This is a genomic window from Mesorhizobium sp. M1403, from assembly GCF_040317695.1.
Taxonomy (GTDB): domain Bacteria; phylum Pseudomonadota; class Alphaproteobacteria; order Rhizobiales; family Rhizobiaceae; genus Mesorhizobium.
In genome coordinates this window covers 1-223,477 of the sequence record NZ_JAMYKY010000001.1, presented here as the reverse complement: position 1 = coordinate 223,477, position 223,477 = coordinate 1, and the positions used below count along the sequence as shown (strand labels likewise).

The window sequence follows — 223,477 nt, the reverse complement described above, 5'->3', positions numbered from 1 at the left end:
GTCGGGCGTCGGCATCGCCAAGATCGACACGGGGCCGCTAATATTCAAGTCATTGCGTCAGAACGGCGACTTCAGGCATTCACACCATCCGCCTTCGAATGACCGTTACAAGCCCCAGCGCCAGGCAAATGGCGCCAAGCGTGAGCGGCAGGCCGCCTGCGCCAACAACATCCATGGCGCCGCCCGCCAGCGGCGGCACGGCGATGCCGCCGACGCCCCACATCAGCGAAAAGGCGGCGTTGCCGGCGACCAGCGCCGAGCCGGTGAACCGCTCGCCGAGCTCGATGATCGACATCGTGTAGATGCCGTAGGAAACCGCACCCCAGATGAAGACGCATGGCCATATGAGCGGCGTCTCGATGAGAACCGGCAACAGCACGCATCCGAGCACCGTCACCGCCACACAGATGAACCGCACCAGCCGCGCCGTCAGTCGTTCCGCCAACAGGCCGAGCGGCACCTGCATAGCGATGTTGCCGGCGATCATCACCGACAGCAGCGCCGACATGCGCGCTTCGGCGATGCCGTAATGCGTTCCGTAGACCGGCAGCAAGGCGAGCACTGCCTGTTCGAAACCGGCGGCCACCACGACTGCCGACAACAGCAGCCACGCCTGCGGCACGAATCCCAGCACCGAAACCCGGTGCCCGCTCTCGTCGACCCTCGGCAGCCGTGCCAGCACCGAGGCAAGGCAGGCGCCGCAAAACAGGAATGCGCCGATGCCGACCAGAAACGGCGGCCATCCCACGGTGCCGACCGCAAGCAGGCACAGCGGCCCCGCCGCAAAGCCCGCCGAAATGATCGTCGAATAGATGCCCATGACGCGGCCGCGGCGTGCTGGCGGCGCCAGTGCAATCACCCAGACTTCGCTCAGCACGTAGAGCGGGTTGGTGACCCCACCGATCAAAAAGCGCAGCGGAAACCACAGATAGACATTTTGCGTCCAGCCGATCAGCGCCAGCACCAGCGCGGAAAGTGCCGCGCAAGTAAGCGCGGTGCGCCCGGCCCCGAAACGGCGCGCCAGCGCTGGAACCAACGGCGAGGAGACGATGAAGCCGATCGGCGTCATTGCCGCCGACAGGCCGATCATGGCCGGCGAGACGCCCTGGCGCTGCAGGATGAAGCTCAACAGCGGGTAGCTCAGCCCTTGCGCAATGGCGAACACCGAGACAGTCGCGATCACGCCGGTGATCGCCGCCCATTGCACTGCCTCGCCGCTGTTCTGTTCCGCCCGGTCCATGATGCAGGATTAGCGTTTCGGTTCCGTCGCAGTAAGCACCGGCACCGAAAACCGCTTGCGCCAGCCGGAACGCGATCAAGAGGCTGACGATCCCGCCGGCTGCCCCCAGGGCATGTCGCTTCCCTCGTCCTAGTGGTCGCCGCCTCCGCAATGGCCGGACGGCCGGCAGTCCATTATGCCGCCGCATTGCCGCAGCGTACGAGGACTATCATGACCGCCGCCCTTCAGCCCGCCGAACCGGCACTGGCAAACGACCGCGCCCGTCGCGGCGGCCGCGCGGGGAAGCGTGCCGGCGGATCGGCGGTGTTCGAGCAGCCGCCGTTTCGCCAGTTGAAGAACCCGCTGACGCCGACCCGGCTGGTTTCCGACGACGAGCTGGAATCCATCCACCTCGCCTCTCTGCGGGTGCTGCGGGAAATCGGCGTCGACGTGCTGCATGACGAAGCCCGGCGCATCATGAAGGCGCATGGCGCCGATGTCCGCGAAGGCAGCGAGCGGGTGCGCTTCGACAGCGACATGATCCTGGAACTGGTTGCGCACTGCCCGCCGGAATTCACCATCCACGCCCGCAACCCGGCGCATAATGTGCGCTTCGGTGGCGATAATCTGATCATCTCGATGATGGCGTCGGCACCCAATTGCTCCGACGTCGACCGCGGCCGCCGGCCGGGCAACCAGCAGGACTACCGCAACTTTCTCAAGCTTGCGCAGATGCACAACATATTGAATTGCACGGGCGGTTATCCGGTCGAGCCGATCGACATCCATCCGTCCGTGCGACACCTCGAATGCACCCGTGACCTCGCCACGCTGACCGACAAAATGTTCCACATCTATTCGCTCGGCAAGGAGCGCAACGTCGACGGCATCGAGATCACCAGGATCGCACGTGGCATTAGCCACGAGCAACTGCTCGCAGAGCCGTCGGTATTCACCATCATCAACACCAATTCGCCGCTCAAGCTCGACGTGCCGATGATGGAAGGCATCATCCAGATGTCGAGCAAGGGTCAGGTGGTCGTCGTGACGCCGTTCACCCTGTCCGGCGCCATGGCACCGGTGACGATTGCCGGCGCGCTGGTGCAACAGAATGCCGAGGCGCTGTCCGGCATCGCCTTCGCGCAGATGGTGCGCAAGGGCGCTCCTGTCGGCTACGGCGGCTTCACCTCGAATGTCGACATGAAGTCCGGCGCGCCGGCCTTCGGGACGCCGGAATATATGAAGGCGCAGCTGGTCGGCGGGCAGCTCGCCCGCCGCTACAACATCCCCTACCGCACCTCCAACACCTGCGCCGCCAACACGGTCGACGCGCAGGCCGCCTATGAAAGCGTGTTCTCGCTGTGGGGTGCCATCCAGGGCGGCGGCAATCTGATGATGCATGCCGCCGGCTGGCTCGAAGGCGGCCTGCGCTGCTCCTACGAAAAGACCATCCTCGACATAGACCTGTTGCAGATGGTCGCCGAGTTCCTGACGCCGCTCGATCTTTCCGACGAGGCGCTCGGTTTCGACGCCATCCAGTCGGTCGGGCCCGGTGGCCATTTCTTCGGCACCCAGCACACGCAGGACCGCTACAAGACCGCCTTCTATGCGCCGATCATTTCGGACTGGCGCAATTTCGAGAGTTGGGCGGAGGCCGGATCGCCGACCGCGCTCGAAAAAGCCAATCGCGTCTGGAAGGAGCGGCTGGCCTCCTATGAAGAGCCTTATATGGACCCGGCGATCCGCGAGGAGCTCAACGCTTTCGTCGACAAGCGCCGGGCCGAAGGCGGCGCCCCGACCGATTTCTGATCATCTGATGAGTAGTCGACCCCCACTCCGTCGAGCTTCGCTCGACACCTCTCCCCCGATCGACGGGCTAGAGGAAGCGCGCGAAACGATTCCAGTTGGCGCCCTTCCTTTCCCCCCGGAGGGGGGAGAGGTGGCGCCGCGAAGCGGCGACGGAGTGGGGGAAGCCGTTCATGAAACGCGCAGCCGCCGCAAAACAGGCACAACCCAGCGAACGCGTAGCCTGCGGCAAGCAGGCAATCAGGCGGAAGCACTGCTTTGGCTTGAACTAAAGGCGCGCAAGCTTGGCGGCTATCGCTTTACGCGTCAGTTCTCCATCGGCGCCTTTTTCGCAGACTTCGTCTGCCGCGAAAAATGGGTTGTTGTTGAAGTCGACGGACAACAGCACGCCGGCAGTTCATATGACCGCCGCCGCGATGATTTCATGCGCGCCCAAGGCTACTCGATCCTGCGTCTTTGGAACCATGACGTCCTGAAACATCGTACTTCCGCCTGTGAAACCATTCTTGCCGCGCTTGATGGCAGGCTGGCCGAAAACATCGCTGTATTCGATCTCCGCTTTGTTTTTGCGCCCCGCTCACTCGATTCAACCTCTTCAAAAACGGATCTCTCTTCATGAAATCTCATGCAAAAACGGTTGTCATCGGCGGCGGCGTCGTTGGCTGCTCGGTGCTCTATCATCTGGCCAAGGCCGGCTGGACCGACATCATGCTGATCGAGCGTTCGGAGCTCACCTCCGGCTCGTCCTGGCATGCGGCGGGCGGCTTCCATACGCTGAACGGCGATCCCAATGTCGCCAAGCTGCAGGCCTATACGGTGCAGCTCTACAAGGAGATCGAGGAGATTTCCGGCCAATCCTGCTCGCTGCACCTGACCGGCGGCGTCATGATGGCCGACACGCCCGAGCGCATGGACTTCCTTCGCCTCGCCCACGCCAAGGGCCGCTATCTCGGCATGGACACAGAGCTGATCACGCCGTCCGAGGCCAAGGCGATGTTCCCGTTGATGGACGAGACGAATTTCGTCGGCGCCATGTGGGATCCAGTCGAGGGCCATCTCGACCCTTCCGGCACCACCCACGCCTATGCCAAGGCCGCCAGGAAGCTAGGCGCCGAGATCGTGCTGCGCAACCGCGTCGTCGAACTGACGCAGGAGGTCGACGGCACCTGGAACGTCGTCACCGAGCAAGGCACGATCAAAGCCGAGCATGTCGTCAACTGCGGCGGCCTTTGGGCGCGCGAGATCGGTCGCATGGTCGGCGTCGAGCTGCCGGTGCTGGCGATGGAGCACATGTATCTCCTGACCGAGCCGATGCCGGAGGTCGAGGAATTCAACAAGTCGACCGGGCGCGAGATGATCGGCGTGCTCGACTTCAAGGGCGAGATCTATACCCGCCAGGAACGCAACGGCATCCTGCTCGGCACCTATGAAAAGGCCTGCAAGCCGTGGTCGCCGGTCAACACGCCTTGGGATTTCGGCCACGAGTTGCTGCAGCCCGACATCGACCGCATCGCGCCGTCGCTCGAGATCGGCTTCAAGCATTTTCCCGGCATCGAGAAAGCCGGCATCAAGCAGATCATCAACGGCCCCTTCACCTTCGCGCTCGACGGCAACCCGCTGGTTGGCCCCGTGCAGGGCCTGACCAATTTCTGGTGCGCCTGCGCCGTCATGGCCGGCTTCAGCCAGGGCGGCGGCGTCGGCCTGGCGCTGTCGAATTGGATGGTCCATGGCGACCCCGGCTTCGACGTCTGGGGCATGGACGTTGCGCGCTTCGGCGAATGGGCAACGCTGCGCTATACCAACGCAAAGGTGCGCGAAAATTATTCGCGCCGTTTCTCCATCCGCTTTCCCAACGAGGAATTGCCGGCGGCAAGACCGGCGCAGACGACCCCGCTTTACGACACCATGCTCGCCAACAACGCCGTCATGGGCGACAGCTGGGGTCTCGAAACCCCGCTCTGGTTCGCGCCGAAAGGCTCGGAGCCGAAGGACATCGTGTCCTTCCACCGCTCGAATGATTTCGGCGCGATCGGCGAGGAAGTGTGCGCCACCCGCGAGAGGGTCGGCGTCACCGAGATCGCCAACTTCGCCAAATACGAAGTCTCCGGACCTGGGGCCGAGGATTTCCTCAACCGGCTGATGACCAACCGCATGCCGAAGACCGGCCGCATCGTGCTGACGCCGATGCTGAACGAGTTCGGCAGACTGATCGGCGACTTCACCATCGCCAAGGCGGGCGAAGAACGCTTCATGATCTGGGGTTCTTCGGCCGCGCAAAAATATCACATGCGCTGGTTCGAGAGGCATCTGCCGAAGGACGGTCCAAGGGCGTCGGAGGTGCGCATCCACCGCTTCGACCAGACGCTGGTTGGCCTCTCCATCGCCGGGCCGAAATCGCGCGACCTGCTGCAGAAACTGGTCGACGTCGACATCTCGACCAAGGCCTTCCGCTTCATGGATTTCCGCGAGATGGCGGTCGGCGGCGCGCCCTGCATGGTCAACCGCATCACCTACACCGGCGATCTCGGCTATGAGATCTGGATGGCGCCGGCCTATCAGCGTCTGGTCTACAAGGCGATCAAGGAGGCCGGCGAAGAGTTCGGACTTGTTGATTTCGGCATGCGCGCCCTGCTCTCGATGCGGCTTGAAAAGAACTTTCCGACCTGGTTCCGCGAGCTACGTCCGATCTACGGACCGTTCGAAGGTTCGATGGACCGCTTTATCAAGCTGGAGAAGAACGATTTCATCGGCCGCGAGGCAGCGGCCAAGGAACAGGCGGCAGGGCCGAAGCTGCGCCGCGTTTCCTTTATCGTCGATGCTGCGGATGCCGACGTCATGGGCGACGAGCCGATCTGGGCCAAGGTCGGCGACAAGGATTTCGGCACGGTAGAAAAGCCGCATGGCTATGGCGCGCCGCGCTTCGACGCGGGCGGCAAGGAAGTGCGCGGCTCGAACGCCGCTGAAGGCGCGTCTGCCGTGCGCGGTATTGTCGACGGCAACTGGCGCGTGGTCGGCTGGGTCACCTCCGGCGGCTATGCGCATTATGTCGAGAAGTCGATGGCGCAAGGCTACGTACCGGCAGTGCTTGCCGAAAACGAGAGCGCCGGGCTGTTCGAGATCGAGATCCTTGGACACCGGCGGTCGGCGCGCATCAACGTCGAGCCGCCCTTCGACCCGAGTGGCGAAAAGATGCGAACGTAGGTGCAGCCAGCCGGTCGCATTGTGCGGAGCACGCTCTTCATGCTAGCCCAGCCGGCAACTGTGCCGGCAGGGGCGATGAGACTTCCTTGAAGTACGACATGAAATGGGCCGAGTGGCTGGCCGAGGGACGGATCGGCCCCTTCCCGGCGGCGATCGTCATGGTCGCGGCTTATTTTGCCTTGCAGACCATCATACTGTCCCTGTTGAGCTCTTGGGCGGGAACCGGCGTCGGCATCGACGATGCGGAGCAGCTGATCTATGTACCGTATCTCTGGGCTGGATATGGCGGCTCGCAACCACCTCTCTACACCTGGATCAATTGGCTGGCCGCGCATGTTTTCGGCACCAGTATCTTCACGTTGAAGCTCGTCAAATACTCAGTGCTGTTCCTCGCCGCCTGCAGCGTGTTCGCCGCCATGCGGCGGTTCGGCTACACCAAGGCGACAGCGGCGGCGGCCATGTTCGGCCTGTTTACGATCCCGCAGGTCGTCTGGGAATCGCAGCGCGCTTTGTCGCATTCCGTCGCCGTCGTCGGCTTCTGCTCGCTGCTCCTGCTCACCATGGCCTATCTTCTCGAGCGGCGTAGCATGATTGCCTATGCGGCGTTTGGCCTGGCCACGGCGGCGGCAATTCTTGCCAAGTATAACGATGTCTTCCTCGTGGTGGCCCTTGTTGCGGCAGCGCTGTCGCTGCGCGAATTGCGCAGCGCCATCCTTGATCCAAAGTTCGCAATCAGCATAGCGGTCGCGATATTGGTGCTGGCACCAACCACCTATTGGAGCCTCATGCATCCCGCCGATTTATTGTCGAGAGGCGAGAAGTTCGGAATAGACCCGCAACAAGGGCGCATCGCGGCGGCCTTTGTCGGCGCCGGCAAGTTTGTCATGGGGACCTTCAATTTCGCGGTCTTGCCGGTGCTCGTTTCCGCGCTGGCCTTCGGGGTGGCGAAGTTCCGTTTCTCCGAGCGGCACCCGAAACGTCCGGCCAGGGAAATTCTGTTGTGGCGTAGCTTGGCGCTCGGCTTGGCTATGCTGGCAATACTTGTGCTGGCCACCGGCGTGACGGTTGTCAAGGACCGCTGGCTGCTGCCGGTCCTGTTCATGTTGCCGCTGGCCATCGTCGCCACTATGGAACGGCTGGCGCCGCGCGGCAGGAATGCGCAGCTCCTGGTGATCGCGGCTGGAGCGATCATCGCCGTGTTGCTCGCGCCCGCCACTTGGTACGTCCAGATAAACGGGACCAGTGGCCTCTCCCGCATGATCCGCTTGGATTACCCGGCCCTCTATCGCCAACTGACCGCGGACGGACCGGTGAAAACTGCAATATCCGACGGTGCATGGGTCGGCAACCTGCGGCTGGTCGACGAAAAACTGGTCGCACTTGACCAGGAAGTGCCTAATTTCGAAACGCTGATGCGGGGGCCGGCCGTACTCGTCTGGCTTGATCACGACGATCCGCGGCCGGTCATTTTGGACCAGCTCAAAGCGGCCGGCTATGAGCCGGACGGCCAACCGCGGCAAATCATGGTTCCGCTGTTGCGTGGCACCGACAAGTCCGCCCGGCCCGGCGCATTCGTCCGACTGAAGAGAATGGAAGGAGCCATGGCGCCCAAGGAAGGCGCTGGCGAAGGAGTCGAGGGTGGACAGGAATCCGACTGACCGGCCCCGTCATCATCGCAAGATCATGCCGTTCGAGCCGGAGGACTCGATCGATGCGCTGCGCAAAAAATCGCGCCTGAAGGCCGCTGAACTCAACCAGCATCTGCTGGGCTATGGTGCGCTGGCGGAAGCCGAGTGGCAGGCGGCGGGTATTGACGCTCCTGACTTGCCCGCCATGCGCCGATACCGGCTCGAGCGCATCCGCGCCGAGCTGAAGCGCCGCGACTATGCGGGAGCCCTGCTCTACGATCCGGTCAACATCCGCTACGCGACCGATGCGACCAACATGCAGCTCTGGGTCGCGCACAATCCGACCAGGCATTGTTTCGTCGCCACCGATGGGCCGGTGGTACTGTTCGACTATTTTTCCTGTGAGCACCTTTCCGACCATTCCGGCGTCGTCGACGAGGTGCGGCCGGCGGTGTCGTGGGCGTATCTCTACAGCGGCGAGTTGACCGGGCAAAAAGTCCGCCGCTGGGCAGCCGGCATCGCCGAGCTGGTACTGGAACATGGCGGCGGCAATCGCCGTATCGCGGTCGATCACATCAATCCCGAGGGCATCGAGGAACTCGCCCGTCTCGGCATTTCGACCGGCAATGGCGAGGCGGTGATGGAAAATGCGCGGCTGATCAAATCGCCCGACGAGATCCTTGCCATGCGCCGGGCGATCGTCGCTTGCGAGGCGGCGATGGGCGAGATGGAGCAGGCGCTGAGGCCTGGCATCTCCGAGAACGAATTGTGGGCCGAACTCCATCGCGGCAACATCGCGCGCGGCGGCGAATGGATCGAAACCCGGCTCCTGTCGTCGGGTCCGCGCACCAATCCGTGGTTCCAGGAGTGTTCGTCGCGGACGATCGAGGCCGGCGATCTCGTCGCCTTCGACACCGACCTGATCGGTCCTTACGGCTTCTGCGCCGACCTGTCGCGCACCTGGCTTTGCGGTGACGCGCCGCCGTCGCAGGAACAGCGTGACCTGTTTCAGATCGCTGCCGACCAGATCGCCCACAACACCGAGCTGATGCGGCCGGGCATATCCTTCCGCGACCTCGTCGAGGGCTCGTCGGTGCCGCCGGGAGACTGCTTCCCGGCGCGCTACGGGGTGCTCTATCACGGCGTCGGCCTGGCCGACGAATACCCGACATTGCCGCATGCCGGCGACTGGACCGACGACACACCGGACGGCGTGCTCGAACCGGGCATGGTGCTGTGCGTCGAGAGCTACATCGGCAGGCTTGGCGGCTACGAAGGCGTCAAGATCGAGGAACAGGTCCTGATCACCGACACCGGCAACGAGAAGCTTTCGACCTACCCGCTCGACAATCGGCTGCTTGGCGGCTGAGCGAAGCTAATGCATGTCGCGCAAAAGTGTGCAGCGGTTTTGCGATAACGGCATGCGTAAAACAAGAATCTAAAGCGCGTTGCATGAGGCCGACCGAACGCGACGCGCTTTACGTGAGCGTAGCGATCGCCTTGCGCATCGCGGCGACGATCGTTTCCGGCGTCGTCCTGGCCGTGATGAACGGCAATCCTTTGCGCCGCCTTGTCCAGCCGACGACCGTCATCTTCTGCGCTGCAGGCTCGAAACGCTGCGCCAGCGCCCAGCTCTCGCAGTCGATCGCCGCGACGTCCGCCCTGCCCTCGGCAACAGCAACAATCGAAGCGCGGTGCCCCCAGCTTTCGCTCAGCGCGGAAAAGATATCCAAACTCTCGCCCAGTGCTTGCAGGTCGCGTGTCGGCGCGATGATGCCCGACATGGAATCGAGGCTGTTGAAGGTGAAACGTTTGCCGCGAAGCTGATCGAGCGGAATGACGGCGCCGCCGTCGGCCGGCGACCTTGCCGGCGGTGCCTCGCCCGCCCTCATGACGATGGCGCTCGAATAGAGTTCGCCCTGTCCGCCTTCAAAGGCGTCGTAGCGCGGCTGGCCGACGAGGTGGACACGCTGCGACAGGCCGAGTTCCATCGGTCCCCAGCAGGTTTGCGCAAAGAGCAGCGCCGGGTGCAGCCAGAGCCGGTGAAAATCCAGCTCGTCCGGCGGCAATGTCGCCGGATCAGGCGCGATGAGTTTTCCCTGATCGTCGCGAATACCGCCAGGCACCGGGGGCAAATCGCCGTTGCGGCGGATGATCGTCTCCGGCGCATCGATGCCTTTTTGTCTGAAAGCATCGCGCAGCCGCGCCCATTCTGCGTCGACCTCGTCCCGCGCTTCCGGCCAGTCGTACATCGGCAAAGCCGCAATGAATTCGCCCATGCTGGGATTTGACCGTTATGTGGGGAAATTGACAAGGTCAAGAAAGCGTTGCCGCGCGGCAGCTCCTACAATGCCGCAAGGATCATTCCTTCGGCGGCTCGGCGGGTACCGGTGCGCTGCCAAGCCCATTGAGGCTGCGTGCCCTGACGCGCGGCTTGAATGCGCGTCCTGGTTCCGGCATGCGCCGCAGCACGGGATGGACGATCGGTTCCTTCGCCTTGAAGGCATAGGCCTTGAGCAGCGCGAAATAGTTCGGATAGGCGTAGCCATTGTTCATCCGCAGCCACTCGTCGCGGCGGTCGCGAAACAGCTTCGGCAGCCTGTACCAGGCCACCGTCGGGCTCTTGTGATGGACGAAATGCAGATTGTTGTTGAGGAACAGAAAGGATAGCGGCGAGCGCTCGACGATGATCGTGCGGCCTTCCGGATGTTCAGACCATTGATGCTCGGCGTAGGTGCGGATCGAAATCAGCGACTGCCCAAGCCACACCGGCACCAGTATGTAGAGCCACAACGGCATGCCGAAGCCGAACTGCACGACAGGCAACACTACGGCGAGGCCGATCGCGTGCAGCAGCCATGCCTTGCGGATGGAATTGTCGCCCGCGGCAACCTGCCTGGCGTCGTCGATGAAAAAGCCGATGCAGGAAAGCCACGGACCGAGCACCAAACGCCCGAGCATCGTGTTGTTGACCTTCAGCAGGAACTTCATAGCCGACGGCAGCTCCTCGTGCTGCCAGAGCGCCTTGTAATAGCTTTCGGGATCGTCGAGCGGATCGGTCAGGCGCTCGTCTGCATGGTGGCGCAGATGAATGGTCTTGAACCTGCGAAACGGCCAGACAAGGCCAATCGGCAGGAACACAACGGCTTCGTTCAGCCGCGCGTTCCGGGTTGGGTGGCCGTGCAGGGCCTCGTGCATCAGAGAGGATTGCAGCGCCGCAACCAGGGCCAGAAGGGCGAGCGCCAACAGCGGGTAGGATGGCCAGAGCAGAAAGCCGGTAGCGAGCCAGCCGCCGTAGCAGAAAAGTGCGAGAAACACCGTCGGCCATTCGATGGTCGCCACGCCATGTCGCCTGTTGCCCATGCTCGTCATGCTATCGACCACTGCCTTCCAGTCGCCGGAACCCGTTTGATTCCTGACAGCATTGTGTCAGGAGCGTTGCATTGCTGCAACGCGATAAAGCGCACAAACTGCTGCGATTGCGCATTTTCAGCTGCATATGTTATGCATTGTAAACAACGCACCGGATTCATTTACGCCTGAAGCTCCGCGTTCGCGGCTTCAGCGCAAATTTTTCCTCCTATCGGGTGGGGTGGCGATTTGGACAAGCGCGACCTGTCGACGATCTTTCGCGAGCGCCTGAAAATGCTCTTGACAAGGTCCGATCTGAACCAGTCGGCCTTCGCCGCCGCGGTTGGCATCGACCGTTCGGCGCTGTCGCAGCTGCTCTCCGGCGCCTCGACCCGCCTTCCCCGCGCCGAAACGCTGCTCAACATCGCCGCCGAATTCAAAGTCTCGCTCGACTGGCTGCTCGGCCTCAGCCAGGACGAGGGCGTCACCGGTGAAATCCGCGAGAGCCTTGAGATCGAGGAGGCGCCGGACGGCTTCGACCGCACGCTGCTGGCTCGCTGGCATGCCGAGGCGGCGGGAACGAAAATCCGCTACGTCCCGGCCGGCATTCCCGATCTTCTGCGCACCGAGGCGCTTGTCGACTATGAAGCCGTCATCGCCAACAAGAGCCGCGAGGCACAGGCCGGCGAAACGCAGTACCGCATCGACTACAACCGACGGCCCGAAACCGACATGGAAGTCTGTATGCCGCGCCACACGCTGGAGATCTTCGCGCGCGGGCTGGGCGTGTGGGACCGCTTTCCGGAGGCCGACCGCCACCAGCAGCTCCTGCACATGGCGACGCTACTCGACGACCTCTATCCCACCTTCCGCCTGTTTCTCTATGACGGGCGGATGCGCTATTCGATCCCGTACACCATCTTCGGGCCCTATCGCGCAGCCATTTACGTCGGCGACATGTATCTGGTGCTGAACGCCACGCAGCCGATCCGCATCCTGACCAGCCATTTCGACAATCTGATCCGTGCCGCGGACGTCAACGCGCATGAAGCGGCCAGCTTCACACGAAAGCTGGCGGAGATGCGATTTTGACCGGTTGCTCTCCGTGTCGACATTGACGGCACATAAAGAATTCTTTATATCCTTATCTCAGTTATTCTTCCGGGAAGGCGTATTTCACATGACCAATCCGATCGACGCTCTGCTTGCCGAAAAGGGCGTCCTGCTCGCCGATGGCGCCACCGGCACCAATCTGTTCGCGATGGGCCTTGAGGCCGGAGAGGCTCCTGAGCTCTTGAACGAGACCGCGCCCGACACCATCACCAGCCTGCACCAGAACTTTGTCGATGCCGGCGCCGACATCATCCTGACCAACTCTTTTGGCGGGACCCGCCATCGGCTCAAGCTGCACCATGCGCAGGACCGCGTCCACGCACTGAACAAGCGCGCCGCCGAGATCGCAAGCGCCGTCGCCGGCAAGGCCGGCCGCAAGGTGATCGTGGCCGGCTCAGTCGGCCCGACCGGCGAATTGCTGGTGCCGCTCGGCGCCATGACCTATGACGAGGCGGTCGAGGCCTTTGCCGAGCAGATCGAGGGCCTGAAGGCCGGCGGCGCCGAAGTCGCCTGGATCGAAACCATGTCGGCGCCGGACGAGATCCGTGCCGCCGCCGAAGCCGCCATCCGCGTCGGCTTGCCCTATACCTATACCGGCTCTTTCGACACCGCCGGCCGCACCATGATGGGGCTGCTGCCGAAGGATATCCACGGTGTCGTCGACGGCCTGTCGCAAATGCCGCTCGGTGTCGGCGCAAATTGCGGTGTCGGCGCCTCCGATATTCTCGCTTCGCTGCTCGACATGACCGAGGCGAAGCCGGAGGCGACGGTGATCGTCAAGGGCAATTGCGGCATCCCCGAATTTCGCGGTGCCGAGATCTACTATTCGGGCACGCCCGAGCTGATGGCCGATTATGTGCGCTTGGCCGTCGATGCCGGCGCCAAGATCGTCGGCGGCTGCTGCGGCACCTCGTTCCAGCACCTTGCCGCCATGCGTAAGGCGCTCGATGCGCACACCAAGTCGGATCGCCCGACCATCGAGCAGATCGTCGAACGCATCGGTCCGATGCGCAACAAGCAGGCGACGGTCAACGTCGCCGAGACCAGCGAAGCCCGCCGCGAACGGCGCCGCGGACGCGCCTGACGCTTTCGGCTGCGACGCGGTCCGCGAAGCGGTGCAGCCACGAAAAAAGGCCGGCAAGGTTTCCCTCGCCGGCCTGCCTCACCCGCCCGTAGGCCGGTTCCCCCTGTCAGAACGATCCCATCTGAAAGAAACCGGCCATCATTGCCACTACCGGTTACCGCCGAGCGCCGAGGCAAGGCGCACAAGCGAGAGGAACTCGGACCGGTACCCAAACGGGTCGGCTCCTCTGGCGGCGGTGGCAATCTCCATGATCTTGTCGTAGCCGAACTTCGCGGTCGCGTCCTCGTCGCGCAGCTTCTGGCCGAAGGCAGCGACGGCAACGGAGAAACGCTGGTCGGTGCTGGCCTGGTCGAACGACGCCACCTCGTTGGCTGATGTCACCGGCGTGGTGATCAGCTTCGAAGTGTCCTCGTTCGGCAGCTTGTAGCGGATTTTGACGAAGGCATATTCGTCGGCATTGGCGACACCGCCATTGTTCACCGAGGCCTGGCCATAGCGCAGCTGATCGATCTGTTCGCCGCCGCTGCCCTTAGGCGTGATCTCGTAGATCGCGGTGACCGAATGGCCTGAGCCGATCTCGCCGGCGTCGACGCGGTCGTTGTTGAAATCCTCGCGGTTCAAGGCGCGGGTCTCGTAACCGATCAGCCGGTATTCCGAGACCTTGTTCGGGTTGAACTCGACCTGGATCTTCACGTCCTTGGCAATGGTGAACAGTGTCGAGGAGGCATCCTCGACCAGCACCTTCTCGGCCTCCGCCAAAGTGTCGATATAGGCGGCGGTGCCGTTGCCGTTCTGGGCGATGGTCTGCATCATCTGGTCGTTCAGATTGCCGCGGCCGAAGCCGAACACCGACAGGAACACGCCTGTCTTGCGCTCCTTTTCGATCAGCCGCTTCAGATCGTCGTCGTCGGTCTGGCCGACATTGAAATCACCATCAGTGGCGAGCATCACCCGGTTGATGCCGTCCTTGACGAAGGATTTCTGCGCCAGCCTGTAGGCTTCCTTGATGCCCGCCTCCCCTGCCGTCGAGCCGCCGGATGTCAGATTGTCGATGGCAGCGAGGATCTTGTCCTTTTCCGAAGCCTTGGTGGGCTCCAGCACGGTACCGGCATCGCCAGCATAGGTGACGATCGAGACGGTGTCGTCGGATCTCAGCTTATTGACCAGCAGCCGGAAGGCCGACTGCAGGAGCGGCAGCTTGTCCTGCTCGTTCATCGAGCCCGACACATCGATCAGAAAGACCAGATTGGCCTTGGGCTGCTCGGCCGGCTTCACGTCGAAACCCTTGATGGCGACATGCATCAGCCTGGTGTGCTCGTTCCACGGCGTCGGCATAATGCTGACGGTCGAGTTGAACGGCGTCGAGGCGGAGTCCGGGCCTTTCCAATCATAGGGGAAGTAGTTGACCATCTCCTCGACGCGCACCGTATCGGCCTGCGGGATAAAACCTTCCTTCAGCGTGCGCCGGACGAAGGAATAGGAAGCGGTGTCGACATCGATAGAGAACGTCGAGACCGGGTCTTCGAGTGCGGCATGCACCGGATTGGTCTTGAAATCCTCGACCCGGTCACGGTTTTCCTCTCGCGGCAGCATCTGGTCGGCCGGCGCAGCGGCAGGCTGCTGTGCCATCAGCTTGGACTCGGCAACCGTGCCAGGCATGCGTCCGACCCGCGCGCCACCATCGACTGCCGGAGCCACGGAGTTTGCACCGCCATCCAGCGCAAACTCGCCGCTCTGCGCCGGTTCGGGTGCATTGCGGGTGAGCACATCCTGCTGCGTCAACCCGCCGACCGCGGTCGATTCCGCTTTCGGCGGCGATGTCGGCGCCACAAGCGCCTCGCCGGCGTCGCGGCTTTCGCTGTCGGCGTCCGCCTTCTTCTGCTTATCTGCTTCGGCAACAACCGGCGGTTTGACGGTCGCCGGCTTGTCAGCCAGCGTTTCGGTGATCTTATCGTCGCCGCCGAATTCGGGCCCGCCGAATTTGGATTCCCCAAGCATATAGATGGTGGCGTATCCGGCGATCGGCAGGGCAACGAGCCCGGCAATGGCCGGCGTGGCGAAGAGTTTCTTTTGCATGATTTCGCTCCAGAGCCTTTGTGCTCGCTCTGTGAGACGAAGCCCGCCTGCCGATCCTTGGGCGGCCGGTAAAGTTTTTTCTTCCATGTCATAGGCGCGCAGCGCGGCCTGGAGGGCACGCGCCTTTGCATCCGCGTCAGGCGCCGGTGCTGCGATATCGCGCAGCCTGTTCAGTTGCTTGTCGTCGACCATGGTCACACTTCCCCGGCTGAACGCATCAGCGTCTTCAACCGTTTCTTCGCCTCATGGATGTGCCAGGAAACCGTCGTCTCCGAGATCGCCATCGCCTCGGCGGCGGCTGCGTGGCTCAGCCCTTCGCCATAGACCAGCAGCACCGCGTCGCGCTGCTTGTCCGGCAGCTTGCGCACCGCTGCCCACAGCGCCTCGGCCGGGTCTTCCGCCTCGGACGACGCCTCTCCTGAAATCAGTGCATAAGCGCCATAGGCATCGGTCTTGACCGTCTCGCGGGCGGTCTTGCGCATCATGTCGCGCGCGGCATTCAACGTCATGGTGTAGAGCCATGTCGTGAAGGCGCCGCTGCCGTGATAGTCGCGGATCGCCCGGCCGAGCCGAACGCACACTTCCTGGGCGATATCCTCGGCGTCGGCCTTTTTCCCGCACCAGCGATAGGCGGCGCGATAGACGAAACCGTAGTGCCTTTCGAGCAACTTGCCGAAAGCACCCCTGTCTCCGCCCTTCGCCCGCCCGATCAGTTCGGCGTCGGAGGCTTCGCTTTCGTCCAGCATCATCGCCATCATTTGCCTGTTGGACGAAGGCTAATGGCGATTCCTTGGGTGATGGGAAGAATTTTTTGGCGGGCAGTCACGTCGTAATGGTTGGCGCGCCTTGGCCGAGCGTCTCCGCAAACAGCATCGTCAGCCGCTTCCAGTGGCGTTCGGCGCCGGCTGCATCGAAGGCACTATGTGGAGCCGCCACGTTCACAAATGCGTATCGGGGTTGCTTTACGCTGGCTTTGTGCACAATTTCGCCGACTGCCTGCCATGCTATGGCGGCCTGAAGTGAACGGCGCGCTTCAATTTGCCAAGGGACGGAGCTCATATGTGGCTGACGGCATTCCTTGCTTTTTTCGCGGGTGTTTTTGGCGCCAATGGCGTCCCACATTTCGTGAGTGGGATAACCAAGGGTTCCTACCCGTGCGTCTTCGGTAACTCCGCCGTGCCCAATCTGATAGCCGGCTGGGCGAGCTTCGTGGTGGCAACCCTCTTCGCGTACGGGGCCAACTTCGCACAGTATCCCATCGTCTCGTTGGTCTCTGGTGCCATCGGGGTGCTGCTGATGGGTCTCTTTCACGCGGCGGGGCTGGCTTTCGGCCAAAAATCCTGAGATCGGAACGGTCGACGTCTTTGCGTGCAGCGGGGTCTTGTCTGGCTAGCGCGCGAATGCTGCCATGTGAAAGGCCTGAACCTCGGCCGGATAGCGATAATCGATGCCGTAAGGACAGGCGTTGCGATCAAGGCAGCCGCCGGTCCGGCAAGGTCCGCCGTTTTGCCCACGCACATGCGCCAGACAGGTTTCATGCACAAAACCATCCGCAGAATAAGCCGCGACCGGACAGGATTTCAGGCAAGGTTTTTCCAAACATGTGTCGCAAAGGTGAATCACGTCGCGACGTTCGTGGAGCGCAATCTCGTTCTCGAACAACAGCGCGCCGCGATAGGCATGCCAGAGCCCGTATTGCGGATGCATGAGGATGCCGAGCGGCGACGGCTTCAGCCCCTCCGCCTGCATCGCCCATTGCTGGAACGGCAGATAAGGCCTGTCGGACGGTGACACCGCGCGTGCCCCGAATTTTTCGGCCACAGCGCCGATCACTCGGCGCGACCATCTGTCGAGCGGATCGTCGATCGGCTGTGACTGTTTCTCCAACCAGCGCAGGAAGTGCGGCCAAGGTGCGGCGCCTGCCTGCCCCACCAGCAGGACGGATCTGGCGGCGGCGCCGGAGAGACCGGAAGGTGTCCCCTCACCGCCCGCAAAATTGAAGCCGCCGCGCAGGATGAGGCCGTGGGCGGAAAGCGCGGCCGCGATGGTTTCGACCATGCCGCGCTCGAGAATCATCCCTTCTTGTCGGGGTCGGAGAAGGCGCTCCGCCAGACTTCCTTGTGGATGATGTTGGCGACTTTAGCCCCGCCTGATTCGGGCTCCTTTCAGGTGAAGGCGTCGGCCATCGACGCCTTCTTCCTGGCGATGAAGTCCTTCAGCCCGTCGTCGATGCCCTGGTCGAGATAAGGCGCCTCGTAGCTCTCCAGCCAGCGGCGGGCGAGCTCGTTGGCGCGCTGCGGCGCGGTTTTTTCGCCTTCGGCCAGCCACTGCTCGTAGGAATTGTTATCGGCGATGTTGGAGCGGTAGAACGCGGTCTGGAAATTGGCCTGGGTGTGATCGCAGCCGAGGTAATGGCTGCCCGGACCCACCTGGCGGATGGCATCCATCGCCTGACCGTTTTCCGACAGGTCGACACCCTCGGAGAACTTCTGCGTCATGCCGAGTTGGTCGATATCCATCATGAACTTTTCGTAGCAGGAGGCGAGCCCGCCCTCGAGCCAGCCGGCCGAATGCAGCACGAAATTGGTGCCGGCGAGGATCGTCGAATTCAGCGTGTTGGCGCTCTCATAGGCCGCCTGCGCATCGGGGATTTTCGAAGCACAAAGCGAGCCGCCGGTGCGGAACGGCAGCCCGAGCCTGCGAGCAAGCTGGGCGGCGCCATAGGAGACCAGCGACGGCTCCGGCGTGCCGAAGGTCGGCGCGCCCGACTGCATCGAGATCGACGAGGCGAAGGTGCCGAACAGTACCGGCGCACCCGGCCGGATCAGCTGTGTGAACGACGCCCCGGCCAGAACCTCGGCCAAAACCTGGGTCAGTGTGCCGGCGACCGTCACCGGGCTCATCGCGCCGGCAAGGATGAACGGCGTGACGATGCACGCCTGGTTATGGCGCGAATAAACTTTCAGCGCTCCCAGCATGGTCTCGTCGAAGACCATCGGCGAGTTGGCGTTGATCAGGCTGGTCAGCACCGTGTTGTTCTCGACGAAATCGTCACCAAACACGATCTTGGCCATCGCCACCGTATCTTCGGCGCGCTCGGGCGCGGTCACCGAGCCCATGAACGGCTTGTCCGAATATTTGATATGGCTGTAGACCATGTCGAGATGGCGCTTGTTGACCGGCACGTCGACCGGCTCGCAAACCGTGCCGCCCGAATGGTGGATCGATGGCGCCATATAGGCAAGTTTTACGAAATTCCGGAAATCCTCGATCGTCGCGTAGCGCCTGACGCCGTCGAGATCGCGCACGAAGGGCGGTCCATAGACCGGCGCGAACACGGTCGCGTTGCCGCCGATCTGCACCGAGCGCTCGCCGTTGCGGGCGTGCTGGGTATAGACGGACGGAGCGGTCTTCAACAGCGAGCGGCAGAGGCCCTTGGGGAAATGCACCCGCTCGCCCTTGACGTCGGCGCCCGCCTCTTTCCAAAGCTGCAGTGCCTCGGCGTCGTCGCGGAAGATGATGCCGATCTCTTCCAGCACCGTGTCGGTGTTCTTTTCGATCAGCGCCAGGCCTTCCTCGTCCAGCACTTCATAGACGTTGATCTTGCGCTTGATATAGGTGAGCTGTGTACCGGGGCCGCCGCCCGAACGTGCAGCCCGGCGCGCTGCGGCGCCACCGCTGGCAGCGCGCCCGCGCCGTGCGTTTGACGCTTCCTGATCGACCGGCGCGTTCTCACTCATAATCGTTCTTCCCTGGCTTTCGTTCTGGCCTGATTTGCTTTGGCCGGGCTCTTGTTCCGGCCTGAAATCCATTTGCAGCCGCATATTGCGGTCTCTGGCCGGATCGTAGCCATGCACCTTATTCGAAACGGCCCGCCAGCGCCAACGCCTGTCGCAAAATCGACAAGAATTCCAAGAGATTTACGGTCGCTTTCGTTTTGCGGGAAGTCGCAAATCAGCTATGGACAACTGGCCCGCGCGGGTTAGGTAATGGCGCGATATTTTTAAGCTGCCGCGATAGTTGTAGCCGGCAAGGAGCCTGAGAAAAAATGGCCGACGACGAGATCATCCTTTCGGAACTCTCCGACGACGAGTTGGTGCAGCAGATGCACGACGACCTTTATGATGGGTTGAAGGAAGAAATCGAGGAAGGCACCAACATCCTTCTCGAGCGCGGCTGGGCGCCTTACAAGGTGCTGACCGAGGCTCTGGTCGAAGGCATGCGCATCGTCGGCGAGGATTTTCGCGACGGCATTCTGTTCGTTCCGGAAGTGCTGCTGTCGGCCAACGCGATGAAGGCCGGCATGTTCATCCTGCGTCCGTTGCTTGTCGCCACCGGCGCGCCGAAGCAGGGCAAGATGGTGATCGGCACCGTTAAGGGCGACATCCACGACATCGGCAAGAACCTCGTCGGCATGATGATGGAAGGCGCCGGCTTCGATGTCATCGACCTCGGCATCAACAATGCGGTCGAAAAATATCTCGATGCCATCGAAAAGCATCAGCCCGACATCATCGGCATGTCGGCCCTGCTGACGACGACCATGCCTTACATGAAGGTCGTCATCGATACGATGAAGGAAAAAGGCATTCGCGATGATTATGTCGTGCTGGTCGGCGGCGCGCCGCTCAACGAGGAATTCGGCAAAGCCGTCGGCGCCGACGCCTATTGCCGCGACGCCGCGGTGGCGGTCGAGACCGCCAAGGACTTCATGAAGCGCAAGCACAACGTCCGCGCTTCGGCCTGAGTCAATAAATTCGGCACCGACGAGAAAAGCCGCGCCTTGCAGTGCGGCTTTTTTATTCCCAAATGTTTGAAATCGTGCAGATCAGGGTTTCTTGACGGTATCGTCAACCGCCTTCGCAGTGGATTTGATATCCTTACCGACGCCGCGCACCGTGTTGGCGCAGGCCGAAACAGCCAGGGCGCAGGCGAGAATAGCGATTGGCGCAACGCGGAACAATTTCATGATTGGTGTCTCCCTCAGAATATAAATTCGCTGGACAGCAACGAAGATGGATTAGACTGGTTCCATGACTACAGCGCGAAAACAACAATCCGATCAAGGCGACAGGCTGCTCGTCATCGCCTGCGGGATGATTGCGCGCGAAGTTCTGGCGGTCAAGGAGCAGCTCGGGCTCGACCATCTCGACCTGACCTGCCTCCCGGCGGAGTTCCATTTCTATCCGGACCGCATTGCGCCGGCCATGGACAAGGCAATCGCCAAGGCCAGGGCTGACGGCTACAAACACATCTTCGTCGGCTATGCCGATTGCGGCACGGGTGGCCTGCTCGACCGGATCTGCGAGAAGCATGGCGTCGAGCGCATGGCCGGGCCGCATTGCTTTGCCTTCTACCAAGGCATGGATGCCTATGCGAAGGTTGCCGATGACGACATGATGTCGTTCTACATGACCGATTTCCTCTGCCGGCAATTCGATGCCTTCTTCATGAAGCCGCTCGGCCTCGACAAGCACCCGGAGCTGATCAAGGACTATTTCGGCAATTACGAGAAGCTGATCTACATCGCCCAGACCGACGACCCGGAACTCGACAAGGTCGCCGAAAAGGCGGCGAAAATGCTCGGCCTCGCCTATGAACGCCGCTCGACCGGCTACGGCGACCTGACAAAGGAACTGGCTGGGGCCTCAGCCCTGGCCTGACACTTTAGGCACCGTTTTCTTCAGCTTCGAGCCCAGCGAGCACATCGGCAAAGCTCGTCTTGCAGACGAAATCCAGCCGGTCCCTCGCCCGCGACGCATCGTAGACCCGGTCGATCGACGAAAACATCGTCCAGCCTTTCTTCAAGTAGAGTGCCGGATAATCCGGAAAATAGCGCGCGACGATCGACGGTGCGTCGGCGATCAATGCCGCGCAATCGTCGGGCTGGAAAGGTGTCGGTGCCGAGATGATGAAGGTGTCGAAGCCCAATTGCGGCGCTTTCTCCAAGGCAGCGATGTGGGCGTCGGCAGCATCCTCCACCGTCAGCCGGCGAAACAACAGCTCATTGGCCTTGGTGTTGGCGTCCGACTGTTCGATCACATGCGCCATATCGTCTGCTTCGGGAAAGAAGCGGGCGGTGCGCAGTACGATCACCGGCAGGCCGAACTGGATATGGTAGAGCCGACAAAGATGTTCCGCCGCAAGCTTTGTCACGCCGTAGATGTTGCGCGGTTCAGGCGACATGTCTTCCGTTAGCCAAGCCGCCCTGCCGGGCAAGCCGGCGCGGATGGCCTGGGTAATCATCAGCGATGTCGTCGACGTGAAGATGAAGCGCTGAACGCCGAAAGTTGCCGCCGCATCGAGCAGGTTGAGCGTGCCGCGCACATTCGTCTCGACGAAATCCTCGTTGCGATGATGTTCGATGTCAGGCTTGTGCAGCGCGCCACTATGGATGATGGCCTCGATGCGGTTCTCCTCGACCGCCCTCATGACCAGGTCGCGATCGGCGACTGAGCCGACGATTCGCGTTTCCGAGGATGGGACGGGATCGAGGCCAGTGACGTCATGGCCGAGAGTCCGCAGGCGTGGCGCCAAGGCCCTGCCCAGCCAACCCGACGATCCCGTCAGCAAGATCCGCATTCTTTCCACCTCGTTTCTGCTGTCGATGCTCAAGCAAGGATGACAGAGCGCGGCGAAACATTAAGGTATGCGCCAGACAAGAAAACAGGCTGCTCCAGTCATCAAAAGGGAAAACGCCACCAATGATCGCTCGCCTTATGTTTGCCGTAGCAGCTGTCCTCTGCTTGACGTTGCCCGCGTTCGCCGATGGCGAAGTGCAGAAGCTGATCACCGCTGCCGACAAGGCGCGCCTCGACAAATATGGCGAGACGCGCAAGGCAGCGCTTGACGAGGCGAAGGCCGGCGATCCCGCCGAGGTCAAGCAGCTCGACGCCTTGCTGGCAAAGCCGCTGGTTTCCTTCTCCGACAAGGACCTGACCGGCAATTGGCAATGCCGCACCATCAAGGCCGGCGGATTGAGCCCGCTCGTCACTTATGGCTGGTTCAAATGCAAGGTGAGCGACGACGGTTCCGGCTGGAGACTGGAAAAGATCACCGGTTCGCAGCGCACCAAGGGCCGCTTCTTCGACGATGGCGAGAAACGCGCGATCTATCTAGGTTCCTTCTACGTCAACGACGATCCGGCAAAGCCCTACGGCAGCGGCCCGGAAAGCGATCAGGTCGGCTATGCCTTCCGCCACAGCGCCAGCGAATGGCGCATCGAGTTCCCGGCGCCCCACTACGAATCGAAGCTCGACATCCTCGAATTCAAGCGCTGAGCCCGCCCCCGATCACCAAGGGTTAACCCGGTCAACCTAGCATTCGCGCACAAAGAACAGCTCTTTGCGGGGGTCGCGAAGCATGGCACGGTCGAAAACAAACCAACGGCCGATCGTCGTCGTCACCGAAGGCGGCCCGCAGATCTGGGCGATCGTCAACGCCATCGCCGACCACCTCGCGCCTGTCAGCGTCATCCTCGAAACCCCTGAATCCAAAAAGCAATTGCTTCTCGGGCGGGCGCGGCGGCAAGGCTGGACCTCGGCCATCGGTCAACTCGGCACGATGATGCTGACCCGGCTCGGCAAGCGCTTCTTCGCCGGCCACGCAGCACGGCTCGCCGCCGAGCAAAAGCTGCAAACCGAACCGAAGCCTGGGCAAAAGATCGTCCAGGTCTCGTCGGCCAACGCGCCGGAGTGCCTGCAGGCGATCGAGAAAATCCAGCCGGGTGTCGTGCTGCTCGCCGGCTGCCGCTTGCTGTCGCGGCAGACGCTGGCGAAAATCCCTTGCCCGGTCCTCAACTACCATGCCGGCATCGCCCCGAAATATCGTGGCATGAACGGCGGCTATTGGGCGCTGGCTTCAGGCGATGCGGAAAACTTCGGCACCACCGTGCATCTGGTCGACGCCGGCGTCGACACTGGCGGGGTGCTGCGGCAGGCACGCGGCAAACCCCAACCTGGCGACACTATTTCAAGCTACGCGTTGCGGCAGGCGGCATTCTCGCGCGACATCTGCGTCGAGGCGGTCAGGGATGCGCTGGCCGGCAAGCTCGGCACGGTCGATCCCGGTCTGCCTTCGAGACAATGGTATCATCCGACGGTCTGGTTCTATCTCTGGACCGGGATAAGAAACGGCGTCTGGTGACACGCGCGCCGATTTACCCGACAGCCACCCGCCGCTAACATTGCATCGTGAGCGACATCGACCACCGCACCATCATTGCCGGCCTTTCGGTTGAGGAACGTCGCGACCTCACCGCCCGGGTCGACGGGCCAGGCATTGTCCGGCTGGCCGTCCATGGCGGGCTGGTTGTCGTGCTGGGCGCACTGATCGCCGCCCGCATCCCGTTCTGGCCGCTTCTCGTCTTGCCGCAGGGGATCCTGATCGTCTTCTTCTTCACGCTGTTGCACGAGACCATCCATGAAACGGCGTTCAGAACGGCGTGGCTCAATCGCGCTGTTGCCGCCGTGGCCGGCTTCTTGATCCTGCTGCCGCCCGCATGGTTCCGCTATTTCCATTTCGCCCATCACCGCCACACCCACGACCCGGACAACGACCCCGAACTGATGGCCCCGAAGCCGGAGACCATCGGCCAATATCTGCGCTATCTGTCCGGCGGCCCCTATTGGATAGGCATGGCTCGTGTGTTCGCAACCAATGCGGCGGGCCGCAACCGCGACGGCTTTGTGCCGGAAAAGGGCCGCGGCAAGGTGGTTATTGAAGCGCGGCTGTTCCTGATCGGCTATGCGGTGTTGCTGGCCGGATCGCTCGCGGCACAGTCGGCGCTGCTGTTGTGGGTCTGGATCGTGCCGGTGCTGGTCGGACAGCCGTTTTTGCGGGCCTACCTGCTGGCCGAGCATGCATTGTGCCCGCATGTCGCCAACATGCTCGAGAACACCCGTACCACCTTCACCTCAAGGCTGGTGCGCTTCGTGGCTTGGAACATGCCGTACCATTCCGAGCACCATTCCTATCCGGCCGTTCCCTTCCATCGCCTGCCGCGCTTCCATGCGATCATCGCGGAGCATTTACGCACGACCGAGCGAGGTTACATGCGCTTCCACAGGAAACTGGTCGGCAGCTTCGATGGCCGCGCCGGCTGACCAGTGCTGGAAGAGACTCCGCTTTCGGCCGCGGCCGTCGATTGCGTCGCTTTTGAAGGCCCCCGCGTCGTCCCATAACAAGCAGCCCAACAGCGCTTCCGGCAATGCTCGAAACCACTGCATCGGCCAAAAGGATCGGAATCGATCTTCGGAGGGCACGATGCAGCGGAGTTAGATGGTAGAGCATCGTTTGTGTGTTCGATTGGACGCGCGGCGCTCTCCAGGAGCAGGAATTCATGGCCGATCTGATCGTCGTCTACTGGCGCGACATCCCCGCCCAGGTCATCGTCAAGAGGGGCCGGCAGAACGCCAAGCGCGAACTGCCGCTGCGCTTCACCGAGGCGATCGACATGTGCGCCATGCGCACCGGCGCCGGCGGCACCGACGACTACCTTGCCGAATGGCGCAAGGCAGAGCCCATCCCAGTCAGTGACGATCTTGAAGTCGAGGCCGAGAAGGCTCTTCGGGAGCTCGATGCGAAATACGACCGTGAGCGGTTGGTCGCTCTGGTCAAGGCGGGCGGCAAAGAAAATGTCTGATCCCCAATCAATGCCGGCGACGACGGCTCAAGCCGGCGTGACCCAGGCGACAATCGTCAAGAAGGCGGCGCCGAAATCCGACTACAAGCCGGCTGACGTGTCGCCGCAGCGGCGCGTGCAGCGCTCGTTTGCGGTGCGGCTTTGGTCGGTGCGGCATTCGCGGCTGCTCGAATGGTTCTACGCCAAATTCGCCGACATGTTCCTGACTCTCCACCCGCTATGGAAGGGCATCGGCTACAGCCGTGTCGAAGGGCCGGTGAAATTCGTCGAGAAGCGCGTCAAGGGCTTCATGTTCGACTGCCGCATGTGCGGTCAGTGCATTCTTTCCTCGACCGGCATGTCGTGCCCGATGAACTGCCCTAAGCAATTGCGCAACGGCCCTTGCGGCGGTGTGCGCGCCAACGGCAATTGCGAGGTCGAGCCTGATATGCCTTGCGTCTGGGTCAAGGCATGGGAAGGCTCGCAGAACATGGTGCATCGCGACAAGATTTTGGACGTGCAGAAGCCGGTGGATCAGTCCTTGCGCGAAACCTCCGCCTGGCTGCGGGTGACCGCGCAGGCCGCGGCCGCCCGCAATGCGGCCCAGAATACTACGAACACCGGAGCGTCGGCATGATCGGCCGTCAGCCAGACGAGAATCCGGCCGGCATCCATTTGCCGCTCGATCCCCTGCCCGGCCACACCTCGCGCGGCCGGCTTGAGCGGGTTCTGCGGCGCGGCGAGTTCGCAGTGACGACCGAGCTCAATCCGCCCGACAGCGCCGATCCGGAAGACGTCTACAACCGCGCCAGGATTTTCGAGGGCTGGGTCGACGCGATCAATGCCGTCGACGCTTCCGGGGCCAACTGCCACATGTCGTCGGTCGGTATTTGCGCGCTGCTGACCCGCATGGGTTATGCCCCGATCATGCAAATCGCCTGCCGCGACCGGAACCGCATCGCCATCCAGGGCGACGTGCTGGGGGGTGCCGCGATGGGTGTTGCCAACATGCTGTGCCTGACTGGCGACGGCGTGCAGGCCGGCGACCAGCCCGGCGCTAAGCCGGTGTTCGATCTCGACTGCATGTCGCTGCTCGAAACCTGCCGCATCATGCGCGATAACGGCAAATTCCTGTCCGGCCGCAAACTCACCACGCCGCCGCAGCTTTTCCTTGGCGCGGCCATCAACCCGTTCGCGCCGCCGATCGATTTCCGGCCGTATCGGCTGGGCAAGAAGATCGCCGCCGGCGCGCAGTTCGTGCAGAGCCAGTACTGCTTCGACGTACCGATGTTCCGCACCTACATGCAGAAGGTCCGCGACCTCGGCTATACCGAGAAATGCTTCATCCTGTGCGGAGTCGGGCCGCTGGCCTCGGCCAAGACGGCCAGATGGGTCCGCTCCAACGTGCCGGGCATTCACATTCCCGATCAGATCGTCAAGCGCCTGGAAGGCGCTCAGGATCAGAAGAAGGAAGGCAAGCAGCTCTGCATCGACATCATCAATGAGGTGAAGGAAATTCCAGGTGTGTCCGGCGTCCATGTGATGGCCTATCGCCAGGAAGAGTATGTCGCCGAGATCGTCGACGAGTCCGGCGTGCTGAAGGGCCGCCGGCCGTGGAAGCGCGAAATCCGCCGCGACGACCAGCTCGTTGCCGACCGGCTCGACCACATACTGCATGACGACCTCACCGAAACCCAGGTCGACATGGTCAAGACCGCGCATTGACAGCGCGAATCGTCAGCATTCGCTTGATCGGAAACAGATAACGATATAAAGAACTCTTTATATCACGATGGAGAGATTTCATGACCCGGACCATCGTCGCCTCGGCGACACGAGAAATCATCATCGGCTTCGATCAGCCCTTCTGCGTGATCGGCGAGCGCATCAACCCGACCGGCCGCAAAAAGCTGGCCGCCGAAATGATCGCGGGCAATTTTGAGACCGTCATCAGGGATGCGCTGGAACAGGCCGCCTGCGGCGCAACCATGCTCGACGTCAATGCCGGCGTCACCTCGGTCAACCCGAACGAGACCGAACCCGGCCTGCTGGTGCAGACCCTGGAGATCGTGCAGGGCCTGGTCGACCTGCCGCTGTCGATCGACTCCTCGGTGACCGCGGCGATCGAAGCGGCGCTGAAAGTCGCCAAGGGCCGACCGCTGGTCAACTCCGTCACTGGCGAGGAGGAAAAGCTCGAGGCCATCCTGCCTCTGGTCAAGAAATACAACGTTCCGGTCGTCGCCATTTCCAACGACGAGACCGGTATTTCGATGGACCCCGACGTGCGCTTCGCCGTCGCCAAGAAGATCGTTCAGCGCTGCGCAGACTTCGGTATTCCGGCGCATGACGTGGTCGTCGACCCGCTGGTCATGCCGATCGGCGCGTTGGGCGATGCCGGCCGCCAGGTGTTTGCCTTGCTACGCCGGCTGCGCGAGGAGCTCAAGGTCAACACCACCTGCGGTCTTTCTAACATCTCGTTCGGCCTGCCGCACCGTCATGGCATCAACGCCGCCTTCATCCCGATGGTGATCGGCGCCGGCATGACCTCGGCGATCATGAACCCGGTGCGGCCGCAGGAAATGGAAGCGGTGCGCGGCGCCAACGTGTTGAACGGCACCGATGAGAACTGCACCAACTGGATCAGGACCTACAAGGATTACAGGCCTGCCGAAGGCGGCCAGGCCGTTGCCGCCCGGGCGCAGGTCAACGCGCCGGGCGATGGCAATGGCAATGGCGGACGCAGGCGCGGCGGCCGCGAAGCGCGGATGGCCCGGGGTTGAGCCATGGCTTGGCCGACACGATATGGGGCCTAGGACTGGAGAGGAACCGAAACACTGCGGCATCGCTGCCGCGGCCAAGACCTGAGCAGCGTAGAAAGTAAAGTCTGGAACGTATGAACTCTCCCGTCAACATCACCGATCCGCTCGTGCTGTTCATGCCGTCTGGCAAGCGGGGGCGGTTTCCGGTCGGCACGCCGGTGCTGGATGCCGCGCGCCAGCTCGGTGTCTATGTCGAGAGCGTGTGCGGCGGGCGTGCCACTTGTGGGCGTTGCCAGATCGAGGTGCAGGAAGGCAATTTCGCCAAGCACAAGATCGTTTCCTCCAACGACCACATCTCGCCCAAGGGCGCAAAGGAAGAGCGCTACGAGCGCGTTCGTGGGCTGCCCGAACGCCGCCGCCTGTCCTGCTCGGCGCAGATTCTCGGCGATCTCGTCGTCGACGTGCCGCAGGACACCGTCATCAACGCGCAAACCATCCGCAAAGACGCCGACACCAGGGTCATCGCCCGCGATGCGGCAATCCGCATGTGCTATGTCGAGATCGAAGAACCCGACATGCACAAGCCGCTCGGCGACCTCGACCGCCTGAAAATCGCGCTGATGAAGGACTGGGGCCTCAAGAGCCTCGATTTCGATTTCCATCTGTTGCCGCAGGTGCAAGGCATTTTGCGCAAAGGCAACTGGGCCGCGACCGCCGCCATCCACAAGGACACCGACAGCGAGACCGCACGGGTCATCGCCTTGTGGCCAGGCCTCAAGAACGAGGCATACGGGCTTGCCTGCGATATCGGCTCGACCACGATCGCCATGCATCTGGTGTCGTTGCTATCGGGCCGCGTCGCCGCCTCGTCGGGTACATCCAATCCGCAGATCCGCTTCGGCGAGGATCTGATGAGCCGCGTCTCTTACGTGATGATGAACCCGGACGGCCGCGAAGGCATGACAGTCGCCGTGCGCGAGGCCATTTCGGGCCTCGTCGACAAGGTCTGCGCCGAAGGCAGCGTCCAGCGCAACGACATACTGGATTCCGTTTTCGTCGGTAATCCGATCATGCACCATCTGTTCCTCGGCATCGATCCGACCGAGCTCGGCGGCGCTCCCTTCGCGCTAGCGATCTCCGGCGCCGTCCACATCAAGGCATCGGATATCGGCCTGAAGCTCAACCAGGGCGCCAGGCTTTATATGCTGCCTTGCATTGCCGGCCATGTCGGCGCCGATGCGGCGGCGGTGACGCTGTCGGAGGGGCCGCACCGCCAGGACGAAATGATGCTGATCGTCGATGTCGGCACTAATGCCGAGATCGTGCTCGGCAATCGCCAGCGGGTCGTGGCGGCATCCTCGCCGACCGGCCCGGCCTTTGAGGGCGCGGAAATCTCCGGCGGCCAGCGCGCCGCACCGGGTGCCATCGAGCGCGTCCGTATCGATCCCGAAACGCTGGAGCCCAAATATCGCGTCATCGGCTCGGAACTCTGGTCCGACGAGCCGGGCTTCCTCGACAGCGTGCAGGCGACCGGCGTCACCGGCATCTGCGGCTCCGGCATCATCGAGGTAGTCGCCGAGATGTATCTCGCCGGCGTCATCTCCGAGGACGGTGTCGTCGACGGATCGCTGAGCGCCCGCTCGCCGCGCGTCGTCGCCAACGGCCGCACCTTCTCCTATGTGCTGAAGGAAGGCGGGCCCAAGATCACCATCACCCAGACCGACGTGCGCGCTATCCAGCTTGCCAAGGCCGCCCTTTATGCCGGCACCAAGCTTTTGATGGAAAAGCAGCACACTGATCATGTCGACCGCATCCACTTCGCCGGCGCATTCGGCTCGTTCATCGACCCGAAATACGCAATGGTGCTGGGCCTGATCCCGGATTGCGACCTCGACAAGGTCTCGGCCGTTGGCAATGCGGCCGGCGCCGGTGCCCGCATGGCGCTGTTGAACCGCGGCTATCGCCGCGAGATCGAGGAAACCGTCAGCAGGATCGAGAAGATTGAGACGGCCCTGGAGCCGAAATTCCAGGAGCATTTCGTCTACGCCATGGCGCTGCCGAACAAGATCGACCCGTTCCCCAAGCTTTCGGCGGCGGTCAAACTGCCGCCGCGCAAGACGGTGAGCGAAGACGGCATTGCCGGCGACGCCGCCCCGCGGCGGCGTTCGCGCGAAGGCCACGCCGCGCGGCGCGGGCGGGGATGACTCGCCCCCGCTAGGCCTGTCATACCTTCCATTTTCATTTGTATGCAAATGTTTCCAGATCGCGCCGATCTGGAAACGAAATCGCGTTTTCGTGAAATCCGCCAGATACATAGGCGGTGCATTTAACCGGCATCGAACGGCAGGCAGAACCAGTTTCCGGCCACCGCAACGCTCCAAAGGAGATCAAGATGTCGATGTTCGAAAGCCTCGGCCGCTATGGTGCGGCCTTCAAGAAAGCACGCGAAGCGCGCAAGTCGCTGCGCATCCTGAACAGCCTGCCGCCTGAGATCCAGAAGGACATTGGCTGGCCGGTGTCGCCGCGATCGAGCAAAAAGCAGCTTTCGGTCGGCTGGGGCATGCAGCGCGGATGAAATTCACCGACAAATGCAAGCTGCTCGGTATTCGCCGGGGCCGCAATGCGGCTCCGGCTGCACCCAGCAATTGGCTGCGCGCCGCATTACTGCCCCGGCGTTGAGCTGCGCCGCTGGGCCAGGGACTCCATAGGCCGGACGCTTTGTCGCCGGCCGGGATCAAACCACCGTGTTGAGATCGCATAAATCTTGACTTTTTTGGTGGCGACACAATCTTCGAAATAGTCGGGGGTTCTCTTAGTCGGCTCAGCGGAAGTCCGTGTATCTGTATGCCCAGCCTCAAAAGCCACGTCGTGTCGTTCGTCCTCAGGTACAGCCGCAAGAAGGCGTTTTCCAGCCCGGAGAACCTGCAGCGCTGGATCGCCTATGCGCGCAAGACTGAAAACCATCAGCCGCCTGCGTCGCTGCAGTCGCGCCTGGAGATCACAACCCGCACGATCAGCGGCTTCCCCGTCTACGAGATCGCGCCCAAGGCTGGCGAGCGGCGGCGGATTCTCTACCTGCACGGCGGCGCTTACGTCTTTGAAATCACACCCTATCATTGGCGGCTGATCGCGGACATGGCCGACCGTCTCGGGTTCGGCATCACTGTGCCGATCTATCCCATTGCTCCCGAACACGATTTCCACGCCATGTTCGGCATGGTCGGCGCCGTCTACCGCCAGATGTTCGGCGAAACCGGGGCGAATGACATCATCTTCATGGGCGATTCCGCCGGCGGAAATATGGCCGTCGTGCTGACCATGATGGCTGCGCAAGACGGCCTGCCCTTGCCATCACGCCACGTGCTGATTTCGCCCGGCCTCGACGTGTCGCTCGCCAACCCAGAAATGTATGAGGCTGAACGCAACGATCCGTGGCTGGGCATTGCTGGCGGCCGCGAGGCGATCCGGCTTTACAGCGCCGGTATAGATCCCACCGACTGGCGCATCAGCCCGGTTTACGGCGACCTGTCGGTGCTGCCCAAAACGTTGCTGCTGACCGGTTCACGCGATCTGCTCACCCCCGACAATCTGATCTTCGCGGAAAAGGCACGCGCGGCCGGCGTCGAAATTGAGGTCGTCCACGAGCAAGGCATGTTCCATGTCTGGCCGTTGATCGACATGCCGGAGGCGCGACGCGCGCGGGACAGTATAGTGGCCTTCTTGACCAACGAAACTGACAGTTATCATGCCACGGCAGGCGTGTTGTCGCTGCAGAGGACAGACCGCGACGGAACCCCTCGCGATCTGGTTGCGCCGCTCAGGTCGTAGTTTGGGTCAGAACTTCCCAGTTTCCCTGAACATCTCAAACGTCGCGCGGATATGGTCGGCGACTGCCTTCACCGGCGCGCTGGCGTCTGGCGTCACCACCATGGCGAGATTGTAGGTGCCGATGTCAGGCATGCCGTCCTTCGGGCACAACTCGACCATGTCACTGCCGAGGAATGATTTCGGCAGCGGCGCGACTGCAAGATCCGCCATGATCGCGGCGCGCTGGCCGGCCGTGTGTGCGCTCATATAGGCGATGCGGTAGTTGCGGCCCTCGCGGCCAAGCGCCTCCAATGCCCCTGCCCGCCAGGCACAGCCCTCTTCCCACAATGAGACCGGCAGCGGCTCGCGCAGATGCGCGCAACCGCCCTTGGCACCGGCCCAGACGATCGGCTCTGTGAGCAGCACTTCGGCTCCGATCGCGCTGGTCTTGTAGGAGTTGGTGAGCAGCGTGATGTCGAGCGCCCGGTCGTCCATGCGCCGGCGCAAATTGACGCTCTGGTCGATGGTGACGTCGACTGCGATCGATGGATGCGATTGTGCGAACCGCTTCAGCACATGCGGCAGCACACGTTCGCCGTAATCGTCCGGCGAGCCGAGCCGCACCACCCCGACAATGTCTGGAATGATGAACTTCGACACCACCTCGCGATTGATCGACAGCAGCCGGCGCGCATAGCCGAGCAGCATCTCGCCATCGGTGGTCAGCGTCACCGAACGGGCGTCGCGCGCGAACACCGAGCGGCCGAGAATGTCCTCCAGCTTCTTGATCTGCATGGAGACGGCCGACGGCGTGCGGAAGACCGCATTGGCCGCAGTGGTGAAACTGCCGGTCTCGGCGATTGCGACGAAAGTGCGCAGAACATCGAGATCGAGCAGCGGCAGTGGATGATTGAGTGGGGCGTTCATGGGAAGCGACCTTCAATTTTTCTGATGCAAACCATCATTCCATTTCGTTTGATTGAACATCAGTTTGGGAGGATAGTCAACTCCATCGAAGGCAAGACACGTAGAAGTGGTCCCGAAACAACCATGACACGGACCTGCAATCGACACGAAATGAAGCTGAAACAAACCCGGTGTACCGCCTGACGCTGCAAGCGCCGGGACAATCCCGGCCCAACGCGAAGGAGAATGAGATGTCTATCCTGTCATCCATCGGTCGGATCGCGACCGAGTTCAGCGAGGCCCGTGCCCGCTACCAGACGGAACGCGCCATCCGCGCGCTGCCGATTGAACTGCAGAAGGATATCGGCTGGCCCGAAGCTGCTGATGCCAAGACTGGCACTCGCCATGGTGTGGGATCTTGGGCTGGAGCAAAGTAACCGTGTGTATCAACAGCTGAAGGCCTGCCGCGCAGATCAGCCCGGCAGGCCTTTTTGTTTGTATTCAAATGATTTCCCCGAGCCATGTCGCCATCGCATGCCGCATATGAGCAAGTCGCATAGCAGCCCGCGCCGGCAGTCAACACGTTGTAAATAATTGCAAATCCCTGGGCAGAATGCCCAAATTTGTCGCATTCCGTGTCGCTTTTCATATCAAGTGCTTCGCTTTTGCGATTTAGTTTCCCCTCACCTAAGCCTATATCATCATCAACAAACGAGCTGCCCCACTCCATCAAGCGAAGGCGACCCGTCTGAGCAACCGAATGGAGATGATCATGAAGCTTTTTGCCCGCCTCTTTGCCCGCCGCGAAATGAACCTGACGACCGCGCTCGAGCGCCAGCGCCTGGCCAACACCATGCCTGGCCAGACCGGTGCCATGGCCGCCGCGCGCCTCGGCTTTGTCGCCTGAGACAGCAAATCTTGGCAGAAGCAGCCTAGCGCTGCTTCGAAGTCGATCCAGCGCCGCTTCGGCTTTGCCGAGGCGGCGTTTTCGTGTGCGCAGGCCGCGTCGGCTCGTTTGGACAATCCGGCGGCACGCTGTGCCCTTCGCCGCATAGCGATTGCCCATTTGCGACCCATGTCGCAAATAAAGTTTTTCCGTTGCCATCTAGCCAATTGACAGGAAACGTTTTTCCTGATGTCGCTATGCTGATCGCGACATCCTGTTCGCGCCATTGCAGCGTGAGGATCTACCCGTGAACGTCGTAAAGCACCCGATCCGGCGATCGTTTGTATTCTTCCTGGTCCCCGATTTCACCATGATCGCCTTCGCGACGGCGCTTGATCCGTTGCGTTCGGCCAACCGCATGCTCGGCTATGAAGCCTATCGCTGGCGGCTCGCCAGCATAGACGGCAAGCCGGTGCGCGCCTCGAATGGCGTCGAATGCGCCGTCAACACCTCGCTGGAGGAAGAGCGCAAGAAAATGTCCGGACCGGATCGGCCGAACATGGCCATCGTCTGCAGCGGCATCAATGTCGAGCGCTACCAGAACAAATCGGCCTTTGCCTGGTTGCGCGAGGAGTACAATCGCGGCGTTGCCGTCGGCGGCCTGTGCACCGGCGCGCATATCCTGGCCGCCGCCGGCCTGCTGTCCAACAAGCGCTGCGCCATCCATTGGGAGAACCTGCCGGGCTTTTCCGAGGCGTTCCCCAAGGCCAATGTCTTCGCCGACCTCTTCGAGATCGACCAGAACATCTACACCTGCGCCGGCGGCACCGCCGCGCTCGATATGATGCTGAAGCTGATCGGCGACGATTTCGACGAAAGCCTCGTCAACCGCGTCTGCGAGCAGGTGCTGACCGATCGCGTGCGCAGCCCGACCGACCGCCAGCGCCTGCCGCTGCGCGCGCGCCTTGGCGTGCAGAATTCCAAGGTTCTGACCATTATCGAGCTGATGGAGGCCAATCTCTCCGAGCCGCTCTCGCTGATCGAGATCGCTGACCATGTCGACCTGTCGCGCCGGCAGATCGAGCGCCTGTTCCGCACCGAGATGGGGCGCTCCCCTGCCCGTTACTATCTCGAGATCCGCCTCGACCGCTCCCGGCACCTGCTGATCCAGTCGTCGTTGCCGGTGGTCGAAGTGGCAGTCGCCTGCGGCTTTGTTTCCGCCTCGCATTTCTCCAAATGCTATCGCGAACTCTATGCCCGCTCGCCGCAACAAGAACGCGTCGACCGCAAGCAGCTTCTGGCGGCTTGATCCGAGTCATCAGCTGAAGAAAGTCCACCGAGTTAATGCGCTTCGGCCGTGCGCATCGCCTCGACGCGGATGTCTTCCGTCAGCCGCGCCTTCAGTGCCGAAAACTCCGGGCTGGTCTTCAGCGTATAGTGGCGCGGATGCGGCAGGTCGACGGCAACATCCGACTTGATGCGGCCGGGCCGCGCCGTCATCACCACCACGCGCGACGCCATGAAGATCGCCTCCTCGATGTCGTGGGTGACGAACAGCACCGTCTTTTGCCGGCGCTCCCAGATGCCGAGAAGCAGTTCCTGCATCAGCCCGCGGGTCTGGTTGTCGAGTGCGCCGAACGGCTCGTCGAGCAGCAGGATCTCCGGATCGTTGGCCAGTGCCCGGGCAATCGCCGTGCGTTGCTGCATGCCGCCGGAAAGCTGCTTCGGCCAATGGTTCTCAAAACCTCTCAGCCCGACGAGATCGACATAGGACGCGACGATGTCGCTGCGCTCGCGGTCGGCCATTCCGCGTTCGCGCAGGCCGAAGGCGATGTTCTCGGCGACCGTCAGCCACGGAAACAGCGTATAGGACTGAAAAACCATGCCACGGTCTGGACCCGGCCGGTCCACCACCCTGCCGTCGAGCAACACGCGGCCCTCACTCGGCACTTCGAGGCCGGCGACGATCCTCAGCAGCGTCGACTTTCCGCAGCCGGACGGCCCGAGGATGGTGATGAAGTCGTTGGCGGCGACCGCCAGATCGATCGGCATCAGCGCCTGGACCGGTTGCCCGCCGCCGACACCGGCAAACGTGCGCGAGACGCCTTCAATAAGAAGCTTGCTCACGCCAGGCTCCATGGAAACAGCCAACGGTTGAGCGCCTTGAAGGCGAAATCGGACAACAGCCCAATCAGGCCGATGACGATGATGCCGAAGATGATCTGCCCCGTCGCCAGCCGCGATTGGCTGTTGATGATCATGTAACCGATGCCCGACGACGAGCCGATCAGCTCGGCGACGATGACATAGGTCCAGGCCCAGCCGAGCACCAGGCGCAGGGTCTCGGCAATCTCCGGCGCATTGGCCGGCATGATCACGCGCCGCACGATGCCGTTGTCGGACGAGCCCAGCGTGTAGGCCGCCTCGACCAGGTCGCGCCGTGTGCCGCCGACCTTGACCGCGATGATCAGAATGATCTGGAACACCGAGCCGACGAAGATCACCAGCAGTTTTTCGAGTTCGCCGACGCCCGCCCACAGGATGAGCAGCGGGATGAAGGCCGATGCCGGCAGATAGCGGGCGAAGGAGACGAACGGCTCCAGGAACGCCTCCACGGGCTTCCAGGCGCCCATCACGATGCCGAGCGGGACGGCAACGATGGCTGCCATCAGAAACCCGCCGAAGACGCGCCAGATGGTGATGAGGATGTCGAGCCAGAAGCGGTCCTCGACCAGCAGCCGCCAGCCGTCTCTCAGCATCGAAAGCGGATCGGCAAGGAAGATGCGATTGACGTGGCCGCCAAGCGTGATCCACGCCCAGAACGCCACGAACAGCACGAAGAACGAGATGCCGAGCACGGTTCGAATGCCGGGCGAGACCGGATGCAAGGGGCGCGGCATCGTCAACCGTCCTTTGATCTGAATGAAAAAGCGGCGGCGCAGGGCACCGCCGCCGGGCGACAATCCTGCCGGTCAGTCGGCGACGGCGCTGGTGTCGGCCAATGTCGAGACGTCGGGCGCTTCCTTGATCAGGCCCATCTGCAGCAGAAGCTCGCCGGCGGTCTTGGAAAAGTCCTGGAACTCCTTGGTGAAGAACTGCTTGTTTTCAGCCTTGTCGGCCCATTTCAGGTATTTGGCCGACTCTTCGAACTCCTTGGCCGACTGCTTCACGTCGGCGCCCATCGTCTCATAAGATTTCGCCGGATCGCTCTTGATCAGGTCGAGCGCCTCGAAATAGCTGTCGGCAAGCGCCTTGGCCGCATCCGGATTGGCCTTGAGGAACTCCGGCGTGCAGCCGACGGTGTCGAGCACCATCGGATAGTCGAGAGTGGTCACGAGGATATGCCCCTGCTCGGATTTTTCGCGCACCGCCGAGATGAACGGCTCATAGGTGACTGCCGCATCGTTCTGTCCGGCAAGAAACGCCTGCGCCGCCGCATCCGGCTCCAGATTGACGACCGTCACGTCCTTGGTCGACATGCCGTTCTTGTTGAGCACCCAGGCCAGCATGAAATAGGGCGACGTGCCCGGCGCCGATGACGCAACCGACTTACCCTTGAGGTCGGCAACGGTCTTGATGTCGTTGCGGGCGACGATGCCGTCGGCGCCGTAGGACTTGTCGAGCTGGAATATCTGCTTAGTCGTCACACCGTTGGCGTTCCAGACCAGCCAGGTCTCGACCGTGGTGGCGGCGCATTGCAGGTCGCCGCTGGCGATGGCGAGCGGCCGGCTGGCTTGCGGCACCTTCTTCAAGGTGACGTCGAGGCCATGCTTTTCGAAGATGCCGGCCTGCTTGGCGAGCGTCAGCGGCGCAAAGCCCGTCCATCCGCTGATGCCGATGCTGACCGATGTGGCGGCTATCGCCGGCGCGCACAACCCAGCGGCAAGCGCCAAGCCTGTGGCAAGAATTCCGATCCTGTTCATGTCGGTTCCCCTTTTTTGTTCGGATGGGAATTGTGTCACAGACGCCCGCAGGCTTGTCAATGAAGCCGATGCTGCACTGCGGTATGTGGCCGCCGGCAGCAAACTTCGCCATTAGCGGCTGTTGTACATCCAGCTGCGGTCGCGCCACATTTTTTCGCCGACCAGGCAGTCGGTGACGGGGATGTCCTGTGCCAGCACCAATGGCGGATGCGCCGCCTCTTCCGTCGCTCGCTGCGGCGAGGCCGGACCGGCAAGCTCCAGCACCAGCTTGCGGCGGATGGCCTCCGGAAACTGCGTCCAGTCATTGACCGGGATCATGAAGGAACCTGGCCCACCGATGACGCAATCGCTGTAGTAACGGTCGAGATTGTTGACATCGTAAGCGCTGCTGAACCCGCCGCCCTTGGTCATCAGCGGCAGGCCGTTGACAGTGATGCCCTGCTTGATCACGGCGTCGCGTGTGATGTCGACGGGTGCGCCCTGGTTGTTGGGGCCGTCGCCCGAAATGTCGATCACCCGCTTGACGCCCTGGAAGCCGCTTTCGGCAAAGAGATCGCTGGCGAATTCTAAGGCGCCGGAGATAGAGGTGCGCCTGGCACTGGCCGGCGGATGAGCGGAAAGCTGCGCTGCCAGCCGCTCGGCGTCGGCACGGTTGGCGATTACCGTCCACGGCACCACGACCTGCTGCCAGGTCGCGCCTGCCCATTCGACATAGGTGACGGCAATCTTGCCGTGAGCGCCGTCGCCGATTGCCTGCAGCACGTCGTCGTGCGTCAGCGCCGCCGCATAGCCGTGGCGCTGGATTTCGAGCTCGTCGGGCGACATGGACAAGGACACGTCGACTGCCAGCACCAGTTCGACGTCAACCGGCTCGGCGGCGCGGGAGATTGCCGTTGGCCATAGCACCGACGCCAGCGCGGCGGCACCCGAGACGAGATGTCTTGCACAGGCAAAAGCAGACATGCCGCACGGTAAGCGAAAATCGTCGACCGACAAAGAGGAAAGCCCGGCCGAGAGCGCGGCTATTCCAGTCACGTTTTTGCGAGCATGTCTCTAAGTTCAGCTGCGCGGATTGAGGTTCTCCGGGTCGTAGAGCGGCCTGTAGCCGACGGCGGCCACTTCAACCGGGTATTTCTCGCCGAAATATTCGACGCTCAGCTTGCTGCCCTCCTGGCAATACGCCCAGGGCAGGTAGGCGAGCGCGATATTCTTGCCGAGGGTCGGACCATAGGCCACCGAGGTCGTGAACGACCGACGGCCGAGCTCGTCGACCAGCGTCTCACCGGTTTGCGGGTCCATCACCGGCATCGTGCCGACCGGATAGCGGGGAACGCCGTTGGAATCGGTATTGTCCGTCATCACAAGGGTGCAAAGCATGGCCGGCTGATGCGCCCGGGCGCGATATTCCAGATGCTTTGCCTTGCCGCAGAAATCGGCCTCCTTGACCTTCGGCCGGGCAAGATCAGCCTCCAGCAGATTGTACTCGGTCAAGAGATCCGCGTTCTGCAGGCGCAGGCTCTTCTCCATGCGGCGGCTGTTGGCATAGGTCTCGACGCCAAAGGCCATTACGCCGGTCGACCGCAGGGCGTCCCAGACGGCCAGGCCGTCCTCGTAGCGCATATGCAGTTCCCAGCCTTGCTCGCCGACATAGGAGATGCGGAAGGCGGTCACGTCCTTGCCGGCGATCCTGACAGGCTTGATGGCGGCAAAGGGAAAATTCTCCGGCGTCAGTCCGTCGGGATTTTCCACGACCTTGCTCAATGCCGCCCGCGCATTCGGACCCCAGATGCCGACGGTCACGTACTTCTCGGTCACGTCGGTGACGGTAACGTCGAAGCCTTTGTCTTCTGCCGTCCGGCGCATGTACTGGAAGTCGCGCGGTCCGGCATCGGCGCCGTCGATCACGCGGCAGCGGTCGGCCATGCGGATGACGGTCAGGTCGGCGCGCACCATGCCTTCCTCATCGAGGAAATGGGTATAGATGCCCTTGCCGATATTGCCGTCGCCGCCGATCTTTGCCGCGCACAGCCATTCCATCAGCGCGACGTGATCGGGGCCTTCGACGTCGTACATGGCGAAATGCGACAGGTTGACGATGCCGCAATCCTCGCTCATGGCGAGATGCTCGGCATTCGAGACGCGCCAGAAATGGCGGTTGTCCCACTCGTTTTGACGCATCGGCACCCGGTTGCCGTATTTCTCGAGCAAATGCTCGTTGGCGGCGTAGCCATGGGCGCGTTCCCAGCCGCCGAGCTCCATGAAATAGCCGCCGAGTTCCTTCTCGCGCTCCCAGAAGGGCGAGCGGCGGACATTGCGGGCCTTGGAGAAGGGTTCGCGCGGATGCACCGCCGGGTTGTAGACCTTCATCGCCGTTTCGGTGCAGCGGTCCCAGATGAACTGCTCTTTCGTCTGGTGCGGATAGAAGCGCGAATAGTCGATGGCGTGGTGGTCGATCGCCGTGCGGCCGTCCGTCATCCAGTCGGCGATGAGCTTGCCCATGCCCGGGCCATCCTTGACCCAGATGGCAACGGCATACCAGAGGCCCCTGACCTTCTGGCTTTCGCCCATCGACGGGCCGCCGTCCGCCGTCACCTGCAGCAGGCCGTTGAAGGAATGGCTCTCATTGTAGCCCAACTCGCCCAGGATCGGCGTCAGTTCCATGGCGCGCTCGAGCGGCGCCATGATCTGCTCCATGTCGAGATCGCGCTGCGACGGCGAAAGCCGTGCCTCGTTTTTCTCGAGAATGTCGCGCGGATGGCAAAGGCGCGGATTGGTCTCTTCGTAGTAGCCCCACTCGATCTGCCCGCCTTCGGCCGTCTTGGGATCGCCGGTATCGCGCATGTAAGCCGAGTTGCCCTGGTCGCGCAGCAGCGGCCAGCCGATCTCCTTGCCGGTGCCGGCGAACTCGGTGTACGGCCCGAAGAAGGTAAGCGGATGGTCGATCGGCATCACGGGCAGGTCCTCGCCCGCCATTTCCGCAATAAGCCGTCCCCAGATTCCGGTGCAGACCACGACATAGTCGGCTTCGATAGTGCCGCGGTCGGTCACCACGCCCTTGATGCGGCCGTTCTCGATGACGAGCGACTTGGCGGAGGTATTGGCAAACGCCCTGACTTTGCCGGAGGCTTCCGCCTGGTCGACCAGCTTGCCGGCGACCGTCTGCGAGCGCGGGATGACGAGGCCGGCGTCGGGATCCCACAGGCCGCCCTGTACCATCTGTTCTTCGATCAGCGGGAATTTTTCCTTGATCTCGGCGGGATCGATCAGGCGGGCGCGTGTGCCGAAGGCCTTCGCCGAGGCGATCTTGCGCTTGATCTCCGCCATGCGGGCGTCGTCGCCGACGCGGGCGACCTCGAGGCCGCCGATGCGCGCGTAATGGCCCATCTTTTCGTAGAAATCGATGGAATAGAGCGTCGTCCAGCACGACAGGAAATCGTGGCTGGTCGTGTAGCAGAAGTCGGAGGCATGCGCCGTCGAGCCGATATCCGTCGGGATGCCTGATTTGTCGATGCCGACAATATCGTCCCATCCGCGCTCGATCAGGTGATGGGCGACCGATGCGCCGACGATGCCGCCAAGCCCGACGATGACGACCTTCGCCTTTTCCGGAAACCCTGCCATTGCCCGCGACTCCAAGATGCTATTGCGCCAGACTATAGGGCGGCGCCGCGCCGCGCTTGCAGCCTGTTTGCGACATCGCCAAAAAAGCCCGCGCCACCAGCCCGTCGAATGCAGTTAGACCTACGCCTTCGCCCTGCTCAGTACGAAGGCGCTGCTAGAGCCCGTCCTGCGCAGCTTCGAAGAAAAGTGCATACCTTCATCGCCGATTACCGGAAGCAAATAAAAGGCCGGGCGTTTGCCCGGCCTTTAAAAAATCATGGCGTCGACTTTACTTGATGCGCGCGACGCCGCCCGAGATCTCAATGGTCTCCGAACCGGTCAGCGCCTCGAGGTCGCCATTCGGCAAGGTAACAAAACAGCCGCTCGGGCAAAATTCCACGGTTTCGCCGGCGGCCAGCGCCAGCTCGGTCTTGCCGCCGCCTTCGGTCACGATCAGCGTGCGGGTCTCAGCGTCCTTGTTGACCGCGCTGGCGGCATGGGCCGAACCGCCCACGGCCAGAAAAGCGATGGCGGCGACGAGAGACTTCCACATTTTGCAGTATCGGTGTTGCCACCGCCTCTGTTGCATTTTGCAAGGCATTCTCGCCGTTTGCAGGTGAGCTTATATGCAATGCAAGCTGAACGGCAACTGAATGCCGCATTCATGCCGCAATTGGTTTCCGAAGGCTTGAAGGCAAGCTCCAAACAGCTAGTCAGGATCAGGCTTCCGCACCTTGCGTCCCGACTTGGCGAGACGTTTCGCCTCCGCCACTGCCAGTGCTTTTGCTTGCTCTCGCTCGGCGAATTCGACTTCGATCTTGTCGTCGTCGATCGGCCACGCCTCGTGCTTTTTGGTCTCGACGACGGCGCGCGGCGCCGACGGAATTTCGATATGCTGGTCGGCGAACACATCGAAGATTGCAAAGCGGATGTCGTTCTGGACGATATTGCCACTAAGAACGTCTGCCAGGAACACGCGAATCTCGAATTCGAGCGCGGCCGGGCCGAAATTGGAAAACAGCACAAAGGGTTCCGGGTTCTTCAGCACCAGCGGATGGCTGCGTGCGATCTCCAAAAGGACGCCATGCACGTGCTTGACGTCGCTACCATAGGCAACGCCGACCTTGATGTCGACGCGGCCGAGCTTGTTGCGGTGCGTCCAGTTGCCGACCGCATTGTTGATCAGGTTTGAATTGGGCAGGATCACCGATTGCCGTTGGAACGTCTCGATCTCGGTGGCGCGCACGCTGATCTTCTTGACAGTGCCGCTGATGTCGCCGGCGACGATCCAGTCGCCGACCTTGAACGGCCGCTCGGCCAACAGGATCAGGCCCGAGACGAAGTTCGAGACGACATTCTGCAGGCCGAAGCCGATGCCGAGGGACAGCGCACCGGCGACCAGCGCGAGGCTGGAGAGGTCGATGCCGGCGGCCGAGATGCCGACCAGTGCCGCGACGGCGACGCCGGCATAGCCGACCGCCAGCCGGATCGAATTGCGCACGCCGGTGTCGACGCGGCCGCGCGCCATCACCGAGCCGTCCAGCCATCCCTGGAACCAGCGCGTCAGGAAATAGCCGATGATGAAGACAACGACGCCTGAGAGGATGCCGGTGATCGAGATCGTCACCGAGCCGATGGTCAGCCCCGTTGCCAGCTTGTAGGCCCAAGCCTGGATGTCGCCGGGCTGGAAGCCCCACGTCAACAGGATCAGCGGCAGGAACACCAGCACGATCATCACGTTGATGGCGACGCTGACGACCAGGCCGAGCTGGTCGAGCGCGGTCGGCTCATAGCTTGAATTGGCGGATAGCCAACGGCCGATCGAGCTATTGGCGAAGCCGCCTTCCTCGCCGATCGCCCGCGCCGACAGGAAGCCGATATAGGCGGTGACCAGGATGGTGCCGGTGATCACGACCTGCACCGAGACGAACATGGCAAGGCCGATATAGCCGAACAGCGCCGACGCGATGGTGAACAGCCCCAGCGCCACGGCGGTGTAACGCAGCCATGCCGGCCACGGCCGCCAGATCCCGTCGGCGGCCTTGAACGGCTTCAGCAGGCCCATCAGGATCAGGATGACGCCGACGATGATGGTGGCGACAAAGCTTCTGGCGATGGTCAGCGACAGCGGCGAGCCCATCTTGTCGTTCACGACCGACAGGAAATAATTGATGCCGATGGCGACGGCCATGGCCGTCGTCAGCCGCACCAGCCAGCGCGCCGGGCCGGTTTCGACAGGGATCAGACGCCAGTTCGGCAGTCGCGGCTCAAGCGCCGCATTGGTCAGCCGGTTGACGCAGAACACACCCGCGACAACGGCAGCCAGCGCATTCAGGAAGATGCCGATATCGCCGCGCAAGACGTTGTAATAATTGAAAAAGAAAATGGTCGAGGCAAGGAAGACGCCGACTGCCAGCGTCGGCAGCAATGTCGACCAGAACGCCACCGACAGCCGGCTGAGATAGGAGGGATCCTCCACCGAGGGGTCCGCTTCGAACACACGGCCGAACAGGCGCCGCCCGCCGACGAAAAGCACGGCGGCCAAGGCAAGCGCCATCAAGGCCGCGGCAAGAACGGCCTGGAACTTGAACTTGAAGGCAAAGCTCAGCCAGGACGACACCGCCTTGTAGAAACTGGTAAATTCGTTGTTGGCATCGGAAATGACCTCCGGGCTCAATGCATCGGACAGCACGTAACGCTTGGTGAGCTGGTTGCGGAAAAGCTCGCTGCGCATATTGCCGATCTTCTCGATCAGCCCGCTGATGCGGATCGACAGGTTTTGCGCCGTGGCGATGACGGCATTGATCTCGGCTTTTTCGGAGGCCAGCGCCTGGCGTTCGCCGGTCACGATATCGGGCTCGGCCGGCTGGCCCGCGGCCGGCGGCGGGCCTAGCTGCTCTAGCCGGCTGTTGATCTCGCTCAGCCGCGGCCGGAAAGCGAGCGCGCTGTTGAGCGAGGCACGCGACATTTCTTCCAGCTGCAGCCGAATATCGACAAGGCTGGCGTCATCGTCGCCGTCCTGCTGGAACTTCGTTTCGAGATTGTCGGTCTTCGTCGTCAGGTCCTGGAGGATTTTCTGCTGATCACTGACCAGTCCCGCGGGCGCCTGGCCAAGCCCTTGCGCCACCGCTCGCAACGAAAGCGGCGCCGAGGCGACAAGCATCAGGACCAGAACGAAGCGGAGCAGTCGGAAAAACATGATTGTCTGGCGACTCACGGGCGATAAGGCGTTCTAAAGGCCTGCTCTTGATAAAGACCGTCATATCTGGGGGCAAGCCGTCCCTGACGGCCCGCTTTCGAAGTCGGCCAATCCAATCGAAGTCGGGGAGTCGAAAAGCGATGGCGCAATCTTGGCTTTGCGTTGGCGGCCTGCTCTATAGTCTGCCGCAAAGCCTGAAATGGATGACAATAAGAATGGCGGAATATTCGGCCTTTTCGCTTCTCAAGAACGCGCTGACCGGAAACAAGGACTGGAAGCCGGCCTGGCGCAAGCCCGACCCGAAGGCGTCCTACGATGTCATCGTCATCGGCGGCGGCGGCCATGGCCTGTCGACCGCTTACTATCTCGCCAAAGAGCACGGCATCACCAATGTCGCGGTGCTGGAGAAGGGCTGGCTCGGTTCCGGCAATGTCGGCCGCAACACGACGGCCGTCCGCTCCAACTACCTGCTGCCCGCCAACACGCGCTTCTACGAACATTCGATGAAGCTGTGGGAGAACCTGTCGCATGACCTCAACTATAACGTCATGTTCTCGCAGCGCGGCTGCCTGAACCTCGCCCACACACCTGCCCAGCTCGACGACTATGCCCGGCGCGGCAACGCCATGCGCCATCTCGGCGTCGACGCGGAACTGATGACCACGGCGGAGATCGCCCGCCTGGTGCCGGCGCTGGACGTCTCCGCCACGGCGCGTTTCCCGATCGTCGGCGGCCTGATGCAGCGACGCGCCGGCACCGCCCGCCACGATGCGGTCGCCTGGGGATATGCGCGTGGCGCAGATCGCCGCGGCGTCGACATCATCGAAAACTGCGAGGTCACCGGCTTCCTGCGCGACGGCGACCGCATCACCGGCGTCACGACGACCCGCGGCGAAATCCGCGCTAAAAAGGTAGCGGTCGCGGTGGCCGGCAGCACCGGGCGGGTCATGCGGCTTGCCGGCATCGAGACAATGCCGATCGAGAGCCACGTGCTGCAGGCCTTCGTTACGGAATCGCTGAAACCGTTTATCGATACGGTCCTGACCTTCGGCATGGGCCATTTCTATATGTCGCAATCGGACAAGGGCGGCCTTGTCTATGGCGGCGACCTCGACGGCTACAACAGCTACGCCCAGCGCGGCAGCCTGCCGATCGTCGATGAGGTGATGAGCGAGATGCTGGCGCTGTTCCCGGGGCTCGCCCGCGTCCGCATGCTGCGCTCATGGGGCGGCGTCTGCGACATGTCGATGGACGGCTCGCCAATCATCACCACCGGTCCGCTGCCGGGCATGTATCTCAACTGCGGCTGGTGCTATGGCGGCTTCAAGGCGACGCCGGCTTCCGGCTGGTGCTTTGCCTGGACCATTGCCAAGGACGAGCCGCACGATCTCAACGCGGCCTTCACGCTCGACCGCTTTTACCGTGGCATGGTGATCGACGACAAGGGCCAGGGCGCCACGCCCCGGCTGCATTAGGCCATGATCCCGAACCGCAGGTCCGCGTCAGCGAAAAGTGGAAACCGGTTTTCGGACAAGATCATGGTCAAACGAGAAGTTTAAGAGATCCATGCTGATCACCTGCCCCTATTGCGGCCCGCGCGACGTTATCGAATTCACCTATCAGGGCGACGGCAATCGCCAGCGCCCACAGCCCGCGTCGCAAAACCTCGACGCCTGGAACGCTTATGTCTACGACCGGCTGAACCCCGCCGGCGACCACAATGAGATCTGGCAGCATTCCGGCGGCTGCCGCGCCCATCTCAGGGTGGTGCGCAACACGCTGACGCACGAGATCTCCAGCGCTGCCTTTGCGCGCGGCGACCACAACTCGGTTGCGCGGCACAGGGCCGAGGACAAGTCATGAGCCCGCGCCGTACTGAGGCCGGCGGCCGCATCGACCGGCTGCGGACCATTCGTTTCACCTTCGACGGCGCGCCTTATACCGGCCATGCCGGCGACACGCTGGCTTCGGCGCTGCTGGCCAACGGCGTCACCCTGTTTGGGCGTTCGTTCAAATATCACCGCCCGCGAGGCGTGCTGACTGCCGGCGTCGAGGAGCCAAACGCGCTCGTGACTGTGTTGAGGGGCGAGGTTCGCGAGCCGAACATTCCCGCCACCGTGGTCGAGATCTATGACGGGCTGGCCGCAATGAGCCAGAACCGCTTCCCCTCGCTTGCCTGGGACGTCAATGCCATCAACCAGCTCGGCGGCAAGCTTTTGTCGGCCGGCTTCTACTACAAGACCTTCATGGGACCGGTGGTCGGTCCGCTGAAGGGCACGCGCTTCTGGATGTTCTGCGAGCATTTCATCCGCCGTGCCGCCGGCCTGGGCAAGGCAGGCACGGCTCCCGATACGGCGCGCTACGAACGCATGAACGCGTTTTGCGACGTGCTGGTGGTCGGTTCCGGCCCGGCCGGGCTGATGGCCGCCAGGGCGGCCGCCGATCAGGGTGCACGCGTCATCCTGGCCGAGCTCGAGCCGCATTTCGGCGGCTCGGCCAATTGGTCGGGCGAGACGATCGATGGCATGCCGGCCGCCGATTGGGCGGCGCGCGCCGCCGGCCAGCTCGAAGGCCATGACAATGTTCGCCTGCTGCCGCGCACCACCGTCTGGGGCTATTACGACGGCAACACGCTTGCCGCGATCGAACGCGTCACCGACCATAAGGAAACGCCGGACAAAGGCGAGCCGCGCCATCGCTACTGGACCATCCGCGCCAAATCGGTGGTGCTGGCCACCGGCTCCCTGGAGCGTCCCTTGGTCTTTCCTGGCAATGATCGGCCAGGCGTGATGCTGGCGCATGCGGCCGAGCGCTATGCCAATGAATATGGCGTGCTGCCGGGTCACAGGGTCGCGCTGTTCACCAACAATGACAGCGCCTATCGCGCAGCACTGGCGTTGAAGAAGGCCGGTGCCGCGGTCGTCGCCATCGTCGACGTGCGCCCGGAGCTTTCGAGCGAAATGCGCAAGCTGGCCGGCGAGACCGAGGCCGAGATCTTTTCTGGCCACGCAGTGATCGCCACCGAGGGCGGCAAGGCGCTTTCCGGCTTCAAGGTGCAGCGCTTCGACATGGCCAACGGCGCGCTTTCCGGCGATGCGCGCAGCATCCACGCCGATTGCCTGCTGATGTCGGGCGGCTGGTCGCCGACCATCCATCTGGCCAGCCAGGCCGGAGCCAAAGCGGAATGGAACGAAGGGTTACAAGCGTTCCTGCCGCCGAAACCGACAACACGGCAATGGATCGGCGCCGGCGCCTTCACCGGCAGTTTCTCCACCGCCGAGGCGATCGCCGACGGTCGCGCCGCCGGCCTTTCCGGTGCGGGCGCAACAGCCACGCCGGCGGCCTTGCCTGCCGTCGAGGCAGCACCTGGCGATCCCGATCCGGCACCGGTGTTCGAGATCAAGGCCGCAGGAAAAAGCTTTGTTGATTTTCAGCACGACGTGACATCAGAGGATGTGCGGCTGGCGCATCGCGAAGGCTTCGTCTCGGTCGAGCATCTGAAGCGCTACACCACGCTCGGCATGGCGACCGACCAGGGCAAGAGCTCCAACATACCAGGCCTCGCCATCATGGCCGAGGCGCTGGGCAAGCCGATCACGCAGGTCGGCACGACGCGCTTTCGTCCGCCTTTTTCGGCGGTGTCGATCGGCTCGCTTGCCGCCGAACGCTTCGGCGATCTGAAGCCCGAGCGGCTGACGCCGATGCATGACTGGCACGTCGCCAACGGCGCCACCATGTATTCGGCCGGCCTCTGGTACCGGCCGATGATCTACGGCCATCCCGGTGAAACGATCGAGCAGGCCTATGTGCGCGAGGCGAGAGCCACGCGCGAGAGCGCCGGCATTGTCGACGTCTCGACACTGGGCAAGATCGCGGTGCAAGGCCCGGACGCGGCGGAATTCCTCGACCGCGTCTACACCAACATGTTTTCGACGCTGGCCGTCGGCAAGGCGCGTTATGGGCTAATGCTGCGCGAGGACGGCCTCGCCTTCGACGACGGCACCACCTGGCGGCTTGGCGAGCAGGATTTCCTGATGACCACCACCACCGCCAATGCCGGCAAGGTAATGCAGCATCTGGAGTATTTTCTCGACGTGATCTGGCCGGAGCTGAAGGTCCACGTCACCTCGGTCACCGACCAATGGGCCGGTGCCGCCATCGGCGGGCCGAACGCCAGGCAGATATTGGCTGCTTGCGTCAGCGGCACCGCTGTCGACAATGCCGCCCTGCCCTTCATGGGCATCGTCCACGGCGAAATCGCCGGCGTGCCGGTGATGATCTGCCGGCTGTCCTTCTCCGGCGAAATGGCCTTCGAGGTCTATTCCGGCGCCGGTTACGGCACCCATGTCTGGGAGGCGCTGATCGAAGCCGGCAAGCCGTTCGGGCTGGTGACCTACGGACTGGAGGCGCTGGGCACCCTGCGCATCGAGAAGGGCCACGTCACCGGCGCCGAGATCGACGGTCGTACCACGGGGCGCGACCTGCATCTCGACTGGATGCTGTCGAAGAAGAAGCCGTTTATCGGTTCGGCGATGATGGATCGCGAGGGGCTGATCGCGCCCGACCGCCTGGAACTCGTCGGTATTGTTTCGCTCGACAACCAGCCGCTAAACGGCGGCGCACACATCGTCGAGGAGCTTGACGAAGCCAATCCGCACGGCTCGCTCGGTCACATCACCGCTTGCTGCTATTCGCCGGCGCTCGGCAAATATATAGCGCTTGCCTTGGTCAAGGGCGGCAAGGCGCGGCGCGGCACGCGCGCTTATGTCTCCGACCCGTTGCGCAACCGGTTCGGGCCGGTCGAGATCGTCTCCAACCATTTCTTCGATCCGGACGGGAGCCGCATGCATGGTTGAGCGCCAATCACCGCTTGAGCCGGTGCTGCATCCAGGCTCGCATGGCAATTTCGAGCACGGTGTCGAAATCATCCTCTCCGAAACCAGGCCGGGTTCGATCCTGCAGCTCGCCGCCTGGCCCGGCCAGGAGAAGGCGTTGATGGCCGGCATCCATGCGGTCACCGGCCTGGCTCTGCCCGACGGCGCCGGCGGCGGCGTCACGGACGGCGTCAGATCGGTGTTCGGCTTTGCGCCGGGAAAGTTCACAATGGTCGATGAGGCCGAGGGATTGGCGTCGGCCTTTGCCGACGTCGTCACTCCGGCTATCGGTACGGTGACCGACCTTTCGCACGGCCGCACCGCGATCCGTATCGCCGGGCCGAAGGCCGAGTGGGTCCTGGCAAAATTCTTCGCCATCGACTTCGCGCTGCCGGCCTTCCCGATCGGCGCCGGCCGCTCGACCATGCATCACGACGTCTTCGCGCAGATCCAGCGCACCGGCGCCGATCAATTCGACATTTATGTGTTCCGCTCGTTCGCACGCTCGTTCTGGAAGGCGCTCTGCCACGCCAGCGAGGAAGTCGGTTACGAAGTGCAGTAGCTAGACGGCGCGTCGTCACCCTACTCCGCGAACGTAACCCACTCTTCCAGCGGCGCGCGGTCGGTGCGGAAGGCATTTTCGGGCTTGGACGTATCCTCATGGCCGAGCGCCATGCCGCAGACGACGATCTCCTCGTCGGGGATGTCGAGCACCGGCCTGATCTGCCGGTGATAGGGCGCGAAGGCGGCCTGCGGGCAGGTGTGTAGGCCCCTGCCCCGCGCCGCGACCATGATGTTCTGCAGGAACATGCCGTAATCGATCCACGACCCTTTGTTCAGCCGCCGGTCGACGGTGAAGATCATGCCGACCGGCGCATCGAAGAAGACGAAATTGCGGTCGTGCTGGGCGCGCATCCTGTCGACCTCGCGCCGGCCGATGCCGAGCACGCCGTAGAGGCCGAAGCCGTTGGCCCGCCGTCGCGTCAGATAGGGTTCGAAGAACTGGTCAGGATAGTAGCGGTACTCGTCCCACTCCGCCTTTTCGGCGCGGATGCCCGAACTGAGAATGGCGTCGGTGATGCGCTGCTTGACCTCGCCCTTGGTCACATAGACCTTCCAGGGTTGCATGTTGGTGCCTGAAGGCGCGCGCGCGGCAACGGCGAGAATATCGCGGATGGTGTCGTCATCGACCATGTCAGGCAAGAAGGCGCGTACGGACCGGCGCGAGGTGATCGCGTCATCGACGATCGCCGCCGCAATCCGGGAGTTGTTTTCCAGCATGGGCCGTCCCTTTGCGCATAATCCTGGAACCCGGCTTTTCCGGAAAGGATCATGCGCCGACTAGAAGTGATGGAGCATCCTTGCGAGTTTCTATGAACGCTCGACGCCCTATCCGCCTCGACCGGACGCCCCACTCGCCGCTCGTGTGCCGAGCCTTTGCCTGAACCGTCAAAATGGCGCAAGTAAATCTTGTGGGTTCATGAAAATCATCTTGATTTTTTCACAGACCTGCGGTCACATGAAATTTGCTGGGAATTTTTCATCGAGACAGGGATGGCTTTGCCCTCAACCGCCGCAACACCGGAACAAGATAACGGCGAACGGCTGCTGGCCGGCGACATTCGCGCGTTGCGCAAGGCGCGCGGCCTGACGCTTGCCGAAATCGGGCTGAAGCTCGGCCGTTCCGTCGGCTGGGTCAGTCAGGTCGAGCGCGGCCTGTCGATCCCGTCGCTCGGCGATCTCAGGGCCTTCGCCGAATTGTTCGGCGTGCCGGTCAGCCTGTTCTTCAGCCATGACGTGCCTGTCGAGACCGAACGCGGCGTGGTCGTGCGCGCCGGCAACCGGCGCACCCTTGGCACAAGCGATTCCGGCCTGGTGGAGGAGCTTCTGTCGCCGGATCTCGGCGGTAGCTTCGAGATGCTGCGTTCGGTCTTCGCCCCCGGTGCCGAGCTGAAGACCGAGGCCCGCCGGCCGACCGAGGAAGCCGGCTACGTCGCGTCCGGCAGCTTCGACATCGAAATTGCCGGCGTCTGGCACCGGCTTGGAGCAGGCGACTCCTTCCGCTTTGACGGCAAGCCGTTCCGCTGGCGCAATCCTGGAGCGGAACCGGCTGTGGTGATCTGGGTGGTTTCGCCGCCCGTCTATTGATCTGGAGAAGAACATGGCCAGTTTGCCGACCACGGCACGCGTGGTGATCATCGGAGGCGGTGCCGTCGGCGCCTCCTCGCTCTATCATCTCGCCAAGGCGGGCTGGACCGACTGCGTGCTTCTGGAGAAGAACGAGCTGACTTCCGGCTCGACCTGGCATGCCGCCGGCAACGTGCCGACGTTCTCCTCGTCATGGTCGCTGATGAACATGCAGCGCTATTCGACCGAGCTCTATCGCCGGTTGGCCGACGAGGTCGGCTATCCCATGAACTATCATGTCACCGGCTCGCTCAGGCTCGCCCATACGATCGAGCGTATGCAGGAATTCCAGCGCGCCAAGGGCATGGGCCGCTATCAGGGCATGGACATCAATGTCGTCGGCCCCGACGAGATCAAGCGCCGCTACCCGTTCATCGAAACGCATGAGGTGAAGGGCGCGCTCTACGATCCGAGCGACGGCGACATCGACCCGGCGCAATTGACCCAGGCGCTGGCCAAGGGCGCGCGCGACATGGGTGCGAAGATCATCCGCTTCTGCCCGGTCACCGGCGTGCGCCGCGAGAACGACGAGTGGGTGGTCGAGACGCCGCAAGGCGAGATTCGCTGCGAGATTGTCGTCAACGCCGCCGGCTACCGCGCCGCCGAAGTCGGCAGGATGTTCGGCCGCGAGGTGCCGATGATGGTGATGAGCCATCAATACATCCTGTTTGAGGAAATCCCCGAACTGGCGGCGTGGTCGAAGGAACAAGGCAAGAAGCTGCCGCTGCTGCGCGACGTCGATACGTCCTATTATCTGCGCCAGGAAAAGAACGGCATGAACCTCGGCCCCTATGAGCGCAATTGCCGCGCCCATTGGGTCGGCCACAACGACCCGATGCCGGACGACTTTTCGTTCCAGCTGTTTCCCGACGACCTCGACCGGCTGGAACATTACCTGGCCGATGCCGTCGCCCGCGTGCCGATCCTCGGCACCGCCGGGCTGTCCAAGGTCATCAACGGGCCGATCCCCTATGCGCCGGACGGCAACCCGCTGATCGGCCCGATGCCTGGCGTGCCCAACGCCTTCGAGGCCTGCGTCTTCACCTTCGGCATCGCCCAGGGCGGCGGCGCCGGCAAAGTGCTGGCCGAGTGGGTGACCGAGGGCCAGACCGAATGGGACATGTGGTCCTGCGATCCACGCCGTTTCACCGCCTTTGCGTCGGCGCCGGATTACTGCGTCGCCAAGGGCATGGAGATCTACGGCAACGAGTATGCCATCCAATTCCCGCGCCACGCCTGGCCGGCTGGGCGCGACCGCAAGCTGTCGCCGCTCCACGGCCGCATCAAGGCGCTCGGCGCCCAGTTCGACGCCTATAATGGCTGGGAACGCGCCACCTGGTATGCGAAGCCAGGCGACGACATCTCCGAACAATCCACGCTGACCTTCCGCCGTGACGGCCCCTGGCAGCGTCGTGTGCGCGAGGAATGCCTCGCCGTCTGCGATGCCGCCGGCATTCTGGACCTGCCGGGATTTTCCCGCTTCAATCTAGACGGTTCGGGTGCCGCCGAATGGCTGAGCCTCCAGGTGACAGGCCTGGTGCCGAAACCCGGCCGCATCGGCCTCGTCTATTTTGCCGACGACAAGGGCCGCATCGTCACCGAAATGTCGGTCGTCCGCCACGACGAAGACCTGATGACGCTGATTACTGCCGCGGTGGCGCAATGGCATGATTTCGAATGGCTGAAATCGCGCACACCGAAGGACGCCACATTCAAGCTGGTCGACAGGACGGAGGAATACTCCACCCAGATCCTCGCCGGCCCCAACTCGCGAAACATCCTCGCCGAACTCTGCGCGGCCGACCTCACCCAGCCCTGGCTGACGCACCAGGAGACCAGTATCGCCGGACGTTGGGCAAGGCTGGTGCGCGTGTCCTTCGCGGGCGAACTCGGCTGGGAAATCCACAGCAAGGTCGACGATACCGCTGTCATCTTCGACGCTGTCTGGGCGGCCGGCCAGAGGCACGGCCTGAAACCGTTCGGCATGTACGCGCTGGATTCGCTGCGGCTCGAAAAAGGCTACCGCACCTGGAAGGGCGACCTGTCGACCGACTACTCGATCCTGCAGGGCGGGCTGGAGCGCTTCGTCAGATGGGACAAGCCCGACTTCCGCGGCAAGGCGGCGCTGCAGAACGAAAAGCAGCAGGGCATCAAGAAGCGCTTCGTCACGCTGGTCGTCGAAAATCCCGGCGACTGCGACGCACCTTACATGTCGACGCTTTGGCATGACGGCCACATCGTCGGCGAGACGACATCCGGCGGCTGGGGTCATCGCATCGACAAGTCGATCGCGCTCGGCATGCTGCGCGCCGACCTCACCGAGCCGGGAACCGCGGTCGAGGTCGAGATCTTCGGCGAACGTTTTCGGGCGATCGTGCAGAAGGATGAGCCGTTATGGGATCCGACGAACGAAAGGCTCAAAGCATGAAGAAAGTCATCCTCACCGATGGCGGCATGGGCCAGGAGCTGGTCCGCCGCAGCAGCTCCGAGCCGACGCCGCTCTGGTCGGCCAGGGTGCTGATCGACGAACCGGATCTGGTGCGCGACCTGCATGCGGAATTCATCCGCGCCGGCGCCCGCGTCATCACCATCAACACTTATTCCGCCACGCCGGAGCGGCTGGCGCGCGAGGGCGCGGAAGAGCTGTTCAAGCCGTTGCAGAAACGCGGCATCGAACTGGCAAGGCAAGCGCGCGACCAGGCCGGCGACGCAGCGATCGCCGGCTGCCTGTCGCCGCTGTTCGGCAGCTATGCGCCGGCGCTGACGATATCGTTCCAGGATACACTCGATATCTATCGCCGCATCGTTGCCGAGCAGGCGGACGGCGTCGATCTGTTTCTGTGCGAAACCATGGCGTCGGCCGAAGAGGCGCGCGCCGCCGTCACCGCGGCATCGGAAAGCGGCAAGCCCGTATGGGTGTCGTGGACGCTTGCCGACCACGGCACGCCGCGCCTGCGCAGCGGCGAAGCCATTACGACGGCGTCGAGCGCTCTTGACGGACTGCCCGTCGCGGCCCGGCTGATCAATTGCTGCCGGCCCGAAGCGATCGCTGCAGCGCTGCCCGGACTGATCGCTCTCGGCGGTGCGGTCGGCGCCTATGCCAATGGCTTCACCTCGGTCGAGGCGCTCAAGCATGGCGGCACCGTCGAAGTGCTGCACGCCCGCCACGACCTCGATCCGGACGCCTATGCCGGCCAGGCGATCGGCTGGGTCGAGGCCGGCGCCGGCATCGTCGGCGGCTGCTGCGAAGTCGGACCGGCCCACATCGCCGCCTTGCGCGACCGGCTCGAACAGGCCGGCTACGAAATTTCGGGAGTAGCATAATGCCCAGGCCATCATCGCGCATTTCCGGCATCGTGCCTTCGGGCAAGGATGGCTGGGAGGTTCATTCCGCTGCCTGGGCGCGCAAGCAGGCCGGCGAGGACATCATCATGCTGTCGGTCGGCGACCATGATTTCGACACGCCGAGCGAGACGATCGAAGCCTGCGTGACGGCGGTCCGCGCCAGCAATCACCACTACACCCCACTTGCCGGCGTTCCGCGGCTGCGCAAGGCGATGGCGGCGGCCTCGACGCTCTGCACCGGTGTTGCGACCAGCCCCGACCAGGTCATCGCCACGCCGGGCGGGCAGGCCGCGCTTTACGCAGCTATTCAAGCTGTTCTCGACCAGGGCGACCATGCCATCGTCGTCGCGCCCTATTACGCCACCTATCCCAATACCTTCAGCGCGGCGGGCGCCGCGTTCAGCGTCGTCGAGACACCTGCCGAAGATGGCTTTCAGCCGCGCGCCGCCGAGATCCGCGCCGCACTTCGGCCGAACACCCGCGCCATCCTGATCAACACGCCGAACAATCCGACCGGCGCCGTCTATTCGCGCGAGCGGCTGGAAGATCTGGCGCAGATCTGCCGCGAGCATGACCTCTGGCTGCTGTCGGACGAGGTCTATTGGACGCTTGGCGGTGGCGAGCACGTCTCGCCGCGCTCGCTGCCCGGCATGGCAGAACGTACGCTGGTCATCAATTCGATGTCCAAGAGCCACGGCATGACCGGCTGGCGTATGGGCTGGCTGACCGGGCCCGAGGAGATGATCTCGCTGCTGACCGACCTCAATCTGGTGATGACCTACGGCCTGCCGGCCTTCATCAGCCTGGCTTGCGCCGAGGCGCTCGAAAACGGCTACGGCGTCAAGGAGATCGCCGAGCGCTATGCCGCAAGGCGCGCCGTCGTTCTCGATGCCATGCGCGGCATGAACGACGTCACCGTGCGCGGCTCCGAAGGCGGCATGTACGTCATGCTCGACATATCGGCGATCGAGCCGGACGACGAGAAATTCGCCTGGGCCTTCCTCGACCAGGAAAAGGTCGCCGTCATGCCCGGCTCGAGCTTCGGCGAGGCCGCAGCAGGCCACATCCGCTTCAGCCTCTGCCAGCCTGAGGCGGTACTGATGGAAGCTGCCACGCGTCTGCGCCGCTTCGCCTCCAGCTATCGCCGTGAGGCCGCATGAACGCCCCGCCCGCCAAAACCATTCCGACCAAGGCCATTCCTCCCAAAGCGAGGGCGGTCATCATCGGCGGCGGCGTCTCCGGCTGCTCGGTAGCCTATCACCTGGCCAAGCTCGGCTGGACCGATATCGTCCTGCTCGAGCGCAAGCAGCTGACATCGGGCACGACATGGCACGCCGCCGGCCTGATCGGCCAGCTGCGCGGCTCGCAGAACATGACGCGGCTGGCGAAATACTCGGCCGACCTCTACGTCAAGCTCGAGGCCGAGACCGATGTCGGCACCGGCATGCGCCAGGTTGGCTCGATCACGGTGGCGCTGACCGGGGAGCGCAAGCACGAGATCTATCGGCAGGCGTCTCTCGCCCGTGCCTTCGATGTCGACGTGCGCGAGATTTCGCCAGGTGAAGTCAAGCAGATGTATCCGCATCTCAATGTATCCGATGTGGTCGGCGCCGTGCATCTGCCGCTCGACGGCCAATGCGACCCCGCCAACATCGCCATGGCGTTGGCCAAGGGCGCACGTCAGCGCGGTGCGACGATCGTCGAGAACGTCAAGATGACCAAGGTGCATACCAAGGCAGGCCGCGTCACCGGCGTCTCCTGGGCGCAGGGCGACGAGCAAGGCACGATCGACACCGACATCGTCGTCAACTGCGCCGGCATGTGGGCACGCGAACTTGGCGCCCAGAACGGCGTCACCATTCCGCTGCACGCCTGCGAGCACTTTTATCTCGTGACGGAACCGATCCCCGGGCTCTCCCGCCTGCCGGTGCTGCGCGTGCCCGACGAATGCGCCTACTACAAGGAAGATGCCGGCAAGATGATGCTCGGCGCTTTCGAGCCGGTGGCCAAGCCGTGGGGCATGAACGGCATAAGCGAGGAGTTCTGCTTCGACCAGTTGCCGCAGGACATGGACCATTTCGAGCCGATCCTCGAAATGGGCGTCAACCGCATGCCGATGCTGGCCACCGCCGGCATCCACACCTTCTTCAACGGCCCAGAGAGTTTTACCCCCGACGACCGTTATTATCTCGGCGAGGCGCCGGAGCTTTCCGGCTACTGGATGGCGACCGGCTACAATTCGATCGGTATCGTCTCCTCCGGCGGCGCCGGCATGGCGCTGGCGCAATGGATCAATGACGGCGAAGCGCCGTTCGATCTCTGGGAGGTCGACATCCGCCGCGCCCAGCCGTTCCAGAAGAACCGCCGCTATCTCAAGGAGCGCGTCTCCGAAACGCTCGGCCTGCTCTATGCCGATCATTTTCCTTACCGGCAGATGGCAACCTCGCGGAACGTGAGGCGTTCGCCGCTGCACGAGCATCTGAAGGCGCGCGGTGCGGTGTTCGGCGAGGTCGCCGGCTGGGAGCGCGCCAACTGGTTCGCTAGGCCCGGCCAGGAGCGCGAATACCGCTATTCGTGGAAACGGCAGAACTGGTTCGACAACCAGCGCGAGGAGCATCTGGCGGTCCGGAACAGCGTTGGCCTGTTCGACATGACCTCGTTCGGCAAGATCCGCGTCGAGGGTCGCGACGCCTGCGCTTTCCTGCAAAGACTCTGCGCCAACGACATGGACGTGGCGCCGGGCAAGATCGTCTACACCCAGATGCTCAACCAGCGCGGCGGTATCGAGAGCGATCTGACCGTCTCGCGATTGTCCGAAACAGCCTTCTTCCTCGTCGTGCCGGGCGCCACGCTGCAGCGCGATCTGGCCTGGCTGAAAAAACATCTTGCCGACGAGTTCGTCGTCATTACCGATGTGACCGCTGCCGAAGCGGTGCTTTGCCTGATGGGCCCGGATTCGAGGAAGCTGATCCAAAAGGTCAGCCCGAATGATTTCTCCAATGACAACAATCCGTTCGGAACGTTTCAGGAGATCGAGATCGGCATGGGCCTGGCCCGCGCCCACCGCGTCACCTATGTCGGCGAGCTCGGCTGGGAGCTTTATGTCTCGACCGATCAGGCCGCCCACGTCTTCGAGGCGATAGAAGAGGCCGGCGCCGATGTCGGTCTGAAGCTATGCGGCCTGCACACGCTGGACTCCTGCCGCATCGAAAAGGCGTTCCGGCATTTCGGCCACGACATCACCGACGAAGACAATGTGCTGGAGGCCGGCCTTGGCTTCGCCGTGAAGACGGCCAAGAGGTATTTCCTCGGCCGCGATGCGGTGCTGAAGAAGAAAGAAACCGGCCTGTCACGCCGGCTGGTGCAGTTCCGCCTGAACGACCCCGAGCCGCTGCTCTTCCACAACGAGGCGATCCTGCGCGACGGCAAGATCGTCGGTCCGATCACCTCGGGCAATTACGGCCATCATCTCGGCGGCGCAATCGGGCTTGGCTACGTGCCTTGCAAGGGTGAGAGCGAGGGGGATGTGCTGTCGTCGTCCTACGAGATCGAGATCGCCGGCGAGCGCTTTGCCGCCGAGGCCTCGCTCAAGCCGATGTACGATCCGAAGGCCGAGCGAGTGCGGATGTAGCTCAGAACGCATCCATCTCGGCCGCGACCTTCGCCACGAACCTCGTCCGCCTCTCGTCGGTCGATAGGTTCATCGAGTACTGCGCGAGGTAGGAAACCGACCCGCCAGGCTTGATGGTCGCACGCAGCACCCGCTTGACCAGCTTGCGCGGCGGGTCGCCCATCAGCATGGCTCGGAACCGACTGCCGCCATAGGTGGCGACCGCGGCGACCTTGCGAATGTTGTGCAGCGACGGCTGCACCTTGCCGTCAACCAATTTGAACGACACGCCGGGCAGGAAGACGCGATCGAAAAAGCCTTTCAGAATGGCCGGATAGCCGAAGTTCCACACCGGAAACGATAGCACCAGCGCCTCGGCCCGCAGCAAGCGCTCGACGTAAGCCGCTGCAGGATCGCCGTCACTGCGCGCGTCGTGATAGGAGAGCCGTTCGGCCCGCGTCAGCCTGGGATCGAACCCCTCGGCATAGAGATCGCAATCGTCGACGGCATGGCCGGCGGCCTTCAGCCGCTCGACAATGGTCCGGTGCAGACCGGCATTGAAGCTGGTCTCGACCGGATGAGCGTAGAGGACGAGGATGTTCAACCCGTCTTCTCCAGCCCCTTGAACAGGAACGACTTGCCTGAGCGATAATCATAGTCCGGGTTTTCCCAGGCGATCATCTTGCCCGGATTGAGCAGCCCTTGCGGGTCGGTCTCACGCTTGAAAGCCAGTTGCACTTCATCCGTCCGCTTCATGCCGCCTTCTTCCAGCGTGTAGCGGTGCGGGTTGAAGATCCAGCAGCCATTGTCTTCGTGGATGCGGATGATCTCGTCCAGCCGCTCCGCCGTGGTGAAGCGCACCAGCGGCAATCCGGCGATGCCGATGGCGCCATCGAAGCGGATAAATTCGAGATGCGCCGGCACCTCGTCGCCGAAGCGTTCGACCATCGCCTTGACGTGACCGAGGTGGTCCGGCGACGGGTAGCGGGTCTGCAGATAGGTGATCGTCGGGTCGACCCGGATGGCGCGCAGCGTGGTGTGGTTCCAGGTCAGCTCATAGGCCGGCGGCAGCCCCTTGAGATCGGCCTCCTTATCGGCGCGAAAGACGATCTCGCCCTTACTGCGCGCAGTGAAGGCGAGGAAGGCATCCATCGCATGCGGCGCGATCATCAGGACGACGATGCTTTGGCCGCGCCGGAAAAACCGCTGGTGGCGCTTGAAGTAATCGTAGGGGATGGGTGCTGCTATCGGCGTGATCAGCTTCGCCAGGATGCCGTCCTGGATGGCGAGATCGTTGCCGAAGCCGGCCGCATCCATGAAATCGTCGAAGCCGACGATGACGTCGATCCAGTCATAACTGGCGGTTAGCGGCATCTCGACTTCGGTGATGATGCCGTTGGTGCCGTAGGCGTGCATCACTTTCAGCACGTCCTCGCCGGTGAGCTCCATGACGCGGGGCTGTGCCTCCATCGTCACGGTCCTCAGCCGGATGACGTTGCCGAGGTCGCGCAAGCCGCCCCAGCGGATCGAGCCAATACCGCCGGAGCCGCCGGCGACGAAGCCGCCGATCGATGCCGTGTTGTAGGTCGACGGCGACATGCGGAGCTCCTGGCCGGAATGCGCCCGCGTCGCCTTGTCGATGTCGGCGAGCACGGCGCCGGGACCGGTGACGACACGACCGGGCGCGATCGCCTTGATCGCGTTCATCTCGGCGAGATTGAGCACGACGCCGCCGGACAGGGGCATCGCCTGCCCGTAATTGCCGGTGCCGCTGCCGCGCGGCGTCACCGGCACGCCATGCCGGTGGCAGGCGGCGAGCACGCGGACGACCTCGTCTTCCGTTTTCGGCGTCACGATCAGGTCGCCGGTGACATGCTCGAGCTGCTGCTTCAGCACCGGGCTGTACCAGTAGAAGTCGCGGCTCTTCTGCTGGACGATCGCCGGATGGTCGTCGACCTTGAGGCCGTCCAGGTCGCGCTTGAGCGCCGCAATATCCATCATTCCACCATCAGATCATCGAGTTCGGCATAATCGGGCAGCTGGCGTTCGATCGCCTGGCCGTCGCGCACCACGATGCGATCCGATTCGGGCCGCGACAGCAATTCCGTCCAGCTTCGCCCCTTGAAGACGACGAAATCGGCCGGCCCTCCGGCGGCAAGCGTGCCGAAACCATCGAGCCGCATCACCTTGGCCGGCGTCGCTGTCACCGCTTGCGGCCAGTCAGCGACGGGATGGTCGAGATGCAGGATGCGCGTCGCCATGCGATAGACCTCCAGCATGTCGAGATCGCCATAGGCGTAGAACGGGTCGCGCGTATTGTCGGAGGCGATGGCGACGGCAATGCCGCGCGCCTTCATCTCGTGCAGCAGCGTCACCCCGCGCCAGCGCGGCGTGGTGTTATCGCCGCGCCGGTCCTGCAAATAGAGATTGCACATCGGCAGCGACACCACCGCCAGGCCGGCCTTGGCGACCTTGTCCAGCGTGTCGAGCACCTCGAGATCGGGCTGGCGCGCCAGCGAGCAGCAATGGCCGACCAGGATGTTCCCGTCAAAACCGTTCCAGAGGGCGGCTTCGGCAATCTTCTTGAGCGAGATCGCCGAGACATCGTCGGTCTCGTCGGCATGGAAATCGAGGTCGAGGCCATGCTTGATCGCCTGCGCAAACACCTGGTCAAGCAGTTCCTCGAGGTCCGGCACCATATAGGTGACGACGCCGAGCACGCCCTTGGCGGCAGCCACCCGCTTGGCCAGCCTCTCGAACCATTTCCTGTCGCGCACGCCTTCGATGCCGAGCAGGCAGGCCGCCTGCAGCTCGATGCGGCCGCGCCATTTCTCCCGCATCGTCTCGAACACCGGCCAGGAGATCTCTTCCTGCGGCGCAACGCTGTCGAGATGCGTACGCAGCGCCTTGGTGCCATGCGCATAGGCAGAGCGCAGCGAAAAATCCATGCGGCGGGCAACGTCGTCGGCGCTCCAGCGCGCCGCGCGGTCGGCGCCGGTCGCGTTCAACGCGCCCATGAAAGTGCCGTCGGGATTGGGCTTTCGCGGCCAGATATGGCCCTTGTCGATATGGGTGTGGCAGTCGACGAAGCAGGGCAAGACGATCCGGCCGCCAAGGTCGATGGCGCCTGCCTGTGCGTTGGATCGATGCGCCGTAATCCCGGAGATCTTGCCATCGGCGATGGCGATATCCGCGAGCCCAAACCCGTCGGTATCGAAGGCTCCAGAAAAGCCCGGCGTCAGTGAGGCATGAAGCCGAACCTTGGCGAGATGGTAGGAACCAGAAGCTGGTATCAAGGCGGCGCTGCCCACCATCACCGCTCCTGCCTCAGCGCGCTCTCGTGCCAGCGCCGCAAAATGAGATGCGAAATCAGCGACAGCACCAGGAAGATCAGGATGCCCGTGAGCGAGATCAGGATCAGCGCCGCGAACAGCCTTGGTGCGTTGAGCCGGTAGCCGGCCTCGATGATGCGCGAGGCTAGGCCGGACGACTGGCCGGTGGCGCCGGCGACGAACTCTGCCACCACCGCGCCGATCAGCGACAGGCCGCCGGCGATCTTCAGCCCGCCGAGGAAATAAGGCATCGCCGCCGGCAGCCGCAAATAGCGCAATTGCTGCCAGCGGGTGGCGCCGTTGAGCTTGAACAAATCGCGCAGATTGCGGTCGACGGAATTGAGGCCGAGCGTGGTGTTGGAGAGGATCGGGAAGAAGGCGACGATCCAGGCGCAAAGCAAAAGCTTTGTCGTCTGGTTGTCGACATAGATATTGATCAGCGGAAAGATCGCGACGATCGGCGTCACCTGCAGCACGATGGCGAAGGGAAAGAACGACATCTCCACCCATTTCGACTGCGCGAACAGCACTGCCAGCCCGACGCCGCCGATGACGGCGAGAAGCAGGCTCAAGAAGGTGATCCTGAGTGTCACCAGCAGCGAGGAGAACAGCAGCCCGGCATCGTCGTGCAGCGTCTGCAGCACCACGCCGGGACGCGGCAGGATATATTTCGGGATGTCGTTCCAGACGCAGACGCGGTCCCACAGCCAGATCGCCAGGATCATGATCGCCAGCGGCAGCAGCCATCTGCCGATGCGCTCGAAGCGCTCTTGGCGAACGCGACGCGCCTCCTCCGGGTCGAGCGCCAGGATTTGTTCTTCAATGGCCGTCATGATGCGGTCCGGCAGTTGAGTTGATGGCGCCGATCAGCACGTCGGATGCCTGGCGGCAGAGCGCGGCATAGTCGGGCGAGGTGCGAAACGCCTCGTCGCGCGGATAGGACGCATCGACGGCGAGCTCGGCAAACACCCGGCCCGGCCGCGCCGCCATGACGACGACGCGGTTGGAGAGGAAAACGCTTTCGAAGACGCTGTGGGTGACGAAAACGACGGTGAAACGTTCATCCTGCCACAGCTCCAGCAGATCGTTGTTGAGCTTGAAGCGGGTGATCTCGTCGAGTGCTGCGAACGGCTCGTCCATCAACAGAATCCGCGGCTTGGTCACCATGGCCCGGGCAATCGAGACGCGCATCTTCATGCCGCCCGACAATTCGCGCGGCACGGCATTCTCGAAGCCGGTCAGGTGAACCCTCGCCAGCATCTCCATCACCGCCGGCGCCGCCTTGGCCCGCGACACGCCCTTCAGCCGCAGCGGCAGCCAGACATTGTCGAAGACATCGGCCCAGGGCAGCAGCGTCGGCTCCTGGAAGACGAAGCCGATATTCGAACGGTCGCCGATAGTCGAACGATCGAGGGCGCCGCTGCCGCGCCAGTCGAGCACACCCGAGGTCGGCGTCGACAGCCCGGCGATCAGCCGCAGCGCCGTCGATTTGCCGCAGCCCGACGGCCCGAGCAGGCTGAGGAAATCGCCTTCCCGGATCGTCAGCTCGACATTGCTGAGCGCGGTGACGCCGTTGGAAAACACCTTGCCGACGCCACGCAGCGCCAACAGCGTCGGCCCCGATACGCTTCCTGGCTGTTGCGCCACTTTCTCCAGCTTCACGGCCTACTTCTTCAGGTCGAGCCCGACGCTCTTGTTGACGAAGGCCAGCGTGTAGGCCTTCTTGATGTCGATGCCCGCCGGTGTTACCTTGGCCTTGACCATCTTGTCGTAAAAACTCTGGATGCGCGCATCGGTCATGGCGCCGATGCCGAGCTTTTCGCTGTCGCCGGAATCGACCACGCCGAACTTCTTCAGCTGCTCGATCGAGAACGCGATCTGCTCATCCGTCATGTCCGGATTTTCCTTCTTGATCATCTCGTTGGCGGCCTTGTTGTCGCCGTAGAGATAATTGTACCAGCCCTTGGCCGAGCCATCGACGAAGCACTGGACCACCTCGGGCCGCTTGTCGACCGTCTCCTGCATGGTTTCGACCGTCGTTGCATATGTGTCCCAGCCATAGTCGGCCAGCAGGAACTGGTTCGGCGTGAAACCGCCCTGCTTCTGGACGGCGAATGGCTCCGAGGTGACGTAGCCCTGCTGGATCGACTTCTTGTTGGCGATGAACGGAGCCGGGTTGAAAGTGTAGGGCACGCGTTTTGCGGCATCGAAGCCGAGGTCGGTGACCATCCACTGGAAGAAGGTCTGCGCACCTTCGTCGCCGAGGATGTACTGGTCGGCGTTCTTCAGGTCTTCCCATTTGTCCAGCCCCTGGCCGGGATGGGACATGATGACCTGCGGGTCCTTCTGGAAGTCGGCGGCCACGACGCGCATCGGTATGCCTTGCTGCACGGCATCGAAGGCCGACAGCAGATTGCCGCCCATGTAGAAATCGATCTTACCTGCGAGCAGCAGCGGCCGGCCGCTGACCTGTGGGCCGCCCTGCATGATCGTCACGTCGATGCCGCATGCGGCATAGGTACCATCCACCACGGCTTGGTAGTAACCGCCATGTTCCGGCTCGGCCAGCCAGTTGGTGCCGAAGGTGACTTTTTCGTTCGCTGCCGCGGCAAGCGTACCTGCGCCAAGCAGCACGATCACGCCCGCCGAAATCTTGAGTCTTCCGTACATCCACACCACCCTTTGTTCGCTCCGGCGCATCACGCGCCGGGCTCGACACCATTGTTTCAAGAAGCAAGACACATGCCACCGGCGCGTTGCGTCGGGACCGCCCGCTTGTGCAATGCCCGCCTGTGCAATGGCGGCGCGAAGGCCGGACGGGTCATGCTGTACGGAAGGCATCGTGCCTATTTTTTGATCGCCTGTCCACAATCGCCCTCGTGACATGCACCGCCATCTTGATGCCCGCCTACATCCAGCTTTACGCTGCCGTGAACGGAGATTGCCATGTTCAAATTTCTCACGCCGAAGTCTATCAAGCCGCCCTTCGCCCGCTACAGCCATGGCGTCGAGCTGCCGCCCGGCAAGCGGCTGGTGCTGTGTTCGGGCCAGGTCGCGATCACAGCGGACGACCAGATCCCCGAGGAGGCCGGCGCACAGGCCGAGCTCTGTTTCCAGAACATAGCGGCGATTCTCGGCGAGGCCGGGCTCGGCCTGTCCGACATCGTCCGCATCAACGCCTACGTCACCGACCGCGCCTTCCTGCGGCCCTATATGGAGGTTCGCGACCGGCTGTTCGCCAGTCCGGCGCCGGCCTCGACGCTGATGATCGTGTCCGGCTTTGCCCGGCCGGAGTTTAAGGTCGAGATCGAGGTCATCGCGGCGGGTTGAGGAGCGCTGGCCAGCGGCTGGAATCGACAGGCCGATGATCTCAAGTTACACGACAAAGGTTGGTGCCGCCCCTCATCAAGCGCGCATCCAGTCTCTTCGAGGTAAAAAATGGCCGGAACAAAAAAACGCGTATGGTGGGGTGACTACCGGACCACCGAATACGCGACCGTCGATCCTGAGGCGACCATTGCCGTTCTGCCGCTGGCGGCGATCGAGCAGCACGGGCCCCATCTGCCGGTTTCGACCGACACCTCGATCATGAACGGCATGCTGGAAACGGTGATCGCGCGCCTGCCCGGCGATCTCGACATCCGCATCCTGCCGGTTCAGGCGGTGGGCAAGTCGAACGAGCATTTGCATGCGCCCGGCACCCTCACTCTGCCGGCGACGACCCTGGTCGAGGCGTGGACCGAACTTGGCCTGTCGGTCGCACGCGCCGGCGTCCGAAAACTGATTGTCGTCAACTCGCATGGCGGCAATGAGGAGATCATGGGCATCGTCACCCGCGAATTGCGCGTGCGGGCAAAGATGCTGGCGGTAAAGACCAGCTGGCAACGGTTTGGCCGGCCGGCCGGCATGTACACCGACCTCGAAGACCGCCACGGCATTCATGGCGGCGACGTCGAGACCTCGCTGATGCTGCACTTCCGGCCCGACCTCGTCGACATGGCCAAGGCCGATAATTTCGTGTCCAAGGTCGCCCGCGCCGAAAAGGAATTTTCGCTGCTGCGCCACACCGGAACACACGCCTTCGCCTGGATCGCCAGCGACCTCAACCCGAATGGCGTGGTCGGCGACGCCAGCATTGCAACCGCCGAAAAAGGCCGGCTCACCGCCGAGCATCAAGCCGACGGCTTCATCAGCTTGCTGAAGGACGTGCGCAAGGCAAAGCTGGCGGATTGGCTGGCGTAACTAGCCCTCGATCCTCAGCGCAAACGGCGTGCCCTCAAACGCTTCGGCGCCGCGCCCGATCGCCTCGATGGCGCGGCTCATGCGGCCGTCGCGCTCGAGCAGTGCGTCGGCAATTGCGATCAGCCGCGGATTGGGTGTCGCCGTGGGCGACAGCGCGCGCAGCGTCTTGGCCAGTTCGGCTTCGTCGCGCTTCGGCGCCAGCGCTGCCGCGATAATGTAGGCCGAGGCGGTCGACCGGCTGATGCCGGCATAGCAATGCACCACCAGCGGCCGCGAGCGATCCCATTGGCGGGCGAAATCGAGCAGGTTCAAGACATGCTCCTCGCCCGGCATGGTCATGCCCTCCTGCGCTACCGCAATGTCGTGCATGACCAGGTGCAGATGGTTTTCCCTGGTGATCGAGGCCGGCCGCATCACCTCCGTGCCGGCAGCGAGCAGCGAAAGCAGCCGCCCGGCCCCGGTCTTCGTCACCGTTTCCTCGACTTTGGACAGCGAGCAGACATGGATCATTGGATCGTTTCTCCCTTGGCATCATCGTCGCGCCGCGAGGCCCAGCCGGCAAGCGCTGATTCGAGCCGCCGCCATTCTTCGTCGGCTCCCGGTAGGCCGGCGCGCAACACATCCGGCCGGTCGGCGAAATGCCGAAGCAGGATGCCGCGCTGGCCGAGCACCGAAAACAGGCGGGCGGCGTTCGCCAGCCTGATATAGCGGAACAGCGCGGTGCCAGCGGCGACAGGCACGCCGAACCGGCCGAACAGCGCATCGAGCCGTGCGGCATCCTCGGCCAATCGGCGCCGCATCCCGGCCTGCCAGCCGGTATCGGCAAGCGCCCTTATGCCATATTCGAGCGCCGGCCCGGAAATCGCCCATGGCCCGAATTGCGCCTGCAGCCGCTCGACCGTCAGCGCGTCGGTCAATGCAAAGCCAAGCCGCAGGCCGGCCAGGCCGAAGAACTTGCCGAACGAGCGCAGCACGACGATGCCGCCCTGGTCGACGTCGCCAGCGAGACTTTCGCTGCGTGGGCCGACATCCATGAAGGCCTCGTCGACGACCAGCAGCCCGCCTCTGGCGCGCAATTTTGCGGCAAGTCGAAGCAATCTTTCGCGCTCGACGACGCGCCCGTCCGGGTTGTTGGGATTGACGACGACGGCAAGGTCGGCCGCCGCCAAGGCTTCGAAATCATCGACTTCAGCCGCCGCATGGCCGGCGATCGCCGCTGCCCGCCGATGCTCGGCATAAGTCGGCCCGAGCACCAGCGCCCTGCCCGGGCTGACCAGCGAAGCGACGCGCGGCAACAGGATCTGCGTGCCGGGCGCCGCTGCGACATTCGCCGCCGATGGAGCGCCATAGGCGCTTGCCGCGACTTCGGCCAATTCGCGGGCACGCGCTGCTTCCGGCAATCGCGACAGGGCGGTGGCGGGCAAATCGAAAAGCGGGTAGGAGTGCGGATTGATCCCGGTCGAGAGGTCGACGAAAGGCAGCGGCGCGTGAGGGAAAAGCGCCCTCGCCCGGCCAAGGCTTCCGCCGTGGTCCACTGCCGCCGTCACTCCATCAAGAGACTTCATGTCGATCCTGATCACTTTCCTGTCGCTGGCCATCGAACTTGTACTCGGCTACCCGGCCCAGCTCTTCGATGCCATTGGCCATCCCGTTACCTGGTTCGGCAGGCTGATATCCTTTCTCGACGGCAGGCTCAACCGCGCCACTGATTCCGACGCCCACCGTCGCCGCTGGGGCGTGCTCGCGCTGCTGGTCATCGTGCTGGTGCCGGCCGCCCTCGCCTTCTGGCTCGAAACCATGCTTTGGAGCATTCCCCTCGGCTTGTTGGTCATCGCAATCCTGGCGACGTCGCTGCTGTCGCAGAAGAGCCTGGCCGAGCATGTCGAAGCGGTGGCCGACGCCCTCGACAGCGGCGGACTGGACATGGGCCGCATTGCCGTCTCGCGGATCGTCGGCCGCGACCCGGAAAAGCTCGACAGGGCCGCTGTCTGCCGCGCCGCGATCGAAAGCCTGGCCGAGAACTTCTCCGACGGCGTCGTCGCGCCGGCGTTCTGGATCGGCGTTGGCGGGCTCGCCGGCGGCGTCGCCTACAAGGCCGCCAACACCGCCGATTCGATGATCGGCCACCGCACCCCGCGCCACGAGGCCTTCGGCTGGGCGGCGGCGCGCTTCGACGATTGGATCAACCTGCCGGCATCACGGCTGACGGCGCTGCTGATCGTGCTTGCCGCTTTCCTGGTCAAGGGCGCCGATGCCAAAGCCGCCTGGCATGCTGTGCGGCGCGATGCGAAAAAACACCGCTCGCCCAATGCCGGCTGGCCGGAAGCAGCGATGGCCGGTGCGCTCGGCCTGGCGCTCGCCGGCCCCCGTTCCTATGACGGCGTCATGGTCGAAGACGCGTTGATAGGCGAAGGCGGCCGCCGCGACGATATCGAGAGCACCGACATCCGACGGGCGCTGAAACTTTACCGGGTCGCCGACTTACTGCTGATCGCGCTGTTCGGGGTGGTCGCAGTGGTTGTTATCTTGGCGTGACCTGCGCCCGAGATCGAGCGGAAACAAAAAACCCGCCAAGCGGCGGGTCGTTGGAGCCAGTTAGCACCATAGCGAGATTAGTACCATAGCTGCCGGCACAAAGCAAGAACAAAATTGCTGTGCCCAAAGAATAATCGCCCCAGCTTTGCGCTTCTCATTCCCTGCCTTTGACGTTCGAGGTTGGCGAAATCCGAAGCGCCATCCAATCTCCCCCCTCGTGGGGGAGATGTCCGGCAGGACAGAGGGGGGCGCGAAGGATCGCCAGCCTCTTGACCGTTCACCTGCTAATGACGGTCTGACGACGTAGTTGTCTCCGACTGACAGGCCGAGGGACAGTGCCCCCCTTTGCCCTGCCGGGCATCTCCCCCACAAGGGGGGAGATCGGCAGCTTCGCCGGCGCCGCCTGCTCCGAAACGCCCTTCCCCGATCGCCAAACCCCTCAGAACTCTATCCCTTGCTGCGCCTTCACGCCGGCGGAGAAGTGGTGCTTGGTCACGCCCATCTCGGTGACCAGATCGGCTGCCTCGACCAATACCGGCTTGGCATTGCGGCCGGTGACGACGACATGCAGGCCCTCGCGACGCGCCTTCAGCGCTGCGACCACCTTTTCGAGGTCGAGATAATCGTAGCGCAACGCGATGTTGAGTTCGTCGAGCACCACGAGGCTGATCGACGGCTCGGCCATCAGCTCGAGCGCCTTGGCCCAGGCGGCCTCAGCGGCCGCGATGTCGCGCTTCAGGTCCTGCGTTTCCCAGGTAAAGCCCTCGCCCATGGCGTGCCAGACGACGCGGTCGCCGAAGCAGGCAAAAGCATCCTTCTCGCCGGTGTGCCATTTGCCTTTGATGAACTGGACGACGCCGACGCGCTTGCCGTAGCCGAGCATTCTGAGCGCCAGCCCGAAGGCGGCCGTGGTCTTGCCCTTGCCCGGACCGGTGTTGACGATCAACAGCCCTTTCTCGACCGTCTTGGCTGCAACCTCGGCGTCCTGCACCGCCTTGCGCTTGGCCATCTTCGCGCGGTGGCGTTCCTCGTCCTTGGGATCGATGTGGTCGGTATCAGCCATGTCATTTCACCCTGAGCGGCAGCCCCGCCACCATCAAAAGCACGGTGTCAGCGACGGCGGCAACGTCCTGGTTCAACCGGCCGGCCGCGTCGCGAAACCGTCTTGCCAGCGCATTCTCCGGCACGATGCCCTGGCCGACCTCGTTGGACACCACGAACCAGGGTCCACGCGGCCGCGACAGCACATCTGCCAGCCTTCGGCATTCGGCCTCGACATCATGTTCGGCCAGCATATGGTTGGTCAGCCACAGCGTCAGGCAATCGATCAGCACCGGCTGGCCGTCAGGCAGCGCCTCGATCGCGCCGGCAAGGTCGAGCGGCGCCTCTATGGTCGTCCAACCGGCTCTGCGGCGCGAGCGGTGCAGCGCGATCCGTTCGCGCATCTCCTCGTCATAGGCTTGCGCCGTCGCGATATAGCTCCACGGCGCCGGACAGGCACTCACCAGCCTCTCGGCATGCGCGCTCTTGCCGGAGCGCGCACCGCCGATGATCAGGGTCAGCGCCCCGGCAGCGCGGTCAGGCAAAGCTGTCGCGCAGGCTGGTCGCCGTGCCGGTGAAGCGGCCGCGCACCACGCCGACGACTGCGCCGAGCACCAGCCAGAACACCAGATTGGTCAGCGTCACCGCCACCACGAACTGATGATGCAGGCCTTCCGGGATTGTCGTCTCGAAGCTGTCGGGCTGCGGCGCGCCGACAATATGCGGCGCCACGATCAACGCCACCGCAAGGACCGCCAGCGGCAGCGATCTGCGGAACGCAAGCAGGCCGAGACCGGCCGCGGTCGCCACCACCGTTGCCCACCACCAGATCTGGCGTTGGACAAGGTCGGCCGCCGGCATCGCTGGCAGTTCCGGCGGCAGGCCGAGGCCGGGCGCCAGCGTGAACACGGCAAAGCCGGCAAGCCCCCAGAACAGCCCCTGGCGCCAATTGCCGATGCCGCCGGCGAATTCCGAAACCGCAACCAGGATCAGTGCGAAGCCGATGCCGGTGACGATATTGGCAACGACGCTGAAGGCAAAGCGTTCGAAACCGTCGGCCGGCGCCCAGCCTTCGTCCTCAGCCGGAGCCATTGCTTCAGCCGGTGCCGGCGCGGCGCTGCTCATAGCCATCGTGCCCGTGGCGGCCGGTGCCGCAGGTGCGGCGGCATGGTCATGGCCGCCGCCGGCCTGTTCGTAGACTTCCGCCTTCAGGATCAGTGGCACCGTGGCATAGGCCTGCATGCAGGCGAGAGCGACGCCGGCCACGAGCCCTGCGATCGCCGCGATGAACACGACGTTGCGAAAAAATGTCATGATGTCAGTCCCTTGTCAGTGGCAGGGAAAGCCCATCGAGTGGCGATAGTCGTGGGCGGCATTGTGGACCGCATCGATGTGCGAGAAGCCGACAAAGCCCATGACGAAAATGCCGAGGAATGCAGCAAGCGCCAGCTGCATGAAACGCGACTGCGAGGAGACGGAAGCGCCGAGCGAGACGGAAGCGGTATTCATGTCTTGTCCTTTCGCCCTCCACCCGAGGGCATAGAAATCAGTTTCCTGTCGCCGGCAGGTCTCCTGGCTCGCGGATCAGCGCCCTTCCCCACCTTCCCGAAGAACATCTTCAGTGGCATATGGAGAGGACTACCGCACACAGTTGCGGGGGCAGCCACGGCATTGGGCAAGAATTTCGCCCGCACCGCATTCCCTCTTGGTTCCAAACGGAACCGACGACATCAGCGACTATAGGCAGAATCGCCGCGCCCGGCAAACCAAATTCCGCCGGATCGTGTGGCGAATGCGCCGCCTCGCCAAGCTCGCCGGCCGGCGCCGCAATTGACAATTCTCACAGCCGGGTGTCGGCTGGCGGATGGGGAGGAAGCCGGCATGCAACCCAGCCCGAATGAGCGCGGTCCCTATAACGGCCTGACGCGGGCCGAGCCGACGCTGCCGTCATCGGCCTATTGGGACATCGCAGGCTATCAGCGCGATCTCGAGGCCATCTGGTATCGCAATTGGCTGCTGGTCTGCCGCGAGGCCGACCTTGCCCATCCGCTGGCTTTCAGGACGTTTCGCATAGGCACGCAGGAGGTCGTCGTGCTGCGCGACGAGACCGGCGAATTGCGCGCCTTTCACAACACCTGCCGGCATCGCGGCTCGCAGCTTTGCCAGCAGAGCGAAGGACGGCTGAAGGCGCGGCTCATCACCTGCCCCTACCACGCCTGGTCCTATTCGCTGCGCGGCGATCTGGTGCGCGTGCCGTCGAAATCGCTGCCGGACGGTTTCGACAAGGCCGATCATCCGCTCTACCGCGTCGCGCTTTCGGTGTGGCGCGGTTTCGTTTTCGTCAACCTCGCGCAAGACGCTGCCGGTTCGGCTGAAACATCCTTCGATCCGGCATCCGGCAACCTCGCCAACTGGCCGCTGGAAACGCTGCTGAGCGGCCATGTGCTGCGCAAGGTTATGAACTGCAACTGGAAGATATTTTGGGAGAACTTCAACGAGTGCCTGCACTGCCCTGGCGTCCACAAGGACCTGTCGCGGCTGGTGCCGATCTATGGCCGCGGCCTGATGGGCCGGCACGACGACCCCGAATGGGCGCGCCACGCCGACAATGACGCGCCGGAATTTGCCGGCGGCTTGCGGGCCGGGGCCGAAACCTGGTCGCGCGACGGGCGCGTCCACGGCTCGGTCTTTTCGAGCCTGACGCCGGCCGAGCGTGCTGCCGGGCAGACCTATGCCACCAACTTGCCGTCGATGTTCGTCGTCGGCCATGTCGACTATGTCAGGACCGTGCGGCTGGTGCCGCTTGGGCCGGAGCAGACCGAACTCACCGCCGAATGGCTTTTTTCGCCCGAAGCGCTCGCCGATCCGGCAGCGGATATCGACAACATCGTCGCCTTCGGCACCCAGGTGCTGGAGGAAGATGCTGATATCTGCGAGGTCAACCAGAAGGGCCTGCGCTCGATGCGCCACAAGGCCGGCGTGCTGATGCCCGAGGAATATGACTTGCACCGCTTCCACAACTGGGTGCTCGAGCGGCATGCGGCGCTTGAACATCAAAGCGATTTGGGCAGATAGCGCCAGGTGACGAAGCCGCAGACCGCCGCCAGCAGGCCGAGCGTCGCGAAAACCGCGCCCAGGCCGCAGAACGCCAGCACCACCGAATAGACCAGCGGCGGCGTCAGGTCGGAAAAGTCGAGATAGGTGCGGTAGACCGCCGCCATCTGCGCCCGCTCATACGAGCGCACCGAGCGCATGAACGCGGTCGAGCCCAGCGCATCGAGCGCGATGGTGAAGAAGGCACCGCAAAGCAGCAACGCGCCGGTGACGAGCGGCGCGGCCTCGCCGACGGCGCCGGCCGCCAGCAGCGTCGCCGACATGGCGAAATAGGCAAACGTCATGGTGCGCCGGCCGCCGAAACGCTTTCCCGCCCTGCCCCAGAAGATGGCCATGAACAAAAGCGCATTGCCGGCCGAAACCAAGAGGCCACCGGCGAGCTCGCCCTCGCCGGTGATCACCATGAACAGCGGCCCATAGACAAAGAACGTCGTCCAGAAGCAGGAACGGCCGAAGGCGATCAGCCAGGCCAGCCTCAGCCTTGGCTGCGCGACGAAGCGGCCGATATTGGCCAGCGGATTGACCGGCCGCGTCTTGCCCGGGCGGATCGACGGGTTGTCGCCAAGCCGGTAGGTCCAGAACAGCGCCAGCAGGGCCATGGCGAAGACGGCCACCGCGCTATGCGCGGCATAGATGCCGAAACGCGTGTAGAGGAAAATGCCGAGCGTCGGCCCGGCGGTCCAGGCAAGCATCGACCACGCCATGCGCAGCGACTCGGCCTGCATGAAATCGGTCTTGCGGATGTGGTCCATGATGTAGAGGTTGAGCGTGATCGCCAGCGCGCTGGCGCCGATGACGCGGCAGAGCATGCCGACCGTTTGGCCAGCAAGCGTATGAGTGACGAAGAACAGCGAGCCGACGGCCAGCAGGCAGGCACCGGCGGTATAGACCCAGCGCCGGGCAAAGCGCCGGATCAACATCGGCATGAACAGCGTCGCCGAGAGGCCGAGCATTGCCACGACCGTGTAGAGGATCGAGACGATCTGCTCGTTGTGCAGGATCTCATAGGCCTGGATCGGGATGACGCTGGAGACGGTGGCGCGCGCGAACGATTCGACCGCATAAAGCGAGGCGAAGGTGCGTGCATCCGCCGGCCGCAAGGCCGCAAGCCAGATAGGATGGCGCACATGGGTAGCCATTGCTTTCCCCGAAGCAGAATCGCCCAAAGCAGGGTTTGGAGCACAAATCTGCCGCGGCGATTCCTGGCCGGGTAACAGGAAACCGACGCCTTCACGGCAAAAAGCGAAGCCGGCCAAAGGCTTTCCGGCTCTGGCCTAAAGCGAGTTCTAATGCTGACCCGCGCCAACGCGACGCGAGGACTGCTTCTTTTGACGGTGGCAACCGTGATAGTCGTCTTGCCGGGGCTGAACCAAGACAGCGAGACCGATGAGCATCGCCACGCCGACCACCGCCGTTCAGGATCAACCGAAGGCGAAGCGCATCGCCGCCATCGACATCGCACGCGGCATCGCTTTGCTTGCCATGGCGAGCTATCATTTCACCTGGGATCTCGAATTTTTCGGCTACACCGATCCCGGCCTCACCGCCTTCGGCTGGTGGAAAATCTACGCGCGCTGCATCGCCTCGAGCTTCCTGTTCCTGGTCGGCGTCAGCCTCTATCTCGCCCATGGCAAGAAAATCCGCTGGACAGGCTTCTGGAAGCGCTTCGCCATGGTTGCCGGGGCGGCTCTCGCAATATCGCTGGTCACCCGAATCGCCACGCCCGACGGCTTCATTTTTTTCGGCATATTGCACGAGATCGCGCTCGCCAGCCTGCTCGGCCTGGCGTTCCTTCGGCTGCCGGCGCTGCTGACACTGCTTGTCGCGGCGTTTGTCATCGCGGCGCCCTTCTACCTCAGATCCGAGGCCTTCGATCATCCGGCTTTGTGGTGGGTCGGTCTATCGGCGACCAATCCGCACTCCAACGACTATGTTCCGCTGCTGCCCTGGTTCGGCGCCGTGCTTGCCGGCATCGCGGTTACCAAACTCGCCGCCACCTCCGGCGTGCTGACCCGGCTGTCGGCCATGACGCCAGGCCGCTGGGCAAACCCGCTGGTCTTCATCGGCCGGCACAGCCTTGCCTTTTATCTGATCCATCAGCCGCTGCTGATCGGCTCGGTCTGGCTGTTTTCGCAATTCATGCCGGCGCGGGTCGAAAGCAGGGAGGTGAACTTTCTGAAATCCTGCCAAATATCCTGCGAGCAGGCGCGCGACACCGAGTTCTGCTCCAGCTATTGTGCCTGCATGCTGGACACTCTCCAGGGCGAAGCCTCGCTTGACCGGCTCTACAGCAACGACCAGTCCCCGGAGTGGAAGGCGCATATTGGCGAGCTCGCCGGCACCTGCACCGCCCAAACCGAGACGGCGGAACCGAGAACGCGCTAATCGAGGGAGCACAACAATGACCGACAGTCACCCGAAACCCGTGCAGCAAAATCCTGGGCAGCCGAAGCTGGGGCACATCCCATGGCCGCCGCTGATCTATGTCGCCGCCATCATCGTCAGCGTCGCGCTAGGGTTTTTCTATCCACTGCCGTGGATCGGCGATCTTCTCGGCGACATCCTGTTCGCCGCCGGCCTTGTGGGGTTGGTGGCGGTCGCCGCGCTCTGGTTCACCGCGATCCGCACCATGATCCGCGCCAAAACGACGCTCAACCCCAACGGCGTGCCGGACCATCTGGTGACCACCGGACCCTTCGCCGTCAGCCGCAACCCGATCTACCTCGCCAACACATTGCTGCTGGTCAGCCTCGCCTTTGTCTCGGGGATCGCCTGGTTCCTGCCGCTCGCGGTCATCGCGGCGTTCCTGACGCAGAAGCTGACGATCGAGAGCGAGGAGAAGGTGCTGACGGCCAAATTCGGCAAGAAGTACCGGGACTACGCCAAAAGGGTGCGGCGCTGGATTTGAGCCGGGGCTGACACCGCGCTTACGTGGTGACGCCGAGTTCAACCAGCCGCTCGACGCAGGATTCCTCGGCCTGGTCGAGCTCGGCCAGGGTCTCCTCGAGGTCGCGGCGTTTCTGGCGAAGATCCTCGCGCTTTTCCTCGATGCGCTTGATCATCAGCTTGAGTTGGCCGACCTCGCCGGGCGGCTCCCTGTACATCTGGATGATTTCGCGGATCTCGTTGATCGAGAAGCCGAGCCTCTTGCCGCGCATGATCTGGCGGATGAGATGCCGGTCCGACGGACGGAACAGCCGGGTGCGGCCGCGCCTTACCGGCTGCACCAGCCCTTCGTCCTCGTAGAAGCGCAACGTCCGCGTCGACACGTCGAATTCGCGGGTCAGCTCCGTGATCGAATAATATTCCCGCATCGCCACTCCAATGCCCCGGCCACGCCGCGAGTTCCAACTGGCCGGCGCCGCCGGCATCCAGGCGCGTACCAGAATCGGCGGACAAGGCACCTTCCAAAGCCTCGCACGGCATTTACGTAAAAGTCAATTGAGGTGCCGTTCAGCCTACGCCGAACCACCATGTGGCAAGCCCGAGAAAGGCAAAGAAACCGACGACATCGGTGACCGTAGTGACGAAAACCGCCGAAGCCACAGCCGGATCGATCTTGAAGCGGTCGAGCAGCAGCGGGATCAGGATGCCCGCCAGAGCCGCCACGAACATGTTGATGATCATCGCCGCCGCGATGATGCCGCCGAGATTGCGATCGTGGAACCAGGCAGCCGCGACGATGCCGATCAGGATGGCGAAGATGATGCCGTTGATGAAGCCCACCCCGATTTCGCGGCGGATGATGCGGCCGGCATTGTAGATATCGAGGTCCCTCGTCGCCAGCGCCCGCACGGTGACGGTCATGGTCTGCGAGCCGGCATTGCCGCCCATGCCGGCGACGATCGGCATCAGCACCGCCAGCGCCACGATATGCTCGATGGTGCGGTCGAACAGGCCGATCACCGAAGCCGCGAGGAAGGCCGTCAAAAGGTTGACCAGCAGCCAGGGCACACGCGAGCGCGAAGTCGAAAGGATGCTGTCCGAGAGTTCTTCGTCGCCGACGCCGCCCATGCGCAGCAGATCTTCCTCGGCCTCCTGCTGGATGACGTCGACGACGTCGTCGATGGTCAGCACGCCGACCAGCCGCTCGTTCTCGTCGACGACGGCAGCGGACAGAAGATCGTATTGTTCGAATTCGCGTGCCGCCTCCTCCTGGTCCATGGTGGCCGGGATGGCATGCCTGGTCTCATGCATGACCTCTTCCACCTTGACCGAGCGCTTGGTGCGCAGGATCTGGTCGAGGTCGATGGCGCCGAGCAGCTTGAAGCTCGGATCGATGACGAAGATCTGGCTGAAACGATCGGGAAGGTTGTTATCCTCGCGCATGTAGTCGATGGTCTGGCCGATCGTCCAGAATGGCGGCACCGCGACGAACTCCGTTTGCATGCGGCGGCCGGCGGTCTCTTCGGGATAGTCGAGCGAGCGCCGCAGCCTGATCCGCTCGGTGAACGGCAGTTGCGACAGGATCTCGTCCTGGTCCTCCTGGTCGAGGTCCTCGAGGATGTAGACGGCATCGTCGGAATCGAGCTCCTGCACCGCCTGGGCGATCTGCGCATTGGGCAGATTGTCGACGATGTCACGGCGGATCGCCTCGTCGACCTCGGTCAGCGCGGAGAAATCGAAATCCTTGCCCAGCAATTCGACCAGGGCGCGGCGCTGTTCCGGGTGCAGGGCCTCGAGCAGGTGGCCGAGTTCCGACTGGTGCAGATCGTCGACTTCGCGCTTCAGCGTCAGCGTATCGCGATCGACGATCGCGGCACCGATCTGAGCCAGAAACGACGACAGGATGACGCCGTCCTCGTCATAGATGTCGGCGCGGCGCTCCTCGGCGGCCCTGGTGCCGGTCATGTGTTCGTCCTGGCCTTCCACCAGCGCCTCCCGCCATCGGATTTCCGGATAAGGTGCCTGTCAGGTCTAGACCATGATCCTGAAAAGTGGAAACCGGTTTTCCGAAAAGATCATGGTCAAACACAAAGATGGAGCGGCGGCGCGATTGGCTTGAGAATCGGCCTCTCCGTGCGCAACGGACGGATATCAGACGACCTTGCGAGCTGCCGGTTGCCCAAGATTGATAATTAAAGATTGATAATTAGAGAATTCTAATTTAGTATCTCTATAATTACCGGTAATAAATGGAGGGTGTTTATGGGGAAGTATCTGTTTACCAGTCTTGCGCTGGTTTGTTCGGGAATACTTTTGAACCCGATTGCCGCCGATGCAAAGGCCTTCAAATCTTTTCAGGGCAAGGAATGCAAGCCTGACTACAAACGGCTTTGCCCAATGACACCGATCGGCAAATGCGACCTTCAGAGCATGATCGAGCAGTTGTCACCCGCCTGCAAGGCTTTCGTCGAGAAGCACCGGTAATCCAGCTCTGCCATCGCCGCCGACCAACCGCCGGGTAGTCCGCGACAACGCCAGGTGTGGTGTGCCCCGGTCGGGGAATCGGTCGCCCAACAACAACAGTCCCGGTGGTCGGGCAGAACGGCATATGCTGCACCGGGAATGAGGCGAGGCCGACGGTGCGACGGCCTCGCTGGATATCGGGCTTAGAGGCCTGCCGATCAGGCAGCGTAGCGTTTGGCCTCAGCCGCGTAGGCGCCAAGGACACCGCTCCAGCCACGCTCCGATTCGAAGGCCTGGCGCGCTGCTTCTGCGGTCTCGCCCATGTTCTCCAGAAGCCGGTGCTCGAGTTCCACCCGCGTCGAATTCTCGCCGAGCGCGACAAAGCGGATGTCGACCTCGGTCAGCAATGCCGGATCGTAGCGCCAGTCGGCCCCGATACGCCAGGCGAGCGTCAGCCTCGACGGCGGATCCCAGGCGAGAACCTCGCCCCAATCGCATTCTGACCCATCCTCGCCGATCTCGTACCAGCGGCCGCCGGCTTTCGGTTCGATCACCGCGGTCGTCAGGGCGGATTTGCCGATCGAGTGCGAAGCCGGCCACCACCGTCCGAACCCTGTCGTGAACACATCGAATGCCTTGTCGAGTGGCACCTCCACGGTCACCGACTTCCTGACCGGTGCGGGCTTGATCATGGTCGTCATTTCCTCTTCTCCTTGCTGTTGTCGACTTCCCGTTTGAAGGCGTCGAGCGCATCGCCCCACATGCGATCGAGCCAGGCGCGCATCTCGCCGAGCCCATGCGGGTCGAGATGATAGATATTGCTGGCGCCCTTGGGCTCGGCACGGACCAGTCGGGCTTCCTTCAGCACTTTGAGGTGCTGCGATACCGCCGGCTGCGAGACCGGAAGCACCCGCGTCAGATCGATGACCGAGCGCGGCCGATCGGCGATGAGCTCGAACACCTTGCGGCGTGTCGGATCGGCCAAGGCCACCATTCCTGCGTAATCATAAACCATGACTTATGATAAGCTAAAACTTATGATAGGTCAACCGAGGGAGTGGCGGGCCTGTGTTTAAGCAACGGGCCGGTTCGGCCCGAGGCTCCGGGGTAATTCCTTCGCGCGGGGCATGGGCAGCAATGCGGATGCAAGATTGCTCAGGGAATCAATCCACCGCATGCGAGCCGGCAGGTATCGACCACCGGGGAAAAGTAAACCTGACGGCAAGGTTTTTACCTTATCGGTGTATATGTCTCTGCGGCGAAACATTAAGAACGGGTAAATTGGCTTGGCCCTAACTACGGAAGCCTCTCGCCACAGGCCCTCAGCCATATGGCAATTGCGCCTCTCCTTGTTTATGGCAATGTACGTGTTAGGTGCATCTGCACTATATCCAGAAGTATTCCGTACATCAGCCCTAATCTATTCTCACAAGTTTCTTATTGGCATGCCGGTCTTGTTTATCGGTGGCGTCTGTTGTGCCGCGCTCATCCATGGCCGACGGCAACCGGTTCGCTACGCCCTGGAATTGGTTCAAGGGCGCTGGCGCGGCTGTCTGTTGGTGCTGCTGTTCTTCTTTGCCAGCTTGACCGCGTTCTCCACCTACAAGATCGCCATCCCGTCCGTCGTCCCATACTATGCCGACCACTGGTTAGCCGACGCTGATGAATGGTTGCACGGGATGCCGCCGTGGGAGATCGCCCATAAGCTCGACAGCAACGGGTGGTCGCTCGTCGTCTTCAACAGCTATGAAGTCATTTGGTTCTACCAGTGGTTCGGCACCATCCTTTTCGTGGCGCTCTGGTCGGACGAGATTGCGCGCATCCGCTATCTCAGCGCGGCAGCGCTGACGTTGTGCATCCTCGGAACTGTCTTGGCTTTGGCGCTGGCATCGGTCGGGCCGGTTTACTACCACCAGTTTGTTGGCGTGGATCGCTTCCACGGATTGAATGCCGCCTTGGACAGACTGGACCATAATTACATGGTGCGGGAACCCGCAGCATATCTCCTGATGGCTTACCGGAGTGGCCGGCCAAGCCTTGGCGGCGGCATCTCGGCCATGCCAAGCATGCATGTCGCCTTTGCCGCACTGAACGCCTATTTGCTGTCCTCGATCAATCTCTGGCTGGGCGCTCTGGGTTGGGCGTTTGCAGCCCTGATCCTGTACGGATCGGTGTACACTGGATGGCACTATGCCCTGGACGGCTACGTATCGATCGCTGCTGTATCTGTGATCTGGCGGGCAACCGGACGCCTGGTGCGCGAATAATTATCCACGCAAACCGCATATATGGCTACGCGCCGATGGCGTTTTCGCATCGGCCAAACTCGCGATCGCAGTCAGGCAAAAAAGCCTCGCGCCTGACAAAGACGCTCTTTGCCGTGCTCGAACTCAACGGGGCGCTTTCGAATTAAATGGTGCGGTCGAGAAGACTCGAACTTCCACGGGTTGCCCCACAGCGACCTCAACGCTGCGCGTCTACCAATTCCGCCACGACCGCACGTGGTAGGAGCCAGAACGAACCGGCCCGCGGCGTGTAGCAAATCGTTTCCGGTGAAACAAGTGCGCGGCCAGCAATAATCGGCCGGATATCGGCTTAACTCTGCAAAGCGCCGAACGTGCCCGGAACTGGACGTTTGTACCGATTGCCGCCATATGAGGGGCGAGACGAGATATCATGACAGAACGCAGCCAGATCGCCACGTCGTTCCTGCCCTCGCCCGGCTCGGCGCCGGTCGAATGGCGCATTGAGCCCGGGCTCACCGCCTATCCCGATGCGCTCGCCGTGATGGAGGCGCGCGCCGAAGCAATCCGCAGCGGCGCGGCTGGCGAGATGGTCTGGCTGGTCGAGCATCCGCCGCTCTATACCGCCGGCACCAGCGCCCGTTTCGAGGACCTGATCGAGCCGGACCGCTTCCCGGTCTTTGCCGCCGGGCGCGGCGGCGAATACACCTATCATGGGCCGGGCCAGCGCGTCGCCTATGTCATGCTCGACCTCAAGCGGCGGCGCGAGGATGTCCGCGCCTTCGTCGCGGCACTCGAACAATGGATCATCGGCACGCTGGCCGCCTTCAACGTACGCGGCGAACGCCGCGAGGACCGCGTCGGCGTCTGGGTGGTGCGGCCGGATCGCCCCGCTTTGCCCGACGGCTCGGTCGCCGAGGACAAGATCGCTGCCATCGGCATCAGGCTGAGGCGCTGGGTGAGCTTTCACGGCATTGCCATCAATGTCGAGCCGGATCTCGGCCATTTCAGCGGCATCGTGCCGTGCGGCGTCCAGGATCACGGCGTCACCAGCCTCATCGATCTCGGCCTTCCCGTAACAATGGCCGATCTCGACCTGGCGCTGAAATCAGCCTTCGAAGATGTCTTCGGCCCGGCAGCGCCTTTGCAGGTCGAGGCGGCCCGCAAAGTCGGCTGACAGAACCTCACTGAAGACCGTAGTCCTACGCTGCGCCCCTCGCCTCCGCGAAGAACGGGTCGTCAGCGTTCGAGCCATGTCTTTCAGCGCATCCTCACATCGCGCCGATCCAGATTGCCATGGAAATGAGGAACGTGCTCATGCACACCAGCGAAACGACATCCTGAACAAGATCGGTCATAACTCTCTCCTGTTGTTAGTATGTTCGTATTTTGTTCTAATTTTGTTCGAATGTCAACGATCGCAATCCCGGCATGGCCGGAATTGCGTGCGGTCAATTTCGGCAGGGTTAAGAAAGGGTTGAGAGGCAGATTGCCCACGGTTTCGGGCCGAGAGCGCGCACGAAAAATAGCGGACGGCGCACGCCAGTTCGCAGGCCGGCATCACCTCGGTCTTAGCACACCCTAAAGCGGGACGACCTTGCCGTCGGCAAGCGTCACGCGGCGATCCATGCGCGAGGCAAGCTCGTGATTATGGGTGGCGATCAGCGCCGCCAGGCCGGATTGCCGGACCAGCGCTGCCAGCGCCTCGAACACATAGGAAGCAGTCACCGGGTCGAGGTTGCCGGTCGGCTCGTCGGCCAAAAGCACCAGCGGCGCATTGGCGACGGCGCGCGCAATGGCGACGCGCTGCTGCTCACCGCCGGAGAGCTCGGAAGGGCGATGATGCGCCCGCTTGCCGATCTGCATGTAGTCGAGCAATTGCGCCGCCCGCTCGGCCGCCTCCTTGCGCGCCAGCCCTTTTATCAGCTGCGGCATCATGATGTTTTCCAGCGCCGAGAATTCCGGCAGCAAGTGATGGAACTGATAGACGAAGCCGACATCGTTGCGGCGGATCGCCGTGCGCTCGTCGTCGGAAAGCCGACCGCAGGCGCGCCCCGCCAGGATCACGTCGCCGGCGTCCGGCCGCTCCAGCAGCCCGGCGGTGTGGAGCAGCGTCGACTTGCCGGTGCCCGACGGCGCCACCAGCGCCACCATCTCGCCACGCTTAAGCGAAAAATCGGCGCCGTTCAGGATGGTCAGCTTGCGCGGCCCCTGCACATAGTGCCGTTCGACGCTCTTCAGCTCGATAATGGCCTCGGCCATCATTCGTACCTCAGCGCTTCGACCGGATCGAGCCTGGCCGCCCGCCACGCCGGAAACAGTGTCGCCAGGAACGACAGCGCCAAAGCCATGAGAACGACCGAGATCGTCTCGCTGGCATCCATGCGGGCCGGCAGCTGGCTTAGGAAATAAAGCTCGGGATTGAACAGCCGCTCGTCGGCCAGCCAGGAGAAGAACTGGCGGATGCGCTCGACGTTGAGGCAGATCAAGATACCGAGCAGCACGCCGGCGATGGTGCCGACAACGCCGATCGCAGCGCCTGTCATCAGGAAGATGCGCAGGATCGCGCCGCGCGTCGCTCCCATGGTGCGCAGGATGGCGATGTCGTGGCCCTTGTCCTTCACCAGCATGATCAGGCCCGAAATGATGTTGAGCGCCGCCACCAGCACGATCAGCGTCAGGATCATGAACATGACGTTGCGCTCGACCTGCAGCGCGTCGAAGAACGTCTTGTTGCGTTGCCGCCAATCGACAAGGCTGATCGGCCGCTGCGCCGCCTCTTCGACCTTCGGCTTCAGCGCGTCGATATTGTCGGGATTGTCGGTGTAGATCTCGATCGTCTGCGCCCGGCCGTCCATGTTGAAATAAAGCTGCGCTTCCGAGAACGGCATGTAAACGATGGAGCTGTCATATTCCGACATGCCGACCTCGAAGATCGCGGTGACCGGATAGCCCTTCATGCGCGGCGTCGTGCCGAGCGGCGTGACGTCGCCCTCGGGCGAGATCAGCGTGATCGTATCGCCAAGCACAAGGCCGAGATTCTCGGCCATGCGGCTGCCGATGGCGACGCCCTCGCCGGTGTCGAAGCCGACGATCGAGCCCTCCTTGATGTTGTTGGCGACGATGGTGATCTTGCCGAGGTCCTCGCCGCGTATGCCGCGCACCAGCGCGCCGGTGCCGCCGCCGACATTGCCTTGCGCCAGCACCTGCCCGTCGATCAGCGGAATGGCGTATTTGACGCCGGGCACGCCGTTGATGCGGCCGGCGACCTGGGCATAGTCCTCCAGCGGCATGTCGAGCGGCTGCACGATCAGGTGCCCGTTGACGCCGAGGATGCGCGTCAGCAGTTCGGCGCGAAAGCCGTTCATGACCGCCATGACGACGATCAGCGTGGCAACGCCCAGCATGATGCCGAGGAAGGAGATCGAGGCGATGACCGAGATCACCGTCTCCTTGCGGCGCGAGCGCAGATAGCGCCACGCAACCATACGCTCAAAGCCGGAAAAGGGTCCTGCCCCCGAAGGTTTGGCTGCTGCCGCTTCGTTCATGCGGCGGCACCGAAACGCTTTTTCACGTCGCCGATCGGCAGCGTCTCGCGCTCGCCGGTCCTGCGGTTCTTGATCTCGACCTCGCCGGCTGCGACGCCGCGCGGCCCCACGATCACCTGCCACGGAAGTCCGATCAGGTCGGCGGTAGCGAACTTGCCTCCCGGCCGCTGGTCGGTGTCATCGTAGAGCACCTCCTTGCCGGCGGCGGCAAAGGCGGCATGCATCTCACCGCAGACGCGGTCGCATTCGGCATCGCCAGCCTTCATGTTGATCAGGCCGATGTCGAACGGCGCCACCGCTTCCGGCCAGATGATGCCGTTATCGTCATGGCTGGCCTCGATAATCGCCGCGACCAGCCGCGACGGACCGATGCCGTAGGAACCGCCAGAGACGAAATGATCCTTGCCGTCCGGCCCGGTCACCTTGGCGCCCATCGGCTTGGAATATTTGTCGCCGAAATGGAAGATATGGCCAACCTCGATGCCGCGCGCCGAGACCTTGTCGGCTTCGGAGAGCTTTTCCCATGCCGCCTCGTCATGCATTTCGTCGGTGGCGGCATAGGGCGTCGTCCATGTCTTGACGATCTCGGCGATCTCGGCGTCATTCGAAAAGTCGGTATTCGCCCCTGGTACATCAAGCGAGAGATAGTCGCGATGGCAAAACACCTGGCTCTCGCCGGTGTCGGCCAGGATGATGAACTCATGGCTGAGGTCGCCGCCGATCGGCCCGGTGTCGGCGCGCATCGGGATCGCCTGCAGCCCCATGCGCGTGAACGTCCTGAGATAGGACACGAACATACGGTTATAAGCGGCCTTGGCGCCTTCATAATCGAGGTCGAAGGAATAGGCGTCCTTCATTAGGAATTCGCGCGAACGCATGACGCCAAAGCGCGGGCGCACCTCGTCGCGAAACTTCCACTGGATATGATAGAGGTTGAGCGGCAGGTCCTTGTAAGACTTGACGTAGGAGCGGAAGATCTCGGTGACCATCTCCTCGTTGGTCGGGCCGTAGAGCATGTCGCGATCTTGCCGGTCCTTGATGCGCAGCATCTCCTTGCCGTAGTCTTCGTAGCGGCCGCTTTCGCGCCACAGCTCGGCCGATTGGATGGTCGGCATCAGGATTTCGAGCGCGCCGGCGCGATTCTGCTCCTCGCGAATGATCCGGCAGACCTTGTCCAGTACCCGCTTGCCGAGCGGCAGCCAGGAGAAGCTGCCTTGCCCCTGCTGGCGGATCATGCCGGCGCGCAGCATCAGCCGATGCGAGACGATCTCGGCCTCGCGCGGATTTTCTTTGAGGATGGGCAGGAAATAGCGCGACAAACGCATGAACTGGTCCGTGAGAGAGGATGGCGGCGCCGGAATCGGCGCAGCGCAGGCTTGCTTGCCCCGGCTTCATAGCCATTTCATGGCGGAATGGAAACCCGGCCCAGGCGCTGCACAGACGCCGCAATTGCCGCACACGGCTTGCTGGGCGTTTCGCAAGCAACGCCTGCCGTACTATTGTGCACTGCAGCACGAGATTGCCTGTTTCCGGGCAAAATTCTTCGTGACATTTTCACCCGCCTTAGGCTAGTGTGCCCCGATAACCGAGAGGGCGGAGAAAAATCTGCCCTCCTACGCGGTCAAAGTCTTGGGAGGATGCGATCTAGGCGCGGTAACTCGCTGCCGCCGGACACCGGAAACAGATCGGACGCGTTTAAATTGCAAGGCCTCGCGCCTTGCATTTTTTTTGTGCAATCATTTGGTTAGCAAGACAGATTGCCAAACTACATGACGTTGCGTCAGCCCAAATCCGGCCCACGGCCTTTACTTGGGTTGACCTTGCTGGCTGAGCTTGATTTCAGGGCGTCGGCATAGGTCTTGGATAGCCGGACATTGGGTAGCCGGCTAATGCGCTGGGCTCTGGTTGAAATCCGGCACGATGTGCGGGATGTCGTCGATGCCGAGACCAAGCCCTCTCGTGATGCCGTAGAAGATGCCCATCAGGACCAGTGTGGCGATCGTCGTGCGCAGTGCGGCGCGCAGCATATGCGGTCCGCGCGGCGCGCTCGGAACCGTACCCAGCGTCACATCCTGGTCCTCGTCCTGCGTCCGCATGCTGAACGGCAAGACGGCGAACAACACCACCCACCATGTGGCGAAGAACAGGGCGATGAAAGAGACCCAGCTCATGCTTGCTCCAGTTCGACCAGCGTGCCGAAAAAGTCCTTGGGGTGCAGAAACAATACCGGTTTGCCATGCGCGCCGGTCTTCGGATTGCCATCGCCCAGCACGCGCGCGCCGCTGGCCTTGAGACGGTCGCGCGCCGCAACAATGTCGTCAACCTCGTAGCAGACATGGTGCATTCCGCCGGACGGATTCTTCTCGAGGAATGCCGCGATCGGCGAGCCTTCGCCGAGCGGCTCCAGCAACTCGATCCTGGTATTGCCGACGTCGACGAACACCACCGTCACGCCATGCTCCGGCAGCGCCTGCGGCGCGGTCACGCGGGCGCCAAGCGTATCCCGATAGGCCGCCGCCGCCGCAGCCAGATCCGGCACGGCAAGCGCGACATGGTTGAGGCGTCCGAGCATTGACTGCGTCCTTAGGGCAGTAAGGCAATAGGGCAGTATGGGAGTAGGGAAAACTACTTTCTCCCCTACTGCCGTACTGCCCTACTCCCCTATTCCCTTACCGCGTGACGAACACCGTCACCAGCGGCTTCTTGCCCCAGGCTTCGTTGGCCGCGCCGCGCACCGCGCGCCGCACCGCCTCCTGGACCAGGTCGAGGTCTTTTCGGCGCTGGCGGGGGATGGAGTCCACGGCGCCGATTGCCGCATCGATCATCAGGTCTTCCAGGCTCTCGCCGCTGCCATCGGCCTCGGCGACGCCGATGGCGACTAGATCGGGATCGCCGGCGAGTTCGTATTTGTCGTCGAGCACGACATTGACGGCGACGTGGCCGGCGAAGGACAGCTTGCGCCGGTCGCGAATGCCCATCGCCTGGTCGGTGCCGACCAGCCTTCCGTCCTTGTAGATGCGGCCGAACGGCACCTGGTCGATGATCGCAGCCGCACCCGGATAGAGCCTGAGCATGTCGCCGTCGCGCACCTGCGCCACCTGGCCGATGCCGGACGTCGACATCAGCGAGCCCTGCGCCACCAGATGCGCCGCCTCGCCATGCACGGGAACGCCGATCTGCGGCCGCACCCATTCATACATCTTGCGCAATTCGCTGCGGCGCGGATGACCGGAGACATGCACCAGCGCATCGCCGTCCTCAATGATCTTGATGCCGAGATCGATCAGGCGGTTCTTGATCTCGAGGATCGCCTTCTCATTGCCGGGAATGGTGCGCGAGGAAAACACCACCGTGTCGCCGGCAGTCAGCGCCACCGACTTCATCTCGTCGCGCGACAGCTTGGCGAGTGCGGCAAGCGGCTCGCCCTGGCTGCCGGTACAGATGATGACGAGGTTTTCGCGCGGGATGAAGCCGTAATCTTCCTCGGCGATGAATTCCGGCAAGCCGTCCATATAGCCGAGTTCATCAGCCACATCGATGACGCGCTTCATCGAGCGGCCAAGCACCAGGCACTGGCGGCCGGCATCCCGCGCTGCCTTGGCGATGGAGACGATGCGCCCGACATTGGAGGAGAAGCTGGTGACGGCGACACGGCCCTTGGCGTTCTGGATGACGCTCTTGATGCCCTCGCCCACCGCCACTTCGGACGGCGATTCCCCTTCCCGCAACGCATTGGTGGAATCGCAGATCAGCGCCAGCACGCCCTTGTCGCCATAGGCGCGGAAGCGTGACTCGTCGGTCATCGGCCCCACCGTCGGCGCCGGATCGATCTTCCAGTCGCCGGTATGGATGACGACGCCGGCCGGAGTGGTGATCGCCAGCGACATCGGCTCGGGAATGGAGTGCGCGACGGGGATGGCCTCGATCTCGAACGGACCGACGGTGAATTTCTCGCCGGCCCGGTAGATCGTCACCGGAATTTTCGGCGCCCCTTGCTCGCCCTGCCGCTTGGCTTCCAGCAGGCCGGCGCTGAACGGCGTCATCCACACCGGCGCCTTGAGCTTCGGCCAGATGTCGTGCAGCGCACCGTAGTGGTCCTCATGCGCATGGGTGATGACGATCCCGCGCAGATTGGCGACATTCTCCTCGATGAAGCGCGTGTCGGGCAGCACCAGGTCGACGCCGGGCAGGGTTGCATCGGGAAAGGTGACGCCGACATCGACGACGATCCATTCGCGCGCATTGGCCGGGCCATAGCCGTAGAGGGCGAAGTTCATGCCGATCTCACCGACACCGCCGAGCGGCACGAAGACAAGTTCGGCGTTTTCCGCTTTCGCCATGATCTTTCCTTCCTTGCCCGTCAAACTCTTGGGCCGGTCAAATTCAAGCTGGTCAAATACAGGCCAGTCAAACGTATTGGCCAGTCAACCGCCGGCCGAGGCAACCGCGCCGAAATGCACGTCGCCGGCGGCGATCGTCAGAACCGAACCTTCATCGTCGCGGATCACGAAACGGCAGTCCTCGTCAATGGTCTCGAAGGTGCCGCGCACCACATTACCGTCAATTCTGACAGCAACCTGCCCGCCAAGCCCCGCCGCACGCGCCAGCCACCGCTGCCTGACGGCGGCAAGCCCACGCCCTTCGTTCCACAGCCGGGCATTCTCGCTCCATGCATCCGACAGCGCCAGAAACAGCGTCTCGGCATCGCAAGCAGACCCCAGCGCGTTGAGCGACGTCGCTGGATAGGGCAAATCCCTGGGATAAGCCACCACATTGACGCCGATGCCGACAGCCACTGCGGAACGGCCCCCCTCCAGCATCGCCGATTCCAGTAGGATGCCGGCGAGCTTGGCGCCCGAGGCAAGCACATCGTTCGGCCATTTCAGCTCGAAACGGTTCTTGCCTTGGCTCGCACCATCGAGGCCGATCGCGATCCTGCCCTTCGGCACGACAGCGTCGAGCGCGTCGGCCAGCGCCAGTCCGGCAACGAAGCCGAGCGTCGCGGCAAGCCGAAGCTCGGTGTTGGTGATCACCAGCAGCGTCGCTGCCAGATTGCCTTCGGGCGTCGCCCAGGCGCGGCCACGGCGGCCACGCCCGGCTTCCTGCTTTTTTGAGACGACCCAGAGCTTGCCCGGATCGCCGGCCCGCGCGTGCTCCAGCGCCAGCGCATTGGTGGAGCCGACCGTGTCGTGCGCCTCGAGCCGGAACCCTTCCGAAGCCGCGGTTGGAGCCAGCCTGAATGTCATTCCGTCAGAAGAAGGTCTTGGCTGCGGCAGCGGCGTAGGTTCCGATCGGGCCGCCGATCAGCACATAGAACAGCACGAAGGCGCCGCAGACGCCGAGCACGACGCGCAGTTCGGTCGCCATCGGAACGAAGCCGCCGACCGGTTCGTCGAACCACATGATCTTGATGATGCGCAGATAATAATAGGCGCCCACCACCGAGGCCAGCACGCCGATGATCGCCAGCGCGTAGAGATTGGCATTGATGGCGGCAAGGAACACGTACCATTTTCCCCAGAAGCCGGCGAGCGGCGGGATACCGGCCAGCGAGAACATCAGGATGGTGAGGATCGTCGCCATGATCGGGTTGGTCGCCGACAGGCCGGCGAGATCGCTGATCTGCTCGACATTGCCCTCCTTGCGCCGCATGGCGAGGATGAAGGCGAAGGTGCCGAGCGTCATCACCAGGTAGATCAGCATGTAGATGGCGACGCCGCGCACGCCGTCCTGGCTGTTGGCGGCAAGGCCGACCAGCGCATAGCCCATATGGCCGATGGAGGAATAGGCCATCAGCCGCTTGATGTTGGTCTGGCCGATCGCCGCAAAGGCGCCGAGCGCCATCGACGCGATCGAGATGAAGACGATGATCTGCTGCCAGTCGGCGGCGATCGGCTTGAAGGCGCCCATGGTGACGCGCACCATCAGCGCCATCGCCGCCATTTTGGGTGCCGCCGCCAGAAAAGCCGTCACCGGCGTCGGCGCACCTTCATAGACGTCGGGCGTCCACATATGGAACGGCACCGCCGAGATCTTGAAGGCAAGGCCGGCCAGCACGAAAACCAGGCCGAAGACGAGGCCGAGCTGGCGCTCGCCGCCGCTCAGCGCCGCGGCGATCTCCTGGAAGCCGGTGTTGCCGGTGTAGCCGTAGACCAGCGAGATGCCGTAAAGCAGCATGCCCGACGACAGCGCGCCGAGGACGAAGTACTTCAGCCCGGCCTCGGTCGAGCGCAGATTGTCGCGGTTGATCGCCGCCAGCACGTAGATCGCCAGCGACTGCAGCTCGAGGCCGAGATAGAGCCCGATCATGCCGTTGGCCGAGATCATCAGCATCATGCCGAGCGTGCAGAGCAGGATCAGCACCGGATATTCGAACTTGTCGAAATGCTCCGCCTGGGCAAAACGGACGGACATGACCAGCGTCACCGCCGAGCCGATCAGCGCCAGCACCTTCATGAAGCGGGCGAACGGATCCTGGATGAAGGCTTCGCCATAGGCGTTGCCCTGCCCCGGGGAAAAGATCAGCCAGGCGCCGGCGACCACCAGCGCGGCGACGGCAAGGCCGCTCACTGTGACAGTGGTGTTGGCGCGCGAATAGGCGCCGAGCATCAACAGCGCCAAGGCGCCGATGGCGAGGATCAGCTCTGGCGTCGAGAGCGACAGGCTGGAGAGAAGGTCCGGCGTCATGGTTCGCAAAACCCCCAGTCAGTTCGCCGCCGCGGTCTGCGCGGCGCCGATGGATGCAGTGACATTGGTAACGAGCGCCTTGACTGATTCGGCCGTCGCGTCGAAGATCGGCGCCGGATAGACGCCGAAGAAAATGACCAGCGCGACCAGCGGATAGATGATCACCTTCTCGCGTGTCGACAGGTCGAGCAGTCCTTTCAGGCTTTCCTTGGTCAGTGCGCCGAAGATCACCTTGCGGTAGAGCCAGAGCGCATAGGCCGCCGACAGGATGACGCCGGTGGCGGCGAAGAACGCCACCCAGGTGTTGACCCGGAACACGCCGAGCATGGTCAGGAACTCGCCGACGAAGCCGCTGGTGCCGGGCAGACCGACATTGGCCATGGTGAAGATCATGAACACGGTTGCATATTTCGGCATGTTGTTGACCAACCCGCCATAGGCGTCGATGTCACGCGTGTGCATGCGGTCGTAGACGACGCCGACGCAGAGGAACAGCGCGCCTGAGACCAGGCCGTGCGACAGCATCTGGAAGATCGAGCCCTGCACGCCTTCCTGGTTCATCGCGAAGATGCCCATGGTGACGAAGCCCATGTGAGCGACCGACGAATAGGCGATCAGCTTCTTCATGTCCTCCTGCATCAGCGCCACCAGCGAGGTGTAGATGATGGCGACGACGGGGAGCGTGAAGATCAGCGGCGCGAACATTTCGGAGGCGATCGGAAACATCGGCAGCGAAAAACGCAGGAAGCCGTAGCCGCCCATCTTGAGCAGGATGGCGGCCAGGATCACCGAGCCGGCCGTCGGCGCTTCGACATGGGCGTCCGGCAGCCAGGTATGCACCGGCCACATCGGCATCTTCACCGCAAAGGAAGCGAAGAAGGCAAGCCATAGCCAGGTCTGCATATTGGCCGGGAAGTTGTGGGTCAGAAGCGTCGGGATGTCGGTGGTGCCGGACTGGAAGAACATCGCCATGATGGCGAGCAGCATCAGCACCGAGCCGGCCAGCGTATAGAGGAAGAACTTGAACGAGGCATAGACGCGCCGCTTGCCGCCCCACACGCCGATGATGATGAACATCGGGATCAGGCCGGCTTCGAAGAAGACGTAGAACAAGACGATGTCGAGCGCGCAGAACACGCCGATCATCAGCGTCTCGAGCAACAGGAAGGCGATCATGTAAGCCTTGACGCGCTTCTCGATCGATTCCCACGAAGCGAGGATGCAGAGCGGCATCAGGAAGGTGGTCAGGATGACGAACAGCATGGAGATGCCGTCTACGCCCATATGGTAGGAGATGCCGGAATCCAGCCAGGCAAACTTCTCGACGAACTGGAAGCCGGGCTGCGAATTGTCGAAGCCGGTCCAGATGAACAGCGAAACCACGAAGGTGAACGCGGTCGTGAACAGCGCAATGGCGCGGATGTTGCGGCGCGCATTGTCGCTGTCGTCACGCACGAAAAGGATGAGCAACACACCAACCAGCGGCAGGAAGGTGACCAGCGATAGGATCGGCCAGGCGGTCATCAGAGCATCATCCAGGTGACGAGTGCGGCAACGCCGATCAGCATGGCGAAGGCATAGTGATAGAGATAGCCGGTCTGCAGCTTGACGACGCGGTTGGTGACGTCGACGACGCGCGCCGAGATGCCGTCCGGCCCGAGCCCGTCGATGATAGTGCCGTCGCCGGTCTTCCACAGGAAGCTGCCGAGGCGCTTTGCCGGCCGCACGAACAGGAAGTCGTAGAGCTCGTCGAAATACCATTTGTTGAGCAGGAAGGCGTAGAGCAGGCGATGGTTGGCCGCGACGCTCCGAGGCATTTCCGGCGCGCGAATGTAGAATTGCCAGGCTATCGCAAAGCCGATCAGCATGGCGATGAACGGCGCGAGCTCGACCCAAAGCGGCAGTTCGTGGATCTCGTGCAGGATGTGGTTGTCAGGCAGCGTGAACAGCGACACCTTCCAGAATTCGGCATAGCCCTCGCCGATGAAGGCGCCGTGGAAGATCACGCCGGCGAACAGGGCGCCTGCCGCCAGGATGAACAGCGGCACCAGCATGACCGGCGGCGATTCATGGACATGGTGCATCACCTCATGGCTGGCCCGCGGCTCGCCATGGAAGGTCATGAAGATCAGCCGCCAGGAATAGAAGGAGGTGAAGCAGGCGGCAATGACCAGCAATATGAAGGCAAACCCGGCGACCGCATTGTGGCTGGCAAAAGCGGCTTCGATGATGGCGTCCTTGGAGAAGAAACCGGCCGTGCCGATGATCGTCACCGGGATGCCGACGCCGGTCAGCGCCAACGTGCCGATCACCATCATCCAGTAGGTCGTCGGGATGAGCGTCCTCAGGCCGCCCATCTTGCGCATGTCCTGCTCGTCGGAGACGGCGTGGATGACCGAACCCGAGCCGAGGAACAGTAGCGCCTTGAAGAAGGCGTGCGTGAACAGATGGAAGATCGCCGCGCCATAGGCGCCGACGCCGAGCGCCACGAACATGTAGCCGAGCTGCGAACAGGTCGAATAGGCGATGACACGCTTGATGTCGTTCTGGACGAGGCCAACTGTCGCCGCGAAGAAGGCGGTGAAGGCGCCGATGAAGGTGACCACGGTCAGCGCCGAATGCGACAGCTCGAACAGCGGCGACAGCCGCGCCAGCATGAACACGCCTGCCGTCACCATGGTGGCGGCATGGATCAGCGCCGAGACCGGCGTCGGGCCTTCCATGGCATCCGGCAGCCAGGTGTGCAGCGGCACCTGCGCCGACTTGCCCATGGCGCCCATGAACAGGAGCAGGCAGACGACTGTCATCGCGGCTTGCTTATCAAGCGCATAGCCGAGGAAGGTCAGTACGGCCGGACCCTGCTGCGCGCCTTCGGCCGGAATGAACGTCGCCGCATTGGCGAAGATGGTGCCGAGATTGACCGAGCCGAAAAGCACGAACACGCCGAATATGCCAAGCGCGAAGCCGAAATCGCCGACGCGGTTGACGACGAAGGCCTTGATCGCAGCCGCATTGGCCGACGGCTTCTTGTACCAGAAGCCGATCAGCAGATAGGAGGCCAGACCGACACCTTCCCAGCCGAAGAACATCTGCACGAGGTTGTCGGCCGTCACCAGCATCAGCATGGCGAAGGTGAACAGCGACAGATAGGCGAAGAAGCGGGGCCGGTCCGGGTCGTGATGCATGTAGCCGATCGAGTAGATATGGACCAGCGCCGACACCGTATTGACGACGACCAGCATCACTACGGTCAGCGTGTCGATCCGCAGCGCCCACGACGCTTCGAGGCCGCCCGACTGGATCCAGCGCATCACCGGCAGGGTGAACACCTCGCCGCCGCCGAAGCCGACCGAGAAGAAGGCAACCCACGACAGCACAGCCGCGATCACCAGGAAGCCTGAGGTGATGTATTCGGAAGCCTTGGCGCCGAGCGAGGTGCCGAACAGGCCGACGATCAGGAAGCCGAGCAGCGGAAGGAAGACGATGGCCTGATACATGGTGGTTCCGTCAACCCTTCATCATGTTCACGTCTTCGACCGCGATCGAGCCGCGGTTGCGGAAGAAGACGACGAGAATGGCAAGGCCGATCGCTGCTTCGGCCGCCGCAACGGTCAGCACGAACAGTGCGAACACCTGGCCGACCAGGTCGCCCAGCGCCGCCGAAAAGGCGACGAAATTGATGTTGACCGCAAGCAGGATCAACTCGATCGACATCAGGATGACGATGACGTTCCTACGGTTCAGGAAGATGCCGAACACGCCAAGCGTGAACAGGATCGCCGATACGGTCAGGTAGTGCGCGATGCCGACGACCATCTCAGACTCCTTCGCCCGTCTTGACCTTGCGAATTTCCACTCCGGTTGCCGCCGTGCGGCCGACCTGGGCGGCGATCGACTGCCGCTTGACGCCCGGCTTGTGGCGCAGTGTCAGCACGATGGCGCCGATCATGGCGACCAGCAGCACCAGCCCCGCCACCTGGAAGTAATAGAGGTAATCCGTATAGAGGATGTCGCCGAGCGCTGCCGTATTGGAGCGCGCGGCCAGGTCCGGAATGGGCTTGGCGACCGTCGCCGCCAGTTTCGGCGCGAATGTATAGCCGCCGAGCACGACGATCAGCTCCGCCGCCAGGATCAGCCCGACCAGCGCGCCGATCGGTGCATATTGCAGGGCGCCTTCCTTCATTTCAGCGAAATCGACGTCGAGCATCATGACGACGAACAGGAACAGCACCATGACCGCGCCGACATAGACGACGAGCAGGATCATCGCCAGGAACTCGGCGCCGGTCAGCATGAACAGGCCGGCGGCGTTGAAGAAGGTCAGGATCAGGAACAGCACCGAATGCACGGGATTGCGCGCCGAAACGACCATGAACGCCGACGCCACCGCGACAAAGGCGAAGAGGTAGAAAAAGGCCGCCTCTAGTCCACTCAGCATGGGTTCCCCCGGGTTTCCTGTCCGAACAGGACGTTCGTCCTGTTTTTTGCCACCGCCTCCGGTCGGCAAGTTGCGTGTTCCTTAAACGAGGCCCCTCGCCCCGTCCATGCGTCAAATATCAGCGGTAAGGCGCATCCAGCGAGATGTTGCGCGCCAGCTCACGCTCCCAGCGGTCGCCATTGGCCAGAAGCCTGTCCTTGTCGTAATAAAGCTCCTCGCGCGTCTCCGTCGCGAATTCGAAATTCGGCCCCTCGACGATAGCGTCGACCGGGCAGGCTTCCTGGCAGAAGCCGCAATAAATGCATTTCACCATGTCGATGTCGTAGCGCACGGTGCGCCGCGTGCCGTCATTGCGGCGCGGGCCGGCTTCGATGGTAATGGCCTGCGCCGGGCAGATCGCCTCGCACAATTTGCAGGCGATGCAACGTTCCTCGCCGTTCGGATAGCGGCGCAGCGCATGTTCGCCACGGAAGCGCGGGCTGACCGGCCCCTTCTCATGCGGATAATTGATCGTCTCCTTCGGCGCGAAGAACTGGCGCATCGACAGGAAGAAAGCACTGACGAAATCCTGCAATAGCAGTGACTTGGCGGCCTGGGACAATGCTGACATCAGGCAAACCCCGTGATCTTGAGGAAGGCGGCGGTGGCGACCACCATGAACAGCGAGATCGGCAGGAAGACCTTCCAGCCGAGCCGCATCAGCTGGTCGTAGCGATAGCGCGGCACGAACGCCTTCACCATCGAGAACATGAAGAACACCAGGCAGACCTTGAGCACGAACCAGATCAGCCCCGGCACCCAGGTGAACGGCGCGAAATTGAAGGGCGGCAGCCAGCCGCCAAGGAACAGGATGGTGGCCAGCGCGCACATCAGGACCACGGCGACATATTCGCCGAGGAAGAACAGCAGGAACGGCGTCGAGGAATATTCGACCATATGGCCGGCGACGAGTTCCGATTCGGCTTCCACGAGGTCGAAGGGCGGCCGGTTGGTTTCGGCCAGCGCCGAGATGAAGAAGACGATGAACATCGGGAACAGCGACAACCAATGCCAGTCGAGGAAAGTGTTGGGCAGGCCGATCCGCGTGCCCAGCCCGTCCTGCTGCGACAAAACGATATCGGTCAGGTTGAGCGAGCCGACGCAAAGCAGCACGGTGACGATGACGAAGCCGATCGAGACTTCGTAGGATACCATCTGCGCCGCCGAGCGCAGCGCGCCGAGGAACGGGTATTTCGAATTGGAGGCCCAACCGCCCATGATCACGCCATAGACCTCGAGCGAGGAGATGGCGAAGACGTAGAGGATGCCGACATTGACGTTGGCGATGGCCCAGCCCTCATTGACCGGGATCACCGCCCAGGCTGAGATCGCAAGCACCGCCGACACCAGCGGCGCCAGCAGGAAAACGCCCTTGTTGGCGCCGGACGGAATCACCGGCTCCTTGAAGACGAATTTCAAAAGGTCAGCGAAGGCCTGCAGCGTGCCCCATGGGCCGACGACGTTCGGTCCGCGGCGCAATTGCACCGCCGCCCAGATCTTGCGGTCGGCGTAAAGCACATAGGCGACGAAGATCAACAGAACGACGATCAGCACGACCGACTTCAAAAGGATCAGCAGCGCCGGCAGCACGTAAAAGGAGAAGAAGGTGTCCATGTCTACTCCGCCGCCTGCCTGAAGCCGTTCTTCGCCAAAGCCGAGCACTCGGCCATCACCGCGGAAGCCCGCGCGATCGGGTTGGTCAGGTAGAAATCCTTGACCGGCGAGGTGAAGGTGCCCTTGTTCAGCCGCCCGCCGAGCTTGGCCACCCTGGCGATGTCGGCCGGGTCGCCGGCCGCGACATGGTCGATGCGGGCAAGATGCGGGTATTCCGCATAGAGCTTAGCGCGCAATTGCGGCAGCGAATCGAACGGCAGCTTCTTGCCGAGCACATCCGACAGTGCCCGAAGGATCGCCCAGTCCTCGCGCGCCTCGCCGGGCGCGAAGCCGGCCCGGTTGGTCTGCTGCACGCGGCCTTCGGTGTTGACGAAGGTGCCCGACTTCTCGGTATAGGCGGCACCCGGCAGGATGACGTTGGCGCGATGCGCGCCCTTGTCGCCATGCGTGCCGATATAGACGACGAAAGCGCCGCCGGTCTTGGCCATGTCGATTTCGTCGGCGCCGAGCAGGAACAGCACATCGGTCTCGCCCAGCATGCCGGCGACGTTCCTGCCGCCCTCGCCCGGCACAAAGCCGACATCGAGGCCGCCGACCCGCGCCGCCGCGGTGTGCAGTACGGCAAAGCCGTTCCAGTCGGCCCTTGCGGCGTTGACGGCGACGGCGAGCTTCGCCGCCTGGCCGAGCACGGCCGCGCCGTCCGGACGCGCCAGCGCACCCTGGCCGACGATGATCAGCGGATGCGTCGCCTTCTTCAGCAGTTGAAAGAATTTGCCGTTGCCATCGGCAAGATCCTTCAGCGATTCCGGCCCGGCGCCGAGCTGCTCGTAATCATAGCGCGTATCGCCGACATCGCCGATGACGCCGACCGGCAGATTGCCGGCCCGCCAGCGCTTGCGGATGCGGGCGTTGAGCAAGGACGCCTCGAAGCGCGGATTGGCGCCGATGATCAGCACCGCATCGGCCTGTTCGATGCCTTCGATGGTCGGGTTGAAGACATAGCTCGCCCGGCCGAGCGACGGATCGAGTGCGGCACCGTCCTGGCGGCAGTCGGTGTTCTTCGAGCCAAGCGAAGCCATCAGAAGCTTCAGCGCGTAGATCTCCTCGACGGCGGCAAGATCGCCGGCAATGGCACCGATCTTTTCGGGTGCGGCATTCGACACCGCTTCCTTGATCGCGGCAAAAGCCTCGGCCCAGCTTGCGGGGGCCAGTCTGCCGTCCTTGCGCACATAGGGCCGGTCGAGGCGCTGCGTGCGCAAGCCGTCCCAAATGAAGCGGGTCTTGTCGGAAATCCATTCCTCGTTCACCGCCTCGTTGGTACGCGGCAGGATGCGCATCACTTCGCGGCCTCGGCTATCGACGCGGATCGCCGAGCCGACGGCGTCCATGACGTCGATGGATTCGGTCTTGGTCAGTTCCCACGGCCGTGCCTGGAAGGCGTAGGGTTTGGAAGTCAGCGCACCGACCGGGCAAAGGTCGATGACATTGCCCTGCAGTTCCGAAGTCATCGCGCTTTCGAGATAGGTGGTGATCTCGGCATCCTCGCCGCGGCCGATCAGACCGAGTTCCGATATGCCGGCAATCTCGGTGGTGAAGCGGACGCAGCGCGTGCAATGGATGCAGCGGTTCATGATCGTCTTGACCAGCGGCCCGATATACTTGTCTTCGACCGCCCGCTTGTTCTCGTGGTAGCGCGAGGAATCGACGCCGAACGCCATCGCTTGGTCCTGCAGGTCGCACTCGCCGCCCTGATCGCAGATCGGGCAATCCAGCGGATGGTTGATCAGCAGGAATTCCATCACGCCTTCGCGCGCCTTCTTGACCATCGGCGTGTTGGTGAAGATTTCCGGCGGCTCGCCATTCGGACCGGGGCGCAGGTCGCGCACGCCCATGGCGCAGGACGCCTGCGGCTTGGGCGGCCCGCCCTTGACCTCGATCAGGCACATGCGGCAATTGCCGGCGATCGACAGCCGCTCGTGGAAGCAAAAGCGCGGAACTTCCGCGCCGGCGTCCTCGGCCGCCTGCAGCAGCGTGTAATGGTCGGGTACAGTGATCTCTTTCCCGTCGACCTTGAGCTTTGCCATTTCGCCTCAAACCCCTGCGGACGTTCCGCAATCTTTCCTTCCGGACGCAGCCGAGACCGCGCACGATATTGAATTCACTTTTTGACCCCGGCCAACGCGGCCGCCTGACCGATCCAGCCGTCACGGCCGATGCGGCCCTTCAACGACAGGTAATCTTCGACCCAGGCGATCTCTTGCGGCGTCCACGCGGCGATCTGGGCGTATGTCCAGATGCCAAGGCCGTTCAGCACCTTTTCCAGTTTCGGCCCGATGCCCGATATCGCCTTGAGGTCGGCCGGCTCAGCTGGCCGGTCCATCGCTTTGGGCTGCTTGAAATCTTCCGGCATCAGCCCGGCCGAGGCATCCGCTGCAACGGTGCTCGCATTCGCCAAGCTCCGCGCCGCGGTGCTCGTCGCAATGTCGGTCACGTCATTGGCGAAGGACTGCGCCTCGGCAATCAGGGTTTTGGTCGCTGCGCGCGCCTTTGTCGAGGAGCTTTTGCCGGTCGCGGAAAAGCGTTCCGTCCTGGCCTCGAAATCCTCGGCGACCGGCTGCCAAAGCCGCTGCGAAGTTTCGGCCGCGCCCGAAAGCACGCCCATCCAGATGCCAAAGGCGTGGTTGGCAAGACCGATGCCGAGTGCCGCCATCGCCGCCGCACTCGCGACAGGATGCGCCAGGAGATTGACGGCATTGGCCATCTCCTTCGGCATCATCCTGGTCAGATCCTGGTTCATCTTCAACAACGGGTCCATATCGGGCGTAAAATCGTCGGGTGTCGAAAACAGCGACATAGGTGGTCTCCTGGTCGTTTCCGTCTGCCCCGCGCTCGTTTCCTCGTCTCGGACATTCGCCCGCATTTTTGAATTCTTCTATTCTGCCGCCGCCAGCACCGGTTCGGCGCGGTGTGCGTTGCGCGAAAACTCGTCGATGCGCCGCTCCACCTCGCCGCGGAAATGCCGCATCAGGCCCTGGATCGGCCATGCCGCCGCGTCGCCAAGCGCACAGATCGTGTGGCCCTCGACCTGCTTGGTCACATCGAGCAGCATGTCGATCTCGCGCTTCTGCGCCTCGCCGCGCACCAGCCGTTCCATCACCCGCCACATCCAGCCGGTGCCCTCACGGCAGGGCGTGCACTGGCCGCAGCTTTCGTGCTTGTAGAAATAGGAAAGCCGCGCGATCGCTTTCACGATATCGGTCGATTTGTCCATGACGATGACAGCTGCCGTGCCGAGGCCCGATTTCAGGTCGCGCAGCGCGTCGAAATCCATCGGCGCGTCGATGATCTGCTCGGCCGGCACCAGCGGCACCGACGCTCCGCCCGGAATGACCGCCAGCAGATTATCCCAGCCGCCACGAATGCCACCGCAATGCGTCTCGATCAGCTCGCGGAACGGGATCGACATCGCCTCTTCGACGGTGCACGGATTGTTGACGTGGCCGGAGATGCAGAACAGCTTGGTGCCGACATTGTTGGGCCGGCCGAAGGACGAGAACCAGGCGGCACCGCGGCGCAGGATGGTCGGCGCGACAGCGATGGACTCGACATTGTTGACCGTCGTCGGGCAGCCATAGAGGCCGACATTGGCCGGAAATGGCGGCTTAAGCCGTGGCTGGCCCTTCTTGCCCTCGAGGCTTTCGAGCAGCGCCGTTTCCTCGCCACAGATATAGGCGCCGGCGCCATGATGCATGTAGATGTCGAAATCATAGCCGGAGGTGTTGTTCTTGCCGATCAGCTTGGCCGCATAGGCCTCGTCGATGGCGCGTTGCAGCGCCTCGCGCTCGCGGATGAACTCGCCGCGCACATAGATGTAGGCGGCGACCGCGCCCATGGCGAAGCCCGCAAGCAGGCAGCCTTCGACCAGCGTGTGCGGGTCGTGGCGCAGTATGTCGCGGTCCTTGCAGGTGCCGGGCTCGGACTCGTCGGCATTGACGACGAGATAGCTCGGCCGGCCGTCGCTTTGCTTGGGCATGAACGACCATTTCAGCCCGGTCGGGAAGCCCGCGCCGCCACGTCCGCGCAGGCCGCTGGCCTTCATCTCGTTGACGATCCACTCGCGCCCCTTGGCGATGATGCCGGGCGTGTTGTCCCAGGCACCGCGCGCCATGGCGCCGGCCAGCGACTTGTCGAAGCGGCCGTAGATATTGTTGAAGATGCGGTCTCTGTCCTGAAGCATTGCTCGTTCCTCAGACCGGCTTCTTGCCGGTCGGCCGGCTTTTGTTTCCGGGCGACGGCGTGGCCGCCTTGGCGGCAGTCTTCGCCGGTTTAACCTTGGCCTCCGGCGCTTTGAAAGCAGACGCCGGCTCGGCCTTGTTCTTGGGGCCTTTGCGCTGTTTCGAGACGTCCTCGACCTGCGGCTCGGCCTTGTTGGCATTGGCGGCCGAATGCAGCGGCGCTGCAACGCTCGCCGCCTTTTCCGCCGCGGGCGCGACTTTTGTCACCGACGGCGATTTCAGCGCCGGGCTGGTCTCGACCGCGTCGGTCTTCGGCTTGCTGGCATTCGAGGGCGCAACCGGCGCCGGTGCAGGCGCGGTCGAAGCCGCAGACGGAACTGGTGCTGCGGCGGCAGCCGCCGGCCCCGCCTTGGTCGCCGCCTTGGTTTCCCGGTCGCGGGTTACCTTGAGGATCGCCTTTTCACTCTTGAGGGTCGTCAGGCCACTGGCCGGCTCTGAGGTGACGCGGCCGTTTTGCGGTCCTGGCGTCACCGAAGCACCCTTGCCGGCGTCATAGAGGTCGATGATCTCGGCAAGCCGCTCCGGCGTCAAATCCTCGTATGTGTCCTTGAAGACCATAACCATCGGTGCGTTGACGCAGGCGCCGAGGCATTCGACCTCCTCCCACGACAGCGTGCCCTTGTCGTTGGTGTGGAACTGGTCGTGATGGATCTTCGAGCGGCACACATCCATCAGCGATTCCGAGCCGCGCAGCATGCAGGGCGTGGTGCCGCAGACCTGGACATGCGCGCGGGTGCCGACCGGATTGAGCTGGTATTGCGTATAGAAGGTGGCGACTTCTAGCCCGCGAATATAGGGCATGCCGAGCATGTCGGAGATCGTCTCGATCGCCGCCTTGGTCACCCAGCCTTCCTGCTCCTGCGCCAGCATCAGCAAGGGGATGATCGCGGATTGCTCGCGCCCCTTCGGATATTTCTTGATCCACTGCTTCGCCGCTGCCGCATTCGCCCGGTTGAAGGCGAAGGAGGCTGGCTGGAGGCTGGCTTCTGCGAGACGGCGGACTGACATTTAGCGATCGACCTCACCAAAGACGTATAGGTTCGTCATCTTGCTGCGGCCTCCTTACAAAGTTTCGCCGTACCGTCGAAACATTGGAAAGTCGGCGAATTTGTCATGACAGGCGGGCAAACGCCGGATTTACCAGCCAAGCGAGCAACAAGCCGCGCGAACCCTGTTTTGCCGGAAGCGGCTGCCGATACCTCCGCCTTAGAGAAACTCGCGCCATCCGGCGCTGCGACGCTACACTCGCATGTATCTCTCTTGAAATAGAAAGCATCGACATCGGCGGATTCTGCTGTCGCACTTTCTTGCATGCCAAGCGTGACGTAGCTCAGCTTGAAGTGCTGCTTCACAAGATCGGAAGCATCGATAGACGCTCCGCACTCGATTGCATATGCAGGGTGCATTGCGACAGCAATGACGATTAACGTGAGGCTCAGAATGCGATTCACCGATCGACCTCACCAAACACGATGTCGAGGGAGCCGAGAACGGCGGTGACGTCGGCCAACATGTGGCCGCGGCACAAAAAGTCCATCGCTTGCAGATGCGCAAAGCCGGGGGCGCGCAGCTTGCAGCGGTAGGGCTTGTTGGTGCCGTCGGAGACGAGATAGACACCGAACTCGCCCTTCGGCGCCTCGACCGCGGCATAGACCTCGCCGGCCGGAACGCGGTAGCCTTCGGTGTAGAGCTTGAAGTGATGGATCAGCGCTTCCATCGAGCGCTTCATCGCCGCGCGCTTCGGCGGCACCACCTTGCCGTCGAGGTTAGACACCGGCCCGCTGCCCTCCTTACCGAGCAACAGGTCGACGCACTGGCGCATGATTTTCGCCGACTGCCGCATCTCTTCCATACGCACCAGATAACGGTCGAAGCAGTCGCCGTTCTTGCCGATCGGAATGTCGAAGTCCAGCTCGGCATAGCATTCGTAGGGCTGCGATTTGCGCAGATCCCACGGCGCACCCGAGCCGCGCACCATGACGCCGGAAAAGCCCCAGGCCCAAGCGTCGGCCAGGGAGACGGTAGCGATGTCGACATTGCGCTGCTTGAAGATGCGGTTGCCGGTCAAAAGCGCGTCGAGGTCGTCGACCGACTTCAGGAACGGGTCGATCCACTTGCCGATGTCCTCGATCAGCTTCTGCGGCAGGTCCTGGTGGACGCCGCCCGGCCGGAAATAGGCCGCGTGCATGCGCGAGCCCGAGGCGCGCTCATAGAACACCATCAGCTTTTCGCGCTCGACAAAACCCCAGAGCGGCGGCGTCAGCGCGCCGACATCCATCGCCTGCGTCGTCACATTGAGGATGTGCGACATAATGCGGCCGATCTCGGAGTAGAGAACTCGAATAAGCTGCCCGCGCTTCGGCACCTCGATACCGAGCAGCCGCTCGGCGGCGAGCGCAAAGGCATGCTCCTGGTTCATCGGCGCGCAATAGTCGAGCCGGTCGAGATAGGGCACGGCCTGCAGATAAGTCTTGTGCTCGATCAGCTTTTCCGTGCCGCGATGCAAAAGCCCGATATGCGGATCGACGCGATCGACGACTTCTCCGTCAAGCTCCAGCACAAGGCGCAAAACGCCATGCGCAGCAGGGTGTTGCGGGCCGAAATTGATATTGAAGTTGCGAACGGAGGTTTCAGCCATTTACTGCTTTGCCTTCTCATCTCCCGGAAGCACGTAATCCGTACCTTCCCACGGAGACAGAAAATCGAAATTGCGGAATTCCTGCTTGAGCTCGACCGGCTCGTAGATGACGCGCTTGGCTTCGTCGTCGTAGCGCACCTCGACGAAGCCGGTCAGCGGAAAGTCCTTGCGCAGCGGATGGCCCTCGAAGCCGTAGTCGGTCAGGATCCGGCGCAGATCGGGATGGCCCGAAAACAGCACGCCATAGAGGTCGTAGGTCTCGCGCTCGAACCAGTCCGCGCCGGGATATATGCCGGTGATCGACGGCACCAGCGTCTCTTCGTCGGCCTGGACCTTGATGCGGATGCGGATATTCTGCCTCGGCGACAGCAGGTGATAGACCACGTCGAAGCGCTTTGCCCGCGACGGATAATCTGCGCCGCAAACGTCGATGATCGAAATGAACTGGCATTTCGGGTCGTCGCGCAGGAAGGTCACCACCTCGATCAGGTCGCGCGGCTCGACCGAGATAGTGAGTTCGCCATAGGCGAGCACCGCTTCGCCGATCCGGCCGGTCAGCTTCTCGCCAAGATAGGTCGAGAGGTCATTCAACGCCTGGGTCATGCCGCTCACCGTTCGATCGTGCCGGTGCGGCGGATCTTCTTCTGCAGCAGAAGGATGCCGTAGAGCAGCGCTTCAGCGCTCGGTGGGCAGCCGGGCACGTAGATGTCGACCGGCACGATGCGGTCGCAGCCGCGCACCACCGAATAGGAATAATGATAATAGCCGCCGCCATTGGCACAGGAGCCCATCGAGATGACGTAGCGCGGCTCCGGCATCTGGTCGTAGACCTTGCGCAGCGCCGGCGCCATCTTGTTGGTCAGCGTGCCGGCAACGATCATGATGTCGGACTGGCGAGGAGACGCGCGCGGCGCGACACCGAACCTCTCCGAGTCGTAGCGTGGCATCGACGTATGGATCATCTCGACGGCGCAGCAGGCGAGGCCAAACGTCATGAACATCAGCGAGCCGCTGCGCGCCCAGGTGATCAGCGCCTCGGTCGAGGTGACGAGAAAGCCCTTGTCGGCGAGCTCGTTGTTGATCTCCAGGAAGAATGGGTCATCTTCCCCCACCGGCCGGCCGGTGTTGGGGTCGATGAGACCCTTGGGCTTCGGCGCGACGAGCGTGCCGGAACTGTCGTTCAATCCCATTCCAGCGCTCCTTTTTTCCATTCATAGGCAAAGCCGATGGTCAGCACCGCCAAAAACACCATCATCGACCAGAAACCGAGCATGCCGATCTGACTGAACGACACTGCCCACGGAAACAGGAAGGCCACTTCCAGATCGAAGATGATGAACAGGATCGACACCAGGTAGAAGCGGATGTCGAACTTCATGCGAGCGTCGTCGAACGAGTTGAAGCCGCACTCATAGGCGGAAAGCTTTTCCGGATCGGGGTTGCGGTAAGCCACCAGGAACGGTGCGGCGAGCAGCGCCAGGCCGACGACCAGCGCCACGCCGATGAACAGGACGATGGGCAGGTACGAACCTAAAAGTGCGTTCATGCTGCAGTTTTCCGTTGGCGGCCAATCCACTCTGATTACAGCACCGGACCCACTTGCGGAAGCGTGACAGATTAACCACTGAACCGTTTTAAGGGGGCTCTATGCTGCAACGCGGCGAGGGTTAGCGCAGCGCTTTCGGCGAAGCAAGTCAAACCTTGTTCAAATCGCGGTGCTGGACGGCATATCCGGGAAAACTGGTCCGATCCGCTCCTGTTTGATTTCCTTCACTTTTCACTCCACTTTTCTCTCCTGACATAGATGCCGCCAAAACCTTGCTAGCATGGGGCGGAATCGCAGGTCATTTTCTCTGTCTAACATCGTCCGGATACCGCCTTCATGAAGGAAAAAATCTCGCTTGCCCTGGCCCGTCGCATTGCGCTTGCGGCACAGGGATTCAATGACCCGCGCCCCAGCGGCACGCCTGACCGCCGGCATCTGGCCCGGGTGCTTGCCCGTACCGGCCTGCTGCAGATCGATTCCGTCAGCGCCGTGGTTCGCGCCCATTATATGCCGCTCTATTCGCGGCTTGGCCCCTACAAGCTGGCGCTGCTCGACGACGCCGCGGTGACACACAAGCGCATGGTCTTCGAATATTGGGCGCATGAAGCCTCGTTCCTGCCCGTCGAGACCTATCCGCTGATGCGCTGGCGCATGCAGCGGGCCGAGCGCGGCGAGGAAATGTACAGCGGACTGGCAAAATGGGGCCGCGAGCACGCCGCCTACATTGAGGACATCTATCGCGAGGTCGCTGAACGAGGCCCGATCGCGGCGTCGGCTTTCGAAGGCCAGAAGGGCTCGGGCGGCTGGTGGGGCTGGAGCCATGCCAAGCATGCCTTCGAATGGCTGTTCTGGGCGGGCCGCATCACCACGGCGCACCGGCGTGGTTTCGAGCGGTTCTACGATCTGCCGGAGCGCGTGCTGCCGCCAACGGTACTCGCTTTGCCAGTTCCGTCCCCCGCGGACGCCCACCGCGAACTGCTGCGCATCTCCGCCCGCGCCCATGGCGTCGCCACGGCGGGCGATCTGCGCGACTATTTCCGCCTCTCGCCCGCCGACATCAAGGGCCGCATCGAGGAACTGGTCGAGGCTGGCGACCTGTTGCCGGTGAGCGTCGAAGGCTGGAGCAAAACAGCCTATCTCCACAAGGACGCCCGTTTGCCGCGCAGGATCGAGGCGCGCGCCTTGCTTGCGCCGTTCGATCCCGTCGTCTTCGAGCGGTCGCGCACCGAGCGGTTGTTCGACTTCCACTACCGCATCGAGATCTACACGCCGGCCGAAAAGCGCCAGTATGGCTATTATGTGCTGCCGTTCCTGCTCGGCGACAGCATCGTCGGGCGCGTCGACCTCAGGGCCGACCGCCCGGCCGGCGTATTGCGCGTCCATGCCGCCTATTCGGAGCCCGGCGCCCCGCCGCAAACTGCCGCCGCCCTTTTCGAGGAATTGAAGCAGATGCAGGGTTGGCTCGGGCTCGAGCGCATCGAGGTGACGGCTGCCGGCGACCTCGGCCAGCCGCTCGCAGATATCGCCGCGTCATAGACGTGCGTTGACACGACTGCCTTCACAAGCCTAAATCCGTTCCAGACGGTCCCCTGCCCGCAACGGCAAGGGCCAAGAGGGAATGCGGTGCGAAATCTCGATTTCAAATCCGCGGCTGTCCCCGCAACTGTAAGCGACGAGCCAAGGCCGAAAACCACTGGGATATTCCCGGGAAGGCGGCACCCAGGCGATGACCCGCGAGCCAGGAGACCTGCCGTCTAGGACATAAGAATCCGATCGCCTGGCGGGTTTTCCGGGCAAGGAGCCTGATTTGGAACGCGACAGCAGTTTTCCGGCTGAGACAGCGGATTTATTGTCCGGCCATGGTGATTCCCCGGCCGGCGTCACCGTCATCGTCTGCTCGTCCTGCCGTGACGAGACCGGTTCGGACGCTCATCCCCGCGCCGGCGAACTGCTCGCCGAGGACACGCGCCGCGCCGCTTCCAGCGAAAACATTAAAATCCGCACCGTCGAATGCCTCGGCAATTGCAAGCGCCGGCTCAGCGCCGCGATGCTGCGCGACGGCTGCTGGAGCTATGTCTTCGGCGACCTGACCACGACCAGCGGCACCGATCTGGTGACGGGGGCAAAGCTGTTCGCTACTTCGACGGACGGCCTCATTCCGTGGCGCGGCCGTCCCGATTGCCTGAAGCGCGGCTTGGTTGCCCGCATCCCTCCCCTCGACCTTTTGAAGGACTTGATATGACTTCCCCAGATTCGGCCGCCAACGTTTCGCGCGTCCCCTGCACCGTCGTCACCGGCTTTCTCGGCGCCGGCAAGACGACGCTGATCCGCCATTTGCTCGAAAACGCCAAAGGCAAGCGCCTGGCCATCATCGTCAACGAGTTCGGCGATATCGGCATCGACGGCGAGATCCTGAAGGGCTGCGGCATCGACACTTGCCCCGAGGAAAACATCGTCGAGCTGGCCAATGGCTGCATCTGCTGCACTGTCGCCGACGACTTTGTCCCCGCGCTCGACCAGATCCTGTCGCTGACGCCGAAGGTCGACTACATCCTGATCGAGACGTCCGGGCTGGCCCTGCCCAAGCCGCTGGTCCAGGCCTTCCAGTGGCCGTCGGTGAAAAGCCGCGTCACGGTCGATGGCGTCATCGCCGTCGTCGACGGGCCGGCGCTGGCTGATGGCCGCGTTGCCAACGACATGGACGCCCTGCAGGCGCAGCGCGCGCAGGACGAGACGCTCGACCATGACGATCCTGTCGAGGAGGTGTTCGAAGACCAGCTCGCTTGTGCCGACCTGATCATCCTGTCGAAGAGCGACCTGCTGGACGCAGCCGGCGCGGCGCGCGCCAATGCCGTCATCGGCAAGCATGTTGCGCGGGCGGTGAAGATCGTGCCGACCTCGCAAGGCAAGGTCGATCCGTCGGTGCTGCTCGGCCTTGGTCTCGCCGTCGAGGACGACATCGAGAACCGCAAGACCCATCACGACGACGAGCTCGACCACGAACATGACGACTTTGACTCGTTCGTCATCGACATTGCGTCGGTGTCCAACCCGGACGAGCTGGCACAACGCGTCGCCACGGCGGCGGAGGAAGAAAACGTATTGCGCGTCAAGGGTTTCGTCGACGTCGGCGGCAAGCCGATGCGGCTCTTGCTGCAGGCCGTCGGTCCGCGCGTCAACCACTATTACGACCGCGCCTGGACCGCTGAAGACGATCGCCGCTCGCGCCTCGTCGTCATCGGCCTGAAAGGGCTGAACCGCCCGGCGATCGAGCGTATCCTCGCCGGCTGATCCCAGGTACGAGCCGCGATGCACATCCTCACCACCACATCCGCCTCGCTCGACGATCTCGCCGAGCCTGTCGATCTCAGGCAAACGCCTGCGGATGTCGTGGCGCTGTCCTTCACCGACAGCGACCTCGCCGGGCTGGCGGCGGCGTGGAAGGCAGATGCGGACCGCCTGCCGTCGATGCGGCTCGCCGCCTTGCGCGACCTGCGCCACCCGATGTCCGTCGACCTCTGGATCGACAGCGTCGCCCGCCACGCCAAGGTCGTCCTGGTCCGCATCCTCGGCGGTTACGACTGGTGGCGCTACGGCTGCGACCAGCTTGCCGTTGTCGCGCGAAATCGCGGTATTAAGCTGGCGCTCCTACCGGGCGAGAGCCACGACGAGGATTTGCGGCTGATCGAAGGCTCGACGCTGCCGCGCCAGGAACTTGATGGTCTGCTCGACTATTTCCGCGAAGGTGGCCCGGCGAATATGACGGCGCTGGTGCAGAGGTTGGCAAGTCTCGCCGGATCGGGTGCGGCGGTCGCTGAACCTGTCAGCGTGCCAAAGGCGGGATTTTACGAGCCGGGACGCGGCGTTATAGAAAGAATGGACTTATCAAGCGTCGGCATTCCTTCGCGCCCCCCTCTGTCCTGCCGGACATCTCCCCCACAAGGGGGGAGATCGGCTGTCACTGACCGTCTCGCGACTTCTGCAACATCGAACATTGACGAAGGCGACGATGACCAGGCGATCTCCCCCCTTGTGGGGGAGATGTCCGGCAGGACAGAGGGGGGCGCGACGGAACGCAGCCTAAACCTACCGTCCGCCGAACCCGCCCCCATCATCCCCATCCTGTTCTACCGCTCGATGCTGCTCGCCGCCGATGTCGCGCCCATCGATGCGCTTGTCGAGGCGCTCGGGCAGCGTGGCATAGCGCCGGTCCCCATCTTCGTCTCCAGCCTCAAGGACGCGGCATCGCTCGCCTTTGTCGAAACCGCGTTTGCCGCGCTGAACCCTGCCGCCATCATCACCGCCACAGCTTTCGCCTCGGGCGCCGAACCCGGCGTCGAGACGCTGTTCGACCGCGCCGGAGTGCCGGTGTTCCAGGTCGTCGTCGCGACCACCCGCCGCGACATCTGGCAGAACAACCAGCGCGGCCTGGCGCCCGCCGACCTTGCCATGCATGTCGTCCTGCCCGAGCTCGACGGCCGCATCCTGGCCGGCGCCATTTCCTTCAAGAGCGAAAGCGAGATCGATCCGGCATTGGCCTTCCGCGCCTTCGCCAACCGGCCAGAGCCTGACCGCGTGGCGCAGGTCGCGAACCGTATCGAGGCCTTCGTGCGTCTGCAGCGGACGCCGCGTGCGGAGCGCAAGCTCGCCATCCTGATCCCCGACTATCCGAGCGCGCCCGGCCGCACCGGCTATGCCGTCGGTCTCGACGTGCCGTCCAGCGTGCTGGCGATGCTGCACGACCTGAGCGAACAGGGCTACGCCGTTGAAGGGATTCCGCAAACGCCGCGTCAGTTGCTGGAGGTGCTGGAGCCAGCCGACCAGGGACTGGCTTTGCAGGATTATCTGACCTTCTCGAAGGAATTGCCGCCGGCGGCCATCGCTGCGGTGGAGGCCGCATGGGGGAATACGGATGATGAGACAGGTTCGCGCGAGGCACCCCCCTCTGTGCTGCCGGACATCTCCCCTTCAAGGGGGGAGATTGCGCTGTTGTCTCTGCTTTCGCCAACTACCAAGGGCGTTAAGGGAGAGCCGGCAGCCGAACTGCCAATCTCCCCCCTTGAAGGGGAGATGTCCGGCAGGGCAGAGGGGGGTGTCCAAGCGCCCACCACCGCAAAATTCCCCTTCCGCGCCGCCACCTTCGGCAATATCACCGTAGCCCTCGCCCCTGATCGCGGGCGCTCAGTCAACCGCCGTGCCGATTATCACGACCCGACATTGCCGCCGCGCCATGCACTGATCGCCTTTGGCTTGTGGCTGCGTAAGTCGCTCGGCATCCATGCAATTGTCCATGTCGGCGCCCACGGCACGCTGGAGTGGCTGCCCGGCAAGACCGTGGCGCTCAGCGAAAACTGCTTTCCCGAAATCGTCACCGGCCCCCTGCCCGTCATTTATCCTTTCATCGTCTCCAACCCCGGCGAGGCAGCACAAGCCAAGCGACGCATTGCCGCCGTCACGCTTGGCCATCTGCCGCCGCCGCTGACCGGCGCCGGGCTGGACGAAGAGCAGCATAAACTCGAGCGACTGGTCGACGAATATGCCCAGGCCGACGGGCTCGACCGCCGCCGCCGCGACCGCCTGGCGAAGCTGATCGTCGAGACTGCGGAAAAGACCGGCCTCGCCTCAGAGGCCGGCGTCGCCAGGACCGACGCAGCCGACGAAGCCTTGCGCCGCATCGACGCCTGGCTCTGCGATCTCAAGGATTTCGCCATCAAGGACGGCCTGCATATCTACGGTCGCTCGCCTGAGGGCGAAACCGACCCTTTGCGCGAGCAGAGTGCGGCAGCCGAGAAAGTAGCACTCATCGCGGCCCTCGACGGCCGCCATGTCGCCGCCGGTCCGGCCGGTGCACCGGCGCGTGGCCGGCGCGATGTGCTGCCCACCGGCCGCAATTTGTTTACCGCCGACCCACGCACCATGCCGACGCCGACCGCCTATGATCTGGGCAAGGTGGCAGCGGAAGAAGTCGTCCGCAGCTACATGCAATCGCATGGCGACTGGCCGCGCTCGCTGGTCATCGACCTCTGGGGCTCGGCCTCGCTGCGCACCGGCGGTGAGGAGATCGCGCAAGGCCTGGCGCTGATGGGCTGCCGGCCGCAATGGGATTCCGCCACCGGCCGCATCACCGGCATCGAGGTGCTGCCGCCGGCAACGCTCGGCCGCCCGCGCGTCGACGTCACCTGGCGCATATCCGGCCTGTTCCGCGACATGTTCCCAACCCAGATCGCGCTGATCGATGCCGCCGCCAACGCCGTCGCGACCCGCGACGAGGACGATTCGGAAAACCCGCTGGCGGCGAGAACCCGTGCAGACGGCAAGATCAGCCCGCGCATATTCGGCACCTCGCCCGGCACTTACGGCGCCGGCATCGAGGACTTGCTATCAAGCGGCGACTGGGCCGCGCGCGAAGAGATCGGCCGCGCCTATCTCGCCGCCACCTCGCATGCCTATGGCGGCGCCGAGGGCGAAGGCATTTCGGCGCCCGGCGCTTTTGAGGGCCGCATCGCTGAGGCCGACCTTCTGGTTCATACCGGCGACGATCCCGGCCGCGACATCCTCGAAGGCTCGGCCGACGTCGCCTTTATCGGCGGCTTTTCGGCAGCGCTTGCTGCGCTCGGCAAAAACGCTGACGTGATCGTGCTCGACACCACGGATCCGCAAAAGCCCAAGCCACGCTCGGTTGGTGACGCCGTATCCCGCGTCGTACGGGCACGCGCCGTCAATCCGCGCTTCATTGCCGGCCAGATGCGCCACGGGCCGCGCGGCGCCTCGGAATTCGTCGAGACGGTCGACCGGCTTGTCGGCTTTGCCGAGACCACTCATGCCATATCTGGCGCGCTGATCGAGGCCGTGCACGACGCCTATCTCGGCGACCCCGTTGTCCGCGCCTTCATCCTGCGCGAGAACCCGTCGGCGGCGAAGGTCATGGCCGAACGTTTCATGTCGGCACGACGGCGCGGTCTGTGGCATCCGCTGCGCAATTCGATCGATGACGATCTCGCCGCACTGATTGCCGAAGCCCAGGCGCTTGGGGTGGCGGCATGAACGCTTTCTCCCGACGCGGCGCCTGCCCTGCTTTGTCGGCACCGATGCAAACCGGCGACGGGCTGCTGGTGCGGCTCAATCCGGTCGCTGGAGGACTGTTGCCGAAGTCGTTGATCGGACTCTGCGAATCCGCCCTGCGCCACGGCAACGGCATTATGGAAGTGACCGCCCGCGGCAGCTTGCAGATACGCGGCCTGACGCCCGAAAGCGCCCGGCTGCTGGCGATGGAGGTCGATGCGCTGGGTATTGCCGTTCGCACCGGCGTGCCGGTCGAGACTGGTCCGCTGGCCGGGCTCGACCCGCAGGAAATCGCCGATCCGCGCCCGCTAGCGGAGCGGATTCGGGCGGCAATCGAGGACGCCGGCGTCACGCAGCGTCTTGGCCCGAAGGTCTCGGTGATTGTCGACGGTGGCGGACAGCTGACCTTGGATGCAGTGACGGCCGATGCCAGGCTGGCTGCGGTGCGGACCGATGCGGGGACGCAATGGCAGGTGGCTATCGCCGGCGGCGGTCAGACTGCGACGCTACTCGTCATGGCCGAGGAAGATGCGGCCTGCGACATCGCCGTTGCGATCCTAAGGATGGTTGCCGAAAAGGGGCGCGATGCCCATGCGCGGGATTTGACAGAAAGACAGCTGAGATCTCTGGCAAATTGGCGATCCTTGGCGCCCCCCTCTGTCCTGCCGGACATCTCCCCCACTTGGGGGGAGATTGCGCCCTCATCTCAGCTTTCGCCAATCGATAAGCATGCTAAGAGTGAGCCACCGGCGAAGCTGCCGATCTCCCCCCAAGTGGGGGAGATGTCCGGCAGGACAGAGGGGGGCGCGAAGGATCGCCGGCCCATCGGAGTTTTCGACTTGGCTGCAGCCGGAACCGCCCTCGGCATCGGCCTACCCTTCGGCAGCATGCCGGCGAACCAGATCATCGCTCTCGCGCAGAGCGCGCTGGCCCTTGGCGCCACCGAAATCCGCCTGGCGCCGGGCCGCGCGCTGGTTTTCCTCGACCTCGCGCCAGCGGCCTGCCCGCCGCTCCACCAAGCCGCCGCAACCCTCGGCTTCGTCACCGACGCCGCCGACCCGCGCACCAGGATCGCCGCTTGCCCGGGTGCTCCCGCCTGTGCCTCCGGCCGCATCGCGACGCGCGAAATCGCCGAGACCATCGCCGTGGAAAACCGCGACATCTTCGATTCTTCCTTGACGCTGCACATCTCCGGCTGCGCCAAGGGCTGCGCCCATCCCGGTCCGGCGGCGCTGACATTGGTCGGTAGCGAAAACGGAGCCGGACTTGTCGTGGACGGGACGGCTAAGATGCTTCCTGCCGGATACAGGCCGGGCGATGACGCCTCGCGCGGCATCGGCGGCATTGCAGCGGCAATCCGCAGAAAACGACTCCGAGGCCAGACTGCCGCGGCCTGCCTTGCAAGGCTTGGCACGGCCGGCGTCGTCAAAGCTTACCGACAGGAATGAGCATGCCCGCCCAGAACCCCATCACCTACGACTATATTCATGATGGCACGGCGATCTATGAGCGCTCCTTCGCCATCATCCGCGCCGAGGCCGACCTGTCGCGCTTTTCCGAAGCCGAGGCCGACGTCGCTATCCGCATGATCCATGCATGCGGCCAGGTCGAGGCTGCGCGGCATTTCGTTTTCTCACGCGATTTCGTCGCCGCTGCGCGCACAGCGCTGAGCGCCGGCGCGCCGATCTTCTGCGACGCACAGATGGTCTCGCATGGCGTCACGCGCGCCCGGCTGCCGGCCGGCAACGAAGTGATCTGCACGCTGCGCGATCCGTGGACCGCCGACATCGCGAGAAAAATCGGCAACACCCGCTCGGCCGCGGCGATCGATCTGTGGGGCGAGCGCATGGCCGGTTCGGTCGTCGCCATCGGCAATGCGCCGACCGCCCTGTTTTATCTGCTGGAAAAGCTGCGCGATGGTGCGCCGAAGCCGGCGGCGATCATCGGCATGCCGGTCGGGTTTGTCGGTGCCGCCGAATCGAAGGATGCGCTGGCCGAAAATTCCTATGGCGTGCCTTACGCCATCGTGCGCGGCCGGCTGGGCGGCAGCGCCATGACCGCCGCCGCACTTAACGCACTGGCGAGGCTGGGCCTATGAATGCGATCGCAAGAGGTCGGCTGGTCGGCGTTGGCACCGGTCCTGGCGACCCAGAACTCTTGACGCTGAAGGCAGTGCGCGCGCTGGCTGAGGCCGATGTCGTTGCGCATTTCGCCAAGCGCGGCAACAACAGCAACGCGCGTGCCATCGTCGGAACCCATTTTCGCCCTGATTTGATAGAGTTGCCGCTGCTCTATCCGGTGACCACCGAGATCGCCAAGGATCATGGCGACTACCGCTCGCAGATCACGGATTTCTACGAGCAGTCGGCCGAAAAGGTTGCCGAGCACCTCAGCGCCGGCAGGATGGTTGCGGTGCTCTCGGAAGGCGACCCGCTTTTCTACGGCTCCTACATGCATCTGCATGTCAGGCTGGCGCATCGCTTTCCGACCGAAGTCATTCCCGGCGTCACCGCCATGTCCGGCTGCTGGTCGGCGACCGGCCTACCGATCGTCCAGGGCGACGACGTGCTGACTGTGTTGCCGGGCACGATGAGCGAATTCGAGCTGACGCGCCGCCTCGCCGACACCGATGCCGCCGTAATCATGAAGGTCGGCCGCAACTTGCCCAAGATCAGGCGTGCGCTGGAGGCGACCGACAAGCTGCCGCGGGCCATCTATGTCGAGCGCGGCACCATGCCGGGCGGCGTCTCGATGCGGCTTGCCGACAAAAAGGACGACCAGGCGCCTTATTTCGCCATCGTGCTGGTCGCCGGCTGGTCGGGGCGGCCAAGCGCATTGGGAGCCGAAGCATGAGCGGCCGCCTGACCGTCATCGGCCTGGGGCCTGGCAACGCCGACCAGGTGACGCCGGAAGCGAACCGGGCCGTCGCCGAGGCGAAATTCTTCTACGGCTACAAGCCTTATCTTGACCGGCTTGATCTGCGTCCCGACCAGATTCGCGTCGCTTCCGACAATCGCGAGGAGCTAGCGCGCTCCAGGGACGCGCTGCTGAAGGCTGCGGAAGGCCACAATGTCGCGGTCGTATCGGGCGGCGATCCCGGCGTCTTCGCCATGGCGGCGGCCGTCTGCGAGGCGATCGAGGCGGGGCCGGTCGAGTGGCGCGCGGTCGACATCGCCATCGTGCCTGGCATCACCGCCATGCTCGCCGTCGCCGCCCGCATCGGCGCGCCGCTCGGCCATGATTTCTGCGCCATCTCGCTGTCAGACAATCTGAAGCCGTGGGATTTGATCGAGCTGCGCCTGCTGGCCGCGGCGGGCGCCGGCTTCGTCATCGCGCTCTACAATCCGATCAGCAAGGCGCGCCCCTGGCAACTCGGCCGCGCCTTCGAATGCCTTGCCGCGATCCTGCCGGGCACCACGCCGGTGATCTTCGGTCGCGCCGCCGGCCGTCCCGACGAGCGCATCGAAGTTTTCTTGCTGGCGGAAGCCGATGCGCAAAATGCCGACATGGCCACCTGCATCATCATCGGTTCACCGGAAACCCGGATCATCAAGCGCGGTGAAAAACCAGCGCTGGTCTACACGCCGCGGTCGGCAGCGGGCCCAAGAACATGACCGACCAGAAAATGATCGACCATCGCGGCAAGAGATTCGACAGTCTCAGCCGACGTGACGTCCGGCAACGCCGGCCTGCGGATCATGACCACCTCGATGCCGAGCGCCCGCGCTGCGGCGATCTTGCCGTAGGTCGCTTCGCCGCCGCTGTTTTTGGAAACGACGACATCGATGCGGTGCTCTTGAAGCAGCGAGTGTTCGTCCGGCTCCTGGAACGGCCCGCGCGCCAAGAGATAGGTCGCGTCGGGCACAGTAAGTCTTGGTTCGACCGGATCGACGCTACGGATGAGATAGTGGTGCTGGGGTGCAGCCTCGAAGGCAGTGATCTCCTGCCGTCCGAGCGCCAGGAACACGCGGCGCTGCGCCGATCCCAGCGCCGTCACCGAGCTGGTAACACCGTCGACCAGCGTCCACTGGTCACCTTCGGCAGGCTCCCAGCCTGGGCGCTTGAGCGCAACGATCGGCACGCCGGATCGGCGCGCTGCTTCCGCCGCATTGGCGGAGATCTGCGCCGCATAGGGATGCGTGGCGTCGATCAGCAGGTCGACGTCCGTCTCGTGGAGATACAACGCCAGCCCGTCGACGCCACCAAAGCCGCCAACCCGCACCGGCACGCCTTGCGCGGCCGGGTTTTCAGTGCGGCCGGCCAGCGACAGCGTAATCGCGAGATCGGAGCGCACCGAGAGTATTCCGGCCACCTGCCGGGCTTCGGTGGTTCCGCCGAGGATCAGAATGCGGTGGGTCATCATGCCTGCTGAAGGTCCGCGCGCCGCCGTGCTCACTCCAAAATGGCTCACGATCATCGGCATCGGCGAGGACGGTGTAGCGGGTCTCGGCGACGAGGCCAAGCAGTTGATCGCGGGTGCCGAATTCGTTTTCGGCGGCAAGCGCCACCTGGCCCTCGTCGCATCGCTCGCCAAAGGTGAAGCGCGCGCCTGGCCGACGCCTTTCGATGCCGAAATGCGCGACGTGCTGGCGCTCTCCGGCAGACGCGTCTGCGTGCTGGCCTCCGGCGATCCCTTCTACCACGGTGTCGGCGTCACCCTCGCCCGCAAGGTCGCGGCGGAGGATATGCGGGTGATCCCCGCGCCCTCGGCCTTCTCGCTGGCCGCCTCACGCTTGGGCTGGGCGCTACAGGACGTCGAGACCATTTCGCTGCATGGCCGCCCGCTCGACCTGATCCGGCCGTTGCTGCATCCTTGCACCCGCATTCTGGCGCTGACCTCGGATAGCGATGCACCGGAAGCGATTGCCCGTCTCATGACCGAACTCGGCTTCGGCGCCTCGCGGTTGACGGTTCTGGAGGCGCTGGGTGGGCAGAACGAAAGGCTGCGCTCGGCGAACGCCGGCGCTTTCGACCTCGAAAAGATCAACCCACTCAACGTGCTCGCAATCGAAGTTGATTCGACCCCGCAAGCACGCGTCCTGCCGCTGACATCGGGCCTTGCCGATCATTTGTTCGAGCACGACGGCCAGATCACCAAGCGCGAAGTGCGCGCCGTCACCCTGTCCGCTCTCGCGCCAAGGCGCGGCGAACTGCTGTGGGACATTGGCGCCGGCTCCGGCTCCATCGGCGTCGAATGGATGCTCGCGCATCCCTCCATGCGCGCCATCGCCGTCGAAGCCGATCCGGCCCGCGCCGCGCGCATCCGACACAACGCCGCGGCCTGCGGCGTTCCCGGTCTCGCCGTCGTTGAAGGTTCGGCACCGCAAGCTCTTGCCGGACTGGAAACGCCGGCGGCGATCTTCATCGGCGGCGGCGGCAGCGATGCCGGCGTGCTGGAAAGAGCCATCGATGCCTTACCCGCCGGCGGCCGCCTCGTCGCCAACGCGGTGACGCTGGAGATGGAGGCACTGCTGCTTTCCCGTCACGCTGCGCTCGGCGGCGAGCTCACCCGCATCGCCATATCCCGTGCTTCGCCGGTCGGTTCGATGCAGGCTTGGCGGCCGGCTATGCCGGTCACCCAATGGAGCTGGGTGAAGCCATGATGGTCGCGGGCATCGGCAGCCGCAAAGGCGTCAGCGCACGCGACGTGCTTGCTGCGGTAGAAACCGCGCTGGAGGCGCACGGGCTTGCCCTGCCCGCGCTTTCGGCGCTCGCGACCGCGTCTCTCAAGCAGGATGAAGCGGCAATCTTCGCCGCCGGACGCGAACTCCGCCTTCCGGTAATCGTTGTCGAGCAGGACGAACTCAAAGCTGCATCTACAACCAGCCACTCCAACCTATCACAGGAGCACGCCGGCACGCCGTCGGTTTCCGAAGCCTCCGCGCTTGCCGCCGCCGGCAAAGGCGCAAAACTGCTCGGACCACGCACCGTGCTCGGTGCTGTCACCTGCGCCATCGCCATCAGCGGAGATGCGGTATGACCGTCCATTTCATCGGCGCCGGCCCGGGTGCCGCCGATCTGATCACCTTGCGCGGGAGCCGTCTGCTCGGCAGTTGTCCCGTCTGCCTCTATGCCGGATCGATCGTCGCGCCGGAGCTGTTGCAGCACTGCGCGCCCGGAACGATGTTGATCGACACCGCGCCGATGTCACTCGACGAGATCGAGGCCGAATATCTGGCAGCCCACGCGGCCGGCCATGATGTCACCCGCCTCCATTCAGGCGACCTTTCCGTGTGGAGCGCCGTTGCCGAGCAGATCCGCCGGCTGGGAAAGCACGGCATCCCTTACACGCTGACGCCGGGCGTGCCGTCTTTTGCCGCCGCGGCCGCCGCGCTGCGCCGCGAGCTGACCATTCCGGAAGTCGCGCAAAGCCTGGTGCTGACCCGCATCTCCGGCCGCGCCTCGAAAATGCCGCCCGGAGAAACACTGGCCGGCTTCGGCCGCACCGGCGCCACGCTCGCCATCCACCTCGCCATCCACGCTGTCGACCGCGTCGTCGCCGAGCTGACGCCCTACTACGGCGCCGACTGCCCAGTCGCGGTCGTCTTCCGCGCCTCCTGGCCGGACGAGCGGGTGTTGACCGGCACGCTGGCGACCATTGAGGCGCAGCTAGGCGCGGATCCTATGGAACGCACGGCGATCATCTTCGTCGGCCGCTCGCTGGCGGCGGAAGATTTTAGTGAAAGTTCACTTTACGACGCCCACTACCAGCGGCGTTTTCGCGGACGAGACGGATCGTGAGCGGCAGCAATAGAAACACTACTGTCGAGCAGGCGCTCACCCGGCTGAACTTCAAGCCGCGCCAGCTGGAGCCCGGACATGTCTGGCTGGCCGGCGCCGGCCCTGGCGATCCCGGCTGCCTGACGCTGGAAGTGCTGGCCGCCCTCGGACAGTGCGACGCGCTGGTTTATGACGCGCTGGTCTCGCCCGAAGTCGTCGCCGTCGCCGAGGGCGCGGAACTGTTCTATGCCGGCAAGCGCGGTGGCAAACCATCGATGAAGCAGGACGACATCACCGCTCTGCTGGTCCGGCTGGCGCGCGAGGGCCGGCGCGTCGTCAGGCTGAAGGGCGGCGATCCCTATATTTTCGGGCGTGGCGGCGAAGAGGCGCTGGCGCTGGCCGGGGAAACCATCCCGTTCCACATCCTGCCTGGCCTGACGTCCGGCCTCAGCGCGCTGGCCGCCACCGGCATTCCCGGCACCATGCGCGGCATCAACAAGGCGCTGATCCTGGCGACCGGTCACGCCGCCGGCACCGATGACGATCTCGACTGGGCGGCCATCGCCCGTACCGGCCAGCCGGTGGTCATCTATATGGGCATGGCCAATCTGCCGCTGATCGCCGCCTCGCTGCTTGAGGGCGGGCTGGCGCCTTCGACGCCCGCCGCAGTAATTGTCGCTGCGACCACACCGCAGGAACGGATCGTCGTCGCCACGCTCGCCACCATTGCGGAAGAGGCAGCGGCCGCCGGTCTGACCTCGCCGGCGCTGATCGTCGTTGGCGGCATCGTCGCGATGCGCGCGGCATTGGCGGGTGAGTCATGACCCGCGCCATCATCATCGGCGCGCCGCGCTCGGGCTCGGGCAAGACCAGCGTCACCATCGGCATTCTGCGCGCGCTCGCCCGGCGCGGCCTGAAGGTGCGCGGCGCCAAATCCGGCCCGGACTATATCGATCCCGGCTTCCACGCCGCAGCCACCGGCCTGTCCGGCGTCAATCTCGACAGTTGGGCAATGCCGCCTGCCCTGCTCAACGCGCTGGCTGGTGAAGCGAACGAGGATGCCGAATTTATCTTTCTCGAAAGCGCCATGGGCCTGTTCGACGGGATTCCGGCTGCTCCAGGACGGTCCGGCTCGGCTGCCGACCTTGCCCGGCTCTACGGCCTGCCGGTGCTGCTGGTGCTCGACGTTTCCGGCCAGTCGACCACGGCAGCGGCCGTCGCCAAGGGTTTTGCCACCTACGATCCGGATGTGCGCATGGCGGGGGTCGTGCTCAACCGGCTCGGCAGCGAGCGCCACCGCCGGCTATGCGGCGATGCCATCGAGGCACTCGGGCTGCCTGTCGTCGGCGCTATCTTGCGCGATCCCTCGCTCAACCTGCCCGAGCGCCATCTCGGCCTCGTCCAGGCCGGCGAATATGAGAATCTGATGGCGCACCTCGACCGGCTGGCCGACATGGTCGAGCGCTCGCTCGACCTCGACGCCATCATGGCGCTGGCGGCGCCATTCACGCCCGCGCCGGGCAATTTCGGCGACGCGCTGCCGCCCCCCGGCCAGCGCATTGCACTCGCCGAGGACGCCGCCTTCACCTTCCTCTATCCGCACGTTGCCGCGCATTGGCGCAAGGCCGGCGCCGAGATCGTCCCGTTCTCGCCGCTCGCCGATGAAGCGCCTGGCGACAATTGCGATGTCTGTTGGCTGCCCGGCGGCTATCCCGAGCTTCATGCCGGCCGCCTCGCGGCCGCGGCGAATTTCAGGTCCTGCATGGCGCGTTTCGCCGCCACGCGGTCGGTGCATGGCGAGTGCGGTGGCTTCATGGTGCTCGGCGAGACGCTCGAGGACGCATCGGGCGAGACGCATCGGATGCTCGGCCTGCTAGGCCATTCGACCAGCTTCGCCAAGCGCAAGATGAACCTCGGCTACCGCGAGGCGCGGCTGCGGTCTGGGTGTCCGCTCGGCAGCCACGGCACGCTGATCCGCGGCCACGAATTCCACTACGCGCAGATGGTTGCGACCGGCAATGACGAACCGTTGGCCGACCTTGCCGACGGACAAGGCAATCCGCTTGGTGCGTCGGGCTACCAGCGCGGCAATATCAGCGGCACCTTCTTCCACGCCATTGCGAGGGGCGAGAGCATGATCCCGAAAAGTGGTAGCCGGTTTTCGGAATAGATCATGCTCAAACTCCAGATCCCCTCGCAACGGCAGCTGCTCGACGACATCGCGCTTTGCCTCGTCTTCTTTACCCGGCTGCCGCTGCCGAGAGCCGACTTCCGTGGCCGCAGCCTTGCCGCTGCGATCTGGGCTGCACCCGTTGCCGGTCTCGCCGTCGCTCTGGCCGGTGCCCTGGTCTACGCCGTCGGCACGAGGCTAGGCCTAGCCGAGAGCCCTGCTGCAGCGTTGACCCTTGCCGCGATCCTGCTCGCCACCGGCTGCCTGCATGAAGACGGGCTTTCGGATGTCGCCGACGGCTTTGGCGGCGGCAAGACGCGCGACAGGAAACTGGAGATCATGCGCGACAGCCGCATCGGTGCCTACGGCGCCTGCGCACTCAGCATCTCGCTGCTGATCCGCTGGAGCGTGCTCTCTGGATTCGCCGGCCCGGCCCCTGTCTTCTGGGCTCTCATTGCCGCGCATGCCGCCTCGCGCGGCCTGCTCGGCGCCTTCATGCACCTTTTGCCGCCGGCTCGCAGCGACGGCCTCTCGGCCGAAGCAGGCTTGGTTACGACTGAGACCGCTGGCATCGGTGCCGTACTCGGTGCGGTCGCGCTGCTGGCGCTTGGGTTCGGCGCTGCTATCTTCGCGCTCATCCTGCTTGCGCTTTTGTTTGCCGCCTTCCGCGCGCTGTGCATCAGCCAGATCGGCGGCCAGACCGGCGACACTGTCGGTGCCCTCCAGCAGCTCGGCGAGATCGCAATCCTGATCGTCGCTTCCGTTTCCCTTTCCTGACTCTGTTTCGGAGATTATGTCCCCATGCCTTTCAAATCGCTCGATGAACTGCGCGCCGCCTGCCTTGACCTGCCCAACGGCAGCGACACCGCGGCCAATGCCGTCGCCCGCCGTCAGGACACGCTGACCAAGCCGCAAGGCAGCCTCGGCCGACTGGAGACGATAGCCGCCTGGCTGGCGCGCTGGCAGGGCCGCGACATGCCAAAGCTCGACCGCGTCAAGGTCTTCGTCTTCGCCGGCAACCACGGCGTCACCGCGCAAGGCGTGTCGGCCTTCCCGTCGGAAGTCACCGTGCAGATGGTGGCGAATTTCGCCGGCGGCGGCGCCGCCATCAACCAGCTTGCCCGCATCGCCGGCGCCGATCTCGATGTTATCCCGCTCGACCTCGACCGTCCGACCGGCGATTTCACGCAAGACGCGGCGATGGACGACGAGGCCTTCCTCGCCGCCGTCTCGGCAGGCTACGACGCGATCAGCAGGGAACTCGACCTTGTCTGCTTCGGCGAAATGGGTATCGGCAACACCACGCCGGCGGCTGCCATCTCGACCGCTCTGTTCGGTGGCGGCGCGGAAAGATGGACTGGGCGCGGCACCGGCATCGACGATGCCGGCCTCGTGCGCAAGATCGTCGCCATCGAGGCCGGCCTCAAGCGCCACGCCCCGGCGCTAGCCGACCCCCTGAAGATAGCGGCAGCCCTCGGCGGGCGCGAGCTTGCGGCGATCTTGGGCGCAACACTGGCGGCGCGCCATCTCGGCGTGCCGGTGCTGCTCGACGGCTTCGTCTGCACCGCCGCCGCGGCACCATTGGCGAGATTGCATCCTGCCGGCCTCGCGCACACACTGGCAGCCCATGTCTCGGCCGAATCCGGCCATCGCCGCTTGTTGGAGGCGCTCGGGCTGCCGCCCCTGCTCGATCTCGGCATGCGTCTCGGCGAAGGCTCCGGCGCCTGCCTCGCCATCAACATCGTCCGCTCGGCATTGGAATGCCATGCCCGCATGGCAAGCTTTGCGGAGGCTGGTGTTTCGGAGAAGTAAAACCCGTCAACTTCAATGTAATTGAGCAAAAAGAATAACGTCATCTTGATCGCCCCATGAGACGGAGACATCTCATATGGAGCTCAGCTGATGTATTTGAAAACCGCAATCACGGCCGTTCTGCTCTGCTGCGCGGCCGCGCCTGCAACTTCCCAGGAGCTTGATGCCACGGGCCGCCTCCGACGTGCGGGCGAAGACGGATTCGTCAGGATCCAGTCGGGCCTGGCGATAAGCGTTCCGGTCAAGGACGGCGACGACATGGCCATGCAGCAGGAAGCAGCGCTGCGCTCCTTCTACAAGCTTGTAGCCGGCAGTTGCGCGATGGTGATCGAAACCATTGCCGACACTTGCGAAATTACCAACGTCACCACAAACGTTAACTCGAAGGATAGCGGCGTGAATGGCCCCCAAATAGGAGTGACTGGCCAGATCGCCATGAAGGTCAAGTTCAAGGCCAGCGTCGGCAAGCCCGCGCAGTAAGCCAGAGGAAGTACGATGTTGGGTGTGAGGCGCGGAATTCGCGCCCAGGTTCTCACCCTGTTCCAGGGTCTTGCCACCAAATCTTTGGTGGGTGCGCACAGGATTGAACTGTGGACCCGCTGATTAAGAGTCAGCTGCTCTACCAACTGAGCTACGCACCCACTCGGCCGGAAAAACCGGCGTTGGCGGGCATATAGCCGCCGACATCCGCCATGTCCAGCCCTGCCGATTCATTTACCGACAAATTGCCCAAGTGCCGCACATGGTCAGATGAAAAGCCTGCCTTCCGCCACCTTGACCGCATGGCCGCCGATGCGGGCGGCCGTCAGTTTGCCACCTTCGACATTCAGTTCGAGGCGAATGCGCGAAGGCCGGCCCATCTCCAGCCCCTGCTCGATCCACAGTTGTGAAACGCCGTCGGTCGGGCCGTCGAAATGCATGATCGCGCCGGCGAACGCGGCCGCCGCCGAGCCGGTCGCCGGGTCTTCGTAGGACGGATTGCCGGGCACCATCATGCGGACATGGAAGGCACTGCCGTGGTGCACCGTCTCGCGGCAATAGACATAGGGGCTGGCGAAGGCCCATTCGCTTTTGCGTGGTGCCAGTTCCGACCACGCCTGGTTGTCCAGCCTGATCCGGGCAGCCGCCTCCAGATTAGCGACGGGGATGGTCACGTAGGGCACGCCCGCCGACCAGAATGAAACGCGGTGGTTCTCGAAGCCGATCTCGTGCGGCCCAAGGCCAAGGGCCGCGCCGATGGCCTCGGGATCGGCCGACAATTCCAGCTGCGCCGGAAGTTTTGCCAGGTCGAACTCGGCGAAGGTCGAACCATCGTGCTTGCTGACAGCGCAGCGCACCGGGCCGATATTCTCCTCGAGCACGAAGATGCCGGCGGCCTCTCCCGCCATTTCGGCGAGCGCTATCGCCGAGCCGACAGTTGGGTGGCCGGCGAACGGCATTTCATAGTCAGGCGTGAAGATTCGGATGCGGGCCCGGTGCTTCGGGTTGTCGGGCGGCAGCACGAAGACGGTTTCGGACAGGTTGAACTCGCGCGCCACCGCCTGCATCGCCGCAACGTCCAGCCCGTCGCAGTCGAGTACCACGGCCAGCGGATTGCCGGCCAGCCGGGTGGTGGTGAATACGTCGTAAAGCAAGTAATTCCGCTTCTGCATTTCAGTAAGTCCTCTGCCTCATTCCCAACATGAGCGAAATTTAATTTGAATTTTGAACCATTAGGCCTGATTTGTGCACTGATGGGACATCACTGAACATAGGGGTCCGGCGTGGACCAGATTGTCAATCTGCCAAAGACGGATTCCACTTCCGCCATCGAGACGGCGCTCGGGCTTGACCACCAGGGCCTGAAGACAAAACGCCGTCGCGGTTGGCTTTACGCAGTGTTCGCACTGCTTGCCGTCGCCGCGGCTTTTGCCGGCTATGAGTGGTACGCGGGCTCGCCCGCCAAGATCGAGTATACCACGACACTGGCTGCCATGGCCGATCTTACCGTCGCGGTTTCGGCTACTGGCACGCTGCAGCCCCTCACCCAGGTCGATATTTCCAGCGAACTCTCCGGCGTCGTCCGCTCGGTCTCGGTCAACGAGAACCAGCTGGTGAAGAAGGGCGATGTGCTGGCCGCGCTCGACACTGCCAAGCTGGAGGTCCAGATCGAGCGCGCCCAGGCCTCCGCCAAGGCGGCGGCGGCGAGCGTCGAGGACGCCACCGTGACCCTGGCCGAAAACGAAAAGGGCCTGGTGCGCGCGGCGCAATTGACCAAGCGCGGCATGGCGACGGACCAGTCGCTTGAAGCGGCAACCGCCACGCGCGACCGCTCGAAGGCGGCGCTCGATATCGCCAGAGCCAACCTCGCCATGGCCAATGCCGATCTCAAGGCGCAGCAGACGGATCTTGCCAAGAGCACCATCTACGCTCCCATCGACGGCATCATATTGACGCGCTCGGTCGATCCCGGCCAGACGGTCGCCTCGTCGCTGCAGGCTCCGGTGCTGTTCGTCATCGCAGCGGATCTGAAGAACATGGAGCTGAAGGCCGCAGTCGACGAGGCTGATATCGGCGCCGTCAAACCCGGCCAGCATGCGCGCTTCACCGTCGATGCCTTCCCTGAACGGCCATTCGACGCCGAAATCCGCGACATTTCCTATGCCTCGGTCACTACCGACGGCGTCGTCACTTACGATGCAAGGCTGGATGTCGACAACAGCGAGCTTCTGTTGCGGCCCGGCATGACCGCCACCGTCTCGGTCGTCACCAAGCAGGCCAAAAACGTGCTAACCGTGCCGTCCATCGCCTTCCGCTACCGGCCGGCGCAGACGGCGGAGCGCGGTTGGAGCCTCACCGACCTGTTCACTGGCCGCATGGGACGCCCCGGAGGCAACCGCCAGCGCCAGGCGGCGACGAAGCCCACCGACGGCTCGCGCACGCTCTACGTGCTGGAGAATGGGCGGCCGCATCCGGTCAACGTCAAGGTCGGCTCGACAGATGGCGAACTGACCGAGATCGTTTCCGGCCTCGAGGAAGGCGCGCAAGTCATTACCGCCTCGCAGCAGAGGAGCTGATCGTGGCATCCGGCGCGACCCTCATCGGCTTCGACAAGGTCTGCAAAAGCTATGGCCAGGGCGAAGCCCGGGTGCATGCGCTGGCCGGCGTCGACCTCGCCATCAGGCGCGGCGAATTCGTCGCCATCATGGGCCCGTCCGGCTCGGGCAAATCGACGGCCATGAACATCATTGGCTGCCTCGACACGCCGACGGCCGGGACCTACAGCTTCGAAGGCATCGACGCCGGCCGTCTCGACCGCAACCGCCGTGCTCAGCTGCGCAATCTTTATGTCGGCTTCGTTTTCCAGGGCTATAATCTGTTGCCGCGCACCACGGCGGCCGAGAATGTCGAACTGCCGCTGATCTATCGCGGCGTCGGTGCCCGCGAGCGCCGCGGCCTGGCCATGCAGGCACTTGCCGAGGTCGGCCTTATCGGCCGCGAGCATCATACGCCGGCCGAGCTGTCCGGCGGCCAGCAGCAGCGCGTGGCGATCGCGCGCGCCATCGTCACCAGGCCGACGCTGCTCGTCGCCGACGAACCGACCGGCAATCTCGACACCGCCCGCACGCACGAGATCATGGAGCTCCTGACGCAGTTGAATACCGAGCTCGGTCTGACCATCGCGATGGTCACGCACGAAGCCGATGTTGCCGGCTATGCGCAGCGCACGATCCGTTTCCTCGATGGCCATGTCGCCTCGGACACAGCCAATCTCGAGATGGCCTAGCCATGATCTGGGAAACCGTTCGCCTCTCGCTCCGCTCCATCCGCCGCAACGTGCTGCGCTCGTTCCTGACACTGCTCGGCATCGTCATCGGCGTCGCCGCCGTTATCGCCATGCTGACCATCGGCTCGGGCACCACCGAGAAGGTCAAGTCCGACATTTCCAAGCTCGGCAGCAACCTGCTCGTCATTCGTTCCGGCCGGCCGGCCGGACCCGGCGGCCCGGGAGGGCTCGACCAGGTGGTCCGGCCTCTTGCCGACAAGGACTTCGCCGCGCTTGTCGCGCACCTGGACGGCGCGCGCGCCATCTCGCCGGCGTCGCAAAAGCAGGTGCGCGTCATTTTCGGCACCGAAAGCCTGACCTCGGGCGTCACCGGCACCGACAGCGCCTATCTCGATGCCCGCGACTGGAAGCTGGTCTCGGGCCGCCCCTTCAGCGATTCGGAAACCCGCTCCGGCACCGGCGTCTGCCTCGTCGGCGAGACGGTGCGCCAGCAGTTCTTCGGCGCCGGCGATCCCGAAGGCGAGATCATCCGCGTCAACCGCACCTCCTGCAAGATCATCGGCCTGCTCGAACCGAAGGGCTATACCGGCTTCGGCCAGGACCAGGACAATGTCGTGCTGATGCCGCTTGCCGCCTATCAGCGTCGCATTGCCGGTAATCGCGACATCGACTCGATCTATGTCGCCGCCGACGACCGTACGCTGACCACGGTGCTGCAGCAGCGCGTCGAGGACATCTTGCACGACACACGCCGCATCACGCCCGACCGTGACGATGATTTCTCGATCCGCGACATGACCCAGATCGCCGATGCCATGGCCAGCGCGACCACCACCATGACTGGCATGCTCGGCGCCGTCGCCGGCGTCAGCCTGCTCGTCGGCGGCATCGGCATCATGAACATCATGCTGGTGTCGGTAACCGAGCGCACGCGCGAGATCGGCATCAGGCTCGCCATCGGCGCCCACGAAAAGCATATCCTCATCCAGTTCCTGGTCGAGGCAACCGTGCTGTCGCTGCTTGGCGGCATCATCGGCATCCTGATCGGCCTGGCGCTTGCCGGCCTTGCCTCGCTGACGCTGACGATCCCGTTTGCGCCAAGCCCGGCGGTCATCCTGCTTGCGGTCGGCTTCTCCGCGCTGATCGGAATGGTGTTCGGCTTCTTCCCGGCGCTGCGCGGCGCGCGGCTTAACCCGATCGACGCGCTGAGACATGAGTAGGCGTTGCAGCAAGTGTCGCCTCCAGACGCTGCCGATTTTTTATGCAACCTGCCCTTGTCGCAGCACATTCTGCAATGATAACAATGCTGTTGGGGACTAAGGGGGAACAATGGATGAGCAAGAAAGCGCGACTGGCTCTGGCGATTGTGATCGTCGAAGCCGCCTTGGCAGGGCTTTGGTGGAATTTGATCCTTTATGGGATGGAGAATCCCGATCGCGTCACCGCTGACTTCCAGCAGGTAATTGGGCAGACGATGGGAACGGCGATGGGGGCGCTCCTGGGTCTCGGCGTGCTGTTGTATTTTGTCGCCGCCCGCAACGACCGCAAGGCTATTGAAGGCAGGCTACGACGTTAGAGTCGGAAGCCTTGCTCGCTCGCAAAGTGCCATTCGATCAGCGGTCTCATATGCGGCATCAGCCCGTCCGGCAGATCGGCGGCATTGCGGATGATGACGGGGCCTTCGATTTCAGGCTCTGACTCGGCGGCGACGAAAGCGCTGATCCGCTGTGCCAGGTCGTCGGCGGAGGCCGTCTCGCGGTAGCGGCGAAAGATCACCGTGCCGCTTGCCGTCGACAGGGCGTAATGGTGCCTGCCGCGTGCCGCGCCTGATAGGTCGAGGCCGGTCTCTTCCCGCACCTCGCGGATCATGTTGAAGTCGACGTCGACAAGGCCGTCGTGGAAATCGGTTGGCTCGAACGAACCGGCGGCGAAGTAGACGCGCCCGGCATTGACCGTATGCGGCGCCATGCGGATCGCCACCAACGCGTTGTCGCCGGCGACCAGCATGGCGTGCGCGTAGGCATGTTCGGCGCCAGGCACCTGCCTATTGCTGCGCCAAAGCATGAAGGTCGAATAACGCACCGCATGGCAGCGGCCGACGAGGCGATTGTCGCGATAGCTGAGAGCGGAAAGCAGCACCACGGTGCCGTCAAAAAGCGCCGGCTTGGCTGCGGTCTCACGCCGCCAGTTTGCGGCGATCGCCTCGGCATTATCGCGCTCGAACGGATGTGGGCCGGGATCGAGCCTGACGTCGATGGCATCGACCGGCAGGATGACGTTGCGCGGCAGGTCGAAACTCACGCGTGTCTCACGCCATGTCGAGGGCAATTGCTACCGGGCAATGGTCGGATGCCTTAGGCCGGTCCCACCCGGCGCGTGGAAAGCGCTCGACCTCCTGGCCCGCCGGAAATATGGTCCGCCAGGGCTGGCCGTTGCGGATGATATCGGGAACGGCGGTGGCGTTCTGCCTGGCTAGCGCCCTCGACAAAAGGATGTAGTCGAGCTGGCAGAGATGCCGCTCTTCCGGTCCGCGCGTGTGATAGAAAGTCCAGCGATCCATTTCCGGCCGCCGCTCGACCGCGTTTTCGCAAAAACCGCCGGCAGTGAGCACGTCGATGCAGGACCGGGTCTCGTCGATGACCTCGAAGCGATAGCCGTCGACGGCATCGCCGGTAATCTTCACGCGCTGCCGGTAGTCGTTCATGTCGCCGCAGATTGCCCAGCGTTTGTCGGCGGCATGGTCCTTGCCGAAGCGCTCCTCAATGATCCGCCGCACCGCTCGCGCCTCGGCGATGCGCAGCGGCATTGTTGCTTCACGGCCGTCGAGGCCGTTGCGGGGAGAGCCCATCGACTTGAAATGCACGAGATAGAGTGTCAACGGCGCGCCAGCCACCGTCAGATCGATTTCCAGGCAGTCGCGCCGGAAGATGCGTTCATTGGCCTGATGTCCAAGCGCTGCCAATTCCGCCGTGTGCAGCCCGAATTGGTCGAACGTGACATAGGCGTAGCTGGTCATACGCACGAATTCGATCGGCTGGCCCTGCGCGGTCTCGTTGCGCATCATCACGGCGACGTCAATGCCGCGCGAATCATTGCCGGCGGTGGTGTATTTCTGCCGGTAGCCTTGCCCCACCATCTTGAACAGATAGCCATATTCGAAGGCCCTCAGCGCCTCGATATTGTCGACCTCCTGCATGCAGATGATGTCGGCGCGGGTGGCCGCGATCGCCAGTGCCGTCAACTGCCGCGTGTCGTCAGACTGCGCGATCGCCCGCGCCTGCTCGAGCATCTTGTATTCGGCCTCGCTCTGGATGTCGAAAAGCGCCAGCGTGCGATCTTCGTTGAGCTGATTGCGGTATCCGGAATAATCAAACCTGTTCATCAGGTTTTCGACGTTGAATGTGGCAAGGCGCAGCGACATGGCTTTGACCTTTGCCCGCAAGCGCGCTCGAAAACAAGGGCGTAGAACCCAGGCGGCCCCGATTGACCGCGCGCTCGTCATGGTTGATGGAACCTTTTTTGTTCATCCTCCGTTCAGATGGAAAGTTCCATGAATGGGCTCTTCCCTGGGTATTCTGGGCGTGGGGCCCGAATCTTAGGAGAGTGCGATGAAACCGCTCTTTTTATCTTCCGTCAGATCCGGGCTGATGGCCCTCGGTCTGATAGCCGGCCTCTCGGCCCCCTCGCTTGCCGGGCCGATGCCCAAACCCCTGCTGCCGGTGGCGGGCAATGCCGCCGACATCGTGCAAATTCGTGAAGATTGGGCAGGCGGCAACGACAGGCAGATCTGGCGTTGGCGCCATCGCGGCTTTCGGCAATGGCACGGCGACAATGATTGGAGATGGCGGTCCAACAATTTCCGCGGCCGTCATTTTTCGAGACACTGGGACAATGGCGGCTGGGACGACAGCTGGCGTAGGCGCCATCATCGCCGCCATTACCGTGGCGGCTACTATGATGATGGTGGTGCGGGCGCCGCGATTCTTGGCTTGGGCCTGGGGCTCGGCCTTGGCAGCCTGTACAACAACTACAACTACTACGACGCGCCGCCACCGCGGCGCTATTACCGGACACAGCGGCTGTCCAGCGCGCATGTCCAATGGTGTTACAATCGCTACCGGTCGTACCGCGCCTGGGACAACACGTTCCAGCCCTACAACGGCCCGCGCCAGCAATGCTATTCGCCCTATAGCTGAGCAGGCCGACAACAAGCATCATTCGGCGCCGTGCTTCGCGGCGCCTTTTTCTTTCAGCCAGGAATCGCGAAAATCGTCCAGCCTCCACCAGCGATAACGCTATTTTTATCAGCCAGGTCTAATAATCCTCCCGATCAGAACGCCCGAGACGCGAAAGATCGCTGGATTGCGTACGATGGCCGAGGACGAACAGAGGGACAAACGCCGGCAGCGCGTCTTGAAGGGCGCGGCGATCCTGACCGGCATGACCAACTCCGAGGTCACATGCACGCTGCGCAACATGCATGCCGGCGGTGCCGAATTGAAGGTCTCGATCGACGCGCGCGTGCCCGATGAGTTCCTGCTCTACGTTCCAACCGACGGCATTGCCTACAAGGCGGAGGTCCGCTGGCGCCGCGAGGACCGAATTGGGGTGATGTTCACCGGCACCGAACCAAAGCCCAGCTGGCACTACGGTTGAGGTTCCCGGCCCTATCCGGGTGGCAGGACTTGCAGTGTCTGCTCGTCAAACAGCGGCTCCTCCTGGCCAACGCGAATGAACAGAAGCTTTCGCAGCTCGGGTGATTGTACCTCGAAATACTGAATGCCGTCCGGGGCTTCGCCCCATTCGCCGCATGGCGGTTCGCCGACCTCGTCAGGGTCTGCAACGGCTTTCAATTCACTGAGATAAACGGCATCGGGACTGAAGACATACCGCAGGGTGCCCGTGGGCGTGACCCCTTCGGTGTAAGGCATGAGCACGCAACGTGTGCTGACAGCCTTCTCGGTCTTCTGCGAGTATATTCGCTGCAACGCGGCGCCAGCGGCCTCGCCCGGCAGCATATCGAAGACTTCGACGACGGGATCGGCCGGCCCGCCATCGCTGTATTTGATGGCAAGAGCATTGCCGCCAAGCTCGAAATGGATCTGGCGGAATCCGAAATCGCAGCGCTGTACCCAGGCAGCCAGCCCGACATCTCTGTCCGCCAGCCGTTCCCAGGTGCATTTGTCGACAGGCGGACGCGACGGCTTGCTTTGGTCGGCACGCGCCCCGATGGCCATGGCCAGAAGGACCGGCAGGGCGCAGATGCAGGCCGGCAGGGTCTTGCTATTCATCGCTGCAACCCGTCAAGGTAAAGGCATCCCAGGCTGAACCATCGGGGTTGGCTTTGGCGAAATCGGGCCATTCGGTAAAAATCGCGCCAAAGTCAGGCAGCAGCAACCCTGTTGGTGCCGGCGAGGCTTCGAGGGAGCTCAACTGCTCGGCACCGCCTGCGTTGAACGCATAGACCTGCCCATCCCACACTCTGCACAGCCCGGTGCCGTCCTCGAGACCCGCCTCACGATCGTCGTCGTTGCAGGTGTGCCGAATCGTCCCCACAGGAAACGAGTACTTGCCATTGGTCCAGGTGATGTCCGATGGCAGACGAATGGGGGTATTGGGCACGATCAGCGAAAAGACCTCTGTCGTCAGCGCGGCCGGTTCGCGGTCGATGGGCCGGAACTGTATCGTCGCTCCCGAACGCGGCTCGCGATAGGTCGCGTGGCTGAGCGAACATTCTGTCGCGTTCGCTGCTTGCAACAGGCTCAGCATGCTCAGAAAAATAGCTGCTGCTTCGCGGATGATCATTTGAGTCCCTGGAGCAGCAGCATTGTGAAGTTTAAGCATCGATGCTTTAGCATGACCCGAGGCCCGGTCGAAAGAAAGAAATCGATGATGCGAAATCTCTTGATGCTCATTTCGATCTTAACATTTTCGTGCGGCAGCGCCTTTGCCACGGAACCCTATGTGGGCACATGGTCCGGGGACAGATCGAACTGTACCGCCGTCGCGGATGTTCAACGCCAGACTGTTTACACATTGTACCCTGAGGCACTGTCGGTTCCTGCTTTCGGCTGCGAACACGCAACGTTTCGCAAGATATCCACGGGCTGGGTGGCGCGGGCCAGCCAATGCTACGGTTCTGATCCCACGATCGAAGAGCCGTTCTCGCGTCTCGTCCATATCGTTGGCAATGGCACGACGGTGAGATTGACCTGGCCTGGCTTCGACAGCGGAGTTCTTGTCAGATGCTGACGACAGGTGCCTTCTTCCGCTGGATATGCAGCATCTAGAACAGCAGCTTCAGATTACGCCTACCAGAAGCGCGGCTCCACCAAGGAAGCCAGCGGCGCAGATCCACAGTAGCCAAAGCCCACGCACCCTGCATTCGAGAACGGCTGCAGCCGGATTGGCGGGATCGTAGTAGACCTCGACCTTGTCGCCCTCGAGGTAGCGCTGTGATTGACCGCTGACGAGGCTCGGCAGCGACGCCGTCACGTTTGCGCCGAAAGCGATGCGATCGGCGGCGTAGCGCTGGCCGGCAACGCTATAGCTGTAGACGATGCGGGATTTGAAAACTGTGTGCCAAGGCCGATAGCCGCCTCCGGACCTGTCGCGGGTCTCGAATTTCTGCAGGCCCGAGGCGTCGATGCGTCCTGCCGTGATGGGCCATTTGGCCGCCTGTTCCGCAAGTGACTTCTGGGCAAAGCCCATGCGCAGGACAAACAATCCCATGAAAAGCAGCAGGGCCGCGGCGCCGAGGTTCTGCGGCTTGGGCAAAAACGGCCGGATCGCTTCCAGGACGCCGCCAACGGAGAAGACCAATACCAGCGCGCCGACCACCAACCCGGCCGAAAGCTGGACCATGAATTTGAAGGAACCGTCGGGCATGGTGCGTTCGATCACGGCCTTGGCTGGATCGGCCGGATTGTAGAAGACGGTTACGCCGGCCCCGTTTGGAAATTTCGCAAGGGTTTCCGCCACCGCAAAGTTTCCAAGGTTCTCCTGCACGCTGTAGTGCGAACTGCGAAACTTCTTGCTGTTCACCTTGTATTCGAAGGTGATCGCCGGGAAGTTGCGCATCTCGGTCGACCCTCTGCTGTCCGAACCGGATCCCGAACTGGTCACCTCGCGAGCCTCGACCCGCGACGAGATGATCTTTCCCTGCGTCGGAGACCAGCGGCTGACCGCCCTCACCTCCCACCACTTCAGCAAGGTGACGAGGGACAGCATGCCGGCAACCGCGCAGGCAAACCCGACCAACAGAAATTTGAGTTCCAACGCTCACCCCCTTGGCCATTTTGTGCCATGCCCTGCACACGCATACCACGACAGCGGGAATAGCGCGCCTGCTGAGAAATCAACGCAAAAAGGCCGGCGGATCGCTCCGCCGGCTTTCTTGATCGACAATGAAATTGCGATCAGTTCTTGGCCTTGTCGACCAGCTTGTTCTTGGAAATTCCCACGCGCCCGCAGGGCGAAGCCCGAGGACGCGTAACGAAACGAACGTGGATTTCCTTCAGTTCTTGGCCTTGTCGACCAGCTTGTTCTTGGAAATCCACGGCATCATCGCGCGCAGCTTGGCGCCGACTTCCTCGATCTGGTGGCTGTCGTTGTTGCGGCGGATGCCCTTGAAGCGCGACATGCCGGCGCGGTATTCCTGCATCCATTCCGAGGTGAACTTGCCAGTCTGGATGTCCTTGAGCACGCGCTTCATCTCGGCCTTGGTCTCGGCGGTGATGATGCGCGGACCCGAGACGTATTCGCCCCATTCGGCGGTGTTCGAGATCGAATAGTTCATGTTGGCGATGCCGCCTTCATAGATCAGGTCGACGATTAGCTTGACCTCGTGCAGGCACTCGAAATAGGCCATTTCCGGCGCATAGCCCGCTTCCACCAGTGTCTCGAAACCGGCGCGGATCAACTCGACCAGACCGCCGCACAACACCACCTGCTCGCCGAACAGGTCGGTCTCGCACTCCTCGCGGAAATTGGTCTCGATGATGCCCGAACGGCCACCGCCGACGCCGCAGGCGTAGGAGAGCGCCAAATCGAGCGCATTGCCCGAAGCGTCCTGGTTGACCGCGACCAGGCACGGCACGCCGCCGCCCTTCTGGTATTCGCCGCGCACCGTGTGGCCCGGGCCCTTTGGCGCGATCATGACGACGTCGACCGAGGCTTTTGGCTCGATCAGGCCAAAATGCACGTTGAGGCCGTGGGCGAAGGCGATCGCCGCGCCGTCGCGGATGTTCGGCGCGACCTCTGATCTGTAGATGTCGGCCTGCAGCTCGTCGGGCGTCGCCATCATCATCAGGTCGGCCCATTTGGCGGCATCGGCCACACTCATCACCTTGAGCCCGTCGGCCTCGACCTTCTTCGCGGTCGCCGAGCCGGCCTTGAGGCCAATGGCGATATCCTTGACGCCGGAATCCTTGAGGTTGAGCGCATGCGCCCTGCCCTGGCTGCCATAGCCGATGATGGCAACCTTCTTGCCTTTGATCAGGTTGAGATCGGCGTCGCGATCGTAATAGACACGCATTTTTCTTCCTTCCCGTTTTGAATTCAGAGGCCCTGCGGCCCGGTTTTTGCCCCGTAAAGAGCGAGAAACTGCTGCGTCGCCCGGACGGCATCGCCGCCGATCGCCGCATCAGTCAATTCCAGCCGGTCGCCGAGCAGCAGGCGGATCTGCACGTCGCGGGCGACCAGCCCGAAAAAGGTGCGGAAAGCCATCTCAGCGTCGGAAAACTCGAGGAAACCAGCTTCCTTGCCTGCCTCCAGCACCGGCTTCAGCCGCCTGGCCAGCGCGAAGCGGCCGTTCTCCAGCACGATGGCGCCGAGATCGTCCTTCCCCGAACTAGCATGGCCGACCGCCACCCGGTTCAGCGCGATCGAGGTGTCGCTCGAAATTACCCTGAGCCAGTCCGAAGCGAAGCGTTCGAGGCTCGCCGTCAGCGAGGCAAGATCGAGTCCCTTGCGGTCGACCGGCACTACCCGCACCTTGGACGCCTGCCATTGCACCGTTGCCGTCAACAGCCCGTCGCGATCGCCGAACCATTTGTAGAGCGTCTCCTTCGAGCAGCTCGCCCGCCGCGCCACGGCGGTCATGGTCAACTGATCGCCCTCTTCGACCAGCAGGCGAAGGGCGGCGTCGAGCACGGCCTTCTGCCGCTCCGTCAGCGTCTCGCTGGTGTCGATGTCGGTCACAGCGTGCAACACAGTCTTTCCTCAGGAGGCGAACTCACCCGCAGTTCAGATATGAACTCGACAGCGTACCGTACGTTACGGTTCGGCTTTATGGCGTATTGCCCGACCCGGCGCAAGCCTTTATTTCTGTAGCTTGCTCCATGCGGGGCATTACGGGAGACACGGATCATGCTCGCCGGATTGCTTGCCTTGACCGTTGCCGCTGTGTTTGCAGGCGCGGCTATCTACGTCAGCGTCGCCGAACAGCCGGCGCGGCTTCGCCTCGATGACAAAGCATTGCTGCAGGAATGGCAGCCTTCCTACAAGCGCGGCGCCGCCATGCAGGCCTCGATCGCCGTCATCGCCTGTATTCTGGGCCTCGTCGCGTGGTGGCAGACCGGCAATCTCGCTTATCTGGCCGGCGCCGTGCTGATCATCCTGCCTTGGCCATGGACGCTGCTGGTGATGATGCCGGCAAATCGGCTGCTGGAGGTGATGGACGCTAACACCGTCAATCCTGAGGCTCGGACAATGATCGTCAAATGGGGCAATCTGCATCTGGTCCGCGTCGGGCTTGGGGTTCTGGCGACATTGGCATTCCTTTGGGGCAGTGCCTGACCTCGCAGATCCGCGCCATCTTCGGCACGAAGGCGTGTCACGCCAGGGCGGGCGGATCTCGCAGGCGCCCAAGCAGAGCCGACAGCGTGTCCAGATCATCGTTGGAAAGCTGGGAGCCGACCAACTCCGATATCGAGCGGCCGTAGACGACCCACATGCGGCGGCGCGTCTCGCGCCCCTTGCCGGTGATGCGGATGGTTTGCCCGCGGCCGTCATCGGCAACTGGAAGCTTCTCGACCTGCCCGTCGGCTTCGAGCCGCGCCAGCAGCCGCGAGATGTTGTATTGCGCAAACAGGGTGCGCTCGGTGAGTTGGAACGGCCGCAATCCGCCCTCGCCCGCCTCGGCAAGCTCATGCAGCACGTCGTACCAGGCAAGCGGCGGCAGGCCACTGTCCTTCAGCGCGTCCTCGGCACTTTCCAACAACTGGCGCGAAACCCGCATCAGGCGGGCCCAGGCTTTGATTGCTGGAGGTGAAGGAATCCCGGTCATGATTACATCGTAGGCGATAGATGCAACTGCATCAAGCTTGACGATCGATGCAAATGCATCTATATAGATGCAATCGCATCAATCATGAAAGGCAATTCCGATGAAGCATGAAATCTGCAGGATCGCCGACATTCCGGAAACAGGCAGCCTGATCGCTCCGTTTTTCGGCCGCGAGGTCCATGTCTACCGCAGCGGCGAGCGTATCCGCGCCGCCGCCAACGTCTGCCTGCACTTCGGTGGCCCGCTCGACTGCAAGGACGGCAAGCTCGTCTGCCAATGGCACGGCGCCTCGTTCGACATGGCGAACGGTGATCGCCTCGAAGGCCCAGCGCCGAAGGGCTCCCGCCTGATGTTCCTCTCCACCCGCGTCGAGAACGGCGCCTTGAACTATGTCTGGGGAGAGTGAGATGACCGACAAGCTCATCCTCGTCAGCCACCATCTTTGTCCCTATGTGCAGCGCGCGGCGATTTCGCTTCGCGAAAAGGGCGTGCCGTTCGAGCGCATCGCCGTCGATCTCGCCAACAAGCCTGCCTGGTTCAAGGCGATATCGCCGCTCGGCAAGGTGCCGCTGCTTCGCGTTGAGCATGACGGCCAGGAAACGGTGATCTTCGAATCGCTCGTCATCCTCGAATTCCTCGAGGAAACCCAGCCCAATCCGCTGCATCCCACCGATCCCTATGCCCGTGCCCGACATCGCGCCTGGATCGAGTTTGGCTCGGCAATCCTCAATGCCATCGGCCGCTTCTATTCAGCGCCTACGGAAGCCGCGTTGCTCGCCGAAAGCGAGGCGCTATCGGCGATGTTCGATCGCCTGGAAGTGGAACTGGCGAATGGCGCGGTTGGGCCGTGGTTCGCCGGTGAGCGCTTTTCACTGGTCGACGCGGTCTACGGGCCGATTTTCCGCTATTTCGACGTCTTCGACCGGATCGGCGATTTCGGCATCCTGGACGGAAAGCCGCATGTCCAGGTGTGGCGCGAGGCGTTGCGCAAACGCCCATCCGTGAAGGACGCGGTCGCTCCCGATTATCCGCAACGCCTCCATACATTCCTACAGGCGAAGGGCTCGCACCTTTCGGAAATCATCCGCCGAAACGATCCGGCCACCGGGCTTCCGCAAGCCCGATCGGCTTGAATGGATTGATCACAGTGCCTGTAATCATCGAGGCAAGGATATTCGTTTCCGGCGGAATGCTTGCCACTGGCCACCAGCCTGTCGCAGACGCAAGCCTCCAGCGCAGTATCGATACGTCCGTTCCGATGAGCGCGTAACTGATCGCCGCGCCGGCAATCGCGATGTCCAGAGAATTGCCCATTTGCCCGACCCGACCCAGGCCGGACAATCCTTCAGCGCTGTCGCTAAATCAAGCCGCCGTCTCGGCCTTGAGGCTCAGCCTTCGGCAGCATCGAAAACCTTCCGCGCCTCGCGTACAGCGCCGTGATTGAGCTCGGCCCATTGGATCAGCTGATGCAAGGGTCCAAACATCGAGCGCCCGAGATCGGTGAGGCTGTATTCAACGCTCGGCGGTTTGGTCGGAAAAACCTCGCGATGCACATAGCCGTCGCGCTGCAGATCGTGCAGCGTCTGGGTGAGCATGCGCTGTGAAATATCGGGCACGAGGCGCCGCAACTCGCCGAAGCGGTACGGCTTCTCGGCCAAGGCCTCCATCAGCAGCGAACTCCATTTGTTGCTTATGCCCTGGATCACATCGCGAACCGGGCAATCCGCAAGGTTTCCGCCACCGCTGCCTGCTTTGTAGATCTCGAGCTTCGATCTCAGATTGACGATCTTGCCGTCCATGGCTGGTTCCCTGGCTGTGCCTAACTCCCGCAAAACTGCCTTCTTTACGAGGATGGGTCAATTCCTATTTTAGTGCTGGTCTCTTTTTGAGACTAACATTGCACCCGCCGCTCCGGCGCAACGTCAGGACCTTTCATGACCGACACCCTTCTCGTCACCGGCGCCTCCGGCCAGCTTGGCCGCGGCGTCATCAATCATCTGCTTGACACGCTCAAGGTCTCCCCTCAGCGCATCATCGCCGCCACCCGCAATCCGGAAAATCTGGCCGATCTGGCAGCGCGCGGCGTCACCATCAGGGCGGCCGACTTCGACGACACCGCATCGCTGGCCAATGCGTTTACGGGCGCCGACAGGGTTCTGATCATTTCGACGAACGAGCTTGCCCTTCCGGGCAAGCGCCTGAAGCAACATGAGACCGCGGTCGCCGCAGCAAAAGGCGCGGGCGTTTCGCACCTGCTCTACACATCGATGCCCAATCCCGAGCCCGGATCGCCGGTGCTGTTTGCGCCCGATCACCACGGCACCGAGCAGGCGATCAAGGCGAGTGGTATCCCCTACACCATCTTCCGCAATGGCTGGTACCAGGAGAACCTGTTCATGGCGTTGCCGCACGCCATCGCCTCGGGGCAGTGGTACACATCCGCTGGAGACGGCCGCATTGCCCATGGCGCGCGCGACGACATGGCCGCGGCAATCGCCGCCGGCCTCGCTTCGAGCGCAACCGAAAGCACGACATACACGCTGACCGGCCCCAAGGCCCACACGATGGCCGAAATTGCAGCCCTCGTCACCGAGATCACCGGCAAGCCGATCGAAGTTGTCCAGCTTTCGGATGAAGCGCTGACCGAGGGATTGAAGGCAGCCGGCGTTCCCGAGGCTTTCGCTCCCGTCATCGTTTCCTTCGACACCAACACGCGCTCCGGCCGCATCAGCATGGTAACGGACGCGGTCGAGACGCTGTCCGGCAGGAAGCCGCAGCCGCTGAAGCAATTTCTTGAAGCAAACAAGGCGGCTCTGGTGAGCTGAGCCTCACAATGGCCGTGCCCTCAAAGGGCACGGCCATTTGTTCAGATAGCCACCTGCGTCCCGATCTCGACGACACGTCCGGTCGGGATCTGGAAATATTCCGTCGCGTCGGCCGCCGTGCGCGCCAGCCCGATGAACAGTTTGTCCTGCCAGACCGGCATCCCGGAATTGGGCGAGGCCTTAAGCGAGCGCCGCGACAGGAAGAAGGAGGTCGTCATGATGTCGAACTTCCAGCCCTGCTTGCGGCAGATCGCCAACGCGCGCGGAATGTTGGGCTGCTCCATGTAGCCGAAGGTCAGCGTCACCCGCATGAACAACTCGTTGACGGTCTCCATCTTGACGCGCTCGCTGTCGGGCACGACAGGCTGCGGTGCCGTCACCACCGAAAGGATGACGTTCTGCTCGTGCAGCACCTTGTAGTGCTTCAGGCTGTGCATCAGCGCCGTCGGCGCGCTCAGCGGATCGCTGGTCAGGAACACCGCGGTGCCCGATACCAGATGCGGCTTCTTCTTCAGCAGATTGCCGGCAAGGAAATCGAGCGGGATCTCGTTTCGGCGGGTCTTTTCGAACAAATAGCGGCTGCCGCGGATCCAGGTCCACATCGCCAGCACAATGGTGAAGGCCACCGCCAGCGAAGCCCAGCCACCTTCGAAGACTTTGACGATGTTCGAGGCAAAGAAGCCGACGTCGATGAACGCGAACACCACTGTCAGGGAGATGGCCAGCCAGAGCTGCCATTTCCAGATGCGGCTCATGATCACGTAGAGCAGCACCGTCGTCACCAGCATGTTGCCGGTCACTGAAATGCCGTAGGCCGAGGCAAGCTTGCTGGATTCGCCAAAGCCGACCACCAGCAGCATCACCACCAGCGCCAGCAGCATGTTGACGCGCGGCATGTAGATTTGGCCGGACTGTCTTTCCGACGTATGCAGGATTTCCAGGCGCGGCAGCATGTTGAGCTGCACCGCCTGCCTAGTCAGCGAGAAAGCGCCGGAGATCACCGCCTGGCTGGCGATGACGGTCGCAGCGGTGGCGAGGACGACCATCGGAATAAGCGTCCAGCCTTCGTTCATCTCGAAGAAGGGATGACCGACCACTCCGTTTTTCGCCAGCACGAATGCGCCCTGCCCGGCATAGTTCAGCAACAGGCAAGGGAACACGATTGCCAGCCAGGCGAGAACGATCGGCTTGCGGCCAAAATGGCCGAGGTCGGCATAGAGCGCTTCGGCGCCGGTGACAGCGAGGAAGATGGCGCCGATCGTCACGAAGGCGACGTCGGGTGAATTGATCAGGAACGCGACGATGTAATGCGGGCTGACTGCCAGCAGGATCTCCGGGTCGGCGATGATGTGGTTGAGACCGGAAAGACCAATGGCCAGGAACCAGACCGCCGTGATCGGGCCGAAGATCAGGGCGACGCCGCCGGTTCCAAACCGCTGTGCCGAAAACAGGATCGCCAGGATGACCAGCGTCAGCGGCACCACATAGGGCTGGAAGGTCGGCGTGACGACGTTCATGCCTTCGACCGCCGACAGCACCGAGATCGCCGGCGTGATGACGGCGTCACCGAAAAACAGCGAGGCGCCGACGATGCCGATGCCGAGGATCACCGCCGAGCGCGTCGGAAAACTGTTGCGCGCCAGCGCCATCAGCGACAGCACACCGCCCTCGCCGCGATTGTCGGCCCTGAGCACAAACATGATGTATTTGATCGTGACGATGATCGTCAGCGACCAGATGATCAGCGAGAGCACACCGAGGATGTCGCCACGGTTGGCGACTTCGCCCCCCGACGATGCCACCAATGCCTCGCGGAACGCATAGATCGGGCTCGTGCCGATATCGCCGTAAACCACACCGAGTGCGCCCAGCATCAGCACTTTTGTGCTGTGCTGCTCGACCTCAGAATGGCTCGATTGTTCGACGGATTCTGCCTCGTTACCAGTACTGGTAAGGGCCATGGACGACACTCCGATAAGCGCGCGGTGCTTTACGCTTGCTGCACTGCAATATCAAGTGCCGTCACGTAATGTCTCCGTGTCGGTATTGCGAGTCTTTCCGGCCTGGCAGGCTCGATCCCCCTCGGCAGACTGCCTGGAACGCTGCAACAGGCACGTTCTAAATAGCCACCTGCGTCCCGATCTCGACGACGCGTCCGGTCGGGATCTGGAAATACTCCGTCGCATCGGCCGCCGAGCGCGCCAGCCCGATGAACAGCTTGTCTTGCCAGACCGGCATGCCGGAATTGGGCGAGGCCTTGAGCGAACGCCGCGACAGGAAGAAGGACGTCGTCATGATGTCGAACTTCCAGCCCTGCTTGCGGCAGATTGCCAGCGCGCGCGGGATGTTGGGCTGCTCCATGTAGCCGAAGGTCAGCGTCACCCGCATGAACAGCTCGTTGACCGTCTCCATCTTGACGCGCTCGCTGTCGGGCACGACAGGCTGCGGTGCCGTCACCACCGAAAGGATGACATTCTGCTCATGCAGCACCTTGTAGTGCTTCAGGCTGTGCATCAGCGCGGTCGGCGCGCTCAGCGGATCGCTGGTCAGGAACACCGCGGTGCCCGACACCAGATGCGGTTTCTTCTTCAGCAGATTGCCGGCAAGGAAATCCAGCGGGATCTCGTTCCGGCGCGTCTTGTCGAACAAATAGCGGGTGCCGCGGATCCAGGTGGACATGATCAACCCCATGCCGCAAGCGACCGTGATCGACACCCACCCGCCTTCGAGGATCTTGACGACGTTAGCCAGGAAAAATCCGGTATCGATCGTGCCAAACAGCAGTGTGAGCGCGGCTGCCAGTGCAAGCTGCCATTTCCACCGGAACCGCATCACCACAAACAACAGGATGGTTGTCATCAGCATTTCGCCAGTCACCGAAATGCCATAGGCGGAAGCCAGCGAACTCGAACTGCCAAAGCCGACCACCAGCAGCATCACGCCCAGCGCGACCACCAGATTGACCCGCGGCATGTAGATCTGGCCGGATTGCATCTCGGAAGTATGCTGCACCTCGATGCGCGGCAGCAGATTGAGCTGCACCGCCTGACGGGTCAGCGAGAAAGCTCCGGAGATCACCGCCTGACTGGCGATCACCGTCGCTGCCGTGGCCAACCCAACCATAGGCATCAGCGCCCAATCGGGCAGCATCTGGAAGAATGGATTGGTGGGTTTGCCGCCGTTGGCCAGAACGAACGCGCCTTGTCCGAAATAGTTGAGGAGCAAACAAGGGAACACCACGGAGAACCACGCCAGCACGATCGGCCTGCGCCCGAAATGACCGAGATCGACATAGAGGGCTTCGGCCCCGGTGACCGCCAGGAACACCGCCCCGACCGTAACGAAAGCGCCGGTGGGCGTATTGGCCAGATAAGCGACCGCGTAATAGGGATTGATCGCCAGCAGGACCGACGGGTCGTCCAGCAGATGGTAGACCCCGGCGGCGCCGATCGCCAGGAACCACACTGCCGTCACCGGTCCGAACACGGCCGCCACCCTGCCGGTGCCAAAGCGTTGCACGGCAAAAAGCATTGCCAGGATGATCAGCGTGATCGGAACCACGTAAGTTTCCAGCGTCGGGGTCACCACTTCCAGGCCTTCGACCGCCGAAAGCACGGAGATGGCCGGCGTTATAATGGCGTCGCCGAAAAACAGCGCCGCGCCGCAGAGCCCGATCCCCAGTATGAGCTTGGCTCCATTGGGATAAGCGCTGCGCGCAAGCGACATCAGCGACAGCGTGCCGCCCTCGCCCTTGTTGTCGGCTCTGAGCACAAAGGCGACGTATTTTATCGTGACGATGATCGTCAGCGCCCAGACGATAAGCGACAGCACGCCGAGGACGTCGTTGCGGGCGACCGGTCCCGACGATGCGTGCAGCGCTTCGCGAAACGCGTAAATTGGACTGGTGCCGATATCGCCGTAGACCACGCCCAGCGCGCCCAGCATCAGCACCTTGGTACTGTGCTGCTCGACTGTGGAGTGGCTGGATTGCTCGATGGGTTCTGCCTCGCTACCAGCGTTGGCAAGGGCCATGGACGACACTCCCATAGACGTGCGGTGCTCTATGCTGCGGGGATGGAAAGGACGCGCTGCCATGCCGGGAACGCACGGCCTATCGGCTCGCCTCTCTCTACCAGCCACAAGCCTTCAGAAACCGCCTGACCGTTGCGGCCATGCCATACTCCAACGCATCGGCTGTCAACCCATGTCCGATCGACACTTCGGCCAATGCCGGGATGCGCCTGGCCAGTGCCGGCAAATTGCTCACCACAAGGTCGTGCCCGGCATTGACCTGGAGCCCTGTAGCAAGTGCGGCATCCGCCGTCTTTCCCAATTTCTCCAATTCCTTCGCCGCTTTTGCCGAATCGGAATGATAGCTGCCATATGGACCCGTGTAGAGTTCGATCCGGTCGGCGCCGGTGTCGCGAGCGGCTTTCACGCCATCGGGATCCGGATCGGAAAAGAGCGATACGCGAAAGCCTCCCTTCTTCAGGCGCTTGACGACCGGTGTCAGGAACGCAGCCCCGGCGGCGAAGTTCCAGCCATGGTCGGAAGTCGCCTGCACCGGGTCGTCGGGCACCAGCGTCACCTGTTCCGGCTGATGCTTTTCCACAAGCGCCAGGAACTCCTCGGTCGGATAGCCCTCGATGTTGAATTCCGCACTCGGGAACTCGTCGTCGATCAGCGCCCTGATCTCAGGCAGATCGGAATGCCTGGTGTGCCGCTCGTCGGGTCGCGGGTGCACCGTCAGCCCATGCGCACCGGCGGCAAGGGCGATGCGTCCGAGCCCCGTCACGCTTGGCCACGGCAGGTCGCGCCGGTTGCGCAGCATGGCGATGGCATTGAGGTTGACGGAAAGCTTTGCAGGCATTTGCACGGTTCCAGGCTGATCTCGGCGCGCATCTATAGCGCCTTTAAGGGGAACAGACAGAGGGTTTCAGGTGTTCCAGGGGAACGAAGAAAATCGAGCGCAAGGAGTTTCCTGTTGAATTTTCTCGATGCCGTGCCGGCGATCCGCCGCATCGATACCGATCGCGAAGACCTCTTCGCCATCGATGTCGTCGGCCATGTCGCAGCGGCTGATGCCGAAAACCTGTTCGGATTGCTGGAGGCAGCCTACGCGCTGCACCCGAAAATCGACGTGCTGGTGCGCCTGATCGACCATGAGGGTGTCGACTGGACCGACGTATCGGACGAGACGATTGAACAGGGCATAGCTCACGCGGTGGAGCATATCGGCCGCTGCGCGGCGGTCGGTGAGCCGAACTGGATAGCGGAGGCAAGAGCCTTCTTGCCAGCCTCTTTGCCTATCGAACTCCGGCATTTCGAGGCTAAGGACGAAACCGCCGCCTGGGAATGGCTTGGCGCCAGACCGATCGCCCAGCGCTGATACGGCCGCCCTATCGGACGATCGTCAGCCGTTCGGCCGCGCGCGTGATGGCGGTGTAGAGCCAACGCTGCCGGGTTTCCTTGAATGCCCAGCTTTCGTCGAAAAGCACGATCTCGTTCCACTGCGACCCCTGCGCCTTGTGCACGGTCAGTGCGTAGCCATAATCGAAATCGTCGAAGCGCTTCTTCTGCTGCCAGGGAATGTCGGCGTCCGGATCTTCGAACGCCGCCTTGAGCAGTTTGATCTTGGCGACGCCGCGATCCGGATCGTCTTCCTCCGGCGAGACCAGCAGATTGATGCCGGGCTTGACCGTCTCGCGCGACGAGGTCATCACCTTCCACAGCGAGCCGTTGAGCAACCCCTTGGCTGGATCGTTGCGCAGGCAGACCAGCTTGTCGCCGGCTTGCGGATAATCGGCGTTGAACCCCTTCAGCTCGCGCAGCCGCTGATTATAGCGACGGCGCGTGCGGTTGGTGCCGACCAGCACCTGGTCCGCCTTCAGCACCAATTCCTGGGTGACGTCTTCCTTGCCGATCACTTGCGCCGCGCCATAGTCGCCGCGCATGAACTCGCGGCCCTCGCGCACATCGAGCGCAAGCCGGATGATCGGGTTGTCGCGCGCCTGGCGATGGATTTCGGTGAGCAGAATGTCCGGCTCATGGTCGGTGAAGAAGCCGCCGCCGGAGATCGGCGGCAACTGGCCGGGATCGCCAAGCACCAGGATCGGCGTGCCGAAGCTCATCAGGTCACGGCCAAGCTGCTCGTCGACCATCGAGCATTCGTCGATGACGACGAGCTTGGCCCGCGAGATCGGGCTCTGCCGGTTGAGCGAAAAGGTCGGCGACATTGAGGTTTTGCCGGTCACCTCGTCCGCTACCGATTCCTCGCCTTTCGGCCGGTAGATCAGCGAATGGATTGTGCGGGCATTGACCGCGCCCTTGGAACGCAGCACCTGCGCCGCCTTGCCGGTAAAGGCGGCGAACTGCACCTGGCCGTCGACATGCTCGGCGAAATAGCGCGCCAGCGTCGTCTTGCCGGTGCCGGCATAGCCGAACAGCCGGAACAGCTGCGGCTTGCCGGCTTTCAGCCAGCCGGCCACCGCCTTCAGCGCCTCGTCTTGTTGAGGGGAGAATTCCATCAGCGCGACAGACCGGATTCGCGAGGGAAAGACAAGGTGACTGCCGTCACCATCAACTTCATCGCCTGCAATTACGCTGCTGCGACAGGGCCAGGCTATCAGCGACGAAGAGGAACGTAAAGAGAACAACGCCGGGCGACGACAGCTTACCCAGCCCGCTGTGGATCGTTCTCCAGCAGGATCGGCTTGCCATGCGGCGTAGCATGCGCGGCCCGTTCCCAGGCAGCAGCAAGGCTGTCGACGTCGCTCCTACCGGCAACGCCTTTGGCCGAAAGCAGCTTTTCTAGCGCGGCCAGCCAGTGCTCGTAATAGTCATGACCGTCGCGCGCGGCGCCCGGCCGCTTCACCTCGGCCGACAAGGCGTCCGCCCATTCGCTCCACGAAAACAGCCCGTTGTCGTGTAGCGCCACCGTCATGGCGAAGGCCTCTGCTTGCCACGGCTGGGCGAAGACTGGCGCCTCGACACCAGCGGGCAGCGCGGTGGCGGCTGAGCCCGTCTCACGCCGGTTCAAGGTAGCTCTCCCAGGCATCGATGGACACGACAAGTTTCGGGTCGGCGCCCTCGCCCCAGATTTCGCTGCCGGTGAAAGCCACCGTATAGACCCATTGCGGGTTTTCGCCCTGACCGTGCGCATTGGTGTCGGGAAAAACGAAGCCGTCACGCATGGCCTCGATGACGCCTCGCTTGCCGCGCGCGTAACGCGGCAGCCTGGTGTGGCCGGTCGGATGAAAGTTCCTGGTTCGCACGAGGTCGCCTGCCTTGAATCGCGGCAAGGCGGCGACCGGCCGGTCGCAAGGCCCGCCCTTGGCCAGCACCGCCGAAACGTCTTGCGCCTTCAGGACCCGCTTGGGTGTCGCTACCGGGTCGACCGCATCGCCCCTGGCCAGATCGCGGTCGCTGACGAAACCATGGCGTTTGAGTAACACCTCCAGCGCCTTGATCCAGATTTCGTAATAACTCGACGCATAGTAGTCGGCCGGGTGCAGCGATTCCCGCGCGTGCCGGCTCTCGTCGATGTTCCAGGCGCCCATGGCGCCGGCGCACAACGTCACGCCCAGCGCCCGCCTTTCCCAATCGGCATGGAAATAGGGTTCGTCCTGTTCAGGCGCGACCGGCCCGAAACCCATCTGGCCGCCGAGATCCTGCGGCCCGTTCATGCCGGTTCCCGCGCCAGCGCCGTGCCGATCATGGCATCGCGCGTCACCAGATCGGCGAGCCGCGCCTCATCCCAGCCCTCTGTGTCCCTGGGCCGCATCGGCACCACCAGATAGCGCAGCTCGGCGGTCGAATCCCACACCCGGATTGTTGTCGTTGCCGGCAAGCTCAGCCCAAATTCCTCGAGCACACCGCGCGGATCGATCACCGCGCGCGAACGGTAGGGCGGCGCCTTGTACCAGACCGGCGGCAGGCCGAGCACCGACCACGGATAGCAGGAGCATAGTGTGCAGACGACGAGGTTGTGCGTGTCGGCCGTGTTGAACACCGCCTGCATGTGCTCGCCTTGCCGGCCGGTGTAGCCGAGCGATTCGATGGCCGCCGTCGCATCACGCTTCAGCCATGCGGCAAACCCGGGATCAACCCAGGCCTTCGCCACCACCTTTGCCCCGTTGCGCGGGCCGATCTTGGTCTCGTAGGTGTCGACGATAACGTCGATCGCCGCTGGATCGATCAGCCCCTTGCGGGTGAGAATTGTCTCCAGCGCGCGCACCCGCGCCGCGAACGGATCGAACTCGTTGTCGTGGTCGTGATTATGCTGCATGGCGTCAAATTACGATCGCGGACACCCGGCCGCAAGCACCACGGCTTGGGCCAGCGCTATTCAGCTGCCGCCTTCTGCGGCACCGGTTCTTCCTCGTCGTTAAACAGCGACGGCTGGTCGACCGCCTCGACCGGACTCGGCTCGCCCCGGCGCCCCGTCCACAGCCTGACCAGCCAGCCGGAAAAATGCTCCATGTAAACGTAGATGACTGGGGTGACGAACAGCGTCAGTGCCTGCGAGGCGACGAGGCCGCCGACCACCGCCACACCGAGAGGCTGGCGCAGTTCCGCGCTGGCGCCGGTGCCGAGCGCGATCGGGATGGTACCCATCAGCGCGGCAAGCGTGGTCATCATGATCGGCCGGAAGCGCATAAGGCAGGCCTTGTGGATGGATTCGACAGGCGACATTCCCTCGCGCCTGAGCTCGAGCGCCACGTCGATCATCATGATGCCGTTCTTCTTGACGATGCCGATCAGCATCAGGATGCCGATCACCGCGATCACCGACAGATCCATCCCCGCCAGCCGCAACGCCACCAGCGCGCCGAGCACCGCCGATGGAAGCCCGGTCAGGATGGTGAGCGGATGGATGAAGCTCTCATAGAGCATGCCGAGCACGATATAGATGGTCAGGATCGCGCCGCCGATCAGCAGCCCCTGGTTGGAAAGCGAATCCTGGAACGTCTTCGCCGTGCCCGAGAAGGCGGTCGAGATCGTCGGCGGCATGCCGATCTTGTCCTTCAGCGCGTTGATGTGGCTCACGCTGTCGCCGAGGGCCACGCCCTGCGGCAGATTGTAGGAGATGGTCACAGCCGGAAGCTGGCCGAGCTGGTTGACGGTCAAAGCACCGGCGGTCCGATCGACGCGAGCGAACGCACCGAGCGGCACCAGGCTGCCGCTCGCCGTTCTCACCTTGATGGCCAGCATCCGCTCGGGCGACCACTCGATCTTCGGGTCGAGCTCCATGATCACGTCGTAGCTGTCGGCCGAGCCGAAGATGGTCGACACCTGCTGGGTGCCGAAACCGCCATAGAGACTGGAGCGCAGCGTGTCGGTATCGACGCCGAGGTTCGCCGCCTTGTCGCGGTCGATCACCAGCGTCGCCTGTAGCGCGTTGTTCTGCAGGTCATTGGTCACGTCGGTGAAGGCGGCATGATCGGCGGCCATTGCGTCCGTCAGCCTTTGCGCCCAGACGTTCGTCAGGCCGGTATCGAGGCCCTGCACGGCAAGCTGGTAGGCACTCGCCGAAGAACGCGCGCCGAGCCGCAGGTTCTGCACCGGCTGCATGTAGGTTTCGATGCCGGGCACATTGGCAAGCTGGCGCCGCAGATCCGAAAGCACCTTGTCGATGTTGGGGCGCTGGTCCTTGTCCTTCAGCTGCACAAAGAGCTGGCCCTGGTTGAGCGCATTGTTTCCGCTGCCCGCCGACCAGCCGACATGCGCGACATAGGGCGAATGGGTGAAGACATCAGCCACTTGCCCCTGCAGCTTCACCATGGCGTCGAACGAAATGTCCTGGCGCGCGATGGTCGTCACCGAGACCTGGCCGATATCCTCCTGCGGGAAGAAGCCCTTCGGCGATATCTGGATCAGCCACACCGACAGCCCGGCGGTTACCAGGAAGACAAGGAAAACCAGGAAATTGTGGCGCAGGCAGAATGTCAGCAGCCGGTCATAGCCCCGCATGAAGACGTTTTGTCTATGGCCTTCACCGTGCGCTGCTTTCTGCTCGGCTTTCGATAACGACAATAGCCGCGAGCACAGCATCGGCGTCAGCGTCAGCGAGACGAACATCGATGCCAGGATGGCGACCGTCACCACCACCGCGAACTCGTTGAAGATGCGCCCGATCACGCCGCCCATCAAAAGCACGGGAATGAACACGGCGACCAGCGAGATCGAGATCGAGATGATGGTGAAGCCGATTTCGCGGGCGCCCTTGAGCGACGCCTCCATTGCCGAGAGCCCATCCTCCTCCATATGCCGGAAGATATTTTCCAGCATGACAATGGCGTCGTCGACGACAAGGCCGACCGCCAGCGTCAGTCCCATCAGCGAGATGTTGTCGATGGAAAAGCCGAACAGGTACATCACGCCCAGAGTGGCGATGAGCGAAATCGGCACCGCCACGGCCGGGATCACCGTCGCCGTCACCCGGCGCAGGAACAGGAAGATCACCATCACCACCAGCGCGATAGTGAGCAGGAGCGTGAACTGCACGTCGTCGACCGCCTCGCGGATCGATGTCGAGCGATCGTTGAGCAACTGGATACTCGCAGCTGCCGGCATCTGACCCTCGAAGGAAGGCAGCATCGCCTTGACGCGGTCGACGACATCGACGGTATTGGCATCCGGCTGACGCTGCACCGCCATGATGATGGCGCGGGTGCCGTCATACCAGCTTGCCGTCGTCGTGGTCTCGACCGAATCGATGACGCGGGTCACCTCGCCGAGCCGCACCGGATGGCCGTTCTTGGTGGCGATGATGATGTTGGAGAATCCCGCCGCGTTGGTCAGCTGCGTGTTCGCCGTGATGGTCAGCTGCTGTTTGTTGTTCTTGAGCACACCGAGCGGCGTGTTGCTGTTGGCCGAGGCAATGGCCGTCTGCAGCTGGTCGATCGAGATGCCGCGTGCGGCGAGCGCCGTCGGATCGATCTGGACGCGGACGGCATATTTCTGTTGGCCGTAGATCGAAACCTGCGCAACGCCGTCGATCGTCGACAGCGACGGCGAAATCACATTCTCGGCAAAGGCATCGAGATCGGTCAGCGGAATGGTGTCGCTGACCAGCGACATCAGCAGGATCGGCGCGTCGGCTGGATTGACCTTGCGATAGCTCGGCGGGCTGGTCATCTCCGGCGGCAATTGTCGTTGCGTGCGTGCGATCGCCGCCTGCACATCGGCGGCGGCTGCATCGATGTCGCGGTTGAGCACGAACTGAATGGCGATCGAGGTCGTGCCGAGCGAATTGGTCGTCGAGATCGAATCGATGCCGGCGATAGTGGCAAACTGCTTGATCAGCGGCGTTGCCACTGAGGTCGCCATGGTTTCCGGCGAGGCCCCAGGCAGCGAGGCCGAGACGTTGACAACCGGAAATTCCGCGCTTGGCAGCGCCGCGACCGGCAGGAATTTGTAAGCAAATAGCCCGCCCAGAACCAAGGCGAACGACATGAGCAGCGTGGCGACGGGCCTGCGGATGCAGAATTCGGAAATCATGGCTGTGTTCCGCCCGTCCTGTCGGCCTCCGCGACCTTCGGAGTCGCCTGGTCGTCGGTACCGGTCGAGGCCTTGCCTTCGCGCACCGCCGCGCCGTTTTTCAGCTTGGTCTGGCCTTCGACGACGACACGCTCGCCGCTTTCCAATCCTTGGCTGATCGCGGTGTTGGCGCCTTCTGTCAGCGCGACCTGCACGGGCCGCATTTCAACGGTGTTGTCCGGCTTGATCACATAGACGAACGGCCCCTTCTGGCTGGGCTGGACGGCGACCGTCGGAACGGACGTCATTTGCGGCATGATGCCGGCATCGAGCACGACATTTACATATTGGCCCGGCCACAGCGAAAGATCGGCGTTGGGCACGCTGGCCCGCGTTGCGATCGTGCCGGATGCCGTGTCCACGCTGGAATCGACGAAATCCAGCGTTCCCTTGCCGATCGGCTTCGGGTCGCCGTCCTTGGTCAGCGTCACCGCGCCTTGCTGCGGCGCCGCCAGCGCCTTGTGCAGTAAGGCAAGATCGCTTTCCGGAAGATTGAAGTTCACCTGCAGCGGGTCGACCTGCGTGATCGTCACCAGCGGCGTCGACGTGCTGCTGCCGTTGCTGGTGGTGACGAGGTCGCCGACCGCGACGCTGACCGCGCCAAGCCTGCCGGAAATCGGCGCTTTGATCGTGGCAAAGCCAAGCTGGACCTCGTCCGCATCGATCGTCGCCTTATCGGCGTCGACAGTGGCCGCGGCGGATTTCTGCGCCGCGACGGCCTGATCATAGGTCTGCTGTGTTCCGGCCTGCCTGGCGACGAGATTTTTGGCGCGCTGAAGATCGGCCGTGGCGCTGGCAAGCAGCGCCTGGTCTTTTGCGAGCGTCGCCTGATCGCGTGCCAATTGGGCCTTCAATGAGCGATCGTCCAGCGAGAACAGAAGGTCGCCGGCCTTCACCATCTGTCCGTCCTTGACCGCGATTGCGACGATCTGGCTCGAGACCCGTGCGTTGATGCTGACCACGGCGGGAGAGGACACAAAGCCGATGGCATAGCGCCGGACCGGGAAATCGGCCGTCGAGGCGGTGGCGGCAACCACCGAAGTCGAACGCGCGTCATTTGCCGCTGCAGCGGGCTTGTCCGCCGCCGCCGTCGTCTGCTTCGCCGACAGCATCTGCTGAAGACCGCTCATTGCGGTGGGCGAATGATAAAGCCACGCCGCCGCGGCAACGCAGGCTGCAGCAATCACCGCAAATACGATCTTTCCGCGCATCGACAAAAGGCCTCTCGATCCGACACGCCGCTATCCGGTGGCCGCAGTCTAGCTCAACTCGCAGCCTCTTGCCGCGCTTTTGCCAGATAATAGAGGATGCCGAAGGCGAAAAAGGGCCAAAAGCCGTCATTACGAAGATTTAATGTGCAGTGCACAATAAAACGGCAGCTAACGCAGCATCGGCCACAGCGTCGCCGCAAGCATCACGCCCATGGCGATGTTGAACCATTTGAGCCGCACCGCATCAGCCAGAAAACCGCGCAGCGCCATGCCGAAACCGGCCCAAGTCGAAATGCTCGGCAGCATGACGACGGCGAAAGCGGCCGCGATCAGCACCACGGACACAAACGGGCGTTCCGGATTGGTATAGACGGCCATGGCCGTAATCGCCATCACCCAGGCCTTAGGATTGACCCACTGGAAAGCCGCAGCCTCGATGAAGCGCATCGGCTGGCCCTTCGCCTTGCCTTCGCCGCCGAGCGAGCGCGACATGGCGATCTTCCAGGCGAGATAAAGCAGGTAGAGGCCGCCGGCGATCTTCAACCCGGTATGCAGCACCGGAAAGGCCGTCAACACGGCCCCAAGCCCGAAGCCTACGGCAAGCAACAGCACGAGGAAGCCGAAGCCGATGCCGAGCATGTGTGGCACGGTCTTGACCAAGCCGAAATTCACACCCGAGGCCAAAAGCATGAAATTGTTCGGACCCGGCGTGATCGAGGTCACGAAGGCATAGACCAGCAAGGCGAAGAATGCGTCGAATGTCATGCCGTTCCCCTATTCAATGCGATCGGTGGCAAAGCGACGAGATAGAGCCAAGCTGGATGACTACATCCCTTGCGGGCCGCGGTTCATCGCCGCCACTCCGGTACGGCAGATTTCGACCAGGCCGAGCGGCTTCATGATGGCGATGAACTGATCAAGCTTGGAGCCCTTGCCGGTAATCTCGAAGATGAAATGCTCGGTGTTGGCATCGATGACGCTGGCGCGGAATGCATCGGCGAGCCTGAGCGCCTCGACGCGGGCTTCGCCGGTACCGGCGACCTTGACGAGCGCGAGTTCCCGCTCCAATGGCCGCTCCTGTCCGAATTCCTGCGACCGCACGGTGAGATCGACGACGCGGTGCACCGGTACGATGCGCTCAAGCTGGTGCTTGATCTGCTCCAGCACGTGCGGCGTGCCGCGCGTCACGATGGTGATGCGCGACAGGTGCTTTTCGTGCTCGGTTTCCGAGACCGTCAGGCTCTCGATGTTGTAGCCACGTCCGGAGAACAGGCCGATGACCCGGGCAAGCACGCCCGGCTCGTTGTCGACCAGGACCGAAAGCGTGTGGTTCTCTGGTTTTTCCGTCTCCTTGGCGATGAAATAGGCGGAGCCGGTCGGTTGCAACTGTGCGTTCATGACATGAATCTCGATTTCAAACTTTTACGCTAATCTGCTGTTTTCGCACAGCTTTCTCGAACCAGGCTACACCAGTTCCCTGCCCTTGGCGTCGATCGCGTTGGCGACAGCTTCGTCGGTCGCCTCGTCAGGCAACAGCATCTCGTTATGCGCCTTGCCGGACGGGATCATCGGGAAGCAGTTGGCGAGCGTCGCCACGCGGCAATCGAACAGGACGGGCTTCTTGACCGCGATCATCTCCTTGATGGCGTCATCGAGCTCGTCCGGCTTGTCGCAGCGAATACCGTGGCCGCCATAGGCTTCGGCGAGCTTGACGAAATCCGGCATCGCCTCGGTATAGGAATGCGACAGCCGGTTGCCGTGCAGCAGCTGCTGCCATTGCCGCACCATGCCCATATACTGGTTGTTGAGGATGAAGATCTTGATCGGCGCCTCGTGCTGCACCGCCGCGCTCATCTCCTGCATCGTCATCTGCACCGAGGCGTCGCCGGCGATATCGATGACCAGCGCATCCGGGTGCGCGATCTGCACGCCGAGCGCGGCCGGCAGGCCGTAGCCCATCGTGCCCAGCCCGCCGGAGGTCATCCAGCGGTTCGGCTTCTCGAAATGATAGTGCTGCGCCGCCCACATCTGGTGCTGGCCGACCTCGGTGGTGATGTAGGTGTCGAGGTCTTTGGTCAGCGCATAAAGCCGCTGGACGGCATATTGCGGCATGATCACCTCATGGTTCATCTTGTAGGCGAGTGAATCGCGCGCGCGCCATTTGGCGATCTGCTCCCACCACGGGTGAAGCGCCTTCTTGTCGGCCTTGGCGGTTGCCCGCCACAGTCGCACAAGATCCTCCAGCACACGGCCGACATCGCCGATGATCGGCACGTCGGTATGGACGTTCTTGTTGATCGAAGACGGGTCGATGTCGATGTGGATCTTCTTCGAATTCGGCGAAAACGCTGTCAGCCGCCCGGTGATGCGGTCGTCGAAGCGCGCGCCGATGCAGAGCATGACGTCGCAATCGTGCATCGCCATGTTCGCTTCGTAGGTGCCGTGCATGCCGAGCATGCCCATCCAGTTCTTGCCCGACGCCGGATAGGCGCCAAGGCCCATCAGCGTCGAGGTGATCGGAAAGCCGGTCAGGTCGACCAGCTCGCGCAGCAGATGGCTCGCCTCCGGGCCGGAATTGATGACGCCGCCGCCCGAATAGATGATCGGCTTCCTGGCGCCGGCCATCAGCTCGACCGCCGCCTTGATCCTCTCCAGGTCGCCCTGGACCTTCGGCTGGTAGCTGGTGCGCGGCGCCGTCTGCGGCGGAACATAGATGCCCTTGGCGAACTGAACGTCCTTCGGGATGTCGACGACGACCGGGCCGGGGCGCCCTGTCGTTGCCACATGGAAGGCCTCGTGGATCGTTGCCGCGAGCTGGTTGACGTCCTTCACCAGCCAGTTGTGCTTGGTGCAGGGCCGCGTGATGCCGACCGTGTCGCACTCCTGGAACGCATCCGAGCCGATCAGCGACGTCGGTACCTGGCCCGTCAGGCAGACCAGCGGGATCGAATCCATCAGCGCGTCCTGCAATGGCGTCACCGCATTGGTGGCGCCCGGCCCGGAGGTCACCAGCATGACGCCGGCCTTGCCGGTCGAGCGCGCATAGCCTTCCGCCGCGTGGCCAGCGCCCTGTTCGTGGCGAACGAGGATGTGCTCGACCTCGTCCTGCTGGAAGATTTCATCGTAGATTGGCAGAACCGCGCCTCCCGGATAGCCGAAAACATGCTTGACGCCATTGTCCTTCAGCGCCTGCACCACCATTTCGGCGCCAGTCATCTCGGTTCTTGGCGTTTCGCGCCGCTCATTCTGTCCACTGCTCATCGGTCTGGTCCCGTACTGTTCGCCATCGGGCGATTGCTGGTCGTTTAGTCGTGTTTCGGGCAATAAAAAAGGCCCCCGAGGGAGCCTGTGTCTTGCGCATGGGAGGTCACCGCCTGGCGGTTACACCGCCTTGCCCACGCGCTTTCCTACGAGAATGAGTGCCGTTTTCATGGTCGCGGACAATAGAATTGGTTTGATGGTGCTGTCAACGGCGAATGTGCGCGGGCCAGATATCAGACTGTACCAATGCGCTTCCAGTAGATGAGGGTGCCCGTCAGCCCGCCATGCGGCTTCAGCGCATAATCTGGTATTTCGCCGCCCAGCGTGAAGCCGAGCTTTTCATAGAGGCCGGAAGCCCCCTCCTCTTTTGCCGTGTCCAGCACCAACAGCGTGCGGCCTTTCTCCATGGCAACGGCTTCCGCCGCCTCCATCAGGCGGGTTGCGACGCCCTTGCCGCGATAATTGAGGCGGGTCATCAGCTTGGCGATCTCGGCCCGGTGCGGCTGGTTGGGAGGGCAGTCGAGCAGCACGGTGACGGTGCCGATCAGAGCCTCGCCGTTCCAGGCCCCGAGCACCGCCCTTTCGCCTCTGGCGACCGCCTGAAGCGACTTGTTCCAGAAGGCTGCAGCCATCTCCGGCGCCAAGGGACGCATGAAGCTGACCGAGCCGCCGGCGGCAACCGTGCCGATCAGCAAATCGACCAGCATTTTTTTCGTTCCGGCAGTATTGCTGAGCAGGTTGATTTCTATTGAATCCATGTGGTCTCCTCTGTGTGCAACGGGAACGGCAGTGCATCGAGCGGCAGCATGGCCTGCACCGTCAGCCGAAATGACTGGTCCGCTTCCGCTTCCTGGCTCGGCGGATTTCTCCGATGCGCTCGGCGTCTTCCTCTTGCAGATGTCGCCCGCGTTCCAGCAGTTCGAGCGTGTATTCCTCATAGGTCAGGCCTAGCCGCTCGGCCTTGTCCAGCCGCATCAGCATGATCTCGCGGCTCGGCACTTTCCATGCCTGGGCATGGGCGGTCCGCCAGGCAAGAAAGATATAGGGGTCTCCCTTGCCCCAAGGCGGACCGTCGTAGTCGTCGAGCGGCGGACCGCCATTGTCGGAACGTTTCGGACGGCGCGCCATCGTCTCAGCTCCTGGCCAACGCAACCAGATAGTCGGCGGCGTCCGGCCCCGGAGCGTGGAAGACGCAATCGGATGGCGCGCCGAGCGCCAGGCAGTCGCCGGGCTCGAGCCTGTGAACGATGTCGCCCTCGACGAATTCCAGCTGCCCGGAGATCAGCCAGATCTGTTGTCTGATGAAGGCATAGGAGGCCGCCGGGAAGCTCACCTTGGCGCCCGCCGGCAGTTTGACCCGGATCAGTTCGAGCGGCATGTCCGAAACCGGCGAAAGGTGCCGCCGCACATAACCCGTAGCCGGATCGCGCCAGACCGGCTGGTCACGTTCGCGAAGCAGGCCACCGCCTTGCAACTCCGCCCTTGCGATCAAAGTGGAAAGCGTCATGCCGAACGCGGCCGCAATGCGCACGAGGAGTGCCGCCGTCGGGCTCGTCATGCCGCGCTCGATCGTGCTCAGCATGGCTTTCGAGACATCGGACTGCTCCGCCAAATCCGCCAGGGACCAGCTGCGAGCCACCCTTTCGGCGTGTATCCTTCTGCCGATAGTCGATGAGATATCGTTCGCTATATTATCCATTCATCCACTATAGCGAAATCCCGCGCTCGGGCAACGGCCGTTTCGTCCAGTTTTCGCAAACCCCTTAACGTCCGCTAAACCATCCGGCCTCACCCCACCTTAACCCCATCCGCCTAGGCTCATTGTTTGGGAAAAGGGGATCGGCCTGTCCATGCTCGTCGAACGCGAAACCTCCATTGGAGAACCGACTTTGCTGGAGCGCCGCAGGGCGGAGCAGAACGACAAGCGGATTCTGGGCAATGTCGTGCAATGCGATGGCGCGCGCGCCACCATCAGCGCCTATGCCGACGATATCGAAGGCACGGTCACCGGCCTATGGAGCGTCGGCAAGATGATCTCGATCAATCTCGGTACATCACGAACCGTCGGACTGGTCTACGAAATCGGCAAGTCGGATCGTGCCTGGAGCAGCGAGGGCCAGAATCCGATCGAGGTCAGCATCGAATTGATTGGCGAGGTGCGCGACGGCGCCGAACCCGGCGCCAAGCCGGTATTCGACCGCGGCATCACGACCTATCCGCATATCGGCGCCATTGCCCATCGTATCCGCAGCCGCGACCTACAGGCCGTCTACGATCTCGCCGGGCGTCATTCGATTACCATCGGCACGCTGTCGCAGGACGAGGCCATCGACGCCAATATTGCCATCGACGATACGCTGGCGCGCCATTTCGCCATTGTCGGCACGACCGGGGTCGGCAAATCGACCGCCGTCTCGCTGCTCTTGCGCAAGTCGATCGCCGCCCGGCCCGACCTGCGCGTGCTCATCCTGGATCCACACAACGAGTTCGCCGCGTCCTTGCCCGAATATTGCTTTAGGGTCGATTCGACGACGCTCGACCTGCCTTTCTGGATGTTCAAACTCGAGGAATTCGCCGAGGTGCTGTTTCGCGGCCGCGAGACGGTGCCGGAAGAGGTCGACGCCTTGCGCGATCTCATTCCCGCGGCCAAGAACCTCTATCGCAATCCGAACACCGGCAACTACCTGCGGCGCAGCACCGACGCGCTGACCGCCGACGCGCCGGTACCCTATCGCATTGCCGACCTCATCAAACTGGTCGACGAACGCATGGGATTGCTGGAAAGCAAGAACGATCGTCCAACCCTCAGGTCACTGAAGACACGTATCGAATCGGCGGCATCCGATCCGCGCTACCGTTTCATGTTCAACTCGCGCCTGATCGAGGACACCATTCACGAGACGATCGGCAACATTTTCCGCGTGCCGCATCACGGCCGCCCGGTGACCTGCTTCGAAATGGCCGGTATGCCGTCCGAGGTGGTCAATTCCGTATGCTCGGTGCTGGCGCGGCTGGCGTTCGACCTGGCGTTGTGGAGCGAAGGCCGCTTGCGGCTGCTCTTCCTGTGCGAGGAAGCGCATCGCTATATGCCGGCCGATCCGCGCCTCGGTTTCGCGCCGACCCGGCACGCGCTGTCGCGCATCGCCAAGGAAGGCCGCAAATATGGCTGTTATCTCGGCGTCGTCACCCAGCGCCCGGGCGAGCTTGATCCGACCATCCTGTCGCAGTGCTCGACGTTCTTCGCCATGCGGCTCGCCAATGAGCAGGACCAGGCGATCATCCGCTCGGCGATCGCCGATTCCTCGGCTTCGACGCTGGCGTTCCTGTCTTCCATGGGGCAGCGCGAGGCCATTGCCTTCGGAGAAGGCGTGGCGACGACGATGCGGATGAAATTCGAAAAACTCTCCGAGGATTTGATCCCCGGCACGGCCAAGCGCGAGGACGCCTTGCCCTCCGAAACCGGCAACGATGTCGACCTCGTTGCGATCGTCGAACGGCTGCGCAACGTGCCTAGACCACAACAGGCAATGGCGTTCGCGGAAGTCATTGATCCGGGCCGGCAGGCCGGCGATTCCGACTATCGCAAACCGCCGGCCGTACGTACCCAGCGGGACGAGGATTTCGACTTGCGCTACGGCCTCAAGCCGGCGACCTTCGGCCTGCGTCCCCAGAACGATTGAGCCGAGCGACGTTTAGGCAGACCTCATCGGTGCGTCGGCAACCATCAAAGCTGAACTTCGATGGCTGCCTTGTCTATAACGGACCATACCTGGCGAATTTTCCCTCTCTGAAACTCATAGAATACGTTCTCGGTAAACCAAATTCTCTTCCCGCTTACATCGAGCCCAAGGAACATTCCCCTTGGGGTGCAGTTGAAGCTTAGCCGGCTCGCTATATAAGGCGGATCGGCAACCAATAGCCGAATGTCGAAGTAAAGGTCCGGAATTTCATCGAAGTCTCTCTCCAACATTTCGAGGTACCCGGATAATCCGAGCGGCCGACCGTTGTGGATCGCTTCATCATGAACAAACTGCCCCAGATTTGGCCAATCCTGCTTGTTCAGACATGCAATATAGCCTCGGTAAAGATCGGAGAGGTCGGATTTGATCACGGCAACACCTCTATCTCCCACAAGCCCTGCAAGGCGCCGTCTCAGCTTATTTGGCGACGTCGGTCTGCAAGCACCGGAAGCACAGAAAACGGCACTAGACGGCCAGCATCACGAATTTAATGACGGGATTCAGGCGCAGACGCGGTTGCGGCCTTGCCTCTTTGCCTCATAGAGCTGGCGGTCGGCGCGGCGATAGAACTCCTCGGCGGTTTCCTTGCGGTCCCAGACGGCAAGCCCGACGCTGGTGGTGATTTTCAGTCGGACATTGCCTGTCAGCACCGACATGCTGGCGATCGCCTTGCGGATGCGCTCGGCGAATTTGGATAGCAGCTCGGCGTCCATATTGGGCGTGACCACCGCGAACTCCTCGCCGCCCAGGCGCGCCACCACGTCGTGATAGCGTGTCATGTCCTTGAGACAGTTGGCGACGGCCCGCAACACCTCGTCGCCGACATCGTGGCCGTGGCTGTCGTTGACCTGCTTGAAGTGATCGAGATCGAGGATCATCAGCCCGACTGGTTTTTCGATGCGGCGAAACTCCTCGAGATATTCTTTCAGCGCATCGTCGAAATAGCGCCGATTCTGCATGCCGGTGAGGCTGTCGGTCAGCGCCGCGTGCTCCAGCGTCTCCGAGCGCGCACTGAGTGAAACTGTCATCGCGCGCAGCTTGCCTTCTTCCGTCGCCTGCTTTCGGATCAGCGGATAGATGAAGAAAATGCCGAAGAACAGCGCAGTCGCCAGCAGCACGCCGATCGCAAACAGCAGCTTGTTGAGATAGACGATTTCATCGAGTTCCGAAGGCGTATTGCTAATGTCGGCCGCCAGGGTTTGCAGGAGTCCATAGGCGTAAAGCGTCACCAGGCCGGCGGCCAGGATCACAAAAATAAAGACGAAAAACGCTGATTCCGCCTTGTGGAAACGCATCTGCTCCCCGTTGAAAAGTTCCTATCGATCTTATGGCATGCGGGAGCTTACGGACAGTTAACCTGGACAACTTCAACGCGAAATGTCCCTTCGATGTCGACTTTTCAGGTTGCGCTCGAAGGAGGGGGTGAGATCACCCAGTTGATCCCCTCACCGGGACGCAACCTGTGCCATTCCGGACCCAATTGGTGCCTGAACCAGGTCGCCTGCCGCTTTGCATATTGCCGCGTCGCGATCTTCGCACGCTCGATAGCCTCGGGAAAACTGATGGCGCCGGCCAGCGCGGCCTGAAGCTCGCGAACACCGATTGCCTTCATCGCCGGCAGGTCGGGATCGAGGCCGAGCACTGAAAGCTGCTTCACCTCGTCCAATGCCCCCTTGTCCAGCATGCGGTCGAAGCGGGCATCGATCCGCTCCACCAGCGCCGCCCGCTCCGGCTCGATGACGAAAAAGCGCGCGCTGCTTCTGTCGATCAACGGCTGGCCACGCGCGGCCTGCCAGTCCAGGATGGAACGGCCCGACGCGTCGAGCACCTCCAGCGCCCGCACGATGCGCTGGCCATCCGTCGGCTTCAGCACCATGCCGGCCGCAGAATCCTCGCGCAACAGGATGCGGTGCAATCTCACCGCGCCCTGTTCCTGGAGCTCGTAGCGCCAGCGCTCGCGGATCGACTGCGGAATGTCGGGCATCTCCGAAATACCTTCCGTGAGTGCCCGGAAATAAAGCCCGGTGCCGCCGACGAAAATCACTTGCCGCGCCGAAAGCGTGCCGTCGTCGATCAGCTTCATGACATCACGCAACCAGGCGCCGGTGGAATAGGCGGTGGACGGATCGACGTGTCCATAAAGAAAGTGGGGGACGCGGGCGAGTTCGGCAGGACCAGGCCGCGCCGTCAGCACGTCGAGCACCGAATAGCCTTGCATGGAATCGGTGTTGACGATGACACCGCCATTGCGCTCGGCGAGGTCGAGTGCGAGTGCCGACTTGCCGCTGGCGGTCGGCCCGGCTATCAGGATCGCGTTCTTCACGCGACCTTCGCCCGCCTGTCTGCTGGAATTTTCGATGCCGCTGATCGCCACGCTTCTATCCCATCCCGCCGGCCGCGCATTGACGCCGACGCTAGCGAATATGGCCTCGCGGTTGGTCGGCGCAAGCGCTGTTCGCTGGCTGGCCGAAGACATCGCCTGCGAGCTCGATTTGCCGGAGACCGCCGAAGCTTCCGAAATAACGGCCCGCCTGCATGCCGCGCTTGCTTCCGAACCCATCGACGTGGCCGTCCAGCCGGCTGAGAACAGGCGCAAGAAGGTCCTGATCGCCGACATGGATTCGACGATGATCGAGCAGGAATGCATCGACGAGCTTGCCGACGAGATCGGCGTCAAGGATCGCGTCGCCGCCATCACGGCGCGATCGATGAACGGTGAGATCGCATTCGAGCCGGCCTTGCGCGAGCGCGTGGCGCTGCTTAAGGGTCTCGATGCCGCAATCATCGACCGCATCATCGACAATCGCCTGACGCTTGCCTCCGGCGGTCGCACGCTCGTCCAGACAATGGCGGCCAACGGCGCCTGGACGGCGCTGATCTCCGGTGGTTTCGACATCTTCACCACCCGCATCGCAGCATTGCTCGGTTTTCACGAAAATCGCGCCAACCGGCTGATCGAGCAGGATCGCCGCTTCACCGGCTTGGTCGCCGAGCCGATCCTCGGCCGCGCCGCCAAGGCCGAAGCCCTTATCGAGATTTCCGCCCGCCTCGGCCTGACGCCTGCCGATGCCATTGCCGTGGGTGATGGCGCCAACGATCTCGACATGATCCGTCTTGCCGGCATCGGCGTCGCCTTGCACGCCAAGCCGGCCGTGGCAGCCGAGGCAAAGATCCGCATCGACCACGGCGACCTCACCGCCTTGCTTTATCTGCAGGGTTATCGCCGGAAAGAATTTATCGAATGACGCCGATCCGCACCGAGCGCCTGATCCTGCGCAACTGGGAAGATCGTGACCGCGAGCTCTTCCATCGCATCAATTCCGACGAGCGCGTCATGGAATTCTTTCCGTTTCGCCGCGACCGCGCCCAGGCTGACGCCAAGATGGAGGAGTTGCGCGCCGCTATCGATCGCAACGGCTTCGGCTTCGCGGCCGCTGAGATCACAGCCACAGGTGAATGCATCGGCTTCGTCGGCATAACCCGAACCGATCATTTGCCCTTCCTGCCGCCCGGCACGATCGAGATCGGCTGGCGGCTGGCACCCGAATTCTGGGGCCGCGGCTATGTCACCGAAGCAGCCGAAGCCTGGCTCACCTATGGCTTTGAAAGACTTGGCCTCCACGAAATCGTGTCCTTCGCCGTCAAGGATAACAGCCGGTCCACTGCCGTCATGGAGCGCCTGAACATGATCGCCGACCCGGCCTCCGACTTCGACCATCCCGGTGTTCCGGACAGCCACACCGCACTCAGGCGACATGTCTTCTACAGGCTGTCACGCACAGACTGGCAAGCAAGAAAAAGGGCGGCCCGCTAGCCGCCCTTTTTCTTTTCAAGATCAGAGTGTTACAGGCTCTTCCGGACTCAATCCATCCGGATTGTCACAAACCTCAGCTCGCCGGTCTTCGACGCCAGCATCAAAAGCGCGTTCTTGCGCCCTTGCTCCTTCAGCGCGCCGATCCGGTCCATGACGTCCTTGGGCGTGGCGACCGATTCCTGCGCGATCTCGGTGATCACCTCGCCCGGCTGGATGCCGCGTTCGGCAGCGGCTGAATCCTTGGTGACGTCGGTCACGACGACGCCGGAGACGTCGGCGGCGATGCCGAATTTCGTGCGCGTCTCGTCGTTGAGCTCGCCGATCGTCATGCCAAGCACGGCAGCCGTCGAAACGGCAGGCGCCTTGTCGGCATCGTCCTGGTCGGTGTTGCCGTTTTCACCGCCGCTGGCAAGCTTTTCGCCGTCCTCGAGTCGGCCGAGCGTCACCTTCACGGTCTGCTCGACCCCCTTGCGCACGATGATCACGTCGACCGCCTTGCCGACCGGGCTTTCCGCCACGACGCGCGGCAGGTCGCGCATTTCATGGATGTCCTTGCCGTCGAACTTGATGATGACGTCGCCGGCCTGGATGGTGCCGTTGTCGACCGGTCCGCCCTTGATGACGCCGGCAACCAGCGCGCCCTTGGCGGTCGCCATGCCCAGGCTTTCGGCAATGTCGTCGGTCACCGGCTGGATGCGCACACCGAGCCAGCCGCGCCGCGTCTCGCCGAACTGGCGAAGCTGGTCGACTACGCCCGAGGCGAGCTGCGACGGAATGGAGAAGCCGATGCCGATCGAGCCTCCCGACGGCGAGATGATTGCCGTGTTGATGCCGATGACCTCGCCGCTGCTGTTGAACAGCGGTCCACCGGAATTGCCGCGGTTGATCGCGGCATCGGTCTGGATGAAGTCGTCATACGGGCCGGAATTGATGTCGCGATTGCGCGCCGAGACGATGCCGACCGTCACCGTGCCGCCGAGACCGAACGGATTGCCGATCGCCATCACCCAGTCGCCGACACGCATCGTGTTGGAATCGCCGAACTTCACCGCTGTCAACTTGTGCCCTTTCGGATCGACCTTCAGCACCGCGACGTCGGTCTTGGTGTCGGTGCCGACCAGCGTCGCCTTGAGCGTCACCCCGTCGGAGAAATTCACCTCGATGTCGTCGGCATCGGCAATGACGTGGTTGTTGGTCACCACGATGCCCTGCTCGGCGTCGACCACAAAGCCGGAGCCCAGCGACTGCACCTTTTGCCCGCCGCCGCCCTTGTCGCCGCCACGGTTCTTGAAGAAATCGTCGAAGAAGTCCTGGAAGGGTGAGCCTTCCGGGAGCTGCGGCATCGGCACGGCGCCCGGACCCTCCGTGCCCTTCACCGTCTGCGAAGTCGAGATGTTGACCACCGCGCCGAGCAGGCCGGCGGCGAGATCGGCAACCGAGGGTGGCCCGTCGGCTGCCACTGTCGGCGTCACGAACGACGGAACGGCAACTGCGCCGACCAGAAGCGCAGCGGCCCCGGCGATGAACGTCCGCCTCGCTGCACGCAGAAGGGTGGTGGATGTCATCGAAAGGCCTCCGGGTGTTCTAAAAAAGCGCTTCGGCAAAAACGCCGCGTCGCGTCATGTTGGCAAGAAATAAGGCACGTTTGCGGCTACGGCTACCGCCAGAGGATAAATCCTCCGTTACGCCGGCTTCCCCTGCACCGGCCCTACTGGCCGGTGCCTGGCTGTGCCGCTGGCGCGGCGGGAGCGGGCGGCGCTGGCGGTGGTGCCGCCGGTGCCGCGAGCGTTTCCTTGCTGTTCGGGTCGCGGAAAAAGCGGAAGAACTCGGAATTCGGCGACAGCACCATCGTCGTTCCGGTGCTGTTCAGCGCCGTGCCATAGGCATTCATCGATCGATAGAAATCGAAGAAGGCCGGATCGCGCTGATAGGCCCCGGCAAACGTCGCGCTGCGCTGGGCTTCACCTTCACCACGCAGGATTTCAGACTCTTTTTGCGCTTCGGCGACGATTTCCACCACTTCGCGGTCGGCGCGGGCCCTGATCCGCTGCGCTGCCTCATTGCCTCGCGCCCTCAGCCGCTCGGCTTCGGCGAGACGTTCGGCCTTCATGCGGTCGAAGGTCTGCTGCGAGACCTCAGCCGTGAGATCGGTGCGGCGGATGCGGACATCCTCGATCTGCAGGCCAAGCGAGGTGGCGTCGGGCCTCAGTTGATCGCGTACCTCGCGCATCATCACGGCGCGCTCTTCCGAGAGTGCCGCCTCGAAGTCGCGCAGGCCGTAGACGCGGCGCAAGGCGGCGTCGAGACGCGTCCTCAGCCGGGCCTCGGCCAGTTCGATCTGGCCGGAGACCGCGGCGCGAAACACGCGCGGATCCGAGATACGATAGGCGATAAAGGCATCGACCTCATAGAACTTGCCGCCCGAAACCTGGACGCGGATGTTGTCGAGGTCGAAGCGCAGGACCCTGTTTTCGATCAGCTGCACGGTGTCGGCATCGAAGAAGGAGAACGGCGCCTTGAAATAGATGCCTGGCTGGTTCTTGACGTCGACGATTTCGCCGAACCTGAGCACCAGCGCCTGCTGGCGCGCATTGACGACGAAGACAGACGAATAGAGCAGGAACAGGATGACCGCGGCGATGACCGCAATGACGGGAAGACGGTTGGCCATCACTGGTTTCCTCCGGCGGCCGGTGCCGGCGCCTTCTGCTGCAATGCGGGCAGCGGCAGGTAGGGAACGACCCCTTGCCCATTGCCTTGCTCGACGATGACCTTGCTCGAATCCTTCAGCACCCTCTCCATTGTTTCCAGGTAAAGCCGCTTGCGCGTCACCTCCGGCGCCTTTGCATATTCGTCATAGACCGAGATGAAGCGCTGCGCCTCGCCTTCGGCCTCCTGCACGACCCGGTTCTTGTAGGCGGCCGCGTCTTCGCGGATCTGCGCGGCAGCGCCGCGCGCCTGGCCGAGCTTCTGGTTGGAATACTGATTGGCCTGCTCGACGAACTTGTCCTCGTCCTGTTCGGCCCGCTGCACCTCGTCGAACGCGTCCGCCACCTCGCGCGGCGGCGCGGCATCCTCGATCGAAATGGCGTTGACGTTGAGGCCGGCCTTGTAGCCGTCCAGCGTCGTCTGGATGATCTCACGCACCGACGCCGCAATTCCTTGCCGGTCGTCGCGGAAAATGTCCTGCGCCGGGCGCCGGCCGACCGCTTCACGCATCGCGCTTTCGGCGACCTGCTGCAGCATGCCGCCGGGGTCGGACACGTCGAACAGATAGGCCTTCGGGTCGGAAACCTGATAGGCCACAGAGAATTGCACGTTGACGATGTTCTGATCGCCGGAAAGCATCAGACCATTGCCGCTGGTGCTGCCGCCACCGATGCTGACAAGCTGCTCGGCGATGTTGGCGGTCTCGACCGTTTCAATGGGCCACCAATGGAAATGCAGGCCAGGCTGCGAGAGTTCCGCCTTCGGCTTGCCGAACCTGAGCTCCACCGCAACTTCGTCGGGCTGCACGGTGTAGACCGCCTTGAACGCCCACAGCACCACCAGCGCCGCAGCAATCAGCCCGAACACCGCCGGGCTCGCGCCACCGCCGCCCGGCAGTGCGCGCCGCAACCTATCCTGCCCACGCCGGATGATATCCTCGAGATCAGGAGGCGAGCCCTGCGGGCCGCTGGGTCCCTTGGGTCCCTGTCCCCAAGGTCCCTGATTGTTGCCGCCGCCCCACGGGCCGCCGCCGCCGCTCTTGTCGTTCCAGGGCATGAATGTCCTTTCGCTTGGAATTCCCTCAAGCGCCGGCTCACCGGCGCAAAATCCAATATTATTCTTCTATAGGGATGCAACGGCACGCTTTCAACGCGATCGGCTGCCGTCACAGTCCGCCTTTGGGTCCATTTAGACCTGTCGCGACGCTTTGTCGTCTTCAATTCACATCGCGGCGCCGCTCGTAAACCGAATAGCGTGTCGCATGGCTGTCCTTCTCACCGGCCTCAACCTCCTGTGAGTGGACTATCCGCCACAGTGCCGGGTCGATCGGCGGGAAATGAGCGTCGCCGTCGACCGCGGCCAGCACATGGGTGACGTGCAGCCGATCGGCCAGCGGCAGCGCCTGAGCATAGATCTCGCCGCCGCCGATGACGCAGATCTCGTCGGCGCCTGCCATGCAGCGCCCGCGCACCGTCGCCAGCGCGATTGCGTCCTCGATCGAGTGCGCGACTTCTACGCCCTCGGCGCGCCATGCCCTGTCCCGCGTCACCACGATGTTGAGCCTGCCCGGCAACGGCCGGCCGATGCCTTCATAGGTCTTGCGGCCCATGATGATAGGCTTGCCCATCGTATCGGCCTTGAACCGCTTGAGATCGGTGGAAAGCCGCCACGGCAACCCACCCTCGCGCCCGATCACGCCGTTCTCGGCGATGGCGACGTAGATCGCGAGGTCCATCAGCCGCCGTTCCCGCCATCGGATGGCTCCAGCAGCAATATGTCAATGTCGCGCTCGGGGTAGAAGTTCTGCGCCTTCATCTCGAACGTCGTCGGTCCGATCTTCCTGACGTTTTCGCCGCAAAACGAGACCAGGTTCTTCGGATCGCCCTTGTCGACGGTCAGCTTGAACGTGCCGATGTTTCCCGACGCCCAGTTGCCGCCCGTGGTCAGGATATAGGCGATGCGGTTCTCGAAATATTTGGGGTAGCCGTCGGGATCGTCCTTGGCTGCCTTGCGCACGGCGTTCTCGAACGTGTCATCCATGCAGTAGCGGGTCTTGTAGGCGGCATACTGGCCCTGGAACTGGCCGTCATAGAAGAAACTGACCGAGGAGGTGCCGCCGACGCTCGGCTTGTAGCGATGCGAGACATGCACCGCCTTGTTGGCCGGAAAGGTCGAGCGCCACCAATAGGTCGAGCGCAATTGCCAGAACGGCGTATAGACGGTCTTCATGCCCGAACCGTCATCGGCAGTGTCTTCGATGATGATGCCGCGGTTGACCCAGTCGTCGGTGACCGCTTGCGGCAGCTTTGCCAGCGCTGCCTTGGCCGCATCGCCGAATGGATAGAAAGGCACGCCCTGCGCCTCCAGGTCGGCGCCGATGTCGATGCCGAGCGCGAACACCTTCTGCTCGAGCTGCGGCTTTGCCGGCACCCCGTCGATCGTCACTTCGAAGCCGAGGAAATTGTCGCTCTGCGCCTCGGGAATCGCCGGTATTTCTTCGGGGTCGCCTTCGATGTCGGGCATCGGAAAGGCGACGATCGCATCGACATCCTTGTCGGTGTTGTTGCGGAAGACGTAATCGACCGTCACCCTTTCCGGCGAGATGTAGAGATCCTCGCTTTCCATCGCCACCGCATCGCTGCGCGACAGGATCAGCCCACCGGTGCCGAGTTCGGCGACCGAATCATTGGCGAGCGCAGGCGTAGCCGAGAGCGCCAACGCGGTCAGGACGTAACGGAACATGGAAACTCCCCCGGCGAGAATGCCAACATGACTCTAGCCGTTCAATGTGGCGTTTCAAAGCCTTTCGGCAAATGCGCCGGCGCCTGCCGGCATGTCGTGTCGGTCTAGACACGCCGGTCTCGATCGGGCAGGAGTTCCCTCATGCGCAAGCTTCTTGTCATCGGCATCGGCGCCGGCAATCCGGAGCACATGACGGTCCAGGCCATCAACGGCCTCAATCGGGCCGACGTGCTGTTCATTCCCGACAAGGGCGCCAAGAAGAACGATCTCGCCGAATTGCGCCGCCAGATCTGCGACCGCTTCGTCACCAATCCGAACTCGCGCCGCGTCGAATTCGATGTGCCGGTGCGCGCCGAGCCGGCGCCTTCTTACCGCTCGACCGTCGACGACTGGCACGAGGCGATCGCCGCGATCTATGAAGGCCTGATTCGCGGCGAACTCCCCGAAGATGGCTGCGGCGCCTTCCTGATCTGGGGCGATCCTTCGCTCTATGACAGCGCGCTGCGTATCCTGGAGCGCGTGCGCCTCAGAGGCAATGTCGCGTTCGAACTGGAGGTCATCCCTGGCATCACCGCCATCCAGGCACTCGCAGCCAGTCACAAAATGGCATTGAACCGCATCGGCGACGCCATTTTGATCACCACCGGCCGCCGGCTCGCCGAGGAAGGTCTGCCCGAAAACGCCGGCAGCACCATCGTCATGCTGGACGGCAAATGCGCCTTCAACACGCTGGCCGACAAGGACGTTAGCGTCCACTGGGGCGCCTATCTCGGCACACCCGACGAGATCATCATCTCGGGCCGGATTGGCGACGTCAGCGACGAGATCGTCAGCACTCGTGAGGAGGCCCGCCGGAAAAAGGGCTGGATCATGGACACCTATCTGCTGCGCAAGCCGGGCGAGCCTGAGGAGTGACAGGGATTGAGCGCGGCATGAATTCCGCCGAGTTCACGCAGCATCGATCTCGGCCTGCAGCGCCTCCATATGCGCCGCCGCTGCTGAAGACGCAGCCCGCTCGATGGCGCGGAAGCGGCTGACCACCGCAAGCCCGACCGACGTCAATTGGGCGCCACCGCCTTTCTTGCCGCCCGTCTGTGCCGCAACCAGCGGCTTGCCGAACACGCGGTTCATGTCCTCGACCAGATCCCAAGCGTGCTTGTAGGACATCTCCATGCCGCGCGCCGCGGCCGAAATCGAGCCGAAGGCAGCGATCTGTTCCAGAAGCTCGATCTTGCCCGGCCCGATGCGGCCATCTGGATCGAGATTTATCCGCAAGCTCAGCGACGGCATTTGCTCCTCCGCGGTCACGCCATTCTACAAGTTCTCCAGCGATACCGCTATTCCAAAACGATATAGCGAATCATCGGCCGTTCACCCATCCGCCTCGGCGGGGAGGCCGGCGCCGGTATTTGCCCGGTCGAAGCTCACCGTCTTGACCACCGCGAAGACCTTTCGACCAAGCTGGAGCCCTAGCGTCTGCCGCGACTGTTCAGTGATGCGGGCAAGCACGGTTGCGCCATTGCAGTCGATGCCGATCTCGACCGTAGGCCCTTCGCCCGGCTTTATCGCCATGATCGCGCCCGGGAATATGTTGAGCGCGCTGAGGCCAACCGGCTGCTCGGTGGCGATCATCACGTCGCGGGCGCGGATGCGGACGCGCACCGGCGCACCGACCGGCGTTGCCAGAAGCGGCACACGGATCTCGCCCGCCGCCGAGCCAAGCACGGTCATGCCAAACGCCTCGTCGTGGCGCAGAACCGCGGTATCCAGCACGGCACCGCCCTCGCCGCGCTCTTCGGCCGGCAATAGATCCAGACGCTGCATGATCACTCCGGTTGGACCGGAAGCAGCGACCTTGCCCTGCATCAGTACCACGACGTCGCTCGCCAACCGCGCCACTTCGGCGATCGAGTGGCTGACATAGACGATCGGGATTTTCGTCTCGTCGCGCAGCCGCTCGATATAAGGCAAGATCTCGGCCTTGCGCGCCTCGTCGAGCGACGCCAGCGGCTCGTCCATCAGCAGCAATTTCGGACTGGCAAGCAGCGCCCTGCCGATTGCCACGCGCTGCTTCTCGCCACCGGAGAGTTTTGCCGGCCGCCGGTCGAGCAAATGGCCGATCCCGAGCAGTTCGACCACGCCATTGATATCCGCGTAGCGCTCAGCAGCCGGCGTGAACCAGCGGCCAAAGCGCAGATTGCTCGCCACGCTCATATGCGGAAACAGCCGCGCGTCCTGGAACACCATGCCGATCCGCCGCTTGTGCTTCGGCATGAACAAGCCGGCATCGCTATCGACCAGCACACGGCCGTCGGCCGCGATACGGCCTTTGTCGGGGCGGATCAGCCCGGCAATCAGGTTGATCAGCGTCGTCTTTCCGGAGCCGGAAGGCCCGAACAGCGCAGTCAGCCGCCCGGCGCTTTCGAAGCGGGCATTGACGGCGAAATCGCCAAGCCGGTGGCTGATGTCGACCTGAACCGTCATTCGATGTCCATCCGCCGGCCGACGCGTCGCGCCAGCACTTCCGAGGCGACCAGTGCCGCCATCGAGATGACGATCGAGATCAGCGTCAGCCTGAGCGCGCCGGCGTCGCCGCCGGGAACCTGCGTGAAAGTGTAGATCGCCGACGGCAGCGTCTGCGTCTCGTTCGGAATGTTGGAGACGAAGGTGATCGTCGCGCCGAATTCGCCCATCGCCTTGGCGAAGGAGAGGATCGCACCGGCGATCAGGCCGGGCAGGATCAGCGGCAGCGTGATCGTGCCGAACACCCATAATGGATTGGCGCCGAGCGTGCCGGCGGCCGCCTCGATTTTGCGGTCGACCGCTTCGATCGACAGCCGGATCGCCCGCACCATCAGCGGAAAACCCATCACGCCGCAGGCGAGCGCGGCGCCGGTCCAGCGAAAGGAAAAAACGATGCCGAAATGTTCGGCCAGGAAAGCTCCGGCCGGACCGCGCTTGCCGAAAGTCAAAAGCAGCAAATAGCCGGTCACCACCGGCGGGAGGATCAGCGGCAGATGCACCAGCCCGTTGAGCAGCGTCTTGCCCCAGAACTGGCCGCGGGCGAGCACAAGAGCGATCGCTACGCCCGGCGGCAGGCTGGCAATCATCGCCACGGTCGCCACCTTGATGGACAGTCGGACCGCATTCCATTCGTCGGGAGCGAGATCCAGCAGCCAGCTCATGCTCAGGGCCGTTCGTCAGTTGCTCGGCGCAAGTACGGTAAAACCTTGCGCCTTGAAGAGTTCGCCAGCCTTGGCGGATTGCAGGCATTTCAGGAATGCCGGGGTATCCTTGCCCTTCGAATCCGCAAGCTGGGCAACCGGATAGATGATCGGCGGATGTGTATTGTCGGGGAAAGTGCCGAGCACCTTCACGCCAGGCTCGGCATGCGCGTCGGTGGCATAGACGATGCCGAGTGCTGCCTCGCCGGTCGACACCAGCTTTAGGGCGGCGCGCACATTCTCGGCCTGCGCCACCTTGCCTTCGACGGAAGACCAGACACCGAGCGATTCGAGCGCCGCCTTGCCGTATTTGCCGGCCGGCACCGCCTTGAAATCGCCCATGGCAAGTTTGCCGTCACCCACGAGCCCGGCAAGATCGAAACCCTTTTCAATCCTGGTTTCAACCTTGGAATCCTGCGGCGCGATCAGCACGATCTGGTTGCCGAGCAATTTCACTTCGGTGTCGGGCTTGGTCAGCTCCTTGTCGGAAAGATATTTCATCCAGTCGAGATCGGCCGAGATGAACACGTCCGCCGGCGCGCCGCTTTCAATCTGCTTGGCCAGCGCCGAGCTCGCCGCGTAGGAAATGGTTGCCGCCTCGCCGACACTGGCCTTGCAGGCCTTGTTGACGGCATCGAGCCCGTCCTTCAGGCTCGCCGCGGCAAACACGACCACCTTGTCATCGGCATGGGCCGCCGGCACCGCGGCCATCAGCATGGCAGCGAGACCCGCGATGGCAATCGTCGTCGAACCTTTGCGCGCCAGCATGAACTCTCCTCGTCTCGGATCGCCCGAAGCCGTCCATCGATATATCCATGTGAACATAACAAGGAAAGGCTCTTTACCAGGCGACGGCATTCTGAGCTGCGGTTTTCTCCGCCTGCGATAACCTCCTTTAGATACAGCGGTATCGAGGTCGAAGAAAATATCGCATGGAATCTGTTGCGCGCACCACAGACGTCGGTCGATCAAGATGGATGCTGACAACGTCCGAGGGCGTAGCCGCAGTAGGCAATTTCGATATGCACAGTCAGGTAGGGTGCTAAACCGCGATCGGCGCCTTGATCGTCGCGTCGGCGAAATAGTTGTCGAGCCGGAAATCCTCGAAGCCGAAGGCAAAGAGATCCTTCACCTCGGGATTGATCCATAGCGTCGGCAACGCCTTGGGCGTACGCCGCAATTGTTCGCGCGCCTGCTCGAAATGGTTCGAGTAAAGATGCGCGTCGCCGAGCGTGTGGATGAAATCGCCGGGTTTCAATCCGGTCACCTGCGCCACCATCAGCGTCAGCAACGCATAGGAAGCGATGTTGAAGGGCACACCGAGAAAGATGTCGGCGGAGCGCTGATAGAGCTGGCAGGAAAGCTTGCCTTCCGAAACATAGAACTGGAACAGGCAGTGGCAGGGCGGCAACGCCATGGCCTCTACCTCGGCAGGGTTCCACGCCGAAACGATCAGCCGCCGCGAGTTAGGATTTTTGCGTATCTCCTTCAGAAGATTCGCAATCTGGTCGATGGCGCCGCCATGGCCGTCCGGCCACGAACGCCATTGCTTGCCATAGACCGGGCCGAGATCGCCATTCTCGTCGGCCCACTCATCCCAGATCGAGACGCCGTGATCGTTGAGATATTTGATGTTGGTGTCGCCGGCCAGGAACCACAAAAGCTCATGGATGATCGACTTGAGGTGCAGCTTCTTGGTGGTGGTGACCGGAAAGCCGCGGGCCAGGTCGAAGCGCATCTGGTAGCCGAATATCGAGCGTGTTCCGGTGCCGGTACGGTCGCCGCGATCTGCGCCGTTTTCCAGCACATGCTTCAGAAGGTCGAGATACTGGCGCATCGGCTCCGGTCCGATTCGGGTTGTCAGCCATCATAGCCGAATGACCGTCGGCCGAACACAGCAAAGCGAGACAATTCCAGCAGAAGCCTCGCCAGCATCAGCGGCGAGTTTGTTCAGAGCGAGCCGAGCATGCCCAGATCCTTGGCGACAAGATAATAGAACGTCACCCGGCTCTTGGTGTTGTCGGCCGCCATCGCCTTGCAGGTCTTTTCGATAGCCGCATCCGCCTTGGCGCCGTCGGTGACACCGAGCTTGCCAGCGACCCAGCTGTTCCTGACGCGCTTCAGTTCCTCCGGGTCGGTGCAGGACACCAGCGAGGAATCGCGGTTCCTGAGCGCGATGCCCAGATGCTTGACGATCTTGGCGACCGCGTCGGCATCCGCCGCCGCATCATATTTTTTTACGTCTGCGAGATAATCGGCCATCGAATTTCCCCTCGTCGGCGCCACGGGATCCGGTCGATGAGGATTGTGGCGCGCTGCCGCAACTGTGCGCTGGGTCTCCTCACCGCCACAAAGCTTCGGTTGAGACCGGCTGCAAGTCAACCCCTTGATGATCCACTTTGACACGGACGAAAGTGGCATTCCGGCCTTTCATTTTCCACCGCCAGTCCCTATATTCGCCTCGTCGGCTCGACCGACTATGGTGATAAACAGGCGATGAAATAAGCCGTTCGGACCCGGGGGCGGTACCCGGCGCCTCCACCAAAAACCGCTGCTCAAGAGCGGCTTTTGCTGGGGGCGAAATAGGATCGACGAAGGTGTAAAGATCGTACTTTTGCCCGGCATTGTACCACCGTTATCGGGCTAAACTTATAGTTGCCAACGACAACTATGCGGAAGCACGTCTCGCCGCGTAAGCGGTGCGATAGCTTCAATTCAAGCCCTAGTGGTTCGCACTTCTAGGCGGGGTTCGGAGGTACCTGGCAACAGAAACCTCCATTTCTTCCTTTTTTGATATGTGCAGCTGCAGGCCTCGCCGGCTGGGCTTTTTATGCGCCCTGATACGCTCAAGACGCCGCGGCGTTTATACCAGCCCCTGGCTGACCGCGTCGATCGCACCGGCGAATGTTTCACCAGTAGCCTCATCGGGCAACAGCATCTCATTGTGCCCTCTGCCCGTCCGGACCATCGGAAAACAATTGGCGAGCTTGGCAACACGACAGTCGAGGAGCACCGGCCGGTCCACGTCGATCATTTCCTGTATCGCATCGTCAAGGTCGGCTGGTTTGTCACAGCGCAGGCCGACCGCTCCGAACGCCTCGGCCAATTTGACAAAATCGGGCAAGGCCTCGGAATAGGAATGCGCGAGGCGGTTGCCATGAAGGATTTGCTGCCACTGGCGAACCATGCCCATATATCCGTTGTTCAGGATGAATATCTTGATCGGCGCGTCGTACTGGACTGCCGTCGACAGCTCTTTCATGGTCATCTGAACCGACGCGTCGCCGGCGATATCGATGACGAGGCTGTCCGGATGAGCGATCTGCACGCCGAGCGCCGCCGGCAGGCCGTAACCCATCGTCCCCAGGCCGCCCGAACTCATCCAGCGGTTCGGCTTTTCGAAGCCGTAGAATTGGGCCGCCCACATCTGATGCTGGCCGACTTCAGTGGTGATGTATGTGTCGCGATCCTTCGTCAGCTCGTAAAGGCGCTGCACGGCATATTGCGGCATGATCACGTCGTTGTTCATCTCATAGGAGAACGAATTGCGTGCGCGCCAGCCGGCGATCTTTCTCCACCAGTCCTGAAGGCGGCTTCCATCCGGTTTCTGAGATAATGCGCGCCATAGACGAACCATGTCACCCAGAACATTGCCGACATCGCCTTGTATGCCGATATCGACGTGGACGTTCTTGTTGATCGAGGACGGATCTATATCGATATGGATCTTCCTGGAGTTGGGCGAAAAAGCATCCACACGCGAGGTCACGCGGTCATCGAAGCGCGCGCCGATACAGATCATGACGTCGCAATCGTGCATCGCCATGTTCGCCTCATAGGAACCATGCAGACCGACCATCTTGAGCCAGTTCTTGCCGGAGGCGGGGTAAGCTCCAAGGCCCATAAGCGTCGAGGTGACCGGAAAGTCGGTCAGTTGAACCAGCTCCCGGAGCAATGTCGATGCTTTCGGGCCGGAATTGACGATGCCGCCGCCGGCATAAATAACGGGACGGCTGGCATTGGCCATCAGCGCTATCGCCTGGCCGATCTTGTTGATGTCGCCCTGCAGCTTCGGTTGATAATTTTTCAGCGCAGCAACGTCCGAAGGCGGCGTGTACATGCCGGACGCAAACAGAACGTCCTTTGGCATGTCGACGAGAACAGGCCCCGGTCGCCCCGACTGGGCGATGTGGAACGCCCTATGGATCGCTGACGCTAAGTCATCGACGTCTTTGACCAAAGAGTTGTGCTTGGTGCAGGATCGCGTGATGCCGATCGTGTCACATTCCTGAAAGGCATCGGAGCCGATCAATGTTGTCGGCACTTGTCCGGACAGACAGACGATCGGCACTAAATCCATCAGTGCGTCCTGCAGGGGCGTCACGGCATTCGTCGTGCCTGGGCCTGACGTGACCAGCATCACGCCGACCTTGCCCGTGGACCGGGCATAACCCTCGGCGGCATGGCCGGCGCCCTGTTCGTGGCGCACAAGGATATGCTTGAGATCGTCCTGCTGGAATATCTCGTCATAGATCGGCAAAATAGCCGCGCCGGGATAGCCGAAAATATGCTCCACACCATTGTCTTTGAGTGCGCGGAGAACGATCTCCGCTCCTGTCATGCGGTTGCTCGTATCCTGAATGGAATTATCGCTTGTCATGGTTCTGTCCCGTAGCGTGATGAGGATGGGTTGACGGGGCATCGCCGAAATCGGGCGTAAGAAGAATTTCGGGCATAAAAAAAGGCCCCGTCAGGAGCCTGTTTGTCGCGCACGGGTGGCTGTCGCCGGATGGTTACACCATCCTGCCCATGCGCTTTCCTACCACTGCAAGAACCATAGCGATCTTCATGATCATCGCTGCTAACACAGAAAATCGCGCATCGTCAACGTCTCAGGCTAAGGCGTCTCAGGCCGAGGCGAAAACCCAAGGGCTTCCCTTCATCGGAATTTCCGATGGCAGCATTCGTATCTTCCCGTTTCCCTTCTCCCCTGCCTTTGTCGAACAAGGCTTCAGTTTCTCGCCGCGTGTCGGTCACGCCCCGCGAGCTACCTGATGGAGAAAAGATGAACCAGGAAACCACACCAACACCCGAACGCATCCTGATCGTTGGCGGCAGTTCCGGCATGGGGCTGTCGCTTGCCGAACAGCAGCTTGCTGCCGGCGCCGAGGTTACGATCGTCGGCCGCTCCGAGGACCGGTTGTCGGCCGCACGGCAGCACTTGCCTCACCCGGAAAGGCTGAGGACGATCGCAGCCGACGTCACAAGCGAGGACGAGGTCCAGCGCCTGTTCGAGGACGTCGGTACGCTCGACCACATCGTCTCGACCGCCGCAGACATCATCGGCGTCTATGTGTTGCTTCCCGAGATGGACGTCTCGATAGCGCGGAAAGTGATGGATTCCAAAGTCGTCGCGCCGCTTCTTCTCGCCAAACACGGCGCGCCTCGTCTGACGCCCAGGGGGTCGATCACGCTGACCTCGGGCATCGCCGCCTATCGTCCGGCGGCGAAAGGCTCGGTGGTGGCAGCCGTTAATGGGGCCCTTGGCTCACTCGCCTACGCGCTTGCCGTCGAACTGGCGCCGATCCGCGTCAATGTCGTCTCGCCGGGCTGGGTCGACACGCCGATTTGGGATGCCGTCGTCGGCAGCGGAAAGACGGTCGCGCTGGACGCCATGGCAAAGCGTCTGCTCGTCGGCCGGATCGGCCGGGCAGCCGACATCGCTCAAGCCATCACGTCCCTGATGCATAACGGCTTCATCACCGGAACCGTGCTTCATGTCGATGGTGGCCAGCGATTGGTCTAGTGATGGCCAGACCTCGCGAACCATTGCGAGGAACAGCCGCAAGACCGGCGCTTGAATGCGCCGGTGGCGCCATACCATGGTGACCGGCGTCACCGGGCTGCTTCCAACCCAAGGCAGCACGACGATATTGGCATCAGCTGCAGAAGCCACGAGACGTGGGACCAGCGCGGATCCAAGACCGGCTGCAACAAGGCTCCGTATCGCGCCCATGCTGGCGAACTCGCCGACTAGTTTTGGACGGTCAGGCAACGTTGCGGCAAACGTTTCGTCGAACATCCGCCTATAGACGCAACCGGGCTGGGTGACGAGGAAGGCCTCGTCAGCCAGATTGTCGGGCGTTATAGCAGAATATCCGGCCAACCGGTGATTTGCCGGCATTATGATGACGAGCTCTTCTTCTGCCACCTGCTCGCTTCGCAGCTCCGGCGCCGCCATCGGGGCGGCCCCGAAAAGCAAAGACACGTCCAGCGCACCGCTGGCCACGCCGGCACGCAACCGGCCGCTATCGTCCGCGTGGAGGTTCAGTTCCACGTCTGGATAGCGCCGGTGGAATTCGCTCAGCAAGGCTGGCAAACGCGTAACGCAAAGCGTCTCCAGACCGCCGACGGTCAGGCGACCGGCAACCGTGCCGCTCGCGTCGGCGACAGCGGAACGGGCTTCGTCCGCGAGGTCGAGGAGATCGTTTGCGTAGTCCAGCAGGCGCTGTCCTGCCGCCGTCAGCTTCAAGGCACGCCGTGACCTGTCGAACAGCGACGTGCCCAGATCGGCTTCCAGCGCCTGGATCTGTTCGGTCACGCTCGATTGAGCAAGATGAACCCGCTCGGAGGCGCGTGTGATGTTCAAGGTGGTGGCGACCGCCACGAATGTCTTGAGATGTCGAAGCTGCATGTCCTGAACCCGTCATATAGGCATAGGCTGCTTTGAACCGGGATCGCAAACGTGAAAAGGCCGGGAACATCGCCCGGCCTTTTTTGTCTCGCTAGGAGAAGCTTACTCCGCCGGCGCTTCCGCAGCTTCGCGGCTGCGGCCGAGCGTTACCTTGGCCAGCGTGAAGGAGATCGCCGCGCAGAGCGTGATGCCCGCCACCATTGGCAGCGGCGTGCCGTCAAAGAACACGCCGGCGACACCCATGGCGACCGCGCCGATGGCGAAGTGCAGCGTGCCCATCAGCGCCGACGCCGTGCCGGCGATCTCACCATGCTCTTCCATGGCCAGCACCGACGTCGTCGGGATAACCAGGCCGAGGAAACCGTAGCCGACGAACAGCAGGGCCGCCATCACGTCGAGCCGGTCGACACCCGAGGCCATCACCGCGAACAACACCACCATCGTCGTCGCATAGCCGGTCACCGCGACGCGTACCACGCGCTGCAGCCCGAACCGCTCCGACAGCAACCCGGTCAGCTGCGACATGCCGATGAAGGCAACCGCATTGATCGAGAAGAACACGCTGTAGACCGAAGGCGACAGCCCGTAATGGTCGATCAGGATGAAGGACGAGCTCGACAGATAGACGAAGAAGCTCGCAATGCCGAAGCCGGCGATGGCCGTCAGGCCAAGGAAGTTGCGGTCGCCCATCAGGAAGCGGTAGCCGGAAAGTGCCGTCCCGAAGGACGACCCGGCGCGCTCCTCGACCGGCCGCGTCTCCTTGAGCGAGGTCGCCAGCAGGATGGTGGCGAGCACAGCCGCGCCCGTCACCGTCCAGAACACGGCGCGCCAGCCGAAATTCTCGATGATTTGGCTACCGGTCAGCGGCGCCAGGATCGGCGACACCGAAAAAACCAGCATCAACAGCGACATCAGCTTGGCGGCTTCGGTGCCGGTGTGCAGATCGCGCACGATCGCGCGCGGCACCGCCATACCGGCGCTGGCGCCGAGCCCTTGCAGGAAGCGGAAGGCGATCAGCCATTCGATCGACGGGGCCAGCGCCGAGCCGACGCCGCCGACCATGAACAGCGCCAGGCCGCCATAGAGCGGCAGCTTGCGGCCGACCATATCGGAGATCGGTCCGACGACGATCTGACCGAAGCCCATGGAAAGAAAGAAGATCAGCAGGCTCATCTGCACCGCGGCGGTGCCGGCATGCAGATCCTCGCCGATCGACGGCAAGGCCGGAAGATACATATCGATGGCAAACGGGCCGATGGCGGACAATAGGCCGAGCACGACCGCAATGCGGAGGAATTTGGCGTTCATGATAGCAGGCTCTTTCGAATTCTGGTTGCCGCCGCGGGCCGGCGTGTAACCCTAGGACGTTCCATCCCGTGGAGTTCCGACTCTTCTGCGGAACGAAACCCCCTCGTGTTAGTCCACAAATTTAGACAGGCTTGTCTAATTCGTCAACCACCTCTATATAGTTTTGCATGAAGGCCAACGTTTCTCCTGACATTTTCCCGCCGCGGGGCCATGAGGCCAAGCGGATGTCAATTGTCGACGCCGCCGCCTCGGTCTTCTGCCGCGAAAGCTTCGCCGGTGCCAATATCGACATGATTGCCGCCGAAGCCGGCGTCTCCCGCCAGACCATCTACAATCATCATGGCGACAAGGAAAAACTCTTCGTTGCCATCGTCCGCGAACTCACCGAACGTTGCAATGCCGGCATCTTTGCCACGATCTCCACTTTTCCCGATCGGCCGAAGGATCTCGAGGCCGACCTCATCGCCTTTGCCGTCCGGATGAACCACAACTGCATCTGCAACCGCGACGGAAAATTCCTGCGCAAGCTGATCCAGAGCGAGGGCGAGCGCTACCCCGAGCTCTTCGCCGAATGGCGCGAAGAAGGACCGGGCAGGACATGGCCGGCGATCGCCGCCCGTTTCGCCCGCCTCGCTCATGCCGGCTTCCTTGATATCGACGATCCCGATGTCGCAGCGCGCCAGTTCATGGCGCTTGCCAATGCCGAGTTGCAGACGACGTTCATGCTCGGCGGTACACCGACCGAGGACGAGGTGGTGCAATCGGCGACAAATGGCGTGCGCACCTTCCTGCGCGCCTTCGGCAAGCGGCAGCCTGTGGCCCGAGCAAGCAAACAGGGCGTGCTCGCCAGCGCTTGACGATCAAAGCCGTTTGGCGATCAAATCGTCGCCAACAGGCTTCGCTTCCGCACCCCGGCGATCTATATCCGGTTTACGCCGCGCTCAAGCTTGATTACAGCTATCAGGACGATTCAACGGAAGCCGACAGCCACATGGCCGACGACCACATCCGCTACGACATTCTGGCCCAGGAGGCGTTGCGCGGCGTCATGCGCAAGGTCCTGGCCGAGGTCGCGCGCACCGGTCTCCCAGGCAACCATCACTTCTTCATCACATTTCTCACCGGCGCGCCGGGCGTGCGCGTATCTTCGCGGCTGCGCGAACGCTATCCCGAACAGATGACCATCGTTATTCAGTTCCAATATTGGGACCTGAAGGTGAGCGACACCGGCTTCGAGGTCGGGCTGTCGTTTTCCGACGTGCCGGAGAAACTGGAAATCCCGTTCTCGGCCGTACGCGGCTTTTACGATCCGTCCGTCAACTTCGAGCTCGAATTCGACGTCAAGACGGATACCCCGGCTGAACAGGAGACAAAGGCCAAGCCTGCTCCCGAGCCGCTGGCCATCGTCGCCGAGAAAAAGCCTGAGACGAAGAAGAAAACCGCTGAGGCGGAAAAGAAGCCTGCCGCGGCCGACGCCGGCGCCAAGGGGGCCGACGTGGTGTCGCTCGACGCCTTCCGCAAGAAGTGACCCGACGGGCGGCGTGACATGGCCGAGATCGTCAATCTCCATCAGGCACGCAAGCAGAAGGCGCGAGCCGAGAAGGAGCGCCTGGCCGAACAGAACCGGGCGCTGCATGGCCGTTCCAAAACCAGCCGGGATCGCGACCGCTTGATCGCCGAGAAGGCCGACAAATTCGTCGCCGGCCATCGCCGCGAAAAATCCGGCGATTCGGACAAATCCGATGCTTGAAGTGTGAATAGGATCGTCGCGTGAGCCCGGTCGAAAAGCGCTCGGTCACCATTCGCGGCCACCGCACCAGCTATTCGCTCGAAAAGCCTTTTTACGACGACCTGGTCGCCATCGCGGCCGCGCGAAAATTGACGCTCGCCGCGCTTGTCGCCGAAATCGACGAGAGCCGCCCGCGCGATGCGAACCTCTCCTCGGCGCTCAGGCTCTATGTGCTGGACTGGGCCAAGCGCCGCAAGTTGTAGCCTTCAGGCAACGCTATCTTGTTTCCTGCGCCGGATACGGAAGCCCAGCAAAGCCGAGCGGTCGCGTTCTTCGGCCTGCTTCTTCGATCTGACACGCATCAGGTCCTTCCAGCCGACATAGCCCACCAGCCGCGCATTTTCTCGCGTGACGACGGGCAAATGGGACACGTTCGCCATCAGCAGCTTGTCGGAGGGGCCCTCGAGATACTCATCCGGATAGGCAACCGTCTTTGCGAAGCCGGGCTCGTCGCGAGGGACCACGACGAGGAGGACCACCGCCGCGTGCTGCTGCGGCTGACCGACCGCGCCGACGACAGTCTCGCCGATCTGTCAGCCGCTCATCTCGACGAACTCGGGCGGATCGAGCCGATGCTGAAGCGCTTGCTTGCTGGACGCGACGCATAAGGGATGCGCCGTCACCCGCCATTCAGCGATTTTAGCAGATCGTCGATCGACGAGGGATCGAACTTGAGCTTTGGCGGGGGCGGCACTGAGGGTGGCACGTTATTTGCGGCCGGTGGCGCCCGTTCTGCTTTCTGCGCTTGCTCCGCCGCGGCCTTGCGTTCGGCGTCGAGCTTTGCCTTCTCTTCCGAGGCGATCCGCAACGCCTCTTCCGCCCTCTGGCGTTGCTGTTCTTCGGCCTGCGCTGCTTCCTCGGCAGCCTGTTGCGCCGCCTCGGCTTTGGCTTCGGCATCCGCTTTGGCCTTTGCAGCCGCCTCGGCTTTCGCCCTGGCCTCGGCTTCGGCCTTCGCCGCTGCATCCGCTTTCGCCTTGGCTACAGCCTGCGCCCTGGCCTCCGCTTCGGCTTGGGCCTGCGCCTCAGCTTCGGCCTTTGCCTTGGCGTCCGCTTCAGCCTTCGCCTTGGCTTCAGCCTGCGCCCTCGCCTCCGCTTCGGCTTGGGCCTGAGCCTCGGCTTCGGCCTGTGCCTTAGCGTCCGCTTCAGCCTTCGCCTTGGCTTCAGCCTGCGCCCTCGCCTCCGCTTCGGCTTGGGCCTGCGCCTCAGCTTCGGCCTTTGCCTTGGCGTCGGCCTCGGCCTTCAGCCGCGCTGCTTCCTGTTGCCTGCGCAGTTCCTCCGCCGCTCTTTCACGCTCGGTTTGCAGGGCAGCGTAGTAGCGCACCTCACGCCGCAGCCTTTGTTTCTCGAGCAGCGCGGCTTGCATGGCTTCGACCCGCTGCTGCTCCTTTTCCAGCGCACGCTGGGTCAGGAACTGTGCCAGTGGCTCGCTGTCGAACTGCCGTTTGATGGCGCCGAACGGACCGTCGACGCTGAAATTCAAAATTGGTTCGGAGCCGACCAACGCCTCGTCGCCGGGTCGGTAGGCGATCTCGCCCTTGGCATCGACGGTGCTGGTATTCAGATCGGCGGTGATGTCGGCGGACAGCGTCGCGCCCGGGCTTTCGAATTTGACCGGTGGCGCCCTCAGCGTGCCGCCGGCGATGGTGAAGGCAATATCGGTGTCCTGCGCCGGAAAACTTCCCGCCGCGGCGATCTGCGGCACGAAGCCGGCAGTCTTCGACGCGTCGATATCGCGCCCTATCGCGTCGGCCTTGGCGATGAATGCGCCAAAGGCATCGGGATTGAAGCCGGCAATAGTCATGCCCTTCAGCGTCGCCGTGCCGGAACCGGACAGCGCCGCGACCGTCGCGTCGACCGATTTGCCGCTGGTCGAAAGCGCCGTCGAGAAATCGCCGCTTCCGCTGAAACCGGCCTCCGGCAGCACGGCTGCCAGATCGGAGCCGGCGAGTTTCATCTGACCGGAGAAAAGCCCGGTGCCGTCATTGTTCTTGAGCTCGAACAGGCCACTCAACTCGCCGCCGAGGAATTTTGCCTTGAGGTCGGAAACACGGATGCCCTCCTGGTCGAGCTGCAGCGAAAGCGCAGCGTCATAGGCGGTGGCAAGCGGGCCGGCGGCAAGCGACGCCGCCGTCAGATCGAGATCGGCGGTAAATGGCAAACTGGATTTCTGGCTGAACGGTGCCGTCGGCCAGGCCCCGTCATTGACGAGGAAGGCCTGGTCGCCGAACAGCATCACCGCCATCGGATCGAGGTCCAGCTCGTCCAGCGACAGCGCGCCGGCAAGATGCGGCAGCCCCTCCTTGACGTCGATATTTACGTCACCGGAAACCGCCGCTTCGTTGACGGCGCCGTTGAGGCCGCTCAGCACCAAAAGACCATTGCCGTAGTCGGCATCGGCAGCAAGCGACGTCGACATGCCGGTCCCCATGCCAGGCAGGCCGACGCCGGTCGTCATCAGCCATGGCTCGATGTCGGCCGTTTCCAGGCTGACCTTGCCCTTGGCGGCCGCGCCCTGAGGCGTGTCGGCAACTGTCCCGTCGAAACCAGCTTTGAAGTCGTTGCCGGCCAGGCTGAAGCGTGTCGCCAGGCCGCCGCCAAGTGTGCCTTTGGCCGAGACGTCGGTGGTCGCCTCGCCGAGCATGCCGAGTGGCAGCGCCGGCAACCCGTAAAGCGCCAGAAGTGCGGTGGCGTCGGCGTTCCGGGCATTGAAGGTCAACGTCACCGGCGCTTCGAGGGGCCGGTCGAGCGCCCCTTTGCCGGACAGCGACGCCGAAAAGGCCGAACCACCGGCCCTGCCCTGTGCGCTCATTGCCAGTCCCGTCGTACCGTCGCCATTGTCTGCGGCACTCGTGACGGCGTCGATACGCGCATCCTGGAACAGCTCCGGATAGGCAGCGGCCCGCGCCGCCAACCCGTTCAGCACCGCATTGTCCGGATAATGCCGGACGGCGACGTCGATCAGCGGCTTGAGGTCGACGGCGACCACCGAGGCGTCGAGCTTCCCGGTCGGGCTCGCCGGGAAGTCCTTGATCCGGCCGGTGGCGCTGATAGAGGCGCCGGCAAGTCCGCCGACCGACAGGCGGTCGATCTCAAGCAGCCCGTCGCGCAATCTAAGCGCGGTGTCGACGCTATCGGCGGTCAACCCACCTGCGCTGACCGGCCCGGCCTTGATCTGGAAATCGAGGTCGCGGTCGGAAAAGCGGTTGGCTCCCTTGTCGCTGACGAAGATCGAGGCGAAGGCGGCGAGTCCATCGACGTCGAGTTCGCCACCTTCCAGTTGCATCAGCACCGATGGCCTTGTGTCTTCGGGCTGGGTGGAATCGATGCGGCCGGAGAACTTCGCCTTGCCGAGGATGAGTTCGAGATCGCTGAAGGCCTGGTGCTTTTCACTCAAATCTACTTTTGCCTTGAAGCCGGCGGCCGGCAAGCGGCGGATCGCCTCGTCGACGTCCTTCGACAGCCAGGCGGCAAAGCCGGAGGGCTGCGCCACAGCCAGAAGCAGCGATCCGGTGAATCCAAAATGATCCTCGACGCTGACCATGCCATTGGCTTCCAGCTTGGCGCGGCCGGGCAGCGTGGCGGCCAGCGATTTCACCGCCCAGCCGCCCTCGGCCGGTTCGGCGGACAGATGCACGTCGCGAACCGTCGTGTCGCCTGCCACCACCGCCGGCAGTCTCACCTCGACCGTGCCCGGTATGGTCGGCTTCGGCAGATCGAGCAGCGCCTGCTCCAGCGCCGCCACCCGCTCGGACAGCGTCAATCCGGCACCGGCCGCCGCCCCCACGGCCTCGTCGAACTGCACCCGTGCGCCATTGGCCTTGATCGAGAAATGCGGCTTCAGCCCAAGGTCGACCGCAGCCTTGCCATCGGCGGTGTAGGGATTGTCGAGCGGTCCGGTCTCGAAGCGGAATTCGTCGACGCCGAGCTCCTGGTGGTCGAGCGAAAACTTGCCGTTCAGCCTGAACCCCGGATCCGGCTTGCCGGCGCTGACTTTCACTGCCTCGCCGTCGGTGCCGCGCAACTGCGCTACAGTCTGGTCTGCGCCCGATATCTTGAACTGGCCCGAATAGACCGCGGCGCCCTCGACGAGGCCCACATTGCCGTCAGTCTCGATGACCAGCGGATAGTCATCCGGACCGGCTTTGAGCCTGAGCCGCATTTGCCCGTCCGGTTCGGCCTTGCCGGTGGAAGCGGCGATCGTGGTCCGCAACCCGTCCAGCAACAGGGAGCCGTCCATCCGCCAGGGGCCGCCCAGCGACTTGGCCGAGATCGTCGAGTTGATCTCGGAAATAAGATGGCTACGGCCGCCGGCGGCGTGGCTGAGCGCGATCTGTCCTTCCGTCACCGTCAGCTTCTCGATGGAGATCTGGCCGGGATCGAACGGCGAGGACGGCCGTATCGTCCAGTCGACCGTGCCGTTGGCGGCGATGTCGATCGTCGCCTTCGGCCGCACCAGGCGCATGTCGAAGATCAGCACCTCGCCGCGCAGGAATGGCGCGAGTTCTGCATCCATCGAAAAGGTTTCGACGGTCATCGCCGGCTGGCCGTTGGGGCCACCGGCGACGGCGACGTTGGAAAAGGTCACCGAGGGAAACGGCAGCAGCCTTGCCGTTGCATCGCCTCGCACGGTCACCTTGCGGCCAAGAACGGCGCTCGCCTCGCGTTCGAAATCGGCGCGATAACCCGTCCAGTCGACAAAGTACGGCACCACCAGCGCCGCACACAGCACCAGCACGAGAAGCCCACCGAAGATCACGAACAGGCGTGCGAGCATGAACTCCGAAGCGGTTGATTGAAAATCAGCCGCACTCTACCCGCATCAGCGTGTCGATAAAGAGGCAATTCCCGCCAGACAGGCGTCCAGGGCAAAAGAAGGCGGCCAAGAAAACTCAGCGCGCGTCGCGCTTTGCCTGCGCCAACTTTGCCGCCTGCCGCTGCCGGCCGAGTTCCATCGGCCGGATCAGATTCTCGGGCCGCCGGCTCACGATCGCGCGCACGCCTTTGTGCGCGGTGCGCGTGTTGAACTCGGGACCGTCTGCCGCAGCGCCCTGCTTCATGGACAGCGCCTTGCGTGCATTCTCGACCAGCGAAACACGCGCTGCCAACTGGCGGCGGCGTTCGGCCTCGCCATTGAGCCGCCGCATGGTCATCGCCAGAACCGCCAGCTTCAACTGCGAACCTTCATCGGCCTTCGAGGCGCCGGCGCCCTTTGGCGCACCCTTGCCGCGCATTTCGCGGCGGCGGCGATGCGCCTCGGTCTGGGCCTTGTCGCGCCGCTCCCTTAGGAGCTTGACCAGGCTGGCGAGTTCGGCGTCGGCAAGATGCTGCACTGCTGGATGGTGCGACTTCTCGACGAGAGCATGTTCGTCGGCGCTCAGCGCCCGAGCCTCTTCCTTGCGTGAAATCGCCATGACACCATTCCTCCGTCTGTGACGCCTGCCTGCCTCTCAGGTCCTTGGAGTCTCGATCCAAATGGTGGTGCGGTCAAGCCAGGGACCATCTGGATCTTCTTCCACTATTCGGCCGGCAATATCTTGCCCGGGTTCATGATATTCAGCGGGTCGAGCGCCTGCTTGATCGTGCGCATGATGTCGACGCCATGACCGAGCTCATGCCGCAGGAAGCCGATCTTGCCCTGCCCTATGCCATGCTCACCAGTGCAGGTGCCGTCCATGGCGATGGCGCGCATATTGAGCCGCGCCACGAATTTTTCCGCCAATGCGATCTCCTTCGGGTCGTCCACGTCCATCAGCACCAATACATGGAAATTGCCGTCGCCGGCATGGCCGACGATCGGTGCGATCAGGCCCATCTCGGCGATATCCGCCTCGGTCTCGGTGACACATTCGGCAAAGCGCGAGATCGGCACGCAGACATCGGTCGACAGGCCCTTGGCGCCCGGCCGCAGCGTCAGCGATGACCAGTAGGCATCGTGCCTGGCTTTCCACAATTTTGTCCGCTCTTCGGCGATGCTGGTCCACAGGAACGGGCCGCCGCCATTTTCCTCGGCGATCATGCCGAAAGTCTCGGCCTGTTCGGCGACGCTGGCATCGCTGCCGTGGAACTCGACGAACAGGCAGGGGCTCTCCGGATAGTCGAGCTTCGAATAGGTCTTCATCGCTCGCATCTGCAGCGCATTGACCAATTCGATGCGCGCCACCGGAATGCCCATCTGGATGGTCGCGATCACCGCGTTGCAGGCCGCCTCGACGCTGGGAAACGGGCAGACGCCGCCCGAAATCGCCTGCGGAATGCCCTGCAGCTTCAAGGTCAGCTGGGTGATGATGCCAAGCGTACCTTCCGAGCCGATCAGCAGCCGCGTCAGATCATAGCCGGCCGAGCTTTTCTTGGCGCGCTTTCCGGTCGTAACCGCTTCGCCGTCGGCCATCACCGCCGTCAGTGACAGGACGTTGTCGCGCATCGTGCCGTAGCGCACGGCGTTGGTGCCCGACGCCCGTGTCGCCGCCATGCCGCCGAGCGAAGCGTTGGCGCCCGGGTCGATCGGAAAGAACAGGCCGGTGTCGCGCAGATGCCGGTTGAGGTCCTCGCGCGTCACGCCGGGCTCGACGGTGCAATCGAGGTCCTGCGGATTGACTGCAACGATACGGTTCATGCGTGACGTATCGAGCGAGATGCCGCCGCCCGGCGCATTGGTATGGCCTTCCAGCGAAGAGCCGACGCCAAAGGCGATCACCGGCACGCGATGTGCAGCGCACGCACGCACGATCTCCTGCACCTCCTCCGTCGTCTCGGCAAAGGCGACACCGTCCGGCGCCTGCGTCGGGATATAGGTCGTGGTGTGCGCGTGCTGGGCGCGGATCGCCTGGCCGATCTGGAATCGCTCGCCGAGCCGCTGCTTGAGGATGCCGAGCACGGCGGCAATGCCTTCCTCGTTGCGTTCGACCGGGTTGAGGTCGCTTAGGGCCATCGATTCCTCCGCGAATGGACCAGCGTCCACCCTTGTTCTGCATCTAGGGATGCGTAGTCTCACCAACCACGCTCTGTCCAGTCCACGCTCATCCCGGCATGACGAGAAGGAAGTTTCCGATGCCCATCCCCGCCCCTTTCCTCTCTCGCGCCATGGAGATCGAGAAGGCCTGGATCGATTACAACGGCCATCTCAACATGGCCTATTACAACGTGCTTTTCGATCGTTGCTCCGACGAAGCCTTCGAGATGATGGGGATGGGGATGGACTATGTAAGGGAACGGCGGCTGACCATCTACACCGCGGAAGTCCATGTCTGCTACGTCCAGGAGCTGCATCTCGACCACAAGGTCACGGTCTCGTTCCAACTCCTCGACCATGACGACAAGCGGCTGAGGGCCTATCAGGAAATCCGCCATGTCGACGGCTGGCTTGCCGCCACGTCTGAAACGCTGTCGCTGCATGTCGACATGGCTGGCCCGAAGGTGGCGCCCTTCCCCGCCGACGTCCTTGCCAGAGTGGAAGCGATGCGCGCCGCCCATGCCGCCCTGCCGATGCCGGAGCGCGCCGGCCGCTCGATCGGTATTCGTCGTAAGCCGGCTTGAACCGCAACCCAACCGCCGTTAACCTTACCGAGGTTTTAACGTGAACAAGCCGAATTGAGACGTTGAACGACTCAGCGCGGCGTTGGAAAACCATCCGCATCGAATTGCGATACGGGCGGCGGAGCAGCAGCGGTTCGGGGAACGTGCATGAAAACCGACATCAAGGTCGAGGCGGACAGGCTGGCGGCTGACCCACGCATCACCGACTATGATTTCTGGCGCTCGCTGAAGAACCTCAACAACGAGATCTTCCACATTGCCAACAACAACGAGCCTATTCCCTTCGCCATGATCCGCTGGCGCGCCATCCTGAAGCAGGCGCGGATGAAACGCGGCCACGCCTGAAACTGTTATGATAACACCGAGCTTGCGGCACAAGAAGACAGCGTTGCTTACGACAACGAATGGTCGCCAGGCAGCAAGCCACCGAATTCCGGCATCTATCGTTGCAAGAATTGCGGTGACGAAATTGCGGCGAACAAAGAAAACGGCCAATCAAGGCGATGGATTGGCAGCTGTTTCAGCAGCCAACTACAAACAGACAATCCCTGATCCTCTAAGATTTTAGTCTTCAGGCCCGGTAAATCCACTGTTCCGGCACGCGCACCGAAATCTCCTCGCCGGCCGTGATCGTGCCGGGCTTCTCGACCCAGGCGACGAGGCCGCGCAAACGCTTCGCCGCTTTCGCGAACAGCAGCGCGCCGGCCTCGTGATCGGCCATCCCGGCATTTTCGGCGACCGATCGCCCGGCGATGCGGCAAGGCCCGTTCTGCGCGTCGATCTTGACAGTCGCGCCGCCTTTGAAGAACAGCAGCGCGCCGGACGGCAGCATCGAGAGGTGCGGCAGGCCTTCGATTAGGAGATTGGCGCCGATCCATTCCGGCTTGATCTCGGCGATGCCCATCCGTTCGGCGACGGTGGTCAGTTCGTCCGCCGCCACGATCGACAATTGCCGCTCGTTGCGCATCTCGGTGCCACGCGGATACCAGGGTTCCCGTCCGCCGGAGCGCCGCGTCGTGCCGGCGTGGAAATCGCCTTCAATGCCGTCGAAGCCAAGCTGCAAGGTGTCGATGGCTCGTGTCTCGAAATGATCGAACGGCGCGAGATAAAGCGCGGCCACCTTGGCGGTGAGCTTTCGCGCCGGCACGATCTCGACCGGATTTTCGGCCTCGGGGAAAAGATCCGGCATGGGTTCGTTCCTCGCGTGATACGCGCAATTAGCCGCGGTCAGCTCATCGGGTCCAGTCGAAAGCGCTGATGCTCCGATCAAGCGGACTGATGTGACTATGCCCGGCGGGGTCCCGATGCTGGTTCCGTTCGCGCCGAAATGGTCAGAGCATGCGCAATAGCGCGCCGCCGATCGAGTAGCCGGCGCCGAAGGCGCAGAGCAGGCCGTAGTCGCCGGCCTTCATATCGGCATGGTTCTCCGACAAGGCGATGATGGCACCGGCGGCGGCAGTATTACCGAGGCGCTCCAGCACCATCGGCGCGCGGTCATGGTCGACGTCATGGCCGAACGACAATTTCAGGATCATGGCATTCATCCGCGCATTCGCCTGATGCAGCCAAAAGCGCCGGATCGCTTGCGGTGTCAGCCCGTGTTCGGCCAGGAATTCGACGATGAACTTGTGGCCGGCGACGGTGACTTCCTTGAACACCTTGTTGCCGATCTGCTTGATCAGATTGCCTTCCAGATCGATCATGTACGGATCGTCCTGGGTGGCGCGGGTATAGTAACCGAGATTGGTGCGGATGCTGTTCGACATCTGCGTCCAGGCACGCGTGTCGAGCACCTCGAAACGCCCCGACCGCTTCTCGCCCTGGGCGAGCCCTTCGACGATCATCGACACGGACGCGTCGCCGAAGATGAAATGCGTCTGCCGGTCGCGAAAATTGAGGTGGCCCGTGATGATCTCCGGCGTCGTCACCAGTACGCGTTTATGCGCCCCTGCCCGCACCAGATTGACCGCAATGTGCAATGCGGCCGCCGCCGAAGAGCAGCCAAGCCCCATGTCGAAGCCGGCGCCTCTCGTGCCCAGCGCCTGCTGCATTTCGATGGCGATAGCCGGATAGGGCCGCTGATGGTGCGAGGCCGAGCAGATCACCAGGTCGATGTCCCCAGGCTTCAGCCCGGCATGATCGAGCGCCTTGCTGGCCGAGGCGATGCCGAACTCGGCCTCCAGCGACAGCGCATCGTCGGGCCGCGCCGGGAAGCGCGGCGCCATGCGGGTCGGGTCGAGGATGCCTTCCCGTTCGATGACATGGCGGGTCTGGACGCCCGAGGCGTGGACGATGAAGGCACTGTCCGATTTCTGCAGCAGCGGCTCGCCCGAGACCTCGCGCCGGACGTTCTCCATGTCCACCCAAGTGTTGAAGCTGGCGACGAGCTCCTCATTGGTGATCGACGCTTCGGGGATTTCAACGCCGATGCCGCTGATGATGACGCGATGCATTTCCAGTTCGTCCCGTGCGCAGGCGTTGCGGCTTCATGTCGACGCCGCAAAAGCTCGGCGCAACCTCTTTTTGCACCTAGCCAGTTTATGCCGGCTTAAATCAAGTCCCTGGAACGGGTCTTTACCAGGCGCAGAGCTTGGTATTGGTCTGCGGGTTGTTCCAGCAGGCACCGTCATCATTGCTGCGCACGAATTGCCCGGGCAGCGGCACGTTGCGGCGGCCGAGATTGACATAGCCGTAGGCAAAACCCGGTCCGTCGATCTCCAGGACGTAAGTCGGATAGCCCGGCGCCGAGATGCGAAAGCTGCCGGCATCGTCCAGCGCCCGATAGCTGCAGGAGAAATAGCCGTCGTCGCTGGTGAAGCAGCGCGCTCGCTTGGCCTGCGCCGATATCGAGAAGGCGAGCACCGCGGCCGCACAAATGCTGCCGCCAAAAATGAGCGTTTTCAGTGTCATCATCCACCCCCCATGGCCCATGAGGGCCGTTATCCCTGCCCCAGCGAGATGCGCATGACGGCGAAAGCCGGTCAAGCATCCGCCATGCACTGTTTTTGGGTGTAGCTAAGAGTTTCTAATTAGAACGCCGCGCCACGATGAAGACACGGGGAAAGCGCAGCAACACCTTGCCGCTTGCCGTTTTCGGATAGGCTTCGGCGATCCTGGCCGTGTAGCGCTTCAGGAAAAGCTGCCGCTCGTCTTCGTCGAGCGGATCGAGGAACGGCTTCAGCCCCGTCGACTTCACCCATTCGACGATCGCCTCGGCATCGGCCAGCGGATGGTTGTAGATCGTGTGCCAGATATCGAGCCGATCCGAGAATGGCGACAAAAGGTCGTAATAGAACGCGACAGGCGGCAGCGGCGCGCGGGCCGCACGCTCGAACTTTTCAGTGAACGGCATCTCGGCCGCGGTCTCCCGCATCAGCCGGTGCGAAGGCTCGCCCATATTGTCCGGCATCTGCACGGCAAGCGCGCCGCCGGGCGCCAAAAATCCTATCAGCCGCTGGAAGACAGCCGGATGCTCCGGTAGCCACTGAAACACTGCATTGGCGAAGATCACGTCGACCGGTTCGGCCGGCTGCCACGTCGCCGCGTCCGCCAAGGCAAAGGTGACGCCGGGCAGGCGCGCCTTCGCCTTCTCGATCATGTCGGGCGAGGTATCGAAGCCGCTGATCTGTGCCTGCGGCCAGCGCTCGACCAGCAATTCGGTCGAATTGCCCGGCCCACAGCCAATGTCCACCACCCGGCGCGGTTCCGGCACTGGCACCTGCGCTAGGAGGTCGCGCGCCGGCCGCGTGCGCTCATCCTCGAATTTCAGGTAGAGTGCGGCGGACCAGTCGGGTTTTGCCTTTGCCGCTATGCTGTTATTCATCGATAGATCTCGCGACGGTTGCCTATCTCCACGATCAGCACGACGAGCCGGCTGTCCTGAAACTGGGCAATGATTCTGTAGTCGCCGACGCGAAACCGCCAAGCTTCCTTGGTCCCAGTCAGCCGTTTGGCGAGTGCTCTTGGATTGGGGTGCGCAGAAACTCTTTGATACAGGAATTCTAGGACACGGCGCTGGTCCTTCGGTGAAAGCCCTTCAATGTCTTTTTCGGCTCGCCGCGTAAACTCGACCTACCAACTCATTCAGCGGCAGGTTTCTTGTGCCGCTCCTCGACTTCGCGAAGTTCAAGCTTCCGGATCACCTCTTCCAACGGAATGCGTACGCCGTCGTCATCCCTCAGGCGTTCCTCCGCAATCCTGGCATCCCGCCAATCCTCAATGGTTTCGAGGATCGCTTCAACTGCGACCTGATCGATCGTACGGCCGCTGGCCTTGGCAATATCGGCCAGCAGCTTCTCGGCTTTTTGCGGTAATTTGACCGTGATCATGGGCAACTCCATCCGATCAATTTAGGCCAAACGACGATCGCCCGCAACGGATCGAGACTCTACCTCGTCAGCCGCTTATACGTCATCCTGTGCGGATTGACCGCATCGGGCCCAAGCCGGCGGATCTTGTCCTGCTCGTAATCCTCGAAATTGCCTTCGAACCATTCGACATGGCTGTCACCTTCGAAGGCGAGGATGTGCGTCGCCAGGCGATCGAGGAACATGCGATCGTGCGAGATGATGACGGCGCAGCCGGCGAAGCTCTCGAGCGCGTCTTCAAGTGCCGCAAGTGTTTCGGTATCGAGATCGTTGGTCGGCTCGTCGAGCAGCAGCACATTGCCGCCGGTCTTCAGCATCTTTGCCAGATGCACGCGGTTGCGCTGTCCGCCGGACAGGTTGCCGACCTTCTGCTGCTGATCGCCGCCGCGGAAATTGAACGACGCGCAATAGGCGCGGGTGTTGGCTTCGAACTTGCCGAGCTTGACCACTTCGGCGCCGCCCGAGATCTCTTCCCAGACGGTCTTGGTCGGGTCGAGTGCGTCGCGGCTCTGGTCGACATAACCGAGCTTGACCGTCTCGCCGACGCGGATGGTGCCGGCATCGGGCTTCTCCTGGCCGGTGATCATGCGGAACAGCGTCGTCTTGCCGGCGCCGTTCGGGCCGATGACGCCGACGATGCCGCCGGGCGGCAGCTTGAATTCGAGATCGTCAATCAAAAGCGTGTCGCCAAAGCCCTTCGACAGGTCCTCGACCTCGATCACCACATTGCCGAGCCGCTCGCCATGCGGAATGACGATCTGCGTATCGCTCGGACGCCGCTTGTCGGCCGCATCCAGCAGATCCTGGAACGCCTGGATACGGGCCTTCGACTTGGTCTGCCGGGCTTTCGGGCTGGACTGGATCCACTCGCGCTCGCGGCCGATCGCCCGCTGGCGCGCATCGTCCTCACGGCCTTCCTGCTTGAGCCGCTTGGCCTTGGCTTCGAGATATTTGGTGTAGTTGCCTTCGTACGGGATACCGCGGCCGCGATCGAGCTCGAGGATCCAGCCGGTGACATTGTCGAGGAAGTAGCGGTCGTGGGTGATGATCATCACCGCGCCCGGATAGGCGCGCAGATGCTTTTCCAGCCACGCCGTCGTCTCGGCGTCGAGATGGTTGGTCGGCTCGTCGAGCAGCAGAAGGTCGGGCTGGCGCAGCAAGAGCTGGCAGAGCGCGACGCGACGGCGTTCGCCGCCCGACAGCTTGGTGACATCGGCCTCCTTGGGCGGGCAGCCGAGTGCCTCCATCGCCATCTCGACCTGCTGCTCGAGATCCCACAGATTGAGCCGGTCCATCTCGTCTTGCAGCTTGGCCGACTCGTCCGCCGTCTCGTCGGAATAGTTCATCATCAATTCGTTGTAGCGCTCGATGATCGCGGTCTTGGCGGCAACGCCTTCCATGACGTTTTCGAACACATTCTTGTTCGGATCGAGCGCCGGCTCCTGCGCCAGGTAACCGACGGTCGCGCCTTCGGCCAGCCAGGCCTCGCCGCTCCACTCCTTGTCGATGCCGGCCATGATCTTGAGAATCGTCGACTTGCCGGCGCCGTTGGGGCCGAGGATGCCGATCTTGGCGTCCGGGTAGAAGGACAGATGAATGTTCTCGAGCACCTTCTTGGTGCCGTAGGCCTTGTTGAGGCCGGCCATGTGATAGATGAACTGGCGTGCCACGCGCGCTTTCCCTGAAAAGTCGACTGATGTCGGATTGAATGGAAGTTGGGGGCTATGTAAGCGATGCGGCCCCGAACGGCAAACAGTTTTGGTCCCAGGCGGAATTGGTCGCACCGCGAACGCTTAGCCACTTCATTTCGTGCCGGCGCCCGGGCGAAAGCTCCGGTTAACCATTCCGCGTCAAAACAGTGTTTGGATGGGAAATCGCTGGCAGCCGCGATTTCGGGGAGAGAGATCGGGCCGTGCTGAACAGTTTCCTGCTTTTTGCCGAAGCGGTTCTCTATTTCGGCATCATGGTCACGCTTTTCCGGTTCAGAGGCCGCATCGGCCTCGGCGTCTTTGTCTGCGCCCTTGGCGTTATGCATTTCCTGGAAACCTACCTCGCCAGCGTCTTCTACGTCGCGCTGCCGTTCGGCATGGTGTCGCCGGGTTCGGCTGTGCTGTTTTCCGGCAAGCTGGTCATGCTTCTCCTGCTCTACATCAAGGAGGACGCGGCAACCGTCCGCCAGCCCATCTACGGCCTGCTGCTCGGCAATGCCCTGATGATCGGGCTCGTGCTGATCCTGCGCCTGCACGACATCGCACCGCTGCCCGACGGCAAGCTTCCGGACATCGGCTTCATCGACGAGATGGGCTGGCTGATGGTGTGGGGCACGACGCTGCTGTTCGTCGACGCCATCCTGATCATCCTGCTCTATGAAAAGCTCGGCAAATATCTGCGCAAAGCGCTTTTCACGCGCATCCTGGTCTCCGTCGCGTGCGTGCTCACCTTCGACCAGGCAGGCTTTTTCACGGCGCTGCATTTCGTCACCGGGGCGCCGGTCGCGGTGTTCTTCGGCGGCTGGTTCGCCAAGGTGGCAGCGGCCTTGGTCTACAGCACCATGCTGGTCGCCTACATCAGATGGTTCGAGGCGCGGCAGGTGCCGGCGCCGCGCGGGCTTTCCGACATTTTCGACACGCTGACCTATCGCGAGCGCTATGAGGCGCTGATCGAGCACGTCGGTCGCGACGGCCTCACCGGCCTACTGCACAGGGGTCGCTTCGACAGCGATGGCGAGGCCTCCGTGGCAACCAGCCTACGGACCGCCAAGCCGCTCAGCCTGCTGATCATCGATGTCGACCACTTCAAATCGATCAATGACCGCTTCGGCCACGCCGAGGGCGACAAGGTGCTGAAAGCCCTGGCGATTTTGCTTGGCGAACTTGTCGGGACCGAAGATCAATTGTTCAGGATCGGCGGTGAGGAATTCGCCATCCTCTGCTGGCGTCCACAGCCGCTCGCCAGACTGCTGGGCGAAACCGTCAGGCAAGCGGTCAAGACGTCTGCGAGCACCAGCCGGTTCGACATCACCGTCAGCGCCGGCATCTCGACGGTCAGCGAGACGACGCGTTGCCTTGCCGATCTCTTTGCGCTGGCCGACCAGCGTCTCTACAAGGCCAAATCGACCGGACGCGATCGCGTTGTCGGCGAACCGGGTGGCAACGAAGCAGACGGGCGCAACACATGGAACAGGCCGGAGCGCAGCGCCGGCGCGTAACGCTCACTCTGGTCTCGGATTGGCGCAATCAGGATTGTTTGCGCCGCTGCCATGCGCCGATCGCAACCGAAACCGCCATCAACCCGATCGCCAGCCATTTCATTGCCGCGATGACCGGGCCGGCATCGATGTCGTAGGCGATGAACAGAAGAATGCCCGGCACCAGCAGGCCGCAAAGCACGAGCGTGATCCGGTTGATCTGCCATGACACTTTTGCCGCAAGCATCTGGTCGCCGGGCACGGCGACAAGCGCGGCCCGCATTGCCTTCGGCGCGACCAGCGCGGTCGAGAGACGCAGCGAAATCGGCAAGCCGATGCCGATGATCAGCAAGGCGCATGCCGCCAGGAGCAGCGAAAACTTGAGCGCACTGGTTTCGGGTGGTACCGGGAACAGCAGCGTCGCCAGCGGCAGGAAGACACAGAAGATCCCGAGCGCGGCGATGGCGATGAAGATCGCCGCGTTGACCAGCGTGAACAATTGGTAGGTGCCGCCGCCGATCGGTTTGGCCAGCGTGGTCATGCGCGCCCACTCCACTTCGGTGTAGGAAAAGCCCGGCCATTCCATATGGCCGTCTCGGATCGCCGTCATGCCCCTGGCCCAGAACGCCAGCCGCGCCAGCGCCCCGTTCGTCATGCCACTCATCGCCACCCCCTACGAATGTGTGCCTTCAAGACCATACCACCCCCGGCGCAAGGCGACAGTCGCGTTCGGCCTGTTTACTGGAACCCGACGGCGTCGACGGTACCCTTCGGACAACCCACCTTGGCTGTCGGTGCCGAGGCAAGCAGCAGCGCACCGAGCGAAGAGTTCGAAGCGATCGGGCCGGCCAGGCCGAGCGTCAGCTCGTCGATCAGCCGCCTGCCGCTCGAAGGATCGACCACGCAGGATACGCGGACCCGCTCGCCCGCGCCTTTGCCGAAGGCGCTGTCGAAGGTGCTGCGGATCTGATCGGACGTCAGCTGCTTGCCGACGTTCCTGGTGAAGAGATCGCGCACCGGCGACGCGTTCACCGCTTGCATCAGGTTCAAAGCGTCGGAGAAATACTCCTGCTGGCTCTTGCCGTAGCAGGTGCCGTGCTTGATCCATTCATGCCTTTCGAGGGCGGATGCGGTGCCCGGCATCACCTGGTCGAGTTCCGATCGCGTATTCGGGTCCAGCGTGACCGGCGGCAAATCCCGCCAATGTGCCGGATCGTCGTTCGCCTTGTCGCTTGCCGCGACCTGGCAATAGAAATTTCCATTCGGTTGCGGCCACAGCCCATGCAAGGTGAAGTGGGTCGCGTCGAAACCGGCGGCGGTCTGCGCCCGGCATTCGGTCTTGCTGGATTTGGTCTCACAGAAAGCCGGCTGCCAGCTCAGCGCGAAGACATATTCCGGCTTTCCGGACGCCGATGGCTTGTTCGGCTCGGCAGGCGCCGGTGCAGCCGGTATCGTCGACGCGCTGCCGCCCGAAACGTGACCGCAGCTGATCTTAACCCAGCGGCGCTCCGGATCAGCGCCCGGAACGCGGATGAGATAGTGCGTGGGCGCGTCCTTGTTGCCGGCCAGCAGATCGTAACTCTGGCCAGCCGCGGTCGAGACGTTGCCGGGATTCTTGCCGCTCTTGATCGCCTGCGTTGCCGGACAGGCGGCATCGGCGACGAAAGAGCCGGTCATCTTCACATCGGCCCGCGCCGCGCTTGCGCCAGCAAACGCAAGAAACACCGCCCCCCACATCGCCCAAATCCGCATTCCGGCACTCCTCGTGATTCACGCCGCAAGCTAGAAACTTGCGACATGTCAGAATTACGATTTCTTTCGTCGGCCGTAAAAACAATCGCCAGCGCATTGAGACGGTTCCCGTGTGGTCGATCAGGATCCGCCCGCCTCCACCCGTTCTGTCAAGGTGCGCAGCAGATCAAGCGAGGCTTTTAGCGCGTCGGCGTCCATACCCTCCGAAACGCGGTTCGCCCAAACATGCTGGCGTGTGCCGATATTCTTGACCGCTGCCCGGCCGGCATCGGTTATCGACAACAGCTTGGCGCGGCGATGCGCTGGGTTGTCGGCATAGGCGGCAAGCCCCTCCGCAGCCAGTATGTCGGCCAGCCGCTGTACGCTCTGACGGGCGAGACCCATGTCGCGGGCGACGTCGGCCACGGATTTCGGCTCCTTCAAAACCGCACCCAAAACCTGCCAGCGCGCTGCCGTCAGCCCGGTTGGAGCGGCCAGCCGGTCGGCCGCATCCAGAAAACTGCCGTTCATCCTGAACACGGCAAGCACGAGTTCCGTGAACACATTTGCCGCTTCGGTCCTGGTCGTCATTTCTGGCCGGCCTCGATGGTCGCGACGAAATTATTAACGGCTTCGGCTACGACCTCGGGCTTGTCAAGCATCACCCAATGGCCGCTGCCCGCCACGATCTGGCGCGGAATGTCCGTGCGCAGCCGGTAGAGCGCGGCTGGAGTGTCACTGGCCTCGGTAGCCAATACGAACATAGGCCCGCGATACGCATTGAGTGCCGGCTCCGGGTTCCATTCGGCCAGTGCCTTGCCGACACCTGCCCTCGCCGCAGGATCGACCACTGCCACATCGGCCAGAACACGCTGGCGAACAGCCGCGTTAGGGCCGGCAATCGACGTGTAATAGGCGTTCAGGACATCGCGGCCTTGCGGACCGGCCAGATCGCGGACAAAGCCGTCGCGAATCGCCTGCGGCAGCGCACGAGGATTGGTCGCCGGGTCGACGAGCAAGACACCTGCGACCCGGTCGGCATGGCTGGCGGCATAAGCGAGCGCCACACCACCGCCGCCGCTGTGCGCGACAATGAGAAACCGCTTCAGGCCAAACGCGTCGGCCACGGCACCGACATCCATTGCACGGCCGTCATAGCCATAGTCACCGTCCTGCGCCGGCGCGGAGGCGCCATGGCCGCGAAAATCGAAGGCTACCGCCTCGCGGCCTTCGACGGAGAGCTGCATCACCCGGTCCCAGTGGGAAGCGCGGCTGCAATCTCCATGCAGGAACAGGATCGGCAGGCCATTGCCGGCGTTGATCCTATAAGTGGCAAGCTGGCCTTGCGGGCCTGGAACGGTGGACGTCATCATGGGTCATCTCCCTGGTTTCCTGACTGAACGCAGCAATCCCTGGCAACAGGGTGGCCGTCGTGAAGGCGAAGCCCGCCAGCAAGATTGCACGCCGCGAAATGGCCCCGGTGGTTTTCATAGTCATACCCCCAATCTGCTGGCCAATTGACAGTATGCTGTCATGTAATCATATTGACAGCATACTGTCAACTAGCGTCGAATGGGTACCCTACGTCTCTTGACGTCGATCGCTGCGTCGCCCAACAGTCGCCGACGGGAGCGAGACATGCCATTTGACAAGCAGAGGATGCTGGCATCGCCGACCGGCGCCGAGCTCAACCTTTATGTGAAACACGCCACAGGCCAGCCGCGCGCCATTGTCCAGATCAATCACGGGTTGGCCGAGCACGCGGCGCGCTATGCCCGCTTCGCCGATTTCCTCGGCGCGCGCGGCTACCAGGTCTACGCGCACGACCACCGTGGCCACGGCGTCACCAAGGCGCCCGACGCGCCACCTGGCAGGTTCGCCGATGCGGATGGAGGTGCCAAGGTCATCGCCGATGTCGCTGCCGTCCATGATCTGATCGCCAGGGAACAGCCCGGCCTGCCGGTCATCGCCTTCGGTCACTCCTTGGGCGCGTCGGTCGCTCTGAACTTTGTCCTCCGCAACTCGGCGCGCATCCATGCCGCCGCGATCTGGAACGGCAATTTCTCTGCCGGACTGCTCGGCCAAATCGCGCTGGGCATGCTTGCCTGGGAAAAGTTCCGGCTTGGCTCAGACGTGCCGTCGCGCATGCTGCCCCGGCTGACGTTCCGGGCTTGGGGCAAGGCAGTGCCCGATCGCCGGACGCCCTTCGACTGGCTGTCGCGCGATGCCGCCGAAGTCGAGAAATACATCGCCGACCCGCTCTGCGGCTGGGACGCATCGGTGTCGATGTGGCAGGACATCGTCAAGATGACGCTGCATTGCGGCCGCGACCGCAATTTTTCCGGCGTGCGGCGCGACCTGTTCGTCAATCTGGTCGGAGGCGAGCAGGATCCGGCCTCGGACGGCGGCAAGGCGGTCAGCCATCTCGCCGGCCGGATGCACATGCTGGGCTTTTCGAATCTCGTTTCAAAGGTTTACGCCGAAACCCGCCACGAGAGCCTGAACGAGGTCAATCGAGACATCATCATGGAGGATTTTGCCGCTTGGGCCGATCGCGTGCTGAGGGCGCCTTGATACTTGGCCCATTGCAAGGGCCGTGACAGCGGCACCCGGGATTGATAGTGGGATGTCGCCCAAAGCATGCCCTTGGGCTCGACCCGAGGGTGCGCAGCGGTTTTGGGATAACGACATGCACAAAAAACATCTAAGCCTGCGCTTTCGGCCAACCACGGTGATCCATGACTGAGCCTCCGCTCAAAGGCATCCGCGTCATCGAACTCGCACGCATCCTCGCCGGGCCATGGGCCGGGCAGCTGCTTGCTGACCTCGGCGCCGACGTGATCAAGGTCGAGAGCCCGGACGGCGGCGACGACACCCGCAAATGGGGACCGCCCTTCGTCATCGGCCATGATGGCGAGAACCTTTCGGCCGCTTATTACCATTCCTGCAACCGCGGCAAGCGCTCCATCGCCATCGACTTCTCGACGCCCGAGGGCGCCGAGACGGTGCGCCGGCTGGTCGCGACCTCGGAAGTGCTGATCGAAAACTTCAAGGTCGGCGGACTTAAGAAATACGGCCTCGACTATGACAGCCTGAGGAAAATCAACCCACGGCTGATCTATTGCTCGATCACCGGTTTTGGCCAGTCGGGACCGTATGCGCCGCGCGCCGGTTATGATTTCATCATCCAGGGCATGGCCGGCATGATGTCGATCACCGGCGAAGCCGGCCGCGAACCGCAGAAGGCGGGCGTGGCTATTTCAGATGTCTTCACCGGGCTTTATTCGGTCGTTGCCATCCAGGCGGCACTTCGCCACGCCGAGAAGACCGGCGAAGGCCAGCATATCGACATGGCGCTCTACGACACCCAGATCTCAACGCTCGGCAACCAGAACCTCAACTATCTCGTCTCCGGACAATCGCCGGTGCAGATGGGCAATGCGCATATGAACATCGCGCCCTACGAGGTGGTGCCGGTGAAAGATGGCCACATCATCCTGGCGGTCGGCAATGACGGCCAATTCGCAAAGTTTTGCGCTGCCGTCGGCCTCGATGAGCTGGCTTCGAACCCTGACTTCGCCACCAATCCCGCCCGCGTCGCCAACCGGGCAAAGCTGCGCGAGCACATGGTCGAGGCGCTGAAGGTCTTCGATCGCGACCCGCTGCTGGCCAGGCTGGAGACAGCCGGCGTGCCGGCCAGCCCGATCAACAATATCGGCCAGATGTTTGCCGACCCGCAGACCATCGCGCGCGGCATGCGGCTCGACCTCGATGACGGCCATGGCAATCTCTTGCCCTCGGTGCGCGCGCCGATGGTCATGTCCGGCACGCCGCTGGTCTATGAACGGCCGTCGCCGCGTCTCGGCGAACACACCGAAGAAATCCTTGCCGAACTGGAGAGGTCAGGAAAATGAAGACCGGCGGACAACTCATCGTCGATGCGCTCGAAGCCAACGGAACGGACCGTATCTATTGCGTGCCCGGCGAATCCTATCTGGCGGTGCTCGACGCGCTGCATGATTCGCCAATCCGCACCATCGTCTGCCGCCAGGAGGGCGGTGCCGCAATGATGGCCGACTGCCATGGCCGCCTGACCGGCAGGCCCGGCATCTGCTTCGTCACCCGCGGCCCAGGCGCCACCAATGCCTCGGCCGGCATCCACATCGCCATGCAGGATTCGGTCCCCCTCATCCTGTTCATCGGCCAGGTCGCCAGCCACGCCAAGGGGCGCGAGGCCTTCCAGGAGGTCGACTATGTCAGGTTCTTCGGCGATATCGCCAAATGGGTGGTCGAGATCGACGACGCCGCGCGCATCCCCGAATTCGTCACACGGGCATTTGCAGTGGCGACGTCCGGCCGCCCGGGCCCGGTCGTCATCTCGCTGCCCGAGGACATGCTGACCAGCCTTGCCGAGGCACCGGAAGCCCGGCATTACACCCCTGTCGAGACGCGGCCTGGCGAAGCCGAGCTCGACGCGCTGGACGAGCTGCTCAACAAGGCAAAGCGGCCGTTCGTCATCCTTGGCGGTACGCGCTGGGATGCGCAGGCCGTTGCACGGATGCGGACGATAGCCGAAGCCTGGTCGCTGCCGGTCGGCTGCTCTTTCCGCCGCCAGATGCTGTTCGACCATCTCCACGCGAACTATGCCGGCGATGTCGGCATCGGCATCAATCCCAAAGTGGCAACCGCCATCAAGCAGGCCGACCTTGTGCTGCTGATCGGCGGCCGCATGGGCGAGATGCCGTCATCCGACTACACGCTGCTGAAGAGCCCCTACCCCGACCAGACGCTGGTCCATATCCATGCCGACGCCGGCGAGCTCGGCCGCGTCTACCGGCCGGCGCTGGCGATCAATACCTCGCCTGCCGCTTTCGTCGAAGCCTTTGCCAAACGCAAGCCGGCCGCAACGCCGGTGTGGGCGGCGGAGGCAGCGAAGCTGCACACCGCCTATCTCGACTGGTCGACGCCTCCGGAGAGCGGCCCCGGCGCCGTGCAGATGGGGCCGATCATGAATTATCTCGAAACGATGCTGCCGGACGACGCCATCCTCACCAATGGCGCCGGCAACTACGCCACCTGGGTGCATCGCTACCATCGCTTCCGGCGTTTCGGCACGCAGGCAGCACCCACATCCGGCTCGATGGGCTACGGCACGCCGGCGGCGGTCGCCGCCAAACAGCTTTTCCCCGACCGCGACGTGATCGCCTTCGCCGGCGACGGCTGTTTCCTGATGAACGGGCAGGAATTCGCCACCGCCGTACAATACGGATTGCCGATCATCGTCATCGTAGTCAACAACGGCATTTATGGCACCATCCGCATGCATCAGGAGCGCGAATATCCCGGCCGTGTCGTCGCCACCGATCTGAAAAACCCCGACTTTGCTGCTTTGGCCCGTGCCTATGGCGGCCATGGCGAGACGGTGGAAAAGACCGCCGACTTCGCGGCGGCCTTCGAGCGCGCGCGTGCTAGCGGCAAGCCGTCGATCGTCGAGATCAGGCTCGACCCCGAAGCCATCACGCCGACCCGCACGATGACCCAGATTCGCGACAAGGCCTGACAAACAGGGTGGTTGCCCTGTTTTGTCGTCTTGATCTGCCTATTTGACCTTTTCGATCTGGCCGCGGATCTCGCCGTCGGCGTGGGCCGCGGTGTGGATGTTGACGTAATATTTGCCCGCCTCAAGATCGGTCGCCTGGGCATCGGTCAATGTCGCCGAACCCTTGATCGGGCTCTTCAGCTTGCCTTCGAACGGCACCACTGGATCGGCGTTTTGACCCTCTGCCGCCGGGCCGTGAATGTGCCCGGCCTTCGCCGGCCCGCTGAGGCCGGAATATCTCACCGTCCAGCTGAGTTTCTTGGTGGCGGTGTTGAATCTGAGCGTGGCGGTACCCTTGCCCTTCGTGGTGACGGGCGGGCTCTGCTGAGCACCATCGAGCGTCGCGGTCATCTTTACGGTTTCGGCCAGAGCCGGTGACACCGAGAAGATGGCGGCAGAAATGGCCAGCGCCGAAAGCATCGGCGTGAAGGACTGGATGCGCATGGAAACCTCCGTTGTGGCACCCTTGAGTTGGATGCATCGGCACAACGATTTTGCGAGCGGATGTTTCCGCGGGTAACGTTCATTTTACATCCCACCAAAAAGGGGCGGTCGCCCGCCCCTTTTCGTCTTCCAACAGAGCCTGCTTGATAGCTCTATTTGATCGCCTTGTCGGTGATCGCGGTCGTGTAGGCGCCGGTCGGCTCCTTGGTGATGATCTTCTGGTCGAGCAGCGCCTTGGCGGTGCGCTCGTAGGTCGCCGGATCGAGCTTGCCGTCGGCATTGTCGATCAGCTTGGCGACTTCGCCCATCATCCGCTTCTGGTGGTTCTCGTCCTGGCCGCCATTGTCCATGACGATGCCGGCCGCCTCGTCGGAATTGTCGACGGCGTATTTCCAACCCTTCATCGAAGCGCGCACGAAACGCACCATCTTGTCCTCGAAGGCCGGATCCTTGAGCTTGTCCTCCAATGCATAGAGCCCGTCTTCGAGCAGATCGTTGCCCATGGCGGAATAGTTGAAGACGGTCAGCTCTTCCGGCTTGTAGCCGGCGTCGATGAGCTGCCAGTATTCGTTATAGGTCATGACCGAAATGCAATCCGCCTGCTTCTGGATCAGCGGCTGCACGTCAAAGCTCTGCTTGAGCACGGTGACGCCGTCCGGCCCGCCGTCGGTCTTGAGGCCAAGCTTGTTCATCCAGGCATAGAACGGATACTCGTTGCCGAAGAACCAGACGCCGAGCGTGTGGCCCTTGAAGTCGGCTTCCGTCTTGATCGGGCCGTCCTTCGGGCAGACCAGCTCCATGCCGGCCTTCTTGAACGGCTGGGCGATGTTGACCAGCGGCACGCCCTTTTCGCGTGCAGCCAGCGCGCCGCCCATCCAATCGACGATGACGTCGGCGCCGCCGCCGGCAATGACCTGCTCGGGTGCGATGTCCGGGCCGCCGGGCTTAATGTCGACGTCGAGGCCTTCGGCGTCATAGAAGCCCTTGGCCTTGGCGACATAATAGCCGGCGAACTGTGCCTGCGTGACCCATTTCAGCTGCAGCGTCACCTTATCCGCGGCCATCGCCTGAAACGCGGCAAGCGACATCGCGCCGGCCAGCATCGAAACAACAAGTCTTTTCATGTTTTTACCCTCTGAAGTTAGCGCCCTAAACCCACCGCCCCTATCCACCACGGACAGAGGGATGCCAAAACGTGATTGCTCTCTCGAAAAGAGCGACCACGCCATAAAAGACCGAACCCGCAAGTGCTGCAACTGCGATTTCGGCCCACACCATGTCGATGTTCATCCGCCCGACTTCCGTCGAAATGCGGAATCCCATGCCGACCACCGGCGTGCCGAAGAACTCGGCGACGATGGCGCCGATCAGCGCCAGCGTCGAATTGATCTTCAACGCATTGAAGATGAACGGTGCCGCCGCCGGCAGCCGCAGCTTGAACAGCGTCTGCCAGTAGCTCGAGGCATAGGTGCGCATCAGGTCGCGCTCCATATGGCCGGAGGCGGTAAGCCCGGCGACGGTGTTCACCAGCATCGGGAAGAAGGTCATGATTATGACCACGGCTGCCTTGGATTGCCAGTCGAAGCCGAACCACATGACCATGATCGGCGCGACGCCGATGATCGGCAGCGCCGACACCATATTGCCGATCGGCAAAAGCCCGCGCCGCAGGAACGGCACACGGTCGGCGGCGATGGCAACGAGGAAGCCGGCGCTGCTGCCCACGACATAGCCGAAGATCACCGCCTTGAAGATGGTCTGCCTGACATCGGCCCCCAGCACCGGCAGCGAGCCGACGATGCGTGCACCGATGGCGCTTGGCGGCGGCAACAGGATGAAGGGAATGCCGGCGCCACGCGTCACCGCCTCCCAGATGATCAGGATCCAAGCGCCGAAGATGGCTGGAATGATCAGGCGCAAGGCGGTTGACGCCCAGCGCGACGTCGGGCGAACCGACGACAAGACCGTTACGCAGCGCCAGGCCAAAAACCACGCCGCGACGAGCAGCAGATAGAAGGAGCCACGAGCGCTGCCCTCATTGCCGGTTATGCCGGCGAGCAACATCCACGCCGCGCCGTGCGCGCCAAGGAACAGCAACACCACCCCGATCATCGGTGGAAAGTTGTCGGCCTCGATTGCCATGAGCAGCAAAATGAAAATCAAAACCGTAGTCGCCATGCCGTAACCGGGCGTAGCACTGACGAGCGGCCAAAGAAGCAGCGCGCCGACAAGAAGGATAAGCGCGGCATATCCTTGCCAGGATCGGGGGGTGATTGAGGAAAGGCTCAGGAGCGAGCTCATGCCGGCCTCCCGCCCATGGCGCGGTCGACAAGGCGCCCAGCAATGCCGACCAGCATAACCAGCAAGGCCGCCACCACCGAGCCGGCGACCAGCGCCGACCAGATGTCGATCGTCTGGCTGTAGTAGGCGCCGGCGAGCAATTTGGCGCCGATGCCGGCGACGGCGCCGGTCGGCAGCTCGCCGACAATGGCGCCGACCAGGCTGGCGGCGACAGCCACCTTCATCGAGGTGAACAGGAACGGCACCGAGGCCGGCACCCGCAATTTCCAGAAGGTCTGCGAGGGACTGGCATTATAGGTATGCATCAGGTCGAGATGGGTGAGCTCGGGCGAGCGAAGCCCCTTCACCATGCCAACCGCCACCGGGAAGAACGACAGATAGGTCGAGATCAGCGCTTTCGGGATCAGCCCGGTGATGCCGACCGCCGCCAGCACGACAATGATCATCGGCGCCACCGCCAGGATCGGAATGGTCTGCGAGGCGATGATCCACGGCATCATGCTGCGGTCGAGCGTCGCCACATGCACGATGCCGACGGCGATGACGATGCCGAGCGCTGTGCCGAAGGCAAAGCCGAGCAGCGTCGACGACAGCGTCACCCAGGCATTGTAGACAAGGCTGCGGTTCGAGGTGATGCTGCGCAAAAAGGTGTTTTCGAAAAAATTCACCGCCACCTGGTGTGGCGCCGGTAGCGTCGGCTTCGGTTGTGCCAGCGTCTTGCCGATGAATTCCACAATGCCCGGTGTCAAATTGGCGCGGCGGTCGAGATCGCGCTGGAACGGCGCGTTGAGGACAACGGCCATGACGTACCAGACGACGACAAGCGCTAGAAGAATGATCGCAACGGGAAGAGCCGATTGCTTCATGTCTTTTTATCCGGCACGTCGACCTCCAAGGAGACTCCGACCTTGCAGGAGGATGAGGTAATTGGATCATGCATCCGATATTCGATGCGCCACAGTCCGGAGGGATCTTGCGGTTCGGCGTTGATACCTAATGAAAAATCAACCAGGCGAAGATCGGTGAGAGGGCCTCTTGCCGGGCCGCTAAAGCAAGGCGTTGGAGGGACTTCGACCAGTTCGCCATTCGGCTTCTTGATCGTGGCTTCACAGACAATTTGAAATTTGCTGTCCTTGGCCGCAGCCCCGGCGAAAAAAGCAACGACAAAAGCCGTTTGCCCAAGGCCGATTTTCTCAATGGTGCTAAAGTGCGGAGTTGCCTCGCGCGGCATGCTGTACCAAAGCTTCTCATAGTCCGCATTGTCGGTAACGACGACCGCAAGTTTCAAATCACCGTCAGCGACGTGAGACCATGGCTTGGCGGTCTCCTGCGCCAATGTCGGACCGGGCAAAAACACACACAGCCCCAGCCAGATCACAAACATCCTAATCATAGCTGTGCCCTGCCCTCAGCCCGTCGCGCACCCGTGCCGCGATGGCCAGGAACTCCGGCGTCTCGCGGATATCGAGCGGCCGCTTCTTCGGCAGCGTCGATTCTATGACATCGCTGACACGCCCCGGGCGCGGCGACATGACGATGATGCGCGTCGACAGATAGACCGCCTCGGGGATCGAATGGGTGACGAAGCAGATGGTCTTGTTGGTCCGCTCCCAAAGCTCCAGCAGTTGTTCGTTGAGGTGGTCGCGCACGATCTCGTCCAGCGCGCCGAACGGTTCGTCCATCAACAAAAGGTCGGCATCGAAGGCGAGCGCCCGTGCGATCGAGGCGCGCTGCTGCATGCCGCCCGAAAGCTGCCAGGGGTATTTCTTCTCGAAGCCGCTGAGGTTGACGAGGTCGAGGGTTCGCTTGATGCGCGCCGCCTGCTCCGCCCTGGACAGGCCCATGATCTCCAGCGGCAGCGCCACATTGCGCTCGATCGTGCGCCACGGATAAAGTGCGGCCGCCTGGAAGACATAGCCATAGGCGCGGCGCTGGCGCGCCTGCTCGGGCGTCATGCCGTTGACGGAAATGGCTCCCGATGTCGGCTTCTCCAGATCGGCGATGACGCGCAGCAAGGTCGTCTTGCCGCAGCCGGAGGGCCCGATGAAGGACACGAATTCGCCCTTGCCGATGGTCAGGTCGACATTCGACAGCGCCTGCACCGGACCGTCATTGGTCTGGAAGGTCAGGCCAAGCTTGCTTGCCGAAACAACGGCTGGCGATGCTCCCGTCATCGGCCGTAGCCTGTCGCTTCCGGCCACTGCGCCACCGGCCGGAATCCGATTGATTTTACCCCGATGTTGCTTTCCACTCGCCCAGTCCTACTCGCGCCAGTTCTACGCGCCCCAGTTCTACGTGCCCTTGTCCCATCAGATAGACGCCCGGAGTTGCCCCGATGTCGCCCAAACCGACGTGCCATCTTATCCGCCCTGAAAGCTCTTATGAAGGCAAGCAGGGCCTGAGCTATTTCGCCGGTATCGCCGCCGAAACAGTCGGCTCCTCCGGTATCTGCATGCATCTGCTGACCATGCCTCCGGGCGCCCGCGCCAAGGCGCATATGCACGAAAACCATGAAACCGCGATCTATGTGCTCTCCGGCGAAGTCCATACCTGGTATGGCGACCGGCTCGAACAGCATATCGTGGTCAAGGCCGGCGATCTTTTCTATATTCCCCCCGGTGTGCCGCATCTGCCGGCCAATCTGAGCGACAGCCCCGCCTCGGCGGTTATTGCCCGCACCGATCCCAACGAACAGGAAAGCGTCGTCCTGCTGCCGGAACTGGACGGGTTGGTCGCCTGAGGACTGGGTCGAGGCGGCGGCCGTCATCGGCACCGTCACGAACATGATTTCAGCGGCCCTATCTCCTCAAGGCCGGGAATGGTCACGAAGAAACCGTCCCCTCCTTTGTTGATGACCTTGACGACATCTGTGGTCGTCCCCTCCTCGCCCTCGGCGAAACAGGTGGAGCTCAACAACTGGGTGCCAGGCGTCGTCGTCAATGGCTGTGCGAACTCGCAGCCGCTGCCATAGGTTTCGACGCCCTCGGCGGTCAGCACGACATAATCGTCGCGGTCCTGATAACCGAGCCGTACACCAGCGCAACCGACCTCATTGCCAAAGGAGCCGGCAAGGACGTCCGCCGCCGGCCCGGCGGCAAGGATCACCGCGGCCATTGAGATGATCGCTCCGTGGCTCGCCAAGCTCAAACGCCCGTCGCCGGGATGCCTGTACGCTCCACCTTGCGCGGCGCGGAAATTTCCTTCCAGGTCGACAGTGCCCGGTTGACCGCCGCGTTCGGCTCGCGAGCGACGAACTCGCCATGGCCGGGCTTTGCCTTAACCTCGTTTTCCTCGATCGACAGTTCGCCGCGCGAGAAGACGTAGCGTGGCAGGCCGGTCACCTCGAAACCTTCGAAGACGTTGTAGTCGATGACCGACTGCTGCTTCTTGGCCGTGATTTTCTTCTTGCGCTTCGGGTCCCAGACAAGGATGTCGGCGTCCGCGCCTTCGACGATGGCGCCCTTCTTCGGGTACATGTTGAGGATCTTGGCGATGTTGGTCGAGGTCACCGCGACGAACTCGTTCATCGTCAGCCGGCCGGTGTTGACGCCGGTCGTCCACAGCACCGGCAAACGATCCTCGAGCCCGCCCGTGCCATTCGGGATCTTGGTGAAGTCGCCGACGCCGTTGCGCTTCTGCTTGGTGGTGAAGGCACAATGGTCGGTCGCCACCACTTGCAGTGACCCAGCCTGCAGGCCGGCCCACAGCGAATCCTGATGCCATTTGTTGCGGAAGGGCGGGCTCATAACGCGCCGCGCCGCATGGTCCCAGTCCTTGTTGAAATATTCGCTCTCGTCCAGCGTCAGGTGCTGGACCAGCGGCTCGCCGAATACCCGCATGCCTTTCTGGCGCGCCCGGCGGATGGCCTCGTGGGCCTGCTCGCAGGAGACATGCACGACATAGAGCGGCACGCCGGCCATGTCGGCGATCATGATGGCACGATTGGTCGCCTCGCCTTCGACTTCCGGCGGGCGCGAATAGGCGTGTCCCTCCGGACCACTATTGCCCGCCGCCAGCAGCTTCTGCGACAGTGCCGCCACCACGTCGCCATTCTCGGCATGGACCAGCGGCAGCGCGCCAAGATCGGCACAGCGCTGGAACGACGAATACAGCTCGTCGTCATCGACCATCAGCGCACCCTTGTAGGCCATGAAATGCTTGAACGAGGTGATGCCCCTGTCAACGACGGTGGCCATCTCGTCGAACACCTGCTTGCCCCACCAGGTGATCGCCATGTGGAAGGAATAATCGCAGGAAGCCTTCGAAGTCTTGTTGTCCCACATCTGCAAGGCCTCGAGCAGCGACTGCTGCGGCGCCGGCAGGCAGAAATCGACGACCATCGTCGTGCCGCCGGCGAGCGCGGCGCGGGTGCCGCTCTCGAAATCATCGGCCGAATAGGTGCCCATGAACGGCATTTCGAGGTGGGTATGCGGGTCGATGCCGCCCGGCATGACATAGCAGCCGCTGGCATCGAACTCATGGTCGCCATGCAGATCCGGCCCGATGCCGACGATCTTGCCGTGCCTGAACAGCACATCGGCTTTCCACGTCCGGTCGGCGGTGACAATGGTGCCATTCTTGATGACTTTGGACATTTTCTTGTTCCCCTATATGTCCGCGTTGGCAAGCTTAAGCTTTCTTCGATCTTGCGATTCCCGCGTCCTGACCGCTCAAAATTTCCCAGGCGGAATCGAATTGTGGCCGATGCTTGCCGATGTCTGACATGGTTTGGTCAAGCGATCGCAGGATCCCGTCAAGCTCAATCCAAAGATCCTGGTTTTCCATCCAGAACTCCGGAGAAATCTTGAGGCAGTTCATAAGTAGATCGCCATCGTGGAACGTCACTGCGATCAACGGGTTTTCAGTCAGTATGGATATCGCTTTGGGGACCACATATTCCAGCCCGAATCCTTGGCTGACCAGCAGCCTTATTTGCTCCCCCGTAAGGTTCCGCAGCGGCGTTGCCAACGCGATGCTGCATTGTTCGACGAGAGAGGTTTGAAATGGAGGCTGATCTGCCTTCCAGCCCAGAAGCACGTTAAGCGTCCGATCTTCGTCAAGATTGCGACGCGGCTTCATTCGACAATCACTGCCGTATCGACCACCGCGTGGAACAGCACATCGGCGCCGGCCGTTGCCCATTCCTTGGTGATCTCCTCGGCCTCGTTGTGGCTGAGCCCGTCGACGCAGGGACACATCACCATCGCCGTCGGTGCGACGCGGTTGATCCAGCAGGCGTCGTGGCCGGCGCCGGAGACGATGTTGCGATGCGTATATCCCAGGCGCTCCGCCGCATCCCGCACAGCCTTGACGCAGCCCGCGTCGAAGGTGACCGGATCGAAATGACCGACCTGATCGATTTGATATTTGATGTCGAGCGCCTCGCAGATCGTGTCGATGCCTTCGCGGATGCGGCCGTCCATGGCGTCCAGCACCTCCTTTTCCGGTGAGCGGATGTCGATGGTGAAGACGGTGCGACCGGCGATGATGTTGCGCGAGTTCGGATAGACCTCCATATGGCCGACCGCGCCGACGGCGTCCGGCTGGTAGTCCATGGCGATCTCGTGCACCAATTCGATCACCCGCGCCATGCCGAGCCCGGCATTGCGCCGCTTCGGCATCGGCGTAGAGCCGGTATGCGCCTCCCTGCCGGTCAGCGTCACCTGCAGCCATTTCAGTCCCTGGCCATGGGTGACGACGCCAATGTCGATGCCCTCGTCCTCGAGGATCGGGCCCTGCTCGATATGCAATTCGAAGAAGGCGTGGATCTTGCGCTCGCCGACCTTTTCGGTGCCCTTCCAGCCGATCCGTTCGAGCTCCTCGCCGAATTTCTTGCCGTCCTTGTCGACATGCGAATAGATTTCGGCCTGATCGAGCACGCCGGCGAATACCCCGGACGCCATCATCGCCGGCGCAAAGCGCGCGCCTTCCTCGTTGGTCCAGTTGGTGACGACGATCGGGTGCTTGGTCTTGATGCCGAGATCGTCGAGCGAGCGCACAACCTCCAGGCCGCCGAGCACGCCGAGCACGCCGTCGTACTTGCCGCCGGTCGGCTGCGTATCGAGATGGCTGCCGACATACACCGGCGGCAGGCTGGGGTCGGTGCCTTCGCGACGGGCAAACATCGTACCCATCTCGTCGACGCCCATTTCGAGCCCCGCCTCATCGCACCAGCGCTTGAACAGGTGCCGCCCTTCGCCATCCTCGTTGGTAACGGTCTGGCGATTATTGCCGCCGGCAATGCCGGGGCCGATCTTCGCCATCTCCATTATCGAATCCCACAAACGGTCTGAATTGATTCGCAGATTCTCGCCGGGGGCGGCCATTCAAGTTCCTCTCATTTACTCACATTAGGACGACGGTTCCCGTCGTCGCCCTACATGTTGGGGAGCATCTAGTCCACCGCCCTCAGCACTTCGCGCACATGGTCGATCAATTCGTTGATCTGGCCCTTGGTAATGATGAGCGGTGGCGACAGAGCGATGATGTCGCCGGTGGTGCGGATCAGCGCACCGCGCTCGAACGCCTTGACGAAAGCCGAGAAGGCGCGCTTCGTCGGCTGGCCTGCGATCGGCGCCAGCTCGATCGCGCCGATCAGGCCGATGTTGCGGATGTCGATGACGTTCGGTTCGCCCTTCAGCGAGTGCAGCGCGTCCTCCCAGTACGGCGCCAGTTCCTCGCCGCGCGTCAGCAGCCCCTCTTCCTTGTAGGTGTCGAGTGTGCCCAGCGCCGCCGCGCAGGCGATCGGATTGCCCGAATAGGTGTAGCCGTGGAAGAACTCAATCATATGCTCGGGCCCGGTCATGAAGGCGTCGTGGATTTCCTTCTTGACGAACACCGCGCCCATCGGGATGACGCCATTGGAGACGCCCTTGGCCGTCGTCATGATATCCGGGGTGACACCGAAATAGTCGGCGGCAAACGGCGTGCCGAGGCGGCCAAAACCGGTGATGACCTCGTCGAAGATCAGCAAGATGCCGTGCTTGGTGCAGATCTCGCGCAGCTTCTGCAGATAGCCCTTCGGCGGCAGGATGACGCCGGTGGAACCGGCAACCGGTTCGACGATGACTGCGGCGATGGTCGACGCGTCGTGCAGGGCGACGATGCGTTCCAGCTCGTTGGCCAGTTCCGCGCCATGCTCGGGCACGCCTTTCGTGAAGGAGTTCTTTTCCGGCAAATGCGTGTGTGGCATGTGATCTACGCCGCCGAGCAGCGTGCCAAACATCTTGCGGTTGGTGACGATGCCGCCGACCGAGATGCCGCCGAAATTGACGCCGTGATAGCCGCGCTCGCGGCCGATCAGCCGGGTGCGCGAGCCCTCGCCTTTTACGCGGTGATAGGCGATCGCCATCTTCAGCGCCGTCTCGACTGATTCCGAGCCGGAATTGGTGAAGAACACATGGTCCATGCCCTTCGGGGCGATGTCGACCAGGCGATTGGCCAGCTCGAACACGATCGGGTGGCCCATCTGGAAGGCCGGCGCATAGTCGAGCTCTGCCGCTTGGCTCTGGATCGCCTCGGTGATCTTCGGGCGGCAGTGGCCGGCATTGACGCACCACAGGCCGGCGGTGCCGTCGAGAACCTTGCGCCCGTCGCTGGTCGTGTAATGCATGTCCTTGGCCGACACCATCATGCGCGGCGCCTGCTTGAACTGCCGGTTTGCCGTGAACGGCATCCAGAATGCGCTGAGATCGTTCGGCGTGACTTTCAGCCGGTTGGACATGACCAAGACTTCCCCTTGTAACCTGTTTCGGTGCGGCCAACGCTTGGTCTTTCCAACACTTGGTCTTTGCTGCGTTTTCGTGCTACGCAAATTTTTGACCGGTTGGACAAACGTTAGCACCGCCTTATCAGCGGTCAAGGGATTACTAGCGGAAATGCGGCTTTCGAAGTGCGCTCCACAGGGCGGGGAAAAACTGGTCCAGAGAATTGGTCCAGACGCTCCTCACAGCGAAGGTTGTTCGAGGTGACGGGGGCGGTCGAAAGCTCCGCTCCACGCCGCACCCGCATCCAGCTGGAAAAGCGCGAGCTCATTCTGGAGGCGGCGCTCGAAGTCTTCTCCACCAACGGTTTTCGCGGTTCGACCATCGACCAGATCGCCGAAGCCGCCGGCATGTCGAAGCCGAACCTGCTCTATTATTTCCGCCGCAAGGAGGACATCCACGAGACGCTGATGCAACGGCTTCTCGACACCTGGCTGGCGCCGCTGCGCGAACTCGACGACATTGGCGATCCGCTGACCGAACTGCGCAACTACATCAGGCGCAAGCTCGAAATGGCGCGCGATTTCCCGCGCGAGAGCCGGCTATTCGCTAATGAGATCCTGCAGGGCGCGCCGCGCATCATGCCGATGCTGGAAGGTGAGTTGAAGACGCTGGTCGACGAGAAAGCCAACGTCATCAAGGGCTGGATGCGCGCCGGCAAGATTGCCCGCACCGACCCCTGGCACCTGATCTTCTCGATCTGGGCGACGACGCAGCATTATGCCGATTTCGACGTCCAGGTCCGCGCCGTGCTCGGCCCCGACCGCGGCGGCGACGGCCGCTTCGAGGATGCCGCAAGGTTTCTCGAGCAACTGTTCATCGACGGGCTGAAGCCGAAAGACTAGCCTTGATGGTTCACGCGCTGCGCCGCGCGGCCGGCAGCGCATCGAGCAGCTTCTGCAGCTTGGCGATCGAGTTCTGCTCGGCGAGCGGCGTGTAGACGATCAGCTTCATGTCCGAGCCGTCGTCGATCGACAGGCTCATATGTTCGAACGCCATGGCGCCCGCTATCGGATGCCTGACATGCTTCACACCCGATAGGTTGCGGGCCACATCGCGCAGCGGCCACCAGGCGCGGAACTCCGGGCTTGAACGCGTCATCAGCGCAATCAACCGCTCGAAATCCGGATCGCCGACATACTTCGCGCTTTCCGCCCGGAATGACGCCAGCACGGCGCGCGCCAGTTCCTCCCAGTCGACGAGCAGGCGCCGATGCTGCGGGCTGGTGAAAACCATATGGACGATGTTGCGGGCATCGCCCTCCAGCAGGCCATAATCGCCGAACACGGCTGCCGCCGCCGGGTTCCAGGCCAGCACATCCCAGCGCCGCCCGACGACATAGGCCGGCTGCAGGACCAGGCTCTGCAGCATGTGCAGCAAGGGGCCGTCGATCATTTCCGGCGCGTCGACGCGACGCTCCGGCTGCGGCCGGCCGGCGAGAATAAACAGATGCCGTTGCTCAGCCGCGTCCAGGCGCAGCGCCTGGCTGAGTGCGGTCAGCACTTCCACCGACGGCCGAACGTCGCGGCCCTGCTCCAGCCAGGTGTACCAGGTCGTGCCGACGCCGGCGATCATCGCCACCTCCTCGCGCCGCAGCCCGGGCGTGCGCCGGCGTAAGCCGGTCGAGATGCCGGTGGCCGAAGGCGTCAGCCTTTCGCGCCGCGAACGCAGGAAGGCGCCGAGCTCGCGGCGGCGGCTGTCTTCGGCGGAATGCGCGGTGGAATCCATGGCCGCTATTATAGCAGTACCGATACCAGGATAAAGTTTGAACTGTTTGGCAAGTGGCTGGTGCCCCATCTTTCCGCTCAGAGCGATGAGATGGAGGCTCTGAACATGGAACTGAAAGACAAGACAATCCTCATCACCGGTTCGACCGACGGCGTCGGCCGCGTCGTCGCGCAAAGGCTCGGCGCCGGCGGCGCCCGCATCCTGGTGCATGGCCGCGACGCGACCAGGGGCAAGGCGATCGTGGCCGAGATCGAAGCCGCCGGCGGCAAAGCCGAGTTGCTCGTGGCCGATCTCTCCTCCCTGGCCGAGGTCCGCCGCCTCGCCGAGGCTGTTCGCGCCCGCACGGGCCGACTCGATGTCCTCATCAACAATGCCGGCGTCGGCACCGCCGGCCCCAACGCCAAACGACAGGTCAGCGCCGACGGCTACGAACTGCGCTTTGCCGTCAACTATCTCGCCGGCTTCCTGCTCACCACGGAGCTGCTGCCGCTGCTCAAGGCCAGCGCGCCGGCGCGCATCGTCAACGTCGCCTCGGCAGGCCAGCAGGCGATCGATTTCGACGATGTCATGCTGACCCGCTCCTATGACGGCATCCGTGCCTACTGCCAGAGCAAGCTGGCGCAGATCATGTTCACCATCGATCTGGCGGAGCAGCTGAACGGCACCGGCGTCACGGTCAACAGCCTGCATCCGGCAAGCTACATGAACACCACGATGGTGCGGCAGGCGGGCGTCACACCCTGGAGCTCGGTCCAAACCGGCGCCGAAGCCATCATCAATCTCGCCACATCGCCGGCGCTCGAAGGGCGGAGCGGCCTCTATTTCGACGGCCAGAGGGAATCCCGCGCCGATGCGCAAGCCTATGACGCTAAGGCACGACGTCGATTGCGGGAATTGAGCCTCGGTCTTGTCGGACTCGCACCGGCTTCCGCAACATCGAAGAGAGAAAATTCATGATCGAGAAAGCGCAGCACACTGTGGTCGTCGGCGGCTCCTCCGGCATCGGCCTCGCCACCGCGAAAAAGCTGCTTGGTCCGGGCATGAAGGTGACGATCACCGGGCGCAACCGGGAAAGGCTCGACAACGCAGGGCAAAGCCTTGGCGGCGCGGTCGGAAAAGCTGCCTTCGATGCCGCGAAGCCGGACGAGGTTCGCCGGTTTTTCAGCGATCTCGGCCCTTTCGATCACCTGGTGCTGGCCGCCAGCGGCGGCAAGGGGCTCGGCCCGTTCGAAACGCTTGACCTGACCGACATCGGCGGCGGCGTCGACGAGAAGGTCCGGCCGCAGCTCTCCTGCCTGCAGGCCGCCTTGCCGACGCTGAACAAGAGCGGCTCGGTGACTTTCATCTCGGCGGTGTCGGCGCAATTGTCGGCGCCGGGTGTCGCCGGCATCGCCGCCGTCAACGGCATGCTGCTGACCGTGGTGCCGATCCTGGCAATGGAGCTGAAGCCGTTACGCGTCAATGTCGTGGCGCCGGGCGTCATTGACACGCCCTGGTGGGATTTTTTGCCTGATGAACAGCGCCATGCGGTGTTTGCCGATTATGCAGGCAAGACGCCGGTCGGCCGCATCGGCCGCGCCGAGGACGTTGCTGAGGCGATCGCGTTCCTGGTTTCGAACAGCTTCGTCACCGGCCAGATCCTGACCTGCGACGGCGGCTTGCGGTATGCGGCGTAACGCGGCTACATCTACGCGGTAATCGCTTTCAAAGCGACTGCGCGATCAGCGCCAGAAATCCTCCGGTCGGCGCGACGTTGCCGACAAAGCCATTGATGCGGGACGCGCGCTCGGGACCCTGATGATCCCAGAAATTATGGAACATCGGCGTAGCAACGACAAGGAACAACACCAGGCACAGAGCGGCGGCAGCGGTCCAGATGCCCGCGATCACCAGTGCTCCGGTGACGGTCTGCAGGACGATCCCCAGCCAGAGCACCAGCCGCGCCTGCGGCACGCCGCGCGTCGTCATCAATTGGGTCAGGAACGCCGCGTTCTGGATGTTGCGCAGGCCGGCAAAGACAAAGGCGCCGCCGAGCAGCAGGCGGGCCGCGAACAGAATCTCACTATCAAAGCTTGAAAACATGCTGTTGGTCCTTGGGCAGAAAAGAGGCGCGCGACGCAGGCCGCGCGCCTGGTCCATGCTCAAGCGGCCATGACCGCCGGCATCGGATGGATTGCATGGAACGGAACGCAAAGTCGGTTCCAGGTGTTGATCATGCCGAGTGCAACCGACAGCTTGACCAACTCCTGCTCCGAAAAATGCTCGAGCGTCCTTGCGTAGAGTTCGTCCGAAACACCGTTGTCGGCGATCCTGGTCAGCGCGTCGGTCCAGGCAAAGGCTGCGCGTTCGCGCTCTGAAAATAGCGGCGATTCCTTCCAGGCGGAGACGAGATAGAGCCGCTGCTCGCTCTCGCCGTCGTGGCGCGCCTCGCGGCTGTGCATCTCGACGCAATACGAGCAGCCGTTGATCTGCGACGCCCTGAGCTTGATCAGATGCAACAGGCTTTTTTCGAGCCCGCATTCGTCGACTGCCTTGTTGAGCGCCGACACCGCCTTCATGATCTCCGGCGCCGCGCCGAAAAATTGCAGCCTCTCTTTCATCGTTTTTAGCCTTTCATGCTTGCTTGGTTGAACTTGATTTCTGCGGACGCTGATGGCGCTCGACGAAGGCGCAGTTGGCGGCGACCGAACGGGGATCGGCATCGGCCGTGTATTCTGCAACGATGTCGGACAGCCGGGCGTCGGCGAGCGCTGCGCGGTAGGCACGCTCGGCCTTCAGCATCGCCACCTTGATGCCGCAGGGTTTGACATAAACCGAGGCATCGAGCCTGGCGGGGCCGCGCTGGCGGATTTCGGCGCAGCGAAAGGCCGGTTCTCGCCCTTCGACGGCCAACACGATATCGAGCAGCGTAATGCGTTCCGCCGGCCGCGCCAGCCGGTAGCCGCCGGACGGCCCCGGAACCGATTCCAGAATGCCCGACACCGTCAGCATGTTGAGATGCTTGAGGAGATAGCTCGGCGACAGCCCGAACGCTTCCGCCATGGCAGCACCCGGCATGGTCGCGGCGCCATCAACGCCAGCAAGCATCGCGGCGCAGTGGATGGCCGCTTCGACGCCCTCACCCAGCTTCATTTCGCTCTCCTAGTCATGGATATAGATTATCGTGGATAATCTTTGTCCGCAATAGGGAAATTAAAAAAGCGGCGCCCGTGAACGCCGCTTTTTTTTCGCAATGCTATTCCGCCGCCACCTTGGCCATCGGGTTGTTCGGATGCGTCGTCCAGTTGGCGTAGATCGGTGACACCGGCTTGCCGGTGCGCTGGTCCATCACGCCGACCGCCAGCGGCTCCATGGTGATGCAGTTCTCGACCGGGCAGACATTGACGCAAAGATTGCAGCCGACGCATTCGGCCTCGATCACCTCGAAATGCCTGACGCCGTCCACCATGCTGGTGATCGCCTGGTGCGAGGTGTCCTCGCAGGCGATGTGGCAGCGGCCGCATTTGATACAGGCGTCCTGGTCGATATGCGCCTTGGCGATATAGTTGAGGTTGAGATACTGCCAGTCGGTGACGTTGGGCGTGGCGCGGCCGACGATGTCGTCGAGCGAGGCATGGCCCTTCTCGTCCATCCAGTTTTCCAGGCCGGCGATCATCTCCTGCACGATCTTGAAGCCATAGGTCATTGCCGCCGTGCACACCTGCACATTGCCGGCGCCGAGCGCCATGAACTCGGCGGCGTCGCGCCAGGTGGTGATGCCGCCGATACCGGAGATCGGCAGGCCATGCGTTTCCGGGTCACGCGCGATCTCGGCCACCATGTTCATCGCGATCGGCTTCACCGCCGGACCGCAATAGCCGCCATGCGAACCCTTGCCGTCGATGGTCGGCTCCGGTGCGAAATTGTCGAGATTGACGCCGGTGATCGAATTGATGGTGTTGATCAGCGACACCGCATCGGTGCCGCCGGACAGCGCAGCGCGTGCCGGCTTGCGTATGTCGGTGATGTTGGGCGTCAGCTTGGTGATGACCGGCATGCGGGTGTTGGCCTTGCACCAGCGCACCACCATTTCGATGTATTCCGGCACCTGACCGACCGCCGCACCCATGCCGCGTTCCGACATGCCGTGCGGGCAGCCGAAATTGAGCTCGATACCATCGGCGCCGGTCTCCTCGACCACCGGCAGGATCGCCTTCCAGGCATGCTCCTCGCACGGCACCATCAGCGAGACGACGATCGCCCGGTCGGGCCAGTCCATCTTGACCTGCTTGATCTCGCGCAAATTGACCTGCAGGTCGCGATCGGTGATCAACTCGATATTGTTCAGGCCAAGCAGGCGGCGATCGGCGCCCCAGATCGCGCCGTAGCGCGGGCCGTTGACGTTGACCACCGGCGGACCCTCCTCGCCGAGCGTCTTCCAGACGACACCGCCCCAGCCGGCCTTGAAGGCGCGGATGACGTTATAGGCCTTGTCGGTCGGCGGCGCCGAGGCCAGCCAGAACGGGTTCGGCGATTTGATGCCGACGAAATTGTTGCGGATGTCTGCCATGCTCATGCCCTCCCGTTCGAGGCCAGTGCCCGATGAATGCTTTCCGCCGCGTCTCGGCCTTGCGCGACGGCCGAGACGGTCAGGTCGTCACCGCCAAAGATGCAGTCGCCGCCGGCCCAGACGTTTGGCAGCGAGGTGCGGCCTTCGGCGTCGACTTTGATGCGGCCGGCTTCCAGGTCAAGCAAAGCCCCGCTGCCGTTGAGCGCAGCCGGGACAAAACTCTGGCCGATCGCCTTGAACACCTGGTCGGCGGTCAGCGTCAGCCGCTCGCCGGTGCCGACGAGCCGGTCGCCGTCCATCGCGGTGTATTCGAGCTCGATCGCCGACACCTTGCCGCCATCGGCAATGACCCGCTTCGGCTGCAGCCAGTGCCGGATGATGACGCCGTTGGCGGCAGCCAGATCCTGCTCGAATTCGGAGGCGTTCATGTGCTCCGGGCCGCGCCGATAGCAGATCGTCACCTCTTCGGCGCCGAGCAGCTTCGATTGCACCGCCGCGTCGATCGCCGTCATGCCGCCGCCGATGACGACGACGCGCCGGCCGACCGCCAGGCTGGCCAGATCACTGGCCTGACGGAGCTCGGCAATGAACTCGACAGCATTGGTGACGCCTTGCGCCTCCTCGCCATCCGCTCGCAAGGCATTGACGCCGGCAAGCCCCATGCCGAGGAAAACCGCGTCGTAATTCCTAGTCAGGTCCGACAGCTGGTAATCACGGCCGAGCGCCTTGCCGTTCTGGATGTCGATCCCGCCGATCGACGTGACATAGTCGACCTCGGCCTGGGCGAAATTGTCGACGCTCTTATAGGCGGCGATACCGTACTCATTGAGGCCGCCGGCCTTCGGGCGGGCTTCCAGGATGGTCACGTCGTGGCCGTGGCGGGCAAGCCGATGCGCGGCCGCAAGCCCGGCCGGTCCGGCGCCGACCACAGCGACCGTCTTGCCGGTCGGTTCTGGGCGCTTGTAGAACTGCTTGTTTTCGGCCATGGCGACATCGGTGGCGTAGCGCTGCAGGCGACCGATCTGCACCGGCTTGCCTTCGGCCACCTCGCGCACGCAGACTTCTTCGCACAGCGTTTCGGTCGGGCAGACGCGGGCGCACATGCCGCCCAAAATGTTCTGGTCGAAAATCGTCTTGGCCGAGCCGATCGGATTGCCCGTCGAAATCTGGCGGATGAACAGCGGGATGTCGATCGAGGTCGGGCATGCATTCATACACGGCGCGTCATAGCAGAAATAGCAGCGGTCGGATTCGACCAGCGCCTCGTGATGATCGAGCGGCGGATGCAGGTCGGCAAAATTGTCGGCATATTGTTCCGGCGAAAGCCGCCCGCCGGCAATGCCTTGCTTGAACTGGCCTTCTGCCATCGTCAGTTCCCCATGTTCTTGTTTTGGGGAAGGCTAGCACGTTTTATTTTTTTATCAATTGGTCAATTTTCGGCGCAAGCGACTGAAAAGCTTCAACAAACATGACTGTAATAATCATGTTTTTCCAAACGGCCATATACGTCACGAAGCAGGTACGGAACCGCATTCAGGAGCGTTGCCATGGATCAACCTGATCTCGTCGCACAGCGCGACAAGATCGGAAGTGAGCGACATCCGGCGCATGGACCAACAACCCCTCGTTGACTGCAAGTAAAGTCGAAAACCACAGGGCGCGCAACCCGATAACATTTCCGGTTTGCCGTCATCTTTTTGGTTGGCTGTCGGATTTTCGTCGTGAAGATCGTCCTAGAATGGATCGCGCATGATCGAAAAACCGCAAGGAGCACGACAATGCCACAGTCCCCCATGCCCTTCTTCTGGTACGAGCTGATGACCACCGATCTCGACGCCGCCGAGGCGTTCTACACCGCCGTGGTAGGCTGGCGGGGGCAGCCTTTCGACGGGGCGCCGGGCATGCCGCGCTATATCGTCATGAATGTCGGCGAGCGCGGCGTCGGCGGGCTGATGACGCTGCCCGATGACGCGCGCAAGATGGGAATGCCGCCGGCCTGGATCGGTTATATCCTCACCAGGGATGTCGATGCCGCAACGGCCTCCCTCAAGAAGGCTGGTGGCGCGGTTCACCGCGAGCCAGACGACATTCCGGGCGTTGGCCGCTTCGCCGTCGTTGCCGATCCGCAAGGCGCGATGTTCAACTTCCTGCAGCCCAGCGGTCCCGACCAGCCGCCGCTACCATTGGCGACACCCGGCAACATCGGCTGGCATGAGCTCTACACATCAGACTGGAAGGCGGCGTCCGATTTCTATTCCAGTCAGTTCGGCTGGGAGAAGGGCGACGCCATGGATATGGGTCCGATGGGCGTCTACCAGCTTTTCGCCTTCGGCGGCGAGCCCGTTGGCGGCATAATGAACAAGCCCGAGCAGATCCCGATGCCGGTCTGGCAGTTCTATTTCAACGTGCCCGGCATCGACGCGGCAGCCAAGCGCGTCACCGACAATGGCGGCAAGATCCTGATGGGTCCGATGGAGGTCCCCGGCGGCAGCTGGATCGTGCAGTGCACAGACCCGCAAGGCGCCCATTTCGCGCTAATGGCACCGGTGCGGTAGCAACGTCGCGTCGCGATTGGCGAAACCGGCAGCAAAAACCGATCTCCCCCTCGTGGGCAGGGCTATCGCATATGAGTGATGGCATTGATGAGATAGTCGTCGTTCCAGGCGCATTTCTTGATGCGATGGCTGATGGGAACTTTGGCAGCATCGGCGGCCTGAAGGATGTTTCTGGCGAGGCGATTGA

The 223,477-nt window shown here is 63.0% G+C and carries 220 protein-coding genes, 2 tRNA genes, 1 other RNA gene, 2 pseudogenes and 2 riboswitches; of the genes and pseudogenes, 90 read left to right on the top strand and 135 right to left on the bottom strand.

Annotated features, from left to right (window positions below):
- Positions 1 to 79: 79 nt before the first annotated feature.
- On the bottom strand, positions 80 to 1,240 hold the full coding sequence (locus NKH01_RS01125; RefSeq protein WP_352590175.1) for an MFS transporter: 1,161 nt from the start codon (positions 1,238 to 1,240) through the stop codon (positions 80 to 82).
- A gap of 210 nt (positions 1,241 to 1,450) precedes the next feature.
- On the opposite strand from NKH01_RS01125, the gene NKH01_RS01120 reads away from it, so the two are divergent.
- The 5 genes from NKH01_RS01120 to NKH01_RS01100 all read left to right on the top strand — a co-directional run bounded on the left by NKH01_RS01120 (position 1,451) and on the right by NKH01_RS01100 (position 9,223).
- Entirely contained in the window at positions 1,451 to 3,028 is a 1,578-nt protein-coding gene (locus NKH01_RS01120) for a trimethylamine methyltransferase family protein (RefSeq protein WP_353018543.1), read from the top strand.
- 130 nt (positions 3,029 to 3,158) lie between these two features.
- Positions 3,159 to 3,644, top strand: a complete 486-nt coding sequence (locus NKH01_RS01115; RefSeq protein ID WP_353018541.1) for an endonuclease domain-containing protein — start codon at positions 3,159 to 3,161, stop codon at positions 3,642 to 3,644.
- Positions 3,641 to 6,226, top strand: coding sequence for a GcvT family protein (locus NKH01_RS01110; RefSeq protein WP_353018540.1), 2,586 nt, complete (start codon positions 3,641 to 3,643; stop codon positions 6,224 to 6,226). Before NKH01_RS01115 ends, NKH01_RS01110 begins: the two co-directional genes overlap by 4 nt.
- A gap of 86 nt (positions 6,227 to 6,312) precedes the next feature.
- Positions 6,313 to 7,884: a glycosyltransferase family 39 protein gene (locus tag NKH01_RS01105; protein ID WP_352495951.1), complete on the top strand. Its 1,572-nt coding sequence runs from the start codon at positions 6,313 to 6,315 to the stop codon at positions 7,882 to 7,884.
- A gap of 25 nt (positions 7,885 to 7,909) precedes the next feature.
- The gene (locus tag NKH01_RS01100; RefSeq protein ID WP_353019161.1) at positions 7,910 to 9,223 is read left to right on the top strand and encodes a M24 family metallopeptidase; all 1,314 of its coding nucleotides are present in this window, start codon (positions 7,910 to 7,912) and stop codon (positions 9,221 to 9,223) included.
- 109 nt (positions 9,224 to 9,332) lie between these two features.
- Here the strand turns inward: NKH01_RS01100 and NKH01_RS01095 are convergent, their stop codons facing one another.
- Together NKH01_RS01095 and NKH01_RS01090 are read right to left on the bottom strand one after the other, a co-directional pair.
- A complete protein-coding gene (locus tag NKH01_RS01095) occupies positions 9,333 to 10,133 on the bottom strand; it encodes a phosphate/phosphite/phosphonate ABC transporter substrate-binding protein (protein ID WP_353018538.1) in 801 nt (266 codons plus the stop codon).
- Between the two features lie 82 nt (positions 10,134 to 10,215).
- A complete protein-coding gene (locus NKH01_RS01090) occupies positions 10,216 to 11,226 on the bottom strand; it encodes a fatty acid desaturase (protein ID WP_353018536.1) in 1,011 nt (336 codons plus the stop codon).
- 228 nt (positions 11,227 to 11,454) lie between these two features.
- Between NKH01_RS01090 and NKH01_RS01085 the strand changes: the two genes are divergently transcribed.
- A complete protein-coding gene (locus NKH01_RS01085; RefSeq protein ID WP_023719945.1) occupies positions 11,455 to 12,297 on the top strand; it encodes a helix-turn-helix domain-containing protein in 843 nt (280 codons plus the stop codon).
- A gap of 88 nt (positions 12,298 to 12,385) precedes the next feature.
- Entirely contained in the window at positions 12,386 to 13,402 is a 1,017-nt protein-coding gene (gene bmt, locus NKH01_RS01080) for a betaine--homocysteine S-methyltransferase (RefSeq protein WP_353018534.1), read from the top strand.
- A gap of 147 nt (positions 13,403 to 13,549) precedes the next feature.
- Here bmt and NKH01_RS01075 read toward each other — a convergent pair whose 3' ends face one another.
- Both NKH01_RS01075 and NKH01_RS01070 read right to left on the bottom strand, forming a co-directional pair.
- Positions 13,550 to 15,670, bottom strand: coding sequence for a vWA domain-containing protein (locus NKH01_RS01075; protein ID WP_353018533.1), 2,121 nt, complete (start codon positions 15,668 to 15,670; stop codon positions 13,550 to 13,552).
- A gap of 2 nt (positions 15,671 to 15,672) precedes the next feature.
- Positions 15,673 to 16,233, bottom strand: a complete 561-nt coding sequence (locus NKH01_RS01070) for an RNA polymerase sigma factor (RefSeq protein WP_352913245.1) — start codon at positions 16,231 to 16,233, stop codon at positions 15,673 to 15,675.
- 304 nt (positions 16,234 to 16,537) lie between these two features.
- Here NKH01_RS01070 and NKH01_RS01065 point away from each other — a divergent pair, with 304 nt between their 5' ends.
- Positions 16,538 to 16,822: a hypothetical protein gene (locus NKH01_RS01065; protein ID WP_352590158.1), complete on the top strand. Its 285-nt coding sequence runs from the start codon at positions 16,538 to 16,540 to the stop codon at positions 16,820 to 16,822.
- Between the two features lie 45 nt (positions 16,823 to 16,867).
- Here the strand turns inward: NKH01_RS01065 and NKH01_RS01060 are convergent, their stop codons facing one another.
- Both NKH01_RS01060 and NKH01_RS01055 read right to left on the bottom strand, forming a co-directional pair.
- Positions 16,868 to 17,536: a hypothetical protein gene (locus tag NKH01_RS01060; protein WP_353018531.1), complete on the bottom strand. Its 669-nt coding sequence runs from the start codon at positions 17,534 to 17,536 to the stop codon at positions 16,868 to 16,870.
- A 107-nt stretch (positions 17,537 to 17,643) separates the two neighbouring features.
- Entirely contained in the window at positions 17,644 to 19,218 is a 1,575-nt protein-coding gene (locus NKH01_RS01055) for a trimethylamine methyltransferase family protein (RefSeq protein WP_023719938.1), read from the bottom strand.
- A gap of 308 nt (positions 19,219 to 19,526) precedes the next feature.
- Between NKH01_RS01055 and NKH01_RS01050 the strand changes: the two genes are divergently transcribed.
- Positions 19,527 to 20,225 carry a cobalamin B12-binding domain-containing protein gene (locus tag NKH01_RS01050; protein WP_023676506.1) on the top strand — a complete coding sequence of 233 codons (699 nt, stop codon included), beginning with the start codon at positions 19,527 to 19,529 and terminating at the stop codon, positions 20,223 to 20,225.
- Between the two features lie 81 nt (positions 20,226 to 20,306).
- Here NKH01_RS01050 and NKH01_RS01045 read toward each other — a convergent pair whose 3' ends face one another.
- Positions 20,307 to 20,447: an entericidin A/B family lipoprotein gene (locus NKH01_RS01045; protein ID WP_023676507.1), complete on the bottom strand. Its 141-nt coding sequence runs from the start codon at positions 20,445 to 20,447 to the stop codon at positions 20,307 to 20,309.
- A gap of 64 nt (positions 20,448 to 20,511) precedes the next feature.
- On the opposite strand from NKH01_RS01045, the gene NKH01_RS01040 reads away from it, so the two are divergent.
- On the top strand, positions 20,512 to 21,141 hold the full coding sequence (locus NKH01_RS01040) for a DUF1638 domain-containing protein (RefSeq protein ID WP_023719937.1): 630 nt from the start codon (positions 20,512 to 20,514) through the stop codon (positions 21,139 to 21,141).
- Positions 21,142 to 21,145: 4 nt separating this feature from the next.
- Here the strand turns inward: NKH01_RS01040 and NKH01_RS01035 are convergent, their stop codons facing one another.
- Positions 21,146 to 22,060 carry an NAD-dependent epimerase/dehydratase family protein gene (locus NKH01_RS01035; protein WP_352640478.1) on the bottom strand — a complete coding sequence of 305 codons (915 nt, stop codon included), beginning with the start codon at positions 22,058 to 22,060 and terminating at the stop codon, positions 21,146 to 21,148.
- A 122-nt stretch (positions 22,061 to 22,182) separates the two neighbouring features.
- Between NKH01_RS01035 and NKH01_RS01030 the strand changes: the two genes are divergently transcribed.
- The 10 genes from NKH01_RS01030 (at position 22,183) to NKH01_RS00985 (ending at position 31,687) form a co-directional block, all read left to right on the top strand.
- Positions 22,183 to 22,758 (top strand): DUF4893 domain-containing protein, encoded by a 576-nt coding sequence (locus NKH01_RS01030; protein WP_353018528.1) that lies wholly within the window; start codon positions 22,183 to 22,185, stop codon positions 22,756 to 22,758.
- An 82-nt stretch (positions 22,759 to 22,840) separates the two neighbouring features.
- Entirely contained in the window at positions 22,841 to 23,623 is a 783-nt protein-coding gene (locus NKH01_RS01025) for a formyl transferase (protein ID WP_353018526.1), read from the top strand.
- Positions 23,624 to 23,670: 47 nt separating this feature from the next.
- The gene (locus NKH01_RS01020; protein WP_353018525.1) at positions 23,671 to 24,582 is read left to right on the top strand and encodes a fatty acid desaturase family protein; all 912 of its coding nucleotides are present in this window, start codon (positions 23,671 to 23,673) and stop codon (positions 24,580 to 24,582) included.
- A gap of 236 nt (positions 24,583 to 24,818) precedes the next feature.
- Entirely contained in the window at positions 24,819 to 25,121 is a 303-nt protein-coding gene (locus tag NKH01_RS01015; RefSeq protein ID WP_353018523.1) for a virulence factor, read from the top strand.
- Entirely contained in the window at positions 25,114 to 25,737 is a 624-nt protein-coding gene (locus NKH01_RS01010) for a methylenetetrahydrofolate reductase C-terminal domain-containing protein (RefSeq protein ID WP_353018521.1), read from the top strand. The genes NKH01_RS01015 and NKH01_RS01010 overlap by 8 nt, the downstream gene beginning before the upstream one ends.
- Entirely contained in the window at positions 25,734 to 26,825 is a 1,092-nt protein-coding gene (locus NKH01_RS01005) for a methylenetetrahydrofolate reductase (RefSeq protein WP_353018520.1), read from the top strand. The genes NKH01_RS01010 and NKH01_RS01005 overlap by 4 nt, the downstream gene beginning before the upstream one ends.
- An 80-nt stretch (positions 26,826 to 26,905) precedes the next feature.
- A complete protein-coding gene (locus tag NKH01_RS01000) occupies positions 26,906 to 27,880 on the top strand; it encodes a methyltetrahydrofolate cobalamin methyltransferase (protein WP_353018518.1) in 975 nt (324 codons plus the stop codon).
- Between the two features lie 113 nt (positions 27,881 to 27,993).
- On the top strand, positions 27,994 to 30,063 hold the full coding sequence (locus tag NKH01_RS00995; protein WP_352640483.1) for an ASKHA domain-containing protein: 2,070 nt from the start codon (positions 27,994 to 27,996) through the stop codon (positions 30,061 to 30,063).
- 188 nt (positions 30,064 to 30,251) lie between these two features.
- Entirely contained in the window at positions 30,252 to 30,434 is a 183-nt protein-coding gene (locus NKH01_RS00990; protein WP_023719927.1) for a hypothetical protein, read from the top strand.
- 269 nt (positions 30,435 to 30,703) lie between these two features.
- Entirely contained in the window at positions 30,704 to 31,687 is a 984-nt protein-coding gene (locus tag NKH01_RS00985) for an alpha/beta hydrolase (RefSeq protein WP_023719926.1), read from the top strand.
- Positions 31,688 to 31,693: 6 nt separating this feature from the next.
- Here NKH01_RS00985 and NKH01_RS00980 read toward each other — a convergent pair whose 3' ends face one another.
- On the bottom strand, positions 31,694 to 32,593 hold the full coding sequence (locus tag NKH01_RS00980; protein ID WP_023676521.1) for a LysR substrate-binding domain-containing protein: 900 nt from the start codon (positions 32,591 to 32,593) through the stop codon (positions 31,694 to 31,696).
- Between the two features lie 230 nt (positions 32,594 to 32,823).
- Here NKH01_RS00980 and NKH01_RS00975 point away from each other — a divergent pair, with 230 nt between their 5' ends.
- The 3 genes from NKH01_RS00975 to NKH01_RS00965 all read left to right on the top strand — a co-directional run bounded on the left by NKH01_RS00975 (position 32,824) and on the right by NKH01_RS00965 (position 34,767).
- Positions 32,824 to 33,009, top strand: a complete 186-nt coding sequence (locus NKH01_RS00975; protein WP_023719925.1) for a hypothetical protein — start codon at positions 32,824 to 32,826, stop codon at positions 33,007 to 33,009.
- Positions 33,010 to 33,344: 335 nt separating this feature from the next.
- Positions 33,345 to 33,479 (top strand): hypothetical protein, encoded by a 135-nt coding sequence (locus NKH01_RS00970; protein ID WP_013894968.1) that lies wholly within the window; start codon positions 33,345 to 33,347, stop codon positions 33,477 to 33,479.
- A gap of 349 nt (positions 33,480 to 33,828) precedes the next feature.
- Positions 33,829 to 34,767 carry a GlxA family transcriptional regulator gene (locus NKH01_RS00965; RefSeq protein WP_353019158.1) on the top strand — a complete coding sequence of 313 codons (939 nt, stop codon included), beginning with the start codon at positions 33,829 to 33,831 and terminating at the stop codon, positions 34,765 to 34,767.
- Positions 34,768 to 34,799: 32 nt separating this feature from the next.
- Here NKH01_RS00965 and NKH01_RS00960 read toward each other — a convergent pair whose 3' ends face one another.
- From NKH01_RS00960 to NKH01_RS00930, 7 genes are all read right to left on the bottom strand, one after another.
- On the bottom strand, positions 34,800 to 35,585 hold the full coding sequence (locus tag NKH01_RS00960; RefSeq protein ID WP_353018515.1) for an ABC transporter ATP-binding protein: 786 nt from the start codon (positions 35,583 to 35,585) through the stop codon (positions 34,800 to 34,802).
- Complete coding sequence (locus NKH01_RS00955) at positions 35,582 to 36,358, bottom strand: ABC transporter permease (RefSeq protein ID WP_352484520.1); 777 nt, start codon at positions 36,356 to 36,358, stop codon at positions 35,582 to 35,584. The genes NKH01_RS00960 and NKH01_RS00955 overlap by 4 nt, the downstream gene beginning before the upstream one ends.
- A gap of 72 nt (positions 36,359 to 36,430) precedes the next feature.
- Positions 36,431 to 37,381, bottom strand: a complete 951-nt coding sequence (locus tag NKH01_RS00950; RefSeq protein ID WP_352908296.1) for an ABC transporter substrate-binding protein — start codon at positions 37,379 to 37,381, stop codon at positions 36,431 to 36,433.
- A gap of 111 nt (positions 37,382 to 37,492) precedes the next feature.
- On the bottom strand, positions 37,493 to 38,344 hold the full coding sequence (locus NKH01_RS00945; protein ID WP_353018513.1) for a DUF1194 domain-containing protein: 852 nt from the start codon (positions 38,342 to 38,344) through the stop codon (positions 37,493 to 37,495).
- 96 nt (positions 38,345 to 38,440) lie between these two features.
- Entirely contained in the window at positions 38,441 to 41,002 is a 2,562-nt protein-coding gene (locus tag NKH01_RS00940; protein ID WP_353018512.1) for a GcvT family protein, read from the bottom strand.
- 268 nt (positions 41,003 to 41,270) lie between these two features.
- A complete protein-coding gene (locus tag NKH01_RS00935; RefSeq protein WP_023676533.1) occupies positions 41,271 to 41,534 on the bottom strand; it encodes a hypothetical protein in 264 nt (87 codons plus the stop codon).
- Between the two features lie 156 nt (positions 41,535 to 41,690).
- Complete coding sequence (locus NKH01_RS00930; protein ID WP_352484517.1) at positions 41,691 to 44,180, bottom strand: mechanosensitive ion channel family protein; 2,490 nt, start codon at positions 44,178 to 44,180, stop codon at positions 41,691 to 41,693.
- A gap of 215 nt (positions 44,181 to 44,395) precedes the next feature.
- Between NKH01_RS00930 and NKH01_RS00925 the strand changes: the two genes are divergently transcribed.
- The 4 genes from NKH01_RS00925 to NKH01_RS00910 all read left to right on the top strand — a co-directional run bounded on the left by NKH01_RS00925 (position 44,396) and on the right by NKH01_RS00910 (position 49,616).
- Positions 44,396 to 45,655, top strand: coding sequence for a sarcosine oxidase subunit beta (locus NKH01_RS00925; protein WP_352861090.1), 1,260 nt, complete (start codon positions 44,396 to 44,398; stop codon positions 45,653 to 45,655).
- A gap of 91 nt (positions 45,656 to 45,746) precedes the next feature.
- Entirely contained in the window at positions 45,747 to 46,043 is a 297-nt protein-coding gene (locus NKH01_RS00920) for a sarcosine oxidase subunit delta (RefSeq protein ID WP_353018511.1), read from the top strand.
- Complete coding sequence (locus NKH01_RS00915; protein WP_353018510.1) at positions 46,040 to 49,036, top strand: sarcosine oxidase subunit alpha; 2,997 nt, start codon at positions 46,040 to 46,042, stop codon at positions 49,034 to 49,036. The genes NKH01_RS00920 and NKH01_RS00915 overlap by 4 nt, the downstream gene beginning before the upstream one ends.
- Positions 49,029 to 49,616: a sarcosine oxidase subunit gamma gene (locus tag NKH01_RS00910; RefSeq protein ID WP_352484514.1), complete on the top strand. Its 588-nt coding sequence runs from the start codon at positions 49,029 to 49,031 to the stop codon at positions 49,614 to 49,616. Before NKH01_RS00915 ends, NKH01_RS00910 begins: the two co-directional genes overlap by 8 nt.
- A gap of 20 nt (positions 49,617 to 49,636) precedes the next feature.
- Here the strand turns inward: NKH01_RS00910 and NKH01_RS00905 are convergent, their stop codons facing one another.
- Positions 49,637 to 50,335 carry a nitroreductase gene (locus tag NKH01_RS00905; protein ID WP_352484513.1) on the bottom strand — a complete coding sequence of 233 codons (699 nt, stop codon included), beginning with the start codon at positions 50,333 to 50,335 and terminating at the stop codon, positions 49,637 to 49,639.
- Between the two features lie 273 nt (positions 50,336 to 50,608).
- Here NKH01_RS00905 and NKH01_RS00900 point away from each other — a divergent pair, with 273 nt between their 5' ends.
- Genes NKH01_RS00900 through NKH01_RS00880 form a run of 5 tightly spaced genes read left to right on the top strand, consistent with a single transcriptional unit; the run spans position 50,609 to position 58,217 of the window.
- Positions 50,609 to 51,202, top strand: a complete 594-nt coding sequence (locus tag NKH01_RS00900; RefSeq protein WP_352484512.1) for a helix-turn-helix domain-containing protein — start codon at positions 50,609 to 50,611, stop codon at positions 51,200 to 51,202.
- Between the two features lie 13 nt (positions 51,203 to 51,215).
- Positions 51,216 to 53,669: a GcvT family protein gene (locus NKH01_RS00895; protein WP_353018508.1), complete on the top strand. Its 2,454-nt coding sequence runs from the start codon at positions 51,216 to 51,218 to the stop codon at positions 53,667 to 53,669.
- On the top strand, positions 53,666 to 54,565 hold the full coding sequence (locus NKH01_RS00890) for a homocysteine S-methyltransferase family protein (RefSeq protein WP_352844384.1): 900 nt from the start codon (positions 53,666 to 53,668) through the stop codon (positions 54,563 to 54,565). Before NKH01_RS00895 ends, NKH01_RS00890 begins: the two co-directional genes overlap by 4 nt.
- Positions 54,565 to 55,746, top strand: a complete 1,182-nt coding sequence (locus tag NKH01_RS00885; RefSeq protein ID WP_352844386.1) for a pyridoxal phosphate-dependent aminotransferase — start codon at positions 54,565 to 54,567, stop codon at positions 55,744 to 55,746. Before NKH01_RS00890 ends, NKH01_RS00885 begins: the two co-directional genes overlap by 1 nt.
- Positions 55,743 to 58,217: a GcvT family protein gene (locus tag NKH01_RS00880; RefSeq protein WP_353018506.1), complete on the top strand. Its 2,475-nt coding sequence runs from the start codon at positions 55,743 to 55,745 to the stop codon at positions 58,215 to 58,217. The genes NKH01_RS00885 and NKH01_RS00880 overlap by 4 nt, the downstream gene beginning before the upstream one ends.
- A 1-nt stretch (position 58,218) precedes the next feature.
- Here NKH01_RS00880 and NKH01_RS00875 read toward each other — a convergent pair whose 3' ends face one another.
- From NKH01_RS00875 to NKH01_RS00850, 6 genes are read right to left on the bottom strand one after another with little or no spacing between them, the layout of a single operon-like run.
- Positions 58,219 to 58,800, bottom strand: a complete 582-nt coding sequence (locus tag NKH01_RS00875) for an NAD(P)H-dependent oxidoreductase (protein ID WP_352495937.1) — start codon at positions 58,798 to 58,800, stop codon at positions 58,219 to 58,221.
- Positions 58,797 to 60,194 (bottom strand): FAD-binding oxidoreductase, encoded by a 1,398-nt coding sequence (locus NKH01_RS00870; protein WP_352495955.1) that lies wholly within the window; start codon positions 60,192 to 60,194, stop codon positions 58,797 to 58,799. Before NKH01_RS00870 ends, NKH01_RS00875 begins: the two co-directional genes overlap by 4 nt.
- Positions 60,194 to 61,492: a cytosine deaminase gene (locus NKH01_RS00865; RefSeq protein ID WP_353019156.1), complete on the bottom strand. Its 1,299-nt coding sequence runs from the start codon at positions 61,490 to 61,492 to the stop codon at positions 60,194 to 60,196. The genes NKH01_RS00870 and NKH01_RS00865 overlap by 1 nt, the downstream gene beginning before the upstream one ends.
- Before the next feature lie 17 nt (positions 61,493 to 61,509).
- Positions 61,510 to 62,361, bottom strand: coding sequence for an ABC transporter permease (locus NKH01_RS00860; protein WP_352590130.1), 852 nt, complete (start codon positions 62,359 to 62,361; stop codon positions 61,510 to 61,512).
- Complete coding sequence (locus tag NKH01_RS00855; protein WP_352861031.1) at positions 62,348 to 63,190, bottom strand: ABC transporter ATP-binding protein; 843 nt, start codon at positions 63,188 to 63,190, stop codon at positions 62,348 to 62,350. The genes NKH01_RS00860 and NKH01_RS00855 overlap by 14 nt, the downstream gene beginning before the upstream one ends.
- Before the next feature lie 3 nt (positions 63,191 to 63,193).
- Positions 63,194 to 64,198 carry an ABC transporter substrate-binding protein gene (locus NKH01_RS00850; RefSeq protein ID WP_023719905.1) on the bottom strand — a complete coding sequence of 335 codons (1,005 nt, stop codon included), beginning with the start codon at positions 64,196 to 64,198 and terminating at the stop codon, positions 63,194 to 63,196.
- A gap of 276 nt (positions 64,199 to 64,474) precedes the next feature.
- Between NKH01_RS00850 and NKH01_RS00845 the strand changes: the two genes are divergently transcribed.
- On the top strand, positions 64,475 to 64,858 hold the full coding sequence (locus NKH01_RS00845) for a RidA family protein (RefSeq protein WP_352640494.1): 384 nt from the start codon (positions 64,475 to 64,477) through the stop codon (positions 64,856 to 64,858).
- 108 nt (positions 64,859 to 64,966) lie between these two features.
- Positions 64,967 to 65,770, top strand: coding sequence for a creatininase family protein (locus tag NKH01_RS00840; protein ID WP_023719903.1), 804 nt, complete (start codon positions 64,967 to 64,969; stop codon positions 65,768 to 65,770).
- Here the strand turns inward: NKH01_RS00840 and NKH01_RS00835 are convergent, their stop codons facing one another.
- Both NKH01_RS00835 and cobD read right to left on the bottom strand, forming a co-directional pair.
- Positions 65,771 to 66,280, bottom strand: coding sequence for a tyrosine phosphatase family protein (locus NKH01_RS00835; RefSeq protein WP_023719902.1), 510 nt, complete (start codon positions 66,278 to 66,280; stop codon positions 65,771 to 65,773). It abuts the gene before it with no gap.
- On the bottom strand, positions 66,277 to 67,335 hold the full coding sequence (cobD, locus tag NKH01_RS00830) for a threonine-phosphate decarboxylase CobD (RefSeq protein WP_352844392.1): 1,059 nt from the start codon (positions 67,333 to 67,335) through the stop codon (positions 66,277 to 66,279). Before cobD ends, NKH01_RS00835 begins: the two co-directional genes overlap by 4 nt.
- On the opposite strand from cobD, the gene cbiB reads away from it, so the two are divergent.
- Positions 67,334 to 68,305, top strand: coding sequence for an adenosylcobinamide-phosphate synthase CbiB (cbiB, locus tag NKH01_RS00825; RefSeq protein WP_353018504.1), 972 nt, complete (start codon positions 67,334 to 67,336; stop codon positions 68,303 to 68,305). The two genes, cobD and cbiB, sit on opposite strands and share 2 nt — an antisense overlap.
- 439 nt (positions 68,306 to 68,744) lie before the next feature.
- Here the strand turns inward: cbiB and cobO are convergent, their stop codons facing one another.
- The 4 genes from cobO to NKH01_RS00805 are packed head-to-tail and all read right to left on the bottom strand — an operon-like array spanning position 68,745 to position 70,855.
- Positions 68,745 to 69,368 carry a cob(I)yrinic acid a,c-diamide adenosyltransferase gene (gene cobO, locus NKH01_RS00820; RefSeq protein WP_352483070.1) on the bottom strand — a complete coding sequence of 208 codons (624 nt, stop codon included), beginning with the start codon at positions 69,366 to 69,368 and terminating at the stop codon, positions 68,745 to 68,747.
- Between the two features lies 1 nt (position 69,369).
- The gene (cobU, locus tag NKH01_RS00815; RefSeq protein ID WP_353018502.1) at positions 69,370 to 69,891 is read right to left on the bottom strand and encodes a bifunctional adenosylcobinamide kinase/adenosylcobinamide-phosphate guanylyltransferase; all 522 of its coding nucleotides are present in this window, start codon (positions 69,889 to 69,891) and stop codon (positions 69,370 to 69,372) included.
- Complete coding sequence (locus tag NKH01_RS00810; RefSeq protein ID WP_353018500.1) at positions 69,884 to 70,660, bottom strand: CbtA family protein; 777 nt, start codon at positions 70,658 to 70,660, stop codon at positions 69,884 to 69,886. Before NKH01_RS00810 ends, cobU begins: the two co-directional genes overlap by 8 nt.
- A gap of 15 nt (positions 70,661 to 70,675) precedes the next feature.
- Complete coding sequence (locus NKH01_RS00805) at positions 70,676 to 70,855, bottom strand: CbtB domain-containing protein (RefSeq protein WP_023720718.1); 180 nt, start codon at positions 70,853 to 70,855, stop codon at positions 70,676 to 70,678.
- A 36-nt stretch (positions 70,856 to 70,891) separates the two neighbouring features.
- Positions 70,892 to 71,087: riboswitch (cobalamin riboswitch) on the bottom strand.
- 140 nt (positions 71,088 to 71,227) lie between these two features.
- On the opposite strand from NKH01_RS00805, the gene NKH01_RS00800 reads away from it, so the two are divergent.
- Entirely contained in the window at positions 71,228 to 72,421 is a 1,194-nt protein-coding gene (locus NKH01_RS00800) for an aromatic ring-hydroxylating oxygenase subunit alpha (RefSeq protein WP_353018498.1), read from the top strand.
- Here the strand turns inward: NKH01_RS00800 and NKH01_RS00795 are convergent.
- A complete protein-coding gene (locus tag NKH01_RS00795; protein WP_353018496.1) occupies positions 72,400 to 73,599 on the bottom strand; it encodes an MFS transporter in 1,200 nt (399 codons plus the stop codon). The genes NKH01_RS00800 and NKH01_RS00795 overlap by 22 nt on opposite strands.
- Before the next feature lie 247 nt (positions 73,600 to 73,846).
- Between NKH01_RS00795 and NKH01_RS00790 the strand changes: the two genes are divergently transcribed.
- A complete protein-coding gene (locus NKH01_RS00790) occupies positions 73,847 to 74,845 on the top strand; it encodes a heparan-alpha-glucosaminide N-acetyltransferase (RefSeq protein ID WP_352844408.1) in 999 nt (332 codons plus the stop codon).
- A 16-nt stretch (positions 74,846 to 74,861) separates the two neighbouring features.
- The gene (locus NKH01_RS00785) at positions 74,862 to 75,368 is read left to right on the top strand and encodes a methyltransferase family protein (protein ID WP_352483066.1); all 507 of its coding nucleotides are present in this window, start codon (positions 74,862 to 74,864) and stop codon (positions 75,366 to 75,368) included.
- A gap of 19 nt (positions 75,369 to 75,387) precedes the next feature.
- Here the strand turns inward: NKH01_RS00785 and NKH01_RS00780 are convergent, their stop codons facing one another.
- Positions 75,388 to 75,774 carry a MerR family transcriptional regulator gene (locus NKH01_RS00780; RefSeq protein WP_023676566.1) on the bottom strand — a complete coding sequence of 129 codons (387 nt, stop codon included), beginning with the start codon at positions 75,772 to 75,774 and terminating at the stop codon, positions 75,388 to 75,390.
- Positions 75,775 to 75,913: 139 nt separating this feature from the next.
- The gene (gene mgtE, locus NKH01_RS00775) at positions 75,914 to 77,311 is read right to left on the bottom strand and encodes a magnesium transporter (protein WP_353018494.1); all 1,398 of its coding nucleotides are present in this window, start codon (positions 77,309 to 77,311) and stop codon (positions 75,914 to 75,916) included.
- A gap of 297 nt (positions 77,312 to 77,608) precedes the next feature.
- Here mgtE and NKH01_RS00770 point away from each other — a divergent pair, with 297 nt between their 5' ends.
- Entirely contained in the window at positions 77,609 to 77,830 is a 222-nt protein-coding gene (locus NKH01_RS00770) for a hypothetical protein (protein WP_352814643.1), read from the top strand.
- Between the two features lie 197 nt (positions 77,831 to 78,027).
- On the opposite strand, the gene NKH01_RS00765 is transcribed toward NKH01_RS00770, so the two are convergent.
- Together NKH01_RS00765 and NKH01_RS00760 are read right to left on the bottom strand one after the other, a co-directional pair.
- Positions 78,028 to 78,510, bottom strand: coding sequence for an SRPBCC family protein (locus NKH01_RS00765; RefSeq protein ID WP_031194498.1), 483 nt, complete (start codon positions 78,508 to 78,510; stop codon positions 78,028 to 78,030).
- Positions 78,507 to 78,824, bottom strand: a complete 318-nt coding sequence (locus NKH01_RS00760; protein ID WP_023720727.1) for an ArsR/SmtB family transcription factor — start codon at positions 78,822 to 78,824, stop codon at positions 78,507 to 78,509. Before NKH01_RS00760 ends, NKH01_RS00765 begins: the two co-directional genes overlap by 4 nt.
- 430 nt (positions 78,825 to 79,254) lie before the next feature.
- Between NKH01_RS00760 and NKH01_RS00755 the strand changes: the two genes are divergently transcribed.
- Positions 79,255 to 80,076, top strand: a complete 822-nt coding sequence (locus tag NKH01_RS00755; protein ID WP_353018491.1) for a phosphatase PAP2 family protein — start codon at positions 79,255 to 79,257, stop codon at positions 80,074 to 80,076.
- Positions 80,077 to 80,223: 147 nt separating this feature from the next.
- Here the strand turns inward: NKH01_RS00755 and NKH01_RS00750 are convergent.
- A tRNA-Leu gene (locus NKH01_RS00750) sits at positions 80,224 to 80,308 on the bottom strand.
- Between the two features lie 177 nt (positions 80,309 to 80,485).
- Between NKH01_RS00750 and lipB the strand changes: the two genes are divergently transcribed.
- Positions 80,486 to 81,229 (top strand): lipoyl(octanoyl) transferase LipB, encoded by a 744-nt coding sequence (gene lipB, locus NKH01_RS00745; RefSeq protein WP_352483062.1) that lies wholly within the window; start codon positions 80,486 to 80,488, stop codon positions 81,227 to 81,229.
- Between the two features lie 404 nt (positions 81,230 to 81,633).
- Here lipB and NKH01_RS00740 read toward each other — a convergent pair whose 3' ends face one another.
- The 23 genes from NKH01_RS00740 to NKH01_RS00630 form a co-directional block, all read right to left on the bottom strand.
- Positions 81,634 to 82,317, bottom strand: coding sequence for an ABC transporter ATP-binding protein (locus tag NKH01_RS00740; protein ID WP_352908289.1), 684 nt, complete (start codon positions 82,315 to 82,317; stop codon positions 81,634 to 81,636).
- Positions 82,314 to 83,600, bottom strand: coding sequence for a lipoprotein-releasing ABC transporter permease subunit (locus NKH01_RS00735; protein WP_352483059.1), 1,287 nt, complete (start codon positions 83,598 to 83,600; stop codon positions 82,314 to 82,316). Before NKH01_RS00735 ends, NKH01_RS00740 begins: the two co-directional genes overlap by 4 nt.
- Positions 83,597 to 84,925: a proline--tRNA ligase gene (gene proS / locus NKH01_RS00730; protein WP_352483058.1), complete on the bottom strand. Its 1,329-nt coding sequence runs from the start codon at positions 84,923 to 84,925 to the stop codon at positions 83,597 to 83,599. The genes NKH01_RS00735 and proS overlap by 4 nt, the downstream gene beginning before the upstream one ends.
- Positions 84,926 to 85,486: 561 nt before the next feature.
- Complete coding sequence (locus NKH01_RS00725; protein WP_352590101.1) at positions 85,487 to 85,771, bottom strand: DUF1467 family protein; 285 nt, start codon at positions 85,769 to 85,771, stop codon at positions 85,487 to 85,489.
- Entirely contained in the window at positions 85,768 to 86,172 is a 405-nt protein-coding gene (mce, locus tag NKH01_RS00720; protein ID WP_352483057.1) for a methylmalonyl-CoA epimerase, read from the bottom strand. Before mce ends, NKH01_RS00725 begins: the two co-directional genes overlap by 4 nt.
- Before the next feature lie 97 nt (positions 86,173 to 86,269).
- Positions 86,270 to 87,940: a ribonuclease J gene (locus NKH01_RS00715; protein ID WP_023720735.1), complete on the bottom strand. Its 1,671-nt coding sequence runs from the start codon at positions 87,938 to 87,940 to the stop codon at positions 86,270 to 86,272.
- Between the two features lie 84 nt (positions 87,941 to 88,024).
- Positions 88,025 to 88,846 (bottom strand): biotin--[acetyl-CoA-carboxylase] ligase, encoded by an 822-nt coding sequence (locus NKH01_RS00710; RefSeq protein WP_023720736.1) that lies wholly within the window; start codon positions 88,844 to 88,846, stop codon positions 88,025 to 88,027.
- A 4-nt stretch (positions 88,847 to 88,850) separates the two neighbouring features.
- On the bottom strand, positions 88,851 to 90,287 hold the full coding sequence (gene nuoN / locus NKH01_RS00705; RefSeq protein ID WP_353018487.1) for an NADH-quinone oxidoreductase subunit NuoN: 1,437 nt from the start codon (positions 90,285 to 90,287) through the stop codon (positions 88,851 to 88,853).
- A gap of 18 nt (positions 90,288 to 90,305) precedes the next feature.
- Positions 90,306 to 91,811: an NADH-quinone oxidoreductase subunit M gene (locus NKH01_RS00700; protein WP_353018485.1), complete on the bottom strand. Its 1,506-nt coding sequence runs from the start codon at positions 91,809 to 91,811 to the stop codon at positions 90,306 to 90,308.
- Positions 91,811 to 93,784 (bottom strand): NADH-quinone oxidoreductase subunit L, encoded by a 1,974-nt coding sequence (nuoL, locus tag NKH01_RS00695; RefSeq protein WP_352814654.1) that lies wholly within the window; start codon positions 93,782 to 93,784, stop codon positions 91,811 to 91,813. The genes NKH01_RS00700 and nuoL overlap by 1 nt, the downstream gene beginning before the upstream one ends.
- A gap of 10 nt (positions 93,785 to 93,794) precedes the next feature.
- A complete protein-coding gene (gene nuoK / locus NKH01_RS00690; protein WP_023676620.1) occupies positions 93,795 to 94,103 on the bottom strand; it encodes an NADH-quinone oxidoreductase subunit NuoK in 309 nt (102 codons plus the stop codon).
- 1 nt (position 94,104) lies between these two features.
- Positions 94,105 to 94,725: an NADH-quinone oxidoreductase subunit J gene (locus tag NKH01_RS00685; RefSeq protein WP_352466864.1), complete on the bottom strand. Its 621-nt coding sequence runs from the start codon at positions 94,723 to 94,725 to the stop codon at positions 94,105 to 94,107.
- A gap of 118 nt (positions 94,726 to 94,843) precedes the next feature.
- Positions 94,844 to 95,335, bottom strand: coding sequence for an NADH-quinone oxidoreductase subunit NuoI (nuoI, locus tag NKH01_RS00680; RefSeq protein WP_023676622.1), 492 nt, complete (start codon positions 95,333 to 95,335; stop codon positions 94,844 to 94,846).
- The gene (gene nuoH / locus NKH01_RS00675) at positions 95,335 to 96,378 is read right to left on the bottom strand and encodes an NADH-quinone oxidoreductase subunit NuoH (RefSeq protein ID WP_352483051.1); all 1,044 of its coding nucleotides are present in this window, start codon (positions 96,376 to 96,378) and stop codon (positions 95,335 to 95,337) included. The genes nuoI and nuoH overlap by 1 nt, the downstream gene beginning before the upstream one ends.
- Before the next feature lie 2 nt (positions 96,379 to 96,380).
- Positions 96,381 to 98,462: an NADH-quinone oxidoreductase subunit NuoG gene (nuoG, locus tag NKH01_RS00670; RefSeq protein WP_023676624.1), complete on the bottom strand. Its 2,082-nt coding sequence runs from the start codon at positions 98,460 to 98,462 to the stop codon at positions 96,381 to 96,383.
- A 74-nt stretch (positions 98,463 to 98,536) separates the two neighbouring features.
- On the bottom strand, positions 98,537 to 99,232 hold the full coding sequence (locus NKH01_RS00665) for a helix-hairpin-helix domain-containing protein (protein ID WP_352483048.1): 696 nt from the start codon (positions 99,230 to 99,232) through the stop codon (positions 98,537 to 98,539).
- Between the two features lie 78 nt (positions 99,233 to 99,310).
- A complete protein-coding gene (gene nuoF / locus NKH01_RS00660; protein WP_352483047.1) occupies positions 99,311 to 100,615 on the bottom strand; it encodes an NADH-quinone oxidoreductase subunit NuoF in 1,305 nt (434 codons plus the stop codon).
- A gap of 10 nt (positions 100,616 to 100,625) precedes the next feature.
- Complete coding sequence (nuoE, locus tag NKH01_RS00655; protein ID WP_352998838.1) at positions 100,626 to 101,681, bottom strand: NADH-quinone oxidoreductase subunit NuoE; 1,056 nt, start codon at positions 101,679 to 101,681, stop codon at positions 100,626 to 100,628.
- A gap of 35 nt (positions 101,682 to 101,716) precedes the next feature.
- Positions 101,717 to 102,124 carry a hypothetical protein gene (locus NKH01_RS00650; RefSeq protein WP_023720746.1) on the bottom strand — a complete coding sequence of 136 codons (408 nt, stop codon included), beginning with the start codon at positions 102,122 to 102,124 and terminating at the stop codon, positions 101,717 to 101,719.
- Complete coding sequence (locus NKH01_RS00645) at positions 102,121 to 103,311, bottom strand: NADH-quinone oxidoreductase subunit D (RefSeq protein WP_023720747.1); 1,191 nt, start codon at positions 103,309 to 103,311, stop codon at positions 102,121 to 102,123. The genes NKH01_RS00650 and NKH01_RS00645 overlap by 4 nt, the downstream gene beginning before the upstream one ends.
- The gene (locus tag NKH01_RS00640) at positions 103,312 to 103,914 is read right to left on the bottom strand and encodes an NADH-quinone oxidoreductase subunit C (RefSeq protein WP_023720748.1); all 603 of its coding nucleotides are present in this window, start codon (positions 103,912 to 103,914) and stop codon (positions 103,312 to 103,314) included.
- A gap of 5 nt (positions 103,915 to 103,919) precedes the next feature.
- Entirely contained in the window at positions 103,920 to 104,501 is a 582-nt protein-coding gene (locus NKH01_RS00635; RefSeq protein ID WP_023720749.1) for a NuoB/complex I 20 kDa subunit family protein, read from the bottom strand.
- Positions 104,492 to 104,857, bottom strand: coding sequence for an NADH-quinone oxidoreductase subunit A (locus tag NKH01_RS00630; protein WP_023720750.1), 366 nt, complete (start codon positions 104,855 to 104,857; stop codon positions 104,492 to 104,494). The genes NKH01_RS00635 and NKH01_RS00630 overlap by 10 nt, the downstream gene beginning before the upstream one ends.
- 336 nt (positions 104,858 to 105,193) lie before the next feature.
- Here NKH01_RS00630 and NKH01_RS00625 point away from each other — a divergent pair, with 336 nt between their 5' ends.
- The 8 genes from NKH01_RS00625 to NKH01_RS00590 all read left to right on the top strand — a co-directional run bounded on the left by NKH01_RS00625 (position 105,194) and on the right by NKH01_RS00590 (position 115,533).
- A complete protein-coding gene (locus tag NKH01_RS00625) occupies positions 105,194 to 106,393 on the top strand; it encodes a winged helix-turn-helix domain-containing protein (RefSeq protein ID WP_353018483.1) in 1,200 nt (399 codons plus the stop codon).
- A gap of 29 nt (positions 106,394 to 106,422) precedes the next feature.
- Positions 106,423 to 106,626, top strand: a riboswitch (cobalamin riboswitch).
- A 38-nt stretch (positions 106,627 to 106,664) separates the two neighbouring features.
- Positions 106,665 to 107,099, top strand: a complete 435-nt coding sequence (locus NKH01_RS00620; protein WP_353018481.1) for a DUF1636 family protein — start codon at positions 106,665 to 106,667, stop codon at positions 107,097 to 107,099.
- Entirely contained in the window at positions 107,096 to 108,148 is a 1,053-nt protein-coding gene (gene cobW / locus NKH01_RS00615) for a cobalamin biosynthesis protein CobW (RefSeq protein ID WP_353018480.1), read from the top strand. The genes NKH01_RS00620 and cobW overlap by 4 nt, the downstream gene beginning before the upstream one ends.
- Positions 108,149 to 108,166: 18 nt before the next feature.
- A complete protein-coding gene (locus NKH01_RS00610; RefSeq protein ID WP_353018479.1) occupies positions 108,167 to 111,901 on the top strand; it encodes a cobaltochelatase subunit CobN in 3,735 nt (1,244 codons plus the stop codon).
- The gene (cobG, locus tag NKH01_RS00605; protein WP_353018477.1) at positions 111,898 to 113,367 is read left to right on the top strand and encodes a precorrin-3B synthase; all 1,470 of its coding nucleotides are present in this window, start codon (positions 111,898 to 111,900) and stop codon (positions 113,365 to 113,367) included. Before NKH01_RS00610 ends, cobG begins: the two co-directional genes overlap by 4 nt.
- Complete coding sequence (locus NKH01_RS00600; protein WP_353018476.1) at positions 113,364 to 114,017, top strand: precorrin-8X methylmutase; 654 nt, start codon at positions 113,364 to 113,366, stop codon at positions 114,015 to 114,017. Before cobG ends, NKH01_RS00600 begins: the two co-directional genes overlap by 4 nt.
- Positions 114,014 to 114,772, top strand: a complete 759-nt coding sequence (locus NKH01_RS00595; protein ID WP_353018475.1) for a precorrin-2 C(20)-methyltransferase — start codon at positions 114,014 to 114,016, stop codon at positions 114,770 to 114,772. The genes NKH01_RS00600 and NKH01_RS00595 overlap by 4 nt, the downstream gene beginning before the upstream one ends.
- Positions 114,769 to 115,533 (top strand): precorrin-3B C(17)-methyltransferase, encoded by a 765-nt coding sequence (locus NKH01_RS00590; RefSeq protein WP_023720758.1) that lies wholly within the window; start codon positions 114,769 to 114,771, stop codon positions 115,531 to 115,533. The genes NKH01_RS00595 and NKH01_RS00590 overlap by 4 nt, the downstream gene beginning before the upstream one ends.
- Here the strand turns inward: NKH01_RS00590 and NKH01_RS00585 are convergent.
- Positions 115,497 to 116,279, bottom strand: a complete 783-nt coding sequence (locus NKH01_RS00585; RefSeq protein ID WP_023720759.1) for a cobalt-precorrin-6A reductase — start codon at positions 116,277 to 116,279, stop codon at positions 115,497 to 115,499. The two genes, NKH01_RS00590 and NKH01_RS00585, sit on opposite strands and share 37 nt — an antisense overlap.
- Before the next feature lies 1 nt (position 116,280).
- Between NKH01_RS00585 and cbiE the strand changes: the two genes are divergently transcribed.
- The 8 genes from cbiE (at position 116,281) to NKH01_RS00545 (ending at position 123,101) form a co-directional block, all read left to right on the top strand.
- Positions 116,281 to 117,522: a precorrin-6y C5,15-methyltransferase (decarboxylating) subunit CbiE gene (gene cbiE / locus NKH01_RS00580; RefSeq protein WP_352483035.1), complete on the top strand. Its 1,242-nt coding sequence runs from the start codon at positions 116,281 to 116,283 to the stop codon at positions 117,520 to 117,522.
- Positions 117,519 to 117,899, top strand: coding sequence for a cobalamin biosynthesis protein (locus tag NKH01_RS00575; protein WP_023720761.1), 381 nt, complete (start codon positions 117,519 to 117,521; stop codon positions 117,897 to 117,899). Before cbiE ends, NKH01_RS00575 begins: the two co-directional genes overlap by 4 nt.
- Positions 117,896 to 118,660 carry a precorrin-4 C(11)-methyltransferase gene (gene cobM / locus NKH01_RS00570; RefSeq protein WP_353018473.1) on the top strand — a complete coding sequence of 255 codons (765 nt, stop codon included), beginning with the start codon at positions 117,896 to 117,898 and terminating at the stop codon, positions 118,658 to 118,660. The genes NKH01_RS00575 and cobM overlap by 4 nt, the downstream gene beginning before the upstream one ends.
- The gene (gene cobA, locus NKH01_RS00565; protein ID WP_352496380.1) at positions 118,657 to 119,463 is read left to right on the top strand and encodes a uroporphyrinogen-III C-methyltransferase; all 807 of its coding nucleotides are present in this window, start codon (positions 118,657 to 118,659) and stop codon (positions 119,461 to 119,463) included. The genes cobM and cobA overlap by 4 nt, the downstream gene beginning before the upstream one ends.
- Positions 119,460 to 120,809, top strand: coding sequence for a cobyrinic acid a,c-diamide synthase CobB (locus NKH01_RS00560; RefSeq protein ID WP_353018471.1), 1,350 nt, complete (start codon positions 119,460 to 119,462; stop codon positions 120,807 to 120,809). The genes cobA and NKH01_RS00560 overlap by 4 nt, the downstream gene beginning before the upstream one ends.
- Positions 120,810 to 120,812: 3 nt before the next feature.
- On the top strand, positions 120,813 to 121,586 hold the full coding sequence (gene cobS, locus NKH01_RS00555) for an adenosylcobinamide-GDP ribazoletransferase (protein WP_352483032.1): 774 nt from the start codon (positions 120,813 to 120,815) through the stop codon (positions 121,584 to 121,586).
- A 24-nt stretch (positions 121,587 to 121,610) separates the two neighbouring features.
- Positions 121,611 to 122,621, top strand: a complete 1,011-nt coding sequence (gene cobT / locus NKH01_RS00550) for a nicotinate-nucleotide--dimethylbenzimidazole phosphoribosyltransferase (protein WP_353018469.1) — start codon at positions 121,611 to 121,613, stop codon at positions 122,619 to 122,621.
- Positions 122,622 to 122,717: 96 nt separating this feature from the next.
- Positions 122,718 to 123,101 carry a hypothetical protein gene (locus NKH01_RS00545; RefSeq protein WP_353018467.1) on the top strand — a complete coding sequence of 128 codons (384 nt, stop codon included), beginning with the start codon at positions 122,718 to 122,720 and terminating at the stop codon, positions 123,099 to 123,101.
- An 85-nt stretch (positions 123,102 to 123,186) separates the two neighbouring features.
- Here the strand turns inward: NKH01_RS00545 and NKH01_RS00540 are convergent.
- Both NKH01_RS00540 and NKH01_RS00535 read right to left on the bottom strand, forming a co-directional pair.
- Positions 123,187 to 123,262: transfer RNA gene (locus NKH01_RS00540), tRNA-Lys, on the bottom strand.
- A gap of 105 nt (positions 123,263 to 123,367) precedes the next feature.
- The gene (locus tag NKH01_RS00535; protein ID WP_353018466.1) at positions 123,368 to 124,273 is read right to left on the bottom strand and encodes a PhzF family phenazine biosynthesis protein; all 906 of its coding nucleotides are present in this window, start codon (positions 124,271 to 124,273) and stop codon (positions 123,368 to 123,370) included.
- 111 nt (positions 124,274 to 124,384) lie between these two features.
- On the opposite strand from NKH01_RS00535, the gene NKH01_RS00530 reads away from it, so the two are divergent.
- The 4 genes from NKH01_RS00530 (at position 124,385) to NKH01_RS00515 (ending at position 127,963) form a co-directional block, all read left to right on the top strand.
- Positions 124,385 to 125,677, top strand: coding sequence for an efflux RND transporter periplasmic adaptor subunit (locus NKH01_RS00530; protein ID WP_352639666.1), 1,293 nt, complete (start codon positions 124,385 to 124,387; stop codon positions 125,675 to 125,677).
- Between the two features lie 2 nt (positions 125,678 to 125,679).
- Positions 125,680 to 126,387, top strand: coding sequence for an ABC transporter ATP-binding protein (locus NKH01_RS00525; RefSeq protein ID WP_353003337.1), 708 nt, complete (start codon positions 125,680 to 125,682; stop codon positions 126,385 to 126,387).
- Positions 126,388 to 126,389: 2 nt separating this feature from the next.
- On the top strand, positions 126,390 to 127,607 hold the full coding sequence (locus NKH01_RS00520; RefSeq protein ID WP_353018464.1) for an ABC transporter permease: 1,218 nt from the start codon (positions 126,390 to 126,392) through the stop codon (positions 127,605 to 127,607).
- Positions 127,608 to 127,720: 113 nt separating this feature from the next.
- Positions 127,721 to 127,963 carry a hypothetical protein gene (locus tag NKH01_RS00515; RefSeq protein WP_023720771.1) on the top strand — a complete coding sequence of 81 codons (243 nt, stop codon included), beginning with the start codon at positions 127,721 to 127,723 and terminating at the stop codon, positions 127,961 to 127,963.
- Here the strand turns inward: NKH01_RS00515 and NKH01_RS00510 are convergent.
- Together NKH01_RS00510 and NKH01_RS00505 are read right to left on the bottom strand one after the other, a co-directional pair.
- Positions 127,960 to 128,688, bottom strand: coding sequence for a hypothetical protein (locus tag NKH01_RS00510; protein WP_023720772.1), 729 nt, complete (start codon positions 128,686 to 128,688; stop codon positions 127,960 to 127,962). The genes NKH01_RS00515 and NKH01_RS00510 overlap by 4 nt on opposite strands.
- 7 nt (positions 128,689 to 128,695) lie before the next feature.
- Entirely contained in the window at positions 128,696 to 129,808 is a 1,113-nt protein-coding gene (locus NKH01_RS00505) for an endonuclease/exonuclease/phosphatase family protein (RefSeq protein ID WP_353018461.1), read from the bottom strand.
- Between the two features lie 187 nt (positions 129,809 to 129,995).
- On the opposite strand from NKH01_RS00505, the gene NKH01_RS00500 reads away from it, so the two are divergent.
- A complete protein-coding gene (locus tag NKH01_RS00500) occupies positions 129,996 to 130,583 on the top strand; it encodes a BA14K family protein (protein WP_352483023.1) in 588 nt (195 codons plus the stop codon).
- 175 nt (positions 130,584 to 130,758) lie between these two features.
- Positions 130,759 to 131,043 (top strand): PilZ domain-containing protein, encoded by a 285-nt coding sequence (locus tag NKH01_RS00495; protein WP_352483022.1) that lies wholly within the window; start codon positions 130,759 to 130,761, stop codon positions 131,041 to 131,043.
- Positions 131,044 to 131,054: 11 nt separating this feature from the next.
- Here NKH01_RS00495 and NKH01_RS00490 read toward each other — a convergent pair whose 3' ends face one another.
- The 5 genes from NKH01_RS00490 to NKH01_RS00470 form a co-directional block, all read right to left on the bottom strand.
- Complete coding sequence (locus tag NKH01_RS00490; RefSeq protein WP_353018459.1) at positions 131,055 to 131,678, bottom strand: hypothetical protein; 624 nt, start codon at positions 131,676 to 131,678, stop codon at positions 131,055 to 131,057.
- Positions 131,671 to 132,192, bottom strand: a complete 522-nt coding sequence (locus tag NKH01_RS00485; protein ID WP_353018458.1) for a hypothetical protein — start codon at positions 132,190 to 132,192, stop codon at positions 131,671 to 131,673. The genes NKH01_RS00490 and NKH01_RS00485 overlap by 8 nt, the downstream gene beginning before the upstream one ends.
- Positions 132,193 to 132,687: 495 nt before the next feature.
- Positions 132,688 to 133,665, bottom strand: coding sequence for a DUF3592 domain-containing protein (locus NKH01_RS00480; RefSeq protein WP_353018456.1), 978 nt, complete (start codon positions 133,663 to 133,665; stop codon positions 132,688 to 132,690).
- 238 nt (positions 133,666 to 133,903) lie between these two features.
- Positions 133,904 to 134,923, bottom strand: a complete 1,020-nt coding sequence (gene ilvC, locus NKH01_RS00475; RefSeq protein ID WP_352639676.1) for a ketol-acid reductoisomerase — start codon at positions 134,921 to 134,923, stop codon at positions 133,904 to 133,906.
- Between the two features lie 23 nt (positions 134,924 to 134,946).
- Positions 134,947 to 135,600: a TetR/AcrR family transcriptional regulator gene (locus NKH01_RS00470; protein WP_023720781.1), complete on the bottom strand. Its 654-nt coding sequence runs from the start codon at positions 135,598 to 135,600 to the stop codon at positions 134,947 to 134,949.
- Between the two features lie 156 nt (positions 135,601 to 135,756).
- Here NKH01_RS00470 and NKH01_RS00465 point away from each other — a divergent pair, with 156 nt between their 5' ends.
- Entirely contained in the window at positions 135,757 to 136,185 is a 429-nt protein-coding gene (locus tag NKH01_RS00465; RefSeq protein ID WP_023720782.1) for an anthrone oxygenase family protein, read from the top strand.
- A 37-nt stretch (positions 136,186 to 136,222) separates the two neighbouring features.
- Here the strand turns inward: NKH01_RS00465 and NKH01_RS00460 are convergent, their stop codons facing one another.
- On the bottom strand, positions 136,223 to 136,675 hold the full coding sequence (locus NKH01_RS00460) for a MarR family winged helix-turn-helix transcriptional regulator (RefSeq protein ID WP_352495188.1): 453 nt from the start codon (positions 136,673 to 136,675) through the stop codon (positions 136,223 to 136,225).
- A 100-nt stretch (positions 136,676 to 136,775) separates the two neighbouring features.
- On the opposite strand from NKH01_RS00460, the gene NKH01_RS00455 reads away from it, so the two are divergent.
- Positions 136,776 to 137,081, top strand: coding sequence for a Rieske (2Fe-2S) protein (locus NKH01_RS00455; protein WP_352495187.1), 306 nt, complete (start codon positions 136,776 to 136,778; stop codon positions 137,079 to 137,081).
- Between the two features lies 1 nt (position 137,082).
- Complete coding sequence (locus NKH01_RS00450) at positions 137,083 to 137,808, top strand: glutathione S-transferase family protein (protein WP_352590032.1); 726 nt, start codon at positions 137,083 to 137,085, stop codon at positions 137,806 to 137,808.
- Positions 137,809 to 138,063: 255 nt separating this feature from the next.
- Here the strand turns inward: NKH01_RS00450 and NKH01_RS00445 are convergent, their stop codons facing one another.
- Positions 138,064 to 138,474, bottom strand: a complete 411-nt coding sequence (locus NKH01_RS00445) for a winged helix-turn-helix transcriptional regulator (RefSeq protein WP_023720786.1) — start codon at positions 138,472 to 138,474, stop codon at positions 138,064 to 138,066.
- A 135-nt stretch (positions 138,475 to 138,609) separates the two neighbouring features.
- Between NKH01_RS00445 and NKH01_RS00440 the strand changes: the two genes are divergently transcribed.
- Complete coding sequence (locus tag NKH01_RS00440; RefSeq protein ID WP_353018454.1) at positions 138,610 to 139,500, top strand: SDR family oxidoreductase; 891 nt, start codon at positions 138,610 to 138,612, stop codon at positions 139,498 to 139,500.
- A gap of 41 nt (positions 139,501 to 139,541) precedes the next feature.
- Here NKH01_RS00440 and NKH01_RS00435 read toward each other — a convergent pair whose 3' ends face one another.
- The 3 genes from NKH01_RS00435 to NKH01_RS00425 all read right to left on the bottom strand — a co-directional run bounded on the left by NKH01_RS00435 (position 139,542) and on the right by NKH01_RS00425 (position 144,370).
- Positions 139,542 to 141,461, bottom strand: coding sequence for a potassium transporter Kup (locus tag NKH01_RS00435; protein WP_353018453.1), 1,920 nt, complete (start codon positions 141,459 to 141,461; stop codon positions 139,542 to 139,544).
- 157 nt (positions 141,462 to 141,618) lie between these two features.
- The gene (locus tag NKH01_RS00430; protein ID WP_353018452.1) at positions 141,619 to 143,532 is read right to left on the bottom strand and encodes a potassium transporter Kup; all 1,914 of its coding nucleotides are present in this window, start codon (positions 143,530 to 143,532) and stop codon (positions 141,619 to 141,621) included.
- 97 nt (positions 143,533 to 143,629) lie between these two features.
- Positions 143,630 to 144,370 carry a pyridoxine 5'-phosphate synthase gene (locus NKH01_RS00425; protein WP_352962955.1) on the bottom strand — a complete coding sequence of 247 codons (741 nt, stop codon included), beginning with the start codon at positions 144,368 to 144,370 and terminating at the stop codon, positions 143,630 to 143,632.
- A gap of 114 nt (positions 144,371 to 144,484) precedes the next feature.
- Between NKH01_RS00425 and NKH01_RS00420 the strand changes: the two genes are divergently transcribed.
- Positions 144,485 to 144,889, top strand: coding sequence for a SpoIIAA family protein (locus NKH01_RS00420; RefSeq protein ID WP_353018451.1), 405 nt, complete (start codon positions 144,485 to 144,487; stop codon positions 144,887 to 144,889).
- A 10-nt stretch (positions 144,890 to 144,899) separates the two neighbouring features.
- Here NKH01_RS00420 and NKH01_RS00415 read toward each other — a convergent pair whose 3' ends face one another.
- From NKH01_RS00415 to NKH01_RS00360, 12 genes are all read right to left on the bottom strand, one after another.
- On the bottom strand, positions 144,900 to 146,027 hold the full coding sequence (locus NKH01_RS00415) for an ATP-dependent DNA helicase (protein WP_023720791.1): 1,128 nt from the start codon (positions 146,025 to 146,027) through the stop codon (positions 144,900 to 144,902).
- 146 nt (positions 146,028 to 146,173) lie between these two features.
- Entirely contained in the window at positions 146,174 to 146,557 is a 384-nt protein-coding gene (locus NKH01_RS00410; RefSeq protein WP_502898980.1) for a nitrile hydratase accessory protein, read from the bottom strand.
- Positions 146,526 to 147,185: a nitrile hydratase subunit beta gene (nthB, locus tag NKH01_RS00405; protein WP_353018449.1), complete on the bottom strand. Its 660-nt coding sequence runs from the start codon at positions 147,183 to 147,185 to the stop codon at positions 146,526 to 146,528. The genes NKH01_RS00410 and nthB overlap by 32 nt, the downstream gene beginning before the upstream one ends.
- Complete coding sequence (gene nthA / locus NKH01_RS00400) at positions 147,182 to 147,787, bottom strand: nitrile hydratase subunit alpha (protein ID WP_352844456.1); 606 nt, start codon at positions 147,785 to 147,787, stop codon at positions 147,182 to 147,184. Before nthA ends, nthB begins: the two co-directional genes overlap by 4 nt.
- A gap of 56 nt (positions 147,788 to 147,843) precedes the next feature.
- A complete protein-coding gene (locus tag NKH01_RS00395; protein WP_353018447.1) occupies positions 147,844 to 151,002 on the bottom strand; it encodes an efflux RND transporter permease subunit in 3,159 nt (1,052 codons plus the stop codon).
- Positions 150,999 to 152,252 carry an efflux RND transporter periplasmic adaptor subunit gene (locus NKH01_RS00390; protein WP_353018445.1) on the bottom strand — a complete coding sequence of 418 codons (1,254 nt, stop codon included), beginning with the start codon at positions 152,250 to 152,252 and terminating at the stop codon, positions 150,999 to 151,001. The genes NKH01_RS00395 and NKH01_RS00390 overlap by 4 nt, the downstream gene beginning before the upstream one ends.
- A gap of 168 nt (positions 152,253 to 152,420) precedes the next feature.
- Positions 152,421 to 153,017, bottom strand: coding sequence for a LysE family translocator (locus NKH01_RS00385; protein WP_353018444.1), 597 nt, complete (start codon positions 153,015 to 153,017; stop codon positions 152,421 to 152,423).
- Positions 153,018 to 153,077: 60 nt separating this feature from the next.
- The gene (gene ilvN / locus NKH01_RS00380) at positions 153,078 to 153,650 is read right to left on the bottom strand and encodes an acetolactate synthase small subunit (protein WP_023676680.1); all 573 of its coding nucleotides are present in this window, start codon (positions 153,648 to 153,650) and stop codon (positions 153,078 to 153,080) included.
- A 66-nt stretch (positions 153,651 to 153,716) separates the two neighbouring features.
- Complete coding sequence (locus NKH01_RS00375) at positions 153,717 to 155,513, bottom strand: acetolactate synthase 3 large subunit (RefSeq protein ID WP_352860183.1); 1,797 nt, start codon at positions 155,511 to 155,513, stop codon at positions 153,717 to 153,719.
- Positions 155,514 to 155,746: 233 nt separating this feature from the next.
- Positions 155,747 to 156,271: a GNAT family N-acetyltransferase gene (locus NKH01_RS00370; RefSeq protein WP_352788447.1), complete on the bottom strand. Its 525-nt coding sequence runs from the start codon at positions 156,269 to 156,271 to the stop codon at positions 155,747 to 155,749.
- A gap of 61 nt (positions 156,272 to 156,332) precedes the next feature.
- A complete protein-coding gene (locus NKH01_RS00365; RefSeq protein ID WP_352547049.1) occupies positions 156,333 to 156,641 on the bottom strand; it encodes a hypothetical protein in 309 nt (102 codons plus the stop codon).
- Positions 156,642 to 156,645: 4 nt separating this feature from the next.
- The gene (locus NKH01_RS00360; RefSeq protein WP_352788450.1) at positions 156,646 to 157,212 is read right to left on the bottom strand and encodes a helix-turn-helix domain-containing protein; all 567 of its coding nucleotides are present in this window, start codon (positions 157,210 to 157,212) and stop codon (positions 156,646 to 156,648) included.
- 151 nt (positions 157,213 to 157,363) lie between these two features.
- Here NKH01_RS00360 and NKH01_RS00355 point away from each other — a divergent pair, with 151 nt between their 5' ends.
- Positions 157,364 to 159,193 carry an ATP-binding protein gene (locus NKH01_RS00355; protein WP_352844462.1) on the top strand — a complete coding sequence of 610 codons (1,830 nt, stop codon included), beginning with the start codon at positions 157,364 to 157,366 and terminating at the stop codon, positions 159,191 to 159,193.
- A gap of 44 nt (positions 159,194 to 159,237) precedes the next feature.
- Here NKH01_RS00355 and NKH01_RS00350 read toward each other — a convergent pair whose 3' ends face one another.
- The 3 genes from NKH01_RS00350 to miaA all read right to left on the bottom strand — a co-directional run bounded on the left by NKH01_RS00350 (position 159,238) and on the right by miaA (position 161,621).
- Positions 159,238 to 159,624: an ester cyclase gene (locus NKH01_RS00350; RefSeq protein WP_352844463.1), complete on the bottom strand. Its 387-nt coding sequence runs from the start codon at positions 159,622 to 159,624 to the stop codon at positions 159,238 to 159,240.
- Positions 159,625 to 159,753: 129 nt separating this feature from the next.
- Positions 159,754 to 160,548, bottom strand: a complete 795-nt coding sequence (locus NKH01_RS00345) for a GGDEF domain-containing protein (RefSeq protein WP_352844464.1) — start codon at positions 160,546 to 160,548, stop codon at positions 159,754 to 159,756.
- 104 nt (positions 160,549 to 160,652) lie between these two features.
- Positions 160,653 to 161,621 (bottom strand): tRNA (adenosine(37)-N6)-dimethylallyltransferase MiaA, encoded by a 969-nt coding sequence (miaA, locus tag NKH01_RS00340; protein WP_023720805.1) that lies wholly within the window; start codon positions 161,619 to 161,621, stop codon positions 160,653 to 160,655.
- Here miaA and serB point away from each other — a divergent pair.
- Both serB and NKH01_RS00330 read left to right on the top strand, forming a co-directional pair.
- Positions 161,611 to 162,498, top strand: a complete 888-nt coding sequence (gene serB / locus NKH01_RS00335; protein WP_353018443.1) for a phosphoserine phosphatase SerB — start codon at positions 161,611 to 161,613, stop codon at positions 162,496 to 162,498. The two genes, miaA and serB, sit on opposite strands and share 11 nt — an antisense overlap.
- Positions 162,495 to 163,067: a GNAT family N-acetyltransferase gene (locus tag NKH01_RS00330; RefSeq protein ID WP_023720806.1), complete on the top strand. Its 573-nt coding sequence runs from the start codon at positions 162,495 to 162,497 to the stop codon at positions 163,065 to 163,067. The genes serB and NKH01_RS00330 overlap by 4 nt, the downstream gene beginning before the upstream one ends.
- A gap of 47 nt (positions 163,068 to 163,114) precedes the next feature.
- Here NKH01_RS00330 and NKH01_RS00325 read toward each other — a convergent pair whose 3' ends face one another.
- The 5 genes from NKH01_RS00325 to NKH01_RS00305 form a co-directional block, all read right to left on the bottom strand.
- Positions 163,115 to 164,632 (bottom strand): DegQ family serine endoprotease, encoded by a 1,518-nt coding sequence (locus NKH01_RS00325; protein ID WP_023720807.1) that lies wholly within the window; start codon positions 164,630 to 164,632, stop codon positions 163,115 to 163,117.
- Positions 164,633 to 164,775: 143 nt separating this feature from the next.
- A complete protein-coding gene (gene hflC, locus NKH01_RS00320; protein WP_023720808.1) occupies positions 164,776 to 165,738 on the bottom strand; it encodes a protease modulator HflC in 963 nt (320 codons plus the stop codon).
- Entirely contained in the window at positions 165,738 to 166,832 is a 1,095-nt protein-coding gene (gene hflK, locus NKH01_RS00315) for an FtsH protease activity modulator HflK (RefSeq protein ID WP_023720809.1), read from the bottom strand. Before hflK ends, hflC begins: the two co-directional genes overlap by 1 nt.
- A 160-nt stretch (positions 166,833 to 166,992) precedes the next feature.
- Complete coding sequence (locus NKH01_RS00310) at positions 166,993 to 167,511, bottom strand: dihydrofolate reductase (protein WP_292664361.1); 519 nt, start codon at positions 167,509 to 167,511, stop codon at positions 166,993 to 166,995.
- The gene (locus NKH01_RS00305; RefSeq protein WP_352860191.1) at positions 167,511 to 168,518 is read right to left on the bottom strand and encodes a DUF4424 domain-containing protein; all 1,008 of its coding nucleotides are present in this window, start codon (positions 168,516 to 168,518) and stop codon (positions 167,511 to 167,513) included. The genes NKH01_RS00310 and NKH01_RS00305 overlap by 1 nt, the downstream gene beginning before the upstream one ends.
- Before the next feature lie 141 nt (positions 168,519 to 168,659).
- Between NKH01_RS00305 and cobF the strand changes: the two genes are divergently transcribed.
- Positions 168,660 to 169,433, top strand: a complete 774-nt coding sequence (cobF, locus tag NKH01_RS00300; protein ID WP_353018440.1) for a precorrin-6A synthase (deacetylating) — start codon at positions 168,660 to 168,662, stop codon at positions 169,431 to 169,433.
- Between the two features lie 33 nt (positions 169,434 to 169,466).
- Here cobF and NKH01_RS00295 read toward each other — a convergent pair whose 3' ends face one another.
- The 6 genes from NKH01_RS00295 to NKH01_RS00270 all read right to left on the bottom strand — a co-directional run bounded on the left by NKH01_RS00295 (position 169,467) and on the right by NKH01_RS00270 (position 174,004).
- Positions 169,467 to 169,808: a winged helix-turn-helix domain-containing protein gene (locus tag NKH01_RS00295; protein WP_023676697.1), complete on the bottom strand. Its 342-nt coding sequence runs from the start codon at positions 169,806 to 169,808 to the stop codon at positions 169,467 to 169,469.
- 81 nt (positions 169,809 to 169,889) lie between these two features.
- Positions 169,890 to 171,002: a molybdenum ABC transporter ATP-binding protein gene (gene modC / locus NKH01_RS00290; protein WP_353018438.1), complete on the bottom strand. Its 1,113-nt coding sequence runs from the start codon at positions 171,000 to 171,002 to the stop codon at positions 169,890 to 169,892.
- Positions 170,999 to 171,703 carry a molybdate ABC transporter permease subunit gene (gene modB / locus NKH01_RS00285; RefSeq protein WP_352495174.1) on the bottom strand — a complete coding sequence of 235 codons (705 nt, stop codon included), beginning with the start codon at positions 171,701 to 171,703 and terminating at the stop codon, positions 170,999 to 171,001. The genes modC and modB overlap by 4 nt, the downstream gene beginning before the upstream one ends.
- A gap of 15 nt (positions 171,704 to 171,718) precedes the next feature.
- A complete protein-coding gene (modA, locus tag NKH01_RS00280; protein ID WP_353018436.1) occupies positions 171,719 to 172,510 on the bottom strand; it encodes a molybdate ABC transporter substrate-binding protein in 792 nt (263 codons plus the stop codon).
- A 274-nt stretch (positions 172,511 to 172,784) separates the two neighbouring features.
- Entirely contained in the window at positions 172,785 to 173,579 is a 795-nt protein-coding gene (locus tag NKH01_RS00275) for a thymidylate synthase (RefSeq protein WP_352482986.1), read from the bottom strand.
- Positions 173,580 to 173,692: 113 nt separating this feature from the next.
- Positions 173,693 to 174,004 carry a DUF2853 family protein gene (locus NKH01_RS00270; protein WP_353018435.1) on the bottom strand — a complete coding sequence of 104 codons (312 nt, stop codon included), beginning with the start codon at positions 174,002 to 174,004 and terminating at the stop codon, positions 173,693 to 173,695.
- 162 nt (positions 174,005 to 174,166) lie between these two features.
- On the opposite strand from NKH01_RS00270, the gene ssrA reads away from it, so the two are divergent.
- Positions 174,167 to 174,522, top strand: a transfer-messenger RNA (tmRNA) gene (gene ssrA, locus NKH01_RS00265).
- A gap of 83 nt (positions 174,523 to 174,605) precedes the next feature.
- On the opposite strand, the gene NKH01_RS00260 is transcribed toward ssrA, so the two are convergent.
- Positions 174,606 to 176,402 carry an acetolactate synthase 3 large subunit gene (locus NKH01_RS00260; protein ID WP_353018433.1) on the bottom strand — a complete coding sequence of 599 codons (1,797 nt, stop codon included), beginning with the start codon at positions 176,400 to 176,402 and terminating at the stop codon, positions 174,606 to 174,608.
- Positions 176,403 to 176,807: 405 nt separating this feature from the next.
- Here NKH01_RS00260 and NKH01_RS00255 point away from each other — a divergent pair, with 405 nt between their 5' ends.
- Positions 176,808 to 177,548 carry an SDR family oxidoreductase gene (locus NKH01_RS00255; RefSeq protein WP_353018431.1) on the top strand — a complete coding sequence of 247 codons (741 nt, stop codon included), beginning with the start codon at positions 176,808 to 176,810 and terminating at the stop codon, positions 177,546 to 177,548.
- An 18-nt stretch (positions 177,549 to 177,566) separates the two neighbouring features.
- Here NKH01_RS00255 and NKH01_RS00250 read toward each other — a convergent pair.
- Positions 177,567 to 178,436 (bottom strand): annotated as a pseudogene (locus NKH01_RS00250) (LysR family transcriptional regulator); the annotation flags it as partial.
- Positions 178,437 to 178,538: 102 nt separating this feature from the next.
- Positions 178,539 to 179,744, bottom strand: coding sequence for a multidrug effflux MFS transporter (locus tag NKH01_RS00245; RefSeq protein WP_023720819.1), 1,206 nt, complete (start codon positions 179,742 to 179,744; stop codon positions 178,539 to 178,541).
- A 167-nt stretch (positions 179,745 to 179,911) separates the two neighbouring features.
- Here NKH01_RS00245 and NKH01_RS00240 point away from each other — a divergent pair, with 167 nt between their 5' ends.
- The 4 genes from NKH01_RS00240 to NKH01_RS00225 all read left to right on the top strand — a co-directional run bounded on the left by NKH01_RS00240 (position 179,912) and on the right by NKH01_RS00225 (position 181,736).
- Entirely contained in the window at positions 179,912 to 180,601 is a 690-nt protein-coding gene (locus NKH01_RS00240; protein ID WP_352639714.1) for a TetR/AcrR family transcriptional regulator, read from the top strand.
- A 134-nt stretch (positions 180,602 to 180,735) separates the two neighbouring features.
- Positions 180,736 to 181,272: an SspB family protein gene (locus NKH01_RS00235; RefSeq protein WP_023676707.1), complete on the top strand. Its 537-nt coding sequence runs from the start codon at positions 180,736 to 180,738 to the stop codon at positions 181,270 to 181,272.
- A gap of 18 nt (positions 181,273 to 181,290) precedes the next feature.
- Positions 181,291 to 181,494 (top strand): DUF4169 family protein, encoded by a 204-nt coding sequence (locus tag NKH01_RS00230; RefSeq protein WP_353018429.1) that lies wholly within the window; start codon positions 181,291 to 181,293, stop codon positions 181,492 to 181,494.
- A gap of 20 nt (positions 181,495 to 181,514) precedes the next feature.
- On the top strand, positions 181,515 to 181,736 hold the full coding sequence (locus NKH01_RS00225; protein WP_023720823.1) for a ribbon-helix-helix domain-containing protein: 222 nt from the start codon (positions 181,515 to 181,517) through the stop codon (positions 181,734 to 181,736).
- 3 nt (positions 181,737 to 181,739) lie between these two features.
- On the opposite strand, the gene NKH01_RS00220 is transcribed toward NKH01_RS00225, so the two are convergent.
- Positions 181,740 to 182,012 carry a CBS domain-containing protein gene (locus NKH01_RS00220; RefSeq protein WP_352814692.1) on the bottom strand — a complete coding sequence of 91 codons (273 nt, stop codon included), beginning with the start codon at positions 182,010 to 182,012 and terminating at the stop codon, positions 181,740 to 181,742.
- Between NKH01_RS00220 and NKH01_RS00215 the strand changes: the two genes are divergently transcribed.
- Positions 181,896 to 182,141, top strand: coding sequence for a winged helix DNA-binding protein (locus tag NKH01_RS00215; protein ID WP_353018428.1), 246 nt, complete (start codon positions 181,896 to 181,898; stop codon positions 182,139 to 182,141). The two genes, NKH01_RS00220 and NKH01_RS00215, sit on opposite strands and share 117 nt — an antisense overlap.
- 11 nt (positions 182,142 to 182,152) lie before the next feature.
- On the opposite strand, the gene NKH01_RS00210 is transcribed toward NKH01_RS00215, so the two are convergent.
- The 3 genes from NKH01_RS00210 to NKH01_RS00200 form a co-directional block, all read right to left on the bottom strand.
- Positions 182,153 to 186,307 (bottom strand): AsmA family protein, encoded by a 4,155-nt coding sequence (locus NKH01_RS00210; RefSeq protein ID WP_353018426.1) that lies wholly within the window; start codon positions 186,305 to 186,307, stop codon positions 182,153 to 182,155.
- A 115-nt stretch (positions 186,308 to 186,422) separates the two neighbouring features.
- On the bottom strand, positions 186,423 to 186,944 hold the full coding sequence (locus NKH01_RS00205) for a hypothetical protein (protein WP_353018425.1): 522 nt from the start codon (positions 186,942 to 186,944) through the stop codon (positions 186,423 to 186,425).
- A gap of 104 nt (positions 186,945 to 187,048) precedes the next feature.
- The gene (locus NKH01_RS00200) at positions 187,049 to 188,461 is read right to left on the bottom strand and encodes an FAD-binding oxidoreductase (protein WP_352844478.1); all 1,413 of its coding nucleotides are present in this window, start codon (positions 188,459 to 188,461) and stop codon (positions 187,049 to 187,051) included.
- A gap of 119 nt (positions 188,462 to 188,580) precedes the next feature.
- Between NKH01_RS00200 and NKH01_RS00195 the strand changes: the two genes are divergently transcribed.
- The gene (locus NKH01_RS00195) at positions 188,581 to 189,066 is read left to right on the top strand and encodes a thioesterase family protein (protein WP_352844479.1); all 486 of its coding nucleotides are present in this window, start codon (positions 188,581 to 188,583) and stop codon (positions 189,064 to 189,066) included.
- 147 nt (positions 189,067 to 189,213) lie between these two features.
- Positions 189,214 to 189,411, top strand: coding sequence for a hypothetical protein (locus tag NKH01_RS00190; RefSeq protein WP_023676715.1), 198 nt, complete (start codon positions 189,214 to 189,216; stop codon positions 189,409 to 189,411).
- Positions 189,412 to 189,637: 226 nt separating this feature from the next.
- Here the strand turns inward: NKH01_RS00190 and NKH01_RS00185 are convergent, their stop codons facing one another.
- From NKH01_RS00185 to ettA, 7 genes and pseudogenes are all read right to left on the bottom strand, one after another.
- Positions 189,638 to 190,255, bottom strand: coding sequence for an MOSC domain-containing protein (locus tag NKH01_RS00185; protein ID WP_023720829.1), 618 nt, complete (start codon positions 190,253 to 190,255; stop codon positions 189,638 to 189,640).
- A gap of 142 nt (positions 190,256 to 190,397) precedes the next feature.
- Positions 190,398 to 191,519 (bottom strand): beta-ketoacyl-ACP synthase III, encoded by a 1,122-nt coding sequence (locus NKH01_RS00180; RefSeq protein WP_352844480.1) that lies wholly within the window; start codon positions 191,517 to 191,519, stop codon positions 190,398 to 190,400.
- 121 nt (positions 191,520 to 191,640) lie between these two features.
- Complete coding sequence (locus NKH01_RS00175; protein WP_023720831.1) at positions 191,641 to 191,976, bottom strand: hypothetical protein; 336 nt, start codon at positions 191,974 to 191,976, stop codon at positions 191,641 to 191,643.
- 115 nt (positions 191,977 to 192,091) lie between these two features.
- Positions 192,092 to 192,889 (bottom strand): trans-aconitate 2-methyltransferase, encoded by a 798-nt coding sequence (gene tam / locus NKH01_RS00170; RefSeq protein WP_023720832.1) that lies wholly within the window; start codon positions 192,887 to 192,889, stop codon positions 192,092 to 192,094.
- A pseudogene (locus tag NKH01_RS00165) lies at positions 192,886 to 193,125 on the bottom strand (type II toxin-antitoxin system RelE family toxin); the annotation flags it as partial. The gene tam and the pseudogene NKH01_RS00165, both read right to left, overlap by 4 nt.
- Positions 193,126 to 193,145: 20 nt before the next feature.
- A complete protein-coding gene (locus NKH01_RS00160) occupies positions 193,146 to 193,394 on the bottom strand; it encodes a DUF6290 family protein (protein ID WP_353018422.1) in 249 nt (82 codons plus the stop codon).
- A gap of 59 nt (positions 193,395 to 193,453) precedes the next feature.
- Positions 193,454 to 195,103 carry an energy-dependent translational throttle protein EttA gene (ettA, locus tag NKH01_RS00155; RefSeq protein ID WP_023720834.1) on the bottom strand — a complete coding sequence of 550 codons (1,650 nt, stop codon included), beginning with the start codon at positions 195,101 to 195,103 and terminating at the stop codon, positions 193,454 to 193,456.
- Positions 195,104 to 195,345: 242 nt separating this feature from the next.
- Here ettA and NKH01_RS00150 point away from each other — a divergent pair, with 242 nt between their 5' ends.
- Positions 195,346 to 196,641, top strand: coding sequence for a GGDEF domain-containing protein (locus tag NKH01_RS00150; RefSeq protein WP_353003375.1), 1,296 nt, complete (start codon positions 195,346 to 195,348; stop codon positions 196,639 to 196,641).
- Positions 196,642 to 196,669: 28 nt separating this feature from the next.
- Here NKH01_RS00150 and NKH01_RS00145 read toward each other — a convergent pair whose 3' ends face one another.
- The 4 genes from NKH01_RS00145 to NKH01_RS00130 form a co-directional block, all read right to left on the bottom strand.
- The gene (locus tag NKH01_RS00145) at positions 196,670 to 197,284 is read right to left on the bottom strand and encodes a hypothetical protein (RefSeq protein ID WP_352482961.1); all 615 of its coding nucleotides are present in this window, start codon (positions 197,282 to 197,284) and stop codon (positions 196,670 to 196,672) included.
- Between the two features lie 74 nt (positions 197,285 to 197,358).
- Positions 197,359 to 198,372, bottom strand: coding sequence for a ribonuclease T2 family protein (locus NKH01_RS00140; protein WP_353018420.1), 1,014 nt, complete (start codon positions 198,370 to 198,372; stop codon positions 197,359 to 197,361).
- A 120-nt stretch (positions 198,373 to 198,492) separates the two neighbouring features.
- Complete coding sequence (locus tag NKH01_RS00135; protein WP_352482959.1) at positions 198,493 to 198,942, bottom strand: MarR family winged helix-turn-helix transcriptional regulator; 450 nt, start codon at positions 198,940 to 198,942, stop codon at positions 198,493 to 198,495.
- Entirely contained in the window at positions 198,939 to 199,724 is a 786-nt protein-coding gene (locus tag NKH01_RS00130) for an alpha/beta fold hydrolase (RefSeq protein ID WP_023720840.1), read from the bottom strand. Before NKH01_RS00130 ends, NKH01_RS00135 begins: the two co-directional genes overlap by 4 nt.
- Positions 199,725 to 199,989: 265 nt before the next feature.
- On the opposite strand from NKH01_RS00130, the gene NKH01_RS00125 reads away from it, so the two are divergent.
- The 3 genes from NKH01_RS00125 (at position 199,990) to NKH01_RS00115 (ending at position 203,911) form a co-directional block, all read left to right on the top strand.
- Positions 199,990 to 200,925: an alpha/beta fold hydrolase gene (locus NKH01_RS00125; protein WP_352590000.1), complete on the top strand. Its 936-nt coding sequence runs from the start codon at positions 199,990 to 199,992 to the stop codon at positions 200,923 to 200,925.
- Between the two features lie 164 nt (positions 200,926 to 201,089).
- Positions 201,090 to 202,265, top strand: coding sequence for a CaiB/BaiF CoA transferase family protein (locus tag NKH01_RS00120; protein ID WP_352844486.1), 1,176 nt, complete (start codon positions 201,090 to 201,092; stop codon positions 202,263 to 202,265).
- On the top strand, positions 202,262 to 203,911 hold the full coding sequence (locus NKH01_RS00115; RefSeq protein ID WP_023720843.1) for a thiamine pyrophosphate-binding protein: 1,650 nt from the start codon (positions 202,262 to 202,264) through the stop codon (positions 203,909 to 203,911). Before NKH01_RS00120 ends, NKH01_RS00115 begins: the two co-directional genes overlap by 4 nt.
- 39 nt (positions 203,912 to 203,950) lie before the next feature.
- Here NKH01_RS00115 and NKH01_RS00110 read toward each other — a convergent pair whose 3' ends face one another.
- From NKH01_RS00110 to NKH01_RS00085, 6 genes are all read right to left on the bottom strand, one after another.
- Positions 203,951 to 204,394: a CHRD domain-containing protein gene (locus NKH01_RS00110; RefSeq protein WP_023720844.1), complete on the bottom strand. Its 444-nt coding sequence runs from the start codon at positions 204,392 to 204,394 to the stop codon at positions 203,951 to 203,953.
- A gap of 152 nt (positions 204,395 to 204,546) precedes the next feature.
- Positions 204,547 to 205,518 (bottom strand): ABC transporter substrate-binding protein, encoded by a 972-nt coding sequence (locus NKH01_RS00105; protein ID WP_352482954.1) that lies wholly within the window; start codon positions 205,516 to 205,518, stop codon positions 204,547 to 204,549.
- Between the two features lie 40 nt (positions 205,519 to 205,558).
- Positions 205,559 to 206,695 (bottom strand): ABC transporter permease, encoded by a 1,137-nt coding sequence (locus NKH01_RS00100; protein WP_031194513.1) that lies wholly within the window; start codon positions 206,693 to 206,695, stop codon positions 205,559 to 205,561.
- A complete protein-coding gene (locus NKH01_RS00095) occupies positions 206,692 to 207,561 on the bottom strand; it encodes an ABC transporter permease (protein WP_353018417.1) in 870 nt (289 codons plus the stop codon). The genes NKH01_RS00100 and NKH01_RS00095 overlap by 4 nt, the downstream gene beginning before the upstream one ends.
- Positions 207,558 to 208,079, bottom strand: coding sequence for a hypothetical protein (locus NKH01_RS00090; protein ID WP_353018416.1), 522 nt, complete (start codon positions 208,077 to 208,079; stop codon positions 207,558 to 207,560). Before NKH01_RS00090 ends, NKH01_RS00095 begins: the two co-directional genes overlap by 4 nt.
- Before the next feature lies 1 nt (position 208,080).
- Positions 208,081 to 208,869 carry an ABC transporter ATP-binding protein gene (locus NKH01_RS00085; protein ID WP_353018414.1) on the bottom strand — a complete coding sequence of 263 codons (789 nt, stop codon included), beginning with the start codon at positions 208,867 to 208,869 and terminating at the stop codon, positions 208,081 to 208,083.
- A gap of 161 nt (positions 208,870 to 209,030) precedes the next feature.
- On the opposite strand from NKH01_RS00085, the gene NKH01_RS00080 reads away from it, so the two are divergent.
- The gene (locus NKH01_RS00080) at positions 209,031 to 209,435 is read left to right on the top strand and encodes a cupin domain-containing protein (protein WP_023720850.1); all 405 of its coding nucleotides are present in this window, start codon (positions 209,031 to 209,033) and stop codon (positions 209,433 to 209,435) included.
- 35 nt (positions 209,436 to 209,470) lie between these two features.
- Here the strand turns inward: NKH01_RS00080 and NKH01_RS00075 are convergent, their stop codons facing one another.
- The 5 genes from NKH01_RS00075 to aptA all read right to left on the bottom strand — a co-directional run bounded on the left by NKH01_RS00075 (position 209,471) and on the right by aptA (position 214,418).
- Positions 209,471 to 209,809 carry a hypothetical protein gene (locus NKH01_RS00075; RefSeq protein ID WP_352814703.1) on the bottom strand — a complete coding sequence of 113 codons (339 nt, stop codon included), beginning with the start codon at positions 209,807 to 209,809 and terminating at the stop codon, positions 209,471 to 209,473.
- A gap of 29 nt (positions 209,810 to 209,838) precedes the next feature.
- Positions 209,839 to 211,290 (bottom strand): dihydropyrimidinase, encoded by a 1,452-nt coding sequence (hydA, locus tag NKH01_RS00070; protein ID WP_023720852.1) that lies wholly within the window; start codon positions 211,288 to 211,290, stop codon positions 209,839 to 209,841.
- Positions 211,291 to 211,324: 34 nt separating this feature from the next.
- Complete coding sequence (locus tag NKH01_RS00065) at positions 211,325 to 211,774, bottom strand: contact-dependent growth inhibition system immunity protein (protein ID WP_352495154.1); 450 nt, start codon at positions 211,772 to 211,774, stop codon at positions 211,325 to 211,327.
- On the bottom strand, positions 211,771 to 213,021 hold the full coding sequence (locus NKH01_RS00060; protein WP_352482945.1) for a Zn-dependent hydrolase: 1,251 nt from the start codon (positions 213,019 to 213,021) through the stop codon (positions 211,771 to 211,773). Before NKH01_RS00060 ends, NKH01_RS00065 begins: the two co-directional genes overlap by 4 nt.
- 68 nt (positions 213,022 to 213,089) lie before the next feature.
- A complete protein-coding gene (aptA, locus tag NKH01_RS00055) occupies positions 213,090 to 214,418 on the bottom strand; it encodes an omega-aminotransferase AptA (RefSeq protein ID WP_352465212.1) in 1,329 nt (442 codons plus the stop codon).
- A 243-nt stretch (positions 214,419 to 214,661) separates the two neighbouring features.
- Between aptA and NKH01_RS00050 the strand changes: the two genes are divergently transcribed.
- Positions 214,662 to 215,303: a TetR family transcriptional regulator C-terminal domain-containing protein gene (locus tag NKH01_RS00050; RefSeq protein WP_352482943.1), complete on the top strand. Its 642-nt coding sequence runs from the start codon at positions 214,662 to 214,664 to the stop codon at positions 215,301 to 215,303.
- Positions 215,304 to 215,313: 10 nt separating this feature from the next.
- Here the strand turns inward: NKH01_RS00050 and NKH01_RS00045 are convergent, their stop codons facing one another.
- The gene (locus tag NKH01_RS00045; RefSeq protein ID WP_353018412.1) at positions 215,314 to 216,186 is read right to left on the bottom strand and encodes a helix-turn-helix transcriptional regulator; all 873 of its coding nucleotides are present in this window, start codon (positions 216,184 to 216,186) and stop codon (positions 215,314 to 215,316) included.
- A gap of 105 nt (positions 216,187 to 216,291) precedes the next feature.
- On the opposite strand from NKH01_RS00045, the gene NKH01_RS00040 reads away from it, so the two are divergent.
- The gene (locus tag NKH01_RS00040) at positions 216,292 to 217,143 is read left to right on the top strand and encodes an SDR family NAD(P)-dependent oxidoreductase (protein WP_352844490.1); all 852 of its coding nucleotides are present in this window, start codon (positions 216,292 to 216,294) and stop codon (positions 217,141 to 217,143) included.
- On the top strand, positions 217,140 to 217,862 hold the full coding sequence (locus NKH01_RS00035; RefSeq protein WP_352482940.1) for an SDR family oxidoreductase: 723 nt from the start codon (positions 217,140 to 217,142) through the stop codon (positions 217,860 to 217,862). The genes NKH01_RS00040 and NKH01_RS00035 overlap by 4 nt, the downstream gene beginning before the upstream one ends.
- 28 nt (positions 217,863 to 217,890) lie before the next feature.
- Here the strand turns inward: NKH01_RS00035 and NKH01_RS00030 are convergent, their stop codons facing one another.
- From NKH01_RS00030 to NKH01_RS00010, 5 genes are all read right to left on the bottom strand, one after another.
- Entirely contained in the window at positions 217,891 to 218,268 is a 378-nt protein-coding gene (locus NKH01_RS00030) for a DoxX family protein (protein ID WP_353018410.1), read from the bottom strand.
- Positions 218,269 to 218,327: 59 nt separating this feature from the next.
- Positions 218,328 to 218,786, bottom strand: a complete 459-nt coding sequence (locus NKH01_RS00025; protein WP_352547038.1) for a carboxymuconolactone decarboxylase family protein — start codon at positions 218,784 to 218,786, stop codon at positions 218,328 to 218,330.
- Positions 218,787 to 218,799: 13 nt separating this feature from the next.
- Positions 218,800 to 219,318 carry an RrF2 family transcriptional regulator gene (locus NKH01_RS00020; RefSeq protein ID WP_023720862.1) on the bottom strand — a complete coding sequence of 173 codons (519 nt, stop codon included), beginning with the start codon at positions 219,316 to 219,318 and terminating at the stop codon, positions 218,800 to 218,802.
- 103 nt (positions 219,319 to 219,421) lie between these two features.
- Positions 219,422 to 220,735: an NAD-dependent dihydropyrimidine dehydrogenase subunit PreA gene (gene preA, locus NKH01_RS00015; RefSeq protein WP_023720863.1), complete on the bottom strand. Its 1,314-nt coding sequence runs from the start codon at positions 220,733 to 220,735 to the stop codon at positions 219,422 to 219,424.
- 2 nt (positions 220,736 to 220,737) lie between these two features.
- A complete protein-coding gene (locus NKH01_RS00010) occupies positions 220,738 to 222,102 on the bottom strand; it encodes an NAD(P)-dependent oxidoreductase (protein ID WP_353018407.1) in 1,365 nt (454 codons plus the stop codon).
- A 411-nt stretch (positions 222,103 to 222,513) separates the two neighbouring features.
- Between NKH01_RS00010 and NKH01_RS00005 the strand changes: the two genes are divergently transcribed.
- Positions 222,514 to 223,290 carry a VOC family protein gene (locus NKH01_RS00005; protein WP_023720865.1) on the top strand — a complete coding sequence of 259 codons (777 nt, stop codon included), beginning with the start codon at positions 222,514 to 222,516 and terminating at the stop codon, positions 223,288 to 223,290.
- The last annotated feature ends 187 nt before the right edge of the window (positions 223,291 to 223,477 follow it).

Bases quoted from the DNA above. Each gene is read 5' to 3' on its own strand.
- NKH01_RS01125 (WP_352590175.1), bottom strand. From the start codon at position 1,240: ATGGACCGGGCGGAACAGAACAGCGGCGAGGCAGTGCAATGGGCGGCG.
- NKH01_RS01120 (WP_353018543.1), top strand. From the start codon at position 1,451: ATGACCGCCGCCCTTCAGCCCGCCGAACCGGCACTGGCAAACGACCGC.
- NKH01_RS01110 (WP_353018540.1), top strand. From the start codon at position 3,641: ATGAAATCTCATGCAAAAACGGTTGTCATCGGCGGCGGCGTCGTTGGC.
- NKH01_RS01100 (WP_353019161.1), top strand. From the start codon at position 7,910: ATGCCGTTCGAGCCGGAGGACTCGATCGATGCGCTGCGCAAAAAATCG.
- NKH01_RS01095 (WP_353018538.1), bottom strand. From the start codon at position 10,133: ATGGGCGAATTCATTGCGGCTTTGCCGATGTACGACTGGCCGGAAGCG.
- NKH01_RS01090 (WP_353018536.1), bottom strand. From the start codon at position 11,226: ATGACGAGCATGGGCAACAGGCGACATGGCGTGGCGACCATCGAATGG.
- bmt (WP_353018534.1), top strand. From the start codon at position 12,386: ATGACCAATCCGATCGACGCTCTGCTTGCCGAAAAGGGCGTCCTGCTC.
- NKH01_RS01075 (WP_353018533.1), bottom strand. From the start codon at position 15,670: ATGGTCGACGACAAGCAACTGAACAGGCTGCGCGATATCGCAGCACCG.
- NKH01_RS01070 (WP_352913245.1), bottom strand. From the start codon at position 16,233: ATGGCGATGATGCTGGACGAAAGCGAAGCCTCCGACGCCGAACTGATC.
- NKH01_RS01065 (WP_352590158.1), top strand. From the start codon at position 16,538: ATGTGGCTGACGGCATTCCTTGCTTTTTTCGCGGGTGTTTTTGGCGCC.
- NKH01_RS01060 (WP_353018531.1), bottom strand. From the start codon at position 17,536: ATGGTCGAAACCATCGCGGCCGCGCTTTCCGCCCACGGCCTCATCCTG.
- NKH01_RS01055 (WP_023719938.1), bottom strand. From the start codon at position 19,218: ATGAGTGAGAACGCGCCGGTCGATCAGGAAGCGTCAAACGCACGGCGC.
- NKH01_RS01050 (WP_023676506.1), top strand. From the start codon at position 19,527: ATGGCCGACGACGAGATCATCCTTTCGGAACTCTCCGACGACGAGTTG.
- NKH01_RS01045 (WP_023676507.1), bottom strand. From the start codon at position 20,447: ATGAAATTGTTCCGCGTTGCGCCAATCGCTATTCTCGCCTGCGCCCTG.
- NKH01_RS01040 (WP_023719937.1), top strand. From the start codon at position 20,512: ATGACTACAGCGCGAAAACAACAATCCGATCAAGGCGACAGGCTGCTC.
- NKH01_RS01035 (WP_352640478.1), bottom strand. From the start codon at position 22,060: ATGCGGATCTTGCTGACGGGATCGTCGGGTTGGCTGGGCAGGGCCTTG.
- NKH01_RS01030 (WP_353018528.1), top strand. From the start codon at position 22,183: ATGATCGCTCGCCTTATGTTTGCCGTAGCAGCTGTCCTCTGCTTGACG.
- NKH01_RS01025 (WP_353018526.1), top strand. From the start codon at position 22,841: ATGGCACGGTCGAAAACAAACCAACGGCCGATCGTCGTCGTCACCGAA.
- NKH01_RS01015 (WP_353018523.1), top strand. From the start codon at position 24,819: ATGGCCGATCTGATCGTCGTCTACTGGCGCGACATCCCCGCCCAGGTC.
- NKH01_RS01010 (WP_353018521.1), top strand. From the start codon at position 25,114: ATGTCTGATCCCCAATCAATGCCGGCGACGACGGCTCAAGCCGGCGTG.
- NKH01_RS01005 (WP_353018520.1), top strand. From the start codon at position 25,734: ATGATCGGCCGTCAGCCAGACGAGAATCCGGCCGGCATCCATTTGCCG.
- NKH01_RS01000 (WP_353018518.1), top strand. From the start codon at position 26,906: ATGACCCGGACCATCGTCGCCTCGGCGACACGAGAAATCATCATCGGC.
- NKH01_RS00995 (WP_352640483.1), top strand. From the start codon at position 27,994: ATGAACTCTCCCGTCAACATCACCGATCCGCTCGTGCTGTTCATGCCG.
- NKH01_RS00990 (WP_023719927.1), top strand. From the start codon at position 30,252: ATGTCGATGTTCGAAAGCCTCGGCCGCTATGGTGCGGCCTTCAAGAAA.
- NKH01_RS00985 (WP_023719926.1), top strand. From the start codon at position 30,704: ATGCCCAGCCTCAAAAGCCACGTCGTGTCGTTCGTCCTCAGGTACAGC.
- NKH01_RS00980 (WP_023676521.1), bottom strand. From the start codon at position 32,593: ATGAACGCCCCACTCAATCATCCACTGCCGCTGCTCGATCTCGATGTT.
- NKH01_RS00975 (WP_023719925.1), top strand. From the start codon at position 32,824: ATGTCTATCCTGTCATCCATCGGTCGGATCGCGACCGAGTTCAGCGAG.
- NKH01_RS00970 (WP_013894968.1), top strand. From the start codon at position 33,345: ATGAAGCTTTTTGCCCGCCTCTTTGCCCGCCGCGAAATGAACCTGACG.
- NKH01_RS00965 (WP_353019158.1), top strand. From the start codon at position 33,829: ATGATCGCCTTCGCGACGGCGCTTGATCCGTTGCGTTCGGCCAACCGC.
- NKH01_RS00955 (WP_352484520.1), bottom strand. From the start codon at position 36,358: ATGCCGCGCCCCTTGCATCCGGTCTCGCCCGGCATTCGAACCGTGCTC.
- NKH01_RS00950 (WP_352908296.1), bottom strand. From the start codon at position 37,381: ATGAACAGGATCGGAATTCTTGCCACAGGCTTGGCGCTTGCCGCTGGG.
- NKH01_RS00945 (WP_353018513.1), bottom strand. From the start codon at position 38,344: ATGTCTGCTTTTGCCTGTGCAAGACATCTCGTCTCGGGTGCCGCCGCG.
- NKH01_RS00940 (WP_353018512.1), bottom strand. From the start codon at position 41,002: ATGGCAGGGTTTCCGGAAAAGGCGAAGGTCGTCATCGTCGGGCTTGGC.
- NKH01_RS00935 (WP_023676533.1), bottom strand. From the start codon at position 41,534: ATGTGGAAGTCTCTCGTCGCCGCCATCGCTTTTCTGGCCGTGGGCGGT.
- NKH01_RS00930 (WP_352484517.1), bottom strand. From the start codon at position 44,180: ATGTTTTTCCGACTGCTCCGCTTCGTTCTGGTCCTGATGCTTGTCGCC.
- NKH01_RS00925 (WP_352861090.1), top strand. From the start codon at position 44,396: ATGGCGGAATATTCGGCCTTTTCGCTTCTCAAGAACGCGCTGACCGGA.
- NKH01_RS00920 (WP_353018511.1), top strand. From the start codon at position 45,747: ATGCTGATCACCTGCCCCTATTGCGGCCCGCGCGACGTTATCGAATTC.
- NKH01_RS00915 (WP_353018510.1), top strand. From the start codon at position 46,040: ATGAGCCCGCGCCGTACTGAGGCCGGCGGCCGCATCGACCGGCTGCGG.
- NKH01_RS00910 (WP_352484514.1), top strand. From the start codon at position 49,029: ATGGTTGAGCGCCAATCACCGCTTGAGCCGGTGCTGCATCCAGGCTCG.
- NKH01_RS00905 (WP_352484513.1), bottom strand. From the start codon at position 50,335: ATGCTGGAAAACAACTCCCGGATTGCGGCGGCGATCGTCGATGACGCG.
- NKH01_RS00900 (WP_352484512.1), top strand. From the start codon at position 50,609: ATGGCTTTGCCCTCAACCGCCGCAACACCGGAACAAGATAACGGCGAA.
- NKH01_RS00895 (WP_353018508.1), top strand. From the start codon at position 51,216: ATGGCCAGTTTGCCGACCACGGCACGCGTGGTGATCATCGGAGGCGGT.
- NKH01_RS00890 (WP_352844384.1), top strand. From the start codon at position 53,666: ATGAAGAAAGTCATCCTCACCGATGGCGGCATGGGCCAGGAGCTGGTC.
- NKH01_RS00885 (WP_352844386.1), top strand. From the start codon at position 54,565: ATGCCCAGGCCATCATCGCGCATTTCCGGCATCGTGCCTTCGGGCAAG.
- NKH01_RS00880 (WP_353018506.1), top strand. From the start codon at position 55,743: ATGAACGCCCCGCCCGCCAAAACCATTCCGACCAAGGCCATTCCTCCC.
- NKH01_RS00870 (WP_352495955.1), bottom strand. From the start codon at position 60,194: ATGGATATTGCGGCGCTCAAGCGCGACCTGGACGGCCTCAAGGTCGAC.
- NKH01_RS00860 (WP_352590130.1), bottom strand. From the start codon at position 62,361: ATGACGGCCATTGAAGAACAAATCCTGGCGCTCGACCCGGAGGAGGCG.
- NKH01_RS00850 (WP_023719905.1), bottom strand. From the start codon at position 64,198: ATGTACGGAAGACTCAAGATTTCGGCGGGCGTGATCGTGCTGCTTGGC.
- NKH01_RS00845 (WP_352640494.1), top strand. From the start codon at position 64,475: ATGTTCAAATTTCTCACGCCGAAGTCTATCAAGCCGCCCTTCGCCCGC.
- NKH01_RS00840 (WP_023719903.1), top strand. From the start codon at position 64,967: ATGGCCGGAACAAAAAAACGCGTATGGTGGGGTGACTACCGGACCACC.
- NKH01_RS00835 (WP_023719902.1), bottom strand. From the start codon at position 66,280: ATGATCCATGTCTGCTCGCTGTCCAAAGTCGAGGAAACGGTGACGAAG.
- cbiB (WP_353018504.1), top strand. From the start codon at position 67,334: ATGTCGATCCTGATCACTTTCCTGTCGCTGGCCATCGAACTTGTACTC.
- cobD (WP_352844392.1), bottom strand. From the start codon at position 67,335: ATGAAGTCTCTTGATGGAGTGACGGCGGCAGTGGACCACGGCGGAAGC.
- cobO (WP_352483070.1), bottom strand. From the start codon at position 69,368: ATGGCTGATACCGACCACATCGATCCCAAGGACGAGGAACGCCACCGC.
- NKH01_RS00810 (WP_353018500.1), bottom strand. From the start codon at position 70,660: ATGACATTTTTTCGCAACGTCGTGTTCATCGCGGCGATCGCAGGGCTC.
- NKH01_RS00805 (WP_023720718.1), bottom strand. From the start codon at position 70,855: ATGAATACCGCTTCCGTCTCGCTCGGCGCTTCCGTCTCCTCGCAGTCG.
- NKH01_RS00800 (WP_353018498.1), top strand. From the start codon at position 71,228: ATGCAACCCAGCCCGAATGAGCGCGGTCCCTATAACGGCCTGACGCGG.
- NKH01_RS00795 (WP_353018496.1), bottom strand. From the start codon at position 73,599: ATGGCTACCCATGTGCGCCATCCTATCTGGCTTGCGGCCTTGCGGCCG.
- NKH01_RS00790 (WP_352844408.1), top strand. From the start codon at position 73,847: ATGAGCATCGCCACGCCGACCACCGCCGTTCAGGATCAACCGAAGGCG.
- NKH01_RS00785 (WP_352483066.1), top strand. From the start codon at position 74,862: ATGACCGACAGTCACCCGAAACCCGTGCAGCAAAATCCTGGGCAGCCG.
- NKH01_RS00780 (WP_023676566.1), bottom strand. From the start codon at position 75,774: ATGCGGGAATATTATTCGATCACGGAGCTGACCCGCGAATTCGACGTG.
- mgtE (WP_353018494.1), bottom strand. From the start codon at position 77,311: ATGACCGGCACCAGGGCCGCCGAGGAGCGCCGCGCCGACATCTATGAC.
- NKH01_RS00770 (WP_352814643.1), top strand. From the start codon at position 77,609: ATGGGGAAGTATCTGTTTACCAGTCTTGCGCTGGTTTGTTCGGGAATA.
- NKH01_RS00765 (WP_031194498.1), bottom strand. From the start codon at position 78,510: ATGACGACCATGATCAAGCCCGCACCGGTCAGGAAGTCGGTGACCGTG.
- NKH01_RS00760 (WP_023720727.1), bottom strand. From the start codon at position 78,824: ATGGTTTATGATTACGCAGGAATGGTGGCCTTGGCCGATCCGACACGC.
- NKH01_RS00755 (WP_353018491.1), top strand. From the start codon at position 79,255: ATGCCGGTCTTGTTTATCGGTGGCGTCTGTTGTGCCGCGCTCATCCAT.
- lipB (WP_352483062.1), top strand. From the start codon at position 80,486: ATGACAGAACGCAGCCAGATCGCCACGTCGTTCCTGCCCTCGCCCGGC.
- NKH01_RS00740 (WP_352908289.1), bottom strand. From the start codon at position 82,317: ATGATGGCCGAGGCCATTATCGAGCTGAAGAGCGTCGAACGGCACTAT.
- NKH01_RS00735 (WP_352483059.1), bottom strand. From the start codon at position 83,600: ATGAACGAAGCGGCAGCAGCCAAACCTTCGGGGGCAGGACCCTTTTCC.
- proS (WP_352483058.1), bottom strand. From the start codon at position 84,925: ATGCGTTTGTCGCGCTATTTCCTGCCCATCCTCAAAGAAAATCCGCGC.
- NKH01_RS00725 (WP_352590101.1), bottom strand. From the start codon at position 85,771: ATGAGCTGGGTCTCTTTCATCGCCCTGTTCTTCGCCACATGGTGGGTG.
- mce (WP_352483057.1), bottom strand. From the start codon at position 86,172: ATGCTCGGACGCCTCAACCATGTCGCGCTTGCCGTGCCGGATCTGGCT.
- NKH01_RS00715 (WP_023720735.1), bottom strand. From the start codon at position 87,940: ATGGCGAAAGCGGAAAACGCCGAACTTGTCTTCGTGCCGCTCGGCGGT.
- NKH01_RS00710 (WP_023720736.1), bottom strand. From the start codon at position 88,846: ATGACATTCAGGCTGGCTCCAACCGCGGCTTCGGAAGGGTTCCGGCTC.
- nuoN (WP_353018487.1), bottom strand. From the start codon at position 90,287: ATGACGCCGGACCTTCTCTCCAGCCTGTCGCTCTCGACGCCAGAGCTG.
- NKH01_RS00700 (WP_353018485.1), bottom strand. From the start codon at position 91,811: ATGACCGCCTGGCCGATCCTATCGCTGGTCACCTTCCTGCCGCTGGTT.
- nuoL (WP_352814654.1), bottom strand. From the start codon at position 93,784: ATGTATCAGGCCATCGTCTTCCTTCCGCTGCTCGGCTTCCTGATCGTC.
- nuoK (WP_023676620.1), bottom strand. From the start codon at position 94,103: ATGGTCGTCGGCATCGCGCACTACCTGACCGTATCGGCGATCCTGTTC.
- NKH01_RS00685 (WP_352466864.1), bottom strand. From the start codon at position 94,725: ATGCTGAGTGGACTAGAGGCGGCCTTTTTCTACCTCTTCGCCTTTGTC.
- nuoI (WP_023676622.1), bottom strand. From the start codon at position 95,335: ATGTCAGCATTGTCCCAGGCCGCCAAGTCACTGCTATTGCAGGATTTC.
- nuoH (WP_352483051.1), bottom strand. From the start codon at position 96,378: ATGGACACCTTCTTCTCCTTTTACGTGCTGCCGGCGCTGCTGATCCTT.
- nuoG (WP_023676624.1), bottom strand. From the start codon at position 98,462: ATGGCAAAGCTCAAGGTCGACGGGAAAGAGATCACTGTACCCGACCAT.
- NKH01_RS00665 (WP_352483048.1), bottom strand. From the start codon at position 99,232: ATGTCGCTGTTTTCGACACCCGACGATTTTACGCCCGATATGGACCCG.
- nuoF (WP_352483047.1), bottom strand. From the start codon at position 100,615: ATGCTTCAGGACAGAGACCGCATCTTCAACAATATCTACGGCCGCTTC.
- nuoE (WP_352998838.1), bottom strand. From the start codon at position 101,681: ATGTCAGTCCGCCGTCTCGCAGAAGCCAGCCTCCAGCCAGCCTCCTTC.
- NKH01_RS00645 (WP_023720747.1), bottom strand. From the start codon at position 103,311: ATGGCTGAAACCTCCGTTCGCAACTTCAATATCAATTTCGGCCCGCAA.
- NKH01_RS00640 (WP_023720748.1), bottom strand. From the start codon at position 103,914: ATGACCCAGGCGTTGAATGACCTCTCGACCTATCTTGGCGAGAAGCTG.
- NKH01_RS00635 (WP_023720749.1), bottom strand. From the start codon at position 104,501: ATGGGATTGAACGACAGTTCCGGCACGCTCGTCGCGCCGAAGCCCAAG.
- NKH01_RS00630 (WP_023720750.1), bottom strand. From the start codon at position 104,857: ATGAACGCACTTTTAGGTTCGTACCTGCCCATCGTCCTGTTCATCGGC.
- NKH01_RS00625 (WP_353018483.1), top strand. From the start codon at position 105,194: ATGAAGGAAAAAATCTCGCTTGCCCTGGCCCGTCGCATTGCGCTTGCG.
- cobW (WP_353018480.1), top strand. From the start codon at position 107,096: ATGACTTCCCCAGATTCGGCCGCCAACGTTTCGCGCGTCCCCTGCACC.
- NKH01_RS00610 (WP_353018479.1), top strand. From the start codon at position 108,167: ATGCACATCCTCACCACCACATCCGCCTCGCTCGACGATCTCGCCGAG.
- cobG (WP_353018477.1), top strand. From the start codon at position 111,898: ATGAACGCTTTCTCCCGACGCGGCGCCTGCCCTGCTTTGTCGGCACCG.
- NKH01_RS00600 (WP_353018476.1), top strand. From the start codon at position 113,364: ATGAGCATGCCCGCCCAGAACCCCATCACCTACGACTATATTCATGAT.
- NKH01_RS00595 (WP_353018475.1), top strand. From the start codon at position 114,014: ATGAATGCGATCGCAAGAGGTCGGCTGGTCGGCGTTGGCACCGGTCCT.
- NKH01_RS00590 (WP_023720758.1), top strand. From the start codon at position 114,769: ATGAGCGGCCGCCTGACCGTCATCGGCCTGGGGCCTGGCAACGCCGAC.
- NKH01_RS00585 (WP_023720759.1), bottom strand. From the start codon at position 116,279: ATGACCCACCGCATTCTGATCCTCGGCGGAACCACCGAAGCCCGGCAG.
- cbiE (WP_352483035.1), top strand. From the start codon at position 116,281: ATGCCTGCTGAAGGTCCGCGCGCCGCCGTGCTCACTCCAAAATGGCTC.
- NKH01_RS00575 (WP_023720761.1), top strand. From the start codon at position 117,519: ATGATGGTCGCGGGCATCGGCAGCCGCAAAGGCGTCAGCGCACGCGAC.
- cobM (WP_353018473.1), top strand. From the start codon at position 117,896: ATGACCGTCCATTTCATCGGCGCCGGCCCGGGTGCCGCCGATCTGATC.
- NKH01_RS00560 (WP_353018471.1), top strand. From the start codon at position 119,460: ATGACCCGCGCCATCATCATCGGCGCGCCGCGCTCGGGCTCGGGCAAG.
- cobS (WP_352483032.1), top strand. From the start codon at position 120,813: ATGCTCAAACTCCAGATCCCCTCGCAACGGCAGCTGCTCGACGACATC.
- cobT (WP_353018469.1), top strand. From the start codon at position 121,611: ATGCCTTTCAAATCGCTCGATGAACTGCGCGCCGCCTGCCTTGACCTG.
- NKH01_RS00535 (WP_353018466.1), bottom strand. From the start codon at position 124,273: ATGCAGAAGCGGAATTACTTGCTTTACGACGTATTCACCACCACCCGG.
- NKH01_RS00520 (WP_353018464.1), top strand. From the start codon at position 126,390: ATGATCTGGGAAACCGTTCGCCTCTCGCTCCGCTCCATCCGCCGCAAC.
- NKH01_RS00515 (WP_023720771.1), top strand. From the start codon at position 127,721: ATGAGCAAGAAAGCGCGACTGGCTCTGGCGATTGTGATCGTCGAAGCC.
- NKH01_RS00505 (WP_353018461.1), bottom strand. From the start codon at position 129,808: ATGTCGCTGCGCCTTGCCACATTCAACGTCGAAAACCTGATGAACAGG.
- NKH01_RS00500 (WP_352483023.1), top strand. From the start codon at position 129,996: ATGAAACCGCTCTTTTTATCTTCCGTCAGATCCGGGCTGATGGCCCTC.
- NKH01_RS00495 (WP_352483022.1), top strand. From the start codon at position 130,759: ATGGCCGAGGACGAACAGAGGGACAAACGCCGGCAGCGCGTCTTGAAG.
- NKH01_RS00490 (WP_353018459.1), bottom strand. From the start codon at position 131,678: ATGAATAGCAAGACCCTGCCGGCCTGCATCTGCGCCCTGCCGGTCCTT.
- NKH01_RS00485 (WP_353018458.1), bottom strand. From the start codon at position 132,192: ATGATCATCCGCGAAGCAGCAGCTATTTTTCTGAGCATGCTGAGCCTG.
- ilvC (WP_352639676.1), bottom strand. From the start codon at position 134,923: ATGCGTGTCTATTACGATCGCGACGCCGATCTCAACCTGATCAAAGGC.
- NKH01_RS00465 (WP_023720782.1), top strand. From the start codon at position 135,757: ATGCTCGCCGGATTGCTTGCCTTGACCGTTGCCGCTGTGTTTGCAGGC.
- NKH01_RS00460 (WP_352495188.1), bottom strand. From the start codon at position 136,675: ATGACCGGGATTCCTTCACCTCCAGCAATCAAAGCCTGGGCCCGCCTG.
- NKH01_RS00455 (WP_352495187.1), top strand. From the start codon at position 136,776: ATGAAGCATGAAATCTGCAGGATCGCCGACATTCCGGAAACAGGCAGC.
- NKH01_RS00450 (WP_352590032.1), top strand. From the start codon at position 137,083: ATGACCGACAAGCTCATCCTCGTCAGCCACCATCTTTGTCCCTATGTG.
- NKH01_RS00445 (WP_023720786.1), bottom strand. From the start codon at position 138,474: ATGGACGGCAAGATCGTCAATCTGAGATCGAAGCTCGAGATCTACAAA.
- NKH01_RS00440 (WP_353018454.1), top strand. From the start codon at position 138,610: ATGACCGACACCCTTCTCGTCACCGGCGCCTCCGGCCAGCTTGGCCGC.
- NKH01_RS00435 (WP_353018453.1), bottom strand. From the start codon at position 141,461: ATGGCCCTTACCAGTACTGGTAACGAGGCAGAATCCGTCGAACAATCG.
- NKH01_RS00430 (WP_353018452.1), bottom strand. From the start codon at position 143,532: ATGGCCCTTGCCAACGCTGGTAGCGAGGCAGAACCCATCGAGCAATCC.
- NKH01_RS00425 (WP_352962955.1), bottom strand. From the start codon at position 144,370: ATGCCTGCAAAGCTTTCCGTCAACCTCAATGCCATCGCCATGCTGCGC.
- NKH01_RS00415 (WP_023720791.1), bottom strand. From the start codon at position 146,027: ATGGAATTCTCCCCTCAACAAGACGAGGCGCTGAAGGCGGTGGCCGGC.
- NKH01_RS00410 (WP_502898980.1), bottom strand. From the start codon at position 146,557: ATGCCTGGGAGAGCTACCTTGAACCGGCGTGAGACGGGCTCAGCCGCC.
- nthB (WP_353018449.1), bottom strand. From the start codon at position 147,185: ATGAACGGGCCGCAGGATCTCGGCGGCCAGATGGGTTTCGGGCCGGTC.
- nthA (WP_352844456.1), bottom strand. From the start codon at position 147,787: ATGCAGCATAATCACGACCACGACAACGAGTTCGATCCGTTCGCGGCG.
- NKH01_RS00395 (WP_353018447.1), bottom strand. From the start codon at position 151,002: ATGATTTCCGAATTCTGCATCCGCAGGCCCGTCGCCACGCTGCTCATG.
- NKH01_RS00390 (WP_353018445.1), bottom strand. From the start codon at position 152,252: ATGCGCGGAAAGATCGTATTTGCGGTGATTGCTGCAGCCTGCGTTGCC.
- NKH01_RS00385 (WP_353018444.1), bottom strand. From the start codon at position 153,017: ATGACATTCGACGCATTCTTCGCCTTGCTGGTCTATGCCTTCGTGACC.
- ilvN (WP_023676680.1), bottom strand. From the start codon at position 153,650: ATGAACGCACAGTTGCAACCGACCGGCTCCGCCTATTTCATCGCCAAG.
- NKH01_RS00375 (WP_352860183.1), bottom strand. From the start codon at position 155,513: ATGAGCAGTGGACAGAATGAGCGGCGCGAAACGCCAAGAACCGAGATG.
- NKH01_RS00370 (WP_352788447.1), bottom strand. From the start codon at position 156,271: ATGGATTCAATAGAAATCAACCTGCTCAGCAATACTGCCGGAACGAAA.
- NKH01_RS00365 (WP_352547049.1), bottom strand. From the start codon at position 156,641: ATGGCGCGCCGTCCGAAACGTTCCGACAATGGCGGTCCGCCGCTCGAC.
- NKH01_RS00360 (WP_352788450.1), bottom strand. From the start codon at position 157,212: ATGGATAATATAGCGAACGATATCTCATCGACTATCGGCAGAAGGATA.
- NKH01_RS00355 (WP_352844462.1), top strand. From the start codon at position 157,364: ATGCTCGTCGAACGCGAAACCTCCATTGGAGAACCGACTTTGCTGGAG.
- NKH01_RS00345 (WP_352844464.1), bottom strand. From the start codon at position 160,548: ATGCGTTTCCACAAGGCGGAATCAGCGTTTTTCGTCTTTATTTTTGTG.
- serB (WP_353018443.1), top strand. From the start codon at position 161,611: ATGCCGCTGATCGCCACGCTTCTATCCCATCCCGCCGGCCGCGCATTG.
- NKH01_RS00330 (WP_023720806.1), top strand. From the start codon at position 162,495: ATGACGCCGATCCGCACCGAGCGCCTGATCCTGCGCAACTGGGAAGAT.
- NKH01_RS00325 (WP_023720807.1), bottom strand. From the start codon at position 164,632: ATGACATCCACCACCCTTCTGCGTGCAGCGAGGCGGACGTTCATCGCC.
- hflC (WP_023720808.1), bottom strand. From the start codon at position 165,738: ATGGCCAACCGTCTTCCCGTCATTGCGGTCATCGCCGCGGTCATCCTG.
- hflK (WP_023720809.1), bottom strand. From the start codon at position 166,832: ATGCCCTGGAACGACAAGAGCGGCGGCGGCGGCCCGTGGGGCGGCGGC.
- NKH01_RS00310 (WP_292664361.1), bottom strand. From the start codon at position 167,511: ATGGACCTCGCGATCTACGTCGCCATCGCCGAGAACGGCGTGATCGGG.
- NKH01_RS00305 (WP_352860191.1), bottom strand. From the start codon at position 168,518: ATGTTCCGTTACGTCCTGACCGCGTTGGCGCTCTCGGCTACGCCTGCG.
- cobF (WP_353018440.1), top strand. From the start codon at position 168,660: ATGCGCAAGCTTCTTGTCATCGGCATCGGCGCCGGCAATCCGGAGCAC.
- NKH01_RS00295 (WP_023676697.1), bottom strand. From the start codon at position 169,808: ATGCCGTCGCTGAGCTTGCGGATAAATCTCGATCCAGATGGCCGCATC.
- modC (WP_353018438.1), bottom strand. From the start codon at position 171,002: ATGACGGTTCAGGTCGACATCAGCCACCGGCTTGGCGATTTCGCCGTC.
- modB (WP_352495174.1), bottom strand. From the start codon at position 171,703: ATGAGCTGGCTGCTGGATCTCGCTCCCGACGAATGGAATGCGGTCCGA.
- modA (WP_353018436.1), bottom strand. From the start codon at position 172,510: ATGCTGGCGCGCAAAGGTTCGACGACGATTGCCATCGCGGGTCTCGCT.
- NKH01_RS00275 (WP_352482986.1), bottom strand. From the start codon at position 173,579: ATGCGCCAGTATCTCGACCTTCTGAAGCATGTGCTGGAAAACGGCGCA.
- NKH01_RS00270 (WP_353018435.1), bottom strand. From the start codon at position 174,004: ATGGCCGATTATCTCGCAGACGTAAAAAAATATGATGCGGCGGCGGAT.
- NKH01_RS00260 (WP_353018433.1), bottom strand. From the start codon at position 176,402: ATGACAAGCGATAATTCCATTCAGGATACGAGCAACCGCATGACAGGA.
- NKH01_RS00255 (WP_353018431.1), top strand. From the start codon at position 176,808: ATGAACCAGGAAACCACACCAACACCCGAACGCATCCTGATCGTTGGC.
- NKH01_RS00245 (WP_023720819.1), bottom strand. From the start codon at position 179,744: ATGAACGCCAAATTCCTCCGCATTGCGGTCGTGCTCGGCCTATTGTCC.
- NKH01_RS00240 (WP_352639714.1), top strand. From the start codon at position 179,912: ATGAAGGCCAACGTTTCTCCTGACATTTTCCCGCCGCGGGGCCATGAG.
- NKH01_RS00235 (WP_023676707.1), top strand. From the start codon at position 180,736: ATGGCCGACGACCACATCCGCTACGACATTCTGGCCCAGGAGGCGTTG.
- NKH01_RS00230 (WP_353018429.1), top strand. From the start codon at position 181,291: ATGGCCGAGATCGTCAATCTCCATCAGGCACGCAAGCAGAAGGCGCGA.
- NKH01_RS00215 (WP_353018428.1), top strand. From the start codon at position 181,896: ATGGGACACGTTCGCCATCAGCAGCTTGTCGGAGGGGCCCTCGAGATA.
- NKH01_RS00210 (WP_353018426.1), bottom strand. From the start codon at position 186,307: ATGCTCGCACGCCTGTTCGTGATCTTCGGTGGGCTTCTCGTGCTGGTG.
- NKH01_RS00205 (WP_353018425.1), bottom strand. From the start codon at position 186,944: ATGGCGATTTCACGCAAGGAAGAGGCTCGGGCGCTGAGCGCCGACGAA.
- NKH01_RS00200 (WP_352844478.1), bottom strand. From the start codon at position 188,461: ATGGCCCTAAGCGACCTCAACCCGGTCGAACGCAACGAGGAAGGCATT.
- NKH01_RS00195 (WP_352844479.1), top strand. From the start codon at position 188,581: ATGCCCATCCCCGCCCCTTTCCTCTCTCGCGCCATGGAGATCGAGAAG.
- NKH01_RS00190 (WP_023676715.1), top strand. From the start codon at position 189,214: ATGAAAACCGACATCAAGGTCGAGGCGGACAGGCTGGCGGCTGACCCA.
- NKH01_RS00185 (WP_023720829.1), bottom strand. From the start codon at position 190,255: ATGCCGGATCTTTTCCCCGAGGCCGAAAATCCGGTCGAGATCGTGCCG.
- NKH01_RS00180 (WP_352844480.1), bottom strand. From the start codon at position 191,519: ATGCATCGCGTCATCATCAGCGGCATCGGCGTTGAAATCCCCGAAGCG.
- NKH01_RS00175 (WP_023720831.1), bottom strand. From the start codon at position 191,976: ATGACACTGAAAACGCTCATTTTTGGCGGCAGCATTTGTGCGGCCGCG.
- tam (WP_023720832.1), bottom strand. From the start codon at position 192,889: ATGAATAACAGCATAGCGGCAAAGGCAAAACCCGACTGGTCCGCCGCA.
- NKH01_RS00160 (WP_353018422.1), bottom strand. From the start codon at position 193,394: ATGATCACGGTCAAATTACCGCAAAAAGCCGAGAAGCTGCTGGCCGAT.
- NKH01_RS00145 (WP_352482961.1), bottom strand. From the start codon at position 197,284: ATGAGTGGCATGACGAACGGGGCGCTGGCGCGGCTGGCGTTCTGGGCC.
- NKH01_RS00140 (WP_353018420.1), bottom strand. From the start codon at position 198,372: ATGCGGATTTGGGCGATGTGGGGGGCGGTGTTTCTTGCGTTTGCTGGC.
- NKH01_RS00135 (WP_352482959.1), bottom strand. From the start codon at position 198,942: ATGACGACCAGGACCGAAGCGGCAAATGTGTTCACGGAACTCGTGCTT.
- NKH01_RS00130 (WP_023720840.1), bottom strand. From the start codon at position 199,724: ATGATGACGTCCACCGTTCCAGGCCCGCAAGGCCAGCTTGCCACTTAT.
- NKH01_RS00125 (WP_352590000.1), top strand. From the start codon at position 199,990: ATGCCATTTGACAAGCAGAGGATGCTGGCATCGCCGACCGGCGCCGAG.
- NKH01_RS00120 (WP_352844486.1), top strand. From the start codon at position 201,090: ATGACTGAGCCTCCGCTCAAAGGCATCCGCGTCATCGAACTCGCACGC.
- NKH01_RS00115 (WP_023720843.1), top strand. From the start codon at position 202,262: ATGAAGACCGGCGGACAACTCATCGTCGATGCGCTCGAAGCCAACGGA.
- NKH01_RS00110 (WP_023720844.1), bottom strand. From the start codon at position 204,394: ATGCGCATCCAGTCCTTCACGCCGATGCTTTCGGCGCTGGCCATTTCT.
- NKH01_RS00105 (WP_352482954.1), bottom strand. From the start codon at position 205,518: ATGAAAAGACTTGTTGTTTCGATGCTGGCCGGCGCGATGTCGCTTGCC.
- NKH01_RS00100 (WP_031194513.1), bottom strand. From the start codon at position 206,695: ATGAGCTCGCTCCTGAGCCTTTCCTCAATCACCCCCCGATCCTGGCAA.
- NKH01_RS00095 (WP_353018417.1), bottom strand. From the start codon at position 207,561: ATGAAGCAATCGGCTCTTCCCGTTGCGATCATTCTTCTAGCGCTTGTC.
- NKH01_RS00090 (WP_353018416.1), bottom strand. From the start codon at position 208,079: ATGTTTGTGATCTGGCTGGGGCTGTGTGTGTTTTTGCCCGGTCCGACA.
- NKH01_RS00085 (WP_353018414.1), bottom strand. From the start codon at position 208,869: ATGACGGGAGCATCGCCAGCCGTTGTTTCGGCAAGCAAGCTTGGCCTG.
- NKH01_RS00080 (WP_023720850.1), top strand. From the start codon at position 209,031: ATGTCGCCCAAACCGACGTGCCATCTTATCCGCCCTGAAAGCTCTTAT.
- NKH01_RS00075 (WP_352814703.1), bottom strand. From the start codon at position 209,809: ATGGCCGCGGTGATCCTTGCCGCCGGGCCGGCGGCGGACGTCCTTGCC.
- hydA (WP_023720852.1), bottom strand. From the start codon at position 211,290: ATGTCCAAAGTCATCAAGAATGGCACCATTGTCACCGCCGACCGGACG.
- NKH01_RS00065 (WP_352495154.1), bottom strand. From the start codon at position 211,774: ATGAAGCCGCGTCGCAATCTTGACGAAGATCGGACGCTTAACGTGCTT.
- NKH01_RS00060 (WP_352482945.1), bottom strand. From the start codon at position 213,021: ATGGCCGCCCCCGGCGAGAATCTGCGAATCAATTCAGACCGTTTGTGG.
- aptA (WP_352465212.1), bottom strand. From the start codon at position 214,418: ATGTCCAACCGGCTGAAAGTCACGCCGAACGATCTCAGCGCATTCTGG.
- NKH01_RS00045 (WP_353018412.1), bottom strand. From the start codon at position 216,186: ATGGATTCCACCGCGCATTCCGCCGAAGACAGCCGCCGCCGCGAGCTC.
- NKH01_RS00040 (WP_352844490.1), top strand. From the start codon at position 216,292: ATGGAACTGAAAGACAAGACAATCCTCATCACCGGTTCGACCGACGGC.
- NKH01_RS00035 (WP_352482940.1), top strand. From the start codon at position 217,140: ATGATCGAGAAAGCGCAGCACACTGTGGTCGTCGGCGGCTCCTCCGGC.
- NKH01_RS00030 (WP_353018410.1), bottom strand. From the start codon at position 218,268: ATGTTTTCAAGCTTTGATAGTGAGATTCTGTTCGCGGCCCGCCTGCTG.
- NKH01_RS00025 (WP_352547038.1), bottom strand. From the start codon at position 218,786: ATGAAAGAGAGGCTGCAATTTTTCGGCGCGGCGCCGGAGATCATGAAG.
- NKH01_RS00020 (WP_023720862.1), bottom strand. From the start codon at position 219,318: ATGAAGCTGGGTGAGGGCGTCGAAGCGGCCATCCACTGCGCCGCGATG.
- preA (WP_023720863.1), bottom strand. From the start codon at position 220,735: ATGGCAGACATCCGCAACAATTTCGTCGGCATCAAATCGCCGAACCCG.
- NKH01_RS00010 (WP_353018407.1), bottom strand. From the start codon at position 222,102: ATGGCAGAAGGCCAGTTCAAGCAAGGCATTGCCGGCGGGCGGCTTTCG.
- NKH01_RS00005 (WP_023720865.1), top strand. From the start codon at position 222,514: ATGCCACAGTCCCCCATGCCCTTCTTCTGGTACGAGCTGATGACCACC.